This is a genomic window from Sphingopyxis sp. BE259 (genome assembly GCF_031457495.1).
Classification (GTDB): domain Bacteria; phylum Pseudomonadota; class Alphaproteobacteria; order Sphingomonadales; family Sphingomonadaceae; genus Sphingopyxis.
Genome location: NZ_JAVDWM010000001.1, coordinates 1517608 through 1742459 on the forward strand (window position 1 = coordinate 1517608; position 224852 = coordinate 1742459).

Here is a 224852-nt window from a genome sequence, read left to right on the forward strand (position 1 = left end):
TCGCGCCCGCTCATCTCCGAAGGCGACGCGCTGTTGATCGCCGCGTCGCGGCATGCCCGCTTTGGCCGCTACCAGTGCGAGGCAGCCATCCAGTCGGCGCACAGCCAGCGCGCCTTCGGTCGGTCTGTCCCAGCCACCGCGATCGTCGGGCTCTATAATCTGCTCGTCGACCGCGCGCCCAGCATTGGCGCGGTCATTGGCCGTGCCTCGGCGCTGCTTGACGATGGCGCAACCGATACGGCGGCCGCGGCGCTCGCAGAACTGCCAGCCGATCGCGTGCGCGACCATCAGCCCTATTGGGCGGCGCACGCTGCGGTAATGTGGGCGCTGGGGCAGGAAGCGGCGGCGCAGGCGAGCGCGCAGCGAGCCATCGGCCTTTCGCACGATCCCGCCGTGCGCGCCTACCTTGCGTCGCGCTTCGGCGGTCCACTGTCGTGACGGCCGCCTATACCGGCTTCGCCACCCGCCAGATCACCCCGCCGGTATCGTCGGCGACCAGCGCGCTACCATCTTTCGCAACCTTCACATCGGCCGGACGACCGCGGGTGGTTTTGCCGTCCTTGCCCAGGAACTGGTCGAGCAGGGTGACGGGCAGCGCGTCGGCGGGCTTGCCGTTGGCGCCGAACTTGACGAACACGACGCTGTAACCCGCCACCGGCTCGCGGTTCCACGATCCGTGCAGCGCGACCAGCGCGCCGTTCGCCCAGCGTTCACCGAGATCGAGGCCTTGGGTAAAGGTCATGCCCAGCGGCGCGGTGTGGGCGCCCAGGCCATATTCGGGTCGCTTCACATATTGACGGCGGTCCTCGGCTTCGGGTTCGACGCGCGGGTCGACGAAGCCGCCCCAATAATACCAGGGCCAGCCATAAAAATCGCCTTCGGTGACGTCGGTCAGATAGTCGGGGACGAGGTCGCTGCCCAGCATGTCGCGCTCGTTGACCACGGTCCACAGCCGCGCGCTGCCGGGGTAGAAGCCCAGCCCGACGGGGTTGCGGATGCCCGCGGCAAAGGTGCGGATATATTTCTGCGCGGGGCGCACTTCGAGTACGCTGGCGCGGCGGAACTCGCGGTTCATGCCCTTTTCGCCGATATTGCTGTCGGCGCCGACCCCGATGTAAAGCCAGCCATTGGGCGCCGCGACCAGGCTTTTTGTCCAGTGGCGGTTGGTCCCCTTGGCAGGCAGATCGACGATCTTTGCTGCCTTGCCGCTCATCTTCGTTTCGCCCGCGACATAGGGAAAGGCGAGCAGCGCGTCGGTGTTGGCGACGTAAAGTGTGTCACCGACCAGCGCCATGCCATAGGGTGAGTTGAGCCCGGTGAGATAGGCAGTCTTGACCTCGGCCCTGCCGTCGCCGTCGGCGTCGCGGAGCAGGGTGATCCGGTTTGCCGACGGGCGGCGGCCGGTGCCGCCCTTGGTCATCAGATTGCTCATGATCTTGCCCTCGACCCCCGATGTGTCGCGCGGCGGGCTCTGCGATTCGGCGACCAGCACGTCGCCATTGGGCAACACGAGCATGGTGCGCGGATGGTCGAGCCCTTCGGCAAAGCGCGCCACTGCCAGCCCCTGCGCCGCGCGCGGCGCCTGTCCGGCGGGCCAACTCGTCGCCTCGGGCACATTGACGGTGGGGAAGGTCTCGGTCTTTTGCGACGCCATCACCGGCACCCGGCCGCTGAGTTCGGCGGTCGAGAAGCGGGCGACGTCGGGCCGCGACATGATGTACAGCGTCACGCCGCCGACGATGATCAGCAGCAACAGGGCCAGGGCGACATATTTCAGGATCTTGCGCATCGTGCGTGTCTACACCGCTGATGCGCGGCGGCAAAGAGGTGAAACATCGCCAGCGGGGCGGCAAAGACGGTTAATGCGGAGCGGGTGCCGATTAACCTTACCCGGATCTTCATCACGGTTGGGAACGGCACGGTCAGGGCCGGAGTTTAGGAGGATCGCTCCAAGGCAACGGACGGGGACTCCATGCATCTGCCTGCACCATTTCTATCCGATCGCGCCGCGGTCGAGGATGCGCATGCGCTGATCCGCGTGCACGGCGAAGAAGCGGGCTTCGCGGCCGCGGCGCGCGCCGAGCAATATCGCGTGCTGGGCAATCACGTCCATTTTGCGCGCTGGCGCCAGATCGAACGGCTGATCACCTATCTGGCGGTCGAGGATGTGCTCGACACGGTGCATTAGGTTTTACAGAAGCAAACCCGCGGTTTCGGGCAATCCCGCCATGATGTTGAGATTCTGGACGCACGCGCCGCTGGCGCCTTTGCCCAGATTGTCGAGCCGCGCGATCAGGCGGGCCTGGCTGGCGTCGTCATTGGCGAAGACGAACAGCTCGATCCGGTCGTCGCCCGCGTTCGATGCGCGGAGCAGCATTTCGCCGTCGATCGGCGCTTCGCCCATAACGACGATCGGGCTGGCGGCGTAAAAATCCGCGAGCGCGGCGCGCAGCGCATCGGGCGAACCCGCGTCCGTCATGACCGATAGCGGCAGTTGCACATCGACCACCATGCCGCGATGCGCGGGGATGACCGACGGCGAAAACAGCGGCGCGATCGACAGGCCGCAGCGCGCCTGCATCTCGGGCACATGTTTGTGGCCAAGGTCCAGAGCATAGCCGCGCCAGGCGAGATCGCGGTCCTGCTCAAACCGCTCGATCAGCGCCTTGCCGCCGCCCGAATAGCCGCTCACCGCATTGCAGGCATAGGGCCAGTCGGCGGGGAGCAGCCCGGCGCGAACGAGCGGTGCGATCAGGGCGATAAAGCCGGTTGAGTAGCAGCCGGGGTTGCTGACCCGCGCTGCGTCGGCGACCGCATCATGCCCGCTGACCTCGGGAAAACCATAGACCCAGCCGGGCGCGATGCGGTGCGCGGTCGATGCGTCGATGACGCGGGTGCGGGAATTATCGATCATCGCCACCGCATCACGCGCCGCGTCGTCGGGCAGGCAGAGGATAACGAAATCAGCATCGTTCAGCGCCTCGCGGCGCGCACCCGCATCCTTGCGGCGGGCGTCGTCGATCGTCAGCAGCGAAAATTCGCCCCGCCCGGCCATCCGCTCGGCAATTTCCAGACCCGTCGTTCCCGCCGCGCCGTCGATAAACACCGTCTTTGTCATGAGTTATCGCAGTCGTTTATATCCGCTCACCGGCGGATTGTGATCCTTGGCGGCCGAACGCGATATGACGTCGGCCAGTGGTTCCGCCTTTACCGCCATCCATCGTCGGCTGGCGTGGATGATGGTCCGGTCGTCGGCCATGATTCCGACATGGCCGGGAAAAAACACCAGATCGCCGCGCGCCAGCGCCGCCGGATCGACGTCCTTGTCGGCGCCGAGCGACGCCAGTTGCAAATCGCTGTCGCGCGGCAACTGGATTCCGGCGGCCGCCCAGCTCAGCTGGACCAGTCCCGAGCAGTCGATGCCCTTCGACGTCCGGCCGCCCCACAGATAGGGGGTGCCGATCAGTTCCTCGGCGCGTCCGGCGGGGTCGGCGTCTTCGGCGCCGACCTCGACCAGCGCCGCGAGCGGCAGATAGCCGTGCGCCGTGACCAGCCATTCGCCCTCGACCTCGCCCATCACCAGCGCGCCGCGCGGCAGGACCGCGGGACCACCGCTTGCGGCGTCGGGCGCGTTGTGCAGGATCGCCTCGATCATCTCGACACGGTGCGTCGGCGCGATCGGCGCGGCCAGCGCATCGGCGGACAGATAGCCGACATAATGGTCGGCAAGGCAGTAACCCCACGCCCAGCCGCCCGTCAGGTCGAGCAGGGCAAAGCCTTCACCGAACAGCAACTCGCTTGTCTGGTCGGCATCGACCGACGGCGATCCGCGCAGCACTGCGGCGGGCAGCACGCCGCTGCGCATCATCGGCGCGGCATAATGCGGGGCGAAATGCTGACCGGCGACGGCGATGTCGGCAAGGTCGGGGCGGATCGCGACGATGCGCGGATCATAGGCCTGCGACGTGCCGGTCAGGCCAAAGCGATCGCGGCCCGCGCCGACGGCGCCGGGGCGCCCCATGCGCACGCGATTGGCCGCTGAATTGTCGCTGCTTTGACCTGTCACGTGCCGTCCCGTTGCCGTCTGACGTCCGCAAAGCGCGGACAATCGCGCGCCATTAGACCAGCAGGGGGCGCTTTATCAAGAATGTTCAGGCTTTCGCTCGCCGGTCGTACCGCGCTTGCAGCATCGCCCACGCGGCGCGCAATCCCAGCGCCGCGCCGCCCTTTGGACGCCCGGGCTTCGCCGACGGGCGCCAGGCAAAGGTATCGACGTGCGCCCACTGCGCGCCGTCGGGCACAAAGCGTTTGAGGAACAGCGCCGCGGTGATCGTCCCGGCAAAGGCCGAACTGCCCGCATTGCCCAGATCGGCGACGTCGGTTTCGAGCAGATCGGCGTAACCGTCCCACAGCGGCATCCGCCACAATGGGTCGTCGCGTTCGATCCCGGCGCTCAGCATCGCATCGGCCAGCGCATCGTCATTGGTGAACAGCGGCGGCAGATCGGGGCCGAGCGCGACGCGCGCCGCCCCGGTCAGCGTCGCGAAATCGACGATCAGTTCGGGCTTGTCCTCGCCCGCTTTGGCTAGCGCATCGCCCAGCACCAGCCGCCCCTCGGCGTCGGTGTTGCCGATCTCTACCGTCAACCCCAGCCGACTTTTCAGCACATCGCCGGGGCGAAAGGCATCGGCCGAGATCGCGTTTTCGGCCGCCGCGACCAGACAGTGCAGCCGCACCGGCAGTCCGCTCGCCATCACCAGTTCGGCGAGCGCCAGGACATGCGCTGCGCCGCCCATGTCTTTCTTCATGAGCCGCATCCCAGACGCGGGTTTGATGTCGAGCCCGCCGCTGTCGAAGCTGATCCCCTTGCCAACCAGCGCGACGCGCGGGTCGCCGTCCTTGCCCCATATGATTTCGATCAGGCGCGGGGCGTGATGCTTCGCCGCGGCGCGGCCGACCGCGTGGATCATCGGATAGCCCTGTTCCAGCGCCTCACCCTTGGTCACCGTCAGCTGACCGCCATGCGCCTTGGCGATGCGTTCGGCCGCTTTTTCGATCGCCGCCGGACCCATATCGGCAGCGGGGGTATTGACCATGTTGCGGACCAGCGCGGTCGCGCGCATTTCGGCGACCACCGGCGCGATCGCACCGACGTCGCTGGTCAGCAGCACGCGGGCGCCTTTCGTCTCGACCTTCGACCGATAGGCATCGAAGCGATATTGCGCGCTCATCCAGCCGAACAGTGCCTTGCCTGGTTGCTGGCCCTCGACCCGATAGCGGCCTTCGGGCAGGATCTGCCCCAGTTTGGCGAGGCACCAGGCTGAGAGGTTATCGGTCCGGGCGACGGTCGTGACAACCGCCCATTTTTCGGGATCGTCGCCGGGCAGGATCGCGTGGACATAGGCATCGGGCTTGAACCCCACCGCGGCAAGGTGCGCGCGCTCGCGCGGGCTGCGGCCCTTCAGCCAATCGGCATAACCTTTTTTGTCGACCAGGTGGATGGGGCGGGCGTCCTGCCCCTTGTCGGGCTGGATCAGGTTCGAATAGTCGGTCATGCGAGTGGTGCTAGGCGGCTGGGGATATTTTGTCGATTCCCGGCGTTATTGTGGCATGACAATCACCCCACCGCTTCGCACCACCCTGTTGATCCTGACCGGCGCCGCGCTGCTCACCGGCTGTTCCGACGATACGCCGACGCAGGCAGAAAAGGGGGCCGCCGCGGCGGTGCCGGGTGCGCCGCCAAGTGCCACTGCGGATGCCACGACGAAAAACGCGTTGGCGTCGGCTGTCCGTGAAAACAACGGCCTTGTCGAATTTACCTACGCCTATCCGCGGGAAGCTGCCGTCATTGCCGAGCTGGCCGCTTGGCTCGACGGCGACCGCACGACAAGGCGCGACGCGCTGATCGCCGCGGCGCAGCGTGACAAGGCGGCGGCCGAGAAAGCTGGCTTTCCCTATCGCCAGCACAGCCATTTGCAGACTTGGCAAATCGTGTCGAACACGCCGCGTTTCCTGAGCATGTCGGCGGAAATCCAGACCTACACCGGCGGCGCGCACGGGATGACCAGCTTTGCGACCCTGCTGTGGGATCGCAACCGGGCCAAGCGGCTCCAGCCGCTCGACCTGTTCACCAGCGGCGAGGCTTTTGACGCGGCGATCCGCGACCGCTTTTGCGCTGGGATCAAGCGCGCCAAGGCGGCGAAGGGCATATTTCGCGAAGAATCGCCGGACAGCCCGTTCGGCAAATGCCCGCCCGCATCGGCGCAGACGGTGTGGATCGGGTCGTCCGACGGGCGCTATCTCGACCGCATGACCATCGCCATCGCGCCTTATGAGATCGGTCCGTTCGCCGAGGGCAGTTACAAGATCAACGTCCCGGTGACAGGGGCGCTCGTTGACGCCGTCAAGGCCGAATACGCGCAGAGCTTCTTGCCTATCAACTGACGCCGTTCTCTCGAGGCGTCAGCCGTCGTTACTTTCTATTCGGCAGCTTCGAGTTCAGCTGGTGCGGCTTCCGCCGCGCGGGCATTGCTGAACGTCAGCACCCCGTCGGCGATCGCGCCGGTCCGCATGTCGATCCGGTCCTGGACATAATTCTGGCTGAGCCGCCAGGGCAGCGCGACCGTGCTCTTGGGCATGATGTGCAGCGAACGCTGAATATAGCCCGACGAGAAATCGAAGACATTTTCCTCCTCCAGGCTCGACGGATCGGCGAGCGCCGGGGTGGCGACGGTCGTTCCCGTGTCGCGCATATGATTGAGCACGCGGCAGACATATTCGGATACGATGTCGGCGCGCAGCGTCCAACTGGCGTTGAGATAACCGAACACCGCCGAGAAATTCGGGACGTTCGAGAACATGCACGCCTTGTAATAGAAATGATCGTGCCAGTTGATGAGCGCGCCATCGACGCGGACCGGAATCTTTCCGGCCACCGCCAGGTTCAGCCCGGTCGCGGTGACGATGATGTCGGCGTCCAGATGCTGGCCCGATTTCAGCTGGATGCCAGTCGCATCGAATTTTTCGATATGGTCGGTCACCACCGATGCCTTGCCGGCCTTCATCGCCTCGAAGAAATCGGCGTCGGGGACCAGGCACAGCCGCTGATCCCACGGGTCATAGGGCGGGGTGAACGCCTTGGCGTCATAGCGGTCGCCAAGGCTCGCCTTCAGCTTGTTGGTCAGGAATTCCTTGACCTTCTCGGGCTTTTCGCGAGCGCGCCGGAAGGCGATGTCCTGCAACCGGACATTCTTGAAGCGCGTGATCTTGTACGCCAATTGCTCGGGCAGGAATTTGCGGAGGAAATTCGCAAATCCATCCTTGGCTGGGCGGATGAAATACCAGGTCGGGGTGCGCTGGAGCATCGTGACATGCGCCGCCTCGTTCATCGACGGGACGATCGTCACCGCCGTCGCCCCCGATCCGATCACGACGACCTTCTTGTCTTTATAATCCAGATCCTTGGGCCAGAATTGCGGATGGATGATCTGGCCCTGGAAATTTTCGCGTCCCACAAATTGGGCATCGAAGGGCGCGTCATAGTCATAATAGCCCGCGCCGAGGTAAAGCCAGCGCGCGGTGGTGGTCGACGTGGCGCCCTTGCTGTCCTCTATCGTCACCGTCCAGCGCGCCGCAGCGCTGTCCCAATCGGCGCCGACAACCTTGCTGTCGAGGCGGATGCGCTCGCGGATACGGCGTTCATCGACGATTCGGTTCAGATATTCCAGGATCGACGGGCCGTCGGCGATCGATTTTTCATGCTTCCACGGTTCAAAGACGAAGCCCAGCGTGTGCATGTCGCTGTCCGACCGGATACCGGGATAACGGAACAGATCCCAGGTGCCGCCCAGCTGTTCACGGCGTTCGACGAGCGCGAAGCTGCGGTCGGGGCAATTCATCTGCAAATGCACCGCCATACCGATGCCCGAAATGCCGGCCCCGACGATCAGCACATCCTGATCGACCGGTGCAGCGTTCACATTCGCGGGGCGTTCCATCGTCGTGGTGCCTGCCATCATCCTGTCTCCCGACTATGTTTGGCGGCAGCTTACGCACCACGTTGCATTTTGCAATCGAATTGACGTTTACGGAAAGCAGCAGCGGAGCGAAGCGTCCTTGTCGCTGTCACAATATTGTCATAGGGGCGTAACGTTTTTGTCACCTTGGCCCGCCGCGGCCGCGCTTTCAGGAAAGGATAGAGCTTATGCGTCAAATCGCCGTCCTTCCCTATCGCTTCAGCGGCGCTGCCCATGACGGCCCGACCGAAATCCTGCTGATCACGTCGCGCGAGACGAAACGCTGGGTGGTGCCAAAGGGCAATCCGCTGACCGGCATGACGCGCCATGCCGCCGCGGCGATCGAGGCGGAGGAAGAAGCGGGCGTCACCGGAGCGGTGTGTCCGACCCCGATCGGCAGCTATGAATATCGCAAGCGCCGCACCAATGGTGCGGCGATCATGTATAACGTCGAAGTGTTCCCGCTCGCCGTGACCAACGAGCTCGCCGAGTGGAAGGAAATGGACGAGCGCGAGCGCAAATGGTTCTCGTTCCGCGATGCCGCGTCTGCGGTCGACGAGCCCGATTTGCAGGCGTTGATCCGCTCGTTCGGCGATGGTGGCTTTCGCGCCGTCGCCGCGCCGCGCAGCGCCGTCCAGAATGTAGCCGAGAAAGCAGGGGTAAGCCGGATGTTCGCATGGTTTCAGCGATTGCTGCCGCGACAGGGGAATTTCTTTGAATTGTTCGAAAGCCATGCCGCAACGCTGGTTGCCGGGGCGAACGCGCTGTCGCGGATGTTGCAGGGCGGCCAGGGAATGGCCGACCATGTCCAGGAAATTATCGAGCGCGAACATGATGCCGATGCGATCACGCGCGAAGTTCTCCAGACCGTCCGCCGCACCTTTCTGACCCCGTTCGACCGCAGCGCGATCACCGACCTCATCGCCTCGATGGACGATGCGATCGACGAGATGCAAAAGACCGCGGGCGCTGTCGACCTGTACGACGTCACTGAATTCGAACCCGAGATGCGCGACATAGGCGGCATCATCGTCGACGCGGCGCGGCTGACCGCCGAGGCGCTGCCGCTGCTGCGCAACATCGGGGCCAATGCGGTGCGCCTCCACGAGCTGACCGAGCGACTGGTGCGGATGGAAGGTCACGCCGACGAGATCCACGCGGCCGGGCTCAAGCGCCTGTTCCGTGAGCATGGCGAGGCGAACCCGACGCAATTCCTGATCGCACGCGAACTCTTCCGCCATCTCGAGCGCGTCACCGACAGTTTCGAGGATGTCGCGAACGAGATCGACGGCCTGGTCATCGACCACGCATAAGCGCGAGATAATTATGTCCTCGCCAGAAAATTCGTTCGCATCGAGCGAAGTCGAGATGCCCCTCGGAGCCGCGCAAGGCCGAAGGGTGTCTCGACTTCGCTCGACACCAACGGGGCTATAGGGTCGGAGCGAACTATCCATGCACGAACTCGCTTTCCCGCTCCTCGTCGGCCTGGTCATTCTGGCGCTGGCGTTCGATTTCCTGAACGGGCTGCACGATGCCGCAAACAGCATCGCGACCGTCGTTGCAACCCGGCTGCTGCGCCCCGTACAGGCGGTGATCTTTGCCGCCTTCTTCAACTTCGCCGCATATTTCCTGTCGATCATCTTTCCCGAACTGCACAAGGTTGCGGAGACAATCGGCAAGGGGATCATCGACAAGGATCTGGTGACCCCGGCCGTCGTGTTCGGCGCGCTGGTCGGGGCGATGTTCTGGAATGTCGTCACCTGGCTGAAAGGTATCCCGTCGTCGTCGAGCCATGCGCTGGTCGGCGGCATCGTCGGCGCGGGCGTCGCGCATGCGGGGTTCGAGGGGATCGAGTGGACGGGCCTCAACAAGACGGTGATTGCGATCTTCCTGTCGCCGATGCTCGGCATGTTGCTGGCGATGCTGGTGATGCTGATCAGCAGTTGGGCGCTGCGCCGCGCGACCGCCAATTTCGCCGAAAAGACCTTTCGCCACCTTCATCTGTTTTCGTCGGCAGCCTATTCGATCAGCCACGGGCTGAACGACGCGCAAAAGACGATGGGGATCATCGCGGTGCTGCTCTATTCGACCGGCTATCTGCAGGGCGAGTTTCACGTCCCGCACTGGGTGGCGTTCAGTTGCTATGTCGCGATCGCGTTGGGCACGCTATCGGGCGGGTGGAAGATCATCGAGACGATGGGCGGCCGGATTACCAAGCTGTCGCATCACCAGGGCTTTGCCGCATCGACCGGCGGGTCGATCATGGTGTTCACCGCCAGCTTGCTCGGCATCCCGGTATCGACGACGCACACGATCACTGGCAGCATTATCGGCGCCGGTGTCGCGCGCCGCGCCAGCGCCGTGCGCTGGGGCGTGGCGAGCAATGTCGTCGCGGCCTGGTTCATCACCATCCCGGCGAGCGCGATCGTCGCGGCGGCGTTCTATGGCATCACACGTTTGTTTTGAGGATCGGGTGCCGAAAGATTTGAACCGTTCGTCCTGAGGAGGGACTGAGCGAAGTCGAAGGCCCGTCTCGAAGGATCCAGCGCAGCGCCAGATCCTTCGAGACGCCATTTCGACAAGCTCAATGGCTCCTCAGGACCAACGGTTGTTTCCCATGGGCACCCTCAGCTCATTTTACCGGGCGGTAATCGACTTGCGCGCCGCCGACCAGCCGCACCGGTAGATATAGGCCGTTGCCATAGGCCTTGATCGTCCCGATTTCGAATTGATCGACCTGGGTGCGAATTACAAAGGCGCCTTCGCGCCGCTGATCGACCGCGCGCTTGATCTTGCCCTGCAACTCGCCAAGGTCGCGGGCAAAATTCTGGGTCAGCGCATCGGCGATCAGCGGGGCAAAGCCCGGGCTCTGGCCAAGCGTGATCAGCAGGTCGCCGCCCACCCCGTCGGTGTCGCCATTGATCGACAAATTGGTGAAATGCACCTCGGCCGATCCGGGCTTGTTGACGGGAACCGCGGTCATCCAGATGCGGCCGTGGGTTGGCTCGCCGCTGCGGTCGGCCAGTCGCATGGCGACATCGACCCCCAAGGCGATGCGTCCGTCGGGCGCGCCATAGATCGTCGATTTGCCGAATTTGACCGTCATCGGCCCTACCTTGGGTAGCACAAACGGCCGCGCCGACCGCTTGAGCAGCGCGCGATCGACCACGGGCTGAAGCTGGGCATAGTCGGCAAGCACCGGCACCCGCACGTCGAGGTGCGGCGTGGGCGCTTCGCGGACCATCTTCGGCAGCGGCGTTGGCGTCGGATCGGTGGGCCGCCGCGAAACAAAGGTCTCGGTGATCGCTTCGAGACCGAGGTTCAGCCGCATCTGCTGCCCCTCCATCCGGTATCCGCCATAAAGGATGCGCTGCGGGGTGACGCGCATCCACACCGGCGGATTTTCGCGGTTGAGTTCGAGCGCCGTGAAACTCTGCCGCCACACCTCGGAGGCCTGCTGGCGGATGTCGATGCGGGCGATCTCGCGGTTCACCTCGCGCTCGACGTCGCGCACGACGGGTTTCAACTTGGCATCGGCCTCGTCAGTGAAGGTGATGCGCTTGCCCAGAAAGTCGATCCCCGGCGCCTTGGTCCAGCCATAGCTGATCCGCGCCGTGCCGCGGGTGCGCCAGTCGGGGGTGATGTCGATCCTGACCCGCGCATGCGCCATCGCCGCGCCAGTCGCGGTCTCGCCCTTCAGCACCCCGCCGACGTCGCGCGCCGCGATCGTGGCGCTCAGCGGCACATCGACGATAATCTCGTCGCCCACGCCGCGCAGCCGCAGCGGCCCGCGTGTGACGCGCCCGACGATGGTGCAGGGGATCGGCGGCGTGACCTTCACCTTCTTGCCGAACACCTTGACCCGCTGCGGCTGCACGCACGCGCGTTCGCGCCGGTTGATCGTCCACAAGGTCTTGGGCACCGCGCGTTCGAGCGCCTGTTTGAGCGCGGTCGTGTCGGCATTGATCGGCACCGCGATCAGCGATGTTTGCGTGGGCGAGGGCGCCTTGTCGGTCGCGCGCGGCGGCGGATCGACGGCGACCTGTCGGTCGCAGGCGGTGAGTGCGGTCGTCAGCAGGATGGTGGCGGCTGCCAAGTGGATTAGACGCATGTGGTGCCCCTGATGCGGTGTTTTCTGCTTATAGCATCGGTCGCGTTAAGCCGTTCCTTGCCGAAAAGGGGCCGCCGAAAAATGGCGGAAAACTGGGCAACTTCACTCGAGAATCGATTTTCTCGCGCCCGCTATCGCGGGCGGCAACGCATCTTAACGCGACAAAGGAGACGGATGTGCCGTCCGCAATTGTCGCCTTTGTCGCTTTAAGCGCAGACACGCATCGCTGGCGTATCGGACATGCCACGCTGGATGCGGGACGATGCAACAAAGTGAAAAACCGCGACATTGATGGAGGCTAACGCAGCGGAATTTTGTAGGAAAGCGTCTTTTTTGAGGCCTGAGTTAGTCGAACATATCCGTTTGCTGATCCGCTGACGGCGGAAGAACTCCTTTCACCCTTTTTACAACGAAAGTAGGCGGGTGTGCTTTGTCGCGAGGTTGGGTGATCTCCATGGTCACGTCTAACCAAGCACCAGGAACGGCCTCAGGCTCACCTCCGGTTTGGAAGCGAGACAACCAATGTTCATCTTCGATCTTCATCTGGCGGGTGCGACCTGTCCACCAAAGGCCCCACTGTGCCGCGCCCTTAAACTGAGCAGTAACAATCTCGACCTGACCATCCACAGTGGAAATGAAATTCTCTGCTTCTGCTTCTTCGCTAGGTAGTGGCTGAGCCATTGATCGAATGTTTTGCGCCTCGTCTCGATCAATCTGTACGAGCGCCTCATCGCCTTGGATGATGCTGAAATCCTCGTAGTCCGGATTCCCGAGAGGCTCCAGGACGGTTTTTACGTGCTGTAGGACTTTTGGGTCTTGAGCAAGGACAGCTGTCTGATTTGAAACGGTAATACTATTTCCGTCACCGTTTATATTGATAACGGTCGTGCCAGTCGCATCATCGGCTGTGAAGGTGACGGCGGGCGATGCACCCTCAGCGGGCTTCTGCCCATAGATTTTCTTATAGAGCCAAAATAGCCCCCCTAAGGGAGGGCCAGCCAAGCCGATCATCTCTGCAATTTGTCGTGCGGTTGCGACATTGTCCTTGCCTACAAAAAGCGCAGCGTGATCCATCCAAGATTGGACTAAGCTCAGATCTAGCTGAAAACACTTTTGCTCGGTGTCAGCGTTTACCAGAATGCGGATCGACGCTTTGTCACCATTAAATTTGTGGTTTGCTATCTTGGCGATCTCGGCAAGGGCCAAAAGGGCGGGCGCCAAATCTTGAACGTCCATCTCATGTGAAGCGAGCGCTGGTCCATCATATCGGATCGTCGTGGTGACGTGCTTGCTCATGTTTCCCCCATAGCCTCGTTGGGCCTAACGCATCCTGAACCGCGGTTTCATTTCTGCCAAGGGGACGAACATCCAATTTCGATTGTTTAACGATGCCCGTCATTCAACCAATATGTCGAAAAGCCTATTCGCGGATCACCCCGAACAAATCATGCTCATCGGCATCCTCGATTGCGACATCTACGATATCGCCCGATTTCAGCGTCCCCGCGACGTCGCGCAGATAGACATGGCCGTCGATCTCGGGCGCGTCGGCTTGTGACCGGCCCGTTGCGCCGATGCTGCCGTCTTCGTCGGCTTCGCCGACTTCGTCGATGATTACTGGCATTGTGCGGCCGATCTTGGCCTCCAGCTTCGCGGCGCTGATCGCGGCGGTTTTTTCCATGATCCGCTGGTAGCGCTCTTCCTTGAGTTCTTCGGGAACCTGATCGTCGAGCGCATTCGCTTGCGCCCCCGCGACGGGTTCGAAGCGGAAGGCGCCGACGCGGTCGAGCTGGGCTTCGTCGAGCCAGTCGAGAAGATATTGGAAATCCGCCTCGGTCTCGCCGGGGAAGCCGACGACGAAGCTGGAGCGGATTGCGATGTCGGGGGCGATGGCGCGCCAGTTCTTGAGTCGTTCGAGCACCTTGGCCTCGTTCGCGGGGCGCTTCATGCGCTTGAGGACGCTCGGGCTGGCGTGCTGGAACGGGATGTCGAGATAGGGGGTGAGCAGCCCCTCGGCCATCAGCGGGATCACCGCATCGACATGCGGGTAGGGATAGACATAGTGGAGGCGCACCCACGGGGCGCGGCCTTCGCTGGTCTGAAGCTGGCCGAGTTCACGGGCGAGGTCGGTCATATGGGCGCGGACTTCGCGGCCCTTCCAGTCGCGCGGGTCGTGACGGGTATCGACGCCATAGGCCGAGGTGTCCTGGCTGATCACCAGCAGTTCCTTGGTCCCCGCGGCGACGAGCTTTTCCGCCTCGCGCAGCACCGCGTCGATGCGGCGGCTGACGAGTTTGCCGCGCAGGTCGGGGATGATGCAGAAAGAGCAGCTATGGTTGCAGCCTTCGCTGATTTTCAGATAGCTATAGTGGCGCGGGGTCAGCTTCAGCCCGCCTTCGGGGACGAGATCGACAAACGGCCCCTGCGTCGGCGGCGCGGCGTCGTGAACGGCGTCGACAACCTGTTCGTACTGATGCGCGCCGGTGACCGCGAGGACGTTGGGGAAGCGGGCGCGGATGACGTCGGCCTCATTGCCCATGCAGCCGGTGACGATGACGCGACCATTTTCGGCCATCGCTTCGCCGATCGCCTCAAGGCTCTCTTCCTTCGCCGAATCGAGGAAGCCGCAGGTGTTCACGAGCACGACGTCGGCACCCGCATAATCGGGCGACAGGCCATAGCCGTCGGCGCGCAGCTTGGTGAGAATCCGTTCGCTGTCGACCAATGCCTTGGGGCAGCCGAGCGAAACCATGCCGACCTTCGGCTGGGTGGGGAGGGTTTTGACTGTCATGATTGCGGGCGCGCATAGGGGATTTTTTGGGGTTTGTCACGAGGTGCGTCGCACGTCATTGCGAGGAGCGAAGCGACGCGGCAATCCCCAGCCATCGTCGCGCCTTGCCGATGGCGGGAGATTGCCGCGTCACCTTCGGCTCCTCGCAATGACGACGCGTTATTTCCCCGCCAGCGTATCCGCGACAATCCGCCACACCTTCGGATTGATCCCAAGCCCCAGATGCGTGCTGTCGACTTTGATGTTCCGCGCCTGATCGTTGTAGATGTCCACCGCAATATCCGGCCCGACGATGCCGTCGCGGTCGGAGTAGATGACAGTCAGCGGCTGTGTCAGCCCTTTCAGGTTGCGCGCGTGGATCTCGCGTTCGATCGCGTCGAAATCACGCCCCGCAAAACGCTGCGCCAGCGCGGTATATTTGGGGCCGCCGATGATCGGAGTGCCCATGGTAATAACTTCGCGCACAAGCTTGGGATAGGCGCGCGCGGTTTCGCGGGCGATGACGCCGCCGAGGCTCCAGCCGATCAGGGTGAGCGGGGCGCCGTCGGCCTTCACCCATTCGGCGGCTTGGGCGGAAAAACGCTCGACATCGGCGGCGACGCGGCCCTGGTTGCGGCCCATGCCCCAGTCGCGGACCTGATAGCCAAGGTGGCGCAGATACGCCTCCAGCGGCCGCATCGACAATTCGCTGGCGCCATAGCCGGGGAGCAGTGCGACGGCGCGTCCGTCGCCGCGCGGGGCGCCGATCAGGTGATAGCCCGACAGGCCATAGCGCAGCAGGTCGAGCGGCAGCGCGAGTTCGCCGAGCTGCGCCAGCCGACTGGGCGGTTTCAATCCGGTCGGCAGCGGAACGTCGCGGGGCATCGCCTTCTCCCTGTCATCGGTCTACAGCTTGGCCGATCGGCGCAGCATTGCAAGCGGATAGGGTGACGAATGATGATCGGGGTATTGGCGGCAATGTCGGCGGCGATCGCGGTCGCGGCGGGGGCGTTTGGCGCCCATGGCGCGGCGGGGCAGCAGGAGGCCGAATGGCTGCGGACCGGTGGGCTCTACCAGCTGATCCACGCGGTGGCGGCGCTGACGATCATGGGTGTCGCGCGCGGACCCGCGATCCTGTTGCTGATCGGCGCGGCGGTGTTTGCCTTCACCCTCTATGCGATGGCGCTCGGTGCGCCGCGCTGGCTGGGCGCGGTGACGCCGATCGGTGGCGGTTTACTGATTATCGGCTGGCTGTGGGCGGGCTGGCTTTACTGGCGGGGCTAGTCGTTAAATAGGGACAGTCCCTATTTAATTAGCCGCCGGGAACATTTGCTTCGCATTCTTCGCAGCGGATGACCTCGACGATCAGGTCGCCGGGGGACAGGCTTTGCGCTTCTGGCTCCCAAAAGCCGAAGGGCTTGCCGCCGCGATAGATGCGCAGGCCGCGGCCCTCGCTGGCCAGTTGATCGATGCTGCGCCCGACTTCCTCCGCCGCGACCGGCCGTTCGCGCAGCTGGACGCGCCCGCCGATGCTGGCGAGGTCGGCCATATAGTCGGCGACATGCGCGCCCTGCGCCGATCCGGCGAGGAGCAGGCCGGTGAAACTGACCGGGTTGATGACGTTGTTGGCGCCCGCCTGGCGCGCCAGCGGTTCGTTGTCGTGGGCGCGGATGACGACGCTGATCGGCACTTTGGGCGACAGGTGGCGGACGGTCAGCACCATCAGGATCGAGCTGTCGTCGCGACCCGCCGATACCAGCACCGATTGCGCGCGCGCGATATGGACGTCGATCAGCGTGTCGTCGTTTGATGCGTCGCCCTGCAGCACGTTGCAACCCATCGCCTCGGCCTCTTCGATGCGCGATGCCGACTGGTCGATGACGACGATGCAGGTCGGATCGGTGCCGCGCGCGATCAGTTCACGCACTGCCTCGGCGCCGCTGACGCCGAAGCCGAGAACGACGATATGGTCGGTGAGCTTTGCCTGGATGCGGGCCATACGCCATTTTTCCCATGTGCGTTTGAGGACGAAATTATAAGCGGTGCCGACGAAGATAAACAGCACCGCGATGCGGATCGGCGTGACGATCACCGCCTCGATCAACCGCGAACGGTCGGACACCGGGGCGATGTCGCCGAACCCCGTCGTCGTGACCGAAATCATCGTGAAATAGACGACATCGAGGAAGCTGATGTGGCCGTCGTGGCTGTCCTTCAGCCCCGCGCGGTCGATCCAATGGACCAGCACGACGATGCCGATCAGGGCGAAGGCGAGGCCGAGCCGCGCGATGACGTCGGCCCAGATCGGCCATTTGCTCGCGCGTTTGAGCGGCTGGAACCGGTGTTGCAGCTTCAGTCTGGACGTCTTGCGATCGCTCATCGGGGCGGCAATTGCTTCATCGGGTCGACGGGTATGCGATTTTTGCGCAGCTGGAAATGGAGTTGCGACGTCTGGACCTGTCCAGTTGCTCCGGCGCGGCCGATGACGTCGCCGATCCGCACCGCCTGACCGCGCTGGACATCGATGCGGGCCGCATGGCCGTAGGCGCTGACCCAGCCGCCGCCATGGTTGATCAGGATCAGCCCGCCATAGACGCCGATCTGGTCACCGGCATAGGCGACGACGCCATCAGCGGTAGCGCGGATCGGGGTGCCGGCGGCGGCGGCGATGTTGATCCCGTCACTGACCTTGCCGGGCGCGAGCGGGCCAAAGCGCGCGAGGATGGGGCCATTGAGCGGCCACTCAAAGCGGCCAGTGAAGCGCGCGGGTCCGGCGAGAGCGGTGGTCACCGGCTGGCGCGGTGCGGCGCTGGCCAGGGTCGGGCGCGCGGCTTCGGCCAGCGCGGGCTGGCTGCCAGTGGCGATGTCGTCAATGTCGAGGGTGAAGGCGGCGGCGCGGGCGCCGACATTCACCGGCCCGGGTGGGATAGCGCGGGCGTCGGAGGGCAGGCGCAGCCGCTGGCCGACGCGCAGGATATAGGGTTCGGCGAGCGCGTTGATCGTGATGATCTCGCCCCATTCGGCGCCATAGGCGCGGGCGATGCCGATCCCCGTCTCGCCGGTGCCGACGCGGTGATAGAGCCCGGCTGGGATGCGGAGTTGCTGCCCGGCGCGCAGGGAGAAGGGCGGAGTGAGGTCGTTTTCCAGCGCGATCGCTTCGGACCCGGCGCCGCTCATTTCGCCGATCGCGCGCAGCGTGTCGCCGGGGCGGACCGTGTAGGCGCCTGCGTTGACGCGCACGGCGTTGGTGGCGACGGATTTCAGCGTCCAGGTCGGCCGTGCATCGCCGCCGACGACATCGGTGAGCGGGCGGCGCTCGAAGTCGATGCCATCCGGGGTGGCGGTCGGAGCAGGCGCGGGTGCGGCGGGCCGCGAGGGCGGAGTGGGGGCGGCCGGAATGCAACCGGCGAGCACCAGCGCGCCCAGCAAAGCCCCGATATGATGCCTGATTTCCCCCACGCGCTGCTTTTGCCAAAGGAAAAGGATGGTGGCTAGACTTCTGTCTCAAAATGACAGCGAATCGTAATTTTTCGTCATTCCCGCGAAAGCGGGAACCCAGCGCGCAACGCTGGCTCGCTGGGTTCCCGCTTTCGCGGGAATGACGAGGGTTTTGGAATCAGGCGGTTGGCCGATCAGCCGTCATAAGCCCCGCGCAATGCCGCCAGCGACGCGTCATGCGTCAGGTCGAGCTGGAGCGGGGTGACCGAGATATAGCGGTCGTCGATCGCTTCCAGGTCGCTGTCGTGCCCCGGCGAATGTTCGATGCCGTGCAGGCCGAACCAGTAATAGCGATAGCCGCGCGGGTCCGTGCCCTCGACGATCGAGCCGCGACCGTAATCGTGGAAGCCCTGCCGGGTGACGCGGATGCCGCGCACATCGGCAGCTGGGATCGCCGGGAAATTGACGTTGATCAACGTGCGCGGCGCCATGTCCATAGCGAGCAGCGGCCGCAGCACTTTCGCGCCCCATGCCTCCGCGGCTTCGAACGGCACGGTGTCGCCCATGCCTTCGCGCGCATAGACCTGGCTGAGCGCGATCGAGCGGATGCCCGCCAGCGCCCCCTCAATCGCCGCCGAGACGGTGCCCGAATAGGTGACGTCATCGCCCAGATTGGCGCCGCGGTTGACCCCTGACAGGATCAGGTCGGGCTTTTCGGGCATCAGCTTGCTGATCGCCATCATCACCGAATCGGTCGGCGTGCCGCTGCACGACCAACGCTGCGGCCCGTGGTCGCGGATCCGCACCGGGCGCGACAGGGTGAGCGAATGGCCGGCGCCCGACTGTTCCTCGGCGGGGGCGCAGACCCAGATGTCGTCGGAAAGCTGGCGCGCGATGGATTCGAGAATGGCGAGGCCGGGGGCGTGGTAGCCGTCGTCGTTGGTGAGGAGGATGCGCACAATTCTTGTCCCTTTATGATCCGTTCGTCCTGAGGAGCCATTGAGCTTGGCGAAATGGCGTCTCGAAGGACCGCGACGTCAAGATCCTTCGAGACGGGGCTTCGACAAGCTCAGCCCCTCCTCAGGACAAACGGCTATGTAAGTTGACCGGCTGGCTCCAGTCTTGTGATCCCGCCCATATACGGCAGCAGCGCATCAGGAACGGTGACACTGCCATCCGCCTGCTGGTAATTCTCCAGCACCGCGACCAGCGTGCGGCCCACAGCCAGCCCCGACCCGTTCAGCGTGTGGACGAACTCGTTGCCCTTGGCGCCGTCGCGGCGGAAGCGGGTGTTCATGCGCCGCGCCTGGAAATCGCCGCAGTTCGAACAGCTCGAAATCTCGCGATAGGCGTTCTGCCCCGGCAGCCACACCTCAAGATCATAGGTCTTGCGCGCCGCAAAGCCCATGTCGCCAGCGCACAGCAGCATCTTGCGATAGGGGAGTTCGAGGGCTTCGAGGATCGTCTCGGCGGCGCGCGTCTTGCGCTCCAGCTCGGCATCGCTGTCCTCGGGTCGGGTGATCGACACCAGCTCGACCTTCCAGAACTGATGCTGGCGGATATAGCCGCGGGTGTCGCGCCCCGCCGACCCGGCTTCGGAGCGGAAGCAGGGAGTCAGCGCGGTCATGCGGATTGGCAGATCAGTTTCGGGCAAAATCTCCTCGCGCACCGCGTTGGTCAGGCTCATTTCGGAGGTCGAGATCAGCCAGCGCCCGTCGGTGGTCTGAAACAGATCCTCCCGAAATTTCGGCAGCTGGGTCGTGCCGAACGCGGCCTCGTCACGAACCATCAGCGGCGTCGCGCATTCGGTGTAGCCCGCGTCGATCGTCTGCCGGTCGATCATGAACTGGCCCAGCGCTCGTTCGAGACGCGCCATCTGGCCTTTCAGAAACGCAAAGCGCGCGCCCGACATCTTCGCCGCGGTTTCAAAATCGAGCCCGAGTGCCGGCGCGAAGTCGGCATGTTCCTGCGGGGTGAAAGCGAACGTCCGCGGGGTGCCCCAGCGGGCAATCTCGACGTTGCCGTCTTCGTCCATGCCATCGGGAACATCGGCGGCAGGCAGGTTGGGGAGCGCAGCGAGGGTATCTTGCAGCGCGGCAAGCTGTTCGCGCTCGGCCTCTTCCTTGGCGGGCAACACGGCTTTCAGGTCGGCGACCTCGGCTTTGAGCGCGTCGGCCTTGTCCTTGTCGCCCTGTGCCATCGCCTGGCCGATCAGCTTCGACACTTCGTTGCGGCGTGCCAGCGAAGCCTGAATGTCGGTCTGCAACGCGCGCACCGACGCGTCGGCGGTCAGGATGGCGGCGGACAGGGGTTCGAGACCGCGGCGCGCGAGGCCGGCGTCGAACGCTTGGGGATTTTCCCGGATCAGGCGAATATCGTGCATGGGCGCGCTATGGCGTTGCGCGGCGAGGGGTGCAAGCCCGATCGCGGCCATGAAAAAAGGGCCGCCTCGAAAGGCGGCCCCTCAGTGTGGTGGTCCGGGTTAGCCCCCCCGACCTCCAGTGGATCGCTTACGCCGCGTCGGCGTCTTTGTCGTTGCGGTTGGCGGCGCGGCGGCGCGCGACGAGCGCGGCGGCGGCGGCGCCGAACAACAGCATCATCGGCGGCGCCGGAACCGGGGTCGGCGGATTGCCCGACGAGCTGCTGGTGCTGCCGCCCGAGCTGGACGATGAAGACGAGGACGACGACGAGCTGCTGCTCGACGACGAAGAACCGGTGCTGCCCGTGCTGGTGCTGCCGGTCGAACCCCAGCTGCTGCTGCCGCCGGTCGCGCCCGACGAGGTCGCGCCGCTCGACGTGCTGCTGCTCGACGACGAGGACGACGAACTGGACGACGAGCTGCTCGATCCACCCGAGCTGCTGCTGGAGCCGCCCGAACTGCCGCTGGACCCATTTGAGCCGCCCGAACTGCCGTGCGACGAGCTGCCCCAGCCCGAGCTGCCATGCGACGAACCGCCCTTTGACGAGCTGCCGCCGCCCGACGAGGACGAGCTGGACGAGGAGGATGACGACGACGAACTCGACGACGAGCTGCTGCTCGACGACGAGGTGCTGACGTTGCCCGATGAGGTGGAGACATTGCCCGACGACGTGGACACGTTGCCCGACGAAGTGCTGACATTGCCCGACGAGGTCGACACGCCGCCGGTCGAGGTGCTGATCCCGCCCGTCGAAGTCGAAACGCCGCCTGTTGAAGTCGAGACACCGCCGGTCGAGGTGGAGACGCCACTCGATGTGCTGACGCTGCCCGTCGAGGTCGATACGCCGCCCGTGGAGGTTGAGGTGCTGACGCCACCGGTCGAGGTCGATACGCCGCCCGAGGTGCTGCTGCTGGTCGTGCTGAGGCCGCCGGTCGTTGTCGAGGTGACGACGATGCTGCCGCTGCTGCCGCCGCCGCTGCTGCCGCCGAAGAAACCGCCAAAGAAGCCGCCGCCGAAACCGCCGCCAAAGCCGCCGCCGATCACAGTGACGCCGCCGCCGCTGCTGCCGCCTTCAAAACCGCCGCGCGGGAAGGGCGCATAGGGGATGGGAGGCAGCGGGATCGTCTGCGTCACCACTTGCTGCTGCGGGGTCGCGGTGCGGATGATGCGCTTGGTCGTGACGACGCGGCGGATCCGCTTGACCGGCTTGCGCGCCGCGTGACGCTTGCGCACCACCTTTTTGCCGACGCAGGGCGAGCAGGATTTGACCGTCTGGGCGCGCGCCTTGGGCACGTCGGTAATCTGCATCGCGCCGCTACCGATCAGCGCGCCGCCGCAGGTGCAAGCGCAGAGCTTCGCAAGGGCCATTCGGACAGACATAGGTTTCTCTTTCTTTCCCGTTGCAGGTGCGAAGCATCACCGACCGACACCCAATCTCACCTTCGCTATACCCCAAAAGGTCAAAGGTTTGCGAACGCGGCAATTGCGTTAACCGCGTTTGCCTGTCCGACAGCGGGAAAAGGACACCGAAATCAACCCCAATGGCGATTATTGTCCCAAAATAGAACGTAAATTGCAATGATTCTATGCGATTGGTTAATCTTCGGCCCTAAATCGGCACGGCTTGGGAGTGTCGCCAATCGCGATGGACGGACCTGGAATCGGAGTAACGCCGCCACCGGTTCACCCCCGCTTCACGGGCCGGTCGCTATGCGCTGCTTCGGCGCTTGTATCGTAACCAGCGGCTGGTTATAGGCGCGCCACTCCCCGCACCGCTCGGCGGCCCGCAGGGTGACAGGAAAGGACGCGAGAGCCCCTCATGCCGACCAAGATTGCCGATGTTGGCGCTGACGCGCTTCGCGCCGCGAAATCCAATCTCGATACGGATTATGTTCCTGGCGACGACGAAGAGTTCATGAACGAGCGGCAGCAGGATTATTTCCGCGGTCTGTTGCTCGCCTGGAAAAAGTCGATCCTGTCCGAATCCGAATCGACGCTGGCGCATTTGCAGGATGGACCGCTGCGCGAACCCGATCTGGCCGACCGCGCGTCGAGCGAAACCGACTGGGCGATCGAACTCCGCACCCGCGACCGCCAACGCAAGCTGATCGCCAAAATCGATTCGGCGATCCGCCGTATCGACGAGGGTGAATATGGCTATTGCGCGGTGACCGGCGAACCGATCTCGCTGGCGCGGTTGCAAGCGCGGCCGATCGCGACGATGACGCTGGAGGCGCAGGAGCGTCATGAGCGTAACGAGCGGATTTCGCGCGAAGACTGATCCGCTTTGGCACGAAACGCCGATTTACCCGCCCGCAATTTACATTTCGGCAATGGCTGCGCTTTAGATTCGCGACCCTGACACGCAACGCGGGGAACAGGTCGCAATGGAATCGCGCGGATCAATAACGACAGATGAAGAAGTGGCGGCGCTGTCGCGCGGCGCCGATCGGGACAGCCTGTTCCTGCAAGCCGGCCTGATCCTGCCGGGGCGCACCGATCCGGTGGTCGTGCGGGTGCGCAATCTGTCGCCGGGCGGGATGCTGGCCGAGGGCAAGGTGCGCGTCGAACAGGGCGCGACTATCCAGATCGATCTGAAAAATATCGGCCCGGTGCCAGGCCGTGTTGTGTGGGCGGGCGAGGGTAAGTTCGGGATCGCGTTCGATCATCAGATCGATCCGCAGGCGGTGCGCCGTCAGGTGGTATCGCAGTCCGATTTGCCGCCGCATCTGCGGCGCTCTGGCCTTGAACCGGGGCCGTTGTACCGCCGACGCTGATGCATCCGGTTTAGGGCAGCACCAGCGGGGCGGTAACGACTGGCGATCGTCAGGCGATCGCGAGCATCTCTTCCTTGAGTTTCAGCTTCTGCTTTTTCAGATGCGCCAGCGCGGCCATGTCGGGCGCCGGACGCCGTTCTTCATTCGCAATTTTCTCGTCGAGGTTCGCGTGACGCGACTTCAGGGCGGAAAGATGCGACGTGCTCATGGGCCATTCTCCTTTTCGACTCGGTTGGCAGGACCGAGTAAATCACGAATCGGGACGAATGTCGTCGCGATTCGGCCAGCCGGTCCCCGTTGCGGACCAGTGGTGAACGTGGCAGGGAGACGGTCGTGAGCCCCGACGAAATCACCCAGCGCCTGGAACTGTTACGGATCGAGCATCGCGACCTCGACGCCGCAATCATTGCGCTGGGCGTCGCGGCAATCCCGGACCAGTTGCAGCTCGCGCGGCTGAAGAAACGCAAGTTGCGCCTGCGCGACGAAATTGCGTGGTGCGAGGATCAACTGGTGCCCGACATTATCGCGTGAATCAAAACGGGACGGTCGCGCCCCGCAATTTCATGGTTACCGCCATTGCATTGCGGCGCAGGCATGGCATCCCTTGGCCTATGGTCGCCCAGCATCCCGACATGATGGCAATCGCAGCGCCGGTGCAGCGGGCGCAGATCGAAAATCTCTATGTCGAGGCGATGGTGCTCGTCGACGAGGCGCACGCCGTCTTTGCCGCGCAGCGCGACTTGGGCGATCTGCGCCGCGACGGGTTGATGCAGATCAGTCTGGCCTGCGAATCGCTCAAAACCACGACGCGGCTGATGCATGTCATTGCCTGGCTGCTCCACCGCCGCGCGATGATCGCTGGCGATCCCGGCGCAGGACCGCACGACAGCGCGGCGCGGATCGGCGCGCCGGTTTTGGCCGATTGGGATATTTGCGCGGGGTTCGAAGCACCGGTGCGGCGGATCATCGCGGCAAGCGAGCGGCTGTTCGAACGGATCGCGCAGATCGAGGAGGGGTGGAACACGCCGGTGGCGGTGACCCCGGTGCAACGGTTGCTGGCGCAGCTGGAGGCGCGGCTTTAGTATAGCGCGATGTCGGCTGTCGGGTGGAAAGCTATCATTCCCGACCCTCGTCATTCCCGCGAAAGCGGGAACCCAGGGTGGGATCAGCCGACGCACGCCCTGGGTTCCCGCTTTCGCGGGAATGACGAAGCGAAAAAACGCCGAACGTCGTCTATCGGTCGATCCCGCCCTTTACCCCAGCCACTCCACCCACGCGCCATGGGCATGGGCATGCGCCAGCTTCGCCGGCGCGCCGCCGCCGGGCCAGTACCGCACCACCAGTTCGTGATGATGCACGGTGCGGTTCGCCTCAAGCGCGATCCACGCCAGCGGGCGCTCCGCGGTTGCGCGGGCGCCCGCGGCTTCCATCACTGCAACGATCCGCGCCTGCTGGTCGGCGGGAACATATTGCCAGACGATCGAGTGCATCAGCACCCGCGTCGTCCCCTCGGCCTGCGGGCGCGCCAGCTCGGCCTCGACGAAATCGGCGGCGTTGGCGTGGACCAGCTGCGGCGGCGCTTCGGTCGCCGCGGCGATCGCCGCCGCCATGCGCTGGAAACGGATATGATGTTCGGGCCAGATATAGGCTTTCAGTCGCAGCGCCTGCGCCGGATCGGTCAGCTCGACCGGCGCGACGTCGCAGCCTTTCAGACCTGCAAATTCGATCGCGTGCTGGGGCGGATGGTTGCCGCGCCAGTCGGGGGTGAACGCCATGACACCGGGCTGCGGGCCGACATGGACGCCGCCAAGGTCGTAACGATAACGATCGATCATCAGGTTGATCCCGGCGCTCGACCCGATCTCAAGGCAGTCGAAGCGCGGCGAGAGTCCACGGTCGGCGAGCCACAGCATCGCCGCGATGAAATTCGACGAGCGCCCCGCCTCGTTGGTCTGCGGCGGGCCGTCGAGCCACGGCAGCAGCGCCGCCTCATGCCGCGCCACCACCCCGGCGACGATCGCGGTGTCGTTGATGTCGTCGGCATCAGCGTAAATCGGCGCCAACTCGTGCGCGCTTCCCGCCAGATGCAGCGCGTGGATGCCGCCCGCGGCGCGCAGTGGCAGCGCGTCGGCGAGGGGGGCGCCTTTCCAGTCGGCTATACGGCGGGCAAAGCCGCTGGCGGGCTTGTCGAGCAAGGCGTCGAGCGCGGCCACGACGCGCGCCGTCACCGGAGCGCCGTTCGCCCGGCAATAGGTGACCTGATTGGCAAAGGCGGTTCGCACCGCCGCGGGTCCGGTTTCGGCCATATCGATCGGCTGATAGCGCTCGCTCATTGCCCTTTGTCCTGTCACCACCTATGTGCGCGACGCTTATGCCCGAACCGATCATCTTTGCCATCCCCAAGGGACGCATCCTCGACGAGGCTCTGCCGTTGCTGGCGCGCGTCGGGATCGAGCCCGCGGCCGATTTCTTCGACAAGAGCAGCCGAGCGCTGGTGTTCGCGACGAACCAGCCGCATATTTCGCTGATCCGCGTCCGCGCCTTCGACGTCGCGACCTTTGTTGCGCATGGTGCGGCGCTGCTCGGCATCGTCGGGTCGGACGTCGTCGACGAGTTCGACTACAGCGAGCTTTATGCGCCGGTCGATCTGGGCATCGGTCATTGCCGTCTGTCGCTTGCGGGACCGGAGGGCAGCGCGCCCCCGGGAATGGGTGAAAGCCACATCCGCGTTGCGACCAAATATCCGGCGACGACCCGCCGCTGGTTTGCGGCGCAGGGCATCCAGGCCGAATGCATCAAGCTGAACGGGGCGATGGAGATTGCTCCGAAACTGGGGCTTGCGTCGCACATCGTCGACCTGGTTTCGACCGGGCGGACGCTGGTCGAGAACGCGCTCGCCGAGCAAGTGATCATCAGCGACGTATCGGCGCGGCTGATCGTCAATCGCGCCGCGTTCAAGCTGCGCTCGGCCGAGGTGCCCGCCCTTGTTGAACGCTTCCGTCAGGCGGTCGGCGATGCGGCGGCTTGACGCCTCCACGCCCGGCTTTGCGGCCGCGTTCGACGCGCTGGTCAACGATCGGCGCGAGAGCGATTCGGATGTTTCGGCGGACGTCGCGGCGATCATCGCGCGGGTGAAAGGTGAGGGCGATGCGGCGCTCGCAGACTATACCGCCAAGTTTGACAAGTTCGATCTCAACACGAGCGGCTGGAGCATCTCCAAGGATGAATGCGCCGCGGCCTACGAAGCGCTGGCGCCCGACCTCCGCGATGCGCTCAACCTCGCTGCCGACCGCATCCGCGCCTATCACGCCGCGCAATTGCCCGAGGACCGCGACTATCGCGACGGCACCGGCGCCCGGCTGGGCGCGCGCTGGAATGCGGTCGATGCCGCGGGCGTCTATGTTCCCGGCGGCCGCGCCGCCTATCCGTCGTCGGTGCTGATGAACATCCTGCCCGCCAAAGTCGCGGGGGTTGGTCGTATCGTGATGATGACCCCGACCCCGGGCGGCGAAATCAACCCGGTCGTGATGGCCGCGGCGCATATTGGCGGGGTCGATGAAATCTGGCGCATCGGCGGGGCGCAGGCGGTGGCGGCGCTGGCCTATGGTACCGAGAAAATCGCACCGGTCGATGTCGTCACAGGTCCCGGCAACGCGTGGGTCGCCGAAGCGAAGCGGCAGGTGTATGGCGTCGTCGGCATCGACATGGTTGCAGGGCCGAGCGAGATCGTCGTGGTCGCGGATGGAAAAAACGACGCGCGCATCATCGCCGCCGACCTCTTGAGCCAAGCCGAACATGATCCAACCAGCCAGTCGATTCTGTTCACCGATGACGGTGATTTTGCCGACGCGGTTGCGGCGGCGGTCGATGCAGTCATCCCGACGCTGAGCACAGCCGCAACGATGCGCGATAGCTGGGATGCCAATGGTGCCATTGTCATCGTTGCGACGCTGGCCAACGCAATCCCGCTTTGCGACCGGCTCGCGCCCGAACATCTCGAACTCGCGGTCGATACTGAAGAAGCCGACGCACTATTTGCCAAAGTGCGCCATGCCGGTTCGGTCTTTCTTGGTCGCCAGACCCCCGAGGCGATCGGCGATTATGTCGCCGGTCCCAATCACGTGCTGCCAACCGGTCGCCGCGCGCGTTTTTCCAGCGGGCTGTCAGTCAGCGATTTCATGAAGCGCACCAGTTTTCTGGCGCTCGATGACGCCAGCCTTGCTGCGATCGGCCCCGCCGCGGTCGCGCTGGCCGGGGCCGAAGGGCTGCCGGCTCATGCGCTTTCGGTCAGCCAGCGTCTCAGATAAGAAAAGAACCATGAACAAACGCGCCCAATCCCGCTCCGCCGCCCGTCTCGCCGCCGTCCAGGCGCTCTATCAGCACGAGATGGAGGCGACCCCGCTCGCCAAGCTGATCCATGAATTTCACCAGCACCGCATCGGCGCGACGATCGAGGACGCTGAATATGCCGAAGCCGACGTCGCTTTCTTTGACGACATCGTCAAAGGCACGCTGGCGCGCGCCGACGAGATTGACGCGGCGATTGTGGCGCGGCTGGCCAGCGGCTGGTCGATGGACCGGCTTGACCGCACGATGAAAGCGATCCTGCGCGCCGGTGCTTATGAATTGATCGCGCGCGGCGACGTGCCGGTCGGCGCGGTGGTCAGTGAATATGTCGATGTGGCGAAGGCATTTTTCGACGCGCGGGAGGCGGGGTTCGCCAATGGGCTGCTCGACGCAATCGGCAAGGATGTGCGGGCCGCCAACTGACGCTTCCCAAAAGCCGTTCGTCCAGAGCTTGTCGAAGGACCGTCCTTTTTCTGTTAGGAGGTAAAAGGAAGAGCGGCCCCCTTCGACGAAGCTCAGGACGGGCTTCGACAAGCTCAGGGCGAACGGAGAAGGGTTGGCGTTGTCCGAAAACGATTTCATCGCTCGCCTGCGCGCCATTGCCACCGACCCTGCCGCCCGTGGCCTGGCCGATGATGCCGCCGAGTGGGAAGGGCTGGTCCTCACCCACGACATGATCGTCGAGGGTATCCACTTCCTGCCCGACGACACACCGCAGGATGTGGCGTGGAAACTGGTTGCGGTGAACTTGTCGGATCTGGCCGCCAAGGGCGCGGCGCCGGTCGGCGTGCTCGTTGGGTACAGCCTGGGCGACGACGCCTGGGACGCCGCCTTTGTCGATGGGCTTGATGTAGCGCTGCGCCGCTTTGGCGTCATTCTGCTCGGCGGCGATACCGTGCGAGTGCCCGCCGGGGCGCCGCGCAGTTTCGCGCTGACCGCGATCGGCCGGGCGCCGCCGGGCGGAGCGCCGGCGCGGAGTGGGGCACGGCCGGGCGACCAATTGTGGGTCACCGGATCGATCGGCAACGCCGGACTGGGGCTGGCGATGCGGCTGGGGCAGGTTGACCCCAACGAGACCTGCCTGGCCGCCTACAGCCGCCCGCAGCCGCTTTTGACGTGCGGGCAGGCGTTGGTGCCGCACGTCCATGCGATGATGGACGTGTCGGATGGGCTGCTGATCGACGCGCAGCGGATGGCGGACGCCAGCGGGTGTCAGTTCGTCGTGATGCTGGAGGCAGTGCCGCTGTCGGCGGCGCTGCTTGCGGTGCGGCCCGATGTGATCGACACCCGCCTCGCCGCGGCGACCGCGGGCGACGATTACCAGCTGTTATTTGCCGCCGATCCCGGCGCGGCAGGCGCGATCCGCGAGATTGCGGCGGGACTCAATATCGCGGCGACGCCGATCGGCCATGCCGGGGTAGGCGAGGGAATATTGCTGACCCATCGCGCCCAGCGCATCGCGCTGCCCGAGCGTCTCGGTTTCACACACTGACGCGAAAGCGTTACAAAAGTGCCGAAAAACCGGGGTTGCCCTTGGCTTTCTTTCTTCCCATAACGCGGCGTCCAATTTTAGGGGCGGTCGCATCAGGGGAGAGGGCGAACCGGCAATCATAAGTCGGACGTGCTCGATTGTTCACCTGGGTCCGCCCCGCTCTATGGGGAAGGAAATTCATGATTGATCCGGTTATGATCGCGATAGCGTGCGGCCTTATCGCCGTGCTCTATGGCTTCATTACCTCGCGCCAGGTGCTCAGCGCTTCGGCTGGTAATGATAAGATGCAGGAAATTGCCGCCGCCATTCAGGAAGGCGCCAAGGCCTATCTGGGCCGCCAATATCGCACCATCGCCATCGTCGGCGTCGTTGTCGCCATTCTGGTCGGGATTTTCCTCGGCGCGATTTCGGCAACCGGTTTCGTCATCGGCGCCGTGCTTTCGGGGGTCGCCGGGTATATCGGGATGAACATCTCGGTCAAAGCCAATGTCCGCACCGCGGCGGCGGCGCAGACCGGGCTGCAAGCCGGCCTGACCATGGCGTTCCGCGCCGGCGCGATTACCGGCATGCTGGTGGCGGGCCTTGCCCTGCTCGCGATCTCGGTCTTTTTCTGGTATCTGATCGGCCCGGGTGGGTTCACCGTTGGCGGTGAGGATCGCACCGTTGTCGACGCGCTCGTCGCGCTGGCCTTCGGCGCCTCGCTGATCTCGATCTTTGCGCGTCTCGGCGGCGGTATCTTTACCAAGGCCGCCGACGTCGGCGCCGACCTGGTCGGCAAGGTCGAGGCCGGAATCCCCGAAGACGATCCACGCAACCCTGCGGTGATCGCTGATAACGTCGGTGACAATGTCGGCGACTGCGCTGGTATGGCCGCCGATCTGTTCGAAACCTATGTCGTCACCGTCGGCGCCACCATGGTGCTGATGGCGCTGCTGCTCAAGAGCGCGGGCGACCAGCTGCTCCCGTTGATGAGCCTGCCGCTGCTGATGGGCGGCGTCTGCATCATCACGTCGATCATCGGGACCTATTTCGTCCGTCTTGGCGGCGGCAAGAATGTCATGGGCGCGATGTACAAGGGCTTCCTGGTCACTGCCGTCCTGTCGATCCCGGCGATCTGGTTCGCCACCAGCTATGTCCTCCAGGGCGACATGAGCACCGATGTGACCGGTCAGACGTTCAACGGCAGTGACCTCTTCTATTGCTCGCTGCTCGGGCTCGTCGTGACCGGCCTGATCATCTGGATCACCGAATATTATACCGGCACCAACTATCGTCCGGTCCGCTCGATCGCCAAGGCGTCGGAAACGGGCCATGGCACCAACGTCATCCAGGGTCTGGCGATCAGCCTGGAATCGACCGCGCTGCCGACCCTCGTCATCTGCGTTGGCATCATCGCCGCATTCCAGATCGCAGGAATCGTCGGCATCGCCTTTGCCGCCACCGCGATGTTGGCACTGGCCGGCATGGTCGTTGCGCTCGATGCTTATGGTCCCGTCACCGACAACGCCGGCGGCATCGCCGAAATGGCGGGCCTCGACGATTCGGTTCGTGAAAAGACCGACCTTCTCGACGCCGTGGGCAACACTACGAAGGCGGTGACCAAGGGTTATGCGATCGGGTCGGCGGGTCTGGCGGCGCTGGTGCTGTTCGGCACCTACACCGCTGACATCACCGAATATTCGGCGAAGCTGGGTCTGACCGAGCCGCTGACCTTCTCGCTGTCGTCGCCCTATGTCATCGTCGGGCTGCTGCTCGGTGCCTTGCTGCCGTATCTGTTCGGGGCGTTCGGCATGACCGCGGTCGGCCGTGCGGCGGGCGAAGTCGTCAAGGATGTTCGCGAGCAGTTCAAGAACAACCCGGGCATCATGACCTATGAGAGCAAGCCCGACTATGCGCGCACCGTCGATCTGGTGACCAAGGCGGCGATCAAGGAAATGATCATTCCGTCGTTGCTGCCGGTTCTCGCTCCGATCGTCGTCTATTTCGTGATCCGCGGCGTTGCGGGTCCGGCGGCGGCGCTCGAAGCGCTCGGCGCGCTCCTGCTCGGCGTCATCGTCGGCGGTCTGTTCGTCGCGATCTCGATGACCTCGGGCGGCGGCGCATGGGACAATGCCAAGAAATATATTGAGGACGGCAACCACGGCGGCAAGGGCAGCGAGGCCCATAAAGCTGCGGTGACCGGCGACACTGTCGGCGATCCGTACAAGGATACCGCGGGTCCGGCGGTCAACCCGATGATCAAGATCACCAACATCGTGGCAATCCTGCTCCTCGCGGCACTGGCACACGGCGCGGCGTAAGCTGCGCGTCCTGTGCGGGCAAAGATAAGCCCCGCCGGAGTGATCCGGCGGGGCTTTTATCATACTCCGGTCAACCGTTTGTCCTGAGGAGGGGCTGAGCTTGTCGAAGACCCGTCTCGAAGGACTGCGACGTTTGCGGTCCTTCGAGACGCCATTTCGACAAGCTCGATGGCTCCTCAGGACGAACGGATAGGCGCTACCGACCTGCCTTCATCTGCGCGGCATAGCCCGCCTGCACCATCGCGCTCATCCGGTCGAATAGCGCATCGGGATCGCCCCGCCGCAGCGCTGCGATCGCCGCCTCGGCGCCTTCCGCCAACACCAGCTCGCGCGTCCCTGCATCGACCGCCGCCAACATCTGCGCGGCGGCGAAGTCGGGGGACAGGCCGTTGTCGATCGCGGCGTCGCTTGTCCCGCGGACGCTGCCGTCGGCATTGAGCGCGTTGCGGCTGACGTTGGTCTGCACCGACCCCGGCGCGACGACGAGCACCTTCAACCCCAGATGCTCATTCTCTGCGCGGACGCTGTCGTGGTAGCCGATCAGGCCGTGCTTGGCCGCGCAATAGGCGCTACGCAGCGGCACCCCGGCGATCCCCGCGACGCTGGATATGGCAATGATCTGGCCGCCGCCCGCGCCGATCATAAGCGGTAATAGTCGCTGGGTCAGCGCGATCGGGGCGAGCAGATCGACCGCGACGATCCGCTCATAGACGGCAAAGTCGGTGTCGATCGCCAGGCTGCGCTGCGAAATCCCGGCATTGTTGACCAGCCCGTCGATGCGCCCGCACCAGTTCCACGCCTGCTGCACGATGACGGGCAGGGCGGCATAGTCGGTTGCCTCGAACGGCAATATCATCGTTCCGGCGCCGCAATCCTTCGCGACCGCTTCCAGTGCCGCAATGTTGCGCCCCGACAGGATCAGCTTTGCCCCGCGCGCCGCGAGCGCCCGCGCCAGCGCCGCGCCGATTCCCGACGAAGCGCCCGTGATCCACCAGATTTGACCGTTCATATCCGCTCCCTGTCACTGCTTTCGTGCCAAGGTGAAACTGCAACAGGATGGCGTCAAGGCGCCGTGCCGCGCGGGGGTGGCAATTTTGTTGCGAATCTGTTATAATAAATATCAACGCGCCGACATTCTGCCTCTGCCTGTCGCTGGCTGGGGTATGTCACGGCGTTCCGATGGAGCCATATCCCTTGTCACTCTGACTGGCTAGCGCCGAGCGATTGCAAATCCCCCTTGGCTAGAGGGCGGGATGCGCCGCTGTTGTCGCAGTTTCAGATCGGGGTCAAGGCACAACAAAAGGAATTTGCATGTCCGTGAACACGCTCTTGTTCGAAGTCGGTGATTATGTCGTTTATCCCAAACATGGCGTGGGGCGCGTCATCGAGTTGCAGAAATCGGAAATCGCCGGGATGCAGCTCGAACTTTATGTCCTGCGCTTCGAAAAGGAAAAAATGACCCTTCGCGTGCCGACGAACAAGGCCGAAGGCGTGGGGATGCGCAAGCTGTCGTCGGATAAGACGCTGAAGGAAGCACTGCAGGTGCTGACCACCAAGCCGAAGGTCAAGCGCACCATGTGGTCGCGCCGCGCGCAGGAATATGAAGCGAAGATCAATTCGGGCGACCTGGTTTCGATCGCCGAAGTGACCCGCGACCTGTTCCGCGCCGACGACCAGCCCGAGCAGAGCTATTCGGAACGCCAGATCTTTGAAGCGGCGTCGAGCCGCCTCGCGCGCGAATTGGGCGCGATGGAAGAAAGCGACGAAAAGACTGCGCAGGCGAAGATCCTGCAGATTCTGAACGAACATGCGCCGCTGTATTACGCCGAAAAGGTGTAAGCTGCGGGCTTCGGGATAAAGGGAAGGGCGGTTCGAAAGAACCGCCCTTTTTGATTCTGCCATCTGATTCCTATGCCGAACAGTAGACCGGCTGACGTTCGGCAGTATCCGCCTTCCACCTGCGTGGTGGACGTCGTTCAGGCGCTCATGCTGCCGTGCTGGACGGTTATTTCATTCGGTCTTCGTCAATAATCGACGTCTGCGGTTGATCTGCTGCATAGGTTCCGATGATGCGACATTGTCGCCCTTTCGGACAATTGAGGGCAACACGTTTGGTGGCCGCTGCCGCATTGGCGGCATCGGTCCAGTAGGTTGCGCCGACGTTGTCGGCAAAATGTACGAGTATGCCCGACCCGCTGTACTGGCCGAGCACGCATTCCATACCTGTGTCAGCCGCACACCGCTTGACGGCGGCGTCGACAGCCGCGTCCAACCCGCTGATGCCTGAAACAAGCCATGTTTTCCACCGCCATGCCGGCACTGTCGCTTTCGTCCAAGCGACGACGGCATATTTTCGGTTTAACGGGATGAACTTCGGGAAGCTGTCCTTTGGACCTGTGCTGTTGAAGAAAGTCTTGGTAATCTCGCAGCCAACACTTTGTTGCTGACAAGATGCCAGAGCTTTTGAACGAGCAACTTCGTTATTGACGTCACCTGCGGCAAAGGCATGTCCAATAATGTCCTGCGCCACCACGATGACGAACGCGTTGTAGCCCCCGTACAGGGCATAGCATCCTTTGCCCATCTGTCTTTGACACGCTTGCAAAGCGGCTTTGTCGGCAGCCGGACCACTGTCATAACCCGATGTCGCCCACAGCACCGACGTGTCGGGGTGCGCGATAACGGACATGAATGCGTCGGGTATCGGTCCAGGCGCCGAGTCGGGTTCGCCTTGCGGATTGCCGTCCGCCGGGCCCATGGGGGCACATGCAAACCAGCCGACATCGGCACCACCGGTCGGGTAAAAGCCGGGTGGACAGCGTCCTTCTGCGTTCGCCGGTACCGAAAGGCATAGGGTACCAATCAGGGCGACGAACACGGCAAGGCCCACCGATCGGGCGAATCTGAAATGACGCATGCGCACAATTTTCCTATTCGATACTCATCGCCACAAAGCGCCCCCAAATTTTTGGGAAGCCTAATCCGCCATATCATTGGTAAAATCTAAATATGGTACTGGTGCGTTGAAGGAGCGGGTTAGGTTTCATCCGCTAGCTGCCAGAGATGCAGTAAAAAATCATGCCAGACATCGAGGCCGACCAACGCAATTTGCTCATAGCCCGCGGCATGTCGCAGCATTCCTGTTTGATCGACCCGTCCGGTCAGGGATAATCCGCACTCACAAAATAAAGCCCATCCGGCGGGGCATTCAGTCCCAGCGCGTTTCGGTCCGCCGCCGCCAGCGCCGCCTTCAAGTCCGCCGCCGACCATTTGCCATAGCCGACCAACGCCAGACATCCGACCATTGATCGCACCTGATGATGGAGGAAGCTGCGCGCCGCTGCCTCGATGATCAGTTCCTCGCCGTGGCGGCTGACCGATAGCTTATCCAGCGTCTTCACCGGACTTTGCGACTGGCAATGCGCCGAGCGGAAGGTGGTGAAATCATGCAGGCCAATGAGGTGCTGCGCGGCTTCGTGCATCGCATCGGCATCCAGCGGCCGCGCGACCTGCCACGACAGCCCTTTGTCCCATGTCAGCGGGGCGCGGCGGTTGACGATGCGATATTCATAGGACCGGCCGATACAGGCAAAGCGCGCGTGCCAGTCGTCGGGGACAATCTCGCAGCCGATGATCGCGATCGGCGCGGGGCGCAGCTGCGCGTTGAGCGCCTCGGTCAGCTTGAACGGGGTCAGCGGCTTTTCGATGTCGACATGCGCGCGCATCGCGATGGCATGCACGCCAGCGTCGGTGCGTCCGGCGCTGAACACCTGCGCGGTCTCACCGGTGAAGCGGTGGATTGCTTCCTCGATCGCCTGCTGGATGCTCGGGCCATGCGCCTGCCGCTGCCAGCCCATAAAGGGGCGGCCGTCATATTCGATGGTGAGGGCAAAGCGGGTCATGGGCAGGGCTTTAGCGTTGCGATCCGAAATTGTCGAAGGTGCGAATCCCTCTCCCATTTAGGGAGAGGGTTGCGAAAGCTTGGCAGCTTGCTGCCTAGCTGGAGCTGGGTGAGGGGTTGTGACGTCACGATAGCACACAGCCCCTCACCCGCTGCGACTAAGCCAGCAAGCTGGCAAGTCTCGCTGCCCTCTCCCTAAATGGGAGAGGGGATCAGGATAGCCGCGTCCCTTTGACGATCCCCCGACCGCGCAGCAATTCGCCCGCCTCCATCGCGGGCTTGCCCGCTCGCTGCACCCGCGCCGCGCGGATTGCGCCGGGGTTGCAGGCGATGGTGAGGGCATCGTCGAGCGTCGTGCCGGGCGCCGCCCCCGCCACCGTCTCTCCCGGATGGACAACCTCGGCGGCCAAAATCTTGTACCGCTCGGCCTCCAGCTCGAAAAATGCCCCCGGGACCGGGTTGAACGCGCGAATCTGGCGTTCGACCTGCACCGCGCTGACCAGAAAATCGAGCCGCGCTTCGCTCTTGTCGATCTTGGCAGCATAGGTGACGCCGTCGTCGGGCTGCGGCACCGGCGGAAAGGCGTGGAGGTCGCTCAGCACGCGCCGCATCATCAACGCGCCCATTTCGGCGAGTTCGTGGGTCAGCACCCCCGCCGTCTTGCGCCCGATCGGGGTCGGCTCGACCAGCCGCATCGCGCCGGTGTCGAGCCCGACGTCCATCTGCATGATCGTCACGCCCGTTTCGGCGTCACCCGCCAGGATCGCGCGCTGCACCGGCGCCGCACCGCGCCAGCGCGGCAAGATCGATCCATGGACGTTGAGGCAGCCCTCGCGCGGGGCGTCGAGGATCGCTTGCGGCAGGATCAGACCGTAAGCCGCGACCACCGCAACATCGAGGTCGAGCGCGGCGAACTCGGCCTGTTCGTCGCCGCCCTTCAGGCTTTTCGGGGTGCGGACGGGCAGGGCGTGTTCTTCGGCCCAGACCTGCACCGGGCTTTTCTGCAATTTCTTTCCGCGCTGCGCCGGACGCGGCGGCTGGGTATAGACCGCGGCAATGTCATGCCCCGCGGCATGCAGAGCAGCGAGTGTCGGCACCGCAAAGGGCGGCGTTCCCATGAAGGCGATACGCATGGGTGCGGGCTTTGGCGGAGGTGGGGCGGTTGTGCAAGATTGATGCTCGCCTTCTTCGTCATGCCGGACCCTTCGACAGGCTCAGGACAGGCTTGATCCGGCATCCATCGCGGCGCGGTGGGCATGGCCCCGGATCAAGTCCGGGGTGACGATGTAGGGGTAAGGAAGGGATGTTGCGCGTATCCCCCCGCGCCACTACCACCGCCCCATGGCCTCCACCGAAATCGAAGCCCTCGTCCAGCAACTCGCCCGTCTCCCCGGCCTCGGCCCGCGGTCGGCGCGGCGCGCGGTGCTGCATCTGATGAAGAAGCGCGAGTCTGCATTCGTGCCGCTGCTCGCGGCGCTCCAGACGGTGTCCGAACGGCTGGTCACCTGCACCATCTGCGGCAATGTCGACACCCACGATCCCTGCGCGATCTGCGCCGACCCGCGCCGCGATGCGCGGTCGCTGTGCGTGGTCGAGGAAGTATCGGACCTGTGGGCGCTCGACAAGTCGCGGCTGTTCCCCGGCAAATATCATGTGCTGGGCGGGCGATTGTCGGCGCTGGAGGGCATCCGCCCGCAGGATCTGGCGATCGACGCCCTCGTCGCGCGCGTCGCGGCGGGCGGTATCGACGAGGTCGTGCTGGCTATGAACGCGACACTTGAGGGGCAGACGACCGCCCATTATCTGGCCGAGCGGCTGGAGGGCTATCCGGTGCGGTTGACGCAGCTGGCGCATGGCCTGCCGGTGGGAGGCGAGCTGGATTATCTCGATGAGGGGACGTTGGCGCAGGCGCTGCGGGCAAGACGGCCGGTGGGGTAGCAATGACCGAGAAAAGCTGTCCAGAGTGCGCTGAGCGCGTCAAAGCGGAAGCGATCAAATGTCGCCATTGCGGATACCGCTGGTCGGGACACGAAAAGCTGCCGTTTGATCCGTGGCGCGTCGGATCGTTTGTGTTGATCTTGGCTATGGTTGTGTTGGCTATCGCTACCTCTTGACCCAAAGCCCCCGCAATCATACCTGACCCCCATGGCCATCCTACCCATCATAGAGACCCCGGATCCCCGGCTGCGCGTCATTTCCAAGCCGGTCGAGAGCTTCGATGCCGAGCTGAAGCAGCTCGTCGCCGATATGTTCGAGACGATGTACGACGCCCCCGGCATCGGGCTGGCGGCGATTCAGGTCGGGGTGGCGAAGCGCATCCTGGTGATCGATCTGCAGGAACCCGATCCGGAGGATGAAGAGGGCAAGAAGGTGATCCGCGAGCCGCGCGTGTTCATCAACCCCGTCTTTTCCGACGAGAGCGAGGAGCATAGCGTCTATTCGGAAGGCTGCCTGTCGGTGCCCGAGCAATATGCCGATGTCACGCGCCCCGCCGAGGTCACCGTCGACTGGCAGGACGAAGACGGCAAACATCATCAGGAACGCATGACCGGGCTGATGGCGACGTGCATCCAGCACGAGCACGACCATCTGGAGGGCATCCTCTTCATCGACCATCTGTCGCGGCTGAAGCGCGAGATGGTGCTGAAGAAGCTGATGAAGATGCGGAAGGCGGCTTAGCCCGTCATCGCTAGGCTAGCCTGTCATTGCGAGGAGCGTAGCGACGCGGCAATCTCCAGTTATCGGCCGCGCGTTCCGATAGCTGGAGATTGCCGCGTCACCTTCGGCTCCTCGCAATGACGATTTATTACCCCGCCTTCGCCACCGCGACCATCGCCGGGCGCAGCAACCGGTCCTTCATCATATAGCCCGCCTGCATTTCCTGCACGATCGTGCCGGGTTCGGCGTCGCTGCTCGGGATCTCCAGCATCGCCTGATGCTGGTTGGGGTCGAGCGGCAGGCCGATCGCCGCAATGCGGGTGATGCCGTTGCGTTCGAACACGCCGAGCAATTCGCGCTCGGTCGCCTCAAGCCCGGTGATCAGCGGCTTGATCGCATCCGATGCGCGCTGTTCGTCGCTGAGCGCGGCGAGCGCGCGGCCCAGGTTGTCGGCGACCGACAAGATGTCGCGCGCAAATTTGGTCGCGGCATAGGCGTGCGCGTCGGCAATTTCCTTTTCCTTGCGGCGACCCAGATTCTGCGTCTCGGCGCGCGCATAGAGCAGGTCTTGCTGCACCGCAGCCAGCTGTTCGTGCAGCTGGGCGACTTCGTCATTCTCGGGCGCAGCCGCTTCGGGGGCGTCGGTTGCGGTTGCGGCTTCTGGGGTCGCGCTGTCGTCGACCGGGGTGTCATTTTCGATGTTCGTCATAAACCTATCGTATCAGTCTGGAGAGTGATTGTGCGGTGAAATCCACCATGGGAACGATGCGGGCATAGTTCAAGCGGGTGGGGCCGATAACCCCGACCACGCCGACCACGCGCCCGTCCGATCCGCGATAGGGCGCCGCTATCACGGAAGAGCCCGAAAGCGAGAATAATTTATTTTCCGACCCGATGAAAATCCGGGTCGCGCTGCCGTCGCGCGCGCTGTCGAGCAATTGCGCAATGTCCTGTTTGGTTTCGAGCTCGTCGAGCAATTGCCGCACCCGGTCGAGGTCGCCGACCGCGCTGTCGTCGAGCAGATTGGCCTGCCCGCGCACGATCAGCACCGGGCGGTCGGCGCCGTCCGACGACCAGATCGCGAGCCCGCGCGACACAAGATCCTGCGCGGCGCGGTCGATCGCGATGCGCTCGGCCTCGATCTCGTGGCGCACCCGCGCCATCGCTTCGGTCAGAGTCAGGCCCGCCAGCATCGCGCTGATATAATTGCCCGCCTCGACCAGTGCCGACGGGTCCAGACCGGGCGGGGTGTCGATGACGCGGTTCTCGACCGCGCCGTCGCCCGCGACGAGCACGACGAGCGCCTGTGCGTCGGACAGCGGCACAAAGGCGACCTGTTTCAGGATACGCTCATGCTTGGGGACGAGCACAAGTCCGGCGCACGCCGACAGCCCGGACAGCGCCGATGTCGCCTGCGCCAGCGCGCTTTCGATCGGACCGGGGTCGGACAGGCTCGCCTCGATCTGGGCGCGGTCCTCGGCGCTCGGTTCGGCGACCTGCATCATCCCGTCGACGAACAGCCGCAGCCCTTGTTCGGTCGGCAGGCGCCCCGCGCTGGTGTGCGGGCTGGCGAGCAGGCCATATTCCTCCAGATCCTGCATCACATTGCGGATCGAGGCAGGAGACAGGTTAAGCGCCGCGAGTTTGGACAGGGTGCGCGACCCGACCGGCTGGCCCGTTTCCAGATAGGCATCGACGACCAGCCGGAACACGTCACGGGCGCGCGTGGTGAGTTCGGTGATCGGCGCGGTGGTCATGGTGGGGATTTAGGGACGCGGGGGCGTGGGGGCAAGCGGACGATCCTCCCCATCGACTTGCGATGGGGAGGTGGCAGCCCGCAGGGCTGACGGAGGGGCCGCGACGTTGCTGCCCCTCCACCACCGCCTGCGGCGGCGGTCCCCCTCCCCATCGCAAGTCGATGGGGAGGATCAGGTTTGCGCTCGCCTCGCTTCACCGCTAAGCGCGCGGCACACAATCACAGGAGAATCCCCCATGCGCCCATCCGGCCGCGCCCCCGATCAGATGCGCCCCATCGCCATCGAAACCGCCTTCACCATCCATGCCGAAGGCAGTGTTTTGGTCAGCTTTGGCAACACGAAGGTGCTGGTGACCGCCAGCGTCGACGAAAAGGTGCCGCCGTTCCTGCGCGGCAAGGGGCAGGGGTGGGTCACCGCCGAATATGGCATGCTGCCCCGCGCGACGCACACCCGCGGCAGCCGCGAAGCGGCAAAGGGCAAGCAGTCGGGCCGGACGCAGGAAATTCAGCGGCTTATCGGACGTAGCTTGCGCGCCGTAGTCGATATGAAAAAGCTGGGCGAGCGCCAGATCGTCATCGATTGTGACGTGATCCAGGCCGACGGCGGCACCCGCACCGCGTCGATTTCGGGCGCGTGGGTCGCGCTGCGGCTTGCGGTCGATACCTTGCTCGAAAGCAAGGCAATTGCCGAGGATCCGATCGTCGACAAGGTCGGCGCGATTTCGTGCGGCATTTACAACGGCACTCCGGTGCTCGACCTGGATTATGACGAGGATTCGGTCGCCGAGGCCGACGGCAATTTTGTGCTGACCGGCCGCGGCCAGATCGTCGAAGTGCAGGCGAGCGCCGAGGGTGCAACCTATGACGAGGAAGGCTTGCTGCGGTTGCTGCGGTTGGCGCGCATCGGCTGCGGCGAGATTTTTGCGGCGCAGGACAAGGCGACGGGGCGGTAATTGGGCAGCGGATAGGTAATCAGCTTCGTCACCCCGGACTTGATCCGGGGTCCATGACGCCGCCGCAGTTATGGATGCCGGATCAAGTCCGGCATGACGATGAATTGGAAGTAGCATCATGACCCATCGCAAACTCACCCCCGGTAAACTCGTCATCGCGAGCCACAATGCGGGCAAGGTGCGCGAGATTCGGGCGCTGCTCGAACCGTTCGGCATCGAGCCGGTGTCGGCGGGCGACTTGGGCTTGCCCGAGCCCGAGGAAACCGGAACGACGTTCCGTGAGAACGCGCTGCTGAAAGCGCATGCGAGCGCGTCGGCGGCGGGACTACCCGCGCTCGCCGACGATAGCGGCCTCGAAGTTGCCGCGCTGGGCGGGCGCCCGGGGGTTTACACCGCCGACTGGGCCGAACGGCAGACGTTTGAGGGACCGCCCGGTCGTGACTGGTATATGGCGATGGGCAAGGTCGAGGGGCTGCTCGCCGAGCAGGGGCCGGACGTCGACCGCAGCGCCTGTTTCGTCTGCACCCTCGCGCTCGCCTGGCCCGATGGGCATGCCGAGCTATTCGAGGGACGCGCGCAGGGTAGCCTGACCTGGCCGCCGCGTGGGTTGCTGGGGTTCGGCTATGATCCGGTGTTTATTTCGACTGGTAACACACTGACTTACGCCGAAATAGATCCGGCGGAAAAGCACGCGATCAGCCACCGCGCCGATGCGTTTGCCAAGCTGGTGGCGGGGGTGTTTTAACGTCGAGATATTCGTCACCCCGGACTTGATCCGGGGTCGCCATCGGCCCTGGGCAACATCCGCAAGCGATTCCGGCTTTCGCCGGAATGACGAAAGGGAGTAGGGCGCCCCGCATGGCCGAACCGCTCGCCCTTTATATCCATTGGCCGTTTTGCGTGTCGAAATGCCCCTATTGCGACTTCAACAGCCATGTGCGCGAAAGCGTTGACCAGGCGGTGTGGCGCGAGGCGTTGCTTGCCGATCTGCGGCATGAGGCGGCGTTGCTGCCGGGCCGCCGCGTTGGGTCGATCTTTTTCGGCGGGGGTACGCCGAGCCTGATGCCGCCCGCGACCGTGGCGGCGGTGATCGCCGCGGCGGGGGCCGAATGGGGGCTGACCCACGACTGCGAGATCACGCTGGAAGCAAATCCCAACTCGGTCGAGGTGGCCAACTTTGCCGACCTCGCCGCCGCGGGGGTCAACCGCGTGTCGATCGGCGTTCAGAGCTTCGATTCGCAAATACTTGAATTTCTTGGCCGTGCGCACAGCGAAGATGAGGCGCGGCGTGCGATTGCGACCGCGCAGGAGCATTTTGCGCGGGTCAGCTTCGACCTGATCTACGCGCGGCCGGGCCAAACGATGGCGGCGTGGGAAAGCGAATTGGCGCAGGCGCTGGCGTTCGGCACCGATCATCTTTCGCTCTACCAGCTGACCATCGAGCCCGGCACGCGCTTTGCCACGCTGGCGGCGAAGGGTGATCTGACTATCCCCGACGGCGACGCCGCCGCCGACCTGTTCGACGCGACGCAGGCGATGACGTCCGCCGCCGGACTGCCGCGCTACGAGGTGTCAAACCATGCCCGTATTGGGCAGGAGAGCCGCCACAACCTCGCTTACTGGCGTTACGCCGATTATGCCGGGGTCGGCCCCGGCGCGCATGGGCGGCGATTGGGTCAGGCGACCGAGCGGCACAAGAAGCCCGAGAATTTCATCGCCGCGGTGGAGCGCAATGGCCATGGCCTGAAGGTCGAGAGCGATCTGCCAGCGCACGAGCGCGCGACCGAGGCGATGCTGATGGGGCTGCGGCTGACCGAGGGGATCGATCTGGCGCGGATCGAGGCGCGGAGCGGGCTGGCGCGCGAGGCGTTTGTCGATGCGGATGCGGTGGCGCGGTTGGTCGATCAGGGATTGATGGCGCAGGAGGGCGACCGGCTGGCGGTGACCGACGAGGGCATATTGCTGCTCGACTCGATCCTTTCCGCGGTGGTGCGGACCGGCTAGACTCACTTCACCCGTTCGCATCGAGCGAAGTCGAGATGCCTTTCAGGCTCGCACCACGTCGATGGGTGTCTCGACTTCGCTCGACACGAACGGATCGAGAGGGACTGTTTTGGCGCAAGATCTGATCCGCGACTGGGATGCCCATCTGGCGCATGAAAAGCGCCGGTCGGAGCATACGCGCCGCGCCTATATCGCGACTGCGGATCGATTTTGCGCTTTCCTGGCGCAGCACCGCGGTGGGGCCGTTGATCACTCGATGCTGGCGAAACTGACCCCGAACGACCTGCGCGCCTATCTCGCCGATCGCCGCGCCGAGGGGTTGGGCAATGCGTCGGCGGCGCGCGAGCTGTCGGCGCTGCGCGGATTCCTGCGCTTTGTGGGCGGCTCGAACACCAGCATCCCGCCGTTGCGCGGGCCGCGGGTCAAGAAGGGGTTGCCGCGCCCCGTTGCCCCGACCGAGGCATTGGCGCTGGCGCAGGAGATTGAGGACAATGCCCGCGAGGGCTGGACCGGCGCGCGCGATTTCGCGCTGCTGTTGCTGCTCTATGGCGCGGGGCTGCGGATCGGCGAGGCGCTGTCGCTGACCGGTGCCGCTCTGCCGCTGGGCGAGACGCTGCGGGTCACCGGCAAGCGCAGCAAGACGCGAGTCGTGCCGGTCTTGCCCGCCGTCGCGAGCGCCGTGGCGCGCTATGTCGATGCCTGTCCGTGGCCGATCGCCAAGGACGCGCCGCTATTCCTCGGCGCGCGCGGCGGGCCGCTCCAGCCCGGCGTGGTGCGCGCCAGCGTGCGGTCTGCGCGGCGCGCGCTGGGGCTGTCCGAACGCACGACGCCCCACGCGCTGCGGCACAGTTTCGCGACGCATCTGCTGGCGGGCGGCGCCGATTTGCGCAGTTTGCAGGAGCTGCTGGGCCACGCGAGCCTCGCCTCGACGCAGGTCTACACGGCGGTCGATGCCGCGCATCTGCTCGACATCTATCGCAGCGCCCACCCGCGGGCTTAAGGGGGACTTTCTCTCTCCGTTCGTCTCGAGCGAAGTCGCGAGACGTTGCGTTTCTGCGTGCCTTCGGGTGTCTCGACTTCGCTCGACACGAGCGGGGTCAGGGCCGTCCTATTCCTCGCTGAGGTTCGTCGGTTTCCAAGTGATAACCCGGTAAAAATAGAGCAGCACCAGCGACCCGATCGCGAAGATCGCCGCCGGACCGACAAACGCATCCATGTTGGCGAATTTGCCGCCGAACCAATTGCCCGCCCCGGCCAGCGCGGTGATCCAGATCGTCGATCCGGCGGCGGTCCACAGCAGAAACTTTGCCTGGTTCATCTTTACCATGCCCGCGGGCAGCGACACCATCGTTCGCGCGACAGGCATGAAGCGCGCGATAAAAACGATGCTCGGCCCATGTTTCAGAAACCAGCCGTGCAGCCGCTCGACATCGGCCCAGTCGAGGGTCAGCCAGCGGCCATGGCGGTCGATAAAGGGCTTCAGCCGCTCATAACCGATCCAGCGCCCGATGCCGTACCACACCCAATTGCCTGCCGTCGTCCCGGCGACGGCGACCGCGACCAACGTCCAGAAATCGAAATGCCCCTTGGCGACGGCGATGCCGCCGAGGCCCATGATGACCTCAGACGGGATCGGCGGGAACACATTCTCGAGGAACATGAGGATGAAGATCCCCACATAGCCCCAGCTCTGGATCAGGTTCAGGATGAAATCGGTCATGGCGGGGAGAACGCGCGGGCGGGGTCAACCGATCCGTCGGACGATCGCGTCCCAGATCATGCCCGCCGTATCGCTGTTGTTGAAGCGGTCGATCGCAACGATGCCGGTCGGCGAGGTGACGTTGATTTCGGTCAGCCATTCGCCGCCGATCACGTCGATGCCGACAAAGACCAGTCCGCGTTCCTTGAGCGCGGGGCCGAGCGCGGCGCAGATTTCCTGCTCGCGCGCGGTCAGTTCGGTCGCTTCGGCGAAACCTCCGACCGCCAGGTTCGAGCGGAATTCGCCTTCGCCAGGCTTGCGGTTGATCGCCCCCGCGACTTCGCCATCGATCAGCACGATGCGCTTGTCGCCTTGGCTGACGCTGGGCAGGAATTGCTGGACCATGAAGGGTTCGGGCCACACCTGACCGAACAATTCGACCAGCGCGCCGAGGTTGCTGCCGTCGGCGTCGATGCGGAACACCGCCTTGCCGCCGTTGCCGTGCAGCGGCTTGATCACGACGGCGCCGTGGCGCGCCTGAAAATCCTTCACCGCATCAAGGTCGCGGGTGACCATCGTCGGCGGCATATATTCGGGGAAGTCGAGCACGAAGACTTTTTCGGGCGCGTTGCGGACCGACACCGGATCATTGACCACCAACGTCTCGCTGGCGATCCGTTCGAGCAGCCAGGTGCCGGTGAGATAGCCGAGGTCGAAGGGCGGATCCTGCCGCATCAGCACGACATCGACATCGCGGCCCAGATCGAGGATCACTTCGTCGCCAAAGCTGTAATGCGCGCCAACCTCGCGCTTCACGTTGAGGACGCGATGCGCCTTGGTCGTCAGCCGCCCAGCCTCCCAAGTCAGCCCGCGCACATCATAATGATAGAGGGCATAGCCGCGTTCGAGCGCCTTCAGCATCAAGTGGAAACTGCTGTCACCCCCGATGTTGATTCCGTCCATCGGGTCCATTTGCACTGCGGCGCGCAGGGTCATTCGATATTCCTCAGGGTTGCCAGACGTGGACCAGATGGCGTGGCAGGCGCCCCGGCGCAAGGAGCATCACGTCGATGCGGATGTCATCCTGCGGTCGGGCGAAGCGCGGGCTGAGCATTTCCGCCGCTGCGGCAACGCGGCGCAGGCGATATTGATCGATCGCAAGATCGAGGTCTTCGGGGCGTTCGCGCCATTTCACCTCGATGAAAGCGACGATGCGGCCGCGCCGCGCGACGAGATCAACTTCGCCCGCGGCGACGCGCAACCGCTCGCCCAATATCCGCCAGCCATGCAGCCGCAGCCACCAAGCGGCGCGGCGCTCGCCCTTGCGCCCGCGCGCCTCGGCGGCGGCACGCTTCAACCGGCATCCTTCAGCTTCAGGGCGCGGGCGTAGATGTCGTGGCGGTCGAGCCCGAAGCGTTTGGCAACCGCTTTTGCCGCCTGTGCGACGGGTTTGTCGGCCATCGCGTCGCGCAGCGCCGTGTCGAGCGTCGCGTCATCGGCCTGTTCGGGCACCGCTTCGCGGGGCGGGCCGACGACGATGACGATCTCGCCTTTGGGAGGCGCGTCGGCATAGCGCGCGGCAAGTTCGATCAGCGTCCCGGTGACACATTCCTCGAACAGCTTGCTGATTTCGCGCGCGACAGCCGCCTCTCGGTCGCCCAGCCCGGCGGCGAGCGCGGTCAGCGCGGCGGCAAGGCGTGGGCCGCTTTCGTAAAACACCAGCGTGGCGCGCAGTCCCGCAAATTCGGCGAGCGTGTCGGCGCGGGCCTTGGTTTTCGAGGGCAGGAATCCGGCAAACAGGAAGCGGTCGCTGGGTAGCCCGGACAGCGTGATTGCGGCAATCGCGGCACATGGGCCGGGCAGGGTGCTCACATGCCGCCCGGCGGCGCGCGCATCGCGGACCAGCTTGTAGCCGGGGTCGGAAATCAGCGGGGTGCCGGCGTCAGACACCAAAACGACCACTTCGTCGGCCATCCGCGCCACCAGCGTCGCGCGCGTCCGTTCGTCGCTGTGGTCATGATAGGGCGTCATCGGCACACGCAAGCCAAGATGTGAAAGCAGCTTTGCCGTGACGCGGGTATCTTCCGCCGCGATCAGGTCGGCGCGCGCTAGCATCGCCCCGGCGCGCGCAGTGATGTCGCCGAGGTTGCCGATGGGGGTCGCGACGATATAGAGACCGGGCAAGGGAGAATTTGAGATGGTCGAATCTGGCATGACGCCGAAAATGGCAGAAACTGCTGTCGAGCGCCAAGCATATGCGTCGCCGCGGCGGCAAATGCTACGCGGACTCGGCGCGGTGGCGATGGCGGGGCTGCTCGCCGCGTGTCAGGTTGTGCCGAAGACCGCTGGTCCAGCCGTCACGGCGCCCCCCGAAACCCCGACCGACAATGTCGGCCCCGGCCTGCCCACCGACACCGATCGCCACCGTGTAGCATTGCTGGTGCCGCAGACCGGCCCAAACGCCGATGTCGGCATGGCAATCGCCAACGCGACAACGCTGGCGCTGCTCGATTCGCGGACCGAGCGCGTTCGTATCACCACGTACGACACCGCGCTGGGCGCGGCGGCGGCGGCGCGGCAGGCGGTCGCCGACGGCAACCGGCTGATTCTGGGGCCGCTGCTCAGCGAAGATGTTGCCGCGGTCGCGCCGATCGCACGCGACGCGAAAGTCCCGGTGCTCAGTTTCTCGAACGACAGCAGCGTTGCGGGCAACGGCGTCTTTATCATGGGCTTTGTCCCCGGCCAGTCGGTCGAGCGCGTCGTCGCTTTCGCGCGCGGCAAGGGGCATCAGCGTTTTGGCGCGCTGGTCCCGAAGAATGTCTATGGCGACCGCTCGGTCGCCGCCTTCCGCAGCGCGGTGGCAGAGGCGGGCGGGACGCTGGTCGCGGTCGAAAGCTATGACCGCAGTGCCACCGCGCTGACCGGCGCGGCGCGGCGGATCGCCAACGCAGGCGCGATCGACGCGGTGCTGATCGCCGACAGCGGCGGCAATGCGATCCGGGCGGTTCCCGTGATCAAGGGCGCCGGGCAGCGCCAGATCTTGGGCACCGAATTGTGGAACACAGACGCCTCGCTCGGTACCAGCGCGGTGATGCGTGGGTCGTGGTTCGCCAGCGTGTCGGATGGGCTCTATGGTCAGCTCGCGGGCAAATATCGCACGCGGTTCGGCAAAGCGCCTTACCGGCTTGCCAGTCTGGGCTATGATTCGGTGCTGCTGACCGTCCGCATTTCGCGCGACTGGAAACCCGGCACCAGCTTCCCGGTGAATAAGCTGCTCGCCGCCGACGGCTTTGGCGGCATCGACGGCATTTTCCGTTTCAACAACCGCGGCATCGCCCAGCGCGCGCTGGAAGTCAGCGAGATCGGCGCGGGCGGTTTCCGTGTTGTCGATCCCGCGCCGACGAAATGGTGAGGCCGAAAGTCGTGGCTTAGCCGCCACAGTCTGTCGAAAAGCGTCACCCCTATGCCACGCGCAGCCTTTACGGCGCGCTCGCGTTCACTATATGAGCAGGACGCGCGCGTATCGTGCCGATTCCGCGCGCCATCCGTCAACGACCAGGAGATACAGCTATACCACCGCCCATGACCCGCCGCCCGATGGAGCGCACGCCGCCCAAGAATGGCCCGCGATACAATGAATTCATCGCCTCTCCGAAGGTCCGGGTGATCGACGATGAAGGCGAAAATCTGGGCGTGATGCTGACCGCTGAAGCGATTGAACAGGCGGCCTCTGTGGGCCTCGACCTGGTCGAAGTATCCCCGAACGCCGATCCGCCGGTGTGCAAATTCCTCGATGTGGGGAAGTTCAAATACGAAGCCCAGAAAAAGGCGAACCTGGCGCGCAAGAGCCAGAAGACGCAGGAAATCAAAGAGATCAAGATGCGTCCGAATATCGACGATCATGATTTCGATGTGAAGATGCGCAAGGTTTTCGACTTTCTGGGCGAAGGCGACAAGGTCAAGATGACCATGCGTTTCCGCGGCCGCGAAATGAGCCACACCCAGCTTGGCCTGAACGTGCTGCAGCGCGTCGCCGAACTGACGTCGGAAATCGCGAAGGTGGAAGCGCACCCGCGTACCGAAGGCCGCCAGATGCTGATGGTCATCGCGCCGAAATAAGCGCGTCCGGCCTAGCCGATACGAAATTGCAGGGCGGTCGTTCCAACGGGACGGCTGCCCGCTTCGTATCGCCGCTCGATGATCTTCCCGTTCCCGTCCGCCGCCACCGCAACCAGCGTCGACGCGCGGGTGCCATAGATGTCGCCGCGCAAGAACAGCGCCGGATCGCTTGTCGCGGTAAGCGTATCGAGCAGGCCTTCGGGGTCGGCGCGCGCATCGACGACCGCCGACAGTGCCGCGCGCAGGCGCTCGGCGCGCGGGCAGGGCATATCGACGGGTTCGTTGGCAAGCGCATGGATGCCCGCGCCGAGCGCGGCGATCTGCGGCCGCGGCCGGTTAGTAAGCAGCCGCGCCTTACCATCGCCAATCGCCAACAGGTTGAACGCATTAAAATGGTCGAGATCACTCTCTGCCGGATCGGCGAAGCGCCCGTCGCCGCGCAGCAAATCGACGACCAGCGCACCGCGCGATTCCTTGGCCGGATCGGGCAAGGCGCCGCGGACATTGGTCACGACGACGATGCGTCCGCTGGCCGGATGCGCGCCGAGCCAGGTGCCGCCCGCCTGCAAATCGCGGCCCGCGACGATACCGCTGCCATCGTCCCACGCGGCCAGCGCCGCCGCAGGGCGCGCATGAAATTCGTCGCGGTTGCCGATCAGGATCAGCGGCCAGTCGGCATGGACCTGCCAGGCGAGGGCGACAACGCACATGGTGGGGCTATCGCGATCTGAAAGCGGCTTGCCAAGCCATTTGGCGATCATCGGCGCATCTTTGTTTCGCCGCCGCCGCCAGTGTGTTATGTGATTATGGCAGCGTGGTTTCCGCTGCGGCAAAAGCTGACAGGCTCGCGCCATCTGTCTGGGGAGGGAGATGATTATGACCGAAGCTGGAAAAACGCCGTGGCATCTGTGGGTGGTCGGCATCGTGTCGCTGTTGTGGAACGCGTTTGGAGCGTTCGACTACACGATGACCAAGCTTAAAAATCCCGACTATATGGCTGCCTTCACCGCCGAGCAGCAGGCCTATTTCTACAGTTTTCCGGTGTGGGCCAATGTCGGCTGGGCGCTGGGCGTGTGGGGATCGGTGCTGGGTTCTGTACTACTGCTCGCGCGCAGCCGCCACGCTGTAACCGCCTTCCTGCTATCGCTTGTCGGCCTCGCGATCAGCAGCATCTATCAGTTCGGGATGCATTATGGCGATCTGGAGCGGATGTTCGGGACGTTTCCGATGATCTTCACCGCCGTGATCTGGGTGATTGTGATCGCGCTGTTTCTCTATGCGCGGGCGCAGGCGGCGAAGGGTGTGCTGCGCTGATTACGCAGCTTCGTCATCCCGGACTTGATCCGGGATCCAGGACGACGGTGCGGTTATGGAGCCCGGATCAAGTCCGGGATGACGAAGAAGGAAATTCCTCCCTGTGGCGAAGCCATGGGGAGGTGGCAGCGCGAAGCGCTGACGGAGGGGCCATGGCGCCACCGTAGCTACCCCTCCACCACGTCCTTCGGACGCGATCCCCCTCGCCATCGCTACGCGACAGGGAGGATTAAAGTCCGCAATCGCCGAACCCCGGCCCGGCCTTATCGCGCCCGGATAAACGCGCGAATATCCGCCGACAATTTGGCGCGATCTTCGTCGCGGATATACATCATGTGGCCCGCGCCATAATAGGTGTAGCTGATCCGGTCCTGCGGGATACCGGTGCGCGACAGCGCATATTCGGCGGCGAAAAACGGCGTCGCGAAGTCATAATAGCCCTGCGCGACGAGCACTTTCAGCCCCGAATTTTCGCGCAGCGCCTGGCCGATATAGGGCGCGACGTTCAGATACGCGTTGGTGTCGCGGCCGCCGATGCGCCAGTCCCACTGGCCGCCGATGCCGCCGATCGACTGATATTCGCGGTCGGTCTTGAACCCGAGCCCGTCGCGGCTCCAGCTATTGATCGCCGCCGTGTAACTGGCGTCGATGCCGTAAAAGCTGGGGTCGTTGTCGGGCTCTTCGCCGGCGCTGTCATAATCCTTGCCGGTGTAGCGGCTGTCGAGCCGCCCGACGGTCAGCCCGCGGTCGCGCAGCAGTTCCTTGTAAAACCGGCTGGGCGTGACGCGCAGGTCGGCGCTGTCGAGATAGGTTTCGGACAGGCCGGTGAAGCGCGCCAGATCGCGGCGGATTGCGGCGCGTTCCTCGCCCTGCAATTTCTGCCCTTTTAGCAGCGCGGTGGCATAGGGGCCGATCGCCCATTTCCGCGCTTCTTCGGCAAAGGCTTCGGGCGAAGCGCCGGTCGCCTTGCCATGATAAAGTGCGGTGACCGCCATCGACGGCAGGTTGGTGATGAACGACAATTCATTGCCTGCGGTATCCGACCCGGCGGCAAAATCGAGCACGGTCGAAATCAGGATGATGCCGTTGAGCGCGACGTCGTTGTAGGTCGCGTTCATCAACTGGTTGGCGACAGCGGCGGAGCGCGTCGTGCCGTAACTTTCGCCCCCCAGATATTTGGGGCTGTTCCAGCGGCCATTGTCATTGAGCCAGCGGCGGATCACCTCGGCCACCAGCTTCGCGTCCTGCGTTACCCCATAATAATCCTTGGGGTCGGCCTTGCCGATCAGGTGCGAGAAACCGGTGCCTGGGGGATCGATGAAGACGACGTCGGTGACGTCCATCAATGCGTCGGGATTATCGACGATCGGATAGGGCGGCGCGCCGTCGTCAACCCCAGTGCCGGGGATCGCGACGCGCTTCGGTCCGAAGGCGCCCATCATCAGCCAGACGGTGCCGGACCCCGGGCCCCCATTGAACAGGAAGGTCACCGGGCGGCCGGGGTCACGCGGTTCCTTGACGTATGACGTGGTAACGACCGCGACTTCGGCGACGCCATCCTTGTTCCTGATGATCGTCTCGCCGATCGTCGCGGCGTAATTGATCCGCTGACCGCCGAAGGTGCCGGAAAGTTTGGTCGTGCGGACCTGCGGTTCGTAATCGGCGGGCTTTTCGGTCTTCGCCATGTCGCCGGTGTCCTGCGCGTAGAGGACAGACGGCGCAGCGGCGGCAAGCGCCAGCGCGATAAGCGACAGACCCGATTTCATAAGCGTGTTCTCCCCGATTGTGCGCGGACCCTATGCAGCGCGCGGGGAGGGGGCAAGGCTACTTGTCGGCAACAGGCGGGGTTTCGTCGAAGGGGCTTACGCGGCCTTCTTGGGCTGCACCGACAATTCAAGGCCGAGGGCGTTGAGCACGGCCACAAGCGTTTCCAGTGTCGGATTACCGTTCTCCGACAGAGCATTATAAAGTGCTTGCCGACCAAGCCCGGTCTTGCGGGCGATCTCGCTCATGCCTTTCGAGCGGGCGACATCGCCCAGCGCACTGGCGATGTGTTTTGGATCATTACCTTCCATTGCCGCTTCGAGATAATAGAGGATATGCTCCTCGGTCGCGAGGTAGCTTGCTGCATCAAAGGGTCTTAGCTCCGTCACGGCCTTCTATCTCTTCCTTCAACCGCTTGGCGCGGGCGACGTCGTCATCCTGCGTGCGCTTGTCGCCACCGCACAGCAGAATGACAAGCTCCTTGCCGCGCCGGAAGAAATACACCCGATAGCCCGGTCCGTAGTCGACCCGCATCTCAAAGACGCCGCCCTTTACGGACTTATGGTCTCCGAAATTGCCGTTCGACGCGCGTTTCAGCCGGTCGGTGATTTTCGCGATCGCCCGAATGTCACGCAACGAACCGAGCCAACGAGCGAACTCAATCGTTTCCGCCAGCTGGTAAGCTTGTCCTATATGAAGGACATTGTTCAATTTGTCAAGGTCGTGGGTCATGACTTGAGCGCGTCCATTCGCACCCAATCCTCATCATAGGGCCGTCGCACATACCAAAACCGCCATCCGTTTACGTTTGTCTGTGAGATCGCGCTCGCCGCGTCGGATGGACTGGTTCTCACATTGCCGTTTTCATCGATCCATTGGGATCCTCTTACCTGCGCGCGATGAGTCCGGCCCTTGTATGTGGCCCTGAAAGCTGTCCCATCAGGGAAGAAAACATTAGAAAACCAAGCGCCACTGACGGAACTTCCGCCTGGAAGCGGGAGAGTGTCTGGTAGGCCCGGCATGTCAATTTCGCCGAAACCGGGACTCACCTCTGTCGCTGGTAGGTTAAGCAGGCGGCGGATCACCTCATTGTAATTGTCGTTTGCGCTTTGCAGCCGGGCGGTGAGTGCTTGCCAGACCTCAAAATCAATAGTGATTTGCATGCCAACCCTCCTAATAGCTGGCAAACTATCTCAGTTAGACAAAATAGTCAACGCCCCCACTTCGTCTTACTCTGCTTCCCGAACCGCCCCTTGCGCGTCCCCGGCTTGCCCTCATTAGAGCGCCCGACGCGCGGTGCGACCTGTTCGCCCGCGGGCAGCCCCAACTCGTCCGCCTCCAGCTTGCGGATCTCATCGCGCAACCGTCCGGCTTCCTCGAACTCCAGATCCGCCGCTGCATCGCGCATGCGTTTTTCCAGATCCTGGATATACGCGCGCAAATTGTGGCCGACCATGTGCGTCGGCTTATCGTCGCCGATGTCGATGACGACGCCGTCCTTCGACGCGACATGCGCGATGATGTCACCGATGTTGCGCTTGATCGTCGTCGGGGTGATGCCATGTTCTTCGTTATAGGCGCGCTGTTTTTCGCGGCGGCGGTCGGTTTCGCGCATCGCGCGTTCCATGCTGCCGGTGATGCGGTCGGCGTAGAGGATGACGCGGCCGTCGACGTTGCGCGCGGCGCGGCCGATCGTCTGGACCAGCGATGTCTCGCTGCGCAGGAACCCCTCCTTGTCGGCGTCGAGGATCGCAACCAGTCCGCATTCGGGAATGTCGAGCCCCTCGCGCAGCAGATTGATCCCGATCAGCACGTCAAACACGCCGAGCCTGAGGTCACGGATGATCTCGATACGCTCCAGCGTCTCGATGTCCGAATGCATGTAACGCACCTTCATTCCCGCTTCGTGGAGGAATTCGGTGAGATCTTCGGCCATCCGCTTGGTCAGCGTCGTCACCAGCGTGCGGTACCCCGCGGCGGCGGTCTTTTTCGCCTCGACGATCAGGTCATCCACCTGCTCTTCGACCGGCTTGATCTCGACCGGCGGGTCGATGAGGCCGGTGGGGCGGATCACCTGTTCTGCGAAGACGCCCTGGGTGCGATCCATTTCCCAGGTGCCGGGGGTCGCCGACACGCTGACCGTCTGCGGCCGCATCATGTCCCATTCGGCAAAGCGCAGCGGCCGGTTGTCGATACAGCTCGGCAGGCGGAAGCCATATTCGGCCAGCGTGATCTTGCGGCGATGGTCGCCCTTTGACATCGCACCGATCTGCGGGATCGTCTGGTGGCTTTCGTCGACGAAGAGCAAAGCATTGTCGGGCAGATATTCGAACAGGGTCGGCGGCGGTTCGCCGGGCAGGCGGCCGGTGAGGAAGCGGCTGTAATTCTCGATCCCGGCGCAGCTGCCCGTTGCGGCAATCATCTCGAGGTCGAAATTGGTGCGCTGTTCAAGCCGCTGCGCTTCGAGCAACCGGCCCTCGGCCTCCAACTCCTTCAGCCGCTCGGTCAGCTCATGCTTGATCGCTTCGCTCGCTTGCTTCAGCGTCGGGCCGGGGGTCACATAATGGCTGTTCGCGTAGATGCGGACGCTGTTGAGCGTCGCGATCTTCTTGCCGGTCAGCGGGTCGAACTCGGTGATCTCCTCGATCTCGTCGCCGAAAAAGCTGATCCGCCACGCCATGTCTTCGTAGTGCGATGGGAAGATTTCGAGAGAGTCGCCGCGCACGCGGAAATTGCCTCGCGCGAACGCCTGATCGTTGCGTTTATATTGCAGCGCGACGAGCTTGCGGATGATCTCGCGGTTGTCGGCGACCTGACCTTTTTTCAGGTCAAAGATCATTGCCGAGTAAGTTTCGACCGATCCGATGCCATAAAGGCACGACACCGACGCGACGATGATGACGTCATCGCGTTCTAGCAACGCGCGGGTCGCCGAATGGCGCATCCGGTCGATCGCTTCGTTTACCGAGCTTTCCTTCTCGATATAGGTGTCCGACCGCGGCACATAGGCCTCGGGCTGGTAATAGTCGTAATAGCTGACGAAATATTCGACCGCATTGTTCGGGAAGAAGCTCTTGAACTCGCCATATAATTGCGCGGCGAGGATCTTGTTGGGCGCGAGGATCAGCGCCGGACGCTGCAACTCGTCGATGACCTTCGCCATCGTGAAGGTCTTGCCCGACCCCGTAACCCCCAGCAGCACCTGATCGCGTTCGCCGTCGAGCGCGGTCGAGACCAGTTCCCTGATCGCGGTGGGCTGATCGCCCGCGGGCTCATAATCGCTAACCAGTTCAAATCGCTTGCCGCCTTCAACCTTGTCCGGGCGGGTGGGACGGTGCGGGACATAGCCTTCGGCGGTGTCGATTTCGTCGAGCGAAGTGCGAATCTGGATTGCCATCGGGGATAATATGGTATCGATTGGGGCCAACGACAAACATAATGGTGCACAACCAACCGGTCGCGTCCGGCTTTGCGCTTTGTTCCAACAGGAGGATGGTTTTTATGAAGAAGTTTGTGGCGATAGCGGCGCTTGGCGTCGCACTTGCGGTGGCGGGCTGCGGCAAGACCGAAAACAGCGACGGCCCGGTCAAGCGCGAGGCGGGCAACTGGAAGACCGACGTCAAGCTGGTGAAGTTTGAAGTCCCCGGCATGCCGCCCGAAATGAAGGACGGCATGGCGAAGATGATGGAAGGGGCCAGCGGCATGGACCAGTGCTTCACCCAGGAGCAGGTCGACAAGGAAGACATCGCGGCCGAACTCGCCAAGGGTCCGGGCAATGGCGGCGAGTGCAAATGGTCGAAGAAGGACATCGCCGGCGGCAAGATCGACATCGCCGGCACGTGCACCGCCAACGGCCAGACGGTCGACATGGCGATGAACGGCACGATGGCGGCCAAGAAGACCGACGTGACGATCACCACCAAAGGCAAGGTGCCGACCGGGGGCGAGATGGAAATGGTCATGCAGATGACCAGCAGCCACACCGGCCCATGCAAGGCACCGGCGACGACCTGAACCGTCACCACCTGAACCATGAAGCAATTGTCAATCGATCAGGGCGTCAGCGAAGCTGGCGCCCTTGTCATGTCGAGAGGAGATGGGTGATGCTGGGCTATGTAACGATGGGAACCGACGACCTGGACCAGGCGCGCGATTTTTACGCGGCGCTGCTGGGCACGATCGGCGCCAGCGAATTGATGCGAATGTCGGACGAAGACAATGGCTTTACCCTCTACGCGACCAGCTGGGGCCAGCCCGGCATTGCAGTGACGCGGCCCTATGACGGCCAGCCGACCCATGCGGGCAATGGCCATATGGCGGCGATCGTCGTCGACGAGCGGGCCAAGGTCGACGCGCTGCACGCCAAGGCGGTCGAGCTGGGCGGTGCCTGCGAAGGACCGCCGGGCGTACGCGGCGACGAGGGCGAGCAGGCGTTTTACGGCGCCTATTTCCGCGACCGCGATGGCAACAAGCTCTGCGCGTTTCGGATTGGCCCGGCCTGAAATCCGGGTGCGGCGGTGCCGCAGATCGACTTGCCGGGCGGGTGACAGGTGGGGCTGTCGATCCGCCCGGCGAAGTCTTGAAATGAGGCCGGAGGGGGTCTGAAGAATGCCAGGGACCAGCTCGCACCCTTCGCCTGTCGGCCTCAACATCGCCCCATCGTAGGAATGACGCGACCCCGCCAGAATGGCAGGGTTTCCCAAATGGGGCAGTTACAAGGGGTCACATGCTGCGATGTCGCCGATTGATAACCAATTCTTAACCTGGTTTCGGCCTTTGTCGTTCCAGATTGGCGGCTCGTCGTTCTTCTGATATAAACAATGGCGTCCTTGTTACCGTTACGTCGAAGTAACAATGGCTGGCCGCGCGAGTTGATTGGCGTATCACCCGCATCGCCCGTCTGGGGTATTTGAGGGTAGCATGGACCACGCGAAAGCGAACGAGACTCACAATCCCGGCGATACCGACCGGATTATCGCGGAGGAGCAGGAGCGCCTGCTCGAATCCCCGCTGTTCATCCGGTCGCCGGTGTTGTCGCGTCTGCTGCAATTTCTGGTCGAGCACCGGTTGCGGGGCGGGCGCAGCTCGCCCAAGGCTTATGCGATTGCGACCGAGGCGCTGGGGCGCAGCGAAGATTTCGATCCGGCGGTCGACAGCTATCCGCGGGTGATGGTCGGACGGCTGCGGACGTTGCTCGATCGCTATTATGCCGACACCCCTTGGATCCACCGCTTGCGGGTGCCGCAGGGCAGCTATGAAGTCGTCGTCCAGCACCGCGTTGCGCCGCCGGCGCGATCGCTCGAGGACGCCGATGGGGCGGGTGACGTCAAGGCCGCAACAGGCGCGGACGGCGCGGGCGTGCCTCGCGTTCCGGGCAGCGCCATTCGCCGCCCCACCGCGGCGCCGCGCTATGGCCGCTGGGTCGTTGCTCTCGTCCTGCTGGTGCTCGCGCTGTTCACGCTATGGACGCTGAGTAGCGGGCCCGATCGCCTGTTTGTCAGCGATCCGGTGCCGGTGCCGGTGCTGGAGGTCAGTGCCCCGGTCGCAGGCAATACGCCGCCGTCGCGGGCGCTGGCGCGGGCGCTCGACGGCAAATTGCGCGACGGGCTGCGCCGGTTCGACCTGGTTGATCTGCTCAGTTCCAAGGCGCCCGGCGCGGCCACGCCGCGCACCGCCGATTATCGGCTCGACGCGTCGCTGGTTCGCAATCTGGAGGGCAATGCCGAGGTTACGCTGGTGCTCAACCGCGTCGCCGATCAACGCGCGATCTGGTCGCAGCAGATCAAGGTCACCGATCAGGAAACCCCCGAATTTGCCGCAATCGAGCCGGTGATCGCGCGCATTGCCGGCGATTACGGCGTCATCGTGCGCGATCAGGTGCAGCGCCAACCCGATAATTTTTCGCCGGGCTTTCCCTGCCTCGCCCAGTTCAACCGGATGCGGCAGATGCGCAGCACACCAACCGCCAAGCAGGTCACCACCTGCCTGCGCGCGACGCTGAAACGCGACAGCCGCGATCCGGCGGCGCTCGCCGCGCTGTCGCTGGTGCGCTTTGGCGACTGGCAACCGCAGCGAATGACCCCGGCAGGCCGCACTGCCTTTAGCGAAGCCCGCGCGCTGGCGCTGCAAGCCTATGAAAACAGCCCCAATTCGACCGCCGGGCTGTTCGCGATGGCGCGCGCAAATTTCTATGTCGGCAATTGTGCGGGCGGCAACACGATGGGCGACACGGCGCTGCGCCTCAATCCCTATGACCCCGACATGGCGGGCTTTTTGGGATTGTTCAAAATCACCTGCGGGCAGGCGACCGAAGGGGAGGCGCTGCTGCGCCGGTCGCTGGCGCTCGACGACAGCTATCCCGGCGTGCCGGCAGTTACCCTGGCTTTCATCCTGTCGCAGCGCGGCGAGCAGGGCGAAGCGCGCCTGATCCTCGATCAGATGCCATCGCCCAGCAATATGGAGCCGCAATTCATGATGGTTCGGGCAATCGTCCTGGCGCGGCAGGGCGATGTTGCGGCGGGTCAGGTGCAATGGCGCCGCCTGCTCGACTATACCCGTCAACCGGCGAATGCTGCCCCCGAAACGGTGCTCAGCCGGTTCATGATAACCCCGGTGGTGATCCAGCGGGCATCGGCGGCGCTGCGCGAGTCAGGGGTGGTTGCGGCAAAGCCTGCGGCTTGACGGTGGGCCCGCGCCTGCCCAGAAAGATGTCATGTTATCCGCACTTGCCCTGCTGATCGTTGCGGCGTCCCCGTCGCCTGCTGCCGTCGCGGTCCATTTCGATCGCGATGGTACGGTGGAAACGCGGGTCGTCGCGGGCATGGCCGATCGGCAGAGCGGGCGACCGCTCAGCCCCGATGATCCGGTGCGGATTGCGTCGGTGTCGAAACTGGTCGTCGCGCTGGGCGTGATGCGACTGGTCGAGGCCGGGCGGCTCGATCTCGACCGCGACGTGTCGGCCTATCTCGGCTGGCAATTGCGCCACCCGGCCTATCCAGACCGCGCGGTGACGCTGGCGCAACTGCTCGGTCACCGCGCGGGGCTGACCGACAATATCGACTATGCACTGCCGCTCGGCGCCGATCTGGAGGCGGCGCTTCGAAACCCCGCCGCGTGGGACACGGCTCGCCCGCCGGGCGGCGACTTTACCTACGCCAACCTCAATTACCCGATCGTCGCGGCGGCGATCGAGGGCGCGACCGGCGAGCGGTTCGACCAGGCGATGGCGCGGCTGGTGTTTCGCCCGCTGGGGCTCGACGCCTGTTTCAACTGGCCGACCTGTAGCGACGCCGCGGTCGCACGGGCGGTGGTGCTCTACGACGCCGACAATAACGTCCTGCGCGACGATCTGCGCGCAGGCCGTCCGATCTGCCCGGTGGTGCCCGCCACAGACGGGACCTGCAACCTCGCGGTCTATCGGCTCGCGCGCCATGGGGCTGGGTTCAGCCCGCAGGGCGGCCTGCGGATTTCGGCCAACGGGCTGGCGCGGATTGGCGTCATGCTGCTGCGCCGCGGCGACGGCTTTCTGCGACCCGACAGTGTGGCCCGGCTGGAAGCGATGGCGACGGTCCGCCCCACCACGGGTGAAGGGACCGCAGGGTTTTTCTGTGAATATGGTATGGCCATGCATAGTTCGGGCAGCCGGGCCGCGACTGGGCCGGGATGCCGCGATGACCTGTTCGGTGACGGCCGCCGCCGGATCGGCCACTCGGGCGACGCCTATGGATTGCGGTCGGGGCTGTGGTTCGACCTTGAAGCCGGAGCGGGCACTGCCTATTTCGTGACTCAGGTGCCAGACGGGCAGAAGGGGAAGCGGTCAGCCTATAGCGCGGCAGAGGAGGAATTGGTCGATGCGGCGATTGCCGGGCCGACCAGTGTCAGCCCTCTTGCCAGCCCCGCCCACGGACACTAGGGCAATTTCCAACATTCACGGCTTAGTCAGAAAAGGAATAGCGCATGAGCGATTCGGCCGAAAAGGTTAAGAAGATCGTCGTCGAACATCTGGGCGTCGAAGCCGACAAGGTTACCGAAGAAGCGAGCTTCATCGATGATTTGGGCGCCGACAGCCTCGACATCGTCGAACTGGTGATGGCATTCGAAGAAGAATTCGGCGTCGAGATCCCCGACGATGCGGCGGAAAAGATCGCCACCGTCAAGGATGCGATCGACTATATCGAAGCGAACAAGGGCTAAAGCGGCCCGGTCCGGCTTGGCCGGACGCGGCGGCTGCGCTGCCCAGCGTTTCCGGCTTCCCGGTCCTGCCGCTCCGCGCGCTGTGACCGGGAAGCCTTTTTATTGGGCGCGCGCCGGTCTAGATAAAGCGGGCACCTGCTGGGGCGGGGCCGACGAAAGGAATGACTATGCGCCGCGTTGTGGTGACGGGATTGGGTTTGGTGACGCCGCTGGGCGCCGATGTGGAAACCACATGGGCCAATTTGCTCGCGGGCAAATCGGGCGCCGGGACGATCACCCATTTCGACGCGTCGGACCAGAAATGCACGATCGCGTGCGAGGTCAAGGGACCCGACCATGAATATGGTTTCGACCCCGGCAAACGTGTCGATCACAAGGTGCAGCGCCAAGTCGATCCGTTCATCATCTATGGCATCGACGCCGCCGGACAGGCGATCGAGGATGCGGGGCTTGAAGACATGACCGAAGCGCAGAAGCTGCGCGCCGGTTGCTCGATCGGGTCGGGCATCGGCGGTCTGCCGGGCATCGAAAGCGAGAGCCTGCTGCTCGCCGAAAAAGGTCCGGGCCGCGTCAGCCCGCATTTCGTCCATGGTCGCCTGATCAACCTGATCTCAGGCCAGGTCAGCATCAAATACGGCCTGCAAGGCCCCAATCATGCCGTCGTTACCGCCTGTTCGACCGGCGCCCATTCGATCGGCGACGCGGCGCGGATGATCCGCGACGATGATGCCGACATCATGCTGGCGGGCGGCGCCGAGGCGACGATCTGCCCGATCGGCATCGCGGGCTTCGCGCAGGCGCGGGCGCTCAACATGAGCTATAACGACCGGCCCGAACAGGCGAGCCGCCCCTATGACAAGGACCGCGACGGCTTTGTGATGGGCGAGGGCGCGGGCGTTGTCGTGCTCGAGGAATATGAACATGCCAAGGCGCGCGGCGCCAAGATTTATGCCGAGGTCGTCGGTTATGGCCTGTCGGGCGACGCCTATCATGTCACCGCGCCGCATCCTGAAGGCTCGGGCGCGTATCGCTCGATGGAAATGGCGCTGAAAAAGGCCGGGATGACCCCGTCGGACATCGATTATATCAACGCCCACGGCACGTCGACGATGGCCGACACGATCGAGCTTGGCGCGGTCAAGCGGTTGTTCGGCAACGCGATCGGCGATGTGTCGATGAGCTCGACCAAATCGGCGATCGGCCATCTGCTCGGCGGCGCCGGCGCGGTCGAGACGATCTTTTGCATCCTGGCGATCCGCGACCAGATCGTCCCGCCAACGCTCAACCTCGACAATCCTGACGAGGGCACCGACGGCGTCGACCTGGTTCCGCACGTAGCGAAAAAGCGCGAAGTGAAGGCGGCGCTGAACAACAGCTTCGGCTTCGGTGGCACCAACGCGAGTGTGATCGTGAAGGCGTTGGACTAAATATCCCCGTCATGCTGAACTTGTTTCAGCATCCATGGCCTGCGCTCGCGTTAGGCGCTGCATCCATGGAAAAGGCGGGCCATGGACCCTGAAACAAGTTCAGGGTGACGAAGGAATAGAGGTCGGAATCTTGGCTCGCATAGTCCTCGCCACTTTCCTCGCCCTGCTGCTGGCAGCCTGCTCGGGCGGTGCGCCCGCGGATACGGTCGTTGTGATTCCGCAGGGCGCCAGCATCGCCAAAGCGGGCGAAATTCTCGAAAAAGCGGGCGCGGTCTCTGCCTCCAGCTTCCGCAACGAAGCGCGCTTCTTTGCCTCCGACGATCCGATCAAGCCTGGCGAGTATGAAGTGAAAGCCGGGATGGACGCGGGCGACATCTTGGAACTGCTCCAGTCGGGCAAGACGATCCAGCGCCTGGTGATGATCCCCGAAGGCATGCCGTCGATCATGGTCTGGGACCGGCTGATGGCCGAAAAGCGGCTGACTGGCACGATCCCGGTGCCCGCCGAGGGCAGCATCCTGCCCGACAGCTACGCCTTCACCACCGGCGAAAGCCGCGCCGCGGTCGTCAAGCGCATGCAGGCGGCGATGGACAAGGCCTTCAACGAACTGTGGACCAAACGCACCCCGCGTACCGCCGCCAAGGACCGCAACGAAGCGATCACGCTCGCCTCGATCGTCGAGAAAGAAACCGGCGTCCCCGCCGAACGCCGCACCGTCGCCGGCGTCTATACCAACCGGCTTGCGGTCGGCATGAAACTGCAAGCCGACCCGACGATCATCTATCCCCTGACCAAGGGCAAACCGCTCGGCCGCCGTATCCTGCGCTCCGAAATTCAGGCGGTGAACGACTACAACACCTACAGCATGATCGGCCTGCCAAAGGGGCCGATCGCCAATCCGGGCAAGGCATCGATCGCGGCGGTGCTCGATCCCGAGCCGACCGATTACCTGTTCTTCGTCGCCAAGGGCGACGGCGGCCATATCTTTGCGCGCACGCTGTCCGAACATAATGCCAATGTGCAGAAATGGTATCAGCTGCGCCGCGACCGCGGGGAGATGGAATAATCGTCGCCCCCGCGCAGGGCGTTTCAGAGTCACGTGCCTCTGAACGCGGCCGCTGGCGGTTTACCCCGTTGGGTCGGAGCAAGACCGACGACGGCCCCCGCCTGTGCGGGGGCGACGGGAAGGAATGATAATGACCCCCAAACTCTTCCTCCACGGCGTCCCGGACAGCCCGGCGATCTGGCGCCCGCTGCTTGGCCAGCTCGACCTTGGCGACACACCCGTCGCGGTCCCCGCGCTGCCCGGCTTCACGGCATCGTTGCCCGCGGGGTTCGCGGCGACCAAGGAAGCCTATGCCGATTGGGCAATTGCACAGGCCGAGGCCTTGTTTGCCGTCCACGGCCCGATCGACATCGTCGGCCACGACTGGGGCGCCTTGATCGCGCAGCGCGTCGCAATGCTGCGTCCCGATCTGCTGCGTAGCTGGGCGATCTCGAACGCGGTGATCGACCCCGATTATCGCGGCCACCGCGTCGCCCGCATCTGGAACACGCCGGTCCTTGGCGAAATCTTCATGGCGCTCAGCAAGCCTGCGAAACTCGCCGAAGGTCTGGCAGTGCAGGGCATGCCCGCCGACATCGCCGCCGAAGAGGCGGCGCAATGGGAAAACAAGGACAAGCGCCGCGCGATTTTGAAGCTCTATCGTTCGGCCAAGGGGCTGAGTTTCGAGCATGACTGGGCGCGTGACATCGGGAAATTGCCTGCGCAGGGGGCGTTGATCTGGGGCGCCGATGACCCATATGTGCAACTGTCGGTGGCGCAGCGCTTCAGCGCGAACATCGGCATCCCGCTCACCGTCATCGACGGGGCAGGGCATTGGGCGATCGCCGAGCGACCCGCAGAGGTCGCAGCGGCGCTGCATCGCTTCTGGGCTCCGCTCTGATCGCCTGACGCAATCAATATAAGCGGCCAACTCGATTTGACCTGCGCCCGCCGGTCTGCTTTTGGTGCGCCGCACAAAAATCCCACAGAAAGGATTCTCTCCCATGATCAATCAACCCGTTCCCGCCGTGATCCTCAAGACGCGCGTCCGCGACGAGGCCGTCGATGGCCCGAACCCGTTCCGCTGGCAGGATGTCGATACCGGCGAAGCCTTTGGTACCGGCCGCCACATCCTGTTCGGCCTGCCCGGCGCCTACACGCCGACTTGCTCGAACGAACAATGCCCGGGTTTCGAGCGCCTCTACGGCGATTTCGTCAGCGAAGGCGTTACCGACATTCATTGCATCAGCGTCAACGACGCGTTCGTGATGTACAACTGGGGCAAGAGCTTGGGCGTTCAGAACGTCAAGATGGTCCCCGACGGCTCGGGCGCCTTCACCCGCCGCATGGGCATGCTGATCAACAAGGATCACGTCGGTTTCGGCATGCGCAGCTGGCGCTATACCGCGATCGTCGATGACGGCATCGTCGTCCAGATGTTCGTCGAACCCGGCATCAACGATGTTGGCACCGACGCCGATCCCTATGTCGAATCGACCCCTGAAAAGGCGCTCGAATGGGTGAAGGCAAACCCGTATCAGGGCAAGCTGGCGCAGGCGGCTTAAATCACAAGCGGCCCGGCCATCCCCCCTCCCGATCGGGCCGCTGGCGCCGCACCCATCATCGTGACTGCGACGATGGGTGCGGCGGACCAGCGATATTTCGATGGTCTTCGCGCCGCGCATTTTCCACCCGAGCGTAATTATCTGACGGCGCATATCACGCTGTTTCATCAGCTGCCGCCCTCGGCGCTGGGCGAACTCGATGGGCTGATCCGCCGCATCGCCGCCGACACCCCACCGCCAGCGGCGCGGCTGCGCGAGCTCTATTCGCTCGGCAAGGGGGTCGCCTACCGGATCGACAGCCCCGAGCTGCTGGCGATCCGCGAGCGCATCGCCGAGCATTTCACCGGCATGCTGACCGCGCAGGACCAAGGGATACCGCGGCTCCACATCACGGTACAGAACAAGGTGACTGCCAGCGAGGCCCGCGCGCTGCTGGCCGAACTCGCCGCCGATTTCCAGCCGCGCCCGCTGGCAATCGCGGGCCTGGCCGCGCACCATTATCGCGGCGGCCCTTGGGAAGCGGCCTTCGCACGGAATTTTCGCGCCCCGCGCGGATGATATTGACCGGGAGCAGCGGCCTGCCTATAGGCGCTGCTCGCCCGATGTGGCGGCCTTTCGGGGCGGAGTAGCTCAGCTGGTTAGAGCAGCGGAATCATAATCCGCGTGTCGGGGGTTCGAGTCCCTCCTCCGCTACCAAGCCTTCCGATAATTGGTACATTTTCCTGTTGCTGGCTTTGCGATCGGCTCATGGCGTCCGGCGCGCGCTTGCTGGCGCAACGCTTCGCCAACCAGGATCAGCGTCGGCGCCTTGTCGGCGAGTGCCCGCGTCGCAAGTCTCAGCAGGTCGAGCCGCGTCGTCAGCTGTTTTTTGCCGGGCAGGCTGACGTCGCAGACGATGAGTACCGGGGTGTCTGCCGCCATCCCCGCTGCCATCAACTCGCGCAAAATGGCGTCGGCGGCGCTGCGGCCCATATAGAAAGCGAGGGTGGTTCCGGCCTTCGCCAGCGCGTCCCAGTCGAGCGCTTCGCCTGGCGCAGCCCATGCGAAATGGTGGCGGCGCGCGTCGCGCTGGTATCTATGGTCGCCATCCTCATCACCGCGCCTTTACGCTGCAGCGCACAAATCTTCCAGCAGATTTCTTTTTTGTCGAACGGATCGCGCGCTCGACGTCCACTTTTTGACATTTTCAGCCAGAAGTGGCTTCGATGCCACCGGCAATGAAATATTGCCCTGTTGCAACGGGATGTCGCGGCCACTGCCGTCAGATGGCGCTGCGATATATTCAAAAAGAATATCTGGAAACGCATAATCTATTATAAAGATATATGAACGCCAGTAACGTCCAATCAGCTAATCAATCAGGCCGAACGAAGTGCTTTCCCTTGACGAGGAAAAAGCGCGGTCGGCCGCTGGGGGAGACGGACAATGACATCAATTCGGACCATGCGAGGGGCGCTTTTCGTCACAGTGGCGGCCATTTCGGCGCCGGGTGTGGCCCACGCACAGGCGACCCCTGACGGGGCGGTCGAAGCATCGGCGAGCGACGAGATCGTGGTGACCGCCCGCAAGCGCGAAGAAAGCCTACAGGACGTGCCGATTTCGGTCCAGGCGTTCAGTGGCGCCGCGCTGGAGCAGGCGGGGATCAAGGATTTTTCGGAAATCGCCTATCGCGTCCCCGGCCTGAAGCTGAGCGCCGAGCGCGCGGTCGATACCGAATTGTTCATCCGCGGTATCGGGTCGGATATTCAGGGTGCGGGGGCCGATGGCGCGGTCGGCATTTTCGTCGATGGCGCCTATCTGTCGCGTGGCACCGGGTCTCTGCTCGATCTTTATGATCTCGAGCGCGTCGAGGTGCTGAAGGGGCCGCAGGCGCTGCGTTTCGGCAAGAGCGTCGTCGGCGGACTGATCAATTATGTCACCAAAAAGCCGGGTGACACCTTCGAGGGCCGCTTCGAGGCGACCTATGGCAATTACGACAAGCTCGACGTCGCGGCCTCGGTGCGTGGGCCGGTTTCGGACACGCTGGGGCTGGGGCTGGTGGTCAGTTCGCGCAAACACGACGGCTATGCAATCAACACGCGCGGCGGCGACGAAGAGGATCAGAATGTTCAGTCGGTTCGCGCCCAGCTGCGCTGGCAGCCCTCGGCGACGCTCGATATCAATCTGTCCGCCGATTACACGCGGCACCGCGACGGCGCGCGCTGGGTCGATGTGATCGTCCCCGGCGACAGCAACGAAGTTACCTACAACAGCTTTTTTGCGCCGCCGATCGCCAGCCTGCCCGGCTTCGTCCTACCCAACCGCAACGCCCCGTTCAAAAATGCCGACCCGCGCAAGGGCGCGCATAATTTTACCGGCTACCAGAATTCGGACATGTATGGGGTCAGCGGTTCGATCGACTGGGAGGCGAGCGACAATCTGAGCATCGCGTCGCAGACCGCCTATCGCGATTCCTCGCTTGCGGCGCGCGAGGACGGGTCGGGGCTGTTCTTCAACTTCCCGATCGATCCGGGCACCAATGCGCCCGACATCACCCCGGCGATGGTGGCGGGGCTCGATACCTATCTGGCGACCGTCCCCGACAGCTATTTCGACAGCGGCAAGGCCGAGGATGTGAAGCAGTTTTCGCAGGAACTGCGGCTGCGCTGGGATGATGGCGGGCCGCTGCGGCTGGAAGGCGGGGTTTATTATCTGCGCGAAAATATCCGCCGCGCCGAGGATGTGAACTTCCTGTTCCCCGATTTCCAGGCGATCACGGAATTCGCTTTCGCCATGGCCTTTGGCGGCACCCCCGCATCGCCGTTCCCCGGGTCGAACCACACCGTGACCACGTCGAAGAACGACAATATCGGGGTGTTCGGCGAAGTCAGCTACAGCCTGACCGACCAGCTGACCTTCGACGCCGGGCTGCGCTATGCCTATGACCGCAAAAGCTATTCGAACAACCGGTCGGGGGAATCGTTCGAAGGTGCACCGGTAAACTTCACCGTCACCGACAAGCGCAGCTGGGACGCTTGGCTGCCCAGCGCGACGCTGCGCTTCGAACCGAACAACGACGTCACGCTCTATGCCCGCTATGCCAAAGGCTACAAGCCGGGCGGCTGGACCGGCGAAGATGCCAATACCCCGGCCGAGGCTTTGGTGTCGTTCGAGCCCGAAACCGCCGACAGTTTTGAGCTGGGCGCGAAGCTGGCGCTCGCCGACCGGCGCGTCTTCATCAATGCGGCGGGCTATTATACGACATACGACAATCTCCAGACCAACCAGTTCCTGTCGCCCGGTCCGGGCCTGCCGCCCGACAATTTCGTGTTCAATGCTGCGAACGGCACCCGCGCCTACGGGCTTGAACTCGATGTCCAGGCGCGGCTGACCGACAGTTTCAGCGTATCGGGCAACTATGCCTATTCGCGGTGCAATTTTACCGGCGAGCTGATCATCGACGACGATGGCACGGACCTCGACGGCAACAGCTGTCGCCGCACCCCCAAACATGCGTTCGGTGTCTCGGCCAATTTCGACCAGCCGGTCAGCGAAACGATCGTCCTGCTCGCGGGCAGCGATTTCCAGTATACCGGCGCCAATTTCTTCGACAATCCGAACTCGCCGCTGCTCAAATTCGACAGCGAGATATTGCTCAATGCGCGGATCGGGGTGCGCGATGTTGACAGCAAGTGGGAAGTGACCGCCTGGGCCAAGAACCTGACCAACGAGCTGAATTACACGAGCAAGCTGGCGCTGTTCGGGACGATCTATGGCACCTACATCCCGCCGCGCACCTATGGCGTGACGGCCCGGTTCCGCTTTTAGGCCGCGCCGGGGTCATGCTATCTTGGGTTCAGACAACAGGGAAATGCCGATGAAACGCGGAGTGAGGATCATCGGCGGCGGCGCGGCAGTCATCGCGGGGCTGCTCTATGCCACCGCGCTGACGGCGGCGAGCGGCGAGGGCGGGGCGCCCGCCGGCGCGGTCAACATCGTCGATCCCTATCTGAAGGCGTGGCATCAGGCGACGCCGGAAAACCCGCCAGCGCCGCCGAAGCCCGACGCCGATTATGGCATGGACCCGGCGACCGGCGCATTCCGCCACCCGGTTGCGACCCCGCTGACCACCAATGCGCCCAATTTCGCTGGCCAGCTCGATCACTGGGACCAGAACAGCTACGCCAAAAATGTCGAGGTGGTCGGCTTCTACCCCGGCGTGACGTCGCCTTGGCATGCGTGGGCCAGCGTCGTCGATTTCGGCGGCAAGCGGTATCTTTACACCCACGACCGCGATTATCTGCGGATCATGGACGTGACCGATCCGCGCCAGGCCAAAATCATGTGGTCACAGGGTGGCGTGTGGGGCCGCAAGGGTTCCAGCGAGGATTGGGACGCATCGGCGGTCACCGACTATTTCGGCGGCGTCACCATCGCGTGGAACAAGAAGTTTCAGCGCAATGTGCTGGTCGCGTCCTACGAGATCGGGCGCTTTGGCCTGATGGACGACAAGCTGCGCCAGCCGGACAAGGTCGCGGCGCAGCGCAACTATAATTCGCTCAAGGGCTTCAAGGTGTTCGTCATGAACGGCCCGACCCCGGACAAGTGGGAGCTGATCGCGACGCGCACCACCGACTATCAGCATCCCGACGCGCCGATCGGCCAGCAGCAGGGATCGGGCGCGCTTGATGCGGTGACATGGTGGGGCGGCAAATATATGCTGTTGTCGGCGGCGCCCGACGACAGTTACGCGCTGACCGAATATCCCGACTATCTCTATTCGCCCGGCTATCAGGTCTGGGATATGGAAGACCCCGCAGATCCCAAATTTGTGTCGCAGATCAGCGTCCCGGGACAGCGGCTGGGCGACAAGGTCAGCGAGGCGGCCTACCTGGCCAACCCGCGCGCGGGCAACCGCACCAGCTGGATGGGGTCGCGCAATCCGATCGTGCTGACCAAGCCGATCGAGGCGGGCGGCCGGATCGGTTTCGGCGGCATGGGCGGGCTGGGCTTTTACACCTTCGACCTTGCCAATCCCGCCAAGCCAAAGACGCTCGGTCACCTCAGCGTACCGCCCAGCTATGCGGGTACAGAGTTCGACAATGTCGATGTCAGCCAATATGACCGCACCGGCTTTGTGTTCTCGAACGGTTATCCGATGAACGAGAATTGTTACGAGCCGTTCAAGGATATTTTCTCGATCGACGTCCGCGATCCGGCGCATCCGAAGGTCGCGGCAAAGTTCCCGCGTCCGGTGCCGCCGCCGGGCGCGTCCTTCACCGATTTCTGTCAGCGGCGCGGCAGTTTCGGGCCGAAGCGGTCGGGCGGGCTGGGGCAGCCCGAGGGCGGACGCCAGGGTCTGGCCATCTATGCGTTCTACAACGCCGGGATCCAGATTTTCGACGTGACGGATCCGGCCAGGCCCAGCATTTCGGGCTATTTCGTCCCGCGTTTCCCGACCAAGGACGAGCTGCCCGAATATACGTTCGGCAATTCGACCTTTGCGGTGTTCACCGAATATGACCGCAACATCATCTGGGCCTTTTCGGTCAATGGCGTCTACGCGCTGTCGAGCCCGCTGCTTGGCAAGCCGCGTCTCGCTGCCCCGAAAAAAATCTGGCCCGACCGCCGCTAGGTCGATCTTGAAGGACTGAAACCATGCATGAATGGAAGATTGGGTTGGCGGGAGCGTTGCTCCTCGCCGGATGCTCGGGCGCGCCTGCGGAAAAGGTGACCGAAAAGGCGGTCGAACCGGCCGGCAACAATATCCTGCACATCAGCTGGGGCGGTATCGCCGAGGCCGAAGCGGGCGAGGCAAAGCGGCATTGGTCGACCTATACGATCAATCTGGTCGATGGCGGCCCGGCCTATGGCTGGCTTTCCGAAAAGAGCATCCGCTTTCCGCACACGCTGAATTTCGAACTTGCGGGTAACGGCAAGATCGATGCGGTGGTGATCGACAGCCGGTTCGAGCCCGTGGTGCGCGAGGACGGGTCAATGTCGCAAACCGCCGAAGGGTCGCCGGTGCGGCGCTTTGCGCTGCTTGGATCGACAACCGGACCCGACGGCCCGTTCGCGCTGCTGGTCGATGGCGAGGCCAGGGCCGATGCGCAGACCACCATCAAATTGCCGAAGGAAAGCCGCGCCCGCTGGCTGCGCCTGCGCATCGACAGCAATTGGGCGGGCAGCGGCGCGACGCGCTTGTCCGATGTCGTGATCATCGGTGACGTCGAACAGCGCGGCGCCGCGGCGGTGGCGGACGTCAGCGGCGTCTATAGCCATGAATATGGTCCGATCATGCTGCGCCAGCGCGGTAATGAGATATTGGGCTGCTACAACAACGGCCTCGGCACGCTGCGCGGCACCATATTCGGCCGGATCATGCGGCTTGCCTGGTTCTCGAACGAGGAAGGCAGCATCGGCGCGGCGACGCTGGTCGCGGCGAACGACAAGCTCTACGGCTTTTGGTATCGGCCCGAGGACAAGATGGGCAGCCCGTGGAACGCCGACAAGCAAAGCGGCATCGACGGCGCCGATCTGGGCAAGTGCCGCGCGGTGCTCTATCCGCCGGTCTGAACAACACGGGGGCCATATGAATTCCGTTTTCCCGATCGATCACCCGACCGCCGCAGTTGCCGGGAGTGATCAGCGGTTTCCGGTCCGGCGCATCTTTTGCGTCGGCAAGAATTACGCCGATCATGCCCGCGAAATGGGCGGCGATCCCGACCGCGAACCGCCCTTTTTCTTTTCCAAACCCGCCGATGCGGTCATTGCGGGGACCGCTGATATCGCGATGCCGCCGCGCACCGCCAACCTGCATCACGAGATCGAGCTGGTCGTGGCGCTGGGCGGCGGCGGCACCAATATCGGCGCGGATGACGCACTGGCGGCGGTGTTCGGCTATGCAGTCGGCAACGACCTGACCCGCCGCGACTTGCAGGCCGATGCCAAGGCGAGCGGGCGGCCGTGGGACATGGCGAAGGGGTTCGACCGTAGCGCGGTGCTGTCGCCGATCCGCCCGGTGGCCGAGGTCGGCCATCCAGCCGCGGCGCGCATCTGGTTGTCGGTCAACGACGAGTCGCGTCAGGACGGCGACATTGCCGACATGATCTGGCCGGTGGCGGACATCATCGCCGAACTGTCGACCTATGTCGAACTAAGCGCGGGCGATCTGATCTATACTGGCACCCCGGCGGGGGTTGGCCGGATCGTCGCGGGCGACCGGGTGGCGGGCGGTATCGATGGCATCGGCAGCATTGCCAACCGCTTCATCTGACCCAGCCTATATAGCTTATGGAATATATCGACACGGCCATTCGGTATTATTTGTTTATGGCGCGCGCGCTTAGGCCGGTTGCAGAGAGTGGCTCTGTTTGAAGGATCGCGCATGAAATCGACCAATGTGGCCCGCAATGTCGGTGCGGCGCTCCGCGATATGGGGGTGCGCCATGTCTTTGGCGTGCCGAGCGGCGGCTGGGTCGATTATATGGAGGCGATCCGCACCACCGACGGCATCGACTTCGTTCTGGCCAGTCACGAAGGCGGCGCGGGCTTCATGGCCGACGTCTGTGGACGTCTGACCGGAGTGCCCGGGGTTTGTTTCGGAACCTTTGGACCCGGCGCGACCAATCTGGCCACCGGCGTCGGCGGTGCGACGCTCGATCGTTCGCCGATGATCGCGCTGACCGACGAAATGCCTGCGCCCTGGCGCAATCGCACGATCCAGATGGGCATCGATCATCAAGCGCTGTTCGCGCCGCTGACCAAAGCGACGATGCGGATCGCACCCGACACGGCGGTCGAGACGCTGGCCGCAGCGGCGCGGATCGCATTGTCGGGTCGTCCCGGTGCGGTGCATGTCGGGCTGCCGCAGGGGATGAGCGCGGTCGCGGTCGATGAAGCGCGGATTGCGCCGGTTGCCGCCGATCCGATTTCTGCCGCCAGCGACGCTGACATTGCCGCGCTGGTTTCGGCCTTCGCGGCGGCGCGCAAGCCGGTGCTGGCTATCGGGTTGGGTGCTGTTCACGCGCGGGTGCAGGACCAGATCGTGGCGCTGGCCGAACGCTTCGGCCTGCCGGTGCTGCTCACGCCGATGGCCAAGGGCATGGTGGAGGAAACCCATCCCAATTACGCCGGGGTGTTGTTCCACGCGCTATCCGACATGGTGGGCGTGACCCATGCCGAGGCCGATCTGGTCGTCGCGGTTGGCTATGACCCGATCGAGTTCAACTATGAAAGCTGGATGCGCGACGGGCTTGCCCTTGCCAGCATCGACATCGCGGCCGCCGATATCGATACCGCCGTGCATCCGCTCGTCGCCGACGCGGTCGGGGGGATCGCGCCGACGCTCGATGCGCTGCTCGCGCTGCCCGCCGATACCAAGGATTGGGATCTGGCCGCGCTCGCTGCGCGCAAGGACGCGATGTTTGCGAAACTGGCGGGACGCGAGGGCGCCTTTGGACCGTGCGCCGCGCTCGACGTGCTGCGCGACGTGCTGCCGGGCGAGGGCATCATGACCTGCGATGTCGGGGCGCATACCCATCTGATCGGCCAGCATTGGCGCACCCCGGCGCCGGGAACCCAGATCATGTCGAACGGCTGGTCGGCGATGGGCTTTGGCCTGCCGTCGGCGATCGCGGCCAAGCTCTGCCGCCCCGATACGCCGGTCTGTTGCGTCTTGGGCGACGGCGGTTTCCTGATGACGGCGGGCGAACTGGCGACCGCGGTGCGCGAAAAGCTGCCGCTCGTCATCGTTATCTTTACCGACAACGACCTCGCGTTGATCCGCATCAAGCAGGAAAAGAAATCGAACCCGATCTATGGCACGCCGGTGCGCACCGAAGGGACGATCGGCGGGCCGTCGCTGTTCGGGGTTCCGGTGACCGTCGCCCGCGATCCGGCGGAGTTCCGCGCGGCGCTGGAGGCGGGCTTTGCCGCCAATGGGCCTGTCATCGTCGAGGCGCTGCTCGACAGCCGTGAATATGACGGTCTGGTCCTGCGCAAGGACAAGCCATGATGCATGTTGCGCTCGACAGCGGCCGGTCGTTGTTGATTGATGGTCGCTGGGAAGCGGCGACCGCGACGATGGAGGTGGTTAATCCTTGGTCGGGGGAAGCGCTGGGCGAGGTCGCCTGCGCCGACGTGGAGCATGTCGATCGGGCGGTGGCGAGCGCGGTCGCGGGTGCGGAAGCGATGCGCGCGTTGTCGACCGGAGCGCGGGCGCGTATCCTGCACGATGCGGCGACGGCGATCGAGCGCGATGCCGATCGCTTCGCCGCCGCGATCACCGCCGAGACCGGCAAGCCGATCCGCAGCGCCGCGCGCGAAGTCGCGCGGGCGGTCAATACGCTGCGCCTGTCGGCCGAGGAAGCAACGCGGCTGGCGGGAGAGACGATTGCCTTCGACAGCTTTCCGGGCGGCGAGGCGCGGTCGGGCTATTATGTCCACGAGCCCTTGGGTGTCATCGCCGCGATTACGCCGTTCAACGATCCGCTTAACCTGGTCTGCCATAAACTTGGCCCGGCGCTGGGCGCTGGCAACGCGGTGGTGCTGAAACCCGCCGAGCAGGCGCCGTTGGTCGCGGTCATGCTCGCGCGGCTGTTGCTCGCGGCGGGCCTGCCCGGCGATGCATTGCAGCTGCTGACCGGCCGCGGCCGCGATTTCGGCGACGTGCTGACCGGCCATCCCGATGTTGCGATGGTCAGCTTCACCGGCGGCGCCAGCGTCGGACAGGCGATAACGCGCGCGGCAGGGATCAAGCGGCTGGCGATGGAGCTTGGCGGCAATGGCCCGGTGATCGTGATGGATGATGCCGACATTGCGCGCGCCGCCGATGCGTGCGTCGCGGGTGCCTTTGGTGCGGCGGGGCAGAATTGCATCGGGGTGCAGCGGATCTATGTCCATGATGCGGTGCATGACGCCTTTCGCGATGCGCTGGTCGCCCGCGTGCAAGGCCTGCACGTCGGCGATCCGACCAACCCCGCCACCGACGTCGGGCCGATGATCTGTGCCGAGCAGGCCGAACGGATCGTCGCGTGGACGGCCGAGGCAGTGGCCGAGGGGGCGAGCCTGCTGGCGGGCGGCGAGCGGGCCGGAACGCTGGTGCGCCCGACCCTGCTTGCGAATGTCGCCGATGATGCGCGGGTCGCCTGTCACGAAGCCTTTGGCCCGGTTGCCAGCCTGTTTCGCTTTACCGACCTTGACGCCGCCATCGACGTCGCCAACCGCGCCGATTATGCCATCCACGCAGCGATCTTTACCGAATCGATCCGTCATGCGCGCCATGCGGCGCGGCGCTTGCGGGTCGCCGGGGTGATGATCAATGATTCGACCGACTACCGGCTCGACGCGATGCCGTTCGGCGGCGCGGGAAGGGGAAATATGGGGCGTGAAGGCGTGCGCTTTGCGATGCGCGAAATGTCCCAGACAAAGGTGATATGTTTCCATGACGCTTGATGCCGCCACGATCAAAATCCCCGAGTCGCCCGACCGCGGTTGGTGCGAGGCGATGGACCGCGCCGACGCGCTGGCGCCGATGCGGGGCCATTTTGTGCTGCCCGACGGGATGATCTATCTCGACGGCAATTCGCTGGGCGCGATGCCCAAAGCGGCAAGCGCGCGGGCGCAGGCGGTCGTGACGCACGAATGGGGCACCGACCTGATCAAGAGCTGGAACAGCGCCGGTTGGTTCGATCTGCCGGTGCGGCTGGGCGACAAGCTCGCGCCGCTGATAGGGGCTGACGCGGGCGAAGTCATCGTTTGCGATTCGACCAGCCAGAATCTGTTCAAGGTCTTGTCGGCGGCGGTCGCGATGCGGCCCGATCGCAGCGTCCTGATTCTCGAGGGCAGCAATTTCCCGACCAATAATTATATCGCCGAAGGTGTCGCCGCGGCGACCGGCGGGCGCGTGACCGTGCGCCTGTGCGAGAAGGACGAGATCGCGGACGCGATCGACGAAAATACCGTCGCGGTTGCGATCACGCATGTCCATTACAAGAGCGGCCATATCCACGACATGGCGGCGATCACCGCGCGCGCCCATGCCGCGGGGGCGCTCGCGATCTGGGATCTGTGCCACAGTGCGGGAGCAATGCCGGTCGATCTGAACGGCTGCAATGCCGATTTTGCGGTCGGCTGCACCTATAAATATCTGAATGGCGGTCCCGGTTCGCCCGCATTCTTGTTCGCGGCCAAACGACATCAGGGACAGGCGTTGCAGCCCGTCACCGGCTGGTGGGGCCATGCCGCGCCCTTTGCTTTCGAAGCCGGGTACCGCCCGGAGCCGGGGCTGCGCCAGTTTCTGATCGGCACCCAGCCGATCCTGTCGATGGCGCTCGTCGAAACCGGGCTCGATATTCATTTACAGGCCGACATGGCGGCAATCCGCACCAAGTCGATGGCACTGACCGACCTGTTCATCCGCCTGGTCGAGCAGCGGTGTGCCGGACATGGCTTTACGCTGGCCTCGCCGCGTGCGGCCGCGGCGCGCGGCAGCCAGGTGTCGTTCGCCCATGCCGATGGTTATCCGATCATGCGGGCGTTGATCGCCGCCGGAGTGATCGGTGATTTCCGTGCCCCCGACACGGTGCGCTTTGGCTTTACGCCGCTCTACGTCGGCTATGCCGATGTGTGGGATGCCGTCGACCGGCTGGTGACGATCATGGATGCGGGCATCTGGAAACGGCCCGAACATCAGGCGCGCGACGCCGTCACATGACCGAAGGACGAGGGGGAATGGCGATGGACGAACAGGCGTTGGTGGACCGCGAGGGCGGGCTTGAGCGCGGCTTGACCAAGGCGCAGATCATCATGATCGGCCTGGGCGGCGCGATCGGCACCGGGCTGTTCATGGGGTCGGGCATCGCGATCGGCTATGCCGGTCCCGGCGTGCTGGTCAGCTATGCGATCGCGGCGCTGATCGCGGTGATCATGGTGTTCAGCCTCTCCGAAATGGCGGTCGTCCACCCGACCGCCGGATCGTTTGGCACCTATGCCGAAATCTATCTGGGCCCGATGATGGGCTTTATCGTCCGCTATACCTACTGGATCCAGCAGGTGCTGCTAATCGGCAGCGAGGCGGTTGCGGTCGGCATCTATATGAGCTGGTGGTACCCCGACACGCCGGTGTGGATGTGGGCGGTCGGCAGCGCCGCGGTTGTCGTGTGGGTCAACACCCGCGCGGTGCACAATTTCGGGTCGGTCGAATATTGGCTGACCGTGATCAAGGTGTCGGCGATCGTCGGGTTCATCATGGTCGGCCTGTCGCGCATTTTCGGCATCGTTGGCGACCCGGTCGGGCTGCACAATGTCACCGGCCTCGCCGGCGGCTTTTTCCCCAACGGCTTTTCGGGGGTGTGGATGGCGGTGCTGATGGCGCTGTTTTCCTTCATGGGGCTGGAGTTTGTCGTCGGCACCGCCAGCGAGGCAAAGGATCCAAAGACTGCGATCCCCGCAGCGCTGCGCACGATGGCGGCGCGATTGTTCCTGTTCTACATCCTCGCGCTGTTCATCATCATTGCCTTTCTGCCGTGGACCGAGTCCGGCGCCAAGGTCGTCACCGAAAGCCCGTTCGTGAAGATGTTCGCCAGCGCCGGCATTCCCTATGCGGCGGGGGTGATGAACTTCGTCGTCGCGTCGGCGGCGCTGTCGGCGATGAACACCAGCATCTATATGGGATCGCGCATGCTGTTTTCGCTGGCGCGCGGCGGTTATGCGCCGCGCGTGCTGGGCGAGCTGAATGCGCAAAAGGTGCCGATGCGCGCGACGTTGCTCACCGGCGTGTGCATCCTCGCGGCGGCGTCGGTGTCGATCCTGACCCCGCTGGCGTATAATTATCTGTTCGGGATCACCCTGTTTGGCGGGCTGCTGGTGTGGAGCACGATCCTGGTCAGCCACCTGCGGTTCCGGCGTCAGCACAAGGCCGCCAATCTGCCGGTGCAAATGCCGTTCTTCCCTTATGCCCAGATCGTGGGGCTGGCGCTGCTCGCCGCGATTGCGGTGACGATGGCGCTCGACAGCGATTTTTGGCAGACGGCGGTGATCGCCGGGGTGCCGTGGTTGATGGTGGTGACCTTGGCCTATTTCGTCTGGCGGCGGGTGGCTGCGGGATCGTCGGCCGCATCCTGATCCTGCCCCAGCTCGGCGCGGATTTCGGCGGCGATTTCGTGGACGATGGCCATGAAATAGCTTGCCGCCGCGGATAGCTCGCCATGCGCATGGGTGGTCGCCCCGATACGCGAATTGGCGCCCTCCAATATGACGGGCAGCGCCGTCAGCCCTGCCTGACCCATGCCCACCTGATGCGGCATGGTCGCCAGCATGTCGGTGTTCATCAGCAGCGCATGATTGGTCAGGATCGACACCGATTCGATGACGTCGTGCGGCGGCTCCAGCCCTTCGTGGCGAAACGCGTGATCGACCTGGCGGCGCAATGACGTCTGCGGCGGCGGCATCACCCACGCCTGGTCGATCAGGTCGGCGAGCGTCAGGCCGCTGCGCAGGGTCAGCGGGTGTCCCTCGCGCACCATGATCGACACGGTGTCGCGATACAGCACCTCCTGTTGCAGTCCGTCGCGCTCGCGATATTCGGGCAGACGGCCCAGGACGACATCGATGTCGCCGGTGCGCAGCCCAGGCATCAGGCGGTCGATCGTGCCCTCGTCGACGGTCACCGCGATCCCGGGACGCCGTTCGCGCAGCCGCGCCAACGCGCGCGGCAGCAGCGACGTCGATGCGGCGAGGAGGGTGCCGACATGGACGCGGCCGGACAGGCCTTCCTCGAGCGATTGCAATTCTTCACCGGCATGGCGCAGCTGGGTCAGGATCAGCTTGGCATGTTTGATCATCACCCGGCCGAAATCGGTCGGCGTCACCCCGCGCGAGGAGCGGTCGAACAATTGGACCCCCAGCGCGTCTTCCAGCTCCTTGATGCTCTTCGTCGCGGCGGGCTGAGCGATGTTCAGCGCCTGCGATCCTTTCAGCACCGTGCCTTCGTCGGCGATGGCGGTCAGGAGGCGGAGCTGGCGCAATTTCAGCCGACTCAGCAGAAAATTTTCGTGGAACTTTGGCATCTTGACCCTCTGGCGCCGGTTTGGCTCAGATATAGCCATTTTATAATAGCGAGGGCAAGTCTCGGGATTATTGTTGATAGCTAAGCCTCGTTACCCAAGGTCATGGCCTGCGCCCAGATCGGCGCACGGGCAGGGCGACTAACGGGGATGCGGCGACAGTCATGACCAAAGAGGCTTCACAAAAAATGGCGGTCATCGACATGCACAGCCATTTCTTTCCGTTGATGGACGCCGCCTACCGCAGCCGGGCCGAAACCGAAGGCCTGCCATGGCTGCACGATGCCGGTAAGGGCCAAGGTTTCATCATGCAGGGCGCGAGCGAATTTCGTCCGGTCGACGACATTTTGTGGGATCCGGCGCGGCGGGTCGAGGCGCTCGACGCGCAGGGTATCGACTTGCAGATCATCTGCGCCACCCCGATCATGTTCGGCTATAGCCGCCCGGCGGCGAAGGCGCTGGAATGCGCGCAGCGTTTCAACGACGCCGCGCTGGCCTTTTGCAACCATGCGCCGGGCCGGATGAAGGCCTTGGCACAGGTGCCGCTGCAAGACATCGACCTGTCGTGCGCGGAAGTCAGCCGCGCGGTTGCGGCGGGGCATCTGGGGGTGCAGATCGGCAACCATATGGGGCTGCGCAACCTCGACGACGCCGGCATTTTGACCCTTTTGGCGCATTGTGCCGACGTCGGCGCCGCGGTGCTGATCCATCCGTGGGACATGATGGCGCGCGAACGGATGCCCAAATATATGCTGCCGTGGCTGGTCGCGATGCCCGCCGAAACGCAGCTGTCGATCCTGTCGCTGATCCTGTCAGGCGCGTTCGAGCGCCTGCCCAGGAACCTGCGTATCTGTTTTGGCCATGGCGGCGGCAGTTTCGCGTTTCTGCTCGGCCGCGTCGAAAATGCGTGGAAGCATCGCGACATCGTGCGCGTCGATTGTCCCAATCCGCCGTCGAGCTATGTCGATCGCTTCTTCGTCGATTCCGCGGTGTTCGACCCGCGGGCGCTCAGCCTGTTGGTCGATGTGATGGGCGAGGACCGGGTGCTGCTCGGGTCGGACCATCCGTTCCCGCTTGGCGAACAGGATATCGGTTCACTGGTGCAGGGGCATGACGGGCTGAGCCCCGCGCAGAAGGCGAAGATCCTCAGCGGCAATGCCAAGGCCTTTCTGGGTTTGTAGCGCGAGCCCATCCGCCGATTGCGGACATAAAAAGGCGGCCGGAGCGATACTCCGGCCGCCATTCTTTGTCGCGGGAGCGCCAGCGGTCAGGGTGCCTTGGGCGCGCCCTGAAAGCTCTCGGTGCCCGCCCAGCCGCGTTCGGACACATCGACCATGACATTTTCGGGGCCGGTCATCTTGTATTCCGCATTGTCCTTGGCCGGGTTCTTGCCCAGTCCCTGCGCCAGATTGACGTCGTGGCGCGGGGCGTAACCCGAATTTTCAAAGCGCTCGACGACCGCCGCGATGTCGTCGCACTGGAAACCGATGTGATGCAGTCCGGTATAGCCTTCGGGAAATTCCATCCCTGCGGCGGGACGGTTTTTGAAACAGAGCAGCGCGATATTGATGTGGCCGTCGGTGACATAATAGCCGCGGGCGTTGCGGCTGTCGATTTTGCCCGCGAGCGTCCAGCCGAGGACATCGGTGAAAAAGCCGACCGAATTGTCGGGGTCGGCGGATGCGATCGCCACATGGCGTAGGCGGGTGGTCATAGTTGGGCCTTTCTAGGTTCCGATACGGATGGGGCTGACGAGATCGTTCAGCGCCGCGACGATGCTTTGCGCGGTGATCCGGCCGGTGCCGGGGTTCTCGTCGGTAGGGATGTTTTCGATTATCAGTTCGAACCGCGCGCTGTCGGAATCGACGATGATGCGGTGGGTATTGCGTTCAAGCGCGGGGTCGGCCCAGATTTCGAGCCGCGTCAGTGCCGGACCGATGCCCGCCATACCCAGCGCCGCGGCGACGTTGACGTTGGCCGGAAACGCCATCGCGCCTTCGAGCGCGCTGCCCGCAAAGATTTTCAGCGGTTCGGTCAGGTCGGTGAGGTCGATCCGGTTGCGCACGACATGTTCGGCCTTGACCAGCGACTTCACCGGTTTGCGCGTCACCATCCTCACCGAATGGATCGTGCCGATCGCGGCGGCGCGCACCGCATCGAGCCCGAGCAGCGCACCGGTGGCCAGAACGATGCGTCCGCCATGGTCGCGGGCGATCTCGACTGCTTCGGGCCATTGCATCAGCGCCGCGCCGCTGACCGTCACCAGCGTCTTGCCAGCGCGCAGCGTGGCGGTGGCAATATCACGGAAAGCGGCCGTTGGGGCGCTGTCGACGATGACGTCGGACAGCGCCACCAGCGCGTCGGTGTCGACGATTGGGACAGGCGCACGCAGCTGCACCATCGCCGCGGCCGCGCGGGCCGGATCGCCCGCCGACACCGCGGCCAGGTTCAGCGGCAACGCGCTGGCTTCGATATGGCGCGCAACGACGCGGCCGATGGTGCCGAACCCGGCGATGCCAATCTTGATCATGGCGACCGCGCTACGGCGTCTCTGCTATATAGGATAATATCCATTGGCCGCGTTGCTATCGCTGAAACGATATAGAGGACGTTGTGCCCGAGCTATGCATTTTTGATTATAGATGCACCCGGTTTCTATCTTTGACTGCATATCGATCAACCCGCACAAGCAGCATCGAACTTGCGGGGGACCCGATGCAGTCGCTTTTGAATCCTGATCTGCTGACGCTGGCGGCGATGATGCTGCTGACCGGAGCGGTCGGCGGCGTGATTGCCGGGATGCTGGGCGTTGGCGGCGGGATCGTCATCGTTCCGGTGCTCGACCTGGTGCTGGCGGCGCTCGACGTCGATAGCACGGTGCGGATGCATGTCGCGGTCGCGACCTCGCTCGCGACGATCATCCCGACCGCAATCTCGTCATCGCGCGCGCACCATGCCAAGGGTGCCGTCGATCGCGATCAGCTGAAGCGCTGGGGCGTTGCCATTTTTCTCGGCGCGATTGCGGGCGTCCTGCTCGCATCGCGCGTCAGCGGCGACATGCTGTCGGCGGTGTTCGGGATTGTCGCGCTGATCGTTGCGATCAAGATGCTGCTGCCGCTGGAGGGCAAGCATATCGCCGACGCGGTTCCCGGCGGACCCGTCGGGCAGCTCATCCCCTTTGGCATCGGCGGCATTTCCAGCATGATGGGGATCGGCGGCGGCACCCTCAGCGTCCCCGTGATGACGCTGTTCAATGTTCCGATCCACCGCGCGGTTGGGACCGCGGCGCTGTTCGGCTTGCTGATCAGCGTCCCGGCGACGGCGGCATTCATCGTCACCGGCTGGACCGTCGAGGATCTGCCGCCGGGCAGCTTGGGCTATGTCAATCTGATCGGCTTCGCGATCATCGCGCCGGTGTCCTATCTGACCGCGCCGTGGGGCGCCCGGATCGCGCACGCGCTGTCGAAGCGCCAGCTGAGCCTGATGTTCGGACTGTTCCTGACCGTTGTCGCGGTGCGGATGCTGGTCCGGGCGTTCGGATAAGATGCGATGTCCGTCGCCCGCAACACGATCGGCGCATTCGCCACGCAACGCATGTTGGATCGCCGCACCGCGCTCGCGCAGATCGGGGGCGCCATGGCGCTCGGCTGCACCGCTCCCACTTTCGCTCATTCCCCTCAAAAGAAAGATCGCCGCATGACCTGGTTCGCCCTTGCCACCCGCGCCGGAGCCGATGGCCCGCGTCCTGTGATTCAGGTCGGCGACGCCTTTCACGACCTCCACGATGCCGCCGCCGCGCATGGCTTTGCCGCCGTCGCTGGCGACGTGTCCGCCATCATTCGCGACTGGGACGCCCGGCGTGACGCGCTGTTCGCGCTCGCCCGGGCGCTCGGCGGCGTATCGGGTGCGATCGCAGCGCCGAAGCTCGCCGCGCCGTTCGAGCCGCGCCGCATCTTTGCCGCCGCCTCGAACTTCATCGAACATGCCGAAGAAATGCAGACCAAGCTCGCTGCCAAGGCCGACAGCGAACCCTATATCTTTCTGAAGACGATCGAGAGCGTCGTCGGGCCAGGCGATACCGTCGTCGTCCCGCCGCAGGTTGCACGCCCCGATTGGGAGGTCGAACTTGGCGTCGTGCTTGGCCGGTCGGGCAAGAATGTCGCGGTGGCCGACGCGCACGCCATGATCGCGGGCTATACAATCGTCAACGACGTGTCGGCGCGCGACCGCACCCGGCGCAGCGACTTTCCCTTCTCGCACGACTGGTTCCGCGGCAAGAGTTTCGACAGCTTCACCCCGCTTGGCCCGGTGTTCGTCCCGCGCGATTGCCTGGACGATCCGCACACCATCCGCTTGGGGCTGAAGGTCAACGGCGCGACGATGCAGGACGGCAACACGTCCGAGATGATCTTCAACATCTACGAACAGATCGCCTATCTTTCGACGATCCTCGAACTGCGCGCAGGCGACCTGATCGCGTCGGGCACCCCCGCCGGGGTCGGCATGGGGCGCGGGGTCTTTCTGCAGGACGGCGACGTGATGACCGCGTGGATTGACGGGATCGGCGAACTCGCCAACCCGGTCGCTGCCCCGCACCTGCCGAAAGAAGCATGACCATGGCTGCGCTATCCCGCCGCTCGCTGCTTGTCCCGATCCTGATCGTCGTGGCGATTGCCACGCTCACCCTGTGGAGCGCTTTGGGCGGCAGTGCGCCCAAGACGGTGCAGCAAGCCGATGCGCGCACCGTGCGCTTCAACATGGCTTGGCTGCCGCAGGGCAGCATGGCCGGCATCTTTGTCGCGATCGACAAGGGCTATTTCGCCGAGGCCGGGCTCAACGTCGAGGCGGTGCGCGGCTTTGGCGGCATACGGACGGCCAATGAGCTCGATCAGGGCATGTTCGAGTTTGCCTATATCGACCCGCTGTCGGTCGCGCTCAACCGGTCAAAGGGCGGCGCGGCGCGGATGATCGGCGGCATCAACATGCGGCTGCCCGCGGGTGCCTGCTTCGTCAAGGAACGCCACGTCATCACGAAGCCCGCCGACTTGGCGGGGCTGCGTTTCGGCGCCGGTCAAAGCTCGGCGATCCAGGCACTGCTGCCGGCCTGGCTGAAAGGCAACGGCGTCGATCCGGTGCGCGTCGAACAGATCCAGCTCGACCCCGCGATCGTCGTGTCGTCGCTGGTCGAGGGACGGATCGACGCCGCCGAATGCTGGCTGGGCAATTCGATGGCGCTGTTCGACAAGGCGGCAAAGGCGAAGGGTGTCACTATCGGGCGCATCGCCTATGCCGATTTCGGGCTGGATGTTTACGGAAGCGGCTTTGCGGCGCGCGATTCGCTGATCGAAAAAGATCCCGAACTGGTGCGTGCTTTTTTGAAGGCAGCCTATCGCGGCTATGCGGACGCGGCGCGCGATCCCAAGGCCGCGCTGGCCGTCATTCGCAAACATTACCCGCTGCTCGACGAGGCCGTGACCGAACGGCAGATCCGTGAAACCGCCGACCTGATGGCGGCCGAGGGCGGATCGCACCGGCTGAAGCCCGAGAAGGTTGCGCGGACCGTCACCTATCTTCAGGCGAGCGGCCAGTTGCAAGGCTTTGATGCCAACACGGCGCTGTTCACCAACGCCTTTGTGCCAATGGGGAAGCCGTGATGAGCGACCCTGCCGCCTATCGCCCGCGACCGACGCGGCTGGGGCATCTGGTCCTGAAGGTGCGCGACATCGATCGGTCGCTCGCCTTTTACACCGAAGTGATGGGGCTCGAAGTGTCCGACTGGATCGACCACCAGATGGTGTTCCTGCGCGCGGGCGAGGATCATCATGATCTGGCGCTTCTGCAACTGCCGCCCGGCCATATCGCGACGCCCGATGGCCATTTCCCGGCGGTGGAGCATTTCTCCTATCGGCTCGAGAGCCTGGACGAGATGGAAAAGGTGGCTGCGATGCTGGTCGCGCGCGGCATCACCATCGATCGCGGGATCGGCAAACATGGTCCCGGCGCGAACAGCTTTCTGGTGTTCCGCGACCCGGATGGCAACAATGTCGAATTCTACACCGACATGACGCAGATCGACGCCGAGCATCCCTACACCCCGTCGGTGTGGGACGGCAAACAGCTCGACACGTTCGATCGCTGGCATCTGGAACATTTTTTGGTCCCGCCGCCCGCGCGCATCCAGTCGTTGATCGACAAGGAGGGCGGCCAATGAGCGCCCCCGCCGTCACCCGCGACCATGCGATCAGCATCGGTTTTTTCCTTGTTCTTGGTCTCGCCTGGGAATTCGGGGTGCGCTGGTCGGGGGTGCAATCCTATCTGTTGCCGCCGCCCGGCGCGATCCTCGCCGAACTGTGGCAGTCACGCGGACCGATATTGGCGCAAAGCCTGGTCACGCTGACCGAGGTGTTCTGGGGCTTTATCATCGCGGTGGCGCTGGGCGTGCCGATCGCGGCGCTGATCTATTTCTCGCGCACCGCGAAACGCACCGTCTATCCGCTGTTCGTCGCGCTGCAGAGCATTCCCAAGATCGGCCTCGCGCCGCTGATCGTCGTCTGGTTCGGCTATGGGCTGACGTCGAAACTGATCATGGCGTTCCTGTTCGCCTTTTTCCCGATCATCATCTCGACGCTCGGCGGGCTGGCGAGCACCCCGGCGCATCTGGAGGAACATTTCCGCGCCTTGCGCGCGACGCCGATGCAGAGCTTCTGGCGGCTGCGCGTTCCCGCGGCGCTGCCGAGCTTTCTCGACGGGTGCAAGGTCGCGATGCCGCTGGCGGTCATCGGCGCCGTCGTTGGCGAATTTGTTGGGTCGAACGACGGCTTGGGCAATCTGATCCTGACCGCGTCGGGTTCGGGACATACGACGCTGACCTTTGCGGCGTTGATCGCGGTGACGATGATGTCGCTCATTCTCTTCTACAGCGTGGCCTATTGGGAACGCTTCATCTGGTGGCGGGCGGCATGAGCGGGGTGATTTCGATTGCGGACGTCGGCAAGGCGTTCGGCGACCTGCGGGTGCTTGGTAATGTCAGCGCCGATATCGGCGCGGCGGAATTTGTGTCGGTGCTTGGTCCGTCGGGGTGCGGCAAGAGCACGTTGCTGCGCCTGATCGCCGGGCTGACCCCGTTCGAGCACGGCAGCATCAGTTTCAACGGGACAGAAGTCACCGCGCCCGCGCCCGAAATGGGGTTTGTGTTCCAGACGTCGAACCTGCTGCCCTGGCTCAATGTGCGCGACAATCTGCTGCTCGGCGTTGATCTCGACGCTGCGGTGCAGCGGCCAAGCGACGCGGTGTTCGCCGATCTGGTCGAGACGCTGGGCCTGACTGGCTTCGAGGCCAGCTATCCGCACCAGCTGTCGGGCGGGATGCGGCATCGCGTCGCGATCGGGCAGGCGCTGGCGCGTAATCCGCAGGTGCTGCTGATGGATGAGCCTTTCGGGGCGCTCGACGCATTGACCCGCGACCGGCTCAACATGGAATTGCTGCGCATCTGGCAGCGCGATCGCAAGACGGTGGTGCTGGTTACCCACAGCATTTCCGAAGCGGTGCTACTGTCCGACCGGGTGCTCGTGATGTCCGAACGGCCGGGGACGATTATCGAGGATGTCCGCATCGACCTGCCGCGCCCGCGCGATCCCAGCGTCACGCGCGAGGATCCCGCGTTCGGCGACTATGTCGTGCGGCTGAGCAAATTGATGGGAGTATCGTGATGGACAGCGGGGTTCTGGCGACCGCGGGCGCCGAAATCTATTGGCAGACGCACGGGCAGGGACCGGCGGTGGTGCTGGCGCATGGAATCGGCGGCAATCATGCGATCTGGTATCGCCAGATCGACGCGCTGGCGCGGTCGAACCGTGTCATCCTGTTCGATCATCGCGGTTTCGGCCTGTCGCGCGATTTGGACGGACGCGGACGCGACGGCTTTGTCGATGACCTTACGGCGCTGCTCGACCATTTGGGCGAAACCAAGGCGGCGCTGGTCGGCCAGTCGATGGGCGCGGGGACGTGCATCGGCTTTGCGCATCGCGCGCCTGAAAGGGTCGCGGCGCTGGCGATCTGTGACAGTTTGCACGGGCTAGTCGAGAGTGACGCGGTCAAGGCGATCATGGATACGGCGCGGGCGCAAACCGCAACGATGGGACAGATCGAGCGCGTCCTTGGCGCGGCGGCATCGCGCGAACTGGCGGGGCTCTATACGCAGATCGCGAGTTTCAACGCCGCCGATCGCCGCAGCCTGACCGGTCGTTTCGACGCGCGGCCCGCCGCCGAGCTCAGCGGCAACGGTTTTCCGATCCTGTTCCTGTGCGGCGCCGACGACTTATTGTTCCCAGTCGCGGCGGTACGGCTGGTCCAGGCCGAGGTCGCCGGATCGTTTCTGGTCGAGGTCAACGATGCCGGGCATTCGGCGTTTCTGGAGCAGCCGGTGCAGTTCAACGACACCATCCTCTCGCTGCTCCAGATGGCGGACCATGTCGGCAAGGGCGGCGCCGTCCACAGCAACACTGTGGGCTATGTGCGGGTCGGGGGTGACGCATGACCGATGCGGCTTACCCCTTCGCGAACCGCGACATCCTGAATTATGTCGACGGCGCATTCGTCGCGACTGGCGCGCAATTCGACAATGTGAACCCGGTGACCGGCGAGGTTGCGGCGCGCGTGTCGCTGGCCGACCAGCCGCTGGTCGACCGCGCCGTTGCCGCGGCGCGGCGGGCGTTGAAAGGGCCATGGAGCAAGATGTCGCAGGCCGAGCGGTGCCAGCTGCTCGTCCGCGTCGCCGAGGGGATCGAGGCGCGCTTCGACGAATTCGCCGCCGCCGAGATCGCCGATACTGGCAAGTCGCTGCATCAGGCGCGCACGATCGACATTCCGCGCGGCGCCGCCAATTTTCGCGCCTTTGCGGGACTGGCGGAGTCGCGCGCGATGCCGAGTTTCCGCACCGATCTTCCTGACGGGCGCAGCGCAATCAACTATGCGATCGCCCGGCCGCTGGGCGTGGTCGCGATCATTTCGCCGTGGAACCTGCCGCTCTTGCTGATGACGTGGAAAGTCGCCCCGGCGCTCGCCTGCGGCAACGTCGTCGTCGTGAAGCCCAGCGAGGAAACGCCATCGACCGCGACCCTGCTGGCCGAGGTGATGGACGCCGCGGGGTTGCCGCCGGGTGTGTTCAACCTCGTCCACGGCTTTGGCGCCGACTCGACGGGCGAATGGCTGACCGCGCATCCCGACATCGACGCCATCACCTTTACCGGGGAATCGACCACCGGCGGCGCGATCATGCGCGTCGCCGCGGCGGGGGTGAAGCCGGTGTCGTTCGAACTCGGCGGCAAGAATGCCGCGCTGGTCTTTGCCGATTGCGATTTCGACGAGGCGGTGGCGGGAACGGTGCGGTCGGTGTTTTCCAACTGCGGGCAGGTCTGCCTGTGCACAGAGCGTGTCTATGTCGAGCGGTCGATCTTCGACCGCTTCGTGAAGGCGCTGGCCGAGCGGGCCGAGGCGCTGACCATCGGCGATCCGTGGTCGGGTGCCGACATGGGGCCGCTGATTTCGCACGGCCATCGCGACAAGGTGCTCGGCTATTACCAGCTCGCGCGCGATGAGGGGGCGACGGTGGTGACTGGCGGCGGGGTGCCGGTGTTTGGGACGGCGCTCGACCAAGGCGCGTTCGTTCAGCCGACGATCCTGACCGGACTTGACGCCGATGCGCGCTGCGTGCGCGAGGAGATCTTCGGCCCGGTCTGCCATATCGCCCCCTTCGACCGCGAGGACGAGGCGATCGAGCTGGCGAACGATAGCGCCTATGGTCTGGCGGCGGCGATCTGGACCCGCGACGTCGGGCGCGCGCACCGCGTTGCCGCGCAGATGGAAGCGGGCATCGTCTGGGTCAATGAATGGTTCCTGCGCGACCTGCGCACGCCGTTCGGCGGCATGAAATTGTCGGGCATCGGGCGCGAGGGCGGCGAACATTCGCTGGGCTTTTATTCCGAACCGACCAACATCTGCGTGAAGTTGTAGAGGAAGATCAATGGCAGACATCGCCGCAATCGCCGCAAAGCTCGACGCCGCCTCCAGCGAGCCGCGGGCGATCCCGCAAATCACCGGGCAGGAGGGCGAATTGTCGCTCACCGACGCCTATGCGATCCAGCGCGCCACGATCGATCACCGGCTGGCGCGCGGCGCGACGCTGGTCGGGGTGAAAATGGGATTCACCAGCGAAGCCAAGATGATCCAGATGGGGCTGACCGACCAGATATGGGGGCGGCTGACGTCCGACATGTTGGTCGCGAATGGCGGCGCAATCGAGCGCGCACGCTTCATCCATCCGCGCGTCGAGCCCGAAATCGCAGTGCGCCTGAAAGCGCCGTTGGTGGGCGAAGTAACGCGCGATTCGGCGTTGGCAGCGGTCGATGCAGTCGCAGCCGCGCTCGAAATCATCGACAGCCGCTATGAAAATTTCCGTTTCGCGCTGGGCGATGTCGTCGCCGACAATGCGTCGTCATCGGCCTTTGTCGTCGGTCCCTGGCTTCCCGCCGATACCGACGTAGCTGATGTCGCGATGGCGATGCGCGTCGATGACGTTGTCGTCGAAACCGGATCGAGCGCGGCGATCCTGGGCGATCCGCTCCGCTCGCTGGTCGCGGCAGCCCGGCTGGCGGGCTCGGCGGGGCTGATGCTCCAGCCGGGCTGGACGATCATGCTCGGCGGCGCAACCGCGGCGGCGGCGATCGGCTCGGCGCGGGTGGTCTCGCTCGACGCCGGGCATCTGGGCCGCGTCGGTTTCACGATTGCGGGGGATGCGGCATGAGCGGTGAGGGACGGGTCATACCCGGCAAGGCGCGGCCGCGCGGCCGCTTTCCGCACTATCGCCGCGCGGGTGATTTTGTGTTCGTGTCGGGCACCAGCTCTCGGCGTCCCGACAATAGTTTCGCGGGCGCATCAGCTGACGAAAATGGCACGGTCAGCCTCGACATCCGCGAGCAAACACGCGCGGTGATCGAGAATATCGCCGCGATCCTCACCGACGCGGGTGGATCGCTGGCCGACGTCGTCGACGTGACGAGCTTCCTCGCCACCATGAACGACTTCGGCGGCTACAACGACGTTTACGCCGAATTTTTCGACGAAGCGGGTCCGACGCGCACGACGGTTGCCGTCCATCAGCTTCCCCATCCCCACCTGCTGATCGAGATCAAGGCCACCGCCTTCATCCCGCGCGCGCCCACGAAAGGATAGCGCCGATGCTGACCTATGGATTGCCCTTCAACTTCCGCCAGTGGATCGAGGATCACCGCGATGTGCTGAAGCCGCCGGTCGGTAACGCCCAGATCTGGGAGGACGCCGACTTCATCGTCACCGTGGTCGGCGGCCCGAACCAGCGCACGGATTATCATGTCGACCCGCTGGAGGAATTTTTCTTTCAGCTGGAAGGCGACATGAACCTGAGGCTGTGGACCGATGATGGTCCCAAGGACATGCCGATCCGCGAGGGCGACATCTTTCTATTGCCGCCGGGCGTGCCGCATTCGCCGCAGCGCCCGGTCGCGGGCAGCGTCGGGCTGGTGATCGAACGCAAGCGGCCCGAGGGAATGATCGACGCGTTTCAATGGTATTGCGACGATTGCGGCCACATCGTCCACCGCGTCGAAGTGCAGCTGAAAAGCATCGTGCGTGACCTGCCGCCGCTGTTCGCCGCTTTTTATGCCAGCGACGAGCTTCGCACCTGCGGCCATTGCGGCGCGGTGCACCCCGGCAAACATGGGCCGCAGGCCGCGGCATGAGCAACATGCACAACCAGGCCGCGCGGCGGCTGCGCGATGCCTATTCGGGCGGGGTGATCGAACCGCCGCGCGACGTGCTGGCGCCGACCGACGCCGACGGCGCCTATGCGGTGCAGACGATCAACACGCGCTTCTGGGAAGCGCAGGGGCGGCGGATCGTCGGGCGCAAGGCGGGGTTGACCGCGAAAGCGGTGCAGGTCCAGCTGGGCGTCGACCAGCCCGATTTCGGGGTGTTGTTCGATGACATGCGGATTGGCGACGGCGGTTCGCTCGATCCGGCGCGGACGATCCAGCCCAAGGCCGAGGCGGAGATTGCGTTCGTGCTCGGCGGCGATCTGCCCGATGTGGACACGACGGTCGCGCAAGTTGCCGCGGCGGTCGCCAGCGTCCACGCCGCGATCGAGATCGTCGACAGCCGCATCGCCGACTGGAAAATCACTTTTGCCGATACGGTGGCGGACAATGGCTCGTCGGCCTTCTTCGTGCTCGCCGATACCGGGTTGGCCGTCGAAGGCCTCGACCTCGAAGGCGCGGCGATGGAGATGACGGTGAATGGCAAGGTCGTATCGACCGGGGTTGGCGCCGCGGCGCTCGGCAATCCGCTCAACGCCGCCGCCTGGCTGGCACAGACGCTCGCGGCGCGCGGCGAGCCGCTCAAGGCGGGCGACATCCTGCTGGCAGGCGCGCTCGGCCCGATGGTCGCGCTGACGCCGGGCGACCATGTCGTGGCGACCATCGCGGGCATCGGCAGCGCCAGCTTCACCTATGGGCCGACCCAATGAACAAAACCAAAGTGGCGATCATCGGGTCGGGCAATATCGGCACCGACCTGATGATCAAGATCATGCGGCTGTCCGAGGTGCTGGAAATGGGCGCCTTTGTCGGCATCGATCCCGAGAGCGATGGGCTGAAGCGCGCTGAACGGATGGGCGTGCCGATCACCGCCGACGGCCTCGACGGGCTGATCGCGCTGCCCGGCTTTGCCGACATCGCGATCGTGTTCGACGCGACCTCGGCGGGCGCACACCAGCACCACAGCGCGGTGCTGATCGGACATGGCAAGCGCGTCATCGACCTGACCCCGGCGGCGATCGGTCCCTATACGGTCCCGCCGGTGAACGGCGACGCGCACCTCGATGCTCCCAACGTCAATATGGTGACCTGCGGCGGGCAGGCGACGATCCCGATCGTCGCCGCGGTAAACCGGGTCGCGAAGGTCCATTATGGCGAGATCGTCGCCTCGATCGCCTCGAAAAGCGCGGGGCCGGGGACGCGCGCCAATATCGACGAGTTTACCGAGACGACGAGCGAGGCGATCATGAAGGTTGGCGGCGCGACGCGCGGCAAGGCGATCATCGTGCTCAACCCCGCCGAACCGCCGCTGATCATGCGCGATACCGTCTATTGCCTGTGCGACGACGGCGACCGCGAGGCGATCCGGGCGAGCGTCGAGGCGATGGTCGCCGAGGTCCAGACCTATGTCCCGGGCTACCGCCTCAAGCAGGCGGTGCAGTTCGAGAGCATCGGCAGCAACGCGCCCTTGCGCATCCCCGAAATGGGCGGGAGCTTTACGGGCCTGAAGGTCAGCGTGTTCCTCGAGGTTGAGGGCGCGGCGCATTATCTGCCCGCCTATGCCGGCAACCTCGACATCATGACCTCGGCAGCGCTGAAGACCGCCGAGAAGATCGCGCTCCGCATGAATGAAGGAGCGGTCGCATGACTTTGGATCCGACTACGACCAAGCTCTATATCCAGGACGTCACGCTGCGCGACGGCATGCACGCGATCCGGCACCAGTACGGCCTCGATCATGTGCGGGCGATCGCCAAGGCGCTCGACCGCGCCAAGGTCGATGCGATCGAGGTTGCGCATGGCGACGGGCTGCAAGGGTCGAGCTTCAACTATGGCTTTGGCGCCCACACCGACTGGGAGTGGATCGGGGCGGTAGCGGAAGTGCTCGAACATAGCGTGCTCACAACATTGTTGCTGCCCGGCATCGGCACGGTTCACGACCTGAAGCGCGCTTATGACCTCGGCGTGCGTTCGGTGCGGATCGCGACGCATTGCACCGAAGCCGATGTGTCAAAGCAGCATATCGAAGCGGCGCGGAACCTGGGCATGGACGTCTCAGGCTTCCTGATGATGAGCCATATGTCGGCGCCCGACGCGCTGGCCCAGCAAGCCAAGCTCATGGAAAGCTATGGCGCGCATTGCGTCTATGTCACCGACAGCGGCGGGGCGATGACGATGGACCAATATGCGGCGCGGCTCGCGGCTTACGATCGCGTTCTCAAGCCTGAGACCCAGCGCGGCGTCCACGCCCACCATAACCTGAGCCTTGGTGTCGCGAACAGCATCGTTGCGGTGCAGAGTGGCGCGATCCGTGTCGATGCCAGTCTGGCGGGTATGGGGGCAGGGGCGGGCAATGCACCGCTTGAAGTGTTCATCGCCGCTGCCGACGTCCATGGCTGGAACCATGGCTGCGACCTGTTCGCGCTGATGGACGCCGCCGAAGATCTGGTGCGCCCGCTGCAGGATCGCCCGGTGCGCGTCGACCGCGAGACACTCACCCTCGGCTACGCCGGGGTTTACTCCAGCTTCCTGCGCCATGCCGAAAAGGCCGCCGCCGACCACGGTCTCGACACCCGCGCCATCCTGGTCGAACTGGGGCGGCGCAAGATGGTCGGGGGACAGGAAGACATGATCACCGACGTCGCGCTCGATATGCTGCGCGACCGCCGTTAAGCCGCCAAGGCCGGGCTGGAAAAATTGAATCGCCACGGCGCTTGTCTTCGCCGAGCCACGCTGTTAGAGGCGCGCCTCGTTGCCGCTTTAGCTCAGTTGGTAGAGCACATCATTCGTAATGATGGGGTCACAGGTTCGAGTCCTGTAAGCGGCACCACTCTCCCGTTCATTCGCGCGCAATCGCCGGGTTGCGATAGCGGGCAGGCCGCATAAGCCATTTGCTTATGCTGTATTGCGATTGTAATACGGCGGGTGAGCATGAACTGGTTCCGCAAATCCGACCATTCCGATCCAGCCGCGGTTGCCGCGTCCTTACCGCCGTCCCCCGCGCCGGTTTCGGGCACGCCACCGCCCATCGTTCCCGAAACGCGGCGGCGCAAATGGCTGCGCCGGATCTCTCGCGGCTTTGCGATTTTCTGCATTATCTTCATGCTGCTCGTCGGCTGGCTGGCGCTGACCGCGCCGTTATCGAAATCGCTCGAACCGATCGCGCCGCCGCAGATCACCTTGCTCGCGTCGGACGGCACGCCGATCGCGCGGATCGGGGCGATCGTCGACACGCCGGTCAAGGCGACTGCGCTGCCCAAGCATGTCACCGGCGCCTTCCTGGCGATCGAGGATCGGCGTTTCTACACCCATATGGGCGTCGATCCGCGGAGTATTGCGCGCGCGGTGTGGAGCAATGTGACCGGCGGGCGGACGCAGGGTGGCAGCACGATCACCCAGCAGCTGGCGAAATTCACCTTCCTGACCCCGAAACGCACGCTGGGCCGCAAGGCGCGCGAGGCGCTGATCGCGTTCTGGCTGGAGGCATGGCTGACCAAGGACGAGATTCTCGAACGCTATCTGTCGAACGCCTATTTCGGCGACAATACCTATGGTTTGCGCGCCGCGTCGCTGCATTATTTCTATCGCCAGCCCGAAAAGCTGACCCCGGCACAGGCGGCGATGCTCGCGGGACTGGTGCAGGCGCCGTCGCGGCTGGCGCCGACCAAGAACCCCGACCTTGCTGAAAAGCGGATGAAACTGGTGCTGAACGCGATGGTCGCCACCGGTTATCTGTCTGAGCAGGAGCGCAAGACGCTGCGTACGCCGCGTATCGATGTCCGCAGCCGCAATACGTTGCCCACCGGTACCTATTTCGCCGACTGGGCGCTGCCCGAGGCGCGCAAGCTCAGCGATGTCGCCTATTCACGCCAGACGATCAAGACGACGCTCGACGCGCGGTTGCAGGCTATCGCGCGGCGCGTGACGAGCCGTGCCGGGATTGGTCAGGCGCAGGTCGCGCTGGTCGCGATGCGCCCCAATGGCGAGGTCGTCGCGATGGTCGGCGGCAAGGATTATGCCGCCTCGCCGTTCAACCGCGCGACGCAGGCCAAGCGCCAGCCGGGCTCGACCTTCAAATTGTTCGTGTATCTTGCGGCGCTGAAGGACGGCTGGGAGCCGGGTGATCTGATCAGCAACGAAGCGATCGAAACCGGCGCGTATCAGCCCAAAAATTCGGGCGGCACCTATTCGAAAACGATCACGCTAGAGGATGCGTTTGCGACGTCGAGCAATGTCGCTGCCGTCCGGTTGCTGCGCGAGGTCGGCGACGACAAGGTCATCGACATGGCGCGCGATCTGGGGGTCACTGCGCCGATGACCAAGGGCGACCCCAGCTTGGCGCTCGGGACATCGAGCATGACTCTGCTCGAACTGACCGCCGCTTATGCCGCGGTTGCCGCGAACAGCTATCCGGTGGTGCCGCACGCGTTCGAGGGCGAGGAGAAGGGCTGGTTCGAAAATCTGGTTTCGGGACCAAGTCGCTTCGGATCGCGCGTACACGGCGACATCGAACAGATGCTGCGCGCCGCGGTCAATCGCGGAACAGGCCGCGCCGCGCGGTTGCCGCAGGCGAATTTCGGCAAGACCGGAACCAGCCAGGATAATCGCGACGCGCTATTCGTCGGTTATGCCAATGGACTGGTGGTCGGGGTGTGGATCGGCAACGATGACAACACGCCGCTGCGCGGTATTTCTGGCGGCGGCCTCCCGGCGCGGATGTGGCGCGATTTCATGACCCAGGCATCGGGGCAGAAAGCGGGGCCGCGGCGCGAAGCCAATCCGCGTGGCCCCGTCGAGCCGCAAGATATTCCAGATGTGGGGGCGATTCCGGTGGGCGACAACAGCAGCATCGGTATCGAAGGCGGCGACGCGGTGATTTCGACCGAAATCAACGGCAGCCGCATCGATCTGCGGTTGCCGATCCCGAAAGAGACGCCTGCGGAACCGGCACCTGCGCCGCCGTGAGGGAGGAAGGCCTCCCGCCCTTGATCCGTTTGTGCTGAGCTTGTCGAAGCGCCTCTTCTCTGAACGTCAGAGGAAAGGACAGCCCTTCGACAAGCTCAGGGCAAGCGGGTAATGGGTTTGCGATGCAATCTTGCGCTACTGTCCACGGTCTGCCAGCAGCTCGAACCCGCTTTCCCCCATCATCTCCCCATTGACGATCAACTCCACCGTATGGCGTCCTGGATGGTGCCGCCGGGTGCTGAAATCGCGGATGACCTGGCTGATCCGCAGCGACGCCGTCGCGCCTGCCGCAAGGCCGAAGGTCTTCCACTTGAAAACCTTCGCCGCGGTCTTGCCGCCAGCTCGCGCATAGTGGATGCGATAATCGACCACCAACGGCTGGTCCTCCGCGGCGGTGGATGAAATTTCGGCGGTGATCGCGATCCGTTCGCCCAACCGCACCACCGGCGGATCGACGGCAAAATCGCGCACCGTAACCGCTGCGCCATGACCGACGCCGATCAGCGCCAGCGCGCGCGGCTCGCCTTGTTTGATCAGGGTGCGTAGCGCGTGGCGAATGATCCAAGTGGTGTGAGCGTTGTCGTTCGGCCACCTCGACAGCCGTTCCAGCAGCCAGTCGGGGCGGTCCTTGGCAACATCGTTGAGATGATTGGCGACCGATTTGCGGACATAGAGGCTGGGGTCCGCCTTCAGCACCTCGAGGATATGCGCCGCGCGCGTCGGGTCGGCCTTCAGCGCCGGGACGCGCGCTGCCCACGGAAGCCGTGGGCGAGCGCCTTCGCTGGCGAGGCGGCGGACATGCTCGTCGCCGCTGTCCGTCCACCGCGCCATTGTCGCCAATGCGCGGTCGGTGTCCTGCGCGAGGAAGGGGCGGATCGCGAATTCGGCGGTGCCGAAGCGCGTCAGGTCGGCCAGCGCGGCCATCGACCGGTCGAAATCATGCTGGCCGTAACGCGCGACATATTCGGTAACCGCGACCGCCTGAAATCCGTGCGTCAGCCGCGGCGCCATCGCGCCGATGACATCCAGCGCCGCAATATAATCGGCAGGCAACGCCGAATGAAGCGCGTCGGCGATATGGCGCACCCGCTCCATGATCGACAGCGCGTCTAGGCCGACCGACGCCGCGGTCAGAAACGCTGATCGATTGAAGTGCGGCGATGCGGCGGTGCCGGCATCGGCGATCACGGCCAGCGCCTGCGGACCCAATATGTCCTTCAACAGGGCAGGGGCGTTGTCCGAAATTGCCTCGGTCCTTCAGCGCCGCTCGACCAGCCCGCCACCGAGTGCAACATACAGCGTCACCAGATTGTCGACCTGTGCGCGCCGGGTTTCGATCAGCGTCTGTTCGGCGGCGAACAGATTGCGTTCGGCGTCGAGCACTTCGAGATAGGTCGATACTCCCTCGCGGTAGCGTTTGCGCGCGAGGTCCGCGATTTGCCGCTGCGCCAGCGTGCCGCGTTCCTGCGCCTCCACCTGTTCGGCCAGATAGCGTCGCCCGGCCAGCGCGTCGGCGACTTCGCGGAACGCGCCTTGGACGGCGCGTTCATAGGTCGCGACCGCGATATTCTCGCGCGCCTCGGCGACGGTCAGATTGCCCTTGTTGCGGCCGAAGTCGAAGATCGGCAGGCTGATCGACGGGCCAAAGCTCCAGCCGAATCCGTCATTACTGAACAGGTTATCGAGCGAACCCGATGCGAAGCCAAGGTTGCCGGTCAGCGAGATCGACGGGAAAAATGCGGCGCGGGCGGCACCAATATTGGCCCGCGCAGCACGCAGCCGTTCTTCGGCCGCCAGGATGTCGGGCCGCGCGACGAGCAGGTCGGACGGCAGTCCGGCGGTCAGCACCGGCGACTGCCCCTGCGCGACAAGCGGCAGCGGCGCGGGCAGCGGTCCGGCCACTGGGCCGCCGGTTAGCACGTTCAGGAAATTGTCGGCCTGCGCCTTGCCGAGCTTCAGGCTCGCCAGCTGCGTCTCAGCCTGCGTCAGCAGGGTTTCGGACTGGCGATAGTCGAGCGCCGACGTCACCCCGGCGTCGAGCCGTCGCTTGGCGATCCGCAGCCCTTCCTTGCGGCTGGTCACCGTCGCCTCGGCGAGCGCAATCTGTTCGGTGGCGCCGCGCGAGGCGAAATAGGTCGATGCGACGTCGCGCACCAGCGCCAGCCGGAATGCACGCTCGGCCTGCTCGGTGGCCAGATATTGGCTGCGCGCCGCTTCCGACAGATTCTTGACCCGGCCCCAGAAATCGAGCTCGAACGACGTGACCCCGACCCCGACCGAATAGCGGCTCGTGGTGTCGGTTCCGGCCCCAGTCAGCGACGGACCGCGGCTGCGCGTTGCTTCGGCGCTCGCGCCCACCGTTGGCAGCCGATCGGCGTCCTGAATCCGGTACAGCCCGCGCGCTTCGTCGATCTGCGCAATCGCCACGGCCAGATCGCGGTTGCGCTCGATGGCTTGGGCAATCAGCACTTCAAGCTGCGGGTCAGCGAAGAAGTCTTGCCACGCGATCTCTGTCGCCCGCTGTCCCAGCGTCACATCGCCCGCAAATTCGGCCGGATAATCGGGTGCGGTTGGCAGGGCCGGGCGCTCGTGCGGCGGCGCCATGTTGACGCACCCCGCGAGCGTCGTGGCAGCGAGCAGCGCGATCAACTTACGCATGACCCGGCTCCTCATGATGGCCTTTTTCGGCAGGTGACGGTGGCCGTTTGCGGCTCAGCCATTTGCGGACCGACAGATAGAAGAGCGGGATGAAGAAGATGCCGAGCAACGTCGCGGCGATCATCCCGCCCATCACCCCCGACCCGACCGCGATGCGGCTCGCCGCCCCCGCGCCGCTCGCAATCACCAGCGGCACCATGCCGAGGATGAAGGCGAGGCTGGTCATGATGATCGGCCGCAGGCGCAGTTTCACCGCCTCCATCACCGCGTCGAGCGTCGATTTGCCCTCGGCCTCCTGCTCGATCGCAAATTCCACAATCAGGATCGCATTCTTCGCCGCCAGCCCGATGATCGTGATCAGCCCGACGTTGAAATAAATGTCGGCCGACAGCCCGCGCAGCATCGAGAACAGCACCGCGCCCAGCACCCCGAGCGGCACCACCAGCAGCACCGACACCGGCACCGACCAGCTTTCGTACAGCGCCGCGAGCAGCAGGAAGACGACGACCAGCGACAGCCCGAGCAGTAGCCCGATCTGGCCCGCCGACTGTTTTTCCTCATAGGAAATGCCGGTCCATTCGAACGCAAAGCCCGGCGGCAGCGTTTCAGCCAGCCGCTCCATCTCGGCCATTGCCTCGCCGGTCGATTGGCCGGGTGCGGGTTCGCCCGAGATCGTCATCGCGGGGTAGCCGTTGTAGCGTTGCAACTGCGGCGCCTCGGCCGACCATGCCGCTTTGCTGAACGACCCGAACGGCACCATGCCGCCGCTCGCGCTGCGGACGCGCAGTTCGAGCACATCCTGCGGGGTCATGCGGCTGGCGGCGTCGGCTTGGAGCAGCACGCGCAGCACGCGGCCCTCGCGGGTGAAGTCATTGGCGTAGGCGCTGCCGAAACTGATGGCGAGCGTCGCGTTGACGTCGCCGATCGACAGACCAAGAGCGCGCGCTTGTACGCGGTCTATATCGACCTTCAGCACCGGGGCATCTTCCTGTCCCTCGGGACGGACATTGGCGAGCAGCTTGCTCTGCATCGCGCCGCCCAGCATCTGGTTGCGCGCCGCGACAAGCGCCTCGCGCCCGTTGGCGCCGCGGTCCTGCAGCTTGAAGGTAAAGCCGCTCGACGTGCCGAGTTCGGGGATCGACGGCGGGCTCAGCGAGAAGGCAAACGCCTCCTTGATCCCCATCAGCGTCCCCATCGCCTTGCCCGCGATCGCATCGGCGCTGTCGCCGTCACCTGTGCGTTCGTCCCACGGCTTCAGCGGGGTGAACATGATCGCGTTCGCCTGCCCCTGCCCGAAAAAACTGAAGCCGTTAACGAGCACGATATTCGCGACCTGCGGCTGTTCGGCAAAGAACGCCTTGACCTGCTTCGTCGCCTCGGCGGTGCGCTGCGATGTCGCGCCGGGCGGTGCCTGCACCACCGTGATCAGATAGCCTTGATCCTCCTGCGGCAGGAAGGATCCGGGCAGACGCGTGAACAGCAAGCCGGTCACCAATACCATTGCGGCGAACACGCCGAGCCAGCGCAGCGGCGCGGCCAAAATCTTGCCGACGCTGCCCTGATAACGATCGGTGGTGCGGCCGAACCAGCGGTTGAAGCCGCCGAAAAAGCGGTCGAAGAAGGCACCGATCTTGCCCTTGCGCGCCGTATCGTCGTGCGGCTTGAGCAAAGTCGCGCACAAGGCGGGCGTCAGCGTCAGCGCCAGCAGCGCCGAGAAAGCAATCGAGATCGCGAGCGTCATCGAGAATTGGCGATAGATGCCGCCGGTCGATCCGGGGAAGAACGCCATCGGAATGAACACCGCGATCAGCACCAAGGTGATGCCGATGATCGCGCTGGTGATCTGCCCCATCGCCTTAACCGTCGCGTCATAGGGCGACAGATGTTCTTCGTTCATGATCCGCTCGACATTCTCGATCACGACGATCGCATCGTCGACGAGGATGCCGATCGCCAGCACCATGCCGAACAGGGTGAGGACGTTGATTGAAAATCCGAACATCCAGAGGCCTAGACACGCCCCGGCCAGCGCGATCGGCACGACAATCGTCGGGATCACCGTCGCGCGCCAGTTCTGCAGGAACAGGAACATGACGAGGAAGACGAGCACCATCGCCTCGACCAGCGTGATGACGACCTCTTCGATCGACAGCTGGATGAACGGCGTCGTGTCATAAGGGATCGACCAGGTGATGTCGGGCGGAAAGCCCTTCGCCAGCTCGGCCATCTGGGCGCGGACGCCTTCCGCCGTCGCCAGCGCGTTGGCGCCGGGGGTCAGCTGAACCGCGAGCCCCGCCATCGGCTTGCCGTTGAGTTCGGATGAAAAGAGGTAGCTCGCGGACCCCAGCTCGACGCGGCCGACGTCGGCCAGCGTCACCGCCGACCCGTCGGGGTTGGCGCGCAGGATGATGCTCTCGAACTGCTCGGGCTTGGTAAAGCGGCCCTGCGTCGTGATGACGGCGTTGAGCTGCGCGCCCTTGGCCAGCGGCTGGTCGCCCAGCTGGCCGCCCGGGGTCTGGCTATTCTGTTCCTGTACCGCGCCAAGGGCTTCGGCGGCCGACAGATTATAGGACGCCAGCTTTTGCGGATCGAGCCAGATCCGCATCGCATATTCGGGTGCGAACGCCTGGACATTGCCGACGCCGTTGACCCGCCGCAGCTCGTCGAGCACCCGCGTGTTGGCGAAGTTGTTGACCTCCATCGGGTCGGTGTTGCCACTCTTCGACGTGACCGCGACGATCAGCAGGAACCCGGAATTGGCTTCGGTTACCGAAATGCCCTGGCGCCGCACGTCTTCGGGCAGGCGCTGCTCGACGCGGCGCAGGCGATTCTGCACTTCCATCTGGGCGTTGTCGATGTCGGTCCCGGCCTCGAAGGTCAGATTGATCGACGCTGTGCCGTTCGATTCGCTGGTCGAGGCCATGTAGAGGAAGCCCTCGACCCCGTTCAATTCCTGCTCGATGACCTGCGTGACATTCTGTTCGAGCGTCTTGGCATCGGCGCCCGGATAGGTGACGCCGATCGACAGCGACGGCGGCGCCACCGACGGATATTGTTCGATCGGCAGGCCGCGGAGCGCGATGATCCCGGAAAGCAGAATGCCGATGGCGAGAACCCATGAAAAAATGGGCCGGTCGATGAAGAAGCGGGGCGTCATGTCAGATCAGCGCTTTGCCGGGTGCGTCGATGCCGTGCCCTTGGGCGGCGCGATCCGCACCGGCTGGCCCGGCTGGACCTTTTGCAAGCCGTCGACGATCACTCGGTCGCCGGGGCGCAATCCGTCGAGTATCGCCCATTGACCGGCAACCATCGCGCCCAGCTTCACCGGGCGCGGGGTCGCGATGTTCTTGGCGTCGAGGACCATCACGCTTGCGGCGTCGGCGGCCAGTTTGACCGCCCGCTGCGGGATCAGCATGCCATCGGCGCGGTTGCCGGCAAAGATGCGCGCGCGCACGAACTGACCGGGCAGCAGCGCCGAGGCGGGGTTGGGGAATTCGGCGCGCAATGCTGCGGTCCCGGTTGCCTCGTCAATTGACAGATCGAGGAAGTCGAGGTGGCCGACAACCGGATAGGCGCTGCCGTCCTCCAGGATCAGCTGGACTTCGACGCGCTCCAATTGCGGCGCGCTGACCTTGCCCGACCCCATGTCGCGGCGGGTCGCCAGCAGGTCCGAACTCGACTGGCCGAAATTGACATAGACGCGGTCGATCTGTTCGATCGTCGTCAGCAAGGTGCCCTGTCCGGCGCTGACCAGCGCGCCCTCGGTGACTTCGGCGCGGCGGGCGCGGCCTGAAATCGGGGCGGTCACCGACGCATAGCCCAGGTTGAGCCGCGCCGATTGCAGATTGGCCTGCGCCGCTTGCACATCGGCTTCGGCGGTGCGCTGCGCGGCGACCGCAGCATCATATTCCTGTTTGCCGATCGCCTGATCGGCCAGCAGCGGCTGATAACGGGCGACGACCTGCCGCGCGTTGGCGGCGGTCGCCTGCGCCCGCGCCAACTGCGCCCGCGCCGCGTTTGAGGTCGCGGTCAACTGGCGCGGATCAATGCGGAACAACGACGTCCCGGCGCGCACGAAGCTGCCTTCGTTGAACAGCCGCCGTTCGACGATGCCGTCGACCCGCGCGCGGACTTCGGAGGTGCGATACGCCTGGACGCGGCCGGGCAGCTCGATCACATTCGGCACCGCCTGCGAGCGGACGGTGACGATGCTGACCTCGGGCGGTGGTGGGGCAGCGGGCTGCTCCGACGAACAGGCGGTGAGCAACAGGGCCAGCGCGGCGACGCTGACGAAAGACCGGGCGCGACTCATAAGAACCCCTGCGTATTGCTGAATTTTGAAACGAAAATGACGCGAAAAACGCGTTGCAATATGCGGCGTGTAATTTAGATTACAGAAAAGCGCAAGGGAGAGAATCGCGCATGACAAAATCCATCCTGCTCGGCTGTCGGCCGGAGCCACCCTCGTTGCGCGAGCGTCGTCAGGGCGCGATCATGGACGCCGCCGAGGCGCTGTTTCTGGAACAGGGCTATGACCGCACCAGCCTGGCCGAAATCGTCAAACGGTCGGGCGGTTCGCTCGCGACCCTCTATGACCTGTTCGGCAACAAGCAGGGACTGCTCCACGCGATCGCTGCCCGCTGGGGCGACGAAACCGCGCTCGAACCGGTCGATCCACACGCGGCGTCGAACCAATCGAACGCCGAGGTGCTCACGCGCTATGCGCGCCGCCAATGCGAGATGATGCGGTCACCGCGGGCGGTCGCGCTGATGCGGATGCTGATTTCGGAAAGTTTGCGGGATCGCGAGTTTGCGCTGCAAATCTATCGCGATCTGCATATTCCCGCGGTCGAAGAGATGTCGGCATTGTTCACCAAATGGGCGGCAGCAGGGGAGGCCGAAATCGACGATCCCGAAGCCGCGGCGAAATTGTTACTCAGCATCGTCATCGGCGACTCGATGCTCCACGCGCTGGCGGGTCTGCAGGACGAGTGGCTCGATAACGACCAGTTGGACTGGCGCCTGCGACCGTTCCTTGCCCATTTCAAGATCACCTAGCATCGACGTCAGCTGGCGGCGCAGTCTATTGACATGACTGTCAACAACTGAAAGCCTGCTGCTTTCGGTTTCGGGAGCAACGCGTCTTGGCGAGTACTGCCCTGCCATCGGCTGGCCAACCCGGCGGGGACGCAGCGTTGCGCCCGCGCACGGTTGCCGCCTATGCTGCGACCGCCGGGCCGACGGTCATCCTTGGTCTGCCGTTCAGCGTCTATCTGCCGCCTTACATTGCCGAGGGTGGGGTGATTTCGGTGGCCCTCGTCGGCCTGCTGTTTTCACTCACCACCATCTGGGACGGGGTCGTCGACCCGCTGATCGGGACGATGGTCGACCGGGTCCGCACCGGGCCGGGGGCGCATCGGCGCTGGATGCTGCTGGCGCTGGTGCCATTGTCACTGTTGTTGCTCGCGCTCGTCACCGTGGGCGATAGGCTGCCGTTTGCTGCGCTGTTCGTGATGATGGTGCTCTTTTATTCCAGCTTCAGCCTGTATGAGGTCGCGCAACTGTCGTGGGGTTCGGCCTTGGTGCGTTCGCCGCGTGACAGCGCGCTGCTGTACGGAGTGCGCGACTGGTTCGCGAAAATCGCGCTGATCCTGGCCTTTGCGGCGCCCGCGGCGGCGCAGCTGCTGATCCCCGGGGTCAGTCTGCAGGGGCGGATCATGGCCTATGCCAGCCTGTTTCTGCTGATGGTGCCGATCGCGCTGGTCGCGATCCGCATCGTCCCGCCGCGGCCGGTGATCGCCGAGGCTGGGATCGGCTGGCGCCAGGAAATTCGCGCATCGCTGTCCTTTCCGCCGCTGATCCTGCTGCTGGGCGTGCAATTCCTCAACAGCTTTGCCTTTGGGTCGCTGACCTCGTTGTTCGTGTTCTTCGCCGCCGCGGTGCTCGATCTCGACGGGCAGAGCGCCATCTTGCTGTTCGCCAGCTTCATCGGCGGGGCGATCGCGTCGCCGATCTGGACGCTGCTGGCGCGGCGCTACGGCAAGCCGCCGATGATGATCGCGATGGGGCTGCTGATCTCCGGCCTGCTCATCGTGACTCTGTTCCAGCAGCCGAGGGGTATCGTCCAGGCGGCGGGGTTTTCAATCATGCTGGGCACCGGATTCGTCGGCCTGCTGTTCACCCATTCGATGCTTGCCGACCTGATCCCGCGCGACGCGGCACGGTGCGGGCGTAGCCGGGCGGCCTTTCTGTTCGCGCTGCTTAACCTGATGCAGAAATTCGGCGTCGCGGCCGCGATCGCGGTCAGCTATCTGCTGCTGGACGTCGTCGGTTTCGATCCGCGCGACGGCGTTGCGGCGTCGCACGAGCTGCATTTGTTGTTCGCGCTCCAGCCCACCGCCAGCTGGATGGTCATGGTCGGGCTGCTGATCGCGATGCAGCGGGCGCTGCGGCGCGACGCCGATCCCGCTCTTGCCGACCCTGCACTTGCAATCGCTTCGCCGCGCCAGTAAAGGCCGCTGTCATTCGGACAGATGCGCCGTTTTCCTTCCGCCTTTCGCCGACATGCTCGGCAAGGGTGGGCGGAGTATTGCCCAAAAGCGCGCTTGACGCCGGGGGCAAGGCAACCCATCTGGCCCGGATCGGAATATTATTAGGACAGGACGATCGACATGGCGAAAACCAGCCCGGCTGAGTTCATCAATCAGGTGCGCGCCGAAGCCAAGAAGATCGTCTGGCCCACGGGGCGCGAGACGGTGCAGACGACGATCATGGTGCTGATCATGACGACGATCCTCGCGCTGTTCTTTTTCGGCGTCGACACGGTTTTCAACGCGATCGTCAGCTGGCTGACGTCGCTCGCGCGCTAATCGCCCGCGGCTACAGGGACAGGATATAGATACACATGGCGCGCTGGTACATCATTCACGCCTATTCGGGTTTCGAAAACAAGGTTCGCGATTCGGTGTTGTCGGAGGCCGAACGCATGGGCTTGACCGATTTCGTCGAAGCCGTCGAAGTGCCGGTCGAAACCGTGACCGAGGTGAAGCGCGGCAAAAAGGTCCAGGCCGAACGCAAATTCTTCCCCGGCTATGTCCTCGCCAAGTTGACGATGACCGACGATGTCTATCACTTGGTGAAGAACACGCCGAAGGTAACGGGCTTCCTGGGTTCGATGGGCAAGCCGCAGGCGATCAGCGAAGCCGAAGCCGCGCGCATCCTGAACAGCAAGGAAGAGGCGGCTGCCCGTCCGAAGCAGGAAATCCGCGTCGATTACGAAATCGGCGACCAGGTCAAGGTGCTCGACGGTCCCTTCGCCAGCTTCAACGGGCTGGTCGAGGAACTCGATTTCGAAAAGGCGCGCGTCAAGGTGTCGGTGTCGATCTTCGGTCGCGCCACCCCGGTCGAGCTCGACTTCGAACAGGTCGAACGCTTCAAATAACGACCAGAGGGACGGGCGGACATCGTGGTGGCGCTTTCCCCCGAACAGATTCAGGCGCGCATCGAACGCGCGCGCGAGATCAACGCCAGCGTCGATGCGGCCAAGGTCGTCGGCGCGGTCGCGCGGCTGTTCGACCTCGAACCCGCTGAAGAACCCGATGAATTTACCTTCCCCGCCCTCGCAACCACCGCGCGCGAACGGATTTTCGGCGGCCAGGTGATCGCGCAGGCGATGGTCGCCGCGGCGCGCACCGTCGATACGGGCAAAGAGGTCCATTCGCTCCACGCCTATTTCCTGCGCGGCGGCGACGAGACGAAACCGCTGCATTTTCGCGTCCACCGCGATTTCGACGGGCGCAGCTTTGCCAACCGACGCGTCGTCGTGCGCCAGGACGGCAAGGTCATCTTTAACCTGACCGCCTCGTTCCAGCTGCGCGCCCCCGGCCTGTCGCATCAGGTGCCGATGCCCGACCTGCTGCCGCCCGAGCAATGCCGCGACTTCCTGGAGACGATCGCCGCCGATCCGAATATCTCGGACCAGGCCTTTGCCCATATGGCGCGGCGGCGGCCGTTCGAATTGCGCAACCATCGCCCGCCTGCATCGGCCAAGGCGACCCAGCATTATCAGTGGTTCCGTGTTGCGGCGCCGATCGGCGACGATCCGCTGGTGCACCGCGCCTTCCTGGCCTTTGCGTCCGACATGGGGCTGTTGTCGTCGGCGATGCTGCCGCACGGTCTCAACTGGTCGACCCCCGGGCTGTTTTCAACCAGCCTCGACCATGCGATGTGGTTCCATAATGACATCCGCGTCGACGAATGGTTTGTCTTCGTCATGGACAGCGACTGGACCGGCGGCAGCCGCGGGATCAATCGCGGTTCGATCTATCGCCGCGACGGCACCCTGATTGCCTCGGCGGTGCAGGAAGGGCTGCTGCGCTACGACCCGCCCGCATAAGGCTTGTTTTCTTACGTCTTTACGCTTATGCGCGCCGCTTCGCGTCAGATACGGGCGTGATTCCGCGCGGGAGGAAGGGGTGATGCCCTTCTGTTCGACCGCTAATTTTGAGCCTTGGACCCAAGTCCGGGGCAACAGAAAGACAGGAGGCCATCATGGCTAAGAAGATCAGCGGCTATATCAAGCTGCAAGTTCCGGCGGGGACCGCAAACCCCTCGCCGCCGCTCGGGCCGGCCCTCGGCCAGCGCGGTGTCAATATCATGGAATTCTGCAAGGCGTTCAACGCAGCGACAGATGGCATGGAAAAAGGCACCCCGACCCCGACCATCATCACCGTGTTCGCCGACAAGAGCTTTTCGTTCGTTACGAAGACCCCGCCGGCAACCTATCTGATCAAGAAGGCCGCGAACCTGAAGTCGGGCTCGAAGGAGCCCGGAAAGATCAGCGGCGGAAAGATCGCCCGCTCGAAGCTGACCGAAATCGCCGAGATCAAGATGAAGGATCTTAACGCGAACGATCTGGAACAGGCAACGAAGATCATCGAGGGCAGCGCGCGCTCGATGGGCCTCGAAGTGACGGAGGGCTGATCCGATGGCAAAGCTGACCAAGAAGCAGAAAGCGCTTGAAGGCAAGGTTGATGCGCTGAAGCTGCACACCGTCGACGACGCGCTGAAGACCGTTCGCGAACTGGCCTCGGCCAAGTTTGACGAAACGCTCGAAATCGCGATGAACCTGGGTGTCGATCCGCGCCACGCCGACCAGATGGTCCGCGGCGTCGTGACGCTCCCCGCCGGTACCGGCAAGGACGTCAAGGTCGCCGTGTTCGCGCGCGGCGATAATGCCGACAAGGCGCTGGCCGCCGGTGCCGACAAGGTCGGCGCCGAAGACCTGATGGAAGACATGCTCGCGGGCAACCTCGACTATGGCCGCGTCATCGCGACGCCGGACATGATGGGTATCGTCGGCCGCCTGGGTAAGACGCTGGGTCCGAAGGGCCTGATGCCGAACCCGAAGCTGGGCACCGTGACCCCGAACGTCGCCGAAGCCGTGAAGGCCGCCAAGGGCGGTCAGATCGAATTCCGCGTCGAAAAGGTCGGTATCATCCATGCCGGTTTGGGCAAGCTGTCGTTCGGCGAGGAAAAGCTCCGCCAGAACTTCGACGCCTTCGTCGACGCGATCGTCAAGGCCAAGCCGGCAGGTGCAAAGGGCAAATATGTCCGCAAGATCGCGCTGTCGTCGTCGATGGGTCCGGGCGTGAAGGTCGATACGGCCGACGTGACTGGCGCCTGATTTCAGGCAGGCACATGATTTAGGGGAGGGCCGGGGGAAACTCCGGCCCTTTTCTTGTGTCTGTTTCGAGGTGGTGAGCTGCTATTCCCCAAATTCGTCATCCCCGCGAAAGCGGGGACCCAGAGCGTGCGTAGGCTAACCCCACCCTAGGTTCCCGCTTTCGCGGGAATGACGAAGTTGTAGGATCCTGAACGTCTACTTCCGGTCGCTAGCGGTCATTCCCTCAACCCCCGCATCGCCGCGCCCGCCGCAAACGGCCCGATCATCGTCAGCAGCAAACTCGTCGCGCCCAGCAATTTCATCGCCCCGCGTGCCGACGGGTCGAGCATCCCCGCGCCAAAGATCAGCAGTGGAATCGCCAGCGGCAGTATCAGCAGTCCGCCGATCGCGCTGCCGCCTTTCAGCCCCGCGGTCAGCGCCGCACTCAGCACCGCGAGCGATGCCAGCGCCGGGATCGCGATCGCAATCCCTACCGCCAGCACCTCCACCCGCCCGGCGTCCTGTGCCAGCAACGCCGCCGCCGGAAACAGCGCGATCATCAACGGCAATCCGAACGCGATCGCGTGCGCCAATATCTTGACCGCTGCGATCACCTCATCGGCGATACCGCGCACCGCGAGCTGATCGAGCACCCCGGCATCGCGGTCGGGGCGCACCAGCCGATCGATCGGCAGCAACGCCGCGAGCAGCGCCGCGACCCAGACCATCCCGCCACCCGCGCGGCGCAGCAGCGGCGCATCGGGGCCCACCGCAAAGGGGAAAGCGGTCGCGACGAGCAGGAAGAATAGCACCGGCAACCACAGCGCCCCGCTGCCCCACGCGCGGCGCAGGTCGCGCCAGAACAGGGCGAGGAGGGTGGTCATGACTGTCCTATCCCACGCCGATTACCCCAAATCCGTTTGTGCTGAGCTTGTCGAAGCACCGTTCTTCCTTGCCGCGCCGAAAGAAAGAACGGCCCTTCGACAAGCTCTGGGCAAACGGGTTGAGGCGGAGGCATTTTCATGCCAGCGCCCCCATGTCGAGTTCGGCGAGGTCTGGCACCCCCAGCGCGAAATGCGACGCCAGCAACACCGCCCCGCCATTTGCCCGGTGCGCCGCAATCGCCGCGACCAGCCGCGCCTGCGCCGCATCGTCCATGCCGTTGGCGGGCTCGTCGAGCAGCCAGATCGGCGCGCCGCTCGCGATTACGCGGACCATCGCGGCGCGCTTGCGTTGGCCGGTCGACAGCATCGAAACCGGCACTTCGGCAAGCGGATGGAGCGCCATCGCGTCCATCGCGCGGTCAACCGCATGGCCGTCGACGGTATCGACCCGCGCCCAGAAATCGAGCGCGCGGCGCAGCGGCAGTTCGGGATCGAGCGCCGATGCTTCGTCGATCAGCGCGATGCGCCCGTGGCGCTCGACCGTCCCCGCCGCGGCGCTGAGCAATCCGGCCGCGAGGCGGATCAGGCTCGACTTGCCCGCGCCATTCGCGCCGCGCAGCCACAGCGCCTCGCCGGGTTGCAGCGCCAGCGATAGATTTTCGAACAGCAGCCGGTCGCCGCGGATGCACGCCACCCGATCAAGCTGCAAAAGTGCGCTCACCCCATATCTTCCAGCGCGTGCATATCGTCGTCCGAAAAACCGAAATGATGCCCGATCTCGTGGATCAGTACATGCCGCACCAGCCATTCCAGCTGCTCGCCGGTCTCGATCCATTCGACCAGGATCGGGACGCGGTACAGCGTCACCCGGTCGGGCATGCCGCCGCTCTCGCCGATGCTGCGCTCGGTCAGCGGGCGACCTTCGTACAGGCCGGTCAGGTCATAGGGATGCTCGATGTCGAGCGATTTGAGGATCTCGTCGTCGGCAAATTCCTCGATCGCTATGACGACGCCCTGGATATGCGGCAGGAACACCGCGGGCATCGTCGCCAGCGCCGCTTCCGCCATCGTGAACAGCGCGTCGGCATCGGGGGCGGTTCCGGTCCAGCCGGGGGGCAGGGCAGGCTTGTCGGTCATCGCGCCCTTCCTTATGGCGAGCGCACGGCCTTTACCAGCGGGAGAAAATTCATGGTCCAGAAACTCGACGAAAACGCCCGCACCGCCTTGCTCGCCCGCTTCCCCGACTGGACGCACGAACCGAACCGCGACGCGATCACCCGCCGTTTCAAATTCGACGATTTCGCACAGGCGTTCGGGTTCATGGCCAGCGTCGCGATTATCGCCGAAAAGATGGATCACCATCCCGAATGGTCGAACGTCTATAACCGCGTCGATATCCTGTTGACGACGCATGACGCCGATGGTCTGTCGGAGCGTGACGCAAAGCTGGCCGAGGCGATCGAGCGGCTGCTTTAGGGGCATGCTCCGTTTTGACCGATCGCATCAGGCGCTGGCCATCGGGGTGGCCGGTCTGGCGGGGTATGTCGATGCGATCGGCTTTGTCGAATCGGCCGGCTTTTTCGTGTCGTTCATGACGGGTAACTCGACCCGGCTTGCCGTCGGCCTGGCAGGGGAGCAGCCCGCGGCACTGATCGCAGGCACCATCATCACGGTCTTTGTGATCGGCGTGGTCGCGGGGTCGCTGATCGGCGCGCGCGCCGGATCGCTGCGGACACCGGCGGTTCTGCTGAGTGTCACCATTTTGCTGGGCACCGCGGCGGTGTTGCGATTGGAGGGCACCGGCTGGGGCGCGCTGCTATTCCTCGCGCTCGCAATGGGTGCCGCCAACGCGGCGATGGCAGGCCGCGATGGGTCGGTCGTCGGCGTGACCTATATGACGGGCACGCTGGTGCAAATGGGGCAGAAGATCGCTAATGCGCTGCGCGGAGAGGGCGATCGCAGATGGCTGCACCACTTCGGCCTATGGGCGGGACTGGTCGTCGGCGCGCTAATAGGTGCGCGAACGGTGATCTGGTCGCCGGTATTGGCCTATGTTTTCGCCGTCGCACTGGCCGTTACGCTTGCTTTTCGCGCGGGCTGGCTTGCGCGGCAAGCGGCATAAAACGACCATGCTCCGGTCTTGCCTTCGCGCTTGATCCGTTCCAAACGACCGCAATAAAGTAATAATGGGGAGCCCACGACATGACCGACAGCCTGTTCCGCCGCAAACCGATCGTGCCGGAACGGCAGGAGGGGCAGGGGCTGGCGCGGACACTCGGTTGGCCGCATCTGATCGCGCTCGGGGTCGGGGCGATCGTCGGCACCGGTATTTTGACGCTGATCGGGGTTGGTGCCGACAAGGCCGGTCCTGCGGTGATCCTCTCGTTCGGCATCGCGGGCCTGATCTGCGCCTGCGCGGCGCTCGCTTATGCCGAAATGGCGACGATGATCCCCGCGTCGGGCAGCGCCTATACCTATAGCTATGTCGTCATCGGCGAACTCATCGCATGGGTCGTCGGGTGGAGCCTGATCCTGGAATATTCGCTGGTGGTCAGCGCGGTCGCGGTCGGCTGGTCGGGCTATGCCGCACCTTTGCTGGAGGCATGGGCGGGCGTGCCGATGGCGCTGATGCAGGGGCCCGAACTTGGCGGCATCGTCAACCTGCCGGCGATCGCGATCATTGCGGTCGTAGCGGGGTTGCTGCTCGTCGGGACGCGCGAGAGTGCGACGCTCAACGCGATCCTGGTGGTGGTCAAAGTGATTGCGCTGGTGATTTTTGTCGCAGTGGCTTTGCCTGCGTTCAACGCGGCCAATCTCGAACCGTTCAGCCCCTATGGCTTTCCCAAGCATATGGGACCGGACGGCGTCGAGCGCGGCGTGATGGCCGCCGCCGCGATCATCTTTTTCGCCTTCTACGGCTTCGACGCCATTGCAACGGCGGCGGAAGAAACGAAGAACCCCGACCGCGATCTCAAGATTGGCATCGTCGGGTCGATGTTCGTTTGCGTCGTCATCTACATCGCGGTCGCGGTCGCCGCGGTCGGCGCAATTGCCTACGCGCGCTTTGCCAACAGCCCCGAACCGCTGGCGCTGATCCTGCGCGAACTGGGCAGCCCGCTCGCGGCGCAATATCTGGCGGTGTCGGCAATCATCGCGCTGCCGACGGTAATCCTCGCCTTTTTCTATGGCCAGAGCCGCATATTCTTCACCATGGCGCGCGATGGTCTGCTGCCCGCCAGCCTGGCCAAATTGTCGTCGCGCGGGACGCCGGTGCGGATCACCATCTTCACCGCGCTTGTCGTTGCCGTCCTCGCGGGCTTCATCCCGCTCGGCGAGCTAGCGGCGCTCGCCAATGCCGGGACGCTCGCGGCGTTCACCGCGGTGTCGATCTGCATGTTGATCATGCGCGTCCGCGCGCCCAACGCCCAGCGCACCTTCCGTGCCCCGCTGCCGTGGGTCATTGGCGGCATTGCAGTCTTTGGCTGCATCTATCTGTTTTTCAGCCTGCCGATGCAGACGCAGCTATGGTTCCTGGTGTGGAATGTCGGCGGGCTGGGGGTCTATTTCCTCTACGCCCGGCGGAATGCGGTGGTGCGGTAAGTAACGATCGTGGCCCCCGCGAAGGCGGGGGCCACTGCCGTTTTACGCAGCGACGATGCGAAAGGCCGCTCGCGGCCCCCGCCTTCGCGGGGGCGACGGCTTTTAGTCAAACAATTCGCTCAGGAAGCTCTTCTTGTAATTCTTCTTGTACGGTTTGCTGCCGTAGTAACGGTCGTCATGGCCGTGTTCGCGATATTGCGGCTGCTGCTGATAGGGCTGCTGCGGCGGCGGCGCCGACGCGCGCGGGGCGGGGGCTGCGGCACCTTCGCTGCGTTCGATGATCTTGTCGAGCTCGCCGCGGTCCAGCCACACGCCGCGGCACTGCGGGCAGTAATCGATCTCGATTCCCTGTCGCTCCGACATGGTCAAATTCACGCGGCAGGTTGGGCAAAGCAGCCCTGGGGCGTCGGTCACGGATGTTCCTTTCCTCGGGTTGGTGTCGCAAGGCCTAACGCCCGTCAGGCGCGCGGCGTTCCGCATCACCTAGATGGCGTTTGCCAGTCGAACGGCAAGGGCGCCTCGCGAAAGGCAAAGCGGTCGAGGTGGCGCGCAATCGCGCCCTGCAAGCCTTCGAGTTGCGCAGCGACGCTGGCGTCGATGCGGACCGACAGCGTCTCGGGTCCGGCTTCGAAGGTCACCAGCCCATCGCCCGGCCAGTCGGCACCGCGCGCATCCCTGGGGAAGGCCACGGTGCCGCGGGTCGCGGTGAACTCGACGGCCAGATTATGCTGCCAGTGCTTGCACAGCTGTTGCAGATATTTGCTGGCGTGGACGGTCGGCACCGCCGCGGTGCTGCTGACCGTCATCACAGCCGCTCGATCTTTTGTGCGGCCTCGTCGATCAGCGCGACGATGTCGTGCAACGCCGTCTTGTCGAGATCGCGGTCGCCCAGGCGGTCCATCAGCACCTGCCGCAAATTGCCCATCGCGCGGCGAACCGATGCCGAGTCAGTGCGCTGCGTGTCCTCGCCGACCTGCGTCAGGCGTGCGATGGCGGCGTCGATGACCTCCTTGTTGGCATCGATCTCGGCGCGCCCGGCATCGGTGATCGCGAACAGCTTTTTGGCGCCGTCGCTCTGCTGCGCTTCGATCTGGCCCATGTCGTCGAGCATCGTGAGGGTCGGATAGATCACCCCGGGGCTGGGTGCATAGGCGCCGCTGGTGAGTTCCTCGATCTGGCGGATCAGGTCGTAACCGTGGCGCGGTTCGTCGGCGATCAGCTTGAGCAGCACCAGCCGCAGTTCGCCGCTGTCGAACATGCGCCGACGCGCACCGCGCTCGCCACGTCCCCCGCCGCGGCGACCGCCGCCAAAGCCATGTCCGAAACCATGGCCAAAGCTGCGTCCACCGCCGCGATGCATCGCATGGCGCCCGCCGCAATCGCGGCCTGTCATTTTCGCATAAAAAATCATGTTCATTCCTTTTGAGTGATTCTTGATGCCTCTAAGATATATCTTAGTTGAAAGTTTGCAAGGGGGCGACGGCGCGGTGCGTGACTCTTTCGCTCACATCCGCTGCGCGCCTTGACTTCCGGTCGTTTCCCGCTATCAGCGCCCCCGTGTTGTCGCGGGTTCGCCCCTGACAATTCCGTCCGAGACAGTTGGTGCAGGGGATTTGCCCTGCTTAATTTCCAGCCGAGACGGGGAACAGTCTTTTTCGGTCGCCCGCCTGCGCGTTCAGGCGACGCGTCTTGACCGACCCCTTCGGACATCGTTGCGCAGATACAGGCGAGCCTTGGCCCGCGTTCGTATTTGCGTGTGTTAGCCGCCCGGCGGCGCCACGCGTTTCGGCGCGCGGGGCCATCCGGGCACAGAGTGGAGTATAGGCATGGATCGTACGGAAAAGGCCGAAGCCGTATCCTCGCTGAACGCTACGCTGGCATCAGCTGCCTCGGTTGTGGTCGTCCGCAACCTGGGCATGACCGTCGCTCAGTCGACGGTGCTGCGTCAGCAAATGCGCGATGCCGGGGCCGACTTTCGCGTCACGAAGAACCGTCTTGCCAAAATCGCGCTCGACGGCACGTCCTACACCGGCATCGGCGAACTGCTGACCGGCCCCACCGCCCTCGCAACCTCGACCGATCCGGTCGCGGCGGCAAAGATCGCGGTGGATTTTGCCAAGACCAACGACAAACTCGAAATCGTTGGCGGCGGCATGGGCGACGTGGTGCTCGACGTTGATGGCGTCAAAGCGCTGGCTTCGCTTCCCTCGCTCGACGAGCTGCGCGCCAAGATCATTGGTCTGGTGCAGGCTCCGGCCACCAAGGTTGCGCAGATTGCCGCAGCCCCGGCTGGCCAGTTGGCGCGGGTTTTTGGCGCATATGCCGCCAAAGAAGCAGCGTGATTTCGAACTAACTTTGTAACTTACTGCCGGGATACCCCGGTTCTGATGGAGAATGAACATGGCTGATCTCGCAAAGATCGTTGAAGACCTTTCGGCGCTGACCGTCCTCGAAGCGGCTGACCTGTCGAAGATGCTCGAAGAAAAGTGGGGCGTTTCGGCTGCCGCTGCTGTTGCTGCCGCTCCGGCTGCTGCCGCTGCTGGCCCGGCTGCTGAAGAGCAGACCGAATTCGACGTCATCCTGACGGGTGACGGCGGCAACAAGATCAACGTCATCAAGGAAGTCCGCGCAATCACCGGCCTGGGTCTTGGCGAAGCCAAGGCGCTCGTCGAAGGCGCGCCCAAGGCGATCAAGGAAGGCGTGAACAAGGCGGAAGCCGAAGAGCTGAAGGCGAAGATCCTCGCTGCCGGCGGCACCGTCGAACTGAAGTAATTCGGTTTGGGTATCCAGTCGGCTGGTCCGGCTGGCTTCCGACAAAGAGAAAGGGCGGTGCCGCGAGGCACCGCCCTTTTTTTGTGCGGTGAGGGGAGCACCGCAGTCGGTTGGGTCAGCTGTTGGAGTAACCCGGACGGAACGTCGTTGTCGCACGGGCGCGGGCCGGTTCGGGACGACGCACCTCCTGCTCCTGACTCACCGGTGCCGGGCGCTGCGCGATTTCCCAGGCGCTGACCGGCTTGCGGGCCATGTTTTTCTGGGCGCCAAGCGTTTCGTCGTAGGCGACGCGTTCCTGACGGTCGAGGAACCGGGCGCGCTTCAGTCGCTTCGACAGCGTTGCGAACGGATTGTCGGGCGTCGGGCCAGCCATCGCCATCGCTTCATGGCGACCCATGCTGCCACTGGGTGCAGCGGCAAAAGCGGGCGTCGTGCGGGGCACGGCGGCAACCGGCTCGCGCGGCGTGTAGGCCGGGGTCACCCATTCCTGCGTGTCGCTGGCGATCGGCGCGCGCGTCTCGACCGGCTCGAAACGCCGGGTCGGCGCGGCTTGGACGACCTCGTCATAGGTGACGTCATCGGCGGTGCGGCGACGGCGGGCAAAGGCCAAGCCTGCGCCGCCGATGATGAGCAGCGCCGCGGCGCCACCGGCGATCTCCCAAGGGAACTCGCCACCCGTCTTGACGGCCGCCTCGGCAGGCGCGGGGGTCGGCTCAGCGATAGGTTCGGCTGGCGCGGCCATTGGCGTGGCGACCGGTGCTATCTCGGCAATCGGCGCGGTTTCAGCCGCCGCCGGGGCAGCGGTTGCAGTTTCGACCGAAGCGGGGGCGGTGGGGCGGCTGCGCTCGGCGACGCGCGGTGTGCGGGCCGGGGCGGGCGCTTCGGCGCGCTGCGTGGCGCGCGGTGCCGGAGTGGTTTCAACCGGCGCGATGTCGAGCGGTACGCGGATCACCGGCGCAGGGGCCGCAGTCTGCGGTGCAGCCACCGGCGCGGGCGCGCTCGGTTCAGCAACCGTCGGCGGCGTTTGCGGGGTCGGCGCCGTAGGTTCGGCGATCGGCGGGGTCATCGTGATGGTGGGCGCTTCCTGAGCGAAAGCGGCCGGGGTGGACAGGACCAGGAACGCGGCAATCGCGCTCGTGGCGGGGCGGGAGAGGGCGATATTTTTCATCATAGTGAAGGACGAACGAACCGCGCGTGAAATCCGCTGCGCCGAGTGGAGGATTTCCGCGACGAGCCGTGGCGGAGGGGCGGCGCGGCGAAGATTCGGCTGCGTCTGATCGCCTTTCGTGACCGCTTGTGCGGTAAGCAGCAGCGCGCGATTGCTGCCTTGTTACCATCCTAAAAGATCATTTTTCCAATCGTTAGCATCGATAGTGACACTGATCTTGCGCTTTGTGGTCACCAGGCGTCACCATTTCGTCATCGCCGCGCAACCTCGCCATGGTCCATGCCGGGCATGAAAACGACTGACCTTGCGCCGACCCAGCTGCCCGATCGCCTGCGCGAAACGCAGCGCCTGTTGTTCATCGCCAAGCATGCCCGCTGGACCGGCGGCCTCCATGCCGACGACGGCAATCACGCGCTGTATCATCGCGAAATGCGCGAAACGTTGGAGGGGCTCGGCATCGAACTGCTGATCGCCGACAGCTATGCGGCGCTGTTCGATCGGCCCGCCGCCGATTTTGCGTTTCCGCTGCTCAACCGCGGCGGCTTTTTCAATTCGGAGATGCTGCTGCCTTTGCTCTGCAACCAGCATCGGCTGCCGTATCTTGGCGCATCGCCGATCGTGCGCGGGCTTTCTGACGACAAGCATCTGACCAAGCTGGAGGCCGCAGCGCGCGGGGTGCCGACGGCGCCATGGGCGCTGTTCCGCCGCGGCGCCCCGGTCGACGTAGCGCGCTGCCCGCCCGCCCGGCGCTGGGTGATCAAGCCGAACAACAGCTCGGCATCATGGGGCGTGCGCGATGCCCATGACCGCGTCGAATTGGCGCGGTCGGTCGTCGAAATCCATGCGCTCGACCATGACGCGCTCGTCGAACCCTTTATCGACGGCAGCGACATCGAGGTGCCGGTGATCACGCTGGACGGCGAACCGGCTATGCTGCCGATGATGATTTTCGAACAGGCGGACCCGACCCAGCTGCGGACCTATCAGGAAAAGCGCGATCTGGTCGGCCATGTCGGCTATTGCATCAAACGCTTCGATGATCCGCTGATCAGCCGCCAGGTCATCGAATATACCCGCCGCATGGCCGATGTGTTTCGGCCGTTCGACTATGGCCGTTTCGAATTCCGCGTCGATCAGGCGACGGGCGACCTGCGGTTGCTCGAGGTCAATCTCAACTGCAATCTGTGGTCCGAAAAGCTGTTCTCGCGCTCGGCGGCCATCGCGGGCTTCAGCCATGACACGCTGATCGAAACGATCGTCGCCGAAAGCATGATCCGCCAGATTGCCCCGGCGATGGCGCGGCGCGACGCGGCATGACTGGGTCGATCCTGATCCTGGCGGGGCGCCGGTCAGGGGTGATCGATCCGTTGGCCGCGGCGCATGATGTGGCGGACAAATGCCTGGTGCCGGTGGCGGGGCGGCCAATGATCGCGCATGTCCTGCATGCCGCCGCGGCGAGCGGGGCAGCGCAGATCTTCATCTCGACGCACCATCCGAATTTGCTTGCCGATCTCGACGACCCGGTGGTCGCTTCGCTGGGTAACCGGCTGATCGTCGTTCCGGCTGCGAGCAATTTGGCGGACTCGGTTGTGGCGGTGGCGGGCGTTGCGGCCTTTCCCTTTCTGGTGACCACCGCTGACAATTGCCTACTGACGTCCGAAACGATCGCCGAGATTGGCGCGGAGGCCGTGCGGCTCGACATCGAAGCCGGAGTGGCGCTGGCGCGGCGCGAGGATGTCCTCGCGGTGCATCCCGAAGGCCAGCGCCGCTTTTACGAGTTTTCCGACGTCGCGGTGTCCAATTGCAATGCCTATTGGATTGGTCATCCCGGCGCGCTCAAGGCGACCGAGGCGTTTCGCGGCGGCGGGCAGTTCGTCAAAAAGCCGTTGCGGGTGATGCAGGCGTTCGGCCTGATCAACCTGCTGCGCTTCCGGTTCGGACTGGGGCCGATCCACCATATCTTTGCCCGTATTTCGCGGCACCTGAACGTCGAAATCGCCCCGCTGCTGGTCAGCAACGGGGCGACGGCGATCGATGTCGACAATGAACGGTCGCTGCGGGTGACCGAAACCTTGCTGGCGCAGCGCGCCGCGCTTAGTCCGCCACCCAGTTCCCGTGAAAGCCCGGCGGCACCCGGTGCGGCAGATGCACGACAGCTTGCGGTGACCCAGTAAAATCATTGGCGTTGAGGATGACCAGCGCCGTCGTCTCGTCGTTCATGTCGACGACCAGCCCGATCAGCCAGCCGTCGTCTTCGGCGCTGTCGGCGCTGCGCGGGACGAACACGAATTCACCGGGGTGGCGGCCGGGGCCGAAATCATGGATGGCGGTCGTGCCGTCCTGCAGGTCGTGCTTGAACAACCGCGTTTCCGCCAGCGCCCATTCGGGCGAAGTCCCGTCAGGGATCGCGATGCTGTAGGCATAGCGATAGGGCTTGGTGGTCAAGCGTTCGTCGTAACGCGGAAATTCCTGGGCATGGTCGTGGATGACGGCGCGGACGGTGGTGCGGGTGACGGGGTCGATCGTCCACCGCTCGAAGCGCGACTTCTGGCTGTCGGGTCCACGCTTGGATTCCGCAAACATCGTTTCGTGGGCGACGACATCGACGATCACCTTGCCGTCGGCGGCTTCGAAGGCGTTGGCGGGGTGAAAGACATAGCAGGGCTCGACCGGCACCCAGATGATGCTGTCGCCGCTGCCGTTCCGAGGGAGGAGGCCGACGCGGGCGGGATGGGCGTCGTTCCATGCATAGGGGAAGCGATAGCCCGCCAGCAGCATTTTCATCGAGAAGGTGACCGGCAGGTCGAACACCAGCACATGGTTTTGGGTAATCGCGCAGTCGTGGATCGACGGGCCGTCGCTGACCGCGATCGCTTCTTCGCGGATGACGTGTGCGTCTTTGTCGAGCACGACATGCCAGACCTTGTTTGGTTCGTCGCCGCGATAGGTGATCGCGTGGCGCTCGTCGGTCGCCGGATCGTGATGCGGGTGGGCGGTGTATGATCCGACGAGCGTGCCATCGAACGGGTTGTGTGCGATCGTGTTCAGCTCATAATCCAGCTCGACCGGCTTGCCGCCTGCCTCGACGATCGCGAAGGTGCGGCCGGCCAAGCCGACCACATTGGTGTTCGGCGCGTCGTTGCGCCCTTCGCGCGGGCCGGGGGGCAGCGCCTCACCCAGCACCTCGCACGCTTCTGCGCCGCGGACCCAGCGATTGCGATACCAGTCGGCCTTGCCGCCTTCGATGCGGATACCGTGGACCATGCCTGCGCCGCTGAACCAGTGATAGCTCGCGGGATCGGGGGGCACCGCGGGGTTCGGGCCGTTGCGCAGATAGCGGCCAGTGAGCACGGCGGGGATTTCGCCCTCGACCCGCAGTTCTTCCAGGGTGAATTCTTCGGTTATTGGTTTGTGGATGCCGGTCAGGAAGGGATGCGCGTCGGTGGGGCGGGGCAGGCGCTTGCGGTTGAAGTCGGCGACCTTGCCGATGCCTTTGACGACCGCGCCGCGGATGAGGGTTTCGACGTTGCTTGCCATGACGTTGCTCCTTACGGATGGTTAGGAAAGGGCCGCGAGCGTGGAGGGGATTGCGCTGGCGACTCGGAATGTTTACGGTGGCAACATGATCGAAGAAGATAACAGTGTCAACATGAAAAGCGACGGCGCGAAGGCCGCGGGCGCTTATCATCATGGTGACCTGCGCGCGGCGGTGATCGCGGCGGGGCTGAAACGGCTGGAGGCGGGCGACGACGGCGAGTTGGGCCTGCGGGCGCTGGCGCGCGACGTCGGGGTCAGTGCGACCGCGCTTTACCGCCATTTCCCCGACAAGGAGGCGCTGCTCGACGCCCTCGCCGACGAGGGGCTGCGGCGGCTTGGCGCGCGGCAGGCGCAGGCGTGGCTGAAGGCGGGGGGCGGACGCAACGGATTCAAGGCGACGGGGACGACCTATGTCCGTTTTGCCCATGACGAACCGGCGCTGTTCCGCCTGAGCTTTACGCGGCAGATGTCGGCGCGCCACGCGAATGTCGGCGGCGATGGCGGCGAGGTTGCTTACAACCTGCTGCGCGCCGGGGTCGGTGAGGCGTTGCCGGGGGTCGAGAACCCGGATATGGCCGCGCTCCACGCCTGGGCACTGGTCCACGGGCTGGCGATGCTGATCCTCGACCGCCGTCTTGAGTGGGACGAAGCGATGGTCGACGACGTGGTCGGCCTGACCTTTGGCGGGATCGATTAAAGGGCGAGGCGAACCGATCGCGCGATAAACAGGGAGAGGCGGCGATATGTTAGCGGTTTCTTTCCCTCTTTTCGGTTATCTGGTCTGATGACCCGGTCGCTATCCCCCCGCGTCGAGGCAATATTCTGGTTCCTGCTGACTGCGGCGGGATATTTCCTGCTGGCCAGCCTGTCGCTGCACGCGACCAAGGGCGCCGACAATATCGCCGCCATCTGGCCGCCAAGCGGCTATCTCTTGGCGCTGCTGTTGTTGATGCCCGCGCACGCGCGCTTTGCGGCCTTTGCCGGCATGGCGGCGGCAAGTATCGGCGCAAATGTCTCCGAGGGGATCGACGCTGCGACCGCCGCCGCTTTTACCACCGCAAATGCCGCCGAGGCGGCCATCGCGCTGTGGCTGGTGCGACGCCGCGAGCCCGGCGAGATGTCGTTCATGGCGCCGCGCGCAGTCGGCAATTTCTGCATCGCGGCGCTGATGGCGAGCGCCGCGAGCGCGGGGATCGCCGCGATATTGACCGGCAACGGCTTCGATTTCTTTCTGTCGTGGATGACGACGGTGGCGCTGGGGATGCTGATCGTCACCCCGCCGATCGTGATGCTGGCGCGCATGGTGCAATCAAATGCGCTGAACAATGTGCCGACGGCGATGAAGGCCGAAGCGATCGCGATCCTGACCGTCGCCGCATTCGTCACCGGCGCCTGTTTTTCGCAGGAGTATTTTCCGGCGACCTTTGTGCCGTGCGTCGCGGTGATCGTCGCATCCTATCGGCTGGGGCCGTTCGGGGCCGCGGCGGGGATGCTGATCGTCGCGATCGTCGCATCGCTGCTGACCGGGCAGGGCCACGGACCGATTGCAGCGATGGACGCCGCGCAAAAGGTCGAGGTGCTGTTCCTGCAATTCTATCTGGTGACGATGCTGTTCGTCGCGCTGCCGTTGGCGGCGCTGATCGTCGTCCAGCGGCGGCTGGCCAAGCGGCTGGAACAGAGCAACCGCTGGCTGCTCCAGGCCGAGGCGGCGGCGCTGGTCGGGCATTGGCGCGTCGACCTGGTGCGCTGGACGATCCAGTGGTCGGACCAGACCTATCGCGTCCACGGACTGGAGCCGGGGATTCCGGTCGATGTCGATTACAGCGTCGCGCAATATCTGCCCGACGACCGGGTGGCGGTGCAAAAGACACTGGCCGAGGCAGTCAAATCGGGCGCGCCGTTCGTGTTTCAGGGCCGGATCTTGCGCGCCGACGGCGAGGTCCGGCATGTCAAATCGCACGGATCGATCGAACGGAGTCGCAGTGGCAAGGCAATCGGAATTTTCGGGACAGTGCAGGACGTCACCGAGACGGTCGAAAATGCCCGCGTCCTCGAGGCAGCGCGCAGCGCGGCCGAGCGCGTTGCCAACACCGATATGCTCACCGGCCTGCCGAACCGCCGCCATACGCTTGCATTCCTCGACCAGGCGTTGCGGCGGGCGATGCAGGATAGCGCGCCGCTGGCGGTCGCGATTTTCGACATCGACCATTTCAAGCAGATCAACGACCAGCATGGCCATGCGACCGGCGACGAGGTGATCCGCAGGGTCGGACAACGGGCCAAGGCGTCGCTGCGCGATGACGACATGGTCGGCCGTTTTGGCGGCGAGGAATTTGTCTGCATCTTGCAGGGCCGCAGCGCGCTGTCCGCCGAACTGGTCGCTGAACGGGTCCGTAAGGCGGTTCAGGCCGATACGGACGGCGCCTCGGCAGGCTTGCCGGGGGTCACGGTCAGCATCGGACTGGCCATTTACGCGGGCGAGACCAGCGTCGAAGACTTGCTCCAGCGCGCCGACAAGGCGCTCTACACCGCGAAGCGCGAAGGGCGGAACCGGCTGCGGATGGCGGCCTAGCGCGATGGAGGAATCTGGCCGATCGCCGAGGGCTCGCCTTAGGGCATTGGTCCTGGTGGCGAACGGGGTCGCCACGCGTTCAGCACGATGACGGTCTCAAATTGACCCCTTGCGCATCCGCCGCGCGTTTCGCGGCGATATAACCACTGGCGACCAGCACGGCGGAGAGCCATCCCACGAGCAGCGAGTCGGCGATCAGAATCGGCCACTTGCTCCACTCCGGGCCGAAAATCGCGCCAGCAGCGAACAGATAATGCGGGATCATCAGCGGCATCATCGCCGCCAGGAACAGCGCGATGGTGAACGGCAGGTGGCGCATCATCAGCCGGGCCGATGCCAGCGGCCCGATCGCCGCATTGCCCAACGGAGCGGCTGCGCCCCAAGCGGCGATGAGCGCCCCCAATATCTGCCCGCCGATAAAATTGCCGAGCAACCACCAGCCCGACGACGGCAACAGGAACAGTTGGAGCACGGCAAGCAGGATCTGGAACGCGGCGAAGGCGGCGAACAGGCGAACCGCCGGGCGGTCGAGCCGTGCCGCTGCCCCGGGGTCGCGCCCGAAGGCGATGAAGCGGGTAATCCAGTAGATCGGCAGGATGAGCGCGACGACCTTTGCAAGGCCGAACCCCAGACGCAGCGGGTGGCTTTCGACTTCTTTGGCCATCGCGAGGCTGTCATACATGCCGAGGTGCATTTCGACGCCGTGCTGGACCAGCTCGACAACGACGGGGATGAGCGCCAGCAGCGGACAGGCGAGCAGGAACAAGCCACTTTCGCGATACGTGCTTTTTAGGGCGGTCCAGAAGCTCATGCATCATCTCCATCGTCGAAAATAATCAATTCGCCGGGCTGGCATTCGAGGATGCGGCAGATCGCATCGAGCGTCGAAAAGCGGATCGCCTTGGCCTTGCCGGTTTTGAGGATCGACAGATTGGCGACGGTGATGTCGACACGTTCGCTCAGTTCGGTCAGCGTCATGCGCCGCCGCCACAGCATGTCGTCGAGCTGGATCCGGATCGCCATCAGATCGTCTGCTCGATTTCTTCGCGCATCGCCGCACCCTGTTCAAAGATGCGGGCGAGGATGAACAACATCAGCACCGCCAGCCACGCGGTCAGGCTGGGCTGCCATCCGAAATGCTCGCCGCTCGCTACGACCAACTGATAGGATATCCAGCCATAGCCGACGTCGATCACCTGCGTCGCGAGCAGGCACCAGCCGATCACGCGGAGTCGCCGCGCATTGACCGGCGTGAAGACCGCAGCGCTGTCGACGCTGTCGATCATCGCGACAAGGCGCGTGAAAATGGCGTGCGCGGCAAAGGCGATCGGCACGCAGAGCAGCAGGACGAGGCGGAACAGGTCGATCACATGATCGGCGTCCATGCGCGGGGTTACCTTGGTCAGCGCATCGGCAAGCAGGTCTGGCCTGAGCGTGATAGCAACGAGCACGACCATGAAGACCGCGGCGAAGAACCAGTTCAGCACATTCAACCCAACCAACAATCGTCTGCTCCATCGCAGCATTGCAAATCTCCCGATAATCGATACTTGTCATATTGATAATCAATAAATTACATATTGCAATACGGTAATTTGGTTGCCGAATGTGCGCCGTTCGCGCCGCGGTCGTCGCATGCCCTGCCCATCGCGAAGGAGAGAGATCATCGGGCTTTGGCGGCGGCTGCATTGATGATAGATTTGGCGCTGACATCCGATCGGGTCGAGGCGCGCTATGAAACAGGACGAAGCGATATTGGCGCGGCGGCGGTTGCTCGCCGGTGCGTTTGGGATGCTGGCGTTGACGCAAGCACCATGGGCGCTGGCGAAATTGCCGGGCAGCGGCGTCAAGGGATTGATCGGCGGTGCATCGGATGGCGCGCTCGACAAATTGGCGCAGCCGGGCGCCTTTTACCGCGACGTCGCGGTGCGGATCTTGTTGCCGGGCGCGGGCGGCAAGCTGGCATCGAAGCTGTTCGGGGTCGGCGACAAGCTCGGGCTGACCAGCAATCTGACCAAAAGTCTGAACGATGCCGGGGGGCAGGCGGCGGGAGAGGCGAAGCCGATTTTTCGCGCCGCGATCGACAATCTGCGCTGGTCCGATGCGCCAGCATTGGTCGGCAAAAAAGACGGCGCGACGCGCTACCTGCAAAGTAGTGCGGGCGACACGCTGTTCGGCAAGGTATCGCCGCTGATCGGATCGGCGCTTCAGGATGTCGGCGCCTATCGCCAGCTCGACCAGCTGGCTAAGGGCAATTCGCTGATGGCATCGGCGGGGCTGACGCGCGACGGGCTGACCAAATCGGTGACCGAACAGGCGCTGAAGGGGATATTCCATTATATGGCGGGCGAGGAAGCGGCGTTGCGGCGGAATCCGGCGGGGTTGCTGAAGGGGATTTTTTGAGCTGCGAGTGACCGCTAACGACCAGAAGTAACCGTCGCCCCCGCGAAGGGGGCCGCTGTCGTTTTACGCAGCGGCACAGGAATAGGCCGATGGCGGCCCCCGCCTTCGCGGGGGCGACGATTATTGCCGATTTCCGCTCCCCACCCCAATTACGCCCTCCACACAATCGCTCGTATTGTGCTTCCGTTCGCGCTATACTCCCGCCCGCCAGAGGGTCGGGCGATCGCCGCCGGTGGGGTATCCTGCCGGGGGAGGAAAGTCCGGGCTCCACGGAAATCACGGTGCCGGATAACGTCCGGCGGGCCGGTCTTCGGACCGGTTCAGGGAAAGTGCCACAGAGAGCAAACCGCCAGGGCTTTGGCCCGGCGAAAGGTGAAAGGGTGCGGTAAGAGCGCACCGCGCGGCTGGTAACAGGCGCGGCACGGCAAACCCCACCGGGAGCAAGGTCGAATAGGGACGGTACGGATTACTCCAGGGCTGATTCCGGCCCAGCCGTCCGGGTTGACTGCTTGAGCGTATGGGTAACCGTTCGCCTAGAGGAATGATCGCCCATCCCCGGCAACGGGGTGGACAGAACCCGGCTTACAGACCCTCTGGCAACTCTCTCCCCGGCGCCGCGCGGAACCGCCCGTGCCGGGGCCGCGTTACAAGCGGACGATTTGGAAGGGAAATGCACCATGAAAGTCGTCGATGACCATGTCGAAGTGACCGAGACCGAGGCGAGCGGCGGCGTCAAGGGTCACAATGTCCGCTATGTTCTTGCCTTCTCGCTGATCGCGGTGGTGATTGTGATGTCTGCGATCTGGATCGTTCCGGCGTTGATGCAGCCCTGAACCAGCGGTGAGTTTCCGCTTTTCTACACCGGGCCGTTGACCTACGATCTTCATGATGGGTCGGAGAATGGGGAATAGCGCGATTTCAGAGTGAAGTTGCGCAGAATTCCGCCATTTCTTGAGCGGGCGCCAACGGCCGCCAAACGGGGGTAGGGATGACCAAGCGAGCGCGTATCGGCGCATTTTGTGCGACGGTCTTGGTTGCGCTTGTGGCGGCGCCGAATATCGCCGCGCAGCCGTCTCTCGCTTGCGGCGAGGCACCGCTCCGCGGCGAACGGGTTGCGCTGCTGATCGGCAACAGCGCCTATAATGACTGGGAATGGCCGTCGCTGAAAAACGCGGTCAATGACATCGATTATGTCTGCGCTGCCTTTGCCAAGGCGGGGATCGCGCCGCGGATCGTCCGCAACGCCGACATGCCGACGCTCGATGCCGAACTGACGCGCTTTGCCGCGGAAGCACGGGGCGCGAAATCGGTGATCGTCTATTATGCCGGACACGGGTTTGAATATGGCGGCCGCAACTGGCTGGTGCCGATGGAGGCGCCGCCCGCGACGCGCCGCGCCGACATTGAAAAACGCTATCTGTCGATAGAGCAAGCGGTCAAGCGCGTGGTCCCGCCGGGCGCTTTCACATTATTGTTCGTCGATGCCTGCCGCACCGCAGAGCCTGTGGTGCGGATCGAAGATGTCAATGTTGCCGCGGGCGATGCTCCGTCGGCGCCGCTCGGGCTGCTCGACATCGGGCAGGGGGCGGTGTTTTACTCGACCGCGAAAGGACGACCCGCGCTCGATTTCGCGCCGGTGGGGTCGCCGGTCAGTCCCTTTGCCGCCGCGGTGGTCAAGGAATTGGGCATCCCGGGGCTGGAAATATCGGATTATTTCAAGGTCGTGTCGCGCGAAGTTTACAAGCGAACGCACGGCATGGAGATGGGACCGCAGCAGCCGTTTCATTATGGCAGCTGGTTCGACGATTATTATCTGGTCGCGCCGCCCGAGATCGCTTCGGCATCGGTCGCTCCCGCACCGGCCTTTGCCGCTGCCGTAGCCCCTGCCGCGACCGCCGCGCGCGGTGCGGCAAAGCCTGTCGTCGATCCGCTCGCCGATATTTCGCTCGACCGGCTGGCGATCGAGGACGAGCCGGTGCTGATCGCCGACGTTCTTTCGCGTCACTCCGCCAGCGAACTGATCGCGCTCGCCGATGGCGGGCATCCGCTGGCGCAGCAGCTGGCGGGATATATGTTTTCGCTCGGCGTCGGGCTCAAGCGCGATCTGTCGCGGGCGCGGGGGTATCTCGAGGCATCGGCGGCGCAGGGATTCCCGTCGGGCCAGCAGGAGCTGGCGTATTTGCTGCTCGAAAATGATCCATCACCTGCGGACGTCCAGCGTGCCTATGATCTGTATGTTGCGGCATCGGACGCGGGCTTTTCCAAAGCGAAGACACATCTCGCCTACCGGCTGGCGGCTGGCACGTTTGGCGTCCCCGACCTGGCCCGCTCGCAGGCGCTCTATGCCGAGGCGGCAGAGAAGGGGCATCCGGCGGCGATCTTTGCGCTGACCTATTTCGCCGATACTCGCGCCGCCAACCTCGCGCGGTTGCGAACGATAGCTGCCACGGGCAATCCTGAGGGCAATCACTGGCTGTGCGAAGCGCATTTTGCCGCGAGGACGTTGCCCGGCGCGATCGAGGATTGCGGAGTCGCGGCGCGCGCGGGGTTTGCGGGGTCGCGGGCGATTTTGGCCGATGCCTATGCCAAAGGGGTGGGGGTGAGCACCGATGCCAAGGAGGCGGCGCATTGGGCGAAGCTGGCGCGCGACCTGCCCGAATTGCGCAAGGACCAGCGCGAGCTGATTGCGGGGATCGGGGAGTAGCTCAGTTCGTCATCCCGGCGAAGGCCGGGATGACGATAATCAGGTCGGATAGCGGATCGCCATCACTTCCCACTCCTTCGGCCCCGCCGGCAGCTGGACGACCCGCAAATCACCGACCGCGGCACCGCGCAGCGCCCGGGCCAGAGGACTGTTCCAGCCGATCCGGCCGTCGCCCGCCTCGGCTTCATCGTCGCCGACCAGGGTGACGGTGCGCCGCGCGTCATCATCGTCGGCCAGCTCGATGGTGGCGCCGAACCAGATGCGGCTCCTGTCGGGCTGCTCGGCGGGATCGACGACACGCGCCGCCTTCATCCGCCGCGCCAGAAACGACAGCCGCCGGTCGATTTCGCGCAGTCGCTTGCGGCCATAGATATAGTCGCCATTCTCGCTGCGGTCGCCATTGCCGGCGGCCCAGCTGATCACCTCGACCAGCTTTGGCCGCTCGTCGCCGAGCAGCGCGTCATATTCGGCGCGCAACGCGGCAAAGCCGGTCGGCGAGATGATGTTCGTCTTGTCCCCCGCCACGCAGCCTTAACCCGGTGTGCGTTTGCCGAGGTAGAAGCTGAGCGGTGCCTGCGGCAACACTTTGCCCGGTTGCAGCGTGTCATATACGACCGCGTTTTCCAGCACGCGCTGCACATAGTTCTTGGTTTCAAAGATCGGGATCGCCTCGATCCAGTCGAGCATTTCGATCGATCCGGTGCGCGGATCGCCATTGGCCCGCAGCCATTTGTTCACATTGCCCGGACCGGCGTTGTATGCGGCGACCGCAAGCGGATAGCTGCCGCCATAATAGCGCAGCATCTGCTGGAAATAGGTCGACCCCAGCATCATGTTGTAATTGGTGTCGGTGGTCAGCGCCTCGCGGTTGTACGACAGGCCGAGCTTGCCCGCGACCTCGTTTGCGGTGCCGGGCATCAGCTGCATCATGCCGCGCGCGCCCGCATGGCTGATCGCGGCGCGGTCGAACTGGCTTTCCTGCCGGGTGATGGCGTGGATGAAAGTCCAATTGCCTTCGTGCCCTGCGGGGACGCGGACGGTTGGGAAACCCGCCACCTCGACCGCATCCAGGCTGTTCGCCTGCGCGCTGCGCCCGATCATCACGCCCAGGTCGGGGCGACCGATCTGCGATGCCAGTTGACCGGCCAGGACATGGTCGGCGGGCGTCGTCGCCTTTTGCGCCAGCGCGCGCAGGAACAGCGACTGTTCGCGCCACGCGCCGATTTCGCCGAGCGCGCGCGCCGCGCGCACGAGCCGGTCGTCGCCAAAGGCGCGTTTTTCGTCCTCGCTGACCCGGATGGTCGGGTTTGGGGTCGGCTTGGGCTGCGGACGACTGAGCCGTTCCAGCGCCAGCTGGCCATAAAATTGATCGTAATGCTGCGCGGCATCGGCGAAATGCGCGTTCGCCGCCGAGCGGTCGCCCGCCGCGAGTGCGGCGCGGCCCGCCCAATAAAAACCCTTGGTGCGCGTCTGCGCCGATCGGGCGGCTTCGCCATAGGCGCGGTACAGCGCCACTGCTTCGGAGGGACGGCGAAGATCCTTGTACGCGAGCTGCCCGGCAAGCCAAGCGAGCGAGGTGTAATCGTCGCGCACGCTGAGCGGCGTTTCGCGGATCGCGGTGCCGGGCGGGAAGGCGTCGCTGATCTGCCGCGCGATATTATAGGCGGTCAGCTTGTCGCCGCCGCTGTCGGCCTGGCGCGCGTTGGTGAGCAGCGTTTCGATCCACTCCTCGGGATCCGTCGGTGCTTTGGCGAGCGCGCGCGGGGCGGCGAGCAGGGCGCGCGCTTCGCCGACGCGCCCGGTCTGGCGCAGCCAGGTCGCCTTGTCGGTAATGTAACCGGCGTCGCTGCGGATCAGCGACGGGTTGGCGCTTTCGACTGCCGAGGCCTGGAACGCGGCATCCACCGCGCTGCTGCGCATTGCAAGGCGCGCGGCAAAGACGCTGCGCCGTTCGGGCGACGTATAGGCGAGCTGGCGGCTGGCCGCGCCAGTGGCGCCCGACCATAGCAGCCGGTCCATCCGCGCATCATGATCGGCGACCGACAGCGCGCCGGGAAACAGGCTGAGCGCGCGGCTGACCTCATATTCGTCGAGCGTCCCGCCGGTCCACGCGCGGCGCACCGCAGCATTGGCGTCGTCGCGGCGGCCCGACGCGTTCAACGCCATCGCATAGCGCAGGTGCCCGCTGGGCGTTTGTGGCGGATAGGCTTGAAAATAGGCGAGGGTGCGCGCGGGATCGAAGCTGTCGATCGCGATCGATTTTTCGGCGCGGGTCCGCATCTTGTCGGCGTCGGGCCAGCCGCGATTAGTCATCAGGAACCGCGACAATTGATCGAAAGAGGCGCCGCTATTGGCGGTCAAGCGCCGCCATTCCATCACCGCATCGCCAACCGAGTTCGTCGAAGGTGGTGGCCCCGATGTCGAGGCCAGCCCCATCTGGGCGCGATACCACGCCATCTGCTCAGGCGTGAGTTCGCTGGCATTGGCAGCGGTCGGGACGAGCAAGGCAAAGGCCAAAGCCAAACGAGAAATTCGGGGCAGCGTAATCATGGCGGCCATGTTAGTGGCAAACTCCTTGCGGGGCGCTGAATAGGCGTCCATTAGCGGCGCGCCGTCGGGACTCTACCGGCCAGAACGCGTTTTTGTAAAGGAGCGGGGCATGTTTTCGGGGTCGATTCCCGCTTTGGTGACGCCATTTCGCGATGGGGCGTTCGACGCCCCCGTCTTTGCCCGGCTTGTCGATTGGCAGATCAACGAAGGCACCAGCGCGCTGGTGCCGTGCGGGACCACCGGCGAGAGTCCGACGTTGGGGTTCGACGAACATTATCAGGTGATCGACAGCTGTATCCAGGCCGCGGCGGGCCGGGTGCCGGTGATCGCGGGCTGCGGGTCGAACGACACCGCCACCGCGGTTCGCCATATGCGCTACGCGCAGGCGGCGGGCGCCGCGGCGGCGCTGGTCGTCGTACCCTATTACAACCGCCCCAGCCAGGCGGGGATGATCGCGCATTTTCAGGCGCTGGCCGATGCCAGCGACTTGCCGATCGTCGTCTATAACGTCCCCGGCCGCACCGTCGCCGACATCAGCGCCGAGACGCTGTGCAAACTCGCCGAAATTCCCTCGGTCGTGGCGATCAAGGATGCGAGTGGCGATCTGGCGCGCGTCACGATACATCGCGCGGGTGCGGGTCATGAATTCTGCCAGCTCAGCGGCAATGATGATCTGTGGTTGCCGCATGCGGTGATGGGCGGCGTGGGTTGTATCTCGGTCACCGCCAATGTAGCGCCGCGCCTGTGCGCCGATTTCGCCGCTGCTTGCGCTGGCGCCGACTGGGCGCGGGCGCTGGTGCTGCACGACAGGCTGTTCGAGCTGCATCAGGCGATGTTCTCCGACACGTCGCCGGGGCCGGTCAAATATGCGCTGTCGCGCGTCCACGACTGGTTTTCGCCCGAAGTGCGCCTACCTATCATTCCGGCGAACGCAGAATCATGCGCAGCCGTCGATGCCGCGCTGTCCGCGGCAGGAGTTATCTAGGTTTCCCATGGCCCGTCCGCAGTCCGCCGCCGAATTCGACAAGAAAAAGGTCGTCGCCGAAAACCGGCGCGCGCGGTTCGACTTTGCCATCGAGCAGGTGTTCGAGGCCGGGATCGCGTTGCAGGGGACCGAGGTCAAATCGCTGCGCTTTGGCGAAGGCACGATTGCGGAGAGTTATGCCGAGGTGAAGGGCAATGAGGTGTGGCTGATCAACAGCAACATCCCCGAATTCAGCCATGGTAACCGCCACAATCACGAACCCAAGCGGCCGCGCAAGCTGCTGCTGAGCGGCCGCGAGATCAACAAGATGTACGCCGGCGTTGCGCGGCAGGGCATGACGCTCGTCCCGCTGTCGGTCTATTTCAACAGCCGCGGCCGCGCCAAGGTCGAGCTTGCGCTCGCCAAGGGCAAGAAGGCGCACGACAAGCGGGAGTCGATCAAGGAACGGGACTGGAAGCGTGACAAGCAGCGGCTGATGAAAGAGCGCGGGTGAGCGGGGGCAAGCCAAAGGACCCCAAGGTGAAGGACAAGGCGGCGGTGATGAACTGGATCCGCCGCAATTCGCCGACGCGCGAAGAGCTGCTGGAGAGCCGGTTCGTCAAGCCGTTCGCGCATCGTGTCGCGCACAGTCATTTGTGGCGCTTCACCCGCACGTCAGTTCCGCGCGGAACCGCGCTGGGCCTGTTTGTCGGCATTTTTTTCCTGATTCCTGGCATCCAGATTCTGGGCGTCGCGCTGCTCGCACTGCCGGTCCGCGCCAATATCCCGATCGGCGCCGCGATGACCTTTTTGTCGAACCCTGTGACGACGCCGTTCATCATCCTGGCATCGGTGTGGCTGGGCGACTGGCTGTTCGGGCTTCAGGCCAACAGCGCGACTTTTTCATCGATGATCGAGCACGGCGCATCGGCGGGCGAATGGGCGCGCTGGGTGTTTTCCGACGCGGCGCCTGCGATGCTGGCCGGGCTGTTCGTCATTTCGGTCGTGTCGGCGGCGGTCGGTTATGTGCTCGCGTCGCTGTTCTGGGACAATTGGATTCGCCTGCGCTGGCGGCGCAAATTGCAGCGCGCGCGCGACCAACGACATGAGGCTTCGACCAGCGACACCCCCGCCGGTTGAACGGCGCGCGCGCCATCGTATAGCTGTCGCATTGCAATCCGTGCGGCGCCACGACGCCGTACATCGTTGCTTCGCTTTGAGAACTGGGGACTATCATGACTCTTTCGCATATTACTGCGCGCCTGTTGGCGACCGCCGCGCTGGGCGCGGTGCTGATTTCCGCTGGCCCCGCCATTGCCAAGGAAAAGGCCGCGCCGGCGCCCGTCGCTGACACCGCCGCCAAGCCCGAACTCGGCACCTTCGGCTTCGACACCGCGGGTATGGACACGACGGTCCAGCCCGGCGACGATTTCTATGCCTATGCCAACGGCACCTGGGCCAAGAACACCCAGATCCCGGCCGATAAGTCGAACTATGGCATGTTCACCGCACTCGGCGATCTGTCGCAGGCGCGCACCCGCGAAATCCTCGACGCGGCAAAGGGCGACCCGAACAGCATGATCGGGCGCAACTATGCCGCCTATCTTGATGCGGCTGCCGTCGAAGCCAAGGGGCTGGCACCGATTCAGCCGTGGCTCGCCAAGATCCGCGCCGTCGACAAGCCCGGCCTTGCGGCATTGCTCGCCGAGGCTGATCGCAATGGCGTCCAGCATTTCTTCGGCGGCTTTGTCGGGCAGGACGACAAGAACCCCGACGTGTACATCTACACGATGTTCCAGGGCGGCATCGGCATGCCCGACCGCGATTTCTATTTGAAGGACAATGAGCGCAACGCCAAGTTGCAGGCCGCCTATCTGAAGCATCTGGAAAATGTCCTGACGCTGGCGGGCGAGGCCAATGGCGCGGCACGCGCCAAGGCGATCTATGATTTCGAAAAGCAGATCGCGACCATCCATTGGGACAAGAACGACAGCGGCGACGCCACCAAAGTCTATAACAAGATGACGATCGCCGAACTCGCGGCCGCGGCGCCCGGGTTCGATTGGACGACCTTCATCCGCGGCTTGGGGGTCAAGGAAGATGCGCTGCTGGTATCGCAGCCGAGCGCATTCACCGGCGAAGCCAAACTGCTTGCCGACGCGCCGGTCGCGGTGATCCGCGACGCGCTGCTCGTGCGCAGCCTCGACGGCTTTTCGGGCGTGCTGCCCGAAAAATTCGCGGCCGAAGCCTTCTCTTTCTATGGCACCGCCTTGTCGGGAACGCCGCAGATGCAGGAACGCTGGAAGCGCGCGGTCGATTTCACCACCGGCAATCTGGGCGAAGCCGTCGGCCAGGATTATGTCGCGAAATATTTCCCGCCCGAAACCAAGGCGGAAATGGACAAGCTGGTGAAGAATGTCCTCGCCGCGATGGGCCGCCGCATCGACGGCCTCGCGTGGATGCAGCCGGAAACCAAGGTCAAGGCGAAGCAGAAGCTGGCGAATTTCACTACCAAGATTGGCTATCCCGATCGCTGGAAGGACTATAGCAAGCTCGACATCCGCGCAGGCGACCTGTTCGGCAATGCGCTGCGGTCGAACCAGTTCGCGCACGACGACAATATCGGGCGTTTGGGCGGCCCGATCCGCCGCTGGGAATGGGGGATGACCCCAATGACGGTCAACGCCTATGCCAATTTCGGCATGAACGAGATCGTGTTCCCCGCCGCAATTCTGCAGCCGCCCTTCTTTGACCCGCACGCCGACCCGGCGATCAACTATGGCGGTATCGGCGCGGTCATCGGCCATGAAGTGAGCCATCATTTCGACGACCAGGGCGCGAAATATGACCAGACCGGCAAGCTGGCCGACTGGTGGACCCCCGCCGACGTCGCGGCGTTCGAGGCCGCGGGCAAGACGCTTGTGGCGCAATATGACGCCTATGAAGTGCTGCCGGGTGAAAAGCTCGACGGTACCTTCACGCTCGGCGAAAATATCGGTGACGTTGCCGGACTGACCGTGGCCTACGACGCCTACAAGGCGTCGCTGGGCGGCAAGGAAGCGCCGGTGATCGATGGGCTGACCGGCGATCAGCGCTTTTTCCTGGGCTGGGCACAGGTGTGGCGCCGCAACTATCGCGAGCAGAATCTGTCGCAGCGGATCACGACCGATCCGCATTCGCCCTCGATCCAGCGGACTTGGGTCTCGCGCAACCTTGACCCGTGGTATAAGGCGTATCAGATCAAGGAAGGCCAGAAGCTGTATCTGGCACCCAAGGACCGCGTCCGCATCTGGTGACGCGCTGAACAGAAAGTCTGTCGTTGACCGCGCAAAGCCTGCCCTCTGCTGATGGTGATTTCATCAGGGGGGCGGGCGCCGTCGGCCCGCTCGCGGTGCCGACGGCCCTGTCGCGCGTCGATATGGCGCTGCTCGGCGGGCTGGCGCTGTTATCCACGGCGCTGATGTTCTGGGCGACCAGCGATCCGATTCTGGCGGCGGGTTTCCTCGCCGGGCTGGCGGTTGCGGTCGGCGGCGTTGTGTTGGCCCGGCGGCTGTTCCCTGCCACCGTCGTGGGCGAGGCCGTGCCGCCCGACTGGACGATGCTGCGCCAGGCGGTCAATCACGACGATGTTGCGATCGCGGTCACCGACCGCGCCGGGCGTATGGTGTGCGCGAACGACCTGTTCGGCACTTGGATGGGCGGCTTTGTGACACCGCCCGGCTTGCCGCTCGAAGGCCGCGGTGCCGATGTCCTGAAGAATGCCGGGCGCATCGCGTGGCGCGATGGCGAAGGTCGCGCCGACGATCTGGCGATCGGTCCGCTGCAACTGCGGGCCCACGTGACACGGGCCGGTCAGGCAGAGGATTATCTCGTCTGGCGCTTCTCGGCACTTGAACGGCTCGATCTCGCCTCGGAAATCACCCGCCATCTCGATGGACCGGCGGGCCGCACCTTGGGCCATGCCGGGGTGATGACGGCGCTCGTCAACGCCGAAGGCCGGCTGCGCGTCGCCAATCAGGCGTTCCTCCTTCGCGCGCTGGGTGAGGATGATGCGGGCCATTATGCCGGGCGCGATGTCGCACCGATGCTGCGCATCGACGACGGCGGCGCACTATATTTTGCCCGCGAGGGCGACCGGGCGACACCGGTGCGGATGCTGCAAATCCCGCTGGCGCCCGCCGACAGCAATACGCCGGTCCTGCTCGCGATGCTCGACGAGGAAATGGGGCCGACCGATCGCGGTACCGCCCAGACCTATGTCGAAACCTTGCTGTCCCTGCTGCCGTTCGGGCTGGCGATGGTCGATCGGGACGGGCGCTTTCTGTACATGAACCGGGCCTTTGTGCGCGCGGCGAGCCTGGGGGACGGCAAGATGCCGCGCTATCCGGGCGACATCGTGGTCGGCGAGGACAAGGGCGCGCTCGCCGACATGATCCGTCGCCACAGCAGCGGCCAGCAGGTCGGCGGCGACCTGTCGATCCGGTTGGCGGGGCAAAGCGGCGAGCCGGTGTCGATGCGCGTCGTCGGGGTGCGCGGACTGGGTGAGGCGGCGGTGCTGCTGAGTCTCAAGGATTCGAGCGAGGAGTCGCGACTCAAGCGCCAAGTCGCGCAGGCGTCGAAGATGCAGGCGGTGGGCCAGCTCGCGGGCGGTGTCGCGCACGATTTCAACAATATACTGACCGCAGTGCTCGGGGCCTGCGACCTGATGCTGATGCGTCACACGCCCGGCGACAGCGATTATGACGACATCCAGCAGATCCGCAGCAACGCCAATCGCGCCGCCAGCCTGACGCGGCAATTGCTCGCCTTTTCGCGGCAGCAGACATTGCGGCCGCAGATCCTGCAACTACCCGACGTCATTTCTGAGGTGTCGCATCTGCTCAAGCGGCTGATCGGCGAAACCGTCCAGCTGGCGGTGCATCATGGCCGCGGGCTGGGCGCGGTCCGCGCCGACCCGGGGCAGCTGGAACAGGTCATCATCAACCTGGCGGTCAATGCGCGCGATGCGATGCCGGGGGGCGGGACGCTGACGATCGAGACTTACCCGGTGTCTGCCGCCGACGTGCGTCAGATGGGCAATGAATTCATGCCTCCCGCCGATTATTGCGCGCTCAAGGTCAGCGATACCGGCACCGGCATCGCCGCCGATGTGCTGCCCAAGATTTTCGAACCCTTCTTCACCACCAAGGATGTCGGCAAGGGGACCGGACTCGGCCTGTCGACCGTTTACGGCATCATCAAACAATCGGCGGGGTTCATTTTTGCCGACAGCAAGCCGGGGCAGGGGACCAGCTTTGTCATCTACCTGCCCGTCCACCGCGTTGGCAGCGATACGCCGGTCGTGGCGCCGCCGCCGGCCAAGCCCAAGAAAAGCCAGTGGGGAACCGGCACCATCCTGATCGTCGAGGACGAGGACATGGTGCGCGCCGTAGCCGAACGCGCGCTGACCCGCGCGGGATATACCGTCGTCACCGCGTCGCAGGGCGAGGAAGGGCTCGAACGCTTTGCTCAGATGGACAAGGTCGATCTGATCATCAGCGACGTCGTCATGCCGACGATGGACGGTCCCGCAATGGTGCGGGCGATGCGTGCCAAGCGGCCCGACCTGCCGGTGCTGTTCATGTCGGGCTATGCCGAGGAGCAGCTCCGTCAGTCGATCAATATCGACGATGTCGCATTCCTGCCCAAACCCTTTTCGGTCGCCCAATTGGCCGAGGCGACGTCGGCGGCGCTCGACGAGGCGGCGCACCGGGCGAAAAATGGCTGACAATTTGCGTATCCTGCTCGTCGAGGACGATGTGCTGATCGGCATGATGCTCGCCGATATGTTCGACGCGCTCGGGCTGCCCGAACCGGCGCAGGCGGCGAGCATGGACGAGGCGCTGGCGATCATCGCGACCGAATCATTGGGCGGCGCGCTCGTCGATATCAACCTGGGCGATGAAAAGGGGTGGCCGGTCGCGGACGCGCTGGCCGAGCGGGGGATTCCCTTTGCGTTTACGTCGGGCGGCGGCGACATCTTGCCGCCCGCGCACGCGCATCGTCGGCTGGTCGCCAAACCCTTTCGGATCAGCGATATAGAAGTCGCATTGGCGGAGTTTGGGGCGTAGGCCTGACTGAACCGTCATCCCGGCGAAGGACGGGATTTCGGCGCTGCGTCATCGGCGAGGTCGAAACTTCGGCCTTCGCCGGGATGACAGAAACAGCGCGGAAAAATATTTTGTTCCACTCTTGTTCTCAAAGAACAAATGCGGTACACCGGTTAGGCGTTGCGATGCTTCCGCTGTCGCTTTAGAGCAGGAAAGGGACGGCAAATGGCCGGACAATTGTCACTCGTCGATGTGGGGAAATCAGTGAACAGCACGGACAGGCAGAAGGCGCTCGACGCCGCGCTCGCACAGATCGATCGCGCCTTTGGTAAAGGCTCGGTGATGAAATTGGGCTCGAAGGAGGCGATGCAGGTCGAGGCCATCTCGACCGGGTCTCTGGGTCTCGACATCGCGCTGGGCGTTGGCGGCCTGCCGCGCGGGCGCGTCATTGAAATCTATGGCCCCGAAAGCTCGGGCAAAACGACGCTGGCGCTGCACACGCTGGCCGAAGCACAGAAAACCGGCGGCACCGTCGCGTTCGTCGATGCCGAACATGCGCTCGACCCGGTCTATGCGCGCAAGCTCGGCGTCAACATCGACGAGCTAATCGTGTCGCAGCCCGACACTGGCGAACAGGCGCTGGAAATCGTCGATACGTTGGTGCGCTCGAACGCGATCGATGTGCTGGTCGTCGACTCGGTCGCGGCGCTGGTTCCGCGCGCCGAAATCGAGGGCGAGATGGGCGACACTCATGTTGGCCTGCAAGCGCGCCTGATGTCGCAGTCGCTGCGTAAACTCACCGGTTCGATCAGCCGCTCGCGCTGCATGGTGATCTTCATCAACCAGCTGCGCATGAAAATCGGCGTGATGTACGGCAACCCCGAAACCACGACCGGCGGCAATGCGCTGAAATTCTATGCCTCGGTCCGTCTCGACATCCGCCGCATCGGCCAGATCAAGAATGGCGACGAGATCGTCGGCAACACGACAAAGGTCAAGGTGGTGAAGAACAAGGTGGCGCCGCCGTTCAAGCAGGTCGAATTCGACATCATGTACGGGCAGGGCATTTCCAAGATCGGCGAAATTCTCGACATCGGCGTCAAGGCGGGGCTGGTCGAAAAATCGGGTGCCTGGTTCAGTTATGATTCGATCCGCATCGGCCAAGGCCGCGAAAATGCGAAGAATTTCCTCAAGGAAAATCCCGAACTGATGGATCGGCTCGAAGCTGCGATCCGCAGCCGCACCGACGCGGTGGCCGAAGAAATGATGGTCGGCTCCGACGAAGACGGCGACGACGGCAATTGATTCCGATCCGGTCGGCGCCCTTTTGCGCGCCGACCGGGAAACGGCGGCGGGTCTTCAGCCCCCTTGTAATTCTGGGCACCTGCACTTCCCTCTCCCCGCAGGTGGACCCGTCGGCCGTTGACCGTTTGTGCCGTAGCGGATTTTTCGTTGTTGCTCGAGGCGGCGGCTCTGGGGTGGGGAGCTGCCAATCCCAAATTCGTCAGTCCCGCGAAAGCGGGGACCCAGAGCGTGCGTAGGCTAACCCCACCCTAGGTTCCCGCTTTCGCGGGAATGACGAAGTTATAGCATCCGGAACCTCAACTTCCGATCGAGAGCCATCATTCCCTGTTTTCGTCATCCCGGCCTGCGCCGGGATGACGATTGAATCGAGGTTTGGTTTCGGCCTTGGCGGACAACTTTCGTTCCCGTTCGTGTCGAGCGAAGTCGAGACACCCAGCGGCCATGCACAGTCCCGCGCGGCATCTGGACTTCGCTCGATGCGAACGGGGGTGAGAAGGGAGGCGGTAGATCCGGCTTTATTAGCATTGGCATTAACGTTGACGCCGGGCATCGTCTGTCTAATGCGGTCACCCGCACGACGCCTTGCGCGCGCCCGGCCAACAGCTACAAGCGAGCGATGCCTGCGATCCGCCTCTTTGGCCTGCCCACCGATATCAACAGCAGTTTCGAACGCGGTGCCGCCGCCGGGCCCGCGGCGATCCGCGCGGCATTGTTCAGCGATCGCGGCAATATGGCGAGCGAGCTTGGGGCTGAGATCGGCATCGATATCGCCTTCACCGACGACGGCGATCTGCCGCTGACCGAAAATAGCGCGCAGGACGATGTTGCGATCCGGCGCCATGTCGTGATGCTGCAGGAAGATGGCGAGGTGCCGCTCGCGCTTGGCGGCGATCATGCGGTGACCTTTCCGCTGGTCGAGGCCGCGGCGACCTGTTTCGGACCGGTGACCATCCTGCATTTCGACGCCCACCCCGATCTCTACGACGATTTTGCAGGCAATCCGCGCAGTCACGCCTCGCCCTTTGCGCGCATCTGCGAAGGCGGCAATGCCAAGCGATTGGTGCAGGTCGGCATCCGCACCCTCAACACGCATTGTCGCGAGCAGGCGGCGCGTTTCGGGGTCGAGATCATCTCGATGGCGAGCTTCACCCCCGACGCGGTGCCGGTGCTGGACGGCCCGCTCTATATCTCGATCGACCTCGACGGCATCGATCCGTCGGCGGCGCCCGGCGTCGCGCATCCCGAGCCCGGGGGGCTGACGGTGCGCGAGGTGCTGGCTGTGCTGCACAAGCAGACCGCGCCGATCGTCGGCGCCGATATCGTCGAGCATCACCCCGGCCGCGACATCGGCGATGTAACCGCGATCCTCGGCGCCAAGCTGGTCCGCGAGATCGCGGCGCTGGTCGACCGCAACGGCACATACAAGACCTGACCCTTTGAGGAGAGCATCATGACCCTGATCGTCCACCATCTGAACAACAGTCGCTCACAGCGTATATTGTGGCTGCTCGAGGAAATCGGCGCGCCGTACGAGATCAAATATTATGATCGCGACGCGACCACCAACCTCGCGCCGCCCGAGCTGATCGCGGTGCATCCGCTCGGCAAATCGCCGGTGATTTCGGATGGCGACCGCGTGATCATCGAATCGGGGGCGATCACCGAATATCTGTGCGAGCGGCACGGCGGCGACCATCTGGTTCCCGAACGCGGCAGCGACGACCATGTCAGCCACCTTGAATGGCTGCATTTCGCCGAAGGATCGGCGATGACCCCAATCCTGCTGCGGATTTACACCGCGCGGCTGGGCGAAGCGGCGGCGCCGCTCGAACCGCGGATCAACCAGCAGCTCGACGCGCATTTCGCCTATATGGAAAGCCGCGTCGGCGACAATGGTCACTTCATTGGCGACAGCCTTTCGGCGGCGGACATCATGCTGAGCTTTCCGGCCGAGATCGCGATCATGCAGGGGATGGCGCCGCGCTATCCGAAACTCGCGGGGTTCGTGAACGCGTGCCATACGCGCCCCGCCTGGCAGCGCGCGCGCGAAAAGGGCGGCGCCTATTATGGCTATTGACCCAAGGCGCTGGCTGCCGCTGGCCGCGCTGGGGCTGATTTCCAGCGCGGCGGCGGCGCAGGCTCCGCTGCTCGGGCCGGAGGTTGAGCGCGTCGCAACGGGCGCCGACGGCGCAACATTCCCTGTCTCGGCGACCGATGAAAGCGCCGCGATGGGCCGCTTCGCCGCCTACACGATGGCGCTCGCGAAGCGCGATTATGCCAGCGCCTATGCGATGCTGCGGCTGTCGTTCCAAGCGGCGAACCCGCGGCTCGAATGGGAAATGAACCTGCGCAAGCGGCCGGTCCTGTGGGCCGATGGCACGCTCCGGGTGCTGCGGGTGAGCTGGTACGCCGATCCAGCGGGCCAGCCGCCGGGGCTTTACGCCGCCTTCGATTTTCGCGGCGACCGCAAAGACGGGACGATGGATTGCGGCTATGTCGCCGTCCATCGCACCGCCCCCGGCGCCGAGTGGACCGTGGTGCGTACCGACACCTCCGAAGTCCCTGCCGCGCTGATCGAGGACGGGGTGCCAAAGGCCGACGTGCTGCGGCAACTGCCCTGCTATCTGGGCAAGGGGATCGCCACCGCATTCTGATCGATTGCGGCGTTGATCGTCATCGACACGAAGCGGCTTGTCGCATGACGGCAAAGTCCCTAATTCGCGCGGATGACATCGACCAACGACATTCGCCGCTCGTTCCTCGACTATTTCGGGGGCACCGGGCACCATATCGAACCGTCGGCGCCGCTGGTGCCGTACAACGACCCGACGTTGATGTTCGTCAACGCCGGGATGGTGCCGTTCAAGAATGTCTTCACGGGCCTTGAAAAGCGTCCGTACAGCACTGCGGCGTCGTCGCAGAAATGCGTCCGCGCGGGGGGCAAGCACAACGACCTCGACAATGTCGGCTTTACCGCGCGGCATCATACTTTCTTTGAAATGCTGGGCAATTTTTCGTTCGGCGACTATTTCAAGGAGCAGGCGATCCATCATGCGTGGACCCTGATCACCAAGACCTGGGGGCTGGCGCCCGAGAAGCTGACCGCGACCGTCTATCACACCGATGACGAGGCGTTCGACCTGTGGCGCAAGATCGCTGGGCTGCCCGAGGAGCGGATCATCCGCATCGCGACGAGCGACAATTTCTGGTCGATGGGCGACACCGGGCCGTGCGGGCCGTGCAGCGAAATCTTTTACGACCATGGTGACCATATCTGGGGCGGCCCGCCGGGTTCTCCCGAAGAGGACGGCGACCGCTTCGTCGAAATCTGGAACCTGGTGTTCATGCAGTATGACCAGCGCGGTCCGGGCGACCGCGTCGACCTGCCGCGGCCCAGCATCGACACCGGCATGGGGCTGGAGCGCGTTGCGGCGGTGCTGCAGGGGGTCCACGACAATTACGACACCGACACGTTCAAGGCGCTGATCGCCGCGTCGGTCGACCTGACCGGCGTTCCGGCCGAGGGCGCGACACAGGCGAGCCACCGCGTGATCGCCGATCACCTGCGCGCATCGAGCTTTCTGATCGCCGACGGGGTGCTGCCGTCGGCCGAGGGGCGCGGCTATGTGCTGCGCCGGATCATGCGCCGCGCGATGCGTCACGCGCATCTGCTCGGCGCCAAGGATCCGCTGATGTACCGGCTGCTGCCGTCGCTGACCGCTGAGATGGGCGCCGCCTATCCCGAGCTGATCCGCGCCCAGCCGCTGATCGCCGAGACGCTGGAACGCGAGGAAACCAAGTTCCGCCAGACGCTCGACAAGGGGCTACGGCTGCTCGACGAAGCCACCGTCGGCATGGGCAATGGCGATACGCTGCCTGGCGAGGTCGCGTTCAAGCTCTACGACACCTACGGCTTCCCCTATGACCTGACCGAAGATGCGCTGCGCACGCAGGACATCGCGGTCGATCGCGACGGCTTTGACGCGGCGATGGCGCAGCAGAAGGCGGCGGCGCGCGCGGCGTGGAAGGGCAGCGGGCAAAAGGCATCGGAAGAAATCTGGTTCGACCTGGCCGAAACCAATGGCAGCACCGAATTTACGGGTTATGGCGCCACCGTCGGCGAAGGCCAGGTGATCGCGTTGGTCAAGGACGGCGTCCAGGTCGACGCGGCGAGCGCGGGCGACGAGCTGGTCGTGCTCACCAACCAGACACCTTTTTACGGCGAGAGCGGCGGCCAGATGGGCGACAGCGGCGTCATCGCGACGTTGGGCGGCGCCAAGGCTTCGGTCAGCGACACCGGCAAGCCGCTCGGCCGCCTGCACGCGCATCAGGCCAAGTTGGAGGCGGGGACGCTGAAGGTCGGCGACACGGTGCAGCTGACCGTCGATGCCGAACGCCGCGACCGCATCCGGGCCAATCACAGCGCGACTCATTTGCTGCACGCGGCGCTGCGCAACCGGCTGGGCGGGCATGTGACGCAGAAGGGCAGCCTGGTTGCCGAGGATCGCTTCCGTTTCGACTTCTCGCATCCCAAGGCGCTGAGCGCCGATGAGATCGCCGACATCGAATCGCAAGTGAACGCGCAGATTCGCGGCAATGAGGCGGTGACGACGCGGCTGATGACCCCCGACGACGCGGTCGCGGCGGGCGCGCTGGCGCTGTTCGGTGAGAAATATGGCGACGAAGTGCGGGTGCTCAGCATGGGCAAGGCGACCGAGAATCATTATTCGGTCGAGCTGTGCGGCGGCACGCATGTGCGGGCGCTGGGTGACATCGCGCTGCTCAAGATTATCAGCGAATCCGCCGTGTCTTCGGGGGTGCGGCGGATTGAGGCGCTGACCGGCGATGCCGCGCGCGTGTGGCTGAATGGCCGCGATGACGCGCTGAAGGCGGCGGCGGCGGCGCTCAAGACGTCGCCCGACGATGTCCCGGCGCGCGTTGCGGCGTTGGCCGAGCAGCTCAAGAAGGCCGAACGCGAACTGGCTGATGCGAAGAAGGCGCTGGCGCTCGGCGGTGGTGGGGCCGGCGGCGGCGCGGCGAGCGGACCGGCCGTCGAGCAGGTCGGCGATACCGCGTTCATCGCGCAGGTCGTCGATGGGCTCGATCCCAAGGAATTGCGCGGCACGGTCGATGGCCTCAAGAAACAGGTCGGCAGCGGCGTGGCGATGCTGGTCGCGGTCAATGACGGGCGCGCGTCGGTGGCGGTCGGGGTGACCGACGGGGTCGCGCACAATGCCGTCGATCTCGTCAAGCTCGCGGTCGCGGCGCTGGGCGGGCAGGGCGGCGGTGGCCGTCCCGACATGGCGCAGGGCGGCGGTCCCGATGGCAGCGCGGCCGATGCGGCGGTCGCCGCGGTCAAAGCCGCGCTTGCTTGAAACCGACGAAAAAGACGCGGCGCACCGATCATGCCGAACGGCTGATCGCGGCGCCACTGGTCGATGTGTTTGCGGCGTTCACGAGCGCCGACAAGCTGGCCCGCTGGTTGCCACCCGAGGGGGCGACGGGGACGTTCGAGCATGTCGACCTGCGTGCGGGCGGCGGTTTTTTGATGCGACTGACGTTTGATGACGCCGATGTCGAAACCAAGAGCGACGACGATAGCGACGTGGTTGAAGTCTATATTCCAGTCCTCGACGAGGGACGGTTGATCGTGTGGGAGGTCGAGTTCGAATCCGACGATCCGCGCTTTTCAGGGACGATGGCGATGCACTGGTATCTGTCGCGCCAGGGCGGCGGGACGCTGGTGACGATCGATGCGCACCATGTGCCGCCGGGGATTTCGGCGAAGGATCATGTCGAGGGGTTGAATTCGTCGCTGGCGAATTTGGCGGCGGTGGTGGAAAGCTAGCGCCGTCCTTCAAGGCGTGTGTCCCCGCGAAGGCGGGGACCCATCTCCTGCCGGTTCAAAATAGCGCCGACCGGAGATGGGTCCCTGCCTTCGCAGGGGCGCGTTGGCATTTTTTATGGCGGCGCTAGTTCAACTCTCCACCCCCTTGGCTTTCCCCCACGCCCGCGCCGCCGTATACCCCAAATACCCCGTGCCAAAGAGCGCATAGAGCGGTTCGGGAATCCCCGCGAGATAGGCGTTCATCCCCTCCGCGATGCCCTTGGCCATCTCGGGCCGCGCCGCGGCGATCAGGCCCATCGGGATTGCCCACAGCAACAGCGCATACATGACATAGAGGAAGCTCGGCCGCGCGCGGCTGGTCCATGGGTCGGCGCTGTTCGCCTCGGCGACGATAGCGGTCATCCGGGTGCGGATCGCCTCCATTTCCTGGCTGCCCTCCATCTTGAGCAGTTCCAGCTTGGCGCGGTCGCGCGCTTCCGGGTCGGGGATGATCTTGTCGATCAGCTTGGCGATCGGGCCGATCAGGCCTTCGATAATGCTCATTTCGATGCTCCTGCATGTTCAAAGTTCAGGGAAGTTCAGCCCAACGACGCGTGCTCAGCGTCAATGCGGGCCAATCCGGTTCGCCAGCCAGCCGTAGAGAAACGCCTCCTGGCTGGGGCGGCGTTCGGCGAGTGCGATGTAGCGTTCGCCCTGCAGCGCCTCCATCGCGCGCAGCAGGACCGTCTCACCGCCTGCGCCGCGGGCGCGCAGAAAGGCGTCGAGCGCCGACAAAGTGCGCGGCCCGATCTCGCGATCAACCGCGATGTCGGGATAGTCGCGCGCGGCGCGGTTGAGCGCGTTGAGCGCGCGCTGCAGGAAGCCGGCGGCGGTGGCGGTGCCCATGTTGACCCCGGTGTCGAACAGTTCGGCGGCGATGTGCGGGGCGCGCAGCGCGACGGTATCGAACCCAGGCCGCAGCCAATAGAGGCGGCGATAGATCGATGCGGCATCGGCGCGCGGCAGGTCGCGCATTGCGCCGACGTAGCCCTGCGCACGCGCGATCGCTTCGGTAATGCCCCAGCAGGTCGGGCCGCCGCGGTCGGCAGGGTGGTTTACATATCGGCCTTCGCGGTCGATGACGGCATCGATCAGCGCGTCGGCATCGACGCGCAGACGGTCAGATTTTGGCATGAGTCGCTCCCGTGGTTCGTTGACCTGGTAAAACGAACCATATTGGAATATTGTAGGAAAGACTTTTCTCCATGCGCGCCTTGCAGGTCACCGAATTGTTGCCCGATCATGCCGGAGCCGGGCTGGCCGATGTGCCGGTGCCGGAGCCGGGGCCGGGGGAGGTGCGGGTGCGGGTGTGCGCGGCGGCGGTGAATTTTCCCGATCTGTTGATGACGCGCGGCGATTATCAATTGAAGCCGCCATTGCCTTTTGTTTCGGGGCTCGAGTTTGCTGGTGAGGTTGATGCGTTGGGCGAGGGGGTCTCCGATTGGCAAGTCGGCCACCCGGTGGTCGGCGGCAACCGGTTCGGCGCGATGGCCGAATATTGCGTCGCTCCCGCCGCGGCGCTGCGCGCGAAGCCCGACCGGCTGACGTGGGAGGAGGCCGCGGCCTATCCGGTCGCGTACCTCACCGCCTATGTCGCGCTCGTCCGCTGCGCGCGCGTTGTGCCGGACGAGTGGGTGCTGGTGCATGGCGCGGCGGGCGGCGTCGGGCTGGCGGCGATCGACCTCGCCAAGGCGCTGGGCGCGCGGGTGATCGCGGCGGCGAGTAGTGCCGATAAACGCGCGGCGATCGCGCGGCTTTATGCGCCCGATGCGGTGATCGATGGCGGGCCGGGGTTTCGCGAGCGCGTGAAAGCGCTGACCGGCGGGGCGGGGGCCGATGTGATCTACGATCCCGTTGGCGGCGACGTCTTTGACGAATCGACGCGCTGTATCGCGTTCGGTGGGCGTTTGCTGGTGATCGGTTTCGCGTCGGGGCGTATTTCCGAGGTGTCGGTGAATATGCCGCTGATCAAGGGCTTTTCGGTCGTCGGGGTGCGCGCGGGCGAATATGGCCGCCGCTTTCCCCAACGTGGGGTGGAGAATGTCGCGGCGATCGATGCGCTGGCGGCAGCGGGCAAAATCCGCCCGCAGGTCCATGCCGCGCTCGACCTAGCCGATTGGCGCACCGGCTTTGCGATGCTGGAGCGGCGCGAAGTGGTGGGCAAGGTCGTGCTGAAACCGTGACGAGCCGAGTCCGCTTGCCATAGTTTTGCGACGCCTGACCTGTCATGTCCGGCGCGGGGTATTCCGGCGACTTTGCCGACCATGACCAAAGGACAGAATATGAAGACATTGACGATGATTGCCGCCACGTTCGGCCTGGCGATCCCGGTGATCGCTACCGCGCAGCCGAAGCCCGACGACGGGCGGCTGTTCGCGATGATCGACACCAATGGCGACGGCAAGCTCGACAAAGCCGAAGTCACCAAAATGGCCGAAATGCGCGCGCAGCGGCAGGGCGACCCGACGATGGCCTCGCCCGACAAGGTCGATGCCTTTATCAAGCATGTCGATGCCAATGGCGACGGCGTGATCGACAAGGCCGAGATCGGCGCGATGCGCGATGCGCGCGCCGGGGCGCCGCCGGCAGAGGCGCCATCGAGCGCGAACTGAGTTGACCTGCGGGCGGCGGTCCCGGGCCGCCGCCCGCCGTTTGCGCGGCGGGTGTCTCGCATGGACGAGAGCGATCGTCCGCCGGACGTCCCGTTCCTCGTCACCCCGGACTTGATCCGGGGGCCATGACTTCAGCGCCGCTGTGGATCCCGGATCAAGTCCGGGGTGACGAATGGTATAGATGCGGCTCCAAGAGCCGCGGCGCGCGTGGCGCGTCCGGCTTGTCCAGCAAATCGTCGACAATTTCGGAAAATTGGTCGGGACGAGAGGATTCGAACCTCCGACCCCCACACCCCCAGTGTGATGCGCTACCAGGCTGCGCTACGTCCCGACCGGCCCGATTGGGCAGGCGTGGCCCCTAGCGCGGGTCGGCGGGGGATGCAAGGCTCTCCTGACGCGCGATCATCGTGAGGGTCGGTTTGGACCGGGATTGGCCGGGCGCCCTTGACCTCTTCGCCCGCCTCCCCATTTCGGCGGCGCCTGCCGGAGGGGGGGCGCAGCGACCGGTTGCGCGCACCGCCCCTGCGTGATAGGCGCCGCGCCATATATGCGCGCCGGTTCCGCGACGGAACGGGCTGCGTTTTCAAACGGAAAGTTTTTCATCCATGTCGACGCAATTGCTTCTGACCCAGGCGGCCGGATCGGGCGGCGGGGCCGCCGGTTTCCTGATGCTGGTCCCTTATCTGCTGATCTTTGTCGTGTTCTGGTTCTTCCTGATCCGGCCGCAGCAGGTGCGCGCCAAGGAGCATCGCAACAAGATCGCGGCGGTCAAGCCGCGCGATCAGGTGGTGACCGGCGGCGGCATCGTCGGCAAGGTGACGCGCGTCGACGATGATTTCGCCGACGTCGAAATCGCCCAAGGCGTCAAGATCAAGGTCGTGAAATCGACCTTGGCCGACGTGATGCAGCCCGGCGCCAAGCCCGCCAACGACTGACGCGGCGGGGCCGGCGCGGCGCGCCGTCCCGTCCTTGCTATCGGACCCAATCGCCATGCTCGATTTCCCGCGCTGGAAAACCATCAGCATCAGCATCATCCTGTTGCTCGGTATCATCTTTTCCGTCCCCAGCTTTCTGCCCGAAAAGACGCTGAACAGCCTGCCGTCGTTTATGCAGGCCAAGGTCAATCTGGGGCTCGATCTGGCCGGGGGCAGCCATCTGCTGCTCGAGGCCGACATTGACGATCTGCGCAAGACGCAGCTGACCAATATGGAAAAGACGGTGCGCAATGTGCTGCGCGGCGATCGTGGTCCCGATGACGACATCGCGATCGGCGAACTGACGACCGCGGGCGGCAAGATCAGCTTTCTGATCCGCGACCAGGCGCAGCTCGACGACGCGCGCGACCGGCTGTTCAGCCAGACGCAGGGCGCGGCGATGACCGGACAGCGCGACTGGAACATCGACATCATCGATAACACGCGCATCGTGATGACCCCGACTGCCGCCGGACAGACGCAGGCGGTCGCCGACGCGATGGACTCGGCGCGCGACATCATTGACAAGCGCGTCAACGACCTGGGCACCCGCGAACCGACGATCATCCGCGAAGGCAATGACCGCGTCGTCGTCCAGGTGCCGGGCTTGCAGGATCCGGCGGCGCTGAAGGAATTGATCGGCAAAACCGCGCGGCTGGAATTCCGCATGGTCGACCCCAATGCCGACCCCGCCGAAGCCGCCGCGGGCCGCGTGCCGGTGGGCAGCGAAATCGTCCCCTATGCCGAGGGCGAGGGCAGCGGGGCATCGTTCGAGGTGCTGCGCCGTCAGGTGATGATCAGCGGCGAGCAGCTGATCAACGCCAAGCAGGGCTTTGACCAGCAAAATGGTCAGGCGGTCGTCAACATCAGTTTCGATTCGGGCGGTTCGAACACCTTTGCCAAGGTGACCGCGCAGAATGTCGGCAAGCGGTTCGCGATGGTGCTGGACGGCAAAGTGCTGTCGGCGCCGTCGATCAACGAGCCGATTCTGGGCGGCAGCGCCCAGATTTCGGGCAGCTTTACCCCGGCGACCGCCAATGCGCTGGCGATCTCGCTGCGCTCGGGCGCGTTGCCGGTGAAGATGACGGTGGTCGAGGAACGCACGGTGACCCCCGAACTGGGCGCAGATTCGATCCGCAAGGGCGCGATCGCGGGGATCATCGCGACCGTCGCGGTGCTGACGCTGATGGTCCTCGTCTATGGCCGCTTTGGCGTTTATGCCAATATCGCGCTATTCTTTAACGTGTTCCTGATCATCGCGATCATGGCGGCGTTCAACGCGACGCTGACGTTGCCGGGTATCGCCGGGTTCGTGCTGACGATCGGCGCCGCGGTCGATGCCAACGTGCTGATCAACGAGCGAATACGCGAAGAATTGAAGCGCGGGCGAAAAGTGTTTCAGGCGGTGGAGCTCGGCTATTCCGAAGCCAGCCGGGCGATTTTCGACGCCAACGTCACCAACGTGATCGCTGCGGCGCTGATGTTCTGGTTCGGCTCCGGCCCGATCAAGGGGTTTGCCGTGGTGTTGACCATCGGCATCGTCACCAGCGTTTTCACCGCCGTCACCGTCACGCGGATGTTCGTCGCCCATTGGCTGCGGACCAATCGTCCGACGTCGATCAACATTTAAGGGAGCGACACGATGCGCTTGCTGAAACTCGTCCCCGACGACACCAATATCGACTTTCTGCGGTGGCGGAAATTTGCGTCCTTCATGAGCTTTTTCCTGGTCGTCGTCTCGATCGCGCTGGTCGCGACAAAAGGCCTGAACTTCGGGATCGATTTCGTCGGCGGCCAGTCGGTGCGGGTCGAATTCACCCAGGACATGCCGCCGATCGATGAAATTCGCGAGAAGGTGAGTCAGATCGGGTTGGGCGAGCCGACGATCCAGCAATTCGGGTCCGACAAGGCGATCTCGATCCGCACCGCGTTGCCCGATGGCGACAAGGCGGCGGCCGATCGGGCGGGCGCCCAGCTGGTGGCCGGGGTCGCAAAAGCCTTTCCCACCGCCAAGGCGGGCGCGGTCGAAACCGTGTCGGGCAAGGTATCGGGCGAATTGATCCGGACCGGGGCGATCAGCCTGGCGCTCGCGGTGCTCGGCATCTCGATCTATATCTGGATCCGGTTCGAATGGCAGTTCGGCGTCGGGGCGCTGGGCCGCCTGTTCCACGAGGTGTCGCTGACGTTCGGGCTGTTCGCGGTGACCCAGATGCAATTCGACCTGAACAGCGTTGCGGCGTTGCTGACGATCGTCGGCTATTCGCTCAACGACACGATCGTGGTGTATGACCGCATCCGCGAAAATCTGAAAAAATATCGCAAGATGGAGATTGTGCCGCTGCTCAACCTCAGCATCAACGAAACGCTGTCGCGCACCGTGATGACCACTTTGGCGATGCTTCTCGCGCTGGGCGTGTTGCTGATCTTTGGCCCCGACGTCATTTTCGGCTTTACCGCCGCGATGCTGTTTGGCGTGTTCATCGGCGGCTATTCGTCGGTGCTGATGTCGACCCCGGTGCTGGTCTGGTTGAAGGTCGGCCCCGACAGCTTCATTCCGCGCACGAGCGCGGGCATGGACGGCGGCGAACGCGTCGAGCGCAAGGACGACGGCGCGGTCGTTTAACATAAGCCGAAGCATGGAAATTACCGTAGCCCTGAGCCTGTCGAAGGGCGCCTCTCTCGGACAAGCGCCCTTCGACAGGCTCAGGGCTACGGTCCCTTTGGCTTGGGCGATTTACCGACCCGCGCAGCGGCGCAGATGATCGGCCAGTTCGCGGCCGTTGTGGTCCCAGTCGAAGCGGCCTGCGAGAGTCGCGGCGACGGCTGACGGCGCGGGCGGCGCGGCGAGGATCGCTTGCACCGCCGCCGCAATCGCTTCGGGCGTGCGCGCCGCGATCCTCCCCGCGACGGGCGAGGTGACCAGTTCGGCGGCGCCGCCTGCATCGCTGATAACGATCGGGGTGCCGCAGGCGAGCGCCTCGACCCAGGCGTTGGCCAGCCCTTCGCTGACCGAGGGCATGACGACCACATCGGCGGCGCGATAAAGCTGCGGTAAATCGGCGTTGGCGACCGGGCCCATGACATGGACGCGATCATCGACGCCGAACTGCCGGGCCAGCGCGCGGTAGCGACCCGCAGCCTCGCCCGCTCCGGCGAGGTGGTAATGGACGCCGGGAAGTGCAGCGAGCGCCTCGATCACCAGAGCCTGCCCCTTGCGCGGGATCAGCGCGCCGACAGTCAGGATCATCGGCGCATCGCCGATGCCGAGCGCGGCGCGGGCGGCGGCGCGGTCGCCGGGGTGGAAGCGCGCGGTGTCGATGCCGGTGTAATGAACCGCGACCTTGGCGGGATCGATGCCGATCGCGGCCATGTCGCGGCGCATCGCGTCGGACACCGCGAGCAAGCCCGCGGCCTGGGCTGCGGCCGCGATCAGTTGCGGCGCGGTCGCGGGATCATGGCCGAAATGGCTGATGTCGGCGCCGCGCGCCTTGACCGAGAAGGGAAGGCCGAGCGCGGCGGCGACGCGCATCGCGGCGGGGCCGTCGGGGTAGAAGAATTGCGCATCGACGACATCGAATGACTGGCCGCCCACCGCCGTCCGCACGGCGCGTGCGACCATCGCCGGGTTGAGCCGGGCGCCGAGGCGCGGGATCAGCGGGAAGCGCGGACGGTAGACGGTGAGGCCGTTCCAGCTTTCGGTGCGGGGCAGGTCACGTAGGGCGCGATAGCGCGGGTGGAGCGACAGCGGGAAGGGCGGCAAGCCGATCGGGGCGACGATGGAGAGGTCGATGCCGGGCTGCGCGGCCAGCGCGCGCAGGCTGCGTTCGACGAACAACCCGAAGTTCGGGCGCGCGGCGTCGGGGAAGAGGGTGGCGATGGAGAGGATGCGGAGGGGAGTGGTCATGGGTCCGCCTCTATCCCCGCGTCATTGCGAGCGTAGCGAAGCAATCCAGAGCAGGCGTAAACCGCTCTGGATTGCTTCGCTACGCTCGCAATGACGAAGTGAATGATCGTGAGCATGCCTTACAGCGATCGGATCAGCCGCACCGCGACGGCCGCCCACGGCGGGTTGCTGACCACTTGTTGTCGTCCGCCGGCGCCTAGCGGCAGCAGGTGGAGCTTTTCGCCATCGACGTTGAGCAGGCGCGCGAAGAAGAAGCGCCCGGCCGGGCGGGGGACGAGCAGGTCGCGGTTGAGCGCGCTGGTCCAGTCGCTCTCGATCCGGCGGCACCAGATTTCGTCACCGGCGCGATAGTCGCCGATCGATGAGGTGACGCGGACGGCGACCATGTCTTCGCCGGGTCGCGCGGTGAGCGCCTGTTCGACCCGCGTCGGCGCCTGTGCGCCCTCGGCGCCAAGATGTGCGGTGATGGTGAGCTGGGTGTCCTGCGGAAGCTGGACGAGCTCGGCGGCATCGACCCCGAGCGCCGCGGCGATGCGGTTCATCCAGCCCAGCGACAGGTTGCGGGTGCCGGTTTCGAGGCGGCCGATCGTCTGCGCGGTCGTCGGCGGATCGCAGCGCGCGCCGACCTCTTCCAGCGTCAGTCCCTTGGCGCGGCGCACCGTTCGGATGCTGTTGATCATCGCAAAACCTTCAAATAACCAAATCGGTTTCTTCTTTCCTACAAAATATTCCAATGTCAAGGCCGGTCGCGACACAGAGGAGATTGGAATGACCGCACGCCAGCTTGCCACGCGCCTGCATCCCGATGACCGCATCGACCCCGCCAAGCGCGGCCCCCAGGTCATGCGCCAAGTAACGATCAACATCGCCGAGAGCCCGATCGCCTGGCTGGCGGCGCGGGGTCACTTGACCGACGCGCAGTTAGGTGCGGGCGAACGGCTGCGCGCCGATTATGAGCGGGCGGGCCTGTCGGCGCGGGTGACGATGCGCTGGGACGCGGCGCCCCCGGCGAAAAGCCGCGGCGGCGCGCGGGCTTCGGATGCGTCGCTGGCGCGGATCGACGCGCATCGGCGGTTTCATGGCGCACTCGATGCGGTGGGGCCGGGGCTCGCGGACATTTGCTGGCGGGTGATTTGTGCGGGTGAGGGAATAAGCGGGGCGGAGAAGGCGCTGGGGTGGCCGACGCGGTCGGGGAAGCTGGTGCTGGGGCTGGCGCTGGATCGGTTGGCGCAGTTTTACGGAATGGCGTGAGCATGTTGTTTCGCAACGACGGTATTTGTCGCCCACATATTGGGAAGTCGTGGATGGCCGCTTTCGACCGGAAGTAGACGTTCCGCATTTCTTGACTTCGTCATCCCCGCGAAAGCGGGGACCCAGAGCGTGCGTCGGCGGGCCTGTCCCTGGGTTCCCGCTTTCGCGGGAATGACGAGGGTGGGGAATAGCCGCCCCCCACCCCAAAGCGGATATTCTGATCCCAACGCATCGCTCCGCCCCGTTGACACTCCGCTGCCCCAATCCTATATCGCCCCCACACCCCATCGTTCGAGATAGAGTCCGCCTTGCGCAGCGGATTGTACGGATAGGTCGGTGGGGATTTCGACAGGCGTTGGAAAGCTGCGGTAAACCGGCAACGGTTGCCTGCGGCTTTTTTCGCGTCGATGCGTCCGCGATTTTGATTTTTTGACAGGCGAGACAATCACTTATGGCGACCAAGGCGAAGTCGGTGGGCAAGGCCCTCGAAGCGACCGCGAGCAAGCGAATCCGCAAGCTGTTCGGCAACATCCACGAAGCGGTGGAGATGCCCAACCTCATCGAGGTGCAGCGCGAATCCTATGAGCAGTTCCTGCGGTCCGACCCGTCGGTCGGTTATGTCTCGGGCCTGGAAAAGACGCTGCGCAGCGTATTCCCGATCCGCGATTTCGCCGGCACCGCCGAGCTCGACTTCGTCCATTACGAACTCGAAGCGCCGAAGTATGACGTCGATGAATGCCGCCAGCGCGGCATCACCTATGCGGCGCCGATGAAGGTCACGCTGCGCCTGATCGTCTTTGAAGTCGACAGCGAAACCGACACCCGCTCGGTCCTCGATATCAAGGAGCAGGACGTTTACATGGGCGACATGCCGCTCATGACCGAGAACGGCACCTTCTTCGTCAACGGCACCGAGCGCGTCATCGTGTCGCAGATGCACCGTTCGCCGGGTGTGCTGTTCGACCATGACCGTGGCAAGACCCACTCGTCGGGCAAGTTCCTGTTTGCCGCGCGCGTCATTCCGTACCGCGGTTCATGGCTCGATTTCGAATTCGACGCCAAGGATATCGTCAACGTCCGTATCGACCGCAAGCGCAAGCTGCCGGTCACCAGCCTGCTCTACGCGCTGGGCATGTCGGGCGAGGAAATCCTCAACCATTTCTATGACCGTTTGGTCTTTGAGCGCGCCGAAAACGGCTGGCGCGTGCCGTTCCAGGTCGAAAACTGGCGCGGTTCGAAGCCTGCGTTCGATGTGGTGGATGCCAAGACCGGCGAAGTCGTGTTCGCCGCCGGCCACAAGATCAGTCCGCGCCTGGCCAACAAGGCCGCGAAGGACGGTCTCGACACGCTGTTGATCCCGACCGAGGAAATCTTCGGTCGTTACAGCGCCTATGATCTGATCAACGAATCGACCGGCGAGATCTACATCGAAGCCGGTGACGAAGTGAGCGCCGAAAATCTGGAAAAGATCGACGGTGCGGGCATCGACAAGCTGGTGCTGCTCGACATTGATCACAACAACACGGGTCCGTGGATCCGCAACACGCTGAAGGCCGACAAGGCCGAGGATCGCGATCAGGCATTGAGCGACATCTACCGCGTCATGCGCCCCGGCGAACCGCCGACGCGCGAAACTGCGGAAGCGTTGTTCGGCGGCCTGTTCTTTGACCCCGAGCGTTACGACCTGTCGGCCGTGGGCCGCGTCAAGCTGAACATGCGCCTCGGCCTCGACGCCGAGGACACGGTCACCACGCTGCGCAGCGACGACATTCTGGCCGTCGTCAAGGAGCTGGTGAACCTGAAGGACGGCAAGGGCGAAATCGACGACATCGACAACCTCGGCAACCGCCGCGTCCGTTCGGTCGGCGAGCTGCTGGAAAACCAGTATCGCGTCGGCTTGCTTCGCATGGAGCGCGCGGTGAAGGAGCGCATGAGCTCGGTCGATGTGTCGACCGTGATGCCGAATGACCTGATCAACGCCAAGCCGGCGGTGGCCGCGGTGCGCGAATTCTTTGGTTCGTCGCAGCTTTCGCAGTTCATGGATCAGACCAACCCGCTGTCCGAAGTCACCCACAAGCGTCGCGTGTCGGCGCTTGGGCCGGGCGGTCTGACCCGCGAGCGCGCGGGCTTTGAAGTCCGCGACGTTCACCCGACCCACTATGGCCGTATCTGCCCGATCGAAACGCCGGAAGGCCCGAACATCGGTCTGATCAACTCGCTCGCCACCTTTGCGCGGGTCAACAAATATGGCTTCATCGAAACCCCGTACCGCAAGATCATCGACGGCAAGGTGACGACCGAGGTTGTCTATCTGTCGGCGATGGAAGAGCAGAAGCACACGGTCGCGCAGGCGAACGCCGATTTGAACCCTGACGGCAGCTTTATCGACGAGCTGATCTCGGCGCGCGAAGCGGGCGAATTCCTGATGGCGCCCAAGGACCAGATCACGTTGATGGACGTGTCGCCGAAGCAGCTGGTTTCGGTCGCCGCATCGCTGATCCCGTTCCTGGAAAACGATGACGCCAACCGCGCGCTGATGGGATCGAACATGCAGCGTCAGGCTGTCCCGTTGATCCGTGCCGAAGCGCCGGTCGTCGGCACCGGCATGGAAGAAACCGTGGCCCGCGACTCAGGTGCGGCGATCGCCGCCCGTCGCGGCGGCGTGATCGACCAGGTCGATGCGACGCGTATCGTTATCCGTGCGACCGATATGGTCGAACCCGGCAAGTCGGGCGTCGACATCTATCGCCTGCAAAAGTTCCAGCGTTCGAACCAGAACACCTGCATCAACCAGCGTCCGCTGGTGAAGGTGGGCGAAGTGGTCAAGACCGGCGACATCATCGCCGACGGTCCGTCGACCGAACTGGGCGAACTGGCGCTCGGCAAGAATGTGCTCGTCGCGTTCATGCCGTGGAACGGTTACAACTATGAGGACTCGATCCTCATCAGCGAACGCATCGTGAAGGACGACGTCTTCACCTCGATCCACATCGAGGAATTCGAAGTCACCGCCCGCGACACGCGCCTGGGGCCGGAAGACATCACCCGCGACATCCCGAACGTCGGCGAGGAAGCCCTACGCAACCTCGACGAAGCGGGCATCGTCTATATCGGCGCGGAAGTCGGCCCGGGCGACATTCTGGCCGGCAAGATCACCCCCAAGGGTGAATCGCCGATGACGCCGGAGGAGAAGCTGCTGCGCGCGATCTTTGGCGAAAAGGCCAGCGATGTGCGCGACACCTCGCTCCGCCTGCCGCCGGGCGTGTCGGGTACCGTCGTCGAAGTCCGCGTGTTCAACCGCCACGGCATCGACAAGGACGAGCGCGCGATCGCGATCGAACGCGAAGAGATCGAGCGTCTGAAGCAGGATGCCGACGACGAGCGCGCGATCCTCAACCGTGCGACCTTCTCGAGCTTGAAGGACCTGCTGATCGGTCAAGCGACCAGCGCGGTGCCGAAGGGCCTGAAGAAGGGCGACGTCGTCACCGAAGAGATGCTGGTCGAACTCGACCGCGGCGACTGGTGGAAGCTGGCGGTTGTCGATGACAACAGCCAGACCGCCCTCGAAGCGATCAAGGCGCAGTATGACGACGCGATCAAGCGGATCAGCGCGAAATATGAAGATCGCGTCGAAAAGCTGCAGCGCGGCGACGAACTCGCCCCGGGCGTGCTCAAGATGGTCAAGGTCTTTGTCGCGGTGAAGCGCAAGCTGCAATCGGGCGACAAGATGGCCGGCCGTCACGGCAACAAGGGCATCATCAGCCGCATTCTGCCGGTCGAAGACATGCCGTTCCTGGAAGATGGCACGCATGTCGATTTCGTGCTCAATCCGCTGGGCGTGCCGTCGCGCATGAACGTCGGGCAGATTCTGGAAACGCATCTTGGCTGGGCATCGCGCGGCTTTGGTCGCCAGATCACCACCGCGCTCGAAGATTGGCGCATGGCGAACCCCGACCCCGAGGCGGGAGCCCCTCCCGAGGCGGTTCGCGAAGCGCTGCTTCAGGCCTATGGCGATGAATATGCCGACGAAATCAAGGCGCGGACGGCCGAAGAAGTCGTCGAACTGGCGGGCAATCTGTCGGTCGGCGTCCCCTTTGCGACCCCGGTGTTCGATGGCGCGCGCGAAGCCGACGTGTCGGCGATGCTGGAACGCGCCGGTCTCGACCGGTCGGGTCAGGTCGATCTGTACGACGGTCGCACCGGCGACCGGTTCGACCGCAAGGTGACGGTGGGATATATGTATATCCTGAAGCTGCATCACCTGGTCGACGACAAGATCCACGCGCGTTCGATCGGTCCCTACTCGCTTGTCACCCAGCAGCCGCTGGGCGGTAAGGCGCAGTTCGGTGGCCAGCGCTTCGGGGAAATGGAGGTCTGGGCGCTCCAGGCCTATGGCGCGGCCTATACGCTTCAGGAAATGCTGACGGTGAAGTCCGATGACGTGATCGGCCGCACCAAGGTTTACGAAGCGATCGTCAAGGGTGACGACACCTTCGAGGCCGGTATTCCCGAGAGCTTTAACGTGCTCGTCAAGGAAATGCGTTCGCTCGGCCTCAACGTCGAACTGTCATCCCATGCGGATCAGGACCCCGACGAGGCGCCCGACGCCCTTCCCGAAGCCGCCGAATAAGATCTTATCCTCACCCCCTTCGCCCGGCGCGAAGGGGGAAGAGTGGAGCTAGAATATGAACCAGCTTACCAACTTCATGAATCCGGTCGCGAAGCCCGAAACCTTTGACATGATCAAGATCGGCATCGCGAGCCCCGAGCGAATCCGCTCGTGGTCGTTCGGCGAGATCAAGAAGCCCGAAACCATCAACTACCGCACGTTCAAGCCCGAGCGTGACGGCCTGTTCTGCGCCCGCATCTTTGGCCCGATCAAGGATTATGAATGCCTGTGCGGCAAGTATAAGCGCATGAAATACAAAGGCATCGTCTGCGAAAAATGCGGTGTCGAAGTCACGGTGACCAAGGTCCGCCGCGAGCGCATGGGCCATATCGAGCTCGCCGCGCCCGTCGCGCACATCTGGTTCCTGAAGTCGCTGCCGTCGCGCATCGGCCTGCTGCTCGATATGCAGCTCAAGCAGCTTGAGCGCGTTCTGTATTTCGAGGCCTATATCGTTCTTGAACCCGGCCTGACCCCGCTCGAGAAATTCCAGCTGCTGACCGAAGACGAGCTGCTCGACGCGCAGGACGAATATGGCGAAGACGCCTTTTCGGCTGGCATCGGCGCCGAAGCGATCCGCGTGCTGCTCGAAAATCTCGATCTGGAGCAGGAACGCGCCGATCTGATGGAAGATCTGGCGACGACCAAGTCGGAGCTGAAGCCCAAGAAGATCATCAAGCGCCTGAAGGTCGTGGAATCGTTCATCGAATCGGGCAACCGCCCCGAGTGGATGATCCTGGAAGTCGTGCCGGTCATTCCGCCCGAACTGCGCCCGCTGGTGCCGCTCGACGGCGGGCGCTTTGCGACGTCGGATCTCAACGACCTGTATCGCCGCGTCATCAACCGCAACAACCGTTTGAAGCGGCTGATGGAACTGCGCGCGCCGGACATCATCGTCCGCAACGAAAAGCGCATGTTGCAGGAAGCCGTCGACGCGCTGTTCGACAACGGTCGCCGCGGTCGCACGATCACCGGCGCCAACAAACGGCCCCTCAAATCGCTGTCCGACATGCTGAAGGGCAAGCAGGGCCGCTTCCGCCAGAACCTGCTCGGCAAGCGCGTCGACTATTCGGGCCGTTCGGTGATCGTGACCGGTCCCGAACTCAAGCTGCACCAGTGCGGCCTGCCGAAAAAGATGGCGCTCGAGCTGTTCAAGCCGTTCATCTATGCCCGCCTTGACGCCAAGGGTCTGTCGATGACCCTGAAGCAGGCGAAGAAGTGGGTCGAAAAGGAACGCAAGGAAGTCTGGGACATCCTCGACGAAGTCATTCGTGAGCACCCGGTCCTGCTGAACCGCGCCCCGACGCTTCACCGCCTGGGCATCCAGGCGTTCGAGCCGGTGCTGATCGAAGGCAAGGCGATCCAGCTGCATCCGCTGGTCTGCGCCGCGTTCAACGCCGACTTCGACGGCGACCAGATGGCCGTCCACGTCCCGCTGAGCCTGGAAGCCCAGCTGGAAGCGCGCGTGCTGATGATGTCGACCAACAACATCCTGAGCCCCGCGAACGGCAAGCCGATCATCGTTCCGTCGCAGGACATGGTGCTGGGTCTCTATTATCTGTCGATGGAGCGCGCCGGCGAACCCGGTGAGGGCATGCTGCTGGCCGACATGGCCGAAGTGCATCAGGCGCTGCACGTCGGTGCGGTGACCCTGCACAGCAAGGTGATCAGCCGCGTTCCCCAGACCGATGAGAAGGGCAATGAATATCTGCGCCGCTTCGAAACGACCCCGGGCCGGATGCTGATCGGCGAATGCCTGCCGAAATCGCACACGGTGCCCTTCGACGTCGTCAACCGCCTTCTGACCAAGAAGGAAATCGGCGACGTGATCGATCAGGTCTATCGCCACACCGGCCAGAAAGAGACCGTGCTGTTCGCCGACGCCATCATGGCGCTGGGCTTCCGCAACGCGTTCAAGGCCGGCATTTCCTTCGGCAAGGATGACATGATCATCCCGGCGTCGAAGGAAGGCATGGTCGACGAAACCCGCGCCCTGGTGAAGGATTTCGAGCAGCAGTATCAGGACGGCCTGATCACGCAGCAGGAAAAGTACAACAAGGCGATCGACGCCTGGTCGCAGTGCGGCGACAAGGTCGCGACCGCGATGATGGACGAAATCCGCGCCGAGCCGAAGGATCCGAAAACGGGCCGTCTGGCCCCGATCAACTCGATCTATATGATGGCGCACTCGGGTGCCCGTGGTTCGCAGGCGCAGATGAAGCAGCTCGCCGGGATGCGCGGCCTGATGGCCAAGCCGTCGGGCGAGATCATCGAAACGCCGATCATCTCGAACTTCAAGGAAGGTCTGACCGTTCTTGAATATTTCAACTCGACCCACGGTGCCCGTAAGGGTCTGGCCGACACCGCGCTCAAGACGGCAAACTCGGGGTATCTGACCCGGCGTCTGGTCGACGTGTCGCAGGACTGCGTCGTGATCGAGGAAGATTGCGGCACGACCCGCGGCATGGAAATGCGCGCGATCATCCAGGGCGGTTCGACGATCGCCTCGCTGGGCGAACGCATCCTGGGCCGCACGACGCTGGAAGATGTGCTCGACAAGGACGGCAATGTGCTGGCCCCGGTCGGCACCCTGCTTGATGAACCGACGACGCAGCGGATCGAAGATGCCGAGGTTCAGTCGGTCAAGATCCGCTCGCCGTTGGTTTGCGAAGCGGTGCTGGGCGTTTGCGGCAAATGCTATGGCCGTGATCTCGCCCGCGGGACCCCGGTGAACATCGGCGAAGCGGTCGGCGTTATCGCCGCGCAGTCGATCGGCGAACCCGGCACCCAGCTGACCATGCGTACCTTCCACATCGGTGGTGCGGCGCAGGTCAACGAGCAGTCGAACGCCGAATCGATCTCGGACGGCACGATCGAATATCGTGACATGCCGACGATCGTCGACCAGCGCGGCCGCCGTCTGGCGCTTGCCCGTTCGGGCGAAGTTGCGGTGATCGACAGCGAAGGCCGCGAACGCGCGTCGCACAAGCTGCCTTATGGTGCGCAGATCCTGTTCAAGGATGGCGACAAGGTGAAAAAGGGCGACCGGATTGCCGAATGGGATCCGTTCACCATGCCGCTGATCACCGAAAAGCAGGGCGTCGTGAAGTATCAGGATCTGGAAGACACCAAGACCCTGATCGAACAGGTCGACGAAGCGACGGGCATCGCCCAGCGCGTCGTGATCGAATATCGTTCGGCCGGCCGCGCCAAGAAGGAAGACCTTCAGCCGCGCCTGACCCTGCTTGACGATGCATCGGGTGAAGCCGCGCGCTACCTGCTCGCGGTCGGCACGATGCTGTCGGTCGAGGACGGCCAGACGGTGCAGGCGGGCGACGTTCTCGCCCGTGTCAGCCGCGAAGCGTCGAAGACGCGCGACATCACCGGCGGTCTGCCGCGGGTGGCCGAGCTGTTCGAAGCGCGCATTCCGAAGGACAACAGCGTGATCGCCAAGATCAGCGGTCGCATTGAATTCGTCAAGGATTACAAGGCGAAGCGCAAGATTGCGATCGTTCCGGAAGAAGGCGATCCGATCGAATATCTGATCCCCAAGTCAAAGGTGCTGGAAGTGCAGGAAGGCGACCAGGTCAAGCGCGGCGACGCCTTGATCAGCGGTTCGCCGAACCCGCACGACATTCTGGACGTCATGGGCGTCGAGGCGCTGGCCGAATATCTGGTCGCGGAAATCCAGGAAGTCTATCGACTCCAGGGCGTGAAGATCAACGACAAGCACATCGAGGTGATCGTTCGCCAGATGCTGCAGAAGGTCGAGATCACCGCGGGTGGCGACACGACGTTGCTGCCTGGCGAACAGCTCGATTATCTGGAGATGATGGAATATAACGCCAAGCTGCCGAAGAATGGCGTGCCTGCCGAGGGCCGTCCGGTCCTGCTGGGTATCACCAAGGCGTCGCTGCAAACGCGCAGCTTCGTTTCGGCGGCATCGTTCCAGGAAACGACCCGCGTGCTCACCGAAGCATCGGTGCAGGGCAAGGTCGACTCGCTGATCGGGCTGAAGGAAAACGTCATCGTCGGCCGTCTGATCCCGGCGGGTACCGGCGCCGCGATGAACCGCGTCCGCGTGACCGCGTCGAGCAAGGATGCTGCGCTGCGCGCATCGATGCGCGCCGCGGCCCAGGTCGATCTGATCGCCCCGGCCAGCGCCGCCGCCGAACATGCCGCCGAACTGGCGCAAGGTCCGGAAGCCGCGATGGGCGATGATCCGCTCGGCAAGGTCCAGGGCGAAGACTTCACGACCGATGACGTGATGGTCGAAGATCGTCCGGAGGGCGAGGGCGAGGCGTAACCGCTTCGGTCCTTACGACCCGACAGAAACAAGCCCCGCCGGAGCGATCCGGCGGGGCTTTTTCTTTGTTGAGAGAGACGCTTCGCCGTCAGATTTGGGGTGGGAAGCTGCCCGCATGAACTCGTCACCCCGGACTTGATCCGGGGTCCAAGAGGCCTTGCGCCGCACTATACTGAGAAGGCGGATGGATCCCGGATCAAGTCCGGGATGACGAGAGTGTAGGTCCGTTTCCGGTCGATAGCAGACGCCGATAACAGAAAAGGGCCCACCGGGGTGGCCGGTGAGCCCTTGGTTGCTTGGGAATGTGCGGGCCGGTGCGACTGTGCCTGAAAGGCATCCGGCCCGTGGCGCTGTCCTATGGCGCGAGGATCGCGACGGCGAGGTACAGCAGCAGTGGCAGGCCGAAGCCCAGAAGCGTCAGGGCGACAAAACCGACGCGCGCCCACAAGACGTCGAAGCCGAACTGGTCTGCCATCCCGGCGCAGACGCCAAAGATCACACCATCGCGACGATTCTTGCGAAAACCCTGTTTCATTTCTTTCCTTTCCATCCCGGCCAGTGGCCGGCGTTGTTATGCACCGCAGCGGGTCAGGCGACCAGGTTGCTGGGGCCGACAGCGGCGAGGAACATGATCGAGCAGTACAGCGAAGCAACGGCGGCGATCGCATAGCTCTTGAACGAGTCGACATTGAAATGGGCCATGATATTTTCCTTCCTTGAACCTTCCATCCGGGCCATCCGGTGGATGCCGACACTGTTGCAGGGACCGTGCCAAATTCGTTCATTGGCGGTTAAGCGCGGTTTTCAGGTTTACGACAGATTATTTCTGCGCAAAAGTTACGCGATGGTGGTGAAATTTCCCGCTAATCGAAAAAATGTCCATAGAGCATTGCAGTTTGGCGAGCACATGATCTCTCGGCCGCATTTGGATGCTACGGTGAGATCCCGGCCTTCGCCGCGATGACGGTCGATGGGAGTGGGGTGGCGCGGTTGGAGTAGCTGCGGTAGGCGGCATACAGGATGACGCTGACCCGCCTTTCGCTGACCGATTTTCGCAATCATGCCGGTGCCGAATTGGTCGCGGAGCCGGGGCTGGTCGCGCTGCACGGCGACAATGGCGCGGGCAAGACCAATATATTGGAGGCAATTTCGCTGCTGGCGCCGGGACGCGGGCTACGCCGCGCCGCGCTGAGCGACATGGTCCGCGACGGTGCGACCGGCGGCTTTGCGGTGTTCGCCGAGGTGCAGCCGGTCGCGGCGTTGGCGCCGGTGTCGTTGGGAACCGGGATCGAGCCCGCGCATCCGGGGCGGCGGATCGTGCGGATCAACGGTAGCGCCGCGGCGGCGGCGTCGCTGGGCGAATGGCTGGCGGTGCTGTGGCTGACCCCGGCGATGGACCGGCTGTTCGTCGAGACCGCGGGCAACCGGCGGCGTTTTCTCGACCGGCTGGTGCTCGCGCTCGACCCGCGGCACGCCCAGCACAGCAACCGCTACGACGCGGCGCTGCGCGCGCGCGGCAAACTGCTCGCCGACCTGTCCAGCGCCGACCCGCAATGGCTGGCCAGCCTGGAGGCGCAGCTCGCCGAACATGGCGCCGCGATGGATGCGGCGCGACAACATATGCTGACCGCCCTGTCGGCCGAACTGGCCGAACAGCCCGAAGCCCCCTTTGCCCGCCCGCTGCTGACGCTGGTCGATAGCGACGGCGCGCCGCGCGGCGCGCCGCACGATGGCGCGGCGTTGCAGGGGCTGTTCCTGGCGCGGCGGCGGATCGATGCCGCAGCAGGACGGGCGACCGCCGGGCCGCATCGTGACGACCTGATCGCCGTTCATGCCGCGACCGGCCGCGCCGCAGCGCGTTGTTCGACCGGCGAGCAAAAGGCGATGCTGCTGTCGCTGGTGCTGGCGCACAGCGATTGCGTCGCGCGCGCGCGGGGACAGCGGCCGGTGTTGCTGCTCGACGAGGTCGCGGCGCACCTTGATCCCTTGCGGCGCGGCGCGCTCTATGAGCGGCTGGCGGGGCAAGGGGGGCAGGCGTGGCTGACGGGGACCGAAGCGGCGCTGTTCGACAACATGCCGGGTCCGGTCACGCGGTTCCGAATCAGCGGCGGGCGGATCGCCGCCGCTTAAAGAATCTCGCGCACCACATCCTGCGGACGGCAGAGGCGGGCGCCCTTGGCGGTTTCGACAAATGGGCGTTCGACATAGGCCGGGTTGGCGACCATCGCGGCGATGATCGCGTCCTCGCTGGCGTCCTTCAGACCGCGGTCCTCGGCGTCGGTGCCGCGCAGGCGCAGCGCGTCGCGCGCGGTCAGGCCCGCATCGGTGAACAGCTGGCGCAGCTTGTCCGCTGCATAGGGATGCTTCAGATATTCGACGACCGTCAGGTCGATATTTGGCGTTTCCTGAAGGATGGCCAACGTCTTGCGCGAGGTGCCGCAGGCGGGATTGTGCCAGATAGTTGCGTTCATGGACTGCGTCCTAACCGCGGCTTACCGCACCGTAAACCCGCTATTCATAGCATATATGGCACATCTTCCCGCATGACAGGGAACCACGTGCTTGCCTTTCGCGGCCAAAACACGACTTATGCACAGTCGAAGGATCGCCAAAGGCGGCCAATGCGGGGTTGGGTTAAACGTGACTGAAATCTTCGATCGCAGGGCGATGCTGGCGGGGCTCGCCGGGGCCGGGGCGTTGGCTGCCGCGCCGTTGCGCGCGCAACTGCCCGACTGGATCCAGCAACCGGTGGCGCCGTTGCCGCCGCCGGTCGATTATCTGGCCGTCGCGCGCAAACAGCTGGCGATGCAGAGCCGCAATATCCCCCAGACCGACCGCGTCGGCGTTGTCGATTTCGGCCTGCCATCGGCGCGGCCGCGCTTTGCGCTGGTCGATATGGTGGCGGGAAAGGTCGATATGTTCCCGGTCACCCACGGCCGCGGGTCGGACCCGCAGCATGATGGTTGGCTCAAGAGCTTCTCGAACCGCATGGGCAGTCTGGCGACGTCGCGCGGCGCGTATCGCACCGGCGATTATTATTGGGGCGCCAACGGATCGTCGATGCGGCTCGCGGGCCTGGAGCCGGATAATTACAGCGCCGATATGCGCGCGATCGTCGTCCATGGCGCGTGGTATGCCGACCCGGCGCTGATCGCGACGCAGGGCAAGCTGGGGCGCAGCGAAGGGTGCTTCGTCTTCGGCGAGGAACTGCTGCCGATGATCCTCTACAAATTGGGGCCGGGGCGGTTGTTGTTCGCCGACCGGCTGAGCGAGATGCCGCCGGTGCCCGCGCCATTCCAGCTGCCGCCAGTCGCGGACAATATCCGCCGCGCGGGCTCGGTCAGCGGGACGTTTCCGACGACCGCGGATTAGGCGGAGCGTCCGCTTTTGAGGTGGGGAACTGCCGCCATGTTTTCGTCACCCCGGACCCAGTCGAAGGGTCCGGGACGACGATTGTTTAGTTCGACAAATCCGCCGCCACCCGCCGCTCAATAAATTCCGCTTGTCCCCGGCGTCGTGACACGGGCGGTTGTTTCGACCGTCGGGACCACCGACGGTGCGACCGGTGCAATGATCGCGGCGGTCGGTCGGCCTGGCTTGGCAAAGCTGGCCACCACCGGCGCATCGCGGCCGTAGAGGTCGGCGAGTTTCCTGATCCCGCCCTTGCCGTCGGGAATGACGGTCCAATAGGCGACATAGACGGGGAAGGGGTTTTCAAAGCCAAAGCGCGTCGTCTTGCCGCTCGCGATCGCTTCGCCGAACACTTCGGGGCTTTGGCCCGCGAACATAACCGCCATCAGGCCCGAGAAATGCAGCGCCTTTTCGGTGCGGATGCAGCCGTGGCTGAACGCGCGCGCCGCAGCGCCGAACGCGCCCTTTGACGGCGTGTCGTGAAGGTAGATGGCATGTTCGTTGAGCATCTCCATCTTCATCACACCCAGCGCGTTGTTCGGCCCCGCCTTTTGCACCACCGACAAGGTCTTGCCGCTGCCGGTCCAGGTATAGCCCTGCGCGCGCGCCGAGGCGGGGTTGCGCGCGATCGTCGCGCCGATGCCTTCGTTGATGATGCTGCGCGGCAGCGTCCAGGTCGGGTTGACGATGATGCCGGTGGCCATCGGGTTCAGCTGCGGCGTTGCGGTCGAAGGTTTGCCGACGACGGCCTTGTGCGTCGCGATGATCGTGCCGCCGTGAACGACGCGGGTCAGATATTCGGGGACGTTGCTGACGACATAGCGGTCGCCGAGCGCGCGCGGCATCCAGCGCCAGCGTTCCATGTTGACGCGGATCGCGTTGGCGTCGGCGGCCGCCTTGGTCTTGGCCAGCGACGCCTTGAGCGCCGCAAAATCGGGATGCACGGGGTTGAGCGCCATCAGCGTTTCGCGGATCAATCCCGCGTTCAGCGCGGTGCCGAGCAGCGAAAGCAACGGTTCGCTGTCGGCGTCGCTGTCGACCATGAACCATTGTTTGCGCGCCGCATTGGGGGTGCGGCCATCGCGCAGATGGGTCGCAAGGAGCAGGAAGGTGTCAGTCGCGGTCTTGTCGAGCCGCGCCTGATCGCCCGCCAGGATCGCGGCGGCGAGGGCGTCGGGGCTATAATCCTTGGCAAACAGGCCTTCGGCGCCGATTTTCTCGATGACGCTGAGCAGCGCGGTGGCATTTTCCTCCGACCAGCTCGGCAATTCCATCTGCGCCGCGATCACCGGCGCATCGTCGGCGACCTTGTCGGGTTGCAGGACGACCGAATCCTCCTTCACCCCGGTTTGGGCGAGCACGGGCGCGGCCAGCAGGCTGAGCGGGAGGAGAAAAATCGCGGCAGGGCGCGCTGAAAAAGAGCAGTTTTTGACCATGGTTAAAGCCCATAGCCAAAAATTGGCGGTAGTGAAAGTGAGCTAAGCCACAGCTCATCGTCATTGCGAGGAGCGAAGCGACGCGGCAATCTCCAGCCCTCGGTCTGGCGAAGGTCGGGTGCTGGAGATTGCTTCGCTGCGCTCGCAATGCCGAAGATAAGATGGATCAGGCTTTCGCGTCTTCATCCTGCCGCGCCAGCCATTCCTCCAACCATTTGATTGTATAATCGCCGTGGATCACATCGGGGTCGGCGAGCAAAGCCTGATGCAGCGGGATGTTCGTCTTGACCCCGGCGATCACCATTTCCTCGAGTGCGCGGCGCATCCGCATCATGCAGCTTTCGCGGCTGCGGCCATACACGATCAGCTTGCCGATCATGCTGTCGTAATAGGGCGGGATCGAATAGCCGGCATACAGCCCGCTATCGACGCGGACATGCATGCCGCCCGCGGCGTGATAATTGGTGACCTTGCCGGGTGAGGGCAGGAAGGTGCGCGGGTCTTCGGCATTGATCCGGCATTCCATCGCATGGCCGCGGAACTCCAGATCTTCCTGCTTGACCGAAAGGTCCGAACCGCCCGCGATGCGGATCTGTTCGCGGACCAGATCAAAGCCGGTTATCATTTCGGTCACCGGATGCTCGACCTGAATGCGGGTGTTCATTTCGATGAAGAAAAATTCTCCATTTTCCCACAGGAACTCGATCGTCCCGGCGCCGCGATACTGCATTTTCGCCATGGCATCGGCGCAAATGCCGCCCATGCGAGCGCGTTCCTCGGCCGAGATGATCGGCGAGGGGGCTTCTTCGAGTACTTTCTGGTGGCGACGCTGGAGCGAACAATCGCGCTCGCCGAGATGGATCGCCGTCCCGCGGCCGTCACCGAATATCTGAAATTCGATATGGCGCGGGTTGCCGAGATATTTTTCCATATAGACGGTCGGATCGCCGAATGCTGCTGCCGCCTCGCTCGACGCCTGACCCATCAGGCTTTCCAGGCTGCCTTCATCGGGAACAACCTTCATGCCGCGGCCGCCGCCGCCCGACGCCGCCTTGATCAGCACCGGATAGCCGATATCCTCGGCCATTTTGCGGCATTCGTCGCCATAGGTGACCGCGCCGGGCGAACCCGGAACGACCGGCAAGCCGAGCGCAACCGCGGTGCGTTTGGCCTCGACCTTGTCGCCCATGGTGCGGATATGCTCGGGCTTCGGCCCGACGAAGATCATGTCGTGCGCTTCGATGATCTCGGCAAAACGCTCATTTTCCGACAGAAAGCCGTAACCGGGATGGATCGCGTCGGCGCCGGTGATCTCGGCCGCCGAGATGATCGCCGGGATGTTGAGATAGCTGTCCTTGGCCGCCGGCGGGCCGATGCACACCGCCTCGTCGGCGAGCCGAACGTGCATCGCGTCGGCGTCGGCAGTCGAATGGACCGCAACCGTCTTGATACCCATTTCGTGGCAGGCGCGATGGATGCGTAGCGCGATCTCGCCGCGGTTGGCGATCAGGAGCTTTTCGATGGCCATGTTTTGATCAGCCGATGGTGAACAGCGGCTGGTCGAATTCGACCGGCTGGCTGTTCTCGACATGCACGGCCTTCAGCGTGCCCGATGTCGGCGCGACAATCGGGTTCATCACCTTCATCGCCTCGATGATCAGGACGGTGTCGCCTTCCTTGACCGCCGAACCGATGGCGGCGAAATTGGGGGCGCCGGGTTCGGGCGACAGATAGACGGTGCCGACCATCGGCGATTTCACTGCGCCCGCAAAGCTGTCGGCGGCGGGGGCGGCCACGGCGGGCGCTGCGGCCGGAGTGACTGCGACCGGCGGCGCTGCTGGAGCAGGCGCATAAGCCACGGGCGGTGCGGCAACCGCGGCTTTGCGTGCGACGCGGACCTTGCGGTCGCCGTCCTCGACTTCGATTTCGGTCAGGCTGGTGTCGTCGAGCAGCTCGGCGAGCGCGCGCACATAGGCCGGATCGATATTGATGCCATCGTCTTTATGGTCACCCATGAGAATTTTCCTGTTGTTGCGGCGTCCTTTCGCAGGACGCTCGGACCCCGTTTTTGATGCGCCCTCTTGTCAGAGACGCGCGGCGGCGTCCAGCGCCAGCGTATAGCTGTTCGCGCCATGGCCCGCAAAATGTGCCACGGCGGCCATCCCGACATAGCTGATGTGGCGAAACGCTTCGCGGCTCATCGGGTCCGACAGATGGACCTCGATCACCGGGACCTTGATCGACTTGATCGCGTCATGGAGCGCGATCGAGGTGTGGGTATAGCCACCCGCGTTCAGCAGCACCGCCTTGGCGCCCGCGATATAGGCTTCGTGCAGCCAGTCGATCAGCACACCTTCGTGGTTGGTCTGGCGGCACTCGATCCGCAGGCCCAGCGTGGTGGCCTGCGCTTCGAGCCGGGCGTGGATGTCGTTCAGCGTATCATGCCCGTAAATCTCCGGCTCGCGGGTGCCGAGCAGGTTGAGGTTGGGGCCGGAAAAGACAAAAACGGTCGGCTTGTCGGTCAATGCTGGGGCTTTCGGTTGCGGCAAGGGGCGCTCCCCCTATATGGGCTGCTCGGCAAAAGGCAAAGCAAGGCGGGTACACGGTGATTTCTGTCATCCTCAACGGCGATCCAAGGCAGGTGCGCGAAGGCAGCATTGCCGATCTCGTCGCCTCGCTCGGCCTCGACGTCAAAAAGGTCGCGGTCGAGCGCAACCGCGAGATCGTGCCGCGCTCGACGCTGGCCGATGTAGCGCTGGCCGAAGGCGATGCGCTGGAAATTGTGCATTTTGTGGGAGGCGGTTGTTGACCGACACTTGGAGCGTTGCCGGGCGGACATTCACGTCGCGGCTGATTGTCGGGACCGGCAAATACAAGGATTTCGAGCAGAATGCGGCGGCGGTCGCGGCGTCGGGGGCGGAGATCGTCACCGTCGCGGTGCGGCGTGTCAATGTATCGGACCCGAGCGCGCCGATGCTGACCGATTATATCGATCCGAAAAAGATCACCTATTTGCCGAACACCGCGGGCTGTTTTAACGCCGACGACGCGATCCGCACCTTGCGGTTGGCGCGCGAGGCGGGCGGCTGGGATCTGGTGAAGCTGGAGGTGTTGGGCGAGGCGAAGACGCTCTATCCGAACATGCGCGAGACGCTGGAGGCGACCGAGGTACTGGCCAAGGAAGGCTTCCTGCCGATGGTCTATTGCGTCGACGATCCGATCGCCGCGAAGCAGCTTGAAGATGCGGGCGCGGTTGCGGTGATGCCGCTGGGCGCGCCGATCGGGTCGGGGCTTGGCATCCAGAACCGGGTGACGATCCGCCTGATCGTCGAGGGGGCGTCGGTGCCGGTGCTGGTCGATGCCGGGGTCGGCACCGCGAGCGATGCCGCGGTTGCGATGGAACTTGGCTGCGACGGGGTGCTGATGAATACCGCGATCGCCGAGGCGAAAGACCCGATCCGCATGGCGCGCGCGATGAAGCTGGCCGTCGAGGCGGGGCGGGACTCCTATTTGGCCGGGCGCATGGGCGTACGTCGTTATGCCGACCCGTCGAGCCCGCTGGCGGGGCTGATCTAGCTCATCTGATGCGGCATCTGCTTTTTCTGGTCGGCGCTCTCGTTTTGGCTCCGCAAGGGGCCGACGCGCAGCCGGCATTCGACAGTCATGTCCACCTATGGAACGGCGGAACGTCGATTGCCGAATATGAATCGCAGGCGAAAGCCGCCGGGCTGACGATCAGCGGTTTTGGCGGGATGTGGTTCGGCGGCCCGAACCAAGCGCGTGAAGGCAATCCTGACGATATTGCTGTCCGCAACGAGGCGCTAATCGCGCTCGCGAAAAAACATCCGGCCATGATGCCGATCGCGACCGTCCATCCCTATGACGGCGCCGCTGCGCGCGACGAGTTACAGCGCGTTGCGGGGCTGGGCGTGAAGATGCTCAAAATCCATCCGCACACCCAGCGTTTCGATCCGGCCGATCCGCGGGTATTGGCGCTGGTGCGGCGGGCGGGCGAACTGGGCGTCATTGTCGTGATGGACAATGCGAACATCGTGCCGGGCGGGGACAGTGAGAAATTGTTCAACCTGGCGCTGGCGGCGCCAAAGACCAAATTCGTGTTTGCGCATATGGGCGGATTGAATTTCCGGTTCTGGAACATCCTGAAAATGGCGCGCACCGCCGAGGGGCTGTTCGGCGACAATATCTATTTCGACATTTCGGCGATGGTGACGCTGGCTGCCGATGCGCCGATCGAGGAAGAATTCATCTGGACGATGCGCAACGTCGGCATCGATCATGTCCTGATCGGATCGGACTATCCGCAATTCTCGCTGGCGCAGACGCTCGACGCTCTGGACAAGCTGGACATCACGCCTGCGGAAAAGGCGAAAATTCGCCATGAGAATGCGCGCGATCTGTTCGGGTTGCCGCGTCAGGGTCAGAAGGGCGCGGGCGGGCGGTAGAGCATTTCGATCCGCTCGATCTGGCCGTTGAAGCCGAGCACGACTTCGACGTCCCACAGCAATTTTCCAGGTCCGTCGGGCACCACGATGATCCGATACGGCTGCCACAGCTTGTTATCGGTCGCTTTGCGCTCGACGCTGAATATCTTTGCAAGCGGCAGGCGGAGAAAGGCGTCGCGCGGCGCGACCCGCGTCATCGGATATAGGGCGGGCGCGCCCGACAGCAGTTCGAAGGTGACCGGATCTTTCCTCTTCACTTTGGCTTGCGCGTCGGCGACTTTCGCGATCAGCACCTTGGCCTCGTCATCGGTCAGGCCGCGCAATTGGATTTGGGGTGCGGCCTGTGATGCCGCGGGCTGGGCGAGTGCGGTGGGGGCAAGCAGCAGCGCGGCTGCGGCGATCAGGATCGGGCGTGAAAATGCCATGCCGACATTCAATCCCATTTGCGCTGCACGTCAATTGCCGTTTTTTCAGAACAGTTTGTCGGTGGGAGGGAACATTGGCGATAACGGCTCGTTGGTGGGGCAAGAGGCAGCGTCGCCTCGGCCATAGCTAAGGAGAATTTTCATGGGTGAACTCACCGACAAAGCCAAAGGTCTCGCCAATGAAGCCATCGGCAACACCAAGCAGGCTATTGGCAAGGCAACGAACAACGACAAGCTGACCGGCGAAGGCATCGCGCAGGAACGCAAGGGCGAAGCGCAGAACTTGCAGGGCAAGGTCAAGGGCGCGCTCGGTGATAAGGTCTGACGAACTTTTCGTCCGATAAGAAAAAGGCTCCGGGAAACCGGAGCCTTTTTTGTCGGGTGGTGGATTGTTCATATTCCACCGTAGCCCGGAGCCTGTCGAAGGGCGCTTATCGGCGATAGGCGCGCCCTTCGACTGCCTTGCAAGCGCTCAGGCTTGCAGGCGCTCAGGACAGGCTTCGACAGGCTCAGGGCTACGGTCTTTGTTTATTTGCCGCCCGAAGCCACCAAGTCGACATCGGTCATGCCGCCGTCGCGGCGCGCCATGATGACATAGGCGAGGTCGCCCTTGGTGCCGCCCAGCATATGTTCGGCGCCGTTGACGCGGTGATCGCTGGTGTAGCCGGCGCGCACCGCCATCGTGTGGTAATAGTCGAGCACGCCCTGGATCGACGCCGCGGTCTGGAAATTGATGACGCGGATGTTGCACTTGCCCCCCGCGATCCCCGCCGCCTCGCGCAGCGTCGCGCGCGGATAGAGTTTGAACGCGGCGGGCAGGCGGTCGGCCCATTGATTGCCATAGGTCAGCTTGGCATCGCAGGCGCCCTTTGACTGGTCGCGGGCCAGCGCGCCGATGGTGACCGGGCGCTGTTTCGTGTCGCAACCATCGCAGCCCGCCTCGAACGGCAGCGCCTTGGGCGCGGTCAGCAATTTGCCTGCGGCCTGCGCCGCGGCGGCTTCGGCGGCGGTCGCGGCCTTGCCGCCCGCCACGCCGGGCACCCCGCCATCGACGGGCTTGTTGCCCGGGCCGACGGCATTCTGGTTCGACTGACCGGCGAGCTTGGGATCGACCATGATCTTGTCTTCGAGCGAGCCCTTGACCGCCGGATCGGCGCTGGTCAGGCCGTCGTCGAGCGGCGCGAGTTCTGACTTCGCTTCGGGGTTGTCCCGGCACCCGGCGAGCGGCGCCGCCGCCATCAGCAGGCCGGTTACCAGCCATTTTCCGCGCAAGATCATCGCTAACACTCCCTTAATCTTTGACCCGGATTGCCCGATCCTGGTTAAAAAGACGCGAACAAAATGCGTTAACGGGTAACACTTTATTAGCCGAAAACTGTCTCGGAGCGAGACGCTTTCGGGTCGCAGCGGATCAGGCGCGAGGTCGCGACCGCGGCCTGACGGTGCACGATCACATCGCGCCGCAGCGCCTTGCACGCGTCGAGTTGCGCGCGTTCAGAGACGACATGCCGGTCGATCATGGCAGGAATTCCTTGCGTTTGACCCGCCAGGCGTCGGCGCTCTGCGTCCAGGCATCGACGGGGGCGTCCTCAAACGGCGCGGGCAGGCGCGTCGGGCCGCTGTTTGTCGCGCCGAGGCGGACCGCCAGTGCTTGCGAGCGGGTGTTGGCGGGGTCGATGCTGTGCATCAGCTCAGGCCATTTCAGGAATTCGACGGCAAAGTCGCACGCGGCGACGGCGCCCTCGAACGCATAGCCCTTGCCCGCAAATTTGGCGCGCACGCCATAACCGATTTCAGGAGCAGGCCAGCCATCGGGTTCCCATGGGCCAAGCCGCCCGACCCATTCGCCGCTATCGCGCTCGATCACCGAAAACATCGAAAAACCGCGGATATGCCACGCGCCGGCCAGCGTACACCAGATCCGCCACGCCGCGGCGCGCGGGCAGGTGCCGCCGATGAATTGCATGGTATCGGGTTCGGCGCACATTTCGGCGAAGGCGTCGAAATCCTCCGTCGCAGGTGGACGCAGGATGAGCCGCGGGGTGACGAGCAGGGGGCCGTTGAGCATGATGATCCTCTCCCGGGGTCCGGGGGATCGCTTGTGCGGCAAGATGGTCAGGGGGACAAGAGGGCGAAGCGACCCCGCACGCGGTCGAGGGCGCCAACGACCAGGTTGGCGCCCTCTCCATCACGTGTGCGGGCGGAGGGGTCTCGGACCCACACCCGTAACGGGGTCTCTATCGCTTAGCGGCAGCGATATTTGTCGCGGTCAATCTCGCGGCCGATCAGGGCGCCACCTGCGGCGCCGATGACGGTGCCGAGCAGCTTGTCACCGCGACCGGCAATTTCGTTACCGGCGAGGCCGCCGACGGCACCGCCGATGAGCAGGCCGGTGGTGCCATTGTCGCGCTTGCAGCGATAACGACCATCATCGCCGCGCCACACGCGGGTGTTCGCATTCACGCGCTGGTCATGATAATGGCGCTTTTTGCGCTTGTGGAAGTCGCTCGACTGGTCAAGCTGATGAAAGCCCTCGGCCTTTGCCGGTGCCATCATCCCGGCATAGGCCGGCGCGGTGAGGGCGACGCTGGCCGCAGCGATGGCGCCAATCAGGCCCTTGTTCAAATTACGCATTTTGTAATCCTTTCCTGGTGTCGCGCCCCGTGCCGCCGGGTTTGTGCCACTGAACGGCTCTGGGCGCTTCGGTGAGAAAACGACCCGCGCCCCAATCGCGTTGCATGAACGCGGGGCAACGAGACGAAGCGAGTGATATCATCGACGAACCGAAAGCCCTTGCCGCGGTGCAAAGGGCGTGCGACACTCTATAAATGCTCAATATCGCTTCGCTCGTCATCGGTGCCATCGCTTTGGTTTTGGCCGTTTTTGCTTTTATCCCGCTGCTTGGCTGGGCGAATTGGGTGATCGTTCCCTTTGCCGTCGTCGGGCTGGCGCTGGGCGCGATGTCGAGCAGCACCAGTGGGCGCAATCTGAACATCGTCGTCATCGTCATCGGCGTGATCCGCCTGATGCTGGGCGGCGGCATCATCTGAATTTCGGCCGAAAGGCAGGTTTCGTCTTATGAGCCAGCCGACCGCTTCCGCGGCGACGCCGCAGCGCGGCTTGCCCTATGCGCTGGGCGCTTATGCGATTTGGGGCTTTGTCCCGCTGTTCTTCAAATTGCTGGCGGATGTGCCGCCGATCGAGGTGCTGGCGCAGCGTATCGTCTGGTCGCTGCCGCTGTGCTTCGTCATCATGGCGTTCCGGCGTCAGATCGGCGACTATCTGGCGGCGCTGAAGGATTGGCGGGTGCTGCGCCTGCTGCTGATCAGTTCGGTGCTGATCGCACTCAACTGGCTGGTCTATATTCATGCGGTGTTTACCGACCATCTGCTGGCGGCGAGCCTGGGTTATTATCTCAATCCGCTGATCAATGTGCTGCTGGGTATGATCTTCCTCGGCGAACGATTGAGCCGGTTGCAAGCGCTCGCGGTGGTCATTGCGGCGATTGGCGTCGCGATTCTGCTCGCGGGCGCGCTGGATACGCTGTGGATCAGCCTGACGCTGGCGCTCAGTTTCGGCACCTATGGGTTGATCCGCAAGGTCGTGCCGGTCGGATCACTGCCGGGGCTGGCGATCGAGACGACCCTGTTGTTGCCGCTGTCGGCCGCCACGGCCGCCTATTATCTATGGATCGGCGACGGGCGCGGTTTCGGCGCCAGCGGGGACATCAGCCTGTTGTTGGCGGCGGCGGGCGTGGTCACCGCGGTGCCGTTGCTGCTGTTCGCGACCGCGGCGCGGCGAATGAGCTATGCGGCGCTTGGTTTCGTTCAATATCTGGCGCCAAGCATTGTTTTTTTGCTGGGGCTTTTCGTGTTCGACGAGCCGCTGATGCCGGCGCAGCTGTTCTGCTTCCTGCTGATCTGGACCAGCATTGCGGTGTTCAGTTTCGATATGTGGCGCAAAATGCGCGCGGAACGGATGGTGGCGGTGGGATAGGATCGCCTGCTTTTCGGCTCGTCATGCCGGACTTGATCCGGCATCCATGACCAAGGTGGTTGCGTGGACCCGGGATCAAGTCCGGGGTGACGAAGGAAGAAGGGGTGCCGCCAGCGTAGGTCAGATCAGCCGCCAGCCCAGCGTTTCGCCTGCGTGAAACGGGACGACCTCGCCGACCTTGTCCGGCACAACGACGTCGCTGCGTTCCAGCGTGACCGTGCCGTCATTGAGCGGCAGGCCGTAGAAGTGCGGGCCATGTTCGCTCGCGAAGCCTTCGAATTTGTCCAGCGCGCCGTCTTCATCGAAGGCGGTGATGTAGCTTTCCAGCGCGAAAGGCGCATTGAAGATGCCCGCGCAGCCGCACGACGCCTCCTTGGTGTGGACCGCATGCGGGGCGCTGTCGGTGCCGAGGAAGAATTTGGGCGAGCCAGAGGTCGCGGCGGCGCGCACCGCCAGGCGGTGATGCTCGCGCTTGGCGACCGGCAGGCAATAGGCGTGGGGCCGGATGCCGCCGACGAGCATCGCGTTCCGGTTGATATGCAGATGCTGCGGCGTGATCGTCGCCGCTACATTATCTGGGGCGCCCGCGACGAACTGCGCTGCCTCCGCGGTCGTGATATGTTCGAACACGATCTTGAGGTCGGGCAGGGCGCGGACGAGCGGTTCCAGAGTGCGTTCGATAAACACCGCCTCGCGGTCGAAGATGTCGACGTCATGGTCGGTAACCTCGCCGTGGATCAGCAGCGGCATGCCGATGGCCTGCATCCGTTCGAGCACGCCCATGATGTTGGCGACGTCGGTGACACCGTGCGCGCTGCCGGTGGTGGCGTGGGCGGGATAGAGTTTGGCGGCGGTGAACACCCCCTCGGCATGGCCGCGCGCGATCTCTTCGGGGTCGGAGGCGTCGGTCAGATAGGCGACGATCAGCGGCGTGAAGTCGAGATCGGCGGGGGCTGCGGCGTTGATCCGGTCGCGATACGCGCGGCCTTCCTCGGCGGTCGTCACCGGCGGCGACAGGTTCGGCATGACAATCGCGCGGGCGAATTGCCGCGCGGTAAAGCGCGCGACATGGGTCAGCATCGCGCCGTCGCGCAGATGGACGTGCCAGTCGTCGGGGCGGCGGATCGTCAGGCGGTCGGTCATCTCTGTCTCCCCCCTCCCGCTTGCGGGAGGGGTCGGGGGTGGGCGAGTCCGTTGCGCGCTTAGCGGATGTAGCTGCCCACCCCAACCCCTCCCGCAAGCGGGAGGGGCTTTAAGTCATCGACCGACGGCCCTATTGTCGGGCCATGGCCAATACCACTCTCATCAACCGCGCCCTCATTCGCTTGTCGGGGGACGATGTCCGCGGCTTTCTGCAAGGGCTGGTCACCAACGACACGTCCGGGGATCTGCCGGTGTGGGCGGCGCTGCTCAGCGCGCAGGGCAAGGCGCTGTTCGATTTCCTGCTTTGGGCTGATGGCAATGATGTGTTGATCGATTGCGAGCGCGATGCCGCAGGCGATCTGGCCAAACGGCTGACGCTGTATCGATTGCGCCGAGCGATCGCGATCGAGCATGAGCCCGATCTGTGCGTCCATTGGGCCAAGGATGGCGATGCTGGCGTCGCTGACCCGCGCCTGTCCGACCTTGGTCGACGCTGGCTGGCACCTGCAGAGGGCGACGCGGGCGCCGATGATGCGTGGCGCGCGCACCGGCTGGCGCTCGGCGTCACCGAGGGCCGCGCCGAACTCGGCGACGGCACGACCTTGTGGCTCGAATGCAATGCCGCCGAACTCAATGGGGTCAGCTTCACCAAGGGTTGCTATGTCGGGCAGGAAAACACCGCGCGGATGAACTGGCGGCAAAAGGTCAACCGGCGGCTGGTCGTCGTCCCCATCATTGATGCCGACGACAAGCGGCAGGTGATCGCCTATCCGGACCTCGGCTGTTCGGTCGAGCATCGCCGCGTCGAGAGCCTAGACCCCGCCGCCGCGCCGCCGTGGATGCGCGGCGCACTGGTGCCGACCGACGCCTGACAGCCACGGCGTTTCCTGCTATGATCCGCTGATGCGTAGGTTTCTGATTTCGTCGGCGCTGGTCGCCGCACTCGCCGCACCAGCTTTCGGGGCCGAAAGTGGCGCGCCCACGCCGCTGCTGACCGCCGAAGATGAGGCGCCCGTCCGGCTCGCGCGGCTCGTGCCTCTGGCGTCCGATTCGGCGTGGACGCCGCGTTTTGCCGCTGCCGCGGACGAATTGGCCGCCGCGCTACGCTCGGGCGATGAAGCCCGCTGGGCGCCGTTGCTGGGCGGGCGATGGCTGGCCGCCGCCGACCGCGCGCGCGTCGCCGCACTGCTGGGTGACGACAAAGGGTCATTTCGCAATATATTGTTTTCCAAAGACGTGATGCATCGTTCGATCCTGGGCTGGAGCGCGCCTTCGTCGCTGAGCATCGACGAACGCGCCGCGATCGAAGCTGGGCAGGAGGCCGAGGCGCTGGTCTGTTGGGCGGCAGGCGGCAACGGCAGCGGGCCGTGGCCGGTCACTATGGCCGAGGCCGACAATGGTGTCGGGCGGCCCTACGCCTGCGCGCGGATCACCTATAGCATTCGCGGCGAGGCGCCGACGTGGCGGGCGTTTATCGAGCCGCCGCCCGCTTAACCAATCCCCAACTCTATGCTGCGAAAAGACGCAGCATGTTCGGGCGTTTCCTTGGCTTGGCCGCGGTCATCGCGGTCGCATCGATCGGCATGGCGGGGCTCGCCAGCCGGTCCGCGCCGAGCGATGCCGTTGAAACAAGCGCCGCCATTTCAGGCAATCACGACAATTGGACGACGCACAAGCTGCGTAAGGACCGGTCTTTGGCCGCGGCCGAAGTAGCGGGAAATTCGGGCTCGCCGGGTGAGGCGCTGCTCGCCCGATCGAGCGATTCGCATTTCTACGCCGATGCCGACATCGACGGCACCAACATTCGCGTGATGGTCGATAGCGGCGCGTCGATCGTCGCGCTGACCCGGCGCGATGCCGAAGCCATTGGTATCGACGTCGATCGCCTGCCGGTCACCGGCACCGCCCGCACCGCAGGAGGCGACGTCCCGACGCGCATGGTCATGCTCGACAGCATCGACATCGAGGGGATCGAAGTGCGCGGGGTCGAGGCCGCGGTGATCGACGCCGACATGGGGGTGTCGCTGCTCGGGCAAAGCTATTTGTCGCGGCTGGCGGCTGTGAATGTCGAAGGCGACACGATGACGCTGCGCTGATCCGCGGCTTTGGGGTGGGAAGCAGACGTTTCCCACTCTCGTCATTCCCGCGAAAGCGGGAACCCAGTGTGGGATCAGCCGACGCACGCCCTGGGTTCCCGCTTTCGCGGGAATGACGAAGTGAAAAAACGGCGCACGTCCGCTACTGGTCGTTAGCTGCTCCGACGCTTGCCATTTGCGCCGCTTTTCCCCACATCACCGGGCATGAACGCTCCCAACCCTCCGATGCGCGCAGCGATCGTGCCGGTCACCGCTTTCCAGCAGAATTGCACGCTTTTGTGGTGCACCGCGACCAATAAGGCGGCGCTGGTCGATCCCGGCGGCGACCTGCCCAAGCTGAAGGACGCGGTGCGTCAGACCGGGGTCGAGGTTGAAAAGATCCTCGTCACCCACGGCCATATGGACCATTGCGGGCAGGCGGGGATGCTGGCGAAAGAACTGGGCGTGCCGATCGAGGGGCCGCACGAGGACGACCGGTTCTGGATCGAACAATTCGCCGAGGACGGCGCGCGGTTCGGCATGGTCGGCGAGGTGTTCGAGCCCGATCGCTGGCTGGTCGATGGCGACACGGTGACCGTCGGCAACCTGACCATCGATGTCATCCATTGTCCCGGCCACACGCCGGGGCATGTCGTGTTCCACCACGCGCCGTCGAAACTGGCGATCGTCGGCGACGTGATTTTCCAGGGATCGATCGGCCGCACTGACTTTCCGCGCGGCAATCATCAGCAATTGCTCGATTCGATCACGCAGAAACTGTGGCCGCTGGGCGGCGATACGACGTTCTTGCCTGGCCACGGCGCCCACAGCAATTTCGCGCATGAGCGGCGGACCAACCCGTTTGTCGGGGATGTTGCGTTGGGGGTGGCGGGCTAAACTCCGTCGTCATTGCGAGCGTAGCGAAGCAATCCAGAGCGGCTTGTCACGCCCTGGATTGCTTCGCTACGCTCGCAATGACGATGTGCAGGAGTTACTTCGGCGCCACCACCGTCGTTTCCTCGATCGCAGTCGTCGTGACACTCACCGGCGTCAGATAGACGATCGCCAGCGCGCCAAGCGCCAGACCAAGTTGGGTCAGCATGGTGATGATCGTGCCGGCCATGCGCCCCCACATCATGCCGTCCATGCCGATCGCGTGCAGGATACGCCCGACCAGATACAGCGCGCCAATCCCCCACAGCCACATCGACGACCCCAGGCCAAGCTCGACGAGCGCAAGCAGGATCAGGACAAACGCGGTGTTTTCAACGAAATTGCTGTGCGCGCGCATGCGGCGGGTCACCAACTCGCTGCCGCCGTCGCCGACGAAGATCTTTTCCTTGGTGCGGACGCGGCCGACGCGGATCGACAGCCACAGGTTGAGCAGCGCCGCTCCGGCGGCAATCGTCAGGCTGATCGGCAAGATTATCATTATGCGTCCCCCTATTCGGCCATGGCTGCTGTCGCCCGGCGCCGACCATTGTGTGACATCGCGCTACGCGATCGGCAAGGGCGGCGCTTTTGCTTGGCCATTGTCATCCACAGGGCTTGCCTTTGCGGGCAAAAACGCTATAGCCCCGCCCGATCCGGCACCCGACACCTTCTGGCGTTGAGGCACCCTTCGGCGGACGATTTTCCTGTCATGACTGGACAGGGACAGAGTATCGCGCGGCGGGCGGGCCAGCCATTCCCGGCAACGGGGGTGGCAAATCCGGGTAGCCGATTCGTGACACACTATTGAGAATGCAGGATATAAAATGGCCGTTCCCAAGCGAAAAACCTCGCCCTCGAAGCGCGGCATGCGCCGTAGCCACGACAGCCTGAAGGTCGAAGCCTTTCAGGAATGTCCGAACTGTGGCGAGCTGAAGCGCCCGCACAACCTTTGCAACGCCTGTGGCCATTACAATGGCCGCGAAGTGCTGTCGGTCGGCGCCTGACCCCTAGCCGGAGCGCAAACCCATGGCACTGACACCGCGAATCGCGATTGATGCGATGGGCGGTGACGTCGGCGTGCGGATGATGCTCGCCGGCGCCGCTATGGCGCGCCACAAGCACGATGGCCTGCGTTTTATCCTTGTCGGGGATGAAGTGCAGATCAAGGCGGCGCTCGAAAACCACCCGAATCTGCGCGCGGCGTCGGACATCATCCACACCGATGGCGTGGTGTCGGGGTCCGACAAGCCGAGCCAAGCGATCCGCAAGGCAAAAAGCACCTCGATGGGGCTGGCGATCGACGCGGTGAAGCGCGGCGATGCCGGCGGCGCCGTGTCGGCGGGCAACACCGGCGCGCTGATGGCGATGGCCAAGCTGGCGCTGCGCACGATGCCGGGAATCGACCGGCCCGCGCTCGCGGCACTGCTGCCGACGCTGGGCGACAATGACGTCGTCATGCTCGATCTGGGCGCCAACACCGAATGCGATGCCACCAACCTGACCCAGTTTGCGGTGATGGGCGCAGCCTATGCGCGCACCGCGATGGGGCTGCAGCGCCCACGCGTCGCGCTGCTCAACATCGGCACCGAAGAGATGAAGGGCACCGACGAAATTCGCGATGCGGCTGCGATGCTGCGCGAGGCCAAGGGGTTGCCGATGGAGTTTACGGGCTTTATCGAAGGCGACAAATTGTCGCGCGGCGAGGTCGATGTGATCGTCCACGACGGTTTTTCGGGTAATATCGCGCTGAAGACGATCGAGGGAACCGCGCGGTTCGTCACCGACCTGCTGCGCCGGGCGTTTACCAGCTCGACCCGCTCGAAGATCGGCTTCCTGATCTCGCGCCCCGCGACCGAGTTGCTCCGCCATCATCTCGACCCCAATAATCACAATGGCGCGGTGTTCCTCGGCCTGAATGGCGTCGTGCTCAAAAGTCATGGCAGCGCCGATGCGAAGGGGGTCGCGAATTGCGTCCACCTGTGTGCCGAGCTGATCGAAAAGGACATTACGCGGCAGGTGACCGACGATCTGGCGAATTTCCGCCGCGGCGACGCGGCATGACCTTGCGCGCGATTCTGGCTGGGACCGGATCGGCGCTGCCGCGCACCCGGGTGTCGAACGCCGAACTCGCGGAACGCGTCGACACCAGCGACGAATGGATCGTCGAGCGCACCGGCATCCGCTTTCGCCATATTGCCGAGCCTGATGAGACGACCGCGACGCTGGGCGCTGACGCCGCGAAGCAGGCGCTGGCGGCGGCCGGGCTGGAACCGTCGGACATCGGACTGATCATCGTCGCCACCGCGACACCCGACAATACGTTTCCGGCCAGTGCCACCAAAGTGCAGGCGATCCTTGGTGCGCCCGACTGCATCGCGTTCGACGTCGCCGCGGTCTGCTCGGGCTTTCTTTATGCGGTGTCGGTTGCCGACGCGATGCTGCGCACCGGCGCAGCCAAGCACGCGCTGGTGATCGGGTCCGAAACCTTCAGCCGCATCCTCGACTGGGAAGATCGCACGACCTGTGTCCTGTTCGGCGACGGGGCGGGGGCCATCGTGTTGTCCGCCAAGGATGTCGATGACGATCAAGGTATCTTGGCGACGCGCCTCCATGCCGAGGGCAAATATTGCGATATGCTGTATGTCGACGGCGGGCCGTCGACGACCGGCACCGTCGGCCATGTTCGCATGCAGGGCCGCGAAGTATTCCGCCATGCGGTCACCAACCTGGCGTCGGTGCTGGGCGAAGTGATGGCCGACGTTGGGCTGTCGCCCGACCAGATCGACTGGGTGGTGCCGCATCAGGCGAACAAACGGATCATCGATGCGACCGCGAAAAAGCTGGGCCTGCCCGCCGAGCGTGTCGTGCTGACCGTCGATCAGCACGCCAACACGTCGGCGGCATCGGTGCCGCTGGCGCTCGACCTCGCGGTCCGCGATGGGCGGATCAAGCGCGGCGATCTGGTCGTGCTGGAGGCGATGGGCGGCGGCTTTACCTGGGGCGCGGCGGTGCTGCGGGTGTAATATCGCCCCGGCGCATGAACTTCTCGCTCCATCCGTTTCAGTTTGGCGGATTAATTCGCTTTTGTTACATAGGGGCACGGGACTCGTGACGGTGGGGGCTGTCCGGGACCGGTTCGAACATTTTCGCTTCACGAGGGGGAAGGGACCATCATGACCGCAGGAACGCTTACGCGAGCCGATATCGCGACGCAGATCAACCAGCAGATCGGCTTGTCGCGCAACGAATCGGCGACGATCGTCGAATCGATTCTGGACCATATGTCCGACGCGCTTGCGGGCGGGCAGAATGTCAAAATCTCGGGCTTTGGCACTTTTGTCCTGCGCGACAAGGCGCAGCGGGTCGGGCGCAATCCCAAGACCGGCATCGAAGTGCCGATCCTGCCGCGCCGCGTGATGACCTTTCGTGCCAGCCAGACGATGCGTGCGCGCGTTGCCGGTTAACCCGCCGGACGCCTGCCATGGCAGGGTCTGACATGCCCGGGGACGGCGGCAAGGCGCCGGCGGCGATGCTCGCGATCGGTGAGCTGGCAGAGCGGATTGGTGTTCCGACGCACGTCCTGCGCTATTGGGAAACCCGGTTTCCGCAGTTGAAGCCGCTGCAGCGGTCGGGACGGCGGCGCTATTACCGTGCCGAGGATGTCGCGCTGGCCGAGCGGATTCATCATCTGCTGCATGTCCAGGGGTTCACCGTCGATGGCGCACGCAAGGCGTTGTCGGAGACGGGAGCGAAGGGTGTTGAAACACCAGCCATTGAGGCCCGCGCCCAGCGCGCTACCGGGAATGGGGCGATGGGGCAGGCGCACGGGGTGCCGGTCGCGGCGCTCGTCGCGCTACGCCAGCGATTGGCGGCGGCGCTCGATTGAAGCGACTGGCATCGCGTAACCATAAGTTCGAGAATGTCTTCTTTGGGGTGGAGAGCTGCTATTCCCCAAATTCGTCATCCCCGCGAAAGCGGGGACCCAGAGCGTGCGTAGGCTAACCCCACCCTAGGTTCCCGCTTTCGCGGGAATGACGAAGTTGTAGAAACCGGAACGTCTACTTCTGGTCATTTCCAGCCTCGTCATCCCGGACTTGATCCGGGATCCATGACGACGGTGCAGCTATGGATCCCGGATCACATCCGGGATGACGATGAGAGATGGTCCTCCCTGTCGCGAAGCGATGGGGAGGGGGACCGTTTGCGAAGCAAATGGTGGAGGGGCCGCGACGTGAGCGTTATGGCCCCTCCGTCAGCGCTTCGCGCTGCCACCTCCCCATCGCTGCGCGACAGGGAGGATGACCTGTCAGTCGTGATCCATCGCGGGCGCCAGCGTCGGGTCGAGGTCGCGGGGGCGGATGAAGGCGGCGAAGCGGGCCATGCCGGTGTCGAGGTCGTGCCAGTCGGCGATGTCGAGCTCGAGCCGGGCCAACGCCGACGTCGGCAGTTTTTCCTCAACCTCGCCGCGCAATTCGTCGCCGCTCGTGTCGGGCACGAGCATCAGAATCAGATCTTCCAGCCCCGGATTATGCCCCGAAATCAGCAGATGTTCTGCATCACGGCCAGTGTCGCGGATGACGTCGATCAGCGTCGCGGCGGACGCGAGATAGATGCGGCGGTCCCAATGCGGTTCGATGGTGTCGAGATCCGCGGCGGGCTGGAAGATGTCGAGCGTTTCGGTCACGCGCACCGCGGGCGAGGCGATGATGCGGTCGATGGGCAGCTTCTGACGCTTCAGCCATTGTCCGATGATTTCGGCGCCGCGCGCGCCGCGCTTGTTGATCGGGCGGTCGAAATCGCGCTCGACCTGGACATCCCAACCCGATTTGGCGTGGCGCAGGATCGTCAAAGTCTTCAAAATCTTCCCCCGCGCGTTCGCGCTTATGCCGTCGTTCGGCAGCCTTGTGCCGCAAACTTATGACGGTGAAAAGGCTGGAAAGGCGGTTTTTCGCCTTTCGACATTGGCCGCTGCGACATGATTCACCGCTTCGTCGAGCGGCAGGCGGCGGATCGGGGTGCCTTCGGGAAAGGCGCTGAGCAGGCGCGACGGGAAGCTGGGCGAGAGCATGACGAACTGGCCGAAATCGTCGGCGCGGCGGATCAGGCGGCCGAACGCCTGCCCGATGCGGCCGCGAATGACCATGTCGTCATAAGCGCTGCCGCCCTGCGCCGCGCGCCGCGCCGCGTGCAATATCGTCGGGCGCGGCCAAGGCACCCCCTCCATGATCACCTGCCGCAGCGATTCGCCCGGGACATCGACTCCGTCGCGCAAGGCATCGGTGCCGAGCAGCGAGGCGTGCGGATCGGCGCGGAAGATGTCGACGAGGGTGCCGGTGTCGAGCGGGTCGACATGCTGGGCGTAGAGCGGGAGGCCCGCGCGCGCGAGGCGATCGGCGATGCGGGCGTGGACGATGCGTAAGCGCCGGATCGCGCTGAACAGCCCGAGCGCGCCGCCGCCCGATGCTTCGATCAACCGGCTATACGCCCCGGCAAGCGCGGGCAGGTCGCCGCGCGCGATGTCGGTGACGATCAGCACCTCCGACTGGCGGGCATAGTCGAACGGGCTGGGGACGGCGAAATGCTGAACGCCGCCGTCCATGTGGCGCGCGCCGGTGCGGATGTCGGCCTCGCTCCAGCCGTTCGCACCATGCCCGCTGCGCAAGGTCGCCGAGGTCACCAGCACGCCCTGCGCCGGGCGATAGACGATCTCAGCGATCGGGCGCGCGGGGTCGAGCCAGTGGCGGTGCAACCCGGTGTCGAACTCGCGCCCGTCGTAGCGGTCGATCGCGAGCCAGTCGACAAAATCGGGGTTGGCGGGGCCGCCAACGCGCCCGAGCAGCGACAGCCAGCCGCCCAGCGTGTCGATGCGTGTGCCGAGGCTGTGCCGCGCCCCGTCGACGCGCGCCCGCGCTTGTCCATCGAGCCAGTCGGGCGGATCGTCGACCAGCGCGTCGAGCCGCTTGCCCAGCGCCAGCAGCGGGCGCAGCAGCGCCTCGACCGCGTCGCTCGCCGCCGCCGCGGCGGTGACCAGCGCCGCGTCGGGATCGGCCAGCTCGGTTTCGAGGCCATAGCCCGCATCGGCGGTGCGGGTGTCGACCGCGCGCGCATACACCTGTCCACGCACCGCGGCGAGCAAGCGTTCGATCGCGCCCCATGGATCATTCTCGGACAAACGGCCGAGCCAGCCGTCGCCGGGCAATTCGGCGGCGGCGGTGATCGCCGCCTGAATCGCGCGCTCGCCCGCCTCGTCATAGCTGGCGACGTCGGCGAGCCTTGCGGCGAGTCCGCGCCGCCGCCCGCGCGACTTGCCCTCGGGCCCCAGCACCCAGCGGCGGATTTCCACCGCTTCTTGGCCCGTCAACGCAGCCGCGAACATCGAGTCGGCGGCGTCCCACAGATGATGACCCTCGTCGAAGATCAGCCGTGTCGCGGGGGCTCCGCCGTCACGCGGGCGCGCCGCCTGCACCATCGTCAAGGCATGGTTGGCGATGATGATGTCGGCCTGTGTCGCGGCGCGCGCCGAGCGTTCGATGAAGCATTTGCGGAAGTGCGGGCACCCGGCATAGATGCACTCGCCGCGCCGGTCGGTCAGCGCGGTGGTGCCGTTGCGGCGGAACAGCGCGGGCAGCCAGCCGGGCAGGTCGCCGCCGATCATGTCGCCGTCGCGCGTGTAGGCGGCCCAGCGGGCGACCAGCTGCGCCAGGATTGCGGCGCGGCCCGAGAAACCGCCCTGCAGCGCGTCTTCCAGATTGAGCAGGCAGAGGTAGTTTTCGCGGCCCTTGCGCACGACGACCTTTTCGCGATGCGTCGCGGCGTCGGGGTACAGCCGCTCGGTCTCGCGCGACAGCTGGCGTTGCAGCGCCTTGGTGAAGGTCGAAATGCAGACGCTGCCCGCCGACTGGTCGATCCATTGTTTGGCGGGGGCGAGATAGCCGAGCGTCTTGCCAATCCCGGTTCCCGCTTCGGCGACCAGCATCCGCGGCGCGTCCTTGCGCTCGCGCGGTTCGAAAATCGCGGCGGTGGCGCGGGCATAATCCTGCTGCCCCGGGCGGCGTTCGGCGCCGTCGCCGGTCAGCCGGTCGAGACGCGCGGTGACGTCCTCGGGGTTGATGCGAACCTGCCGCGGCGCGGCGCGCGGCGGCGCCTCTTCCCATTCGGGCAGGCGCGCGAACAGCCAGCGTTCATTGGCGTCGGGGGTCGTCAGCCGTGGTTGGACGAGGGGCGCCCACGGCCAGCGCTGGCGCGCCAGTGCTTGCAGTCCGTGCCACGCGCCCTCGCGTTCGGGCCACGCCGGATTGTCGATTCCGGCGAGCATCGCGGCGGTCGCTTGCGGCAGAAAAGCGGCGATGTCTGCTTCGGCTTTGGGCGGGGCGAGGCCGGTCGCGGCGGCGATCCCGGCGGGAGTCGGCACCGCAAAGCGCGCCGGGCAGAGGAAAGCGAAAAGTTCGAGCAGGTCGAGCCCCGACAGTTCGGGATAGCCGAGCCGATCGCCGGTCAGCGTCGCATTGAGCAGCAAATGCGGGGTCGCTGCAACCGCCGCAATTGCCTCACCGCGCCCGACCCGCTGGACCCGTCCGTACGCGTCGGCGATCCAGATGCCGACATGGCTGGCGTGGATCGCGGGCAGGGGAAGGGGGACCGGAGGCATCGCCCCAAACTAAGGACAAAAGGCGAACGCGGCAAGCGCGCGCATTCCGGCGGCAAGATCAGTCAACGTGACTATCTTCCAAGCCGATGATAGTCAGCGGTGATGGCAAAATTTCTGCTCTGGATTGTTCGGGCTGCCTTGGGCCTAATTGCCTTTTTCGCATCAGTTGGACCTGAAGGTGCTAAATCGAACATTAGCGAATGGCTGACACTTGCTGGCCTCGACGAGCTTCCCCCCCATATTCGGAACCATAACGTCGATCAGCCTATCGCATTTGCTGCGATAATCCTGATTTTCGTATCCATGATTCCTTGGCGTCGATTTTGGACGCAGATTCTTGCGCAATTTCACCAAAGCGCGCGCCATTCCGATCCGGAAACGCTGGAGTGGTTTTGGGAGATGGAAGGATTTCCGGTCTATTGGCTGGGTATGATGCGCTCCGGTTTCGATCCAGTTCGGGTGACGGGTTTCCAACTGCAAGGGCGTAATCATGGCGCTTTGATCGACAATATGTCCGGCTTTGTTCGTTCCGATATGACGGGGCAGAGTTTGCCGATATTCCTTAACGTCGAGGGCGACCCTGTGCTGCCCGAAGAGACGTACGGCATACCGGCAGGTGCAGATTTTGGTGTGTGCGCGTTTTTTGGCGAGCGAAATTCCACGCGTCCGGGCATAAATTCTGAGCAGTTTATCGGGGAATTTGGCGCTTTCACTGTTGTAATCGAATACGATGGCAAAAGATGGCAAAGATCGTTTGGCGAGGAAGAAATTGAAGCTCAAATGTCGCGCTTCGTTCGCGAAAGTCGACGTGGAACGGCGCAGCCACGGGTTACCAGAAAGGCGACGGGATAGTGAGCCAGCCGGAGTGGATGATTCAGCTCAACCCGCGGCGGCCAAATACCGGAGTGCGATTGTTCAGGAAAATCTGGGCCGGGTTGATCGCCACCGCATTTCGGGCGCGATTCAAGGCGTTATAGAGCGGGCCGTGGGTCAGTTCATAAGGGAATCGTACCCCCATGCGGTCCACCTCGGACCACATGACGACGGCATAAGTGACCTGACCGCCATAATGGATTTCGCAGCGCGAGCGCGCCGGCATGCTGGCGCCGTCGATCCGCGCGCCGCCTTCGGACAGGTCGGTAATCTGGCCCTCGACAAAGTTCAGCACGCCGTTGACCGTCACCTCGATCGCGACGGGGGTGCGGGGCTGGCGGCGTGGCTGCGGGATGCGGGGTGTGTTCATGGCGTGATGCTAAGCCCTGGATGGTAAATTTTCCGGTAACGATAATCGGCGCAGCCGTGATGCCCCGGTACATGGCAGTGGGTGGCGACTCGCGCCGAAACGTGCAGAAAAGCGCCGCCCCCTCTCCAAAGGTCAGGATTTGTCGATGCAAGCCGTTGTCTGCCGCCGCTACGGCGGGCCCGAGGTGCTGGAATTTCGCGAGGTGCCGATGCCTGAACCTGCCGCAAACGAGGTACGGGTGAAAGTTGTGGCCACATCGGTGACCTCAGGCGATAGCCGCCTGCGCGCCGCCCGTTTTCCGCCCGGCATGGGATTGATCGCGCGATTGTTGTTTGGTTGGCGCGGGCCACGCCAGCCCATTCTGGGGACCGAGCTTGCCGGAATCGTCGATGCCGTGGGGGCTGGCGTCACCCGTTACCGACCCGGCGACGCGGTGATGGCGTTTCCGGGCGGGGCAATGGGCTGCCACGCCGAATATCGCTGTGTTGCCGAGACGGGGCCGATTGCGCGCAAGCCCGATGGCCTCAGCTTTGCCAAGGCGGCGACGCTGTGTTTCGGCGGCAGCACCGCGCTGCATTTTCTGGAGGTCGCGGCGGTGGCGCCGGGCGACCGGGTGCTGGTGGTCGGGGCGTCGGGCGCGGTGGGGTCAGCGCTGGTCCAACTCGCGCGCCACCGCGGCGCCGCGGTCACCGCAGTGTGCAGTGCGCGCAATGCCGATCTGGTCCGCGATCTGGGAGCGGCGGCAGTGATCGACTATGCGACCATTGATTTCCGCGGCCAGCCGGGCGCCTATGACGTCGTGTTTGAAACCACGGGCGGCATGACGACCGGCGAGGCGCTGCCTTTGCTGCGTCGCAAGGGGCGTTTTGTGGCGATCGCCGCAGGGGTGCCCGATATGCTGGCGACGATCGGAGCGCCGGGGCGCGGCGGGCGCCGGGTCATTGCCGGTCCCGCAAGCGAAAAGCCCGAGCATGTCCGGCAGCTCGCCGACCTGGCGGCCTCGGGCGTGCTGCGCCCGGTGGTCGACGGCACATTTAGCTTCGACGCCATTGCGGCGGCGCATGCCTATGTCGATACCGGGCGGAAACGCGGGTCGGTTGCCGTGCTGCTTGACCCCGCAGCGCACGAATAGGGGCCGGTTCAGCCACCGTGCGCTTGCAAAAGCGCGCGAAAGCGGGAAAGGGCGGTTCCCCACTGCTTGCATATCGGAAGATTGTCGTGACCGAATTTCGTGCCGCCGCCCTCACGTCCAAGGCCTGGCCGTTCGAGGAAGCGCGCAAGCTGGTCAAACGCTATCCGGACGGCAAGCCCGGCGGCGCGCCGATGCTGTTCGAAACCGGCTATGGTCCGTCGGGGCTGCCGCATATCGGCACCTTCAACGAAGTGCTGCGCACGACGATGGTTCGCCGCGCCTATGAGGAAATGACCGGCGCGCCGACGCGGCTGGTGGCGTTCAGCGACGACATGGACGGGCTGCGCAAGGTGCCCGACAATGTTCCGAACCATGCGATGCTCACCGAATATCTCGGCAAGCCGCTGACCGACGTCCCCGATCCGTTCGAGAAGTTTGAAAGTTTCGCGCATCATAACAATGCGATGCTGCGCGAGTTTCTCGATCGTTTTGGCTTTGACTATGAATTCGTCAGTTCGACCGAGCGGTACAAGAACGGCGCGTTCGATGAGGCGCTGAAAAATGTCCTGCGCCACAATCAGGACATTCTCGACATCATGTTGCCGACGCTGCGCGCCGAGCGTGCCGCGACCTATTCGCCGATCCTGCCCGTCAGCCCGACATCGGGCGTAGTGTTGCAGGTGCCGGTGACCGTCGTCGATGCCGATGCAGGGCTGGTATCGTTCGACGACGACGGCCAGATGATCACGCACAGCGTTCTGGGCGGCGGCGCGAAGCTGCAATGGAAGGTCGATTGGGCGATGCGCTGGGTCGCGCTCGGCGTCGATTACGAGATGTATGGCAAAGACTTGACCGACAGCGGCGTCCAGTCGGGCAAGATCGCCAAGGCGCTCGGCGGACGCAAGCCCGAGGGACTGATTTACGAGATGTTCCTCGACGAAAAGGGCGAGAAGATCTCGAAGTCGAAGGGCAATGGTCTGAGCCTCGAGCAATGGCTGGACTATGGCAGCGAAGAGAGCCTGGCGTTCTTTGCCTATCGCGAACCCAAGGCCGCGAAGCAGCTGCATATCGGGGTGATCCCCAAGGCGGTCGATGAATATCTGCAGATGCGCGGCAATTATCCGGCGCAGGATGCCGACAAGCAGCTCGGCAATCCGGTGCATCATGTCCATGTCGCGCGCGGGCAGGCGGTTCCCACGGCCGAATTGCCGGTGACGTTCGGGCTGCTGCTCAATCTGGTGGGGGTGATGGGCGCCGATGCGTCGAAGGACCAGATCTGGCGCTATCTTGGCCAATATGTCGAGGGTGCCGATGCCGCGACTTACCCTGAACTCGACCGGCTGATCGACAATGCGATGGCGTATAACCGCGACTATGTCGCGCCGACGCTGAGCCGCCGCAAGCCGGTGGGCGGCGAAGGGGCGGCGCTGGCCGAGCTCGATGCCAAGCTGGCGGCGCTATCCGCCGACGCGGGCGCCGATGACATTCAGAACATTGTGTATGAGATCGGCAAGAACGAGGCCTATGGCTTTGAAAATCTGCGCGATTGGTTCAAGGCGCTCTACGAAACGCTGCTCGGATCGAGCGCCGGGCCGCGGATGGGCAGCTTTATCGCGCTGTTCGGGATCGATAATACGCGGCGGTTGATTGCGGAAGCGTTGGCGTGATTGAAATATTCACCACTGGCGGCACGATCGACAAAGTCTATTTCGACGCGCTGTCCGAATTTCAGATCGGCCCGGCGGCGATCCCCGACTTGCTGCGCGAAAACAATGTCCATGTCCCGCACCGGGTGACGCAGTTGATGCGCAAGGACAGCCTGGAACTGGATGATGTCGATCGCGCCGCGATCCGCGCAGCGGTGGCGGCGAGCGATGCAGCGCATATTCTGGTGACGCACGGCACCGACACGATGGTCCTCACCGGCCGGGCGCTGGCGGGGATTGCGGGAAAGACGATCGTGATGACCGGCGCGATGCAACCGGCGTCGGTGCGCGCCAGCGACGCCGAATTCAACGTCGGCTTTGCACTGGCGGCGGCACAGACGCTGCCGTCGGGGGTCTATATCGCGATGAACGGGATGATCTTTGACCCCGCAACGACCGAGAAGGATCGCGCCCGGGCGCGCTTCGTTGCGCAGGACCGCGGCTAACCCTTGGCGGTCACCTGCCGCAGCACCGCGGCGTAGCCCGGCGCGATGGTCATCGATTCATGCCGGCCGGCGCGGCCGAGCATCGCATGCACTTCGGCCAGCCGGTAGCACGGCACTCCCATGAACAGATGGTGCTCCGAATGATAATTCACCCAATATGGCGCTACCGTTGCGCGGGCCAGCCAGCCCGCGTGGGTGGTGCGAGCGTGGGTGAAGGGATCGTCGCTGCCGGTCGTCGTGCAGGCATGTTCGGCAATGTTGCGGATGCGGAGGTATAGCTGAAAGGTCGTGGCCAGTCCGGCGAGCCAGAGCAAATAGGGCGTCCAGCCATAGAGCGCGAGAGAGGCGGCGAGGAGCACCGCCTGGACAAGCAGGAACCGGCCGACCGCGCGCGCCACCGTGATGGCGCCCGCAAGATCGACCGTCGGTGACGTCATGCCGTCGTCGGACTGCTTGTTAAATGGCGTTCCGGCGGTGGTGCTCGCGCGGCCCTTGTCAGCCATTTCGCCGCGCAGCATTGCCTTCAGCCCGACGATCGCGAAGCCGAATTGCGCGATGCGCTGTTTGAAAAAGGTCTGGCCGGTCAGGTCGCGTAGTATCTTGCGGCCGAGGCTGGCGCGCGTGGTCGGAAAGGGCTTCGACAGCGAAAGATCGGGATCCTCGGCCTGCTGGGTGAATTTGTGGTGCTGAAGATGATAGGTGCGATAGGCGATCAGGTCGGACCCGACCGCGGCGCCGGTCAGCCATTGGCCGAGGAAATTGTTGGTCTTGCGCACCGGATGCAGCAGCCCGTGCGCGGCGTCGTGCATCAGGATCGCGAGGCCGAGCTGGCGACCACCGACAAAGACGACGGCGACGGCCCAAGCTGCGGGGTTTTGCGACCATGCCGCGATCCCGACCAGCGCGATGCTGACGATCCACGCATGGGCGACCAGCCAGATGCCGCGCCAGCGCGATGCGGCGGTGATCGCCGCCCATTGGCTGCGGTCGAAAAAGCGGTCGGGCGGGAGCAGGCGGACGGCGGGCATAAGCGGCTATAACAAGTTGCGATGCGAAACGGAATAGCGTCCATAATGGCACAAGAACGGGGTTAACGACTGCGCCGCGGTAAGGATTTGGCAACCTCTATTTGGCCACTGAACCGGGTGGATCAGGCGAGCAGGACAAGCGGGAAATTGGGGGTTCGGCGTAGCATCATTCGGCCGACGGTCGGCGAGTCTGTGACCGGTGAATCGATGTTCGATTCGCCCGAATTCGTGACGCGTTTGCTGCGCGTGACACAGCTATGGCATTACGTGCTGATCAGCCGCTTTCTGGCATTTGTCGCCTTTGCGTTCGCGCCCGGAGTTGCCGGTTTCATGACCCATCCGTCGCAATGGCTGGTGATGGCGGCGGGCCTGTGCTGTGACGTGGCACTGACAGTCATGGGCCAGGCGATGCGCCGACCGCGGCGCTGGATGCAGCAACGGCTGCGGTCGCTGGTGATGATCGGTACGGGGCTGATCGCGCTGGGTAGTCTGCTCAACGCCGCGGCGATGTTTGCCGTAATCGCGATTCCCGACCGCACCGGTTATTTTGACGCCTTTACCGCGATCCAGGTCGGGTCGCTGCTGGTCGCAGCGTCGGCGGTCGCGATCGTAAGGCCCGCCTTTTTCGCCTTTGCTGGAGCAACGGCGCTGGGCGGCGCGATCGGTATCGGGTCGTGGCCGTTTGGGGTGGCAGGGTTCATATTCCTTGGCCTGCTCATTGTGATGATGCGCGAAGACATTCGCCACCAGCGCCGCGCGACGCGGGCACGGCGGCTGTCGGTCAGCGACCAGCAGCGCGCGCTCAACCTGATGCGCGATTTCGAGCGCGCGGGGCGCGGCTGGTTCTGGGAAACCGATCGCCACGGTCAGCTGGTCTATATTTCGCCGACCGTCGCCGCGCGGCTGGGGCAGACGCCGTCCGATCTGGTTGGACGACCGTTCACCGACATCATCCGCAAACGCATTGGCAACGACGAGAATGAAGAACGAACGCTGGGGTTCAGCCTGTCGTCGCGCACCCCGTTCAAGGAGCTGACGGTTCAGGCTGCGGTCGCGGGCGAGGAGCGCTGGTGGTCGATCTCAGGGCAGCCGATCAGCAACGAACTCGGCAATTTTCAGGGGTTTCGCGGCAGCGGCACCGACCTGACCGAAAAGAAACGCTCGGAGCGTGAGATCAACCAGCTCGCGCGCTACGACACGCTCACCGGGCTAGCGAACCGGCCGCACATCACCGACCTGCTCGAGCGCGCGCTGAAAAGCCATATCGGGCAGCCGCAGCCGTGCGCGCTGCTGTTGATGGACCTCGACCGCTTCAAGGCGGTCAATGACACGCTGGGGCATCCGGTCGGCGACCAGCTGTTGCAGCAGGTCGCCGGAAGGCTGACCCAGATCGTCGGCGACAAGGGCCAGGTCGGGCGACTCGGCGGCGACGAATTCCAGATCGTCGTGCCGCAGCTCAGCCAGCCAGAAAAGCTGGCGGGCATTGCCAATGCGATCATCCTCAGCCTGGCCAAGCCCTTTTCGATCGAGGGCGAGCAGGTCCGGATCGGCTGTTCGGTCGGGATCGCGGTGTCGGAGGGGCAAGGGGTGTCTGCGTCGGCGCTGGTCCGCAACGCCGATCTGGCGCTCTATGCCGCCAAGGATGCGGGGCGCGGCGTCTATCGTTTCTATGCCGACGCGATGCACAATCAGGCGAGCGAGCGAAAGGCGATCGAGGATGCGCTGCGCGACGCGCTGGTCAAGGACGAGCTGCGGCTGCTCTATCAGCCGATCGTCGATGTCCAGAGCGAACGGATCGCGGGGTTCGAGGCGCTGATCCGCTGGCATCACGCGACCGAGGGGATGATCAGCCCGGCGAAATTCATCCCGATCGCCGAGGAATCGAACCTGATCGTGCCGATCGGCGAATGGATCATCCGCACCGCCTGTGCGAGCATCGCCTTGCTTGGCCCCGGCTACCGCGTCGCGGTCAATGTTTCGCCGCGCCAGTTCGCCAACGAAAAGCTGCCATCGACGATCCTGAGCGCGGTGTCGGCGGCGGGGATCCGTCCCGAACAGCTTGAGCTGGAGATCACCGAGGGGGTGTTCCTCGACGAAAGTCCCGAAAATCTGGCGATGTTCCAAAAGCTGAAGCGCACCGGCATCCGGCTGGCGCTCGACGATTTCGGCACCGGCTATTCGGCACTCGGCTATCTGAAAAAGGCGCCGTTCGACAAGATCAAGATCGACCAGAGCTTTGTTCTGGGTGCTGCCGATCCCAGCAGCATGAACGCCGCGATCATCTCGTCGATCGTCGGGCTGGCCAGCGCGCTCAAGATGGAGACGACGGCGGAAGGGGTCGAGACGCACGACGATCTGGCGCTGATCCGCGGGCTGGGGTGCAGCCATGTCCAAGGCTTTATCTATGGGCGCCCGATGGAGCTGGCCGAGGTGCTGACGCTGCTGCGCGAGGGCGGCGGGCGGGCCGAAGCGTGCGGTTACAAAAGCACGCGCGAACCGCGGCTGACCATTTTTCGGACGATCCAGGTGGCGAGCGGCGGCTATCATTATGAAGCGATCGTCCGCAATATGTCGCCGCGCGGGGCGCTGGTCGAGGGGTTGTGGAATGTGCCCCCGGGAACGGCGTTGACGCTGGATTTCGGCGCCGATCAGTCGTTCAGCGCCGAGGCCCGCTGGTCGGCGGGCAACCGCGTCGGGGTGAAATTTGCCGAGGTGGTCGATATGGAAGCGTTGCTTGGGACGAAGGCGGTGTTGCCGGCGACAGGGCGGGTACGGCGCGCGGCTTAGACTTGATAAGGTGGTAGCAAGGTCCGTTTGTCCTGAGGAGGGGCTGAGCTTCGGCGAAGACCCGTCTCGAAGGATCAAGCGCGGCGCCAGCGTCCTTCGAGACGCCATTTCGCCAAGCTCAATGGCTCCTCAGGACGAACGAAAGGTTGGAGGTCGGCGGTCAATCCGCCACCCGCCCGCGAACCATCACCCAATCGATCCTTTCCAGCACAGCCACGTCCTTGAGCGGATCACCCGAAACCGCGATCATGTCCGCCGACATGCCGGGCGCGATGCGGCCGATCTCCCCTTCCATCGACAGCGCCTTGGCGGCGACGGTGGTCGCGCTGGCCAATGCCTCGCGCGGGGTCAGTCCGGCCTTGACCAGCAGCGCGAACTCGCCGCCGTTGCGGCCATGTTCGAACACCCCAGCGTCGGTGCCAAAGGCGACGGGCACGCCGAGCGCCTTGGCGCGGGTCACCGCTTTGCCGACGCTGCCCAGCGTCATGCGGACCTTTTCTTCGACCGTCGGGGTATAGATGCCTTTGCCCAGCCGTTCGCGGATGCCTTCGAACGCCATCAGCGTCGGGACCAGATAGGTGCCCTTGGCCTTCATTACCTTCAGTGCTGCGTCGTCGGCAAAGGTGCCATGATCGATGGTGTCGATCCCCGCCGCCGCCGATGCTTCGATACCGCGCGCGCCATGGGCGTGCGCCATGACCTTCAGCCCCAGCGAATGGGCAGTGTCGGCGATGCTTTGCAGTTCGGGGCTGGTGAAATGCCCCTCCAGCCCGCGGCCTTGCTGTGACAAGACGCCGCCGGTTGCGGTGATCTTGATGATGTCGGCCCCGGCGCGCGACGCCTTGCGGACCTTTTCGGCGCATTCGAGCGCGCCGGTGCAGGTGTAACCCTGATCGAGCACGTCATGGACGTCCTCGCGAAAGCCGGTGACGTCGCCATGCCCGCCGATGATCGACAGCGCCGGACCGGCGGCGATGATCCGCGGGCCCGTGATGAACCCCGCGGCGGTGCCGCGGCGCAGCGAAAAGGCGCTATATTGCGCCGACCCCGCCTCACGCACCGTGGTGAAACCGGCGCGCAGCGTGATCCCGGCATTTTTGACACCGACGACGACGCCCCATTCGTCAGGATCGACCGCCTCGCTGCGGAAATCGCCGCCGGGATCGCCGGTCAGGTGGACGTGCAGATCGATCAGGCCGGGGAGCAAAGTCCTGTCGCCCAGGTCGACGATTTCTGCATCGGCGGGCGCGGCGGCGCGGCCCGCGGTGATCGAGGTGATGCGATCGTCGGTGATGACGATCGTCGACGGTCCTTGCGCGGGTTTGTCGGCGTCGGTGATGACGCTTCCGGCGTAGATGACGGTGGTTTTGGCGTTGGCGGTGGCGGCCCCCAAAAGTGCGAGCGTTGCCGCGGCGGCGAGTCCGATTTTGCGCATCCTGTTTCCCCTGACTGATACGCTACCGTGCCGGGCCGGATAGGGGAGGGCAAGCCCATAAAAAGAGGGGCCGGACAAGCCGACCCCTCGAGTTTGTCTTCGGGTAATCGAAAGGACTTACCAGAAGAAATCGTGAATCACGTCGACCACTTCGCCGCTGTAGGTATCGACCAGGATCGCGTCGTTGTAATAGCGGACCCAGCGATAGCCGTCATAGGCGGGCGGCAGGCGATACTGCCACGGATCGTTGATCCAGTAGCGGCTGCTGTAGAACAGCGATCCCAGGCTGAACCCGATGCTAAACCGCGTGTAGCGGTGGTTGCGGTACGGCGAATAATAGGCGCCGAGGCGGTAGCGGCTGCCGTATTGCTGGCGGTAATCGCGCCAGTTGTAGCGGCGGTCGTCGCGCCACGAGCGGTTCCAGTTGCCGCGGCGGTCGCTGTAGCGGCGATCGACGCGGTCATTGTTGTTGCGGTCGTAACGCCGATCGATCTGGCCGTCGCGGTTGCGGTCATAGCGCCGGTCGCGCTGGTCGATGCGGTTGTTGTTATTGCGATCCCAGCGGCGATCGAGGTCGCCGTTGCGATTGCGGTCATAGCGACGGTCGACACGATTGTTGTCGTTGCGGTCGTAACGCTGGTCGACCTGACCGTTGCGGTTGCGGTCCCAGCGACGATCGATCTGGCCGTCGTTGTTGCGGTCATAGGCGCCGCCCTGACGGACTTCGCGCTGCTGTGCCGCGCGTTGCTGTTCGCTACGCTGCTGCCACTGTTGGCGTGGGGCCTGGCGCTGTTGATCGTTGCCGCGCTGCTGTTGCCACTGCTGGCGCTGGGCCTGCCGTTGCGGGTTGTCGCTGCGCTGCTGCTGGCGGGCTTCGCGGCGCTGTTGGCGCTGGGCCGAAGGCTGCTGCGTCTGCTGGCGCTGGACGCGCGCTTCACCGCCGTTATTACCGCGGCGCGCTTCGGGGCCGCGGGGGCCGCGGTTGCCGCGATCACCGTCGCCGCGCTGCGCCAGCTGGATACGCTCGCCCGACGCTTGCGCAGCGGCCGGGGCAATGGGGGTCAGGATCGTCGCAGCGATCAGCAACCCTCCGAACATCTTTTTCATCTCGCCATTCTCCAACTCATGTCCCGTGTGCTGGAGAGGCCAGCCGGGATGATGAATCATGTGTTACCGGCGGCAAGATGATCGGCGGCTGAACCGCGCTGTTGCCTGCGGTTCAGCTACATGAACAGTTCAGTTACAGGAACGAACGGGCTCAGGTGCCGGGGGGCAGGCGCAGCGCGGGGACGGCGCGCGCCGCATCTTCGGGGCGGATGCCGGGCGGCGGCGCGGCGGCGATGCGTTCCTCACCGCGCACGACCCGCCCCGCGCGGCGGATCGCGGTGCGGATACGCGGGTAAGTGCCGCAGCGGCAGATATTTGTGATCGCCGCGTCGATGTCGGCATCGCTGGGGTTGCTGTTCGTGCGCAGCAGCGCCGCGGCGGCCATGATCATCCCCGACTGGCAGAAACCGCATTGCGGCACCTGTTCGGCGACCCACGCCTGTTGCACCGGGTGGCTGCGGTCGCGCGACAGGCCTTCGATCGTGGTGACGAAACGGCCCTCGCACTCCGCGATCGTGACCATGCAGCTGCGGATCGATTCGCCATCGATATCGACGGTGCACGCCCCGCACTCGCCGGTGCCGCAACCATATTTGGTGCCGGTCAGGTTCGACGCATCGCGCAGCGCCCACAGCAGGGGCGTTTCGGGTTCCATCCGATATTCCACCGGACGGTCGTTGACTGAGAATCGCGTCATCGGCGAAGGTTTAACGTCGCCGCGGGATTAGTCACGCCAGCTCGTGTCGATCTTGTCGACCTTGCGCACCATTGCGTCGAATTCGGCCTTGCCCGACTGGCCGGGGATCGCCGCCATATACAGATCGCGCTGATGGACTTTGATGACGTCCTCGCCGACCAGAATTGGCTTGCCCATGCTCATCGTCGCGAGCTGGATTTCGCAGGCGCGCTGCAGCGCCCAATATTTGATGAAGGCATCGGACAGCGATTTTCCCATCACGACGGGGCCGTGGTTGCGCAGCATCAGGATCCGCTTGTCGCCCAGATGTTCGACCAGCCGCGCGCCTTCTTCCTCGCGCACCGTCACCCCCTCGAAATCATGATAGGCGAGCTGGCCCATGAAGTTGCAGGCATAAAAATTGACCGGTTGCAGGCCGCCTTCCAGCCCGCACACCGCGACCGTCGCGGTGGTGTGGGTGTGGATGATCGCATGGGCGTCGGGCAGGACGCGGTGGAACAGGCTGTGCTGGACGAACCCGGCCTTGTTGACGTGCCACGGATTATCGTCGTCCAGCTTGTTGCCGTCGATGTCGATCTTGATCAGGCTGGAGGCGGTGACCTCGCTGAAATGCATGCCATAGGGATTGATCAGAAAGGCGCCTTCCTGATCGTCCAGCTTTACGGTGATATGGTTGAAGATCATCTCGTCCCAGCCCATCATCGCGAAGATGCGGTAGCAAGCGGCCAGTTCCTGCCGCGCCGTCCATTCGGCTTCGCTATATTTGCTGTTGCGCTTGAGCTGGGTCGCCATCGCCTGTCCCTTTATGATGTTAGTTTTGTCCTGCTACCTATGCCATAAGGCACGGGGGCGGCACAATCCCACAGGCGGGGCGGACGGTTCATCAGCGGGTTCATCCGCGGCGCAGGGGCATTTCGCCGCGCGGGGGCTTGCATTTCGCCGCGAATCCTCTTATCGGCCCAGCCATCGGAACGTCGCGGGTTCGCGGCGCTTCTTTTATTGCCCTTATATCGGCGATTTATGGCGGACCGGATATCCGGTTGCCGTTCATCGTTGGACGAACCGGAGACGACACGGCACATGCAGATCATCGTTCGCGACAATAATGTCGACCAGGCCCTTCGCGCGCTCAAGAAGAAGTTGCAGCGCGAGGGCGTGTATCGCGAAATGAAGCTGCGCCGTCATTACGAGAAGCCCAGCGAAAAGCGCGCGCGTGAACACGCCGCCGCCGTCCGCCGCGCCCGCAAGATGGAGCGCAAGCGGATGGAACGCGACGGGATCAAGTAAGACCCGTCCTTCCTGCAAGGATTCGGATCGTGAAACAGGCGCTGCGGGCAACCGCGGCGCCTTTTTCGTTGCGCGGCGTTGACGGCCGGTAGCGGCCAAGAGACGACGTTCGGCTTTTTTACTTCGTCATTCCCGCGAAAGCGGGAATCCAAGGCGCGCGTCGGCTTCCCCACCCTGGGTTCCCGCCTTCGCGGGAATGACGAGGGTGGGGAGTGTCAGCAATTCACCCCAGAACCGACATCGCCGCTAACGCTCGCTTGCATAATTGCCTCTGGACCGCCGCGCGCCGCACCGCCTATAGGCCTCGCCAACATTTGCGCCCATGGGCGCTTGCGGAAGGATCAGCAGACATGAGCGTGACGACGGTTCCCTTGCGCCCGGTGAGCAAAAGCGGCCTGTGGCTGATGTGGTTCGGCCTGCTGGCGCTGCTGGCGCTCGGCGCCGCCTTTGCCTGGCATATGACTCCGCGCATCGGGTTCGAAGTCGTCAAGGAAGGGACCGGCAACAGCCCGACCAAGGCCGACGTCGTGCTGGTGAAATATGAGGGCAAGCTGGATGACGGCACCGTGTTCGACGCCAATGAACAGGCGCCGATGCAGGTGGCGGGGGTCGTTCCGGGCTTTTCGGAAGCGCTGACCCGGATGAAGAAGGGCGGCGAGTACAAGATCACCATTCCGCCGCAGCTCGGCTATGGCGACCGCGCGACCGGCCCGATCCCGGCCGGCAGCACGTTGCACTTCACCGTGACCTTGCTCGATTACCGGTCGGAAGCCGAGGTGCGCGCGATGCAGCAGCAGATGCAGCAACAGCAGCAGATGATGCAGCAGCAACAGATGATGCAGGGCGCGCCGGGCGGCGCTGCTCCGGGCGGACCGCCGCCGGGTGCGCCGCAGCCATGACTATATCTTCCGTTTGTCTTGAGGAGCCATTGAGCTTGCCGAAACGGCTTCTCGAAGGACGCTGACGCGGTAACCCCTTCGAGACGAGGCTTCGACAGGCTCAGCCTCTCCTCAGGGCTAACGGATTTGGTTGGCCGCCCCCGCATTGCGCTCGGCCTCGCGTTCCAGCGCGACCTTGATCATCGCGACAATCGGGTCGGCGAGGAACAGCCCCATGATGCCGAGCAGCGCGCCGAGCAGGATCTGCGCGCCCAGCACCAGCGCCGGGGCCAGATCGACGGTCTTTTTGGCGACCATCGGGACGATCAGATAGCCATCGACGGTCTGCACGACCAGGTAGATGACGATTGCCCATAGCCCGGCGTCAGTGCCTGCCGAAAAACCGACCAGTACAAGCAGGATGCCCGACACGATCGCGCCGATGTTGGGGATGAAGGCGAGCAGACCGGTGAGCAGCCCCATCAGCGCCGCCATCGGGATACCGACCGCCATGCACGCCAGCCACGTCCCGATGCCTTCGACCAGCATACCGAGCAGGCGGCCTGCCATCAGTCGCCGCAGCGTGAAGCCCATGCGCGCGGTGGTGATGTAGAAATTCTCGCGATGCTTCATCGGCAGCATCCACGCCACCCCGCGTTCGTAGAGCCGCGGCTCGATGGCGATGAATATCCCCAGCACGATGATCATCACCAGGCTGGTCAACCCGCCCAGCACCGTGCCGACCGCGGCGGTGACGCGGCCGACGGTGCCCGCGATATTATCGGCGATCGTTTTGGTATCGATCTGGAAATTGCCCATGCCGTGTTCGGCGGCCCAAGCCGCGATGCGTTCGACCTGAAACATGATCACCTGTTGCAGGGTTGCCGCCTGACTGGCGATCTGAGAGCCCGCGAACATCGCGGTCCACGCCAGAAAGGCGAGCAGCGACAGGCAGACGATCAGAAGCCGCCAACCGCGCGCAATTGGCAGGATGCGGCCAAGCAACCGGGTGCCACCGTCGAGCATCGACGCCATGACGATCGCGGCAAAGATCAACAGGATCGGCTGGATCAACACGATGCACGCGCCGATCAGCAGCGCGAGGCCGAGCCAGACGCTGGCCTTGAGCAATTCGGTGCGGACGAGGTGGCTGCGGATTTCGGTCGGGCCGGGCGCGTCGGCGGTGGCCTTGGCGCGCGCCTGAGCGCGCTCTTTTCGCTCGACCCGCTCCACCATGCCCGCGCTCCCTATTTTGCTGTGCTGCTACGTTCGGGGCGCAAGTCGGTTCCCGCGCGGCCCGATCGCAGCGCATTGAACCAGCTTATCGGGTTGTACCACGTCGCGGTGCCGTCGGTCGAAAAGCTGATGATTTCGGCGCGCCCGGCGATGGCGTCAAACGGGACAGGACCGCCCAGACCTTTCTGGCTGGTGTCGACCCGGCTGTCGGCGCTGCCGTCGCGGTTATCGCCCATCAGGAAGACGTGATCGGTGGGGACGGTGATCGGTCCATAATCGTCGGTGGTGTAGCCTGGCCCCATGTCGATCGTGTCAAAGGTCGCGCCGTTCGGCAGCGTCTCGCGCACGATCGGCAGTTCGAGCATCTCGCGCCCGCCCGCGCCGCGGGTGATAAAGCGATCGAGGCTGCTGTCGCCGCTGGGCAGGTTGGGATCGACCGGGATTGCCAGCAGCGGCTGCACCTCGCGCTTCACCGGCTTGCCGTTGATGCTGAGTTCGCCATTGGTCAGCTGGATCGTGTCGCCGGGCAGCCCGATGACGCGCTTGATATAATCGATCCGCGTCACCGGATGTTCGAGCACTACGATGTCGCCGCGCTCGGGCAGGTTGGCGAACCAGCGGCCCGCGACCTTGGGCGCCAGATGAAAGCTGACCGACGAATAGGACCAGCCATAGGGATATTTGCTGACGATCAGCCGGTCGCCGTTGCGCAGGATCGGCATCATTGAATCGGACGGAATGTAGAAAGGCTTGGCGATGCAGCTGTGGATGCCGAGCACGAGCAGCAAGATCACGACAATGTCGCGGATCAGCTTGCCCCAGCTGCCGTCATCCTTCGTTTTGTTGTTCGCCATTATCGGGTCAGTCCTTGATTGCTTCGATGATGACGAACGCCTGCGCCCAGGGATGGTCGTCGGTCAGTGTCAGGTGGATATGCGCGGTGTGACCAGCCGGGATCATCGCCGCGAGGCGTTCGGCCGCACCGCCGGTGAGCGCGAGGGTGGGTGCGCCCGAGGGGGCGTTGACGACGCCGATGTCCTTCATGAACACGCCGCGCTTGAACCCGGTGCCGACGGCTTTCGAGAAAGCCTCCTTGGCGGCGAAGCGTTTGGCGTAGGTGCCGGCGCGGGTGAACGGCCGCCGCGCCGCCTTGGCGCGCTCGATGTCGGTGAAGACGCGGTTTTCGAACCGCTCGCCGAAGCGGTCGAGCGAATTCTGGACGCGCTCGATGTTGCAAAGGTCGGAGCCGAGACCGATGATCATGACGGCCCCAACAGGCCGTCACCCCCGCGAAGGCGGGGGTCGCCGTAGGCCTTAAGCAAAATCGCCGGTGTAAACCTCTTGCGGCCCCCGCCTTCGCGGGGGCGACGTTCTTCTTCTGACATCACCCTCTCGCCTCGTCCATCAGCGCCCGCATCCGCCGCACCGCATCTTCCAGCCCGGTGAAGATCGCCTCGCCGATCAGATAATGACCGATGTTGAGTTCGGCGAGCTGCGGGATCGCGGCGACGGGGACGACGTTTTCATAGGTCAGGCCATGCCCGGCATGCGGTTCGATGCCGTTCTTCCACGCCAGCGCCGCAGCGTCGGCGATGCGGCGGAGTTCCGCCGCGCGTTGCTCGCCTTCGCAATGGGCATAACGGCCGGTGTGAAATTCGACGACGGGTGCGCGCAGCATCATCGCGGCTTCGATCTGTCGCGGGTCGGGTTCGATGAACAGGCTGACGCGGATGCCCGCATCGTTCAGCCGGGCGACGATGGGGGCGAGATGATTGTGCTGCCCCGCGGCGTCCAGACCGCCCTCGGTCGTGCGTTCCTCGCGCTTTTCGGGGACGATGCACGCGGCGTGCGGGTTGTGGCGCAGCGCGATTTCGACCATCTCGTCGGTCGCCGCCATTTCCAGGTTCAGCGGCAGGTCGGTCGCGGCCTGGATACGCGCCAGATCGTCGTCGCGGATATGCCGCCGGTCCTCGCGCAGATGTGCGGTGATGCCGTCGCCGCCGACCGCCGCGACGATTTCGGCGGCGCGAACTGGATCGGGATGCTCACCGCCGCGCGCGTTACGGATCGTCGCGACATGGTCGATGTTGACGCCAAGGCGCAGGCGTCCAAAGGACGGACTGGCGTTCAATTCGCACGGCTCCCGGGTTTGATCGCTTCGGTTGCGGCCAGCTCGGGCGGCAGCGCGTCGGCGGCATAGGTCGGGAAGTTGATCGCGACGAGGGGATAGAAGGGGACGCCGAGGTCGACATTACTGCCCGCCGAGCGATCGACGAGCGCCGCCTCGGCAATCACTTCGCCGCCCGCTGCCGCGACGCAGGCCATCGCTTCGCGCGAGGACAGGCCGGTGGTCACGACATCCTCAACCATCAACACTTTGGCGCCGGGTTCGATGGTAAAGCCGCGGCGCAGTTCGAAGGTGCCGGTCGGGCGCTCGACGAAGATCGCGGGCTTGCCGAGCGCGCGGCCCATTTCATGGCCGATGATGACGCCGCCCATCGCGGGAGACACCACGACGTCGATCGCCTGTTTCAGCTCACGCGGCAGCTTGGCGGCGAGCGCTACGGCGAGCCGCCCGGCGCGTTCCGTATCCATCAGCACGCGCGCGCATTGCAGATAATATTCGCTGTGACGCCCCGACGACAACAGGAAATGGCCCTGGAGCAGGGCGTCGGCGGCGCGGAATTCGGCCAGGATTTCGTCATCGGTCATGGGAGAATTGTTCTTTTATCCAGTGCGTCGCCCTGTGCGGGCGACCGGGTTTTGGCGGCGAAGATTATCCAGCCGTAAAATAGTGTTAGAGATGCTTGAGGCAAGCGGCAAGCGGGTCTATAGCGCCCGCGAGATTCAGCCTATCCTCCGGCTGTCGCGACGCTTGTCCGATGGTCGCCGAAGAGGGTCTGAAACGCGATAAGAACAACAGGCAACGGGCGGCACCAGTCTTATGAAGAGCTTGAAAACCCTTGTAATTGCGGCAGCTTTGTCGCTCGGCGCGGTAAGCGCCGGTCATGCGCAGGCACCTGCGGCGGCGCCCGCCGAGGCACCGGCTGCGACGACTGTCGCGAATCCGGCGCCGGTCGCCGCGCCGACCGCCGCACCCGCCGCGACACCGGCGACGAGCGAAGCTGCCGTCCCCGCAGGCGATGCCACCTATGTGCCGATGAAGCCGACCCCCGGGATTGGCCAGCCGATCGACGCAGGGATCGATTTCCAGCCGCAGGTCAGCCCCGTCGGCGAACAGGCCTATTGGTTCAACCACGTCATTCTGCTGCCGGTGATCACGATCATCACGCTGATCGTCCTGGGCCTGATGCTGTGGGCGATGTTCCGCTACCGCGCGAAGGCGAACCCGGTGCCGTCGAAAACGACGCACAACACCTTCATCGAAATCATCTGGACCGCCATTCCGGTGCTGATCCTCGCGGTGATCGCGGTGCCTTCGATCCGTCTGCTGGCGCAGCAATATGAGCCGCCGAAGAAGGAAGCATTGACGATCAAGGTCACCGGATACCAATGGTATTGGGGTTACGCCTATCCCGATCAGGGCATTGGCGAATATGTGTCGAAAATGCTGACCAAGGAACAGGCCGACGCCGCGGGCGAGCCGCACCAGCTGGGCGTTGACAACCGCATGGTCGTCCCCGTCGGCCGTCAGGTCAAGCTGATCATCACCGGCGCCGACGTGATCCACAGCTTTGCCGTCCCGGCGTTCTGGACCAAGATGGATGCGGTCCCCGGCCGTGCCAACGAAACCACGTTCACCGCGAACAAGGTCGGCGTCTATTACGGCCAATGTTCGGAACTGTGCGGCGTCGATCACGGCTATATGCCGATCGCGGTCGAAGTGCTGCCGGTCGACAAATGGGAAGCCTGGGTCCGCTCGAAGGGCGGCAATCCGGCCGGTCCGGTTGCTGCGGCACCCGTCGCTGCGGCCCCGACGCCTGCTGCTGCGGCTCCGGCTGCCACCCCCGCCGCTACCACGACCGAAGCTGCTCCGGCAGCGGCGCCCGCCGCCGCCCCGGTCGCCAAAAATTAATAAGGGGTCCGACAGATGACCGATATTGCTGCAACTGCACCCGCCCATGGTCACGCTGACCACGCGCATGACGACCATGATCACGACACCCCGGGCTTTTTCGTCCGCTGGTTCATGTCGACGAACCACAAGGACATCGGCACCCTCTATCTGATCTTTGCGATCATCGCCGGCATCGTCGGCGGGGTGATTTCGGGCATGATGCGCTGGGAACTGGCCGAGCCGGGCATCCAGTATCTGACCGGCTGGGCGCAATTTTTCGATCCTGCCGCGGGTGAAGTCCAGGGCAAGCATTTCTGGAACGTGATGATCACCGCGCACGGTCTGATCATGGTGTTCTTCATGGTCATGCCCGCGATGATCGGCGGTTTCGGCAACTGGTTCGTGCCGCTGATGATCGGCGCGCCCGACATGGCGTTCCCGCGCATGAACAATGTCAGCTTCTGGCTCACCGCCGTTGCTTTCATCATGCTGGTCGGATCGATGTTCGTTCCGGGCGGCAGCGGGCTTGGCGCTGGCACCGGCTGGACCGTTTACGCGCCGCTGTCGACCAGCGGGTCGGTCGGTCCGGCGGTGGACATGGCCATCTTCTCGCTCCACCTTGCGGGTGCGGCGTCGATTTTGGGCGCGATCAACTTCATCACCACCATCTTCAACATGCGCGCACCGGGGATGACGATCCACAAGATGCCGCTGTTCGTGTGGTCGGTGCTGGTCACCGCCTTCCTGTTGCTGCTGGCGCTGCCGGTGCTCGCCGCGGCGATTACCATGCTGCTGACCGACCGTAATTTCGGCACGACCTTTTACGATGCGGCAGGCGGCGGCGATCCCGTCCTCTACCAGCATCTGTTCTGGTTCTTCGGCCACCCCGAAGTGTATATCATGATCCTGCCGGGCTTCGGCATCGTCAGCCAGATCATCTCGACCTTCAGCCGCAAGCCGGTGTTTGGCTATCTCGGCATGGCCTATGCCATGGTCGCGATCGGCGTCGTCGGCTTTATCGTGTGGGCGCACCATATGTTCACCGTCGGTATGTCGGTGAACCTGAAGATGTACTTCACCGCGGCGACGATGGTCATCGCGGTTCCCACGGGCATCAAGATTTTCAGCTGGATCGCGACGATGTGGGGTGGGTCGATGAGCTTCAAGACCCCGATGGTCTGGTCGCTCGGCTTCATCTTCATGTTCACCGTCGGCGGCGTGACCGGCGTCGTGCTGGCCAATGGCGGCGTCGATACCAACCTGCACGACACCTATTATGTCGTCGCCCACTTCCACTATGTGTTGTCGCTGGGCGCGGTGTTCTCGCTGTTCGCCGGGTTCTATTACTGGTTCCCGAAGATGTCGGGGCGGATGTACAACGAGGTCCTGGGCCAGCTGCACTTCTGGATCTTCTTCATCGGCGTGAACGTCCTGTTCTTCCCGCAGCACTTCCTGGGTCAGCAGGGCATGCCACGCCGTTATCCGGATTATCCCGATGCCTATGCGTTCTGGCACCTGATCTCCTCCTATGGCTATGTCATCATGGCGGTCGGCGTCCTGATCTTCTTCGTGAATATCCTGTGGTCGCTGGTCGCTGGCAAGAAAGCCGCCGACAATCCGTGGGGCGAAGGCGCGACGACGCTCGAATGGACACTGTCGAGCCCGCCGCCGTTCCACCAGTTCAACGAACTGCCGCGTATCGCCTGATCGACGGTTTCCCCCGCTGCGGTGCAGCGGGGGGCCGCGTGACGGTCCGGAGTAAACATGGCGCAAAGCCTGACCCACGCTGACACGGCCCTGCCGGCCGACTGGCGCGACCTGTTTGCGCTGACCAAGCCGCGCGTCATGTCGCTGGTGGTGTTTACGGCGCTGTGCGGGTTGCTCGCGGCGCCGGTTCATGTTCCGCCCGTCCTTGCCTTTTCCTCGATCCTCGCGATCGCGCTGGGGGCCGGGGCATCGGGCGCGCTCAACCAATGGTATGAGGCGGGGCTCGACGCAAAGATGAAGCGCACCGCCGGGCGCCCGCTGCCCGCGGGACGTCTCGACCCGCAGACGGCGCTGCAATTCGGCATCGGTCTTGCCGCCTTTTCGCTGTTCCTGATGCTGTTCGCGTCGAACTGGCAGGCGACGCTGCTGCTGGCGGTGTCAATCCTTTTCTATGTCTTTATCTACACAATGTGGCTGAAGCCGCGGACGCCGCAGAATATCGTCATTGGCGGCGCCGCAGGCGCGTTTCCGCCGCTGATCGGCTGGGTGGCGGCGACGGGCAGCATTGCACCGCTGCCGGTCATGCTGTTCCTGCTGATTTTCCTCTGGACCCCGCCGCATTTCTGGGCGCTCGCGCTGTTCGTGCGCTCGGACTATGCCGCCGCGGGCATCCCGATGATGCCAGTGGTCGCGGGCGAGAAATCGACGCGGCGCCAGATCCTGTTCTATGCGGTGATCATGGCGGCGGCGGCGATCGCGCCTTGGCCGCTCGGCTACGCCGGGGCGCTTTATGGCTGGACCGCGGTCATCCTGTCGGCGCTGTTCGTGGCGCTGTCGGTGCAGGTCGGCACGCGCACGACGGGCCAGGGCGATCTGATGCAGCCTGAAAAACGCCTGTTTGCCTATTCGATCGCCTATCTTTTCATCCTCTTCGGCGCGGTTGTCGCCGACCATTGGTGGCCCCTATGACCGACGAACCGAAACTTGAGCCGTTCGATGAGGCCGAATATCGCCGTCGCCAGCGCAGCCGTGCCAATATGATGGCGTGGATGCTCGGCGGCCTGGCGATCCTGTTCTTCTTCATCACCATCGCAAAGATTCAGATTTTCGCATGATCGCGCAACTGTCTCCCAAGGCTCGCACGGCCAGTCTGGCATCGCTGCTGGCGCTGGCGATGGTTGGCCTGGGTTTTGCGGCTGTGCCGCTCTACGATCTGTTCTGCCGCGTGACAGGCTTTGGCGGCACGACGCAGCGGTATGATCCGGTCGCTGCGGCGGCCGATCCGGTGATCTTGTCCAAAACGATCTCGGTTCGCTTCGACGCCAATGTGTCGCCCGGGTTGCCGTGGAAATTCTATCCCGAGCATCCGACCGACACCGTCAGCATCGGCGCGCGCGACATGGCGATCTTTATCGCCGAGAATAATTCGGCCAAGCCGGTGGTCGGCACCGCGGGGTTCAACGTCACGCCGACGCAGGCGGGCAAATATTTCACCAAGATCCAATGCTTCTGCTTCACCGAACAGCGGCTGGAGCCGGGGCAGCAGATGCGGATGCCGGTGCTGTTCTTCGTCGATCCCAAGATCATGGACGATCCCGATGCGCGCGACATCCAGGAAATCACCCTCAGCTACACCTTTCACCCTGTAGACGAGGGTAAAAAGCCAAGCTAAGGCCGCGATCAAGAGTCTAACAAGACCGGCGGGCGATGGGGAATCGCGATGCCGGGACTGCCAAAAACGGGAAACACGCCATGTCCGGTGCGAAACATCATGACTACCACCTCGTAAACCCCAGCGTCTGGCCGCTTATCGGTTCGGTCGCGGCGCTCGTGATGTTCTTCGGGCTCGTCATGTTCATGCACGAGGATCATTTCGGCGGCATCGGCAAATGGGTGCTTGGCCTGGGCTTCATGGGCGTGATCGCGACCTTCTTCAGCTGGTGGTCGGACGTCATCAACGAAGCGCATGCCGGCGACCATACCCCGGTCGTTCAGTTGCACCTGCGTTACGGGATGATCCTGTTCATCGCGTCGGAGGTGATGTTCTTCGTCGGCTGGTTCTGGGCGTGGTTCGACTTCTCGTTGTTCCCGGTGCCGATCGAATATGCCGAGGGCGCGGTCACGTCGCTGTTCGGCCAGGACGGCGCTTCGGCGATCACCATGTGGCCGCCGAAGGGCATCGAAGTCATCGATCCCTTCTCGCTGCCGCTGCTCAACACGCTGATCTTGCTGTGCTCGGGCACCACGATTACCTGGGCGCACCACGCGCTGATCCATGGCGATCGCGACGGGCTGAAGAAAGGCCTGTGGGCGACGATCATCCTGGGCGCGATCTTCTCGATGATCCAGGCGTATGAATATATGCACGCGCCGTGGGGCTTCGGGCAAAGCAATTACAGCTCGGCGTTTTACATGGCGACCGGCTTCCACGGTTTCCACGTGCTGGTCGGCACGATCTTTCTGATCGTCTGCCTCGTCCGCACCTATAAGGGCCACTTTACCCCCAAGCAGCATTTCGGTTTCGAAGCTGCCGCCTGGTATTGGCATTTTGTCGACGTGGTGTGGCTGTTCCTGTTCATCATCGTCTATGTCTGGGGCGGCTGGGGCGCGCCGGTCGCCGCGCACTAAGTTGCCGGACGACGCCGTAATATCAAAGGGGCAGCCGCCGGTCTGGCGTGCTGCCCTTTTTGGCCTCTGCCCCGAATGCGGCGCCAAGACGTTGTTTGACGGGCCGGTGAAGTTTCAGGCGCACTGCCGCGCCTGCGGGCTCGACTATGGCCGCTACAATGTCGGTGACGGTCCGGCGGCGTTCCTGACCCTGATCATCGGCGCTTTGCTGGTCGTGCTGGCGTTGTCGCTCGATGCCGCGATCCAGCCGCCGCTGTGGGTGCACGTCCTGCTGTGGGTGCCGCTGACTGCCGCGGCGGTGGTTTACGGCCTGCGCGTGGCCAAAGGCGCACTGCTGGCGAGCGAGCATCAGCGACAGGCAGCCGAGGGGCGGCAAGTGGATGAACCGCATGACTGAGACCGTGGCACCCCCGGCGCGGCGCTGGCCGCTGATTCCGACGATCGTCGTGCTGATCGCGGTCGCGGTGATGATCGCGCTCGGCATCTGGCAGTTGCAGCGCAAAGCCGACAAGGAAGCCTTGATCGCGCTGTATCAGCGCAACACCGCGATGTCGGCGCTGGTCACCTATCCCGAACTGCCGCCGGTCGCCGATAATATCCTGTATCGCAAGAGTAGCGTCGTCTGTCTTGAGCCGGTGCGCTGGGATCCGCGCAGCGGCACCGACCAAAAGGGCCGCACCGGGTTTCGGATGATCGCCGATTGCCGCACCGGAGCCGAGGGGCCGGGGGTGCTGGTCGACGTCGGCATCGGCGATGATTTTACGCCGCCGAAATGGACCGGCGGGATCGTGCAGGGGACGATCGTTCCCGGCCCCGAGCAGCCCACCGTGATGGAGCGCATGATCGGTAAGGCAACGCCCGCGCGGGCGATGCTGATCGCCGACACGCCCGCCGCCGGTCTGCGCGCGAGCGCGGTGCCGTCGGCCGACGATACGCCGAACAATCATCTGGCCTATGCGGGGCAATGGTTCCTATTCGCCGCGGCGGCGCTGCTCATCTATATTCTGGCTGTCCGTCGCCGCTTGCGGCCTTGAGCCCACGCCGCTAGGCGCTTTGGCGTCATGGACTATATCAGCACCCGCGGCGCTGCGCCGACCCTCGACTTTCGTGCCGCCACCCTCGCGGGGCTGGCCAGCGACGGCGGCCTCTATCTGCCTGCGCATTGGCCGCAGATGGCGGAGGGCGACATTCGGGCGCTGGCGGGCCTCGACTATGCCGAAACCGCGGTTCGCGTCATGCGGCCGTTTGTTGCAGGGGTTTTGAGCGAAGAAGAACTGCGCGACCTCTGCCGCGCCGCTTATGGCAGTTTCAGCCATGATGCAGTGACGCCGCTGGTCCAGCTTGATCATCGCCACTGGCTGCTCGAACTGTTTCACGGTCCGACGCTGGCGTTCAAGGACGTTGCGCTGCAATTGCTGGGGCAGCTGTTCGAGAAATTCCTCAGCGGCGGCGACACCGACATCACCATCGTCGGCGCGACATCGGGCGACACCGGATCGGCAGCGATCGAGGCGGTCGCAGGGCGTGAGCATATCCAGATCTTCATGCTCCACCCCGAAGGCCGGGTCAGCGACGTTCAGCGGCGGCAGATGACGACGGTGCTGGCGCCCAACGTCCATAATATCGCGATCGACGGCAGCTTCGACGACGCGCAGGCGATGGTGAAGCGACTGTTCGGCGACGCAGAGGCGCGTGGGCAGATCAACCTGTCGGCGGTGAACAGCATCAACTGGGCCCGGCTGATGGCGCAGGTCGTCTATTATTTTTACGCCGCCGTCCGCCTTGGCGGCCCCGACCGCCCGATTGCGTTCAGCGTGCCGACGGGCAATTTCGGCGACGTGTTCGCGGGCTATGTCGCGGCGCAGATGGGGTTGCCGATCGCGCGGCTGGTCGTCGCGACCAACGTCAACGACATCCTGCACCGTGCGCTGACCAACGGCGACTATAGCGCGGGCACGGTCACGCCGACCGCGACCCCCAGCATGGACATCCAGGTCAGCAGCAATTTCGAGCGGCTGTTGTTCGACCTGTCGGGCCGCGACGGCGCCGCGATCGCAGGCATGATGGGCGAGTTCGATCGTAGCCGCACGATGACCATCCCCGCCGACATGCTGGCGAGCGCGCGCGGGCTGTTTTCGAGCGCGAGCATCGACGGCGACGCGATGGCGCTCGCCCTGCGCTGGGCACAGGAAAAGGGCGGCCAGATCGTCGACCCGCACAGTGCCGTGGGATTGGCAGCGGCGCGCGCCTTGGAAATCGACGCCGACATCCCCGTGGTCACACTCGCAACCGCCCATCCGGCCAAGTTCCGCGAAGCGGTCGAGCGCGCGACGGGGGTGCGGCCGCCGCTGCCGGCGCGGCTCGGCAATCTGTTCGACCGCGAGGAACGTTATGCGCGCTTGCCGGGCGATTATGACGCGGTGAAGGCCTTTGTGCTCGCGGAAACCGCGCGTGGCTGAGCTGCTGCCGCTGGTCACGCTGATTGGTGAGGCGTGGGACGATTATGGGCTGGTCGATAGCGGGGGCGGCCGCAAGCTCGAACGCTATGGCCGGTTCCGCTTCATCCGCCCCGAACCGCAGGCGATGTGGGCGCCCGCGCTGCCCGCCAGCGAATGGGAAGCCGCCGATGGCGAGTTCATCCCCGCGTCGGACGACGATGGCGGCGGGCGCTGGTATTATAACAAGCCGGTTCCGGCCGAAGGCTGGCCGTTGGCGTGGCGCGAGACGCGCTTTACCGCGCAATGCACTCCGTTTCGTCATCTGGCCTTTTTTCCTGACATGGCGCCGGTGTGGGACTGGCTGCGCGCACAGGTGGCCGATAAGCACGACCCGGCGTTTCTGAACCTGTTCGGCTATACCGGGGTCGGCAGCCAGGCGCTCGCCGCTGCGGGGGCGTCGGTGACCCATGTCGATGCATCGAAGAAATCGGTTGGGCAGGCGCGGGAGAATGCCGCGCTCGCGGGCATGGCCGACAAGCCGGTGCGCTGGATCCTCGACGATGCGGGCAAGTTCACCGCGCGCGAGGTGCGGCGCGAGAAACGCTATGACGCGATCCTGCTCGATCCGCCCAAATTCGGCCGCGGCCCGACCGGCGAACGCTGGCAGTTGGAGGAGGGGCTGGCGCCGTTGCTGACCGATTGTCGCCAACTGCTCGACGCCGACAGCCGCGCGCTGTTCCTGACTGTCTATGCCGTGCGCATGTCGGCGCTGGCGATTGGCGAATTGCTGGCACAATTGTTTGCCGATCTGCCGGGCAAAGTGGAATGCGGCGAACTGGCGGTGCGCGAAGAGGCGCGGGGATTATTGCTGCCGACGGCGATTTTCGCCCGCTGGAGCCGCTGACGGGTTTCCGCCGGAAGGCATTTGCTGCATACGTTTGCTGCTCCGAAATCTGCAACATTGTGAGCGAAACGCCACAGTCGATGCGTTGACAATGAGAACGTTCCCATTTAGATAACGTTCACATTGAGGAAATGCCGCCAGTAAAAGAGCGGTGAATTTTGGGGAGAATAAGGGATGCGGGCGTCTCAAAAGCAGTGGCTGGGCAAGTTTCTGGTCGGCACATCGGCGTTGTCGCTGATGGGCGCGGCGCAAACGGCCATGGCGCAGGACGCGCCCGCGGACAACGCCGTCGATGGCGACGAAATCGTCGTCACCGGGATCCGGGCCAGCCTGGCCGCATCCGCCGACATCAAGCGCGAGGCGCAGGGCGTCGTCGATGCGATTTCGGCGGAAGACATGGGCAAATTCCCCGACACCAACCTCGCCGAATCGCTCCAGCGTATCACCGGGGTGTCGATCGACCGGTCGAACGGCGAAGGCTCGTTCGTGACGGTGCGCGGCTTCGGTCCCGAATTCAACCTGGTGACGCTCAACAGCCGTCAGATGCCGACCGCGTCGCTGGGCGATGGCGCCAGCGCCCCCTCGTCGCGCTCGTTCGATTTTGCTAATCTCGCGTCCGAAGGTGTCGCCGGGGTCGAGGTATACAAGACCGGCCGCGCTGCGATCGCGTCGGGCGGCATCGGCTCGTCGATCAACATCAAGACGCCGCGGCCGCTCGACAAGCCCGGCCTGTCGGGCAGCCTGGCGGTCAAGGGCGTCTATGACAGCTCGCGGAACGAGGGCAATCCGATCACCCCCGAAGTGTCGGGCATCCTGTCGACGACCTTTGCCGACGACCGCGTTGGCATCCTGATCGCGGGTTCGTGGCAGAAGCGCAAAGCGAGCGTCAACACGGCGAATGTCGGCTGGCGCGACGGCTATCTGGGCAATGAGAATAACTGGGGTTCGCTGACCCAGGATCCCAATGACACGCGGTTCGGGCAGATCACCAACCGTCCGGGGCCTACCGACGTCTATCAGGTGGCGCAGAATGCGTCCTACGACCTCAACGACATCGACCGCGAGCGCATAAACGGGCAGGCGGTGCTGCAATTTCGCCCGATCGACAGCCTGACCGCGACGGTCGATTACACCTACTCGCGTAACACCGTCGAAGTGCGCAACAGCAATGTCGGCGTGTGGTTCAACCATAACAACACGTCGAGCGCGTGGACCGACGGCCCCGTCGCGGGACCGATCTTTTACTCCGAAGCCTTTGGCGCCGGTGAGAACAAGGATCTGTCGTACAGCGGCTCGCTGGTCGCGAACCGGACCGAGAACAAGTCGCTCGGCGGCAATCTGCGCTGGGATGCGCCCGGCGGCGTCACGATGGAACTGGATTTCCATCACTCGACCGCCGAGTCCAAGCCGACGAACAAATATGGTTCCAGTGTGTCGGTCGGCAACGCGGTGTTCGGCGTGGTCAACCAGCGGATCGATTTCGACTCCTATCTGCCGGTCATCTCGTACCAGATGCGCCCGGGCACCGATGCGCTCAACGCCGCGCTGATCACGCCGACGGGCAACGCATTCCGTAACGCGTATTTCAAAGACGAGATCAACCAGGTCCAGCTGCGCGGTCGTTACGACCATGACGGCGACTTCCTCGACAGCATCGATTTCGGCGTCTCGTACATCGAGAACAAGGTGCGTTCGGCCTATGGCTTCATCCAGAATGACAGCTGGGGCGGGGCGGGGCCGGCGTCGGACATTCCCGACGACATCTTTACGCTGGAAACGCTGCCCGACAAATTCAAGGGGCTGAGCGGCGCCGCCGACATCATCCCGAGCTTTTACAAGTTCGATTTCGAGCGGATGGTCGACCTGATCGACGGGCTGTACGGCACCTGTAACGCCGCGGGTTCTGCCGACACCTGTCTCGCCAATTACACCACCGACCGCCGCCTGACCGAGAAGACGCTGTCGCCCTATATCCAGGTGTCGACCAAGTTCGACGTTGGCGCTGGCGAGGCGCACCTGACGGCGGGTGTGCGTTATGAGGACACGATTGTCGATGCCACCGCGCTGGTGCCGATCCCGACCGGCACGCGCTGGGTCGCGGCGAACGAGTTCGGTGTGATCTTTGGCCCGACGAGCGACTTTACCCGCTTCAAGGGCGACTATAGTCATTGGCTGCCCGCGGTCGATTTCGACATCGAACCGTTCGAGAACGTCAAATTGCGCGCGTCTTACAGCCACACGATCACCCGGCCCGATTATGCCAGCATGCAGGGCGGTCGGACGATCGATCAGCTGTTCCGCATCGCTGGCGGCACGGGCAGCCAAGGGAATCCCGGCCTGCTGCCCTACAAGTCAAAGAACATCGATCTTTCGGCCGAGTGGTATTACAACCGCGACAGCTATATTTCGGCGGGCTTCTTCCACAAGCGCGTGTCGAACTTCCTGTCGACGACGCGGGTCGATGATACCGCCTTCGGGCTCACCAATCCGGCCGACGGGCCGCGCTATCGCGCCGCGCTGGCGGCCCGCGGCGCCAACGCGGGGGCCAATGATCTGCGCGATTTCATCCTGCGCAACTATCCCGCTTCGGTGCGGGTAAACCGCGATGCCAATGGCAATCCGGTCCTTGACGCCAGCGGGTTCTGGACCGGCGACATTTTGGGACTGGCCGAGGATGCGCCGCTGAATTTCGAGATTACTACGCCGATCAACAGCGACCAGTCGGCGACGATCAAAGGGTTCGAATTCGCGCTGCAACATAGCCTGTGGGACACCGGCTTTGGCGTCATCCTGAACTACACGATCGTCAATGGCGACGCGACTTACGACAATACACAGCCATCGACGGTGCCGCAATTTGCCCTGACCGGGCTCAGCGATAGTGCCAATGCTGTGCTCTATTATGACAAGGGTCCGCTTCAGGCGCGTGTGGCTTGGAACTGGCGCGACAAATTCCTGGCCGGGACGGGGCCGAACCCCTTCTATGTCGAGGAATATTGGCAGATCGACGCCAGCGCGAGTTACGAGTTCATCCCGGGCTTCACCGGCTTTGTCGAGGCGATCAACCTGACCGGCGAAAGCCGCCGCGGCCACCTGCGCTCCGAGAATAACGTCGCCTTCGCATCGCCGGGCTTCGCCCGCTATGCGGCAGGGGTCCGGTTCAGCTTCTGACACGGGCGGACCTCGCCCGCCGGGTCGCAGGCAGGAGAGCCGCACCTTTTCGAAGGGCGGCTCTTTTGCGTGACGGCGGCGGGATGCTGGCTTAGGATCGACGCCAATGGATAATATGGTCGAGAGGGTAGTCATCGTGGGCGGCGGCACCGCCGGCTGGCTCGCGGCGTCGCTGCTCGCCGCCTCTCGGCATGGCGCGTCGGGACGGCTGTCGGTGACCCTGATCGAGGCGCCCGATATTCCAACCATCGGGGTGGGCGAAGGCACCTGGCCGACGATGCGCGACACGCTCGCCCGCATCGGGATCGGCGAGGCCGAGTTCCTGGCCGCGTGCGACGGATCGTTCAAACAGGGATCGCGTTTCGACGGCTGGGTGACCGGCGCCGCGGATGACCGCTATTTGCATCCGTTCACCCCGCCGCCCGCGATGCCGACCGGCGAGCTGCTGGCGGCATGGCGCGCGGGCGATTCCGGCCAGCCTTATGCCGCGGCGATGAGTGCGCAGGCGCATATCTGCGACCTCAATCTGGCGCCGCGGCAGCGGGCGATGCCCGATTATCAGGGCGCCGCCAATTACGCCTATCATCTCGACGCTGGGAAATTCGCTGCGTTGCTGAGCAAGCATGCGGTGCAGCGGCTGGGTGTGCGGCATATCGCCGATCATGTCACCGGGGTGCAGCGTGATAGCGACGGCGGCATCGCGGCGGTGGCAACGCGGCAGCATGACGACATCGGCGGTGACCTGTTCATCGATTGCACGGGCCATGCCTCGCTGTTGATCGGCGGCGAGTTGGGCGTCGAATGGATCGACCGCAGCGACACGTTGTTCAACGACCGCGCGCTGGCGGCGCAGGTGCCGGTGGCGCCGGGCAGCGCGATCGCGTCGCAGACGGTGGCGACCGCGCACGACGCGGGCTGGATTTGGGACATCGGCCTGCCGGGGCGGCGGGGCATCGGTTGCGTCTATGCCAGCCGCTTCATGGACGATGACGCGGCGGAGGCGGTCCTGCGCGGCTATATCGCGCGCGTCCTGCCCGATGCGCCCGAGGTTCCGGCGCGGCGGCTGCGTTTTCCGACCGGTCACCGGGCGCGGTTCTGGGAGGGCAATTGCGTCGCCATCGGGCTGTCGGCTGGGTTCATCGAGCCGCTGGAGGCGTCGGCGATCGTGATGATCGAATTGTCGCTGCGCGCGCTGATCGACAATTTTCCGGCGAGCCGCGCGGCGATGCCGATCCACGCTGATCGTTTCAACGACCTGTTCCGCTATCGCTGGGACCGCATCGTCGATTTCCTCAAGCTCCACTATGCGCTGAGCCGGCGCACCGAGCCATACTGGCTGGCGCAGCGCGATCCCGCGCAAATGCCGCCGCGGCTGACCGACCAGTTGCGGCTATGGCGCGACCAGCCGCCGTCGGTCTGGGATTTTGCGCGCGTCGACGAGATTTTCTCGGCCGAAAGCCACCAATATATTCTCTACGGCATGGGCTTTCCGGTGCCGGCCGACCTGCCCAGCGGCGATCGTGCCGCCGCCGCCATCGCCGAAGCCCGCCTGCGCGCCCGCACCCTGGCGGCGGCTTTGCCAGCCAACCGCGATTATCTCGACGCGCTGCAACCCCAAACCGCCGCGCTGGCCGCGCGATAGAAAGAGTTTTGATGCCCCGCCACGCTGTCCTCGACAAAGACGTCCATCGCGACCTGCGCGTTCGCACCGATGCGGGGGCGGCGCTGGGCGACGGCATGATGGCGGTGTTGACCGTGCCGACCGAGTTTCGCCGTGTGCAGGCGCATTTCCCGATCCTTTTCCGCCGCGATGCGGGGCAGGGCGATTTCACCGCGCTGGCGCTGTTCGGGTTCGACACGGGCGAGAATCTGTTTCTCGACGGCGATCGCTGGGACGCGGGCTATCGCCCACTGGCGCTGGCGATCCAGCCGTTCCTGGTCGGGCGCCCCGCCAACGGCAACGGTCCGGGGCAGGTGCATATCGACCTCGACCATCCGCGGATTGCAGACGCCAGCGACGGGGTGCGATTGTTCGACGGCGACGGCGTGGCGACGCCGTTCCTGGAGGCGATCGCCGAACGGCTTGGCGATCTGGATGAGGGGTATCGCGACAGCGCCGCATTTTATGACGCGCTGCGGGCGCATGATCTGCTCGAACCGTTCAGCCTTGAGGTGACGCTGAACGATGGCGCGAAACATTCGCTCGTCGGCTTTCATATCATCGATGAGGACCGGGTGCGCTCGCTGGAAGCCGACGCGCTCGGCGCGTTGCACGCTGCGGGCCATCTGATGCCGATGTTCATGGCGATGGCGTCGTTGTCGCAACTGTCCGTGCTGGTTGAGCGCAAGAACCGCAGGATCGGTGGTGGCTGACCTGGGCGGTACCATCTACGACCGCCTCGCGCGGGTGCCCGAACGCGAATGGGACCGGGCGGCGGGATTAAGCGCGTTGCTCGATGGCGCGCGCGAACCCTTTGTCCTGCGCGGTCTGGTCGCCGACTGGCCCTTGGTCGAAGCGGGTCGGCGATCGGCGGCGGCGGCGCGGCGTTATCTGCTCGATCATGCCCGCGACCGGCCGTTCACCGTGTCGATCGGGCCGCCGGGGCATGACGGGCGGCTGTTCTACGACGCCGACATGGCGATGAATTTCCGCACCGGCACCGGCAAGCTCGCCGATATTTTTTCAGGGATCGACGCCAGCGAGGCGGAGAGCGACCCGCGCACCGTCTATCTCGCCTCGATCGACATCCCGGCGCATTTCGACGGTTTGGACGAGGCGAATCCTATCGACCTGGGGATGCGCGATCCACTCAAAAGCATCTGGATCGGCACCCGCACCCGGATCGCGGCGCATAATGATTTTCCCGACAATCTGGCGTGCTGCGCTGCCGGTCGCCGCCGCTTCACGCTGTTCCCACCCAGCCAGTTTCGCAATTTATATCTGGGGCCGATCGACAACACGCCGGCCGGCCGCGCGGTCAGCATGGTGGATTTCGACGCCCCCGATCTGGCGGCGCACCCGGACTTTGTCGCCGCGATGGCAGAGGCGCAGACGGTCGAACTCGAGCCCGGCGACGCGATCTTCATCCCGTCGATGTGGTGGCACCATGTCGAGGGGCTGGCGCCGTTCAACATCCTGGTCAATTACTGGTGGCGCAGCTCCCCGGCGTGGCTGGGCCAGCCGCAGGAGGCGCTGAACCACGCGATCCTGGCGATCCGCGACCTGCCGCCCGCCGACAAGGCGATCTGGCGCGAGATGTTCGACCATTATGTTTTCGCCAACGACGACCGGGTGACCGACCATATTCCTGAAGCCGCGCGCAGCGTGCTGGCCCCGCTCACGCCCGAGAGTGCGGGGCGGCTGCGCGCCTTTTTGTTGAGAGCGTTGAACCGATGAACCAGGACAAACCGATCCAGCGGGTCGTTATTGCGGGCGGCGGCACCGCGGGGTGGATGATGGCGGCCGCCATTGCCCGCACGATGGGAAAAACGATCGACCTGACACTGGTCGAATCCGAAGCGATCGGGACGATCGGGGTTGGCGAGTCGACGATCCCGCCGCTGGTCAATTTCAACCGTATTCTGGGCATCGCCGAGCCCGAATTTATGCGCGCGACGCAGGCGACGTTCAAGCTGGGCATTTTGTTCGACAATTGGAAGCACGATGGCGACAGCTATTTTCACAGCTTTGGCCTGTCCGGAAAAGATCATTGGTCGGCCGGGTTCCAGCATTTCTGGCTGAACGCACGCGAACGCGGCGATGACCGGCCGTATAGCGATTATTGCCTCGAACTGGTCGCAGCGATGGAAGGCAAGTTCGCGCATCTGCCCGAAGAGCGGATGAATTACGCCTATCATGTCGATGCGACATTATATGGACGGTACCTGCGCAAACTGGCCGAGGCCGATGGCTGCAAGCGTGTCGAAGGTAAGATCGCGCGGGTCGAACTGAACGGCGAGAGCGGTGACATCGCGGCGCTGCTGCTTGATGGCGAGCGGCGGGTCGAGGGCGATATGTTCGTCGATTGCACCGGCTTTCGCGGATTGCTGATCGACGGCGCTTTGCACGCGGGGTTCGAGGACTGGAGTCACTGGCTGCCCAACGACAGCGCGATCGCGGTGCAGGCGAAGCATCTGCGCGCGCCGCAACCCTATACGCAGGCAATCGCGCATGATGCGGGCTGGCAATGGCGCATCCCGCTGCAGCATCGCATGGGCGCGGGGATTGTTTATAGCAGCGGCTATCTGTCGCGCGACGCCGCCTATGACCGGCTGATGAGCAGCGTCGGCGAGCCGCTGATCGAACCGTTCGACATCAAGTTCAAAGGCGGCGTGCGGCGCAAGCAATGGTATCGCAACTGCGTGGCGGTTGGGCTGGCGGGCGGCTTTGTCGAACCGCTCGAGGCGACGACGGTCCACCTGATCCAGCGCGCGGTGCTGCGCTTTGTCCGGATGATGCCCAACGGCCGGGTCAGCGAGCGCGACGCCGCCGAGTTCAATGATCAGGCGCGGCTCGACATCGAACAGATCCGCGACTTTGTGGTGCTGCATTACAAGGCGACCAACCGCCGCGACAGCCCGTTCTGGCGCCATGTCGCGAACATGCCAATCCCCGATACGCTCCAGCAAAAGATCGAATTGTTCCGCGAAACCGGCCGCGTGTTCCGCAAATATGAGGAGCTGTTCGCGGAGAATAGCTGGGTTCAGGTGATGATGGGGCAGGGGATCGAACCGCAATCCTATCACCCGATCGCCGAAAAGCTGCGCGATGATGAGGTTGAGCGATTGTTCCAGACGCTCCGCGACAATATCGCGCAGACGGTGGCGACGCTGCCCGAGCATCACGTCTATGTTGCGCGCTATTGCGGCGCCGATGTGCCGCAGTGGGCATGAGACGCGGCGCGTTCCTCCTGATGCTGGCCGCCGCGCTGACAGGCGGCGGCGCGGCGGCGAGAGAACCGGCGGCGGACGGCTGGCGGCTGATGTGGTCGGACGAGTTTGACGGCACCGCGATCGACCGCAGCAAATGGGACTTCGACGTCGATTGTTGGGGCGGCGGCAACAACGAACGGCAATGCTACACCGACAGCCAGAAGAACGCCGCGATCAAGGATGGCAAGCTGGTCATCACCGCGCGCAAAGAGAAAGCGACTGGCCCCGCCTTTCCGCTGGGCCAGCGCAGCGAGCCGGGTAAGGCGAACGCGCGCCAGACGCGCGAGTTCACGTCGGCGCGGCTGGTCACGCGCGGCAAGGCGGCATGGACCTATGGCAAGATCGAGGTGCGCGCCAAGCTGCCGCAGGGGCAGGGCACATGGCCCGCGATCTGGATGCTGCCCGAAGGCCATCGCTATGGCACCTGGGCCGCGTCGGGCGAGATCGACATTTTGGAGGCGGTGAACCTGGGGGTGCGCTGCGACGAATGCGTGGGCGGGATCGAGAACCGCATCCTCGGCACGCTGCATTTCGGCGGCGTGTGGCCAAAGAACGCGCATAAGAGCAACGAAATCGCCCTGCCGGGCAAGCTCGACGATTTCCATGTCTTCGGCATCGTGTGGGACAAGGGCAAGATCGTCTGGACCGTCGATGGCCGCCCCTATGCGACGCAGGTCGCCGGTGACTGGTACACCAGCGGATCGGCCGATCCGGCGGCACCGTTCGACCGTCCCTTTCACCTGATCCTGAACCTGGCGGTCGGCGGCGGGCTGGCCGAGGATCGCGGGATCAAGGGCGTCGATATGCGCGGTTATCCCAAGGCGATGGAAATAGATTGGGTCCGCGTCTGGCAATGCGGCGAGGATGAAGCTAGCAGGGCGCGTTGCGGGACCAGCGGGGGCACAGCGGAATAATGGGGCGTCGGCGGCAGTCGGTCACGATCAAGCATGTTGCGGCCGACGCGGGGGTGTCGCTGCAAACGGTGAGCCGCGTTATCAACAACGAGCCCAATGTGCGGCCCGAGATGAAGGAAAGGGTGCAGGCGTCGATCGACAAATTGGGCTATGTCCCGTCGATCGCGGCGCAGCGGATGAGCGGATCGCGGTCCTATCTGATCCTGGCGATCAATGACCGCGAACGCACGATCGCCGACTGGCGCGGGCGGCAGGGGGTCGACTGGGTCGATCAGATGCTGCTCGGCGGGATGCTGAAATGCGCCGAATATGGCTATCGCATGATCTTTGAGCTGGTCGACACGCACAACGACCATGTCGAGCGCGAATTGCGCGCCGCGATCGCCGCGCTGCAACCCGACGGGGTCATACTGACCCCGCCGCATTCGGACAATGTGCTGATCGTCGGGCTGCTCGACCAGCAGAAGATTCCCTTTGCCCGCATCGGATCGCGCGGCGGCGATGCCGGGATCGCGTTGACGATGGACGACGAGGGGTCGGCGCGGCGCGCGACGCGGCACCTGATCGACCATGGCCACCGGCGGATCGGCTTCATTCCCGGATCGCCCGAATATAGCCTCAGTCGTTGGCGCATCGATGGTTGGCAAGCCGAAATGGCGGGGGCGGGGCTGGCCACCGACGGCCTCCTCGCCGAGGGCGATTTCACTTATGCCTCGGGCGCCGCCGCGGCGCGGCACCTGCTCGCCGGCGCCAATCCGCCGACCGCGATCATCGCCAGCAGCGACCAGATGGCGCTGGCGACGCTTGAGGTCGCGCGCGAGCGGGGCCTCGACGTGCCCGGGCAATTGTCGATCGTCAGTTTCGACAACACCCCGATCGTTCGTTTCACCCAGCCGCCGCTGACCGCGGTCGACCAGCCGGTCGCCGAAACCGCGTCGCGCGCGGTCGAATTGATCATTGCCGCCCAGCGCGGGGCGCCGCGCCCGACCGAACCGACGCGGGTGCAGGGCGGGCTGGTCGAACGCGGATCGACTGCCGCGCCGCCTCCCGTCCATGGATGAGCCCGGCGGGCCTCCCCGCCAGTCGCTTCCCTTTCTGTTGCTCTATGCGCTCGCTGCTGCTGGCGGCGCGATCGCCTATGTGCCGTTCCTGACCATCTGGCTGCCTGGTCGGATGACTCAGCTGGCGGGCGCGGCGGATGTGCAAATGTTGGGCTACGTCACATTTTTCGGCGCGATCGCGGCCAGTCTTGGCGGCATCGGTTTCGGCTGGCTCAGCGACCGGATCGGCAACCGGCGCGGCTTTGTCCTGACCGGGCTGACGCTGACGGTCGCGCTGTTGCTCGCCGTGCCGTTGGCGCAGGATATTTGGGCGTTGGTTGCCGTGATCGTGGCGTGGCAACTCGCGCTCAACATGATGCTCGGGCCGCTGGCGGCGTGGGCCGGGGACTGCGTCCCCGACGCGCAGAAGGGAATGCTCGGCGGGCTGCTGGCGTTCTCGCCCGCGCTTGGCGCGTGGTCGGGCGCGCTGGTGACATGGCCCGGGCTGGTGCCCGTCGAGGGACGGCTGCTGGTGATCGCGGCACTGGTCGCCGCCGCGGTGCTGCCGGTGCTGCTGCTCGGTCGGCCCCGCGCTTTCGCCGACCTCACCGCGCCGCCGCCGCCGCGTATCGCAGGCGCGCCCGCGCAGCGCCCGACCGGCCCGGCGGTGCGAATGTGGCTGGCGCGCTTGCTGGTCCAGATCGCCGAGGCGGCGCTGTTCGCCTATCTCTATTTCTGGTTCCGCTCGATCGATCCCGATATGCACGACAGCGAAAAGGCGGGGCTGTTCAGCATTGCGCTGACGCTGGCGGTGCCGATCGCGCTGCTCAGCGGCCGCTGGGCCGACCGCCATGACCGTCCGTTCCGCCCGCTGGTGGTTAGCGCCGCGGTGTCGGGGCTGGGCATGGTCGGCATGGCGCTGGCGACGATCCCCGGCACGGCCAAGGCCAGTTACCTGATCTTTGGTATCGCGACGACAGTGTTCCTGTCGCTCCACGCCAGCCAGACGCTGCGTATCCTGCCGCGGTCCGATCGCCGTGGCCGTGATCTGGGCATCTTTAACCTGACCAACACCGTGCCGTCGCTGATCATGCCCTGGCTGACGATTTCGCTGGTGCCGGGGTTCGGTTTCGATGCGCTGTTCCTGCTGCTCGCCGGGCTCACCGGCGTCGCTGTGCTGCTGCTCGCGACGAT

The 224852-nt window shown here is 64.4% G+C and carries 224 protein-coding genes, 3 tRNA genes, 1 other RNA gene and 1 pseudogene (2 of these 229 only partly in view); 146 read left to right on the forward strand and 83 right to left on the reverse strand.

Annotated features, from left to right (window positions below; genetic code table 11):
• Positions 1 to 438 carry the 3' portion of a DUF6596 domain-containing protein gene (locus J2X44_RS07385; protein WP_310088877.1) on the forward strand. The gene continues 786 nt to the left of window position 1, outside the view, so the window shows 438 of its 1224 coding nt (coding positions 787-1224); its start codon lies off the left edge, out of view; its stop codon occupies positions 436 to 438.
• A gap of 7 nt (positions 439 to 445) precedes the next feature.
• Here J2X44_RS07385 and J2X44_RS07390 read toward each other — a convergent pair whose 3' ends face one another.
• The gene (locus tag J2X44_RS07390; RefSeq protein WP_310088878.1) at positions 446 to 1789 is read right to left on the reverse strand and encodes a sorbosone dehydrogenase family protein; all 1344 of its coding nucleotides are present in this window, start codon (positions 1787 to 1789) and stop codon (positions 446 to 448) included.
• 183 nt (positions 1790 to 1972) lie between these two features.
• Between J2X44_RS07390 and J2X44_RS07395 the strand changes: the two genes are divergently transcribed.
• A complete protein-coding gene (locus tag J2X44_RS07395; protein ID WP_310088879.1) occupies positions 1973 to 2188 on the forward strand; it encodes a hypothetical protein in 216 nt (71 codons plus the stop codon).
• Positions 2189 to 2191: 3 nt separating this feature from the next.
• Here the strand turns inward: J2X44_RS07395 and argC are convergent, their stop codons facing one another.
• The 3 genes from argC to J2X44_RS07410 form a co-directional block, all read right to left on the reverse strand.
• The gene (gene argC, locus J2X44_RS07400) at positions 2192 to 3118 is read right to left on the reverse strand and encodes an N-acetyl-gamma-glutamyl-phosphate reductase (RefSeq protein ID WP_310088880.1); all 927 of its coding nucleotides are present in this window, start codon (positions 3116 to 3118) and stop codon (positions 2192 to 2194) included.
• Between the two features lie 3 nt (positions 3119 to 3121).
• Positions 3122 to 4066, reverse strand: coding sequence for a C40 family peptidase (locus J2X44_RS07405; protein ID WP_310088881.1), 945 nt, complete (start codon positions 4064 to 4066; stop codon positions 3122 to 3124).
• 85 nt (positions 4067 to 4151) lie between these two features.
• Positions 4152 to 5555, reverse strand: a complete 1404-nt coding sequence (locus J2X44_RS07410) for a leucyl aminopeptidase family protein (RefSeq protein ID WP_310088882.1) — start codon at positions 5553 to 5555, stop codon at positions 4152 to 4154.
• Positions 5556 to 5610: 55 nt separating this feature from the next.
• On the opposite strand from J2X44_RS07410, the gene J2X44_RS07415 reads away from it, so the two are divergent.
• Positions 5611 to 6444, forward strand: a complete 834-nt coding sequence (locus tag J2X44_RS07415; protein ID WP_310088883.1) for a PdaC/SigV domain-containing protein — start codon at positions 5611 to 5613, stop codon at positions 6442 to 6444.
• 35 nt (positions 6445 to 6479) lie between these two features.
• On the opposite strand, the gene J2X44_RS07420 is transcribed toward J2X44_RS07415, so the two are convergent.
• Complete coding sequence (locus tag J2X44_RS07420) at positions 6480 to 8018, reverse strand: flavin-containing monooxygenase (RefSeq protein WP_405053346.1); 1539 nt, start codon at positions 8016 to 8018, stop codon at positions 6480 to 6482.
• Between the two features lie 185 nt (positions 8019 to 8203).
• Between J2X44_RS07420 and J2X44_RS07425 the strand changes: the two genes are divergently transcribed.
• Entirely contained in the window at positions 8204 to 9328 is a 1125-nt protein-coding gene (locus J2X44_RS07425; RefSeq protein ID WP_310088884.1) for a DUF47 family protein, read from the forward strand.
• Between the two features lie 139 nt (positions 9329 to 9467).
• Positions 9468 to 10481: an anion permease gene (locus tag J2X44_RS07430; RefSeq protein ID WP_310088885.1), complete on the forward strand. Its 1014-nt coding sequence runs from the start codon at positions 9468 to 9470 to the stop codon at positions 10479 to 10481.
• Between the two features lie 166 nt (positions 10482 to 10647).
• Here the strand turns inward: J2X44_RS07430 and J2X44_RS07435 are convergent, their stop codons facing one another.
• Positions 10648 to 12126, reverse strand: a complete 1479-nt coding sequence (locus J2X44_RS07435; RefSeq protein WP_310088886.1) for a DUF4403 family protein — start codon at positions 12124 to 12126, stop codon at positions 10648 to 10650.
• 17 nt (positions 12127 to 12143) lie between these two features.
• On the opposite strand from J2X44_RS07435, the gene J2X44_RS07440 reads away from it, so the two are divergent.
• Entirely contained in the window at positions 12144 to 12428 is a 285-nt protein-coding gene (locus J2X44_RS07440; RefSeq protein WP_310088887.1) for a hypothetical protein, read from the forward strand.
• A 43-nt stretch (positions 12429 to 12471) separates the two neighbouring features.
• Here J2X44_RS07440 and J2X44_RS07445 read toward each other — a convergent pair whose 3' ends face one another.
• From J2X44_RS07445 to J2X44_RS07455, 3 genes are all read right to left on the reverse strand, one after another.
• Entirely contained in the window at positions 12472 to 13422 is a 951-nt protein-coding gene (locus J2X44_RS07445; RefSeq protein ID WP_310088888.1) for a hypothetical protein, read from the reverse strand.
• A gap of 124 nt (positions 13423 to 13546) precedes the next feature.
• Complete coding sequence (rimO, locus tag J2X44_RS07450; RefSeq protein WP_310088889.1) at positions 13547 to 14917, reverse strand: 30S ribosomal protein S12 methylthiotransferase RimO; 1371 nt, start codon at positions 14915 to 14917, stop codon at positions 13547 to 13549.
• Between the two features lie 159 nt (positions 14918 to 15076).
• On the reverse strand, positions 15077 to 15781 hold the full coding sequence (locus J2X44_RS07455; protein WP_310088890.1) for an alpha/beta hydrolase: 705 nt from the start codon (positions 15779 to 15781) through the stop codon (positions 15077 to 15079).
• A gap of 72 nt (positions 15782 to 15853) precedes the next feature.
• On the opposite strand from J2X44_RS07455, the gene J2X44_RS07460 reads away from it, so the two are divergent.
• Positions 15854 to 16180 carry a DUF423 domain-containing protein gene (locus J2X44_RS07460; protein ID WP_310088891.1) on the forward strand — a complete coding sequence of 109 codons (327 nt, stop codon included), beginning with the start codon at positions 15854 to 15856 and terminating at the stop codon, positions 16178 to 16180.
• Positions 16181 to 16208: 28 nt separating this feature from the next.
• Here the strand turns inward: J2X44_RS07460 and J2X44_RS07465 are convergent, their stop codons facing one another.
• The 4 genes from J2X44_RS07465 to serS all read right to left on the reverse strand — a co-directional run bounded on the left by J2X44_RS07465 (position 16209) and on the right by serS (position 20717).
• Positions 16209 to 17276 carry a potassium channel family protein gene (locus J2X44_RS07465; RefSeq protein WP_310088892.1) on the reverse strand — a complete coding sequence of 356 codons (1068 nt, stop codon included), beginning with the start codon at positions 17274 to 17276 and terminating at the stop codon, positions 16209 to 16211.
• Positions 17273 to 18355, reverse strand: a complete 1083-nt coding sequence (locus J2X44_RS07470) for a M23 family metallopeptidase (protein ID WP_310088893.1) — start codon at positions 18353 to 18355, stop codon at positions 17273 to 17275. Before J2X44_RS07470 ends, J2X44_RS07465 begins: the two co-directional genes overlap by 4 nt.
• A 173-nt stretch (positions 18356 to 18528) precedes the next feature.
• The gene (surE, locus tag J2X44_RS07475; protein WP_310088894.1) at positions 18529 to 19293 is read right to left on the reverse strand and encodes a 5'/3'-nucleotidase SurE; all 765 of its coding nucleotides are present in this window, start codon (positions 19291 to 19293) and stop codon (positions 18529 to 18531) included.
• A 134-nt stretch (positions 19294 to 19427) separates the two neighbouring features.
• Positions 19428 to 20717: a serine--tRNA ligase gene (gene serS, locus J2X44_RS07480; RefSeq protein ID WP_310088895.1), complete on the reverse strand. Its 1290-nt coding sequence runs from the start codon at positions 20715 to 20717 to the stop codon at positions 19428 to 19430.
• A gap of 89 nt (positions 20718 to 20806) precedes the next feature.
• Here serS and J2X44_RS07485 point away from each other — a divergent pair, with 89 nt between their 5' ends.
• The 3 genes from J2X44_RS07485 (at position 20807) to J2X44_RS07495 (ending at position 23531) form a co-directional block, all read left to right on the forward strand.
• Positions 20807 to 21856, forward strand: coding sequence for a hypothetical protein (locus J2X44_RS07485; protein ID WP_310249233.1), 1050 nt, complete (start codon positions 20807 to 20809; stop codon positions 21854 to 21856).
• Between the two features lie 717 nt (positions 21857 to 22573).
• A complete protein-coding gene (gene dksA / locus J2X44_RS07490) occupies positions 22574 to 23035 on the forward strand; it encodes an RNA polymerase-binding protein DksA (RefSeq protein ID WP_310088897.1) in 462 nt (153 codons plus the stop codon).
• Positions 23036 to 23141: 106 nt separating this feature from the next.
• Complete coding sequence (locus J2X44_RS07495) at positions 23142 to 23531, forward strand: PilZ domain-containing protein (protein ID WP_310249236.1); 390 nt, start codon at positions 23142 to 23144, stop codon at positions 23529 to 23531.
• 49 nt (positions 23532 to 23580) lie between these two features.
• On the opposite strand, the gene J2X44_RS07500 is transcribed toward J2X44_RS07495, so the two are convergent.
• On the reverse strand, positions 23581 to 23739 hold the full coding sequence (locus J2X44_RS07500; protein ID WP_310088899.1) for a DUF465 domain-containing protein: 159 nt from the start codon (positions 23737 to 23739) through the stop codon (positions 23581 to 23583).
• Positions 23740 to 23864: 125 nt separating this feature from the next.
• Here J2X44_RS07500 and J2X44_RS07505 point away from each other — a divergent pair, with 125 nt between their 5' ends.
• Positions 23865 to 24062, forward strand: a complete 198-nt coding sequence (locus J2X44_RS07505; RefSeq protein WP_310088900.1) for a DUF465 domain-containing protein — start codon at positions 23865 to 23867, stop codon at positions 24060 to 24062.
• An 80-nt stretch (positions 24063 to 24142) separates the two neighbouring features.
• Entirely contained in the window at positions 24143 to 24613 is a 471-nt protein-coding gene (locus tag J2X44_RS07510; RefSeq protein ID WP_310088901.1) for a DUF1465 family protein, read from the forward strand.
• A 171-nt stretch (positions 24614 to 24784) separates the two neighbouring features.
• Here J2X44_RS07510 and J2X44_RS07515 read toward each other — a convergent pair whose 3' ends face one another.
• Positions 24785 to 25864, reverse strand: coding sequence for a DUF2332 domain-containing protein (locus tag J2X44_RS07515; RefSeq protein WP_310088902.1), 1080 nt, complete (start codon positions 25862 to 25864; stop codon positions 24785 to 24787).
• A 38-nt stretch (positions 25865 to 25902) separates the two neighbouring features.
• On the opposite strand from J2X44_RS07515, the gene hisG reads away from it, so the two are divergent.
• The 5 genes from hisG to J2X44_RS07540 all read left to right on the forward strand — a co-directional run bounded on the left by hisG (position 25903) and on the right by J2X44_RS07540 (position 31670).
• Positions 25903 to 26559 carry an ATP phosphoribosyltransferase gene (hisG, locus tag J2X44_RS07520; RefSeq protein WP_310088903.1) on the forward strand — a complete coding sequence of 219 codons (657 nt, stop codon included), beginning with the start codon at positions 25903 to 25905 and terminating at the stop codon, positions 26557 to 26559.
• On the forward strand, positions 26546 to 27838 hold the full coding sequence (gene hisD / locus J2X44_RS07525) for a histidinol dehydrogenase (RefSeq protein ID WP_310088904.1): 1293 nt from the start codon (positions 26546 to 26548) through the stop codon (positions 27836 to 27838). The genes hisG and hisD overlap by 14 nt, the downstream gene beginning before the upstream one ends.
• A 10-nt stretch (positions 27839 to 27848) precedes the next feature.
• A complete protein-coding gene (gene nusB, locus J2X44_RS07530; protein ID WP_310088905.1) occupies positions 27849 to 28301 on the forward strand; it encodes a transcription antitermination factor NusB in 453 nt (150 codons plus the stop codon).
• 139 nt (positions 28302 to 28440) lie between these two features.
• Complete coding sequence (gene thiL / locus J2X44_RS07535; RefSeq protein WP_310088906.1) at positions 28441 to 29370, forward strand: thiamine-phosphate kinase; 930 nt, start codon at positions 28441 to 28443, stop codon at positions 29368 to 29370.
• Positions 29371 to 29549: 179 nt separating this feature from the next.
• Positions 29550 to 31670, forward strand: a complete 2121-nt coding sequence (locus tag J2X44_RS07540; RefSeq protein WP_405053347.1) for a sodium-translocating pyrophosphatase — start codon at positions 29550 to 29552, stop codon at positions 31668 to 31670.
• Positions 31671 to 31866: 196 nt separating this feature from the next.
• On the opposite strand, the gene J2X44_RS07545 is transcribed toward J2X44_RS07540, so the two are convergent.
• Entirely contained in the window at positions 31867 to 32679 is an 813-nt protein-coding gene (locus J2X44_RS07545; RefSeq protein WP_310088907.1) for an SDR family NAD(P)-dependent oxidoreductase, read from the reverse strand.
• Between the two features lie 302 nt (positions 32680 to 32981).
• On the opposite strand from J2X44_RS07545, the gene J2X44_RS07550 reads away from it, so the two are divergent.
• Positions 32982 to 33509 carry a CarD family transcriptional regulator gene (locus tag J2X44_RS07550; RefSeq protein WP_293643877.1) on the forward strand — a complete coding sequence of 176 codons (528 nt, stop codon included), beginning with the start codon at positions 32982 to 32984 and terminating at the stop codon, positions 33507 to 33509.
• Positions 33510 to 33675: 166 nt separating this feature from the next.
• Here J2X44_RS07550 and J2X44_RS07555 read toward each other — a convergent pair whose 3' ends face one another.
• The 3 genes from J2X44_RS07555 to fmt all read right to left on the reverse strand — a co-directional run bounded on the left by J2X44_RS07555 (position 33676) and on the right by fmt (position 36704).
• Positions 33676 to 34587, reverse strand: a complete 912-nt coding sequence (locus J2X44_RS07555) for a DUF4189 domain-containing protein (RefSeq protein WP_310088908.1) — start codon at positions 34585 to 34587, stop codon at positions 33676 to 33678.
• 244 nt (positions 34588 to 34831) lie between these two features.
• Positions 34832 to 35572 carry a tRNA pseudouridine(38-40) synthase TruA gene (gene truA / locus J2X44_RS07560; RefSeq protein ID WP_310088909.1) on the reverse strand — a complete coding sequence of 247 codons (741 nt, stop codon included), beginning with the start codon at positions 35570 to 35572 and terminating at the stop codon, positions 34832 to 34834.
• A 211-nt stretch (positions 35573 to 35783) separates the two neighbouring features.
• Positions 35784 to 36704, reverse strand: coding sequence for a methionyl-tRNA formyltransferase (gene fmt / locus J2X44_RS07565; protein ID WP_310088910.1), 921 nt, complete (start codon positions 36702 to 36704; stop codon positions 35784 to 35786).
• A gap of 208 nt (positions 36705 to 36912) precedes the next feature.
• Here fmt and recR point away from each other — a divergent pair, with 208 nt between their 5' ends.
• The 3 genes from recR to def are packed head-to-tail and all read left to right on the forward strand — an operon-like array spanning position 36913 to position 38250.
• Positions 36913 to 37509, forward strand: coding sequence for a recombination mediator RecR (gene recR, locus J2X44_RS07570; RefSeq protein ID WP_039579914.1), 597 nt, complete (start codon positions 36913 to 36915; stop codon positions 37507 to 37509).
• Positions 37510 to 37511: 2 nt separating this feature from the next.
• Positions 37512 to 37685 (forward strand): zinc ribbon domain-containing protein, encoded by a 174-nt coding sequence (locus J2X44_RS17605; RefSeq protein ID WP_405053348.1) that lies wholly within the window; start codon positions 37512 to 37514, stop codon positions 37683 to 37685.
• 31 nt (positions 37686 to 37716) lie between these two features.
• A complete protein-coding gene (def, locus tag J2X44_RS07575) occupies positions 37717 to 38250 on the forward strand; it encodes a peptide deformylase (protein WP_310088911.1) in 534 nt (177 codons plus the stop codon).
• 127 nt (positions 38251 to 38377) lie between these two features.
• On the opposite strand, the gene grpE is transcribed toward def, so the two are convergent.
• Both grpE and hrcA read right to left on the reverse strand, forming a co-directional pair.
• Entirely contained in the window at positions 38378 to 38938 is a 561-nt protein-coding gene (gene grpE, locus J2X44_RS07580; RefSeq protein WP_310088912.1) for a nucleotide exchange factor GrpE, read from the reverse strand.
• A gap of 4 nt (positions 38939 to 38942) precedes the next feature.
• A complete protein-coding gene (gene hrcA, locus J2X44_RS07585) occupies positions 38943 to 39986 on the reverse strand; it encodes a heat-inducible transcriptional repressor HrcA (RefSeq protein WP_310088913.1) in 1044 nt (347 codons plus the stop codon).
• Positions 39987 to 40221: 235 nt separating this feature from the next.
• Between hrcA and rph the strand changes: the two genes are divergently transcribed.
• From rph to J2X44_RS07605, 4 genes are all read left to right on the forward strand, one after another.
• Positions 40222 to 40938 (forward strand): ribonuclease PH, encoded by a 717-nt coding sequence (gene rph / locus J2X44_RS07590; protein ID WP_310088914.1) that lies wholly within the window; start codon positions 40222 to 40224, stop codon positions 40936 to 40938.
• A 118-nt stretch (positions 40939 to 41056) separates the two neighbouring features.
• Positions 41057 to 41683, forward strand: a complete 627-nt coding sequence (rdgB, locus tag J2X44_RS07595) for an RdgB/HAM1 family non-canonical purine NTP pyrophosphatase (protein ID WP_310088915.1) — start codon at positions 41057 to 41059, stop codon at positions 41681 to 41683.
• A gap of 113 nt (positions 41684 to 41796) precedes the next feature.
• Positions 41797 to 42942, forward strand: a complete 1146-nt coding sequence (gene hemW / locus J2X44_RS07600; protein ID WP_310088916.1) for a radical SAM family heme chaperone HemW — start codon at positions 41797 to 41799, stop codon at positions 42940 to 42942.
• Positions 42943 to 43051: 109 nt separating this feature from the next.
• Positions 43052 to 43942: a tyrosine recombinase XerC gene (locus tag J2X44_RS07605; RefSeq protein WP_310088917.1), complete on the forward strand. Its 891-nt coding sequence runs from the start codon at positions 43052 to 43054 to the stop codon at positions 43940 to 43942.
• A gap of 108 nt (positions 43943 to 44050) precedes the next feature.
• Here J2X44_RS07605 and J2X44_RS07610 read toward each other — a convergent pair whose 3' ends face one another.
• From J2X44_RS07610 to rsmI, 4 genes are read right to left on the reverse strand one after another with little or no spacing between them, the layout of a single operon-like run.
• Positions 44051 to 44662 (reverse strand): DedA family protein, encoded by a 612-nt coding sequence (locus tag J2X44_RS07610; RefSeq protein ID WP_310088918.1) that lies wholly within the window; start codon positions 44660 to 44662, stop codon positions 44051 to 44053.
• 24 nt (positions 44663 to 44686) lie between these two features.
• Entirely contained in the window at positions 44687 to 45637 is a 951-nt protein-coding gene (gene gshB, locus J2X44_RS07615; protein WP_310088919.1) for a glutathione synthase, read from the reverse strand.
• Positions 45638 to 45647: 10 nt separating this feature from the next.
• Positions 45648 to 45998 (reverse strand): YraN family protein, encoded by a 351-nt coding sequence (locus tag J2X44_RS07620; RefSeq protein ID WP_310088920.1) that lies wholly within the window; start codon positions 45996 to 45998, stop codon positions 45648 to 45650.
• Positions 45995 to 46855, reverse strand: coding sequence for a 16S rRNA (cytidine(1402)-2'-O)-methyltransferase (gene rsmI / locus J2X44_RS07625; RefSeq protein ID WP_310088921.1), 861 nt, complete (start codon positions 46853 to 46855; stop codon positions 45995 to 45997). Before rsmI ends, J2X44_RS07620 begins: the two co-directional genes overlap by 4 nt.
• Before the next feature lie 10 nt (positions 46856 to 46865).
• On the opposite strand from rsmI, the gene J2X44_RS07630 reads away from it, so the two are divergent.
• Entirely contained in the window at positions 46866 to 48053 is a 1188-nt protein-coding gene (locus J2X44_RS07630) for a penicillin-binding protein activator (RefSeq protein WP_405053349.1), read from the forward strand.
• Positions 48054 to 48223: 170 nt separating this feature from the next.
• Complete coding sequence (gene infC, locus J2X44_RS07635; protein WP_310089357.1) at positions 48224 to 48760, forward strand: translation initiation factor IF-3; 537 nt, start codon at positions 48224 to 48226, stop codon at positions 48758 to 48760.
• 11 nt (positions 48761 to 48771) lie between these two features.
• Here the strand turns inward: infC and J2X44_RS07640 are convergent, their stop codons facing one another.
• Complete coding sequence (locus J2X44_RS07640; RefSeq protein WP_310088922.1) at positions 48772 to 49470, reverse strand: NRDE family protein; 699 nt, start codon at positions 49468 to 49470, stop codon at positions 48772 to 48774.
• 166 nt (positions 49471 to 49636) lie between these two features.
• Here J2X44_RS07640 and J2X44_RS07645 point away from each other — a divergent pair, with 166 nt between their 5' ends.
• Positions 49637 to 50074 carry a hypothetical protein gene (locus J2X44_RS07645; RefSeq protein ID WP_310088923.1) on the forward strand — a complete coding sequence of 146 codons (438 nt, stop codon included), beginning with the start codon at positions 49637 to 49639 and terminating at the stop codon, positions 50072 to 50074.
• A gap of 263 nt (positions 50075 to 50337) precedes the next feature.
• On the opposite strand, the gene J2X44_RS07650 is transcribed toward J2X44_RS07645, so the two are convergent.
• The 5 genes from J2X44_RS07650 to uvrB form a co-directional block, all read right to left on the reverse strand.
• A complete protein-coding gene (locus J2X44_RS07650) occupies positions 50338 to 51840 on the reverse strand; it encodes a S10 family serine carboxypeptidase-like protein (protein ID WP_310088924.1) in 1503 nt (500 codons plus the stop codon).
• Positions 51841 to 51936: 96 nt separating this feature from the next.
• Positions 51937 to 52227 (reverse strand): addiction module antidote protein, encoded by a 291-nt coding sequence (locus tag J2X44_RS07655; protein ID WP_310088925.1) that lies wholly within the window; start codon positions 52225 to 52227, stop codon positions 51937 to 51939.
• Positions 52205 to 52570, reverse strand: coding sequence for a type II toxin-antitoxin system RelE/ParE family toxin (locus J2X44_RS07660; protein ID WP_310088926.1), 366 nt, complete (start codon positions 52568 to 52570; stop codon positions 52205 to 52207). Before J2X44_RS07660 ends, J2X44_RS07655 begins: the two co-directional genes overlap by 23 nt.
• Positions 52567 to 53001 carry a hypothetical protein gene (locus J2X44_RS07665; protein ID WP_310088927.1) on the reverse strand — a complete coding sequence of 145 codons (435 nt, stop codon included), beginning with the start codon at positions 52999 to 53001 and terminating at the stop codon, positions 52567 to 52569. The genes J2X44_RS07660 and J2X44_RS07665 overlap by 4 nt, the downstream gene beginning before the upstream one ends.
• Positions 53002 to 53048: 47 nt before the next feature.
• Complete coding sequence (uvrB, locus tag J2X44_RS07670) at positions 53049 to 55235, reverse strand: excinuclease ABC subunit UvrB (RefSeq protein WP_310088928.1); 2187 nt, start codon at positions 55233 to 55235, stop codon at positions 53049 to 53051.
• 104 nt (positions 55236 to 55339) lie between these two features.
• On the opposite strand from uvrB, the gene J2X44_RS07675 reads away from it, so the two are divergent.
• The 11 genes from J2X44_RS07675 (at position 55340) to J2X44_RS07725 (ending at position 64764) form a co-directional block, all read left to right on the forward strand.
• Positions 55340 to 55852, forward strand: a complete 513-nt coding sequence (locus tag J2X44_RS07675; RefSeq protein ID WP_310088929.1) for a DUF3617 domain-containing protein — start codon at positions 55340 to 55342, stop codon at positions 55850 to 55852.
• 89 nt (positions 55853 to 55941) lie between these two features.
• On the forward strand, positions 55942 to 56340 hold the full coding sequence (locus J2X44_RS07680) for a VOC family protein (RefSeq protein WP_310088930.1): 399 nt from the start codon (positions 55942 to 55944) through the stop codon (positions 56338 to 56340).
• A gap of 418 nt (positions 56341 to 56758) precedes the next feature.
• A complete protein-coding gene (locus J2X44_RS07685) occupies positions 56759 to 58519 on the forward strand; it encodes a tetratricopeptide repeat protein (RefSeq protein ID WP_310088931.1) in 1761 nt (586 codons plus the stop codon).
• Between the two features lie 31 nt (positions 58520 to 58550).
• The gene (locus J2X44_RS07690) at positions 58551 to 59750 is read left to right on the forward strand and encodes a serine hydrolase domain-containing protein (RefSeq protein WP_310088932.1); all 1200 of its coding nucleotides are present in this window, start codon (positions 58551 to 58553) and stop codon (positions 59748 to 59750) included.
• Positions 59751 to 59794: 44 nt separating this feature from the next.
• The gene (locus tag J2X44_RS07695; RefSeq protein WP_003039428.1) at positions 59795 to 60031 is read left to right on the forward strand and encodes an acyl carrier protein; all 237 of its coding nucleotides are present in this window, start codon (positions 59795 to 59797) and stop codon (positions 60029 to 60031) included.
• Between the two features lie 167 nt (positions 60032 to 60198).
• Entirely contained in the window at positions 60199 to 61458 is a 1260-nt protein-coding gene (gene fabF / locus J2X44_RS07700; protein WP_310088933.1) for a beta-ketoacyl-ACP synthase II, read from the forward strand.
• Between the two features lie 127 nt (positions 61459 to 61585).
• Entirely contained in the window at positions 61586 to 62524 is a 939-nt protein-coding gene (gene mltG / locus J2X44_RS07705; protein ID WP_405053399.1) for an endolytic transglycosylase MltG, read from the forward strand.
• Between the two features lie 130 nt (positions 62525 to 62654).
• A complete protein-coding gene (locus tag J2X44_RS07710; protein ID WP_310088935.1) occupies positions 62655 to 63404 on the forward strand; it encodes an alpha/beta hydrolase in 750 nt (249 codons plus the stop codon).
• 103 nt (positions 63405 to 63507) lie between these two features.
• Positions 63508 to 64068, forward strand: coding sequence for a redoxin family protein (locus J2X44_RS07715; protein ID WP_310088936.1), 561 nt, complete (start codon positions 63508 to 63510; stop codon positions 64066 to 64068).
• 72 nt (positions 64069 to 64140) lie between these two features.
• On the forward strand, positions 64141 to 64626 hold the full coding sequence (locus tag J2X44_RS07720) for a 2'-5' RNA ligase family protein (protein ID WP_310089359.1): 486 nt from the start codon (positions 64141 to 64143) through the stop codon (positions 64624 to 64626).
• Between the two features lie 61 nt (positions 64627 to 64687).
• Positions 64688 to 64764, forward strand: a tRNA-Met gene (locus J2X44_RS07725).
• Here J2X44_RS07725 and J2X44_RS07730 read toward each other — a convergent pair.
• Positions 64759 to 65091: pseudogene (locus J2X44_RS07730) on the reverse strand (hypothetical protein); the annotation flags it as partial. The gene J2X44_RS07725 and the pseudogene J2X44_RS07730 sit on opposite strands and share 6 nt — an antisense overlap.
• Before the next feature lie 402 nt (positions 65092 to 65493).
• Between J2X44_RS07730 and J2X44_RS07735 the strand changes: the two are divergent.
• The 8 genes from J2X44_RS07735 to J2X44_RS07770 all read left to right on the forward strand — a co-directional run bounded on the left by J2X44_RS07735 (position 65494) and on the right by J2X44_RS07770 (position 77172).
• A complete protein-coding gene (locus J2X44_RS07735) occupies positions 65494 to 67875 on the forward strand; it encodes a TonB-dependent receptor (protein ID WP_310088938.1) in 2382 nt (793 codons plus the stop codon).
• Between the two features lie 49 nt (positions 67876 to 67924).
• Positions 67925 to 69682: a hypothetical protein gene (locus J2X44_RS07740; RefSeq protein WP_310088939.1), complete on the forward strand. Its 1758-nt coding sequence runs from the start codon at positions 67925 to 67927 to the stop codon at positions 69680 to 69682.
• A 23-nt stretch (positions 69683 to 69705) separates the two neighbouring features.
• The gene (locus tag J2X44_RS07745; RefSeq protein ID WP_310088940.1) at positions 69706 to 70623 is read left to right on the forward strand and encodes a hypothetical protein; all 918 of its coding nucleotides are present in this window, start codon (positions 69706 to 69708) and stop codon (positions 70621 to 70623) included.
• A gap of 16 nt (positions 70624 to 70639) precedes the next feature.
• Complete coding sequence (locus J2X44_RS07750; protein WP_310249239.1) at positions 70640 to 71323, forward strand: fumarylacetoacetate hydrolase family protein; 684 nt, start codon at positions 70640 to 70642, stop codon at positions 71321 to 71323.
• Positions 71324 to 71434: 111 nt separating this feature from the next.
• Positions 71435 to 73063 carry a thiamine pyrophosphate-binding protein gene (locus J2X44_RS07755; RefSeq protein WP_310088942.1) on the forward strand — a complete coding sequence of 543 codons (1629 nt, stop codon included), beginning with the start codon at positions 71435 to 71437 and terminating at the stop codon, positions 73061 to 73063.
• Positions 73060 to 74502: an aldehyde dehydrogenase family protein gene (locus J2X44_RS07760; RefSeq protein WP_310088944.1), complete on the forward strand. Its 1443-nt coding sequence runs from the start codon at positions 73060 to 73062 to the stop codon at positions 74500 to 74502. The genes J2X44_RS07755 and J2X44_RS07760 overlap by 4 nt, the downstream gene beginning before the upstream one ends.
• Entirely contained in the window at positions 74492 to 75763 is a 1272-nt protein-coding gene (gene kynU / locus J2X44_RS07765) for a kynureninase (RefSeq protein WP_310088945.1), read from the forward strand. The genes J2X44_RS07760 and kynU overlap by 11 nt, the downstream gene beginning before the upstream one ends.
• Before the next feature lie 17 nt (positions 75764 to 75780).
• Entirely contained in the window at positions 75781 to 77172 is a 1392-nt protein-coding gene (locus tag J2X44_RS07770) for an amino acid permease (RefSeq protein WP_310088946.1), read from the forward strand.
• On the opposite strand, the gene J2X44_RS07775 is transcribed toward J2X44_RS07770, so the two are convergent.
• Complete coding sequence (locus J2X44_RS07775; protein WP_310088947.1) at positions 77124 to 78116, reverse strand: LysR family transcriptional regulator; 993 nt, start codon at positions 78114 to 78116, stop codon at positions 77124 to 77126. The two genes, J2X44_RS07770 and J2X44_RS07775, sit on opposite strands and share 49 nt — an antisense overlap.
• A gap of 161 nt (positions 78117 to 78277) precedes the next feature.
• Between J2X44_RS07775 and J2X44_RS07780 the strand changes: the two genes are divergently transcribed.
• Entirely contained in the window at positions 78278 to 79294 is a 1017-nt protein-coding gene (locus J2X44_RS07780) for an amidohydrolase family protein (RefSeq protein WP_310088948.1), read from the forward strand.
• Between the two features lie 86 nt (positions 79295 to 79380).
• Here the strand turns inward: J2X44_RS07780 and J2X44_RS07785 are convergent, their stop codons facing one another.
• The gene (locus tag J2X44_RS07785; RefSeq protein ID WP_137752370.1) at positions 79381 to 79827 is read right to left on the reverse strand and encodes a VOC family protein; all 447 of its coding nucleotides are present in this window, start codon (positions 79825 to 79827) and stop codon (positions 79381 to 79383) included.
• Positions 79828 to 79839: 12 nt separating this feature from the next.
• On the reverse strand, positions 79840 to 80643 hold the full coding sequence (locus tag J2X44_RS07790; RefSeq protein WP_310088949.1) for an aspartate dehydrogenase: 804 nt from the start codon (positions 80641 to 80643) through the stop codon (positions 79840 to 79842).
• Positions 80644 to 80828: 185 nt separating this feature from the next.
• Between J2X44_RS07790 and J2X44_RS07795 the strand changes: the two genes are divergently transcribed.
• From J2X44_RS07795 to J2X44_RS07870, 16 genes are all read left to right on the forward strand, one after another.
• On the forward strand, positions 80829 to 81656 hold the full coding sequence (locus tag J2X44_RS07795) for a sulfite exporter TauE/SafE family protein (RefSeq protein ID WP_310088950.1): 828 nt from the start codon (positions 80829 to 80831) through the stop codon (positions 81654 to 81656).
• 153 nt (positions 81657 to 81809) lie between these two features.
• Positions 81810 to 82727, forward strand: coding sequence for a fumarylacetoacetate hydrolase family protein (locus tag J2X44_RS07800; protein ID WP_310088951.1), 918 nt, complete (start codon positions 81810 to 81812; stop codon positions 82725 to 82727).
• A gap of 2 nt (positions 82728 to 82729) precedes the next feature.
• Positions 82730 to 83767, forward strand: coding sequence for an ABC transporter substrate-binding protein (locus J2X44_RS07805; RefSeq protein ID WP_310088952.1), 1038 nt, complete (start codon positions 82730 to 82732; stop codon positions 83765 to 83767).
• Positions 83767 to 84324 (forward strand): VOC family protein, encoded by a 558-nt coding sequence (locus tag J2X44_RS07810; protein ID WP_310088953.1) that lies wholly within the window; start codon positions 83767 to 83769, stop codon positions 84322 to 84324. The genes J2X44_RS07805 and J2X44_RS07810 overlap by 1 nt, the downstream gene beginning before the upstream one ends.
• Complete coding sequence (locus J2X44_RS07815; RefSeq protein WP_310088954.1) at positions 84321 to 85076, forward strand: ABC transporter permease; 756 nt, start codon at positions 84321 to 84323, stop codon at positions 85074 to 85076. Before J2X44_RS07810 ends, J2X44_RS07815 begins: the two co-directional genes overlap by 4 nt.
• Positions 85073 to 85822, forward strand: coding sequence for an ABC transporter ATP-binding protein (locus J2X44_RS07820; protein ID WP_310088955.1), 750 nt, complete (start codon positions 85073 to 85075; stop codon positions 85820 to 85822). Before J2X44_RS07815 ends, J2X44_RS07820 begins: the two co-directional genes overlap by 4 nt.
• Positions 85822 to 86649 (forward strand): alpha/beta hydrolase, encoded by an 828-nt coding sequence (locus J2X44_RS07825; RefSeq protein WP_310088956.1) that lies wholly within the window; start codon positions 85822 to 85824, stop codon positions 86647 to 86649. The genes J2X44_RS07820 and J2X44_RS07825 overlap by 1 nt, the downstream gene beginning before the upstream one ends.
• The gene (locus tag J2X44_RS07830; protein ID WP_310088957.1) at positions 86646 to 88124 is read left to right on the forward strand and encodes a 2-hydroxymuconic semialdehyde dehydrogenase; all 1479 of its coding nucleotides are present in this window, start codon (positions 86646 to 86648) and stop codon (positions 88122 to 88124) included. The genes J2X44_RS07825 and J2X44_RS07830 overlap by 4 nt, the downstream gene beginning before the upstream one ends.
• A 10-nt stretch (positions 88125 to 88134) precedes the next feature.
• The gene (locus J2X44_RS07835) at positions 88135 to 88914 is read left to right on the forward strand and encodes a fumarylacetoacetate hydrolase family protein (protein ID WP_310088958.1); all 780 of its coding nucleotides are present in this window, start codon (positions 88135 to 88137) and stop codon (positions 88912 to 88914) included.
• Positions 88911 to 89342: a RidA family protein gene (locus J2X44_RS07840; RefSeq protein ID WP_310088959.1), complete on the forward strand. Its 432-nt coding sequence runs from the start codon at positions 88911 to 88913 to the stop codon at positions 89340 to 89342. Before J2X44_RS07835 ends, J2X44_RS07840 begins: the two co-directional genes overlap by 4 nt.
• A gap of 5 nt (positions 89343 to 89347) precedes the next feature.
• The gene (locus J2X44_RS07845) at positions 89348 to 89887 is read left to right on the forward strand and encodes a 3-hydroxyanthranilate 3,4-dioxygenase (RefSeq protein ID WP_310088960.1); all 540 of its coding nucleotides are present in this window, start codon (positions 89348 to 89350) and stop codon (positions 89885 to 89887) included.
• Positions 89884 to 90669 carry a fumarylacetoacetate hydrolase family protein gene (locus tag J2X44_RS07850; RefSeq protein WP_310088961.1) on the forward strand — a complete coding sequence of 262 codons (786 nt, stop codon included), beginning with the start codon at positions 89884 to 89886 and terminating at the stop codon, positions 90667 to 90669. Before J2X44_RS07845 ends, J2X44_RS07850 begins: the two co-directional genes overlap by 4 nt.
• Positions 90666 to 91607: an acetaldehyde dehydrogenase (acetylating) gene (locus J2X44_RS07855; protein WP_310088962.1), complete on the forward strand. Its 942-nt coding sequence runs from the start codon at positions 90666 to 90668 to the stop codon at positions 91605 to 91607. The genes J2X44_RS07850 and J2X44_RS07855 overlap by 4 nt, the downstream gene beginning before the upstream one ends.
• Positions 91604 to 92632 (forward strand): 4-hydroxy-2-oxovalerate aldolase, encoded by a 1029-nt coding sequence (dmpG, locus tag J2X44_RS07860; RefSeq protein WP_310088963.1) that lies wholly within the window; start codon positions 91604 to 91606, stop codon positions 92630 to 92632. The genes J2X44_RS07855 and dmpG overlap by 4 nt, the downstream gene beginning before the upstream one ends.
• An 81-nt stretch (positions 92633 to 92713) precedes the next feature.
• Positions 92714 to 92789, forward strand: a tRNA-Thr gene (locus J2X44_RS07865).
• Positions 92790 to 92890: 101 nt separating this feature from the next.
• The gene (locus tag J2X44_RS07870) at positions 92891 to 94924 is read left to right on the forward strand and encodes a transglycosylase domain-containing protein (RefSeq protein WP_310088964.1); all 2034 of its coding nucleotides are present in this window, start codon (positions 92891 to 92893) and stop codon (positions 94922 to 94924) included.
• Positions 94925 to 95059: 135 nt separating this feature from the next.
• Here J2X44_RS07870 and J2X44_RS07875 read toward each other — a convergent pair whose 3' ends face one another.
• The 4 genes from J2X44_RS07875 to J2X44_RS07890 are packed head-to-tail and all read right to left on the reverse strand — an operon-like array spanning position 95060 to position 101894.
• Positions 95060 to 96145 carry a DNA alkylation repair protein gene (locus tag J2X44_RS07875; RefSeq protein WP_310088965.1) on the reverse strand — a complete coding sequence of 362 codons (1086 nt, stop codon included), beginning with the start codon at positions 96143 to 96145 and terminating at the stop codon, positions 95060 to 95062.
• 36 nt (positions 96146 to 96181) lie between these two features.
• Positions 96182 to 97582, reverse strand: a complete 1401-nt coding sequence (locus tag J2X44_RS07880) for an efflux transporter outer membrane subunit (RefSeq protein ID WP_310088966.1) — start codon at positions 97580 to 97582, stop codon at positions 96182 to 96184.
• Entirely contained in the window at positions 97575 to 100739 is a 3165-nt protein-coding gene (locus J2X44_RS07885; protein ID WP_310088967.1) for an efflux RND transporter permease subunit, read from the reverse strand. The genes J2X44_RS07880 and J2X44_RS07885 overlap by 8 nt, the downstream gene beginning before the upstream one ends.
• A gap of 6 nt (positions 100740 to 100745) precedes the next feature.
• Entirely contained in the window at positions 100746 to 101894 is a 1149-nt protein-coding gene (locus tag J2X44_RS07890) for an efflux RND transporter periplasmic adaptor subunit (RefSeq protein WP_310088968.1), read from the reverse strand.
• Positions 101895 to 102004: 110 nt separating this feature from the next.
• On the opposite strand from J2X44_RS07890, the gene J2X44_RS07895 reads away from it, so the two are divergent.
• From J2X44_RS07895 to rplA, 7 genes are all read left to right on the forward strand, one after another.
• Positions 102005 to 102640 carry a TetR/AcrR family transcriptional regulator gene (locus J2X44_RS07895; protein WP_310088969.1) on the forward strand — a complete coding sequence of 212 codons (636 nt, stop codon included), beginning with the start codon at positions 102005 to 102007 and terminating at the stop codon, positions 102638 to 102640.
• 86 nt (positions 102641 to 102726) lie between these two features.
• Positions 102727 to 104094 carry an MFS transporter gene (locus tag J2X44_RS07900; protein WP_310088970.1) on the forward strand — a complete coding sequence of 456 codons (1368 nt, stop codon included), beginning with the start codon at positions 102727 to 102729 and terminating at the stop codon, positions 104092 to 104094.
• A 159-nt stretch (positions 104095 to 104253) separates the two neighbouring features.
• On the forward strand, positions 104254 to 104451 hold the full coding sequence (gene secE, locus J2X44_RS07905; protein WP_120215766.1) for a preprotein translocase subunit SecE: 198 nt from the start codon (positions 104254 to 104256) through the stop codon (positions 104449 to 104451).
• Between the two features lie 35 nt (positions 104452 to 104486).
• Positions 104487 to 105023 carry a transcription termination/antitermination protein NusG gene (nusG, locus tag J2X44_RS07910; RefSeq protein ID WP_037516051.1) on the forward strand — a complete coding sequence of 179 codons (537 nt, stop codon included), beginning with the start codon at positions 104487 to 104489 and terminating at the stop codon, positions 105021 to 105023.
• A 24-nt stretch (positions 105024 to 105047) separates the two neighbouring features.
• Entirely contained in the window at positions 105048 to 105977 is a 930-nt protein-coding gene (locus J2X44_RS07915) for an acyl-CoA thioesterase domain-containing protein (protein WP_310088971.1), read from the forward strand.
• Between the two features lie 155 nt (positions 105978 to 106132).
• Entirely contained in the window at positions 106133 to 106564 is a 432-nt protein-coding gene (gene rplK / locus J2X44_RS07920) for a 50S ribosomal protein L11 (RefSeq protein ID WP_120218097.1), read from the forward strand.
• 4 nt (positions 106565 to 106568) lie between these two features.
• The gene (rplA, locus tag J2X44_RS07925) at positions 106569 to 107267 is read left to right on the forward strand and encodes a 50S ribosomal protein L1 (RefSeq protein ID WP_310088973.1); all 699 of its coding nucleotides are present in this window, start codon (positions 106569 to 106571) and stop codon (positions 107265 to 107267) included.
• A 215-nt stretch (positions 107268 to 107482) separates the two neighbouring features.
• On the opposite strand, the gene J2X44_RS07930 is transcribed toward rplA, so the two are convergent.
• The 3 genes from J2X44_RS07930 to J2X44_RS07940 form a co-directional block, all read right to left on the reverse strand.
• The gene (locus J2X44_RS07930) at positions 107483 to 108130 is read right to left on the reverse strand and encodes a heme exporter protein CcmB (RefSeq protein ID WP_310088974.1); all 648 of its coding nucleotides are present in this window, start codon (positions 108128 to 108130) and stop codon (positions 107483 to 107485) included.
• Positions 108131 to 108266: 136 nt separating this feature from the next.
• A complete protein-coding gene (ccmA, locus tag J2X44_RS07935) occupies positions 108267 to 108851 on the reverse strand; it encodes a heme ABC exporter ATP-binding protein CcmA (RefSeq protein WP_310088975.1) in 585 nt (194 codons plus the stop codon).
• Entirely contained in the window at positions 108848 to 109267 is a 420-nt protein-coding gene (locus J2X44_RS07940) for a metallopeptidase family protein (protein ID WP_310088976.1), read from the reverse strand. The genes ccmA and J2X44_RS07940 overlap by 4 nt, the downstream gene beginning before the upstream one ends.
• Positions 109268 to 109318: 51 nt before the next feature.
• On the opposite strand from J2X44_RS07940, the gene J2X44_RS07945 reads away from it, so the two are divergent.
• The 3 genes from J2X44_RS07945 (at position 109319) to J2X44_RS07955 (ending at position 111730) form a co-directional block, all read left to right on the forward strand.
• Positions 109319 to 109606, forward strand: a complete 288-nt coding sequence (locus tag J2X44_RS07945) for a 4a-hydroxytetrahydrobiopterin dehydratase (RefSeq protein WP_310088977.1) — start codon at positions 109319 to 109321, stop codon at positions 109604 to 109606.
• Between the two features lie 4 nt (positions 109607 to 109610).
• On the forward strand, positions 109611 to 110252 hold the full coding sequence (locus tag J2X44_RS07950; protein ID WP_310088978.1) for a DUF1275 family protein: 642 nt from the start codon (positions 109611 to 109613) through the stop codon (positions 110250 to 110252).
• A gap of 80 nt (positions 110253 to 110332) precedes the next feature.
• Positions 110333 to 111730, forward strand: coding sequence for an amino acid permease (locus J2X44_RS07955; protein ID WP_310088979.1), 1398 nt, complete (start codon positions 110333 to 110335; stop codon positions 111728 to 111730).
• 102 nt (positions 111731 to 111832) lie between these two features.
• Here the strand turns inward: J2X44_RS07955 and J2X44_RS07960 are convergent, their stop codons facing one another.
• The 3 genes from J2X44_RS07960 to J2X44_RS07970 form a co-directional block, all read right to left on the reverse strand.
• Positions 111833 to 112093, reverse strand: coding sequence for a zf-TFIIB domain-containing protein (locus tag J2X44_RS07960; protein WP_405053400.1), 261 nt, complete (start codon positions 112091 to 112093; stop codon positions 111833 to 111835).
• A 116-nt stretch (positions 112094 to 112209) separates the two neighbouring features.
• On the reverse strand, positions 112210 to 112536 hold the full coding sequence (locus J2X44_RS07965; RefSeq protein WP_310088981.1) for a DUF2218 domain-containing protein: 327 nt from the start codon (positions 112534 to 112536) through the stop codon (positions 112210 to 112212).
• Positions 112536 to 113141: a PadR family transcriptional regulator gene (locus tag J2X44_RS07970; RefSeq protein ID WP_310088982.1), complete on the reverse strand. Its 606-nt coding sequence runs from the start codon at positions 113139 to 113141 to the stop codon at positions 112536 to 112538. Before J2X44_RS07970 ends, J2X44_RS07965 begins: the two co-directional genes overlap by 1 nt.
• Positions 113142 to 113556: 415 nt before the next feature.
• Here J2X44_RS07970 and rplJ point away from each other — a divergent pair, with 415 nt between their 5' ends.
• Together rplJ and rplL are read left to right on the forward strand one after the other, a co-directional pair.
• The gene (gene rplJ / locus J2X44_RS07975; RefSeq protein WP_310088983.1) at positions 113557 to 114072 is read left to right on the forward strand and encodes a 50S ribosomal protein L10; all 516 of its coding nucleotides are present in this window, start codon (positions 113557 to 113559) and stop codon (positions 114070 to 114072) included.
• Between the two features lie 58 nt (positions 114073 to 114130).
• Positions 114131 to 114502, forward strand: a complete 372-nt coding sequence (rplL, locus tag J2X44_RS07980) for a 50S ribosomal protein L7/L12 (RefSeq protein ID WP_310088984.1) — start codon at positions 114131 to 114133, stop codon at positions 114500 to 114502.
• A gap of 115 nt (positions 114503 to 114617) precedes the next feature.
• Here the strand turns inward: rplL and J2X44_RS07985 are convergent, their stop codons facing one another.
• Positions 114618 to 115670 carry a hypothetical protein gene (locus J2X44_RS07985; RefSeq protein ID WP_310088985.1) on the reverse strand — a complete coding sequence of 351 codons (1053 nt, stop codon included), beginning with the start codon at positions 115668 to 115670 and terminating at the stop codon, positions 114618 to 114620.
• Between the two features lie 288 nt (positions 115671 to 115958).
• Between J2X44_RS07985 and J2X44_RS07990 the strand changes: the two genes are divergently transcribed.
• Both J2X44_RS07990 and J2X44_RS07995 read left to right on the forward strand, forming a co-directional pair.
• On the forward strand, positions 115959 to 116987 hold the full coding sequence (locus J2X44_RS07990) for a phosphoribosylglycinamide synthetase (RefSeq protein ID WP_310088986.1): 1029 nt from the start codon (positions 115959 to 115961) through the stop codon (positions 116985 to 116987).
• Entirely contained in the window at positions 116984 to 117844 is an 861-nt protein-coding gene (locus tag J2X44_RS07995) for an NTP transferase domain-containing protein (protein ID WP_310088987.1), read from the forward strand. The genes J2X44_RS07990 and J2X44_RS07995 overlap by 4 nt, the downstream gene beginning before the upstream one ends.
• Here J2X44_RS07995 and J2X44_RS08000 read toward each other — a convergent pair.
• Positions 117765 to 119207 (reverse strand): carotenoid oxygenase family protein, encoded by a 1443-nt coding sequence (locus J2X44_RS08000; RefSeq protein ID WP_310088988.1) that lies wholly within the window; start codon positions 119205 to 119207, stop codon positions 117765 to 117767. The two genes, J2X44_RS07995 and J2X44_RS08000, sit on opposite strands and share 80 nt — an antisense overlap.
• A gap of 85 nt (positions 119208 to 119292) precedes the next feature.
• Here J2X44_RS08000 and J2X44_RS08005 point away from each other — a divergent pair, with 85 nt between their 5' ends.
• Positions 119293 to 119904: a TetR/AcrR family transcriptional regulator gene (locus J2X44_RS08005; protein WP_310088989.1), complete on the forward strand. Its 612-nt coding sequence runs from the start codon at positions 119293 to 119295 to the stop codon at positions 119902 to 119904.
• A gap of 87 nt (positions 119905 to 119991) precedes the next feature.
• Entirely contained in the window at positions 119992 to 121779 is a 1788-nt protein-coding gene (locus J2X44_RS08010) for a diguanylate cyclase (RefSeq protein WP_310088990.1), read from the forward strand.
• A 79-nt stretch (positions 121780 to 121858) separates the two neighbouring features.
• Here J2X44_RS08010 and J2X44_RS08015 read toward each other — a convergent pair whose 3' ends face one another.
• Genes J2X44_RS08015 through J2X44_RS08025 form a run of 3 tightly spaced genes read right to left on the reverse strand, consistent with a single transcriptional unit; the run spans position 121859 to position 123284 of the window.
• Positions 121859 to 122590, reverse strand: coding sequence for a hypothetical protein (locus J2X44_RS08015; RefSeq protein ID WP_310088991.1), 732 nt, complete (start codon positions 122588 to 122590; stop codon positions 121859 to 121861).
• A complete protein-coding gene (locus tag J2X44_RS08020; protein WP_310088992.1) occupies positions 122587 to 122802 on the reverse strand; it encodes a helix-turn-helix transcriptional regulator in 216 nt (71 codons plus the stop codon). The genes J2X44_RS08015 and J2X44_RS08020 overlap by 4 nt, the downstream gene beginning before the upstream one ends.
• The gene (locus tag J2X44_RS08025; protein ID WP_310088993.1) at positions 122802 to 123284 is read right to left on the reverse strand and encodes a DUF2975 domain-containing protein; all 483 of its coding nucleotides are present in this window, start codon (positions 123282 to 123284) and stop codon (positions 122802 to 122804) included. Before J2X44_RS08025 ends, J2X44_RS08020 begins: the two co-directional genes overlap by 1 nt.
• A gap of 229 nt (positions 123285 to 123513) precedes the next feature.
• Between J2X44_RS08025 and J2X44_RS08030 the strand changes: the two genes are divergently transcribed.
• From J2X44_RS08030 to J2X44_RS08045, 4 genes are all read left to right on the forward strand, one after another.
• Positions 123514 to 124182: a DUF4197 domain-containing protein gene (locus J2X44_RS08030; RefSeq protein ID WP_310088994.1), complete on the forward strand. Its 669-nt coding sequence runs from the start codon at positions 123514 to 123516 to the stop codon at positions 124180 to 124182.
• Positions 124183 to 124389: 207 nt separating this feature from the next.
• Positions 124390 to 124783: RNase P RNA component class A (gene rnpB, locus J2X44_RS08035), an RNA gene on the forward strand.
• 76 nt (positions 124784 to 124859) lie between these two features.
• The gene (locus J2X44_RS08040) at positions 124860 to 125015 is read left to right on the forward strand and encodes a hypothetical protein (RefSeq protein ID WP_310088995.1); all 156 of its coding nucleotides are present in this window, start codon (positions 124860 to 124862) and stop codon (positions 125013 to 125015) included.
• A gap of 155 nt (positions 125016 to 125170) precedes the next feature.
• Entirely contained in the window at positions 125171 to 126886 is a 1716-nt protein-coding gene (locus J2X44_RS08045) for a caspase family protein (RefSeq protein WP_310088996.1), read from the forward strand.
• 39 nt (positions 126887 to 126925) lie between these two features.
• Here J2X44_RS08045 and greB read toward each other — a convergent pair whose 3' ends face one another.
• Both greB and J2X44_RS08055 read right to left on the reverse strand, forming a co-directional pair.
• Complete coding sequence (greB, locus tag J2X44_RS08050; RefSeq protein WP_310088997.1) at positions 126926 to 127411, reverse strand: transcription elongation factor GreB; 486 nt, start codon at positions 127409 to 127411, stop codon at positions 126926 to 126928.
• Positions 127412 to 127417: 6 nt separating this feature from the next.
• Positions 127418 to 129445, reverse strand: coding sequence for a lytic transglycosylase domain-containing protein (locus J2X44_RS08055; RefSeq protein ID WP_310088998.1), 2028 nt, complete (start codon positions 129443 to 129445; stop codon positions 127418 to 127420).
• A gap of 100 nt (positions 129446 to 129545) precedes the next feature.
• Here J2X44_RS08055 and dapA point away from each other — a divergent pair, with 100 nt between their 5' ends.
• From dapA to J2X44_RS08115, 12 genes are all read left to right on the forward strand, one after another.
• Positions 129546 to 130421 carry a 4-hydroxy-tetrahydrodipicolinate synthase gene (dapA, locus tag J2X44_RS08060; protein WP_310088999.1) on the forward strand — a complete coding sequence of 292 codons (876 nt, stop codon included), beginning with the start codon at positions 129546 to 129548 and terminating at the stop codon, positions 130419 to 130421.
• Between the two features lie 7 nt (positions 130422 to 130428).
• Positions 130429 to 130914, forward strand: a complete 486-nt coding sequence (gene smpB / locus J2X44_RS08065) for an SsrA-binding protein SmpB (protein ID WP_088442006.1) — start codon at positions 130429 to 130431, stop codon at positions 130912 to 130914.
• Between the two features lie 47 nt (positions 130915 to 130961).
• Positions 130962 to 131540, forward strand: coding sequence for a DUF2062 domain-containing protein (locus J2X44_RS08070; protein WP_310089361.1), 579 nt, complete (start codon positions 130962 to 130964; stop codon positions 131538 to 131540).
• 95 nt (positions 131541 to 131635) lie between these two features.
• The gene (locus tag J2X44_RS08075) at positions 131636 to 133696 is read left to right on the forward strand and encodes a M13-type metalloendopeptidase (RefSeq protein ID WP_310089000.1); all 2061 of its coding nucleotides are present in this window, start codon (positions 131636 to 131638) and stop codon (positions 133694 to 133696) included.
• A 122-nt stretch (positions 133697 to 133818) separates the two neighbouring features.
• A complete protein-coding gene (locus tag J2X44_RS08080) occupies positions 133819 to 136167 on the forward strand; it encodes a response regulator (protein WP_310089363.1) in 2349 nt (782 codons plus the stop codon).
• Positions 136160 to 136510, forward strand: a complete 351-nt coding sequence (locus J2X44_RS08085) for a response regulator (protein WP_310089001.1) — start codon at positions 136160 to 136162, stop codon at positions 136508 to 136510. The genes J2X44_RS08080 and J2X44_RS08085 overlap by 8 nt, the downstream gene beginning before the upstream one ends.
• A gap of 204 nt (positions 136511 to 136714) precedes the next feature.
• Positions 136715 to 137794: a recombinase RecA gene (gene recA / locus J2X44_RS08090; RefSeq protein ID WP_310089002.1), complete on the forward strand. Its 1080-nt coding sequence runs from the start codon at positions 136715 to 136717 to the stop codon at positions 137792 to 137794.
• 616 nt (positions 137795 to 138410) lie between these two features.
• Positions 138411 to 139226, forward strand: a complete 816-nt coding sequence (speB, locus tag J2X44_RS08095; protein ID WP_310089003.1) for an agmatinase — start codon at positions 138411 to 138413, stop codon at positions 139224 to 139226.
• Positions 139227 to 139244: 18 nt separating this feature from the next.
• The gene (locus J2X44_RS08100; RefSeq protein WP_310089004.1) at positions 139245 to 139871 is read left to right on the forward strand and encodes a glutathione S-transferase; all 627 of its coding nucleotides are present in this window, start codon (positions 139245 to 139247) and stop codon (positions 139869 to 139871) included.
• The gene (locus J2X44_RS08105) at positions 139861 to 140448 is read left to right on the forward strand and encodes a hypothetical protein (protein WP_310089005.1); all 588 of its coding nucleotides are present in this window, start codon (positions 139861 to 139863) and stop codon (positions 140446 to 140448) included. The genes J2X44_RS08100 and J2X44_RS08105 overlap by 11 nt, the downstream gene beginning before the upstream one ends.
• Positions 140449 to 140520: 72 nt before the next feature.
• Positions 140521 to 143169, forward strand: coding sequence for an alanine--tRNA ligase (gene alaS, locus J2X44_RS08110; RefSeq protein WP_310089006.1), 2649 nt, complete (start codon positions 140521 to 140523; stop codon positions 143167 to 143169).
• Positions 143166 to 143642, forward strand: a complete 477-nt coding sequence (locus tag J2X44_RS08115) for an SRPBCC family protein (protein ID WP_310089007.1) — start codon at positions 143166 to 143168, stop codon at positions 143640 to 143642. Before alaS ends, J2X44_RS08115 begins: the two co-directional genes overlap by 4 nt.
• Positions 143643 to 143771: 129 nt before the next feature.
• Here J2X44_RS08115 and J2X44_RS08120 read toward each other — a convergent pair whose 3' ends face one another.
• Together J2X44_RS08120 and J2X44_RS08125 are read right to left on the reverse strand one after the other, a co-directional pair.
• Complete coding sequence (locus J2X44_RS08120; protein WP_310089008.1) at positions 143772 to 144185, reverse strand: holin family protein; 414 nt, start codon at positions 144183 to 144185, stop codon at positions 143772 to 143774.
• Positions 144186 to 144245: 60 nt separating this feature from the next.
• Positions 144246 to 144815 (reverse strand): glycosyl hydrolase 108 family protein, encoded by a 570-nt coding sequence (locus J2X44_RS08125; RefSeq protein ID WP_310089009.1) that lies wholly within the window; start codon positions 144813 to 144815, stop codon positions 144246 to 144248.
• A gap of 71 nt (positions 144816 to 144886) precedes the next feature.
• On the opposite strand from J2X44_RS08125, the gene J2X44_RS08130 reads away from it, so the two are divergent.
• Both J2X44_RS08130 and J2X44_RS08135 read left to right on the forward strand, forming a co-directional pair.
• Positions 144887 to 145864 (forward strand): NADPH:quinone oxidoreductase family protein, encoded by a 978-nt coding sequence (locus J2X44_RS08130; protein ID WP_310089010.1) that lies wholly within the window; start codon positions 144887 to 144889, stop codon positions 145862 to 145864.
• A gap of 99 nt (positions 145865 to 145963) precedes the next feature.
• Positions 145964 to 146293, forward strand: coding sequence for an EF-hand domain-containing protein (locus tag J2X44_RS08135; protein WP_310089011.1), 330 nt, complete (start codon positions 145964 to 145966; stop codon positions 146291 to 146293).
• Between the two features lie 254 nt (positions 146294 to 146547).
• On the opposite strand, the gene J2X44_RS08140 is transcribed toward J2X44_RS08135, so the two are convergent.
• A tRNA-Pro gene (locus J2X44_RS08140) sits at positions 146548 to 146624 on the reverse strand.
• Between the two features lie 274 nt (positions 146625 to 146898).
• On the opposite strand from J2X44_RS08140, the gene yajC reads away from it, so the two are divergent.
• From yajC to secF, 3 genes are read left to right on the forward strand one after another with little or no spacing between them, the layout of a single operon-like run.
• Entirely contained in the window at positions 146899 to 147228 is a 330-nt protein-coding gene (yajC, locus tag J2X44_RS08145; protein WP_137753294.1) for a preprotein translocase subunit YajC, read from the forward strand.
• A 55-nt stretch (positions 147229 to 147283) separates the two neighbouring features.
• The gene (secD, locus tag J2X44_RS08150; protein ID WP_310089012.1) at positions 147284 to 148897 is read left to right on the forward strand and encodes a protein translocase subunit SecD; all 1614 of its coding nucleotides are present in this window, start codon (positions 147284 to 147286) and stop codon (positions 148895 to 148897) included.
• Between the two features lie 12 nt (positions 148898 to 148909).
• The gene (gene secF, locus J2X44_RS08155; RefSeq protein WP_310089013.1) at positions 148910 to 149890 is read left to right on the forward strand and encodes a protein translocase subunit SecF; all 981 of its coding nucleotides are present in this window, start codon (positions 148910 to 148912) and stop codon (positions 149888 to 149890) included.
• Between the two features lie 111 nt (positions 149891 to 150001).
• Here secF and J2X44_RS08160 read toward each other — a convergent pair whose 3' ends face one another.
• Both J2X44_RS08160 and J2X44_RS08165 read right to left on the reverse strand, forming a co-directional pair.
• Positions 150002 to 151171, reverse strand: a complete 1170-nt coding sequence (locus J2X44_RS08160; RefSeq protein WP_310089014.1) for a glycosyltransferase — start codon at positions 151169 to 151171, stop codon at positions 150002 to 150004.
• Positions 151172 to 151290: 119 nt separating this feature from the next.
• The gene (locus J2X44_RS08165) at positions 151291 to 151851 is read right to left on the reverse strand and encodes a helix-turn-helix transcriptional regulator (RefSeq protein ID WP_310089015.1); all 561 of its coding nucleotides are present in this window, start codon (positions 151849 to 151851) and stop codon (positions 151291 to 151293) included.
• An 88-nt stretch (positions 151852 to 151939) separates the two neighbouring features.
• Between J2X44_RS08165 and J2X44_RS08170 the strand changes: the two genes are divergently transcribed.
• The 3 genes from J2X44_RS08170 (at position 151940) to rpoC (ending at position 161394) form a co-directional block, all read left to right on the forward strand.
• Positions 151940 to 152422, forward strand: a complete 483-nt coding sequence (locus tag J2X44_RS08170; RefSeq protein ID WP_405053350.1) for a DUF6456 domain-containing protein — start codon at positions 151940 to 151942, stop codon at positions 152420 to 152422.
• A gap of 451 nt (positions 152423 to 152873) precedes the next feature.
• Positions 152874 to 157052 (forward strand): DNA-directed RNA polymerase subunit beta, encoded by a 4179-nt coding sequence (rpoB, locus tag J2X44_RS08175; RefSeq protein WP_310089016.1) that lies wholly within the window; start codon positions 152874 to 152876, stop codon positions 157050 to 157052.
• Positions 157053 to 157107: 55 nt separating this feature from the next.
• Complete coding sequence (rpoC, locus tag J2X44_RS08180) at positions 157108 to 161394, forward strand: DNA-directed RNA polymerase subunit beta' (protein WP_310089017.1); 4287 nt, start codon at positions 157108 to 157110, stop codon at positions 161392 to 161394.
• 355 nt (positions 161395 to 161749) lie between these two features.
• Here rpoC and J2X44_RS08185 read toward each other — a convergent pair whose 3' ends face one another.
• Positions 161750 to 161929 carry a PspC domain-containing protein gene (locus J2X44_RS08185; protein ID WP_310089018.1) on the reverse strand — a complete coding sequence of 60 codons (180 nt, stop codon included), beginning with the start codon at positions 161927 to 161929 and terminating at the stop codon, positions 161750 to 161752.
• 485 nt (positions 161930 to 162414) lie between these two features.
• Between J2X44_RS08185 and recF the strand changes: the two genes are divergently transcribed.
• Positions 162415 to 163524, forward strand: a complete 1110-nt coding sequence (gene recF / locus J2X44_RS08190) for a DNA replication/repair protein RecF (RefSeq protein WP_310089019.1) — start codon at positions 162415 to 162417, stop codon at positions 163522 to 163524.
• Here the strand turns inward: recF and arsC are convergent.
• Complete coding sequence (gene arsC, locus J2X44_RS08195) at positions 163521 to 163865, reverse strand: arsenate reductase (glutaredoxin) (protein WP_310249242.1); 345 nt, start codon at positions 163863 to 163865, stop codon at positions 163521 to 163523. The genes recF and arsC overlap by 4 nt on opposite strands.
• Before the next feature lie 169 nt (positions 163866 to 164034).
• Between arsC and J2X44_RS08200 the strand changes: the two genes are divergently transcribed.
• Positions 164035 to 164766: a murein L,D-transpeptidase catalytic domain family protein gene (locus J2X44_RS08200; protein ID WP_310089021.1), complete on the forward strand. Its 732-nt coding sequence runs from the start codon at positions 164035 to 164037 to the stop codon at positions 164764 to 164766.
• Positions 164767 to 164882: 116 nt separating this feature from the next.
• Here J2X44_RS08200 and J2X44_RS08205 read toward each other — a convergent pair whose 3' ends face one another.
• From J2X44_RS08205 to J2X44_RS08220, 4 genes are all read right to left on the reverse strand, one after another.
• Positions 164883 to 166241: a L,D-transpeptidase family protein gene (locus tag J2X44_RS08205; protein WP_310089022.1), complete on the reverse strand. Its 1359-nt coding sequence runs from the start codon at positions 166239 to 166241 to the stop codon at positions 164883 to 164885.
• A gap of 166 nt (positions 166242 to 166407) precedes the next feature.
• Positions 166408 to 167769: an acetyl-CoA carboxylase biotin carboxylase subunit gene (accC, locus tag J2X44_RS08210; protein ID WP_310089023.1), complete on the reverse strand. Its 1362-nt coding sequence runs from the start codon at positions 167767 to 167769 to the stop codon at positions 166408 to 166410.
• A gap of 7 nt (positions 167770 to 167776) precedes the next feature.
• Positions 167777 to 168256, reverse strand: a complete 480-nt coding sequence (gene accB, locus J2X44_RS08215) for an acetyl-CoA carboxylase biotin carboxyl carrier protein (RefSeq protein ID WP_310089024.1) — start codon at positions 168254 to 168256, stop codon at positions 167777 to 167779.
• 69 nt (positions 168257 to 168325) lie between these two features.
• Positions 168326 to 168766: a type II 3-dehydroquinate dehydratase gene (locus J2X44_RS08220; RefSeq protein ID WP_310089025.1), complete on the reverse strand. Its 441-nt coding sequence runs from the start codon at positions 168764 to 168766 to the stop codon at positions 168326 to 168328.
• 80 nt (positions 168767 to 168846) lie between these two features.
• On the opposite strand from J2X44_RS08220, the gene thiS reads away from it, so the two are divergent.
• Genes thiS through J2X44_RS08235 form a run of 3 tightly spaced genes read left to right on the forward strand, consistent with a single transcriptional unit; the run spans position 168847 to position 170704 of the window.
• Complete coding sequence (thiS, locus tag J2X44_RS08225) at positions 168847 to 169050, forward strand: sulfur carrier protein ThiS (RefSeq protein ID WP_137752947.1); 204 nt, start codon at positions 168847 to 168849, stop codon at positions 169048 to 169050.
• Positions 169047 to 169817 carry a thiazole synthase gene (locus J2X44_RS08230; protein WP_310089026.1) on the forward strand — a complete coding sequence of 257 codons (771 nt, stop codon included), beginning with the start codon at positions 169047 to 169049 and terminating at the stop codon, positions 169815 to 169817. The genes thiS and J2X44_RS08230 overlap by 4 nt, the downstream gene beginning before the upstream one ends.
• Positions 169818 to 169825: 8 nt before the next feature.
• Positions 169826 to 170704, forward strand: coding sequence for an amidohydrolase family protein (locus J2X44_RS08235; RefSeq protein ID WP_310089027.1), 879 nt, complete (start codon positions 169826 to 169828; stop codon positions 170702 to 170704).
• Here J2X44_RS08235 and J2X44_RS08240 read toward each other — a convergent pair.
• On the reverse strand, positions 170680 to 171129 hold the full coding sequence (locus J2X44_RS08240) for a hypothetical protein (protein ID WP_310089028.1): 450 nt from the start codon (positions 171127 to 171129) through the stop codon (positions 170680 to 170682). The genes J2X44_RS08235 and J2X44_RS08240 overlap by 25 nt on opposite strands.
• A gap of 142 nt (positions 171130 to 171271) precedes the next feature.
• On the opposite strand from J2X44_RS08240, the gene J2X44_RS08245 reads away from it, so the two are divergent.
• Positions 171272 to 171454: a CsbD family protein gene (locus tag J2X44_RS08245; RefSeq protein ID WP_310089029.1), complete on the forward strand. Its 183-nt coding sequence runs from the start codon at positions 171272 to 171274 to the stop codon at positions 171452 to 171454.
• A 203-nt stretch (positions 171455 to 171657) separates the two neighbouring features.
• On the opposite strand, the gene J2X44_RS08250 is transcribed toward J2X44_RS08245, so the two are convergent.
• The 4 genes from J2X44_RS08250 to J2X44_RS08265 form a co-directional block, all read right to left on the reverse strand.
• Positions 171658 to 172407 (reverse strand): hypothetical protein, encoded by a 750-nt coding sequence (locus tag J2X44_RS08250; RefSeq protein ID WP_310089030.1) that lies wholly within the window; start codon positions 172405 to 172407, stop codon positions 171658 to 171660.
• 86 nt (positions 172408 to 172493) lie between these two features.
• Entirely contained in the window at positions 172494 to 172649 is a 156-nt protein-coding gene (locus J2X44_RS08255; RefSeq protein ID WP_310089031.1) for a hypothetical protein, read from the reverse strand.
• A complete protein-coding gene (locus J2X44_RS08260) occupies positions 172646 to 173197 on the reverse strand; it encodes a GNAT family N-acetyltransferase (RefSeq protein ID WP_310089032.1) in 552 nt (183 codons plus the stop codon). Before J2X44_RS08260 ends, J2X44_RS08255 begins: the two co-directional genes overlap by 4 nt.
• 176 nt (positions 173198 to 173373) lie before the next feature.
• On the reverse strand, positions 173374 to 173763 hold the full coding sequence (locus J2X44_RS08265) for a glycine zipper 2TM domain-containing protein (RefSeq protein WP_310089033.1): 390 nt from the start codon (positions 173761 to 173763) through the stop codon (positions 173374 to 173376).
• A gap of 194 nt (positions 173764 to 173957) precedes the next feature.
• Here J2X44_RS08265 and J2X44_RS08270 point away from each other — a divergent pair, with 194 nt between their 5' ends.
• Together J2X44_RS08270 and rarD are read left to right on the forward strand one after the other, a co-directional pair.
• Positions 173958 to 174179, forward strand: a complete 222-nt coding sequence (locus J2X44_RS08270) for a hypothetical protein (RefSeq protein WP_293704331.1) — start codon at positions 173958 to 173960, stop codon at positions 174177 to 174179.
• A 28-nt stretch (positions 174180 to 174207) separates the two neighbouring features.
• Positions 174208 to 175125, forward strand: a complete 918-nt coding sequence (gene rarD, locus J2X44_RS08275; RefSeq protein WP_310089034.1) for an EamA family transporter RarD — start codon at positions 174208 to 174210, stop codon at positions 175123 to 175125.
• 120 nt (positions 175126 to 175245) lie between these two features.
• Here rarD and pyrC read toward each other — a convergent pair whose 3' ends face one another.
• A complete protein-coding gene (gene pyrC / locus J2X44_RS08280; RefSeq protein ID WP_310089035.1) occupies positions 175246 to 176268 on the reverse strand; it encodes a dihydroorotase in 1023 nt (340 codons plus the stop codon).
• A 143-nt stretch (positions 176269 to 176411) separates the two neighbouring features.
• On the opposite strand from pyrC, the gene J2X44_RS08285 reads away from it, so the two are divergent.
• The 4 genes from J2X44_RS08285 (at position 176412) to J2X44_RS08300 (ending at position 179240) form a co-directional block, all read left to right on the forward strand.
• Positions 176412 to 177140, forward strand: coding sequence for a folate-binding protein (locus J2X44_RS08285; protein ID WP_310089036.1), 729 nt, complete (start codon positions 176412 to 176414; stop codon positions 177138 to 177140).
• A 31-nt stretch (positions 177141 to 177171) separates the two neighbouring features.
• Entirely contained in the window at positions 177172 to 177762 is a 591-nt protein-coding gene (locus J2X44_RS08290; protein WP_310089037.1) for a hypothetical protein, read from the forward strand.
• Between the two features lie 35 nt (positions 177763 to 177797).
• On the forward strand, positions 177798 to 178364 hold the full coding sequence (locus J2X44_RS08295) for a TIGR02281 family clan AA aspartic protease (RefSeq protein ID WP_310089038.1): 567 nt from the start codon (positions 177798 to 177800) through the stop codon (positions 178362 to 178364).
• A 204-nt stretch (positions 178365 to 178568) separates the two neighbouring features.
• Positions 178569 to 179240, forward strand: coding sequence for an MBL fold metallo-hydrolase (locus tag J2X44_RS08300; protein WP_310089039.1), 672 nt, complete (start codon positions 178569 to 178571; stop codon positions 179238 to 179240).
• 94 nt (positions 179241 to 179334) lie between these two features.
• Here the strand turns inward: J2X44_RS08300 and J2X44_RS08305 are convergent, their stop codons facing one another.
• Positions 179335 to 179775 carry an MAPEG family protein gene (locus J2X44_RS08305; protein WP_310089040.1) on the reverse strand — a complete coding sequence of 147 codons (441 nt, stop codon included), beginning with the start codon at positions 179773 to 179775 and terminating at the stop codon, positions 179335 to 179337.
• A 325-nt stretch (positions 179776 to 180100) separates the two neighbouring features.
• Between J2X44_RS08305 and rpmF the strand changes: the two genes are divergently transcribed.
• The 5 genes from rpmF to J2X44_RS08330 all read left to right on the forward strand — a co-directional run bounded on the left by rpmF (position 180101) and on the right by J2X44_RS08330 (position 183162).
• A complete protein-coding gene (gene rpmF, locus J2X44_RS08310) occupies positions 180101 to 180280 on the forward strand; it encodes a 50S ribosomal protein L32 (protein ID WP_137752963.1) in 180 nt (59 codons plus the stop codon).
• A 22-nt stretch (positions 180281 to 180302) separates the two neighbouring features.
• Entirely contained in the window at positions 180303 to 181337 is a 1035-nt protein-coding gene (plsX, locus tag J2X44_RS08315) for a phosphate acyltransferase PlsX (RefSeq protein WP_310089041.1), read from the forward strand.
• The gene (locus J2X44_RS08320; protein ID WP_310089042.1) at positions 181334 to 182299 is read left to right on the forward strand and encodes a beta-ketoacyl-ACP synthase III; all 966 of its coding nucleotides are present in this window, start codon (positions 181334 to 181336) and stop codon (positions 182297 to 182299) included. The genes plsX and J2X44_RS08320 overlap by 4 nt, the downstream gene beginning before the upstream one ends.
• 150 nt (positions 182300 to 182449) lie before the next feature.
• Positions 182450 to 182740 carry an integration host factor subunit alpha gene (locus J2X44_RS08325; protein WP_310089043.1) on the forward strand — a complete coding sequence of 97 codons (291 nt, stop codon included), beginning with the start codon at positions 182450 to 182452 and terminating at the stop codon, positions 182738 to 182740.
• 17 nt (positions 182741 to 182757) lie between these two features.
• Positions 182758 to 183162, forward strand: coding sequence for a MerR family transcriptional regulator (locus tag J2X44_RS08330; protein ID WP_310089044.1), 405 nt, complete (start codon positions 182758 to 182760; stop codon positions 183160 to 183162).
• Between the two features lie 420 nt (positions 183163 to 183582).
• On the opposite strand, the gene J2X44_RS08335 is transcribed toward J2X44_RS08330, so the two are convergent.
• Together J2X44_RS08335 and J2X44_RS08340 are read right to left on the reverse strand one after the other, a co-directional pair.
• Complete coding sequence (locus J2X44_RS08335) at positions 183583 to 184134, reverse strand: histidine phosphatase family protein (RefSeq protein WP_310089045.1); 552 nt, start codon at positions 184132 to 184134, stop codon at positions 183583 to 183585.
• 57 nt (positions 184135 to 184191) lie between these two features.
• The gene (locus J2X44_RS08340) at positions 184192 to 186924 is read right to left on the reverse strand and encodes an ATP-dependent DNA helicase (protein ID WP_310089046.1); all 2733 of its coding nucleotides are present in this window, start codon (positions 186922 to 186924) and stop codon (positions 184192 to 184194) included.
• 102 nt (positions 186925 to 187026) lie between these two features.
• On the opposite strand from J2X44_RS08340, the gene J2X44_RS08345 reads away from it, so the two are divergent.
• Positions 187027 to 187776, forward strand: a complete 750-nt coding sequence (locus tag J2X44_RS08345) for a hypothetical protein (RefSeq protein WP_310089047.1) — start codon at positions 187027 to 187029, stop codon at positions 187774 to 187776.
• A gap of 22 nt (positions 187777 to 187798) precedes the next feature.
• On the opposite strand, the gene J2X44_RS08350 is transcribed toward J2X44_RS08345, so the two are convergent.
• Positions 187799 to 188167, reverse strand: coding sequence for a PilZ domain-containing protein (locus tag J2X44_RS08350; RefSeq protein ID WP_310089048.1), 369 nt, complete (start codon positions 188165 to 188167; stop codon positions 187799 to 187801).
• A gap of 145 nt (positions 188168 to 188312) precedes the next feature.
• Here J2X44_RS08350 and J2X44_RS08355 point away from each other — a divergent pair, with 145 nt between their 5' ends.
• From J2X44_RS08355 to J2X44_RS08365, 3 genes are all read left to right on the forward strand, one after another.
• The gene (locus tag J2X44_RS08355) at positions 188313 to 189299 is read left to right on the forward strand and encodes an NAD(P)-dependent alcohol dehydrogenase (RefSeq protein WP_310089049.1); all 987 of its coding nucleotides are present in this window, start codon (positions 188313 to 188315) and stop codon (positions 189297 to 189299) included.
• Positions 189300 to 189385: 86 nt separating this feature from the next.
• Positions 189386 to 190966 carry a lysine--tRNA ligase gene (locus tag J2X44_RS08360; protein ID WP_405053351.1) on the forward strand — a complete coding sequence of 527 codons (1581 nt, stop codon included), beginning with the start codon at positions 189386 to 189388 and terminating at the stop codon, positions 190964 to 190966.
• Positions 190963 to 191451 carry an asparaginase domain-containing protein gene (locus tag J2X44_RS08365; protein ID WP_310089050.1) on the forward strand — a complete coding sequence of 163 codons (489 nt, stop codon included), beginning with the start codon at positions 190963 to 190965 and terminating at the stop codon, positions 191449 to 191451. The genes J2X44_RS08360 and J2X44_RS08365 overlap by 4 nt, the downstream gene beginning before the upstream one ends.
• On the opposite strand, the gene J2X44_RS08370 is transcribed toward J2X44_RS08365, so the two are convergent.
• On the reverse strand, positions 191448 to 192479 hold the full coding sequence (locus J2X44_RS08370; RefSeq protein WP_310089051.1) for a fatty acid desaturase family protein: 1032 nt from the start codon (positions 192477 to 192479) through the stop codon (positions 191448 to 191450). The two genes, J2X44_RS08365 and J2X44_RS08370, sit on opposite strands and share 4 nt — an antisense overlap.
• A 192-nt stretch (positions 192480 to 192671) precedes the next feature.
• On the opposite strand from J2X44_RS08370, the gene J2X44_RS08375 reads away from it, so the two are divergent.
• Positions 192672 to 195266 carry an EAL domain-containing protein gene (locus J2X44_RS08375; RefSeq protein ID WP_310089052.1) on the forward strand — a complete coding sequence of 865 codons (2595 nt, stop codon included), beginning with the start codon at positions 192672 to 192674 and terminating at the stop codon, positions 195264 to 195266.
• A gap of 160 nt (positions 195267 to 195426) precedes the next feature.
• On the opposite strand, the gene J2X44_RS08380 is transcribed toward J2X44_RS08375, so the two are convergent.
• The 4 genes from J2X44_RS08380 to J2X44_RS08395 form a co-directional block, all read right to left on the reverse strand.
• A complete protein-coding gene (locus J2X44_RS08380) occupies positions 195427 to 196701 on the reverse strand; it encodes an amidohydrolase family protein (RefSeq protein WP_310089053.1) in 1275 nt (424 codons plus the stop codon).
• Between the two features lie 117 nt (positions 196702 to 196818).
• Positions 196819 to 197808 (reverse strand): RcnB family protein, encoded by a 990-nt coding sequence (locus tag J2X44_RS08385; RefSeq protein WP_310089054.1) that lies wholly within the window; start codon positions 197806 to 197808, stop codon positions 196819 to 196821.
• A 151-nt stretch (positions 197809 to 197959) separates the two neighbouring features.
• Positions 197960 to 198505, reverse strand: a complete 546-nt coding sequence (locus J2X44_RS08390; protein ID WP_310089055.1) for a 2Fe-2S iron-sulfur cluster-binding protein — start codon at positions 198503 to 198505, stop codon at positions 197960 to 197962.
• A gap of 27 nt (positions 198506 to 198532) precedes the next feature.
• Positions 198533 to 199297: a class II aldolase/adducin family protein gene (locus J2X44_RS08395; RefSeq protein ID WP_310089056.1), complete on the reverse strand. Its 765-nt coding sequence runs from the start codon at positions 199295 to 199297 to the stop codon at positions 198533 to 198535.
• Between the two features lie 288 nt (positions 199298 to 199585).
• On the opposite strand from J2X44_RS08395, the gene rpsU reads away from it, so the two are divergent.
• Both rpsU and J2X44_RS08405 read left to right on the forward strand, forming a co-directional pair.
• Positions 199586 to 199792: a 30S ribosomal protein S21 gene (rpsU, locus tag J2X44_RS08400; RefSeq protein ID WP_037510267.1), complete on the forward strand. Its 207-nt coding sequence runs from the start codon at positions 199586 to 199588 to the stop codon at positions 199790 to 199792.
• Between the two features lie 350 nt (positions 199793 to 200142).
• Positions 200143 to 200691, forward strand: coding sequence for an FKBP-type peptidyl-prolyl cis-trans isomerase (locus J2X44_RS08405; protein ID WP_310089057.1), 549 nt, complete (start codon positions 200143 to 200145; stop codon positions 200689 to 200691).
• Between the two features lie 117 nt (positions 200692 to 200808).
• On the opposite strand, the gene J2X44_RS08410 is transcribed toward J2X44_RS08405, so the two are convergent.
• The 5 genes from J2X44_RS08410 to pyrE all read right to left on the reverse strand — a co-directional run bounded on the left by J2X44_RS08410 (position 200809) and on the right by pyrE (position 204618).
• On the reverse strand, positions 200809 to 201906 hold the full coding sequence (locus tag J2X44_RS08410) for an AI-2E family transporter (RefSeq protein ID WP_310089058.1): 1098 nt from the start codon (positions 201904 to 201906) through the stop codon (positions 200809 to 200811).
• Between the two features lie 11 nt (positions 201907 to 201917).
• Positions 201918 to 202760, reverse strand: a complete 843-nt coding sequence (gene lepB / locus J2X44_RS08415) for a signal peptidase I (RefSeq protein ID WP_310089059.1) — start codon at positions 202758 to 202760, stop codon at positions 201918 to 201920.
• Between the two features lie 7 nt (positions 202761 to 202767).
• On the reverse strand, positions 202768 to 203169 hold the full coding sequence (gene acpS, locus J2X44_RS08420) for a holo-ACP synthase (RefSeq protein ID WP_310089060.1): 402 nt from the start codon (positions 203167 to 203169) through the stop codon (positions 202768 to 202770).
• A gap of 121 nt (positions 203170 to 203290) precedes the next feature.
• Positions 203291 to 204037 (reverse strand): pyridoxine 5'-phosphate synthase, encoded by a 747-nt coding sequence (locus tag J2X44_RS08425; RefSeq protein WP_310089061.1) that lies wholly within the window; start codon positions 204035 to 204037, stop codon positions 203291 to 203293.
• The gene (pyrE, locus tag J2X44_RS08430; RefSeq protein ID WP_310089062.1) at positions 204034 to 204618 is read right to left on the reverse strand and encodes an orotate phosphoribosyltransferase; all 585 of its coding nucleotides are present in this window, start codon (positions 204616 to 204618) and stop codon (positions 204034 to 204036) included. The genes J2X44_RS08425 and pyrE overlap by 4 nt, the downstream gene beginning before the upstream one ends.
• 232 nt (positions 204619 to 204850) lie before the next feature.
• Here pyrE and coxB point away from each other — a divergent pair, with 232 nt between their 5' ends.
• From coxB to J2X44_RS08520, 18 genes are all read left to right on the forward strand, one after another.
• Complete coding sequence (gene coxB / locus J2X44_RS08435) at positions 204851 to 205942, forward strand: cytochrome c oxidase subunit II (RefSeq protein WP_310089063.1); 1092 nt, start codon at positions 204851 to 204853, stop codon at positions 205940 to 205942.
• A gap of 15 nt (positions 205943 to 205957) precedes the next feature.
• Positions 205958 to 207631, forward strand: coding sequence for a cytochrome c oxidase subunit I (gene ctaD, locus J2X44_RS08440; RefSeq protein ID WP_310089064.1), 1674 nt, complete (start codon positions 205958 to 205960; stop codon positions 207629 to 207631).
• 57 nt (positions 207632 to 207688) lie between these two features.
• Positions 207689 to 208600 carry a heme o synthase gene (locus J2X44_RS08445; RefSeq protein WP_310089065.1) on the forward strand — a complete coding sequence of 304 codons (912 nt, stop codon included), beginning with the start codon at positions 207689 to 207691 and terminating at the stop codon, positions 208598 to 208600.
• Positions 208597 to 208746 carry a hypothetical protein gene (locus J2X44_RS08450; RefSeq protein ID WP_310089066.1) on the forward strand — a complete coding sequence of 50 codons (150 nt, stop codon included), beginning with the start codon at positions 208597 to 208599 and terminating at the stop codon, positions 208744 to 208746. Before J2X44_RS08445 ends, J2X44_RS08450 begins: the two co-directional genes overlap by 4 nt.
• Positions 208743 to 209303 (forward strand): cytochrome c oxidase assembly protein, encoded by a 561-nt coding sequence (locus J2X44_RS08455; RefSeq protein ID WP_310089067.1) that lies wholly within the window; start codon positions 208743 to 208745, stop codon positions 209301 to 209303. Before J2X44_RS08450 ends, J2X44_RS08455 begins: the two co-directional genes overlap by 4 nt.
• An 80-nt stretch (positions 209304 to 209383) precedes the next feature.
• Complete coding sequence (locus tag J2X44_RS08460; RefSeq protein WP_310089068.1) at positions 209384 to 210259, forward strand: cytochrome c oxidase subunit 3; 876 nt, start codon at positions 209384 to 209386, stop codon at positions 210257 to 210259.
• A 1-nt stretch (position 210260) separates the two neighbouring features.
• Positions 210261 to 210656 carry a DUF983 domain-containing protein gene (locus tag J2X44_RS08465; RefSeq protein WP_405053352.1) on the forward strand — a complete coding sequence of 132 codons (396 nt, stop codon included), beginning with the start codon at positions 210261 to 210263 and terminating at the stop codon, positions 210654 to 210656.
• Positions 210649 to 211293 (forward strand): SURF1 family protein, encoded by a 645-nt coding sequence (locus J2X44_RS08470; RefSeq protein ID WP_310089069.1) that lies wholly within the window; start codon positions 210649 to 210651, stop codon positions 211291 to 211293. The genes J2X44_RS08465 and J2X44_RS08470 overlap by 8 nt, the downstream gene beginning before the upstream one ends.
• 27 nt (positions 211294 to 211320) lie before the next feature.
• The gene (thrC, locus tag J2X44_RS08475; protein WP_310089070.1) at positions 211321 to 212718 is read left to right on the forward strand and encodes a threonine synthase; all 1398 of its coding nucleotides are present in this window, start codon (positions 211321 to 211323) and stop codon (positions 212716 to 212718) included.
• A gap of 4 nt (positions 212719 to 212722) precedes the next feature.
• Complete coding sequence (locus tag J2X44_RS08480; RefSeq protein WP_310089372.1) at positions 212723 to 213601, forward strand: class I SAM-dependent methyltransferase; 879 nt, start codon at positions 212723 to 212725, stop codon at positions 213599 to 213601.
• Between the two features lie 174 nt (positions 213602 to 213775).
• On the forward strand, positions 213776 to 216772 hold the full coding sequence (locus J2X44_RS08485; RefSeq protein ID WP_310089071.1) for a TonB-dependent receptor: 2997 nt from the start codon (positions 213776 to 213778) through the stop codon (positions 216770 to 216772).
• A gap of 106 nt (positions 216773 to 216878) precedes the next feature.
• Positions 216879 to 218414 carry a tryptophan 7-halogenase gene (locus J2X44_RS08490; protein ID WP_310089072.1) on the forward strand — a complete coding sequence of 512 codons (1536 nt, stop codon included), beginning with the start codon at positions 216879 to 216881 and terminating at the stop codon, positions 218412 to 218414.
• An 11-nt stretch (positions 218415 to 218425) separates the two neighbouring features.
• The gene (locus J2X44_RS08495; RefSeq protein WP_310089073.1) at positions 218426 to 219145 is read left to right on the forward strand and encodes a SapC family protein; all 720 of its coding nucleotides are present in this window, start codon (positions 218426 to 218428) and stop codon (positions 219143 to 219145) included.
• On the forward strand, positions 219138 to 220169 hold the full coding sequence (locus J2X44_RS08500) for a cupin-like domain-containing protein (protein ID WP_405053353.1): 1032 nt from the start codon (positions 219138 to 219140) through the stop codon (positions 220167 to 220169). Before J2X44_RS08495 ends, J2X44_RS08500 begins: the two co-directional genes overlap by 8 nt.
• Positions 220166 to 221665 carry a tryptophan 7-halogenase gene (locus J2X44_RS08505; protein ID WP_310089074.1) on the forward strand — a complete coding sequence of 500 codons (1500 nt, stop codon included), beginning with the start codon at positions 220166 to 220168 and terminating at the stop codon, positions 221663 to 221665. The genes J2X44_RS08500 and J2X44_RS08505 overlap by 4 nt, the downstream gene beginning before the upstream one ends.
• Positions 221662 to 222618, forward strand: a complete 957-nt coding sequence (locus tag J2X44_RS08510) for a glycoside hydrolase family 16 protein (protein WP_310089075.1) — start codon at positions 221662 to 221664, stop codon at positions 222616 to 222618. The genes J2X44_RS08505 and J2X44_RS08510 overlap by 4 nt, the downstream gene beginning before the upstream one ends.
• Positions 222618 to 223679, forward strand: coding sequence for a LacI family DNA-binding transcriptional regulator (locus J2X44_RS08515; RefSeq protein ID WP_310089076.1), 1062 nt, complete (start codon positions 222618 to 222620; stop codon positions 223677 to 223679). The genes J2X44_RS08510 and J2X44_RS08515 overlap by 1 nt, the downstream gene beginning before the upstream one ends.
• Positions 223672 to 224852: the 5' portion of an MFS transporter gene (locus tag J2X44_RS08520; protein WP_310089077.1), read on the forward strand. 16 nt of this gene lie beyond the right edge of the window; only the first 1181 of its 1197 coding nucleotides appear in the window; its start codon is at positions 223672 to 223674; its stop codon lies off the right edge, out of view. Before J2X44_RS08515 ends, J2X44_RS08520 begins: the two co-directional genes overlap by 8 nt.

Bases quoted from the DNA above. Each gene is read 5' to 3' on its own strand.
- J2X44_RS07415 (WP_310088883.1), top strand. From the start codon at position 5,611: ATGACAATCACCCCACCGCTTCGCACCACCCTGTTGATCCTGACCGGC.
- plsX (WP_310089041.1), top strand. From the start codon at position 180,303: ATGGCACTGACACCGCGAATCGCGATTGATGCGATGGGCGGTGACGTC.
- J2X44_RS08380 (WP_310089053.1), bottom strand. From the start codon at position 196,701: ATGCGCAAAATCGGACTCGCCGCCGCGGCAACGCTCGCACTTTTGGGG.
- recF (WP_310089019.1), top strand. From the start codon at position 162,415: ATGACGCTGACCCGCCTTTCGCTGACCGATTTTCGCAATCATGCCGGT.
- rplA (WP_310088973.1), top strand. From the start codon at position 106,569: ATGGCAAAGCTGACCAAGAAGCAGAAAGCGCTTGAAGGCAAGGTTGAT.
- smpB (WP_088442006.1), top strand. From the start codon at position 130,429: ATGGCCCGTCCGCAGTCCGCCGCCGAATTCGACAAGAAAAAGGTCGTC.
- hemW (WP_310088916.1), top strand. From the start codon at position 41,797: ATGGCCGAACCGCTCGCCCTTTATATCCATTGGCCGTTTTGCGTGTCG.
- J2X44_RS07540 (WP_405053347.1), top strand. From the start codon at position 29,550: ATGATTGATCCGGTTATGATCGCGATAGCGTGCGGCCTTATCGCCGTG.
- J2X44_RS08245 (WP_310089029.1), top strand. From the start codon at position 171,272: ATGGGTGAACTCACCGACAAAGCCAAAGGTCTCGCCAATGAAGCCATC.
- dksA (WP_310088897.1), top strand. From the start codon at position 22,574: ATGCCGACCAAGATTGCCGATGTTGGCGCTGACGCGCTTCGCGCCGCG.
- dmpG (WP_310088963.1), top strand. From the start codon at position 91,604: ATGACTTTGGATCCGACTACGACCAAGCTCTATATCCAGGACGTCACG.
- dapA (WP_310088999.1), top strand. From the start codon at position 129,546: ATGTTTTCGGGGTCGATTCCCGCTTTGGTGACGCCATTTCGCGATGGG.
- J2X44_RS08170 (WP_405053350.1), top strand. From the start codon at position 151,940: ATGACCGCACGCCAGCTTGCCACGCGCCTGCATCCCGATGACCGCATC.
- hisG (WP_310088903.1), top strand. From the start codon at position 25,903: ATGCCCGAACCGATCATCTTTGCCATCCCCAAGGGACGCATCCTCGAC.
- J2X44_RS08250 (WP_310089030.1), bottom strand. From the start codon at position 172,407: ATGATCTTGCGCGGAAAATGGCTGGTAACCGGCCTGCTGATGGCGGCG.
- J2X44_RS07435 (WP_310088886.1), bottom strand. From the start codon at position 12,126: ATGCGTCTAATCCACTTGGCAGCCGCCACCATCCTGCTGACGACCGCA.
- J2X44_RS07645 (WP_310088923.1), top strand. From the start codon at position 49,637: ATGACCGAAGCTGGAAAAACGCCGTGGCATCTGTGGGTGGTCGGCATC.
- alaS (WP_310089006.1), top strand. From the start codon at position 140,521: ATGACATCGACCAACGACATTCGCCGCTCGTTCCTCGACTATTTCGGG.
- rpoC (WP_310089017.1), top strand. From the start codon at position 157,108: ATGAACCAGCTTACCAACTTCATGAATCCGGTCGCGAAGCCCGAAACC.
- J2X44_RS07810 (WP_310088953.1), top strand. From the start codon at position 83,767: ATGAGCGACCCTGCCGCCTATCGCCCGCGACCGACGCGGCTGGGGCAT.
- J2X44_RS08460 (WP_310089068.1), top strand. From the start codon at position 209,384: ATGTCCGGTGCGAAACATCATGACTACCACCTCGTAAACCCCAGCGTC.
- infC (WP_310089357.1), top strand. From the start codon at position 48,224: ATGACCCGCCGCCCGATGGAGCGCACGCCGCCCAAGAATGGCCCGCGA.
- J2X44_RS08355 (WP_310089049.1), top strand. From the start codon at position 188,313: ATGCAAGCCGTTGTCTGCCGCCGCTACGGCGGGCCCGAGGTGCTGGAA.
- J2X44_RS07685 (WP_310088931.1), top strand. From the start codon at position 56,759: ATGGACCACGCGAAAGCGAACGAGACTCACAATCCCGGCGATACCGAC.
- J2X44_RS07735 (WP_310088938.1), top strand. From the start codon at position 65,494: ATGACATCAATTCGGACCATGCGAGGGGCGCTTTTCGTCACAGTGGCG.
- J2X44_RS08085 (WP_310089001.1), top strand. From the start codon at position 136,160: ATGGCTGACAATTTGCGTATCCTGCTCGTCGAGGACGATGTGCTGATC.
- J2X44_RS08045 (WP_310088996.1), top strand. From the start codon at position 125,171: ATGACCAAGCGAGCGCGTATCGGCGCATTTTGTGCGACGGTCTTGGTT.
- hisD (WP_310088904.1), top strand. From the start codon at position 26,546: ATGCGGCGGCTTGACGCCTCCACGCCCGGCTTTGCGGCCGCGTTCGAC.
- J2X44_RS07630 (WP_405053349.1), top strand. From the start codon at position 46,866: ATGGCAGAAACTGCTGTCGAGCGCCAAGCATATGCGTCGCCGCGGCGG.
- J2X44_RS07740 (WP_310088939.1), top strand. From the start codon at position 67,925: ATGAAACGCGGAGTGAGGATCATCGGCGGCGGCGCGGCAGTCATCGCG.
- J2X44_RS07640 (WP_310088922.1), bottom strand. From the start codon at position 49,470: ATGTGCGTTGTCGCCCTCGCCTGGCAGGTCCATGCCGACTGGCCGCTG.
- truA (WP_310088909.1), bottom strand. From the start codon at position 35,572: ATGACCCGCTTTGCCCTCACCATCGAATATGACGGCCGCCCCTTTATG.
- J2X44_RS08410 (WP_310089058.1), bottom strand. From the start codon at position 201,906: ATGGTGGAGCGGGTCGAGCGAAAAGAGCGCGCTCAGGCGCGCGCCAAG.
- J2X44_RS08020 (WP_310088992.1), bottom strand. From the start codon at position 122,802: ATGGCGATCCGGATCCAGCTCGACGACATGCTGTGGCGGCGGCGCATG.
- secD (WP_310089012.1), top strand. From the start codon at position 147,284: ATGCTCGATTTCCCGCGCTGGAAAACCATCAGCATCAGCATCATCCTG.
- J2X44_RS08255 (WP_310089031.1), bottom strand. From the start codon at position 172,649: ATGATCGACCGGCATGTCGTCTCTGAACGCGCGCAACTCGACGCGTGC.
- J2X44_RS07610 (WP_310088918.1), bottom strand. From the start codon at position 44,662: ATGACCGATTTCATCCTGAACCTGATCCAGAGCTGGGGCTATGTGGGG.
- secF (WP_310089013.1), top strand. From the start codon at position 148,910: ATGCGCTTGCTGAAACTCGTCCCCGACGACACCAATATCGACTTTCTG.
- J2X44_RS07855 (WP_310088962.1), top strand. From the start codon at position 90,666: ATGAACAAAACCAAAGTGGCGATCATCGGGTCGGGCAATATCGGCACC.
- J2X44_RS07720 (WP_310089359.1), top strand. From the start codon at position 64,141: ATGGGTGCGGCGGACCAGCGATATTTCGATGGTCTTCGCGCCGCGCAT.
- speB (WP_310089003.1), top strand. From the start codon at position 138,411: ATGCCTGCGATCCGCCTCTTTGGCCTGCCCACCGATATCAACAGCAGT.
- J2X44_RS07455 (WP_310088890.1), bottom strand. From the start codon at position 15,781: ATGCCCCGCGACGTTCCGCTGCCGACCGGATTGAAACCGCCCAGTCGG.
- lepB (WP_310089059.1), bottom strand. From the start codon at position 202,760: ATGGCGAACAACAAAACGAAGGATGACGGCAGCTGGGGCAAGCTGATC.
- J2X44_RS08300 (WP_310089039.1), top strand. From the start codon at position 178,569: ATGAACGCTCCCAACCCTCCGATGCGCGCAGCGATCGTGCCGGTCACC.
- yajC (WP_137753294.1), top strand. From the start codon at position 146,899: ATGTCGACGCAATTGCTTCTGACCCAGGCGGCCGGATCGGGCGGCGGG.
- J2X44_RS08455 (WP_310089067.1), top strand. From the start codon at position 208,743: ATGATCGCGCAACTGTCTCCCAAGGCTCGCACGGCCAGTCTGGCATCG.
- J2X44_RS07395 (WP_310088879.1), top strand. From the start codon at position 1,973: ATGCATCTGCCTGCACCATTTCTATCCGATCGCGCCGCGGTCGAGGAT.
- J2X44_RS07445 (WP_310088888.1), bottom strand. From the start codon at position 13,422: ATGAGCAAGCACGTCACCACGACGATCCGATATGATGGACCAGCGCTC.
- J2X44_RS07945 (WP_310088977.1), top strand. From the start codon at position 109,319: ATGGTCCAGAAACTCGACGAAAACGCCCGCACCGCCTTGCTCGCCCGC.
- J2X44_RS08330 (WP_310089044.1), top strand. From the start codon at position 182,758: ATGGCAGGGTCTGACATGCCCGGGGACGGCGGCAAGGCGCCGGCGGCG.
- J2X44_RS07710 (WP_310088935.1), top strand. From the start codon at position 62,655: ATGACCCCCAAACTCTTCCTCCACGGCGTCCCGGACAGCCCGGCGATC.
- J2X44_RS07880 (WP_310088966.1), bottom strand. From the start codon at position 97,582: ATGCGTAAGTTGATCGCGCTGCTCGCTGCCACGACGCTCGCGGGGTGC.
- J2X44_RS07770 (WP_310088946.1), top strand. From the start codon at position 75,781: ATGGCGATGGACGAACAGGCGTTGGTGGACCGCGAGGGCGGGCTTGAG.
- accC (WP_310089023.1), bottom strand. From the start codon at position 167,769: ATGGCCATCGAAAAGCTCCTGATCGCCAACCGCGGCGAGATCGCGCTA.
- J2X44_RS07750 (WP_310249239.1), top strand. From the start codon at position 70,640: ATGAATTCCGTTTTCCCGATCGATCACCCGACCGCCGCAGTTGCCGGG.
- coxB (WP_310089063.1), top strand. From the start codon at position 204,851: ATGAAGAGCTTGAAAACCCTTGTAATTGCGGCAGCTTTGTCGCTCGGC.
- J2X44_RS08055 (WP_310088998.1), bottom strand. From the start codon at position 129,445: ATGGCCGCCATGATTACGCTGCCCCGAATTTCTCGTTTGGCTTTGGCC.
- rplJ (WP_310088983.1), top strand. From the start codon at position 113,557: ATGGATCGTACGGAAAAGGCCGAAGCCGTATCCTCGCTGAACGCTACG.
- J2X44_RS07850 (WP_310088961.1), top strand. From the start codon at position 89,884: ATGAGCAACATGCACAACCAGGCCGCGCGGCGGCTGCGCGATGCCTAT.
- argC (WP_310088880.1), bottom strand. From the start codon at position 3,118: ATGACAAAGACGGTGTTTATCGACGGCGCGGCGGGAACGACGGGTCTG.
- J2X44_RS08000 (WP_310088988.1), bottom strand. From the start codon at position 119,207: ATGGCAAGCAACGTCGAAACCCTCATCCGCGGCGCGGTCGTCAAAGGC.
- J2X44_RS07965 (WP_310088981.1), bottom strand. From the start codon at position 112,536: ATGACGGTCAGCAGCACCGCGGCGGTGCCGACCGTCCACGCCAGCAAA.
- rimO (WP_310088889.1), bottom strand. From the start codon at position 14,917: ATGACAGTCAAAACCCTCCCCACCCAGCCGAAGGTCGGCATGGTTTCG.
- pyrC (WP_310089035.1), bottom strand. From the start codon at position 176,268: ATGACCGACCGCCTGACGATCCGCCGCCCCGACGACTGGCACGTCCAT.
- J2X44_RS08205 (WP_310089022.1), bottom strand. From the start codon at position 166,241: ATGGTCAAAAACTGCTCTTTTTCAGCGCGCCCTGCCGCGATTTTTCTC.
- J2X44_RS08370 (WP_310089051.1), bottom strand. From the start codon at position 192,479: ATGCCCGCCGTCCGCCTGCTCCCGCCCGACCGCTTTTTCGACCGCAGC.
- J2X44_RS07545 (WP_310088907.1), bottom strand. From the start codon at position 32,679: ATGAACGGTCAAATCTGGTGGATCACGGGCGCTTCGTCGGGAATCGGC.
- J2X44_RS07780 (WP_310088948.1), top strand. From the start codon at position 78,278: ATGACCAAAGAGGCTTCACAAAAAATGGCGGTCATCGACATGCACAGC.
- J2X44_RS08515 (WP_310089076.1), top strand. From the start codon at position 222,618: ATGGGGCGTCGGCGGCAGTCGGTCACGATCAAGCATGTTGCGGCCGAC.
- J2X44_RS08030 (WP_310088994.1), top strand. From the start codon at position 123,514: ATGAAACAGGACGAAGCGATATTGGCGCGGCGGCGGTTGCTCGCCGGT.
- rplL (WP_310088984.1), top strand. From the start codon at position 114,131: ATGGCTGATCTCGCAAAGATCGTTGAAGACCTTTCGGCGCTGACCGTC.
- J2X44_RS08105 (WP_310089005.1), top strand. From the start codon at position 139,861: ATGGCTATTGACCCAAGGCGCTGGCTGCCGCTGGCCGCGCTGGGGCTG.
- J2X44_RS07775 (WP_310088947.1), bottom strand. From the start codon at position 78,116: ATGCCAAAGTTCCACGAAAATTTTCTGCTGAGTCGGCTGAAATTGCGC.
- J2X44_RS07815 (WP_310088954.1), top strand. From the start codon at position 84,321: ATGAGCGCCCCCGCCGTCACCCGCGACCATGCGATCAGCATCGGTTTT.
- J2X44_RS07895 (WP_310088969.1), top strand. From the start codon at position 102,005: ATGACAAAATCCATCCTGCTCGGCTGTCGGCCGGAGCCACCCTCGTTG.
- rpsU (WP_037510267.1), top strand. From the start codon at position 199,586: ATGCAGATCATCGTTCGCGACAATAATGTCGACCAGGCCCTTCGCGCG.
- J2X44_RS07970 (WP_310088982.1), bottom strand. From the start codon at position 113,141: ATGATTTTTTATGCGAAAATGACAGGCCGCGATTGCGGCGGGCGCCAT.
- J2X44_RS07430 (WP_310088885.1), top strand. From the start codon at position 9,468: ATGCACGAACTCGCTTTCCCGCTCCTCGTCGGCCTGGTCATTCTGGCG.
- J2X44_RS08135 (WP_310089011.1), top strand. From the start codon at position 145,964: ATGAAGACATTGACGATGATTGCCGCCACGTTCGGCCTGGCGATCCCG.
- fmt (WP_310088910.1), bottom strand. From the start codon at position 36,704: ATGCGTATCGCCTTCATGGGAACGCCGCCCTTTGCGGTGCCGACACTC.
- ctaD (WP_310089064.1), top strand. From the start codon at position 205,958: ATGACCGATATTGCTGCAACTGCACCCGCCCATGGTCACGCTGACCAC.
- kynU (WP_310088945.1), top strand. From the start codon at position 74,492: ATGACGCTTGATGCCGCCACGATCAAAATCCCCGAGTCGCCCGACCGC.
- J2X44_RS08165 (WP_310089015.1), bottom strand. From the start codon at position 151,851: ATGATCAACAGCATCCGAACGGTGCGCCGCGCCAAGGGACTGACGCTG.
- J2X44_RS07825 (WP_310088956.1), top strand. From the start codon at position 85,822: ATGGACAGCGGGGTTCTGGCGACCGCGGGCGCCGAAATCTATTGGCAG.
- J2X44_RS07950 (WP_310088978.1), top strand. From the start codon at position 109,611: ATGCTCCGTTTTGACCGATCGCATCAGGCGCTGGCCATCGGGGTGGCC.
- uvrB (WP_310088928.1), bottom strand. From the start codon at position 55,235: ATGGCAATCCAGATTCGCACTTCGCTCGACGAAATCGACACCGCCGAA.
- J2X44_RS07820 (WP_310088955.1), top strand. From the start codon at position 85,073: ATGAGCGGGGTGATTTCGATTGCGGACGTCGGCAAGGCGTTCGGCGAC.
- J2X44_RS08285 (WP_310089036.1), top strand. From the start codon at position 176,412: ATGGCCAATACCACTCTCATCAACCGCGCCCTCATTCGCTTGTCGGGG.
- J2X44_RS07465 (WP_310088892.1), bottom strand. From the start codon at position 17,276: ATGAGCGATCGCAAGACGTCCAGACTGAAGCTGCAACACCGGTTCCAG.
- J2X44_RS08235 (WP_310089027.1), top strand. From the start codon at position 169,826: ATGCGGCATCTGCTTTTTCTGGTCGGCGCTCTCGTTTTGGCTCCGCAA.
- J2X44_RS07420 (WP_405053346.1), bottom strand. From the start codon at position 8,018: ATGATGGCAGGCACCACGACGATGGAACGCCCCGCGAATGTGAACGCT.
- J2X44_RS07955 (WP_310088979.1), top strand. From the start codon at position 110,333: ATGACCGACAGCCTGTTCCGCCGCAAACCGATCGTGCCGGAACGGCAG.
- pyrE (WP_310089062.1), bottom strand. From the start codon at position 204,618: ATGACCGATGACGAAATCCTGGCCGAATTCCGCGCCGCCGACGCCCTG.
- J2X44_RS08240 (WP_310089028.1), bottom strand. From the start codon at position 171,129: ATGGCATTTTCACGCCCGATCCTGATCGCCGCAGCCGCGCTGCTGCTT.
- J2X44_RS08385 (WP_310089054.1), bottom strand. From the start codon at position 197,808: ATGAAAAAGATGTTCGGAGGGTTGCTGATCGCTGCGACGATCCTGACC.
- J2X44_RS07715 (WP_310088936.1), top strand. From the start codon at position 63,508: ATGATCAATCAACCCGTTCCCGCCGTGATCCTCAAGACGCGCGTCCGC.
- J2X44_RS08325 (WP_310089043.1), top strand. From the start codon at position 182,450: ATGACCGCAGGAACGCTTACGCGAGCCGATATCGCGACGCAGATCAAC.
- J2X44_RS07500 (WP_310088899.1), bottom strand. From the start codon at position 23,739: ATGAGCACGTCGCATCTTTCCGCCCTGAAGTCGCGTCACGCGAACCTC.
- J2X44_RS07460 (WP_310088891.1), top strand. From the start codon at position 15,854: ATGATCGGGGTATTGGCGGCAATGTCGGCGGCGATCGCGGTCGCGGCG.
- J2X44_RS07425 (WP_310088884.1), top strand. From the start codon at position 8,204: ATGCGTCAAATCGCCGTCCTTCCCTATCGCTTCAGCGGCGCTGCCCAT.
- rsmI (WP_310088921.1), bottom strand. From the start codon at position 46,855: ATGCCAGATTCGACCATCTCAAATTCTCCCTTGCCCGGTCTCTATATC.
- def (WP_310088911.1), top strand. From the start codon at position 37,717: ATGGCCATCCTACCCATCATAGAGACCCCGGATCCCCGGCTGCGCGTC.
- J2X44_RS07805 (WP_310088952.1), top strand. From the start codon at position 82,730: ATGGCTGCGCTATCCCGCCGCTCGCTGCTTGTCCCGATCCTGATCGTC.
- J2X44_RS07550 (WP_293643877.1), top strand. From the start codon at position 32,982: ATGTCCGTGAACACGCTCTTGTTCGAAGTCGGTGATTATGTCGTTTAT.
- fabF (WP_310088933.1), top strand. From the start codon at position 60,199: ATGCGCCGCGTTGTGGTGACGGGATTGGGTTTGGTGACGCCGCTGGGC.
- J2X44_RS08295 (WP_310089038.1), top strand. From the start codon at position 177,798: ATGTTCGGGCGTTTCCTTGGCTTGGCCGCGGTCATCGCGGTCGCATCG.
- J2X44_RS08320 (WP_310089042.1), top strand. From the start codon at position 181,334: ATGACCTTGCGCGCGATTCTGGCTGGGACCGGATCGGCGCTGCCGCGC.
- J2X44_RS08490 (WP_310089072.1), top strand. From the start codon at position 216,879: ATGGATAATATGGTCGAGAGGGTAGTCATCGTGGGCGGCGGCACCGCC.
- J2X44_RS08345 (WP_310089047.1), top strand. From the start codon at position 187,027: ATGGCAAAATTTCTGCTCTGGATTGTTCGGGCTGCCTTGGGCCTAATT.
- J2X44_RS07885 (WP_310088967.1), bottom strand. From the start codon at position 100,739: ATGACGCCCCGCTTCTTCATCGACCGGCCCATTTTTTCATGGGTTCTC.
- J2X44_RS08100 (WP_310089004.1), top strand. From the start codon at position 139,245: ATGACCCTGATCGTCCACCATCTGAACAACAGTCGCTCACAGCGTATA.
- J2X44_RS07555 (WP_310088908.1), bottom strand. From the start codon at position 34,587: ATGCGTCATTTCAGATTCGCCCGATCGGTGGGCCTTGCCGTGTTCGTC.
- rpoB (WP_310089016.1), top strand. From the start codon at position 152,874: ATGGCGACCAAGGCGAAGTCGGTGGGCAAGGCCCTCGAAGCGACCGCG.
- J2X44_RS08470 (WP_310089069.1), top strand. From the start codon at position 210,649: ATGACTGAGACCGTGGCACCCCCGGCGCGGCGCTGGCCGCTGATTCCG.
- hrcA (WP_310088913.1), bottom strand. From the start codon at position 39,986: ATGACCACCGCGCCGATCACCGAACTCACCACGCGCGCCCGTGACGTG.
- J2X44_RS07990 (WP_310088986.1), top strand. From the start codon at position 115,959: ATGAAAACGACTGACCTTGCGCCGACCCAGCTGCCCGATCGCCTGCGC.
- J2X44_RS07890 (WP_310088968.1), bottom strand. From the start codon at position 101,894: ATGAGTCGCGCCCGGTCTTTCGTCAGCGTCGCCGCGCTGGCCCTGTTG.
- J2X44_RS07755 (WP_310088942.1), top strand. From the start codon at position 71,435: ATGAAATCGACCAATGTGGCCCGCAATGTCGGTGCGGCGCTCCGCGAT.
- J2X44_RS08185 (WP_310089018.1), bottom strand. From the start codon at position 161,929: ATGAAACAGGGTTTTCGCAAGAATCGTCGCGATGGTGTGATCTTTGGC.
- J2X44_RS07785 (WP_137752370.1), bottom strand. From the start codon at position 79,827: ATGACCACCCGCCTACGCCATGTGGCGATCGCATCCGCCGACCCCGAC.
- J2X44_RS17605 (WP_405053348.1), top strand. From the start codon at position 37,512: ATGACCGAGAAAAGCTGTCCAGAGTGCGCTGAGCGCGTCAAAGCGGAA.
- acpS (WP_310089060.1), bottom strand. From the start codon at position 203,169: ATGATCATCGGTCTCGGCTCCGACCTTTGCAACATCGAGCGCGTCCAG.
- J2X44_RS07995 (WP_310088987.1), top strand. From the start codon at position 116,984: ATGACTGGGTCGATCCTGATCCTGGCGGGGCGCCGGTCAGGGGTGATC.
- J2X44_RS07845 (WP_310088960.1), top strand. From the start codon at position 89,348: ATGCTGACCTATGGATTGCCCTTCAACTTCCGCCAGTGGATCGAGGAT.
- rplK (WP_120218097.1), top strand. From the start codon at position 106,133: ATGGCTAAGAAGATCAGCGGCTATATCAAGCTGCAAGTTCCGGCGGGG.
- J2X44_RS07410 (WP_310088882.1), bottom strand. From the start codon at position 5,555: ATGACCGACTATTCGAACCTGATCCAGCCCGACAAGGGGCAGGACGCC.
- J2X44_RS08040 (WP_310088995.1), top strand. From the start codon at position 124,860: ATGAAAGTCGTCGATGACCATGTCGAAGTGACCGAGACCGAGGCGAGC.
- J2X44_RS07680 (WP_310088930.1), top strand. From the start codon at position 55,942: ATGCTGGGCTATGTAACGATGGGAACCGACGACCTGGACCAGGCGCGC.
- J2X44_RS08510 (WP_310089075.1), top strand. From the start codon at position 221,662: ATGAGACGCGGCGCGTTCCTCCTGATGCTGGCCGCCGCGCTGACAGGC.
- rph (WP_310088914.1), top strand. From the start codon at position 40,222: ATGCGCCCATCCGGCCGCGCCCCCGATCAGATGCGCCCCATCGCCATC.
- J2X44_RS07650 (WP_310088924.1), bottom strand. From the start codon at position 51,840: ATGAAATCGGGTCTGTCGCTTATCGCGCTGGCGCTTGCCGCCGCTGCG.
- J2X44_RS08265 (WP_310089033.1), bottom strand. From the start codon at position 173,763: ATGCGTAATTTGAACAAGGGCCTGATTGGCGCCATCGCTGCGGCCAGC.
- grpE (WP_310088912.1), bottom strand. From the start codon at position 38,938: ATGACGAACATCGAAAATGACACCCCGGTCGACGACAGCGCGACCCCA.
- rpmF (WP_137752963.1), top strand. From the start codon at position 180,101: ATGGCCGTTCCCAAGCGAAAAACCTCGCCCTCGAAGCGCGGCATGCGC.
- nusB (WP_310088905.1), top strand. From the start codon at position 27,849: ATGAACAAACGCGCCCAATCCCGCTCCGCCGCCCGTCTCGCCGCCGTC.
- J2X44_RS08445 (WP_310089065.1), top strand. From the start codon at position 207,689: ATGGCGCAAAGCCTGACCCACGCTGACACGGCCCTGCCGGCCGACTGG.
- arsC (WP_310249242.1), bottom strand. From the start codon at position 163,865: ATGAACGCAACTATCTGGCACAATCCCGCCTGCGGCACCTCGCGCAAG.
- J2X44_RS07495 (WP_310249236.1), top strand. From the start codon at position 23,142: ATGGAATCGCGCGGATCAATAACGACAGATGAAGAAGTGGCGGCGCTG.
- J2X44_RS08485 (WP_310089071.1), top strand. From the start codon at position 213,776: ATGCGGGCGTCTCAAAAGCAGTGGCTGGGCAAGTTTCTGGTCGGCACA.
- J2X44_RS07665 (WP_310088927.1), bottom strand. From the start codon at position 53,001: ATGCAAATCACTATTGATTTTGAGGTCTGGCAAGCACTCACCGCCCGG.
- J2X44_RS08125 (WP_310089009.1), bottom strand. From the start codon at position 144,815: ATGCCAAAATCTGACCGTCTGCGCGTCGATGCCGACGCGCTGATCGAT.
- J2X44_RS08010 (WP_310088990.1), top strand. From the start codon at position 119,992: ATGACCCGGTCGCTATCCCCCCGCGTCGAGGCAATATTCTGGTTCCTG.
- J2X44_RS08070 (WP_310089361.1), top strand. From the start codon at position 130,962: ATGAACTGGATCCGCCGCAATTCGCCGACGCGCGAAGAGCTGCTGGAG.
- secE (WP_120215766.1), top strand. From the start codon at position 104,254: ATGGCGAAAACCAGCCCGGCTGAGTTCATCAATCAGGTGCGCGCCGAA.
- J2X44_RS07830 (WP_310088957.1), top strand. From the start codon at position 86,646: ATGACCGATGCGGCTTACCCCTTCGCGAACCGCGACATCCTGAATTAT.
- J2X44_RS08005 (WP_310088989.1), top strand. From the start codon at position 119,293: ATGATCGAAGAAGATAACAGTGTCAACATGAAAAGCGACGGCGCGAAG.
- J2X44_RS07870 (WP_310088964.1), top strand. From the start codon at position 92,891: ATGAACTGGTTCCGCAAATCCGACCATTCCGATCCAGCCGCGGTTGCC.
- accB (WP_310089024.1), bottom strand. From the start codon at position 168,256: ATGGGTGACCATAAAGACGATGGCATCAATATCGATCCGGCCTATGTG.
- J2X44_RS07695 (WP_003039428.1), top strand. From the start codon at position 59,795: ATGAGCGATTCGGCCGAAAAGGTTAAGAAGATCGTCGTCGAACATCTG.
- J2X44_RS07790 (WP_310088949.1), bottom strand. From the start codon at position 80,643: ATGATCAAGATTGGCATCGCCGGGTTCGGCACCATCGGCCGCGTCGTT.
- J2X44_RS08340 (WP_310089046.1), bottom strand. From the start codon at position 186,924: ATGCCTCCGGTCCCCCTTCCCCTGCCCGCGATCCACGCCAGCCATGTC.
- J2X44_RS07960 (WP_405053400.1), bottom strand. From the start codon at position 112,093: ATGTCGGAGCGACAGGGAATCGAGATCGATTACTGCCCGCAGTGCCGC.
- J2X44_RS08160 (WP_310089014.1), bottom strand. From the start codon at position 151,171: ATGACCACTCCCCTCCGCATCCTCTCCATCGCCACCCTCTTCCCCGAC.
- J2X44_RS07940 (WP_310088976.1), bottom strand. From the start codon at position 109,267: ATGACCGACAAGCCTGCCCTGCCCCCCGGCTGGACCGGAACCGCCCCC.
- J2X44_RS08405 (WP_310089057.1), top strand. From the start codon at position 200,143: ATGAGCGTGACGACGGTTCCCTTGCGCCCGGTGAGCAAAAGCGGCCTG.
- gshB (WP_310088919.1), bottom strand. From the start codon at position 45,637: ATGACCCTGCGCGCCGCAGTGCAAATGGACCCGATGGACGGAATCAAC.
- J2X44_RS07745 (WP_310088940.1), top strand. From the start codon at position 69,706: ATGCATGAATGGAAGATTGGGTTGGCGGGAGCGTTGCTCCTCGCCGGA.
- J2X44_RS08260 (WP_310089032.1), bottom strand. From the start codon at position 173,197: ATGCTCAACGGCCCCCTGCTCGTCACCCCGCGGCTCATCCTGCGTCCA.
- J2X44_RS08290 (WP_310089037.1), top strand. From the start codon at position 177,172: ATGCGTAGGTTTCTGATTTCGTCGGCGCTGGTCGCCGCACTCGCCGCA.
- J2X44_RS07760 (WP_310088944.1), top strand. From the start codon at position 73,060: ATGATGCATGTTGCGCTCGACAGCGGCCGGTCGTTGTTGATTGATGGT.
- J2X44_RS08270 (WP_293704331.1), top strand. From the start codon at position 173,958: ATGCTCAATATCGCTTCGCTCGTCATCGGTGCCATCGCTTTGGTTTTG.
- J2X44_RS08130 (WP_310089010.1), top strand. From the start codon at position 144,887: ATGCGCGCCTTGCAGGTCACCGAATTGTTGCCCGATCATGCCGGAGCC.
- thrC (WP_310089070.1), top strand. From the start codon at position 211,321: ATGGACTATATCAGCACCCGCGGCGCTGCGCCGACCCTCGACTTTCGT.
- J2X44_RS08505 (WP_310089074.1), top strand. From the start codon at position 220,166: ATGAACCAGGACAAACCGATCCAGCGGGTCGTTATTGCGGGCGGCGGC.
- J2X44_RS07800 (WP_310088951.1), top strand. From the start codon at position 81,810: ATGACCTGGTTCGCCCTTGCCACCCGCGCCGGAGCCGATGGCCCGCGT.
- J2X44_RS08080 (WP_310089363.1), top strand. From the start codon at position 133,819: ATGGCGCTGCTCGGCGGGCTGGCGCTGTTATCCACGGCGCTGATGTTC.
- J2X44_RS08450 (WP_310089066.1), top strand. From the start codon at position 208,597: ATGACCGACGAACCGAAACTTGAGCCGTTCGATGAGGCCGAATATCGC.
- J2X44_RS07835 (WP_310088958.1), top strand. From the start codon at position 88,135: ATGGCAGACATCGCCGCAATCGCCGCAAAGCTCGACGCCGCCTCCAGC.
- J2X44_RS07690 (WP_310088932.1), top strand. From the start codon at position 58,551: ATGTTATCCGCACTTGCCCTGCTGATCGTTGCGGCGTCCCCGTCGCCT.
- rdgB (WP_310088915.1), top strand. From the start codon at position 41,057: ATGACCCATCGCAAACTCACCCCCGGTAAACTCGTCATCGCGAGCCAC.
- J2X44_RS07675 (WP_310088929.1), top strand. From the start codon at position 55,340: ATGAAGAAGTTTGTGGCGATAGCGGCGCTTGGCGTCGCACTTGCGGTG.
- J2X44_RS07660 (WP_310088926.1), bottom strand. From the start codon at position 52,570: ATGACCCACGACCTTGACAAATTGAACAATGTCCTTCATATAGGACAA.
- J2X44_RS08390 (WP_310089055.1), bottom strand. From the start codon at position 198,505: ATGACGCGATTCTCAGTCAACGACCGTCCGGTGGAATATCGGATGGAA.
- J2X44_RS07930 (WP_310088974.1), bottom strand. From the start codon at position 108,130: ATGACCACCCTCCTCGCCCTGTTCTGGCGCGACCTGCGCCGCGCGTGG.
- J2X44_RS08015 (WP_310088991.1), bottom strand. From the start codon at position 122,590: ATGAGCTTCTGGACCGCCCTAAAAAGCACGTATCGCGAAAGTGGCTTG.
- J2X44_RS08395 (WP_310089056.1), bottom strand. From the start codon at position 199,297: ATGGCGACCCAGCTCAAGCGCAACAGCAAATATAGCGAAGCCGAATGG.
- recR (WP_039579914.1), top strand. From the start codon at position 36,913: ATGGCCTCCACCGAAATCGAAGCCCTCGTCCAGCAACTCGCCCGTCTC.
- J2X44_RS08120 (WP_310089008.1), bottom strand. From the start codon at position 144,185: ATGAGCATTATCGAAGGCCTGATCGGCCCGATCGCCAAGCTGATCGAC.
- J2X44_RS08075 (WP_310089000.1), top strand. From the start codon at position 131,636: ATGACTCTTTCGCATATTACTGCGCGCCTGTTGGCGACCGCCGCGCTG.
- rarD (WP_310089034.1), top strand. From the start codon at position 174,208: ATGAGCCAGCCGACCGCTTCCGCGGCGACGCCGCAGCGCGGCTTGCCC.
- nusG (WP_037516051.1), top strand. From the start codon at position 104,487: ATGGCGCGCTGGTACATCATTCACGCCTATTCGGGTTTCGAAAACAAG.
- J2X44_RS08495 (WP_310089073.1), top strand. From the start codon at position 218,426: ATGCCCCGCCACGCTGTCCTCGACAAAGACGTCCATCGCGACCTGCGC.
- J2X44_RS07390 (WP_310088878.1), bottom strand. From the start codon at position 1,789: ATGCGCAAGATCCTGAAATATGTCGCCCTGGCCCTGTTGCTGCTGATC.
- J2X44_RS07515 (WP_310088902.1), bottom strand. From the start codon at position 25,864: ATGAGCGAGCGCTATCAGCCGATCGATATGGCCGAAACCGGACCCGCG.
- J2X44_RS08305 (WP_310089040.1), bottom strand. From the start codon at position 179,775: ATGATAATCTTGCCGATCAGCCTGACGATTGCCGCCGGAGCGGCGCTG.
- J2X44_RS07985 (WP_310088985.1), bottom strand. From the start codon at position 115,670: ATGAAAAATATCGCCCTCTCCCGCCCCGCCACGAGCGCGATTGCCGCG.
- J2X44_RS07840 (WP_310088959.1), top strand. From the start codon at position 88,911: ATGAGCGGTGAGGGACGGGTCATACCCGGCAAGGCGCGGCCGCGCGGC.
- J2X44_RS07510 (WP_310088901.1), top strand. From the start codon at position 24,143: ATGGTCGCCCAGCATCCCGACATGATGGCAATCGCAGCGCCGGTGCAG.
- recA (WP_310089002.1), top strand. From the start codon at position 136,715: ATGGCCGGACAATTGTCACTCGTCGATGTGGGGAAATCAGTGAACAGC.
- J2X44_RS08350 (WP_310089048.1), bottom strand. From the start codon at position 188,167: ATGAACACACCCCGCATCCCGCAGCCACGCCGCCAGCCCCGCACCCCC.
- serS (WP_310088895.1), bottom strand. From the start codon at position 20,717: ATGCACGATATTCGCCTGATCCGGGAAAATCCCCAAGCGTTCGACGCC.
- J2X44_RS07795 (WP_310088950.1), top strand. From the start codon at position 80,829: ATGCAGTCGCTTTTGAATCCTGATCTGCTGACGCTGGCGGCGATGATG.